We start from the raw sequence: 230,686 nt of genomic DNA, 5'->3' as shown, positions 1-230,686 counted from the left end.
CCCGCCCGAGCAGGGGGTCACCCCATGCGCGGCATAGGCGGCGCGGACCGCCCGGCGGAGCAGACCACGACCTTCGGGTTCCCGCGCGACACCTTCCGCATCCTCCACGTCAGCACCGGCAACGTCTGCCGCTCACCCATCACCGAGCGGCTGACCCGGCACTTCGTGGCGGAGCGGCTCGGTGTGCTCGGCGGCGGCCTGATCGTGGAGAGCGCCGGAACCTGGGGCCACGAGGGCGCCCGGATGGAGGAGAACGCGGAGACCGTGCTCTCCGAGTTCGGCGCGGACGCCGCCGGGTTCACCGGCCGGGAGCTGCTGGACGAGCACGTCATCATGGCCGACCTGGTGCTGACCGCCACCCGCGACCACCGCGCCCAGGTCATCTCCATGGGCCACTCGGCGGGCCTGCGCACCTTCACGCTGAAGGAGTTCACCCGCCTGGTCCGCGCGATAGACCCGGCCACCCTGCCGCCCCTGGAGGACGGCGTGGTGCTGCGCGCCCGCGCCCTGGTCCGCGCGGCCGCCGCGCTGCGCGGCTGGCTGCTGGCCCCCACCGCCGAGGCGGACGAGGTGTACGACCCCTACGGGGCCCCGCTGCCCTTCTTCCGTTCCATCGGCGACGAGATACGCGACGCCCTCGACCCGGTCGTCACCGCGCTGACGGGCGTACCCGCCCGCATGTGACGCGCGCCGGGCTCCGGCGCGGGGAGACGGGCCCGCAGGCCGAGCGGCCGCCTCCACCTCGGCCTACATTGGAGACCTGGGGCCTGGCCCCTGTCACCGTCGATGTCCGGAGCCCGTCATGTCGGTCACACCCGTACTGGAAGCGGACGCCCTGAGTCGGCAGGACCCCGAGCTGGCCGAGATCCTGCGCGGCGAGCTGGACCGGCAGTCGACGACCCTCCAGCTGACCGCGGCCGAGAACTTCACCTCGCCCGCCGTGCTCGCCACCCTCGGCTCCGCGCTGGCCAACAAGTACGCCGAGGGCTACCCCGGCGCCCGGCACCACGGCGGCTGCGCGCTGGCCGACACCGCCGAACGCATCGCCGTCGAACGGGCCAGGGAGCTGTTCGGCGCCGAACACGCCAACGTCCAGCCCACCACCGGCTCCTCGGCCATCCTGGCCGCCTACGCCGCCGTGCTGCGCCCCGGTGACACCGTCCTCGCCCTCGGCCTCGACGACGGCGGCCACCTCACCCAGGGCTCGCCCGCGAACTTCTCCGGCCGCTGGTTCGACTTCGTCGCCTACGGGCTGGACCCGCGGACCGGGCTCATCGACCACGACCAGGTGCGGCGGCTGGCCCGCGAGCACCGGCCCAAGGCCATCGTGTGCGGCTCCATCGCCTACCCCCGCCATTTCGACTACGCCTTCTTCCGCGAGGTCGCCGACGAGGTCGGGGCCCATCTGATCGTGACCCTCACCCACTCCGCCGGACTGGTCGCCGGGGGAGCGGCGCCGAGTCCGGTGCCGTACGCCGACCTGGTGTGCGCCACCACGCACAAGACGCTGCGCGGACCGCGCGGCGGGCTGATCCTGTGCGGGGCCGGGCTGGCCCGACGGGTCGACCGCGCCGTCTTCCCGTTCACCCAGGGCGGTGCCCAGATGAACAGCGTCGCCGCGAAGGCCGTCGCGTTCGGTGAGGCGGCCACCCCTGCGTTCGCGGCCTACGCCCATCAGACGGTCGCCAACGCGCACGCGCTCGCCGGACACCTGGCCGCCGCCGGGTTCGCGGTCGCCACCGGCGGCACCGACACCCATCTCATCGTCGCCGACCCCGCCCCGCTCGGCATGGACGGCCGCACCGCGCGCGGACGGCTCGCGGCCGCCGGGCTGGTGCTGGACTGCTGTGCGCTTGCGCACACCGGCGGCCGGGCGCTCCGGCTCGGCACGGCCGCCGTCACCACCCAGGGCATGGGGGAACCGGCCATGGCGCGGATCGCCGCGCTGCTGGTCGGCGTCGTCAGCGGCGGGCGGGACCCGGCGGCGGCCCGGGCCGAGGTGCGCGCCCTGACCGCCGATTTCCCGCCCTACCCGGAGTGAGGAGGGGTGGCATACAGGTACGGAAGGCCCGATCCGCAACCGTGCCCGCCACCCGGAAGTCCTCACCATTACCCGTCCCTCGCTAGGGTGAGGGGCTGTGATGGCCAGCGAGATCTGTGGGGATGCCCGTGCGTGAATACCTGCTGACGCTTCTCATCACGGCCGCGGTGACCTACCTGCTGACTGGGCCGGTACGGAAATTCGCGATCGTGGCGGGAGCGATGCCGGAGATCCGGGCACGCGACGTGCACCGGGAGCCCACTCCGCGGCTCGGCGGTATCGCCATGTTCTTCGGACTGTGCGCCGGGCTGCTCGTCGCGGACCACCTGGAGAACCTCAAAGAGGTCTTCGTCAACTCCAACGAGCCCCGTGCCCTGCTGTCCGGGGCCGCGCTGATCTGGCTGATCGGCGTGCTGGACGACAAGTTCGAGATCGACGCCCTGATCAAGCTGGGCGGCCAGATGATCGCCGCCGGTGTGATGGTGGTGCAGGGTCTGACGATCCTGTGGCTGCCGGTGCCCGGTGTGGGGCTGGTCGCCGTCACCCAGTGGCAGGGCACCCTGCTGACCGTCGCCCTGGTCGTCATCACCATCAACGCGGTCAACTTCGTCGACGGCCTCGACGGCCTCGCCGCGGGAATGGTCTGCATCGCCACCGCCGCGTTCTTCATGTACGCCTACCGCATCTGGTACGGCTACGGCATCGAGGCGGCGGCGCCCGCGACTCTGTTCGCGGCGATCCTGATGGGCATGTGTCTGGGCTTCCTGCCGCACAACATGCATCCGGCGCGCATCTTCATGGGCGACTCGGGCTCGATGCTCATCGGCCTGGTGCTGGCGGGCAGCGCCATCTCGGTCACCGGCCAGATCGACCCGGACCGGCTGAACCTGTTCTCCGGTTCCGAGCGCAGCACCGTGCACCAGATGGTGCCCGCGTACATCCCGCTACTGCTGCCGCTGTCGATCATCGCCATCCCGGCCGCCGACCTCGTGCTGGCCATCGTGCGGCGCACCTGGCGCGGCCAGTCGCCGTTCGCGGCGGACCGCGGGCATCTGCACCACCGGCTGCTGGAGATCGGGCACTCGCACAGCCGGGCGGTGCTGATCATGTACTTCTGGTCGGCGCTGATCGGCTTCGGCGTGCTGGCCTACTCGGTCAACTCGGCGTCGATGTGGATCGTGCTCGGGGTGGTCTTCCTCAGTGCCGTCGGACTGGTGATGCTGCTCCTGCCCCGCTTCACCCCGCACGCCCCGCGCTGGGCCGAGCGCTTCGTGCCGCCGCGCTACCGCAGGTACGGGGAGCCCGTGGCGGAGAGCGGCGAGGACGCCCAGGAGACCCCGGTGGAGCCGACCCCCGCGGCGGCCGTGCCGGGCCTCAACGGGGCGACCGCGATCGGCGGCCGTCCGCACTCCACCAAGGGCCGCAAGGTAAGAATCTGACGAGAGCATTGCCCATTCATGGGGGACTCGTGGGGGAGCCGCAGGGGGTCAAATTCCCCCAATACCAGACAACTGGACCCGGCTTCGGCGCAGGCGCGCACCATCACCCTCATGTGTGACAGCTGGCACACTCGGCAGGTAAAGACCTCATCAAATAGTTTGTGATACGGTTCACGAGAACCCCGGACAGAACCGAAGGACCCTAGTGCGACGGTCCGTTGGTGCGAGGTAACGATCACCCGGTCCGGGACTACGCTCGTCCATGACGACACCTGCCCCCTGTGAAAGCGGAGTTGCCGCCATGCCGTCCAATGACGCCCGGATTCTTGCCCAGGCCGCCGTGCCCACGGCTGCCGTCGGCGCGATCGCCGCCGTCGTCAGCGGTGTGGTCGCCGGTGGCAAGGGTGCGATCGGGGCCGTCGTGGGCACACTGATCGTCATCCTCTTCATGGGTATCGGTCTCTTCGTCCTGCAGCGCACCGCAAGGTCGTATCCCCAGCTGTTCCAGATGATGGGCCTGATGCTCTACGCGGCCCAACTCCTGTTGCTGGTCGTCTTCGTGGCCGTGTTCAAGAACACGACCCTGTTCAACCCCCGTGCCTTCGCCATCGTTCTCGTGGTGACCACCCTCGCGTGGATCGCCGCACAGGCGCGTGCCCACATGAAGGCAAAGATCCTCTACGTCGATCCTGATGCTCCGTCGAAGGGCGACAAGCCCAAGAAGACGGACCGTTCGTCGTGAGGGGTAGGGCCGGGATAAAGGCGTGGGGGAGATCCTGCTATCGTCCGGTGCCAACTGCGGCATCGCGGACGCGGGCATCCGAGCTGACGCCTGTTCCACTGCGAGGCGAGATGCCCCCCAGCCGCCCCCACATCCGTCACACCAGTCCCGTGCCGAACCGCGGCCGTACGCCGCGCCGACACAACGAGGTTGCCGTACCTATGCGCCACGATGAAGGAGCCCGCGGTGAGTGCTGAGCCGACGCAGACGCTCGCTTTCGACACGAGCTGCCACCTGTTCACCGGGTGCGGCTTCCCGGCTCCGGGCCTGCACTCGTTCCTGTTCAAGCCGCTCTGGGGCGACGCGGACAGCAACCTGTACTTCAACAAGACGATGCTGCTGGCGCTGATCGGCTCCATCGTCGTCGTGGCCTTCTTCTGGGCCGCCTTCGCCCGACCGAAGGTCGTCCCCGGCAAGCTCCAGATGATCGCCGAGTCCGGCTACGACTTCATCCGGCGCGGCGTCGTCTACGAGACCATCGGCAAGAAGGAGGGCGAGAAGTACGTTCCTCTGGTCGTCTCGCTGTTCTTCTTCGTCTGGATGATGAACCTCTGGTCGATCATCCCGGTCGCCCAGTTCCCGGTGACGGCGATCATCTCGTACCCGGCCGTGCTGGCCGCGATCGTCTACATCCTGTGGGTGAGTCTCACCTTCAAGCGCCAGGGCTTCGTCGGCGCCTTCAAGAACTTCACCGGCTACGACAAGTCGCTCGGCGGGGTGCTCCCGCTGTCGATGACGATCGAGCTGTTCTCGAACCTGCTGGTCCGGCCGTTCACGCACGCCGTGCGACTGTTCGCCAACATGTTCGCCGGTCACACCCTGCTGCTGCTCTTCACGATCGCCAGCTGGTACATGCTGAACGGCATCGGCATCGCCTACTCCGCCGTCTCGTTCGTCATGGTCATCGTGATGACCGCCTTCGAGCTCTTCATCCAGGCTGTCCAGGCGTACGTCTTCGTACTGCTCACGTGCAGCTTCATCCAGGGCGCGCTCGCCGAGCACCACTGAGCACCTGCGCCTCACCCATCCAGAGACATCCGGTGGCCATCCCCCACCGGTCATTGAAAGAGAAGGAAGAACCGGCATGTCCGCTCTCCAGACCCTTGCCGCCGGCGTCGAGATCAAGGGCAACCTCGGCTCCATCGGTTACGGCCTCGCCGCCATCGGCCCGGGCGTCGGCGTCGGCATCATCTTCGGTAACGGCACCCAGGCGCTCGCCCGCCAGCCCGAGGCGGCCGGCCTGATCCGCGCCAACCAGATCCTCGGCTTCGCCTTCTGTGAGGCGCTCGCCCTGATCGGTCTGGTCATGCCGTTCGTCTACCCGAGCTCCTGATCCGACCGACGCCCTTTAGCTAGACGAAAGGCACTGATATGAGCCCCCTGGTAATGCTGGCGGCTGAGGAGGCCGAGAACCCCCTCATCCCGCCGATCCCAGAGCTCGTCATCGGCCTGATCGCCTTTGTCATCGTCTTCGGCTTCCTCGCCTGGAAGCTCCTCCCGAACATCAACAAGGTTCTGGAGGAGCGCCGCGAAGCGATCGAGGGCGGGATCGAGAAGGCCGAGGCCGCGCAGACCGAGGCTCAGAGCGTCCTCGAGCAGTACAAGGCCCAGCTCGCCGAGGCCCGTCACGAGGCCGCCCGGCTGCGCCAGGAGGCTCAGGAGCAGGGTGCGACGCTCATCGCGGAGATGCGGGCCGAGGGCCAGCGTCAGCGCGAGGAGATCGTCACCGCCGGTCACGCCCAGATCGCGGCCGACCGCAAGGCCGCTTCGGCCTCGCTCCGCCAGGACGTCGGCAAGCTCGCCACCGAACTGGCCGGCAAGCTCGTCGGTGAGTCCCTCGAGGACCACGCCCGGCAGAGCCGTGTGATCGACCGCTTCCTCGACGAGCTCGACGAGAAGGCCGAGGCCACGCGATGAACGGAGCGAGCCGCGAGGCCCTGGCAGCCGCACGGGAGCGTCTCGACGCGCTGACCGACTCCACGTCCGTGGACGCCGCGCAGCTCGCCGACGAGCTGGCGGCCGTCACCGCGCTGCTCGACCGCGAGGCCGGCCTGCGCCGGGTCCTCACCGACCCGGCGCAGCCCGCCGAGGCCAAGGCCGAGCTGGTGCAGCGCCTGATCGGCAACCAGGTGAGCGGTCCGACCGCCGACCTGGTGGCCGGGATGGCCCGCTCCCGCTGGTCGCAGCCCCGCGATCTGGTGGACGCGCTGGAGGAGCTGGCGGACATCGCCGACCTCACCGCCGCGGAGAAGTCGGGCACGCTGGACGAGGTCGAGGACGAGCTGTTCCGGTTCGGCCGGATCGTCGCCTCGGACCCGGCCCTGCGTGCCGCGCTGACCGACCGGTCGGCGAGCCCGCAGGCGAAGGCCGAGCTGGTGCACCGGCTGCTGGGCGGACGGGCCAGGCCCGTCACCGAGCGTCTGGTCACCCGACTGGTCTCCGCGCCGCGTGGACGTAGCCTGGAAGCGGGACTCGAGTCCCTGTCCAAGCTGGCCGCGGAGCGCCGGGACCGGCTGGTGGCGACCGTCACCTCGGCGGTGCCGCTGAGCGACGCGCAGAAGCGTCGCCTGGGTGACGCCCTGGCGAAGCTCTACGGCCGCCGGATGCACCTCAACCTGGACGTGGACCCCGATGTGATCGGCGGTATCCGGGTGCAGGTCGGTGACGAGGTCATCAACGGTTCCCTGGCGGACCGGCTGGACGACGCCGCCCGCCGTATGGCGAGCTAGCACGTAAACAAGCAGTACGTAATTACGGCCCGGGTTGGGCCGTGCAGAGGATTCACCTCGTTCAGGGGGGAGTCCGGAGTCAGACATCCCCCCAAAGTGAAACTTCGGGCCCAACAAGGAGAGCAGGGAACCCAGATGGCGGAGCTCACGATCCGGCCGGAGGAGATCCGGGACGCACTGGAGAACTTCGTCCAGTCGTACAAGCCGGACGCGGCCTCGCGCGAGGAGGTCGGTACGGTCACCGTCGCCGGCGACGGCGTCGCGAAGGTCGAGGGTCTTCCCTCGGCCATGGCCAACGAGCTGCTGAAGTTCGAGGACGGCACCCTCGGCCTCGCCCTCAACCTCGAGGAGCGCGAGATCGGTGCCATCGTTCTCGGCGAGTACAGCGGCATCGAGGAGGGCCAGCCGGTGCACCGCACCGGAGAGGTCCTCTCGGTCGCCGTCGGCGACGGCTACCTCGGCCGTGTCGTCGACCCGCTGGGCCAGCCGATCGACGGCCTCGGCGAGGTCGAGACCGACGGCCGCCGCGCCCTCGAACTGCAGGCCCCCACGGTCATGGAGCGCCAGTCGGTGCACCAGCCGATGGAGACGGGCTACATGGCGGTCGACGCCATGACCCCGATCGGCCGCGGCCAGCGCCAGCTCATCATCGGTGACCGCCAGACCGGCAAGACCGCCCTGGCCGTCGACACGATCATCAACCAGCGCGACAACTGGCGCACCGGCGACCCGAACAAGCAGGTCCGCTGCATCTACGTCGCCATCGGCCAGAAGGGCTCCACCATCGCGGGCGTACGCCGCGCGCTGGAGGAGAACGGCGCGCTGGAGTACACGACCATCGTCGCCGCCCCGGCGTCCGACCCGGCCGGCTTCAAGTACCTGGCGCCGTACACCGGTTCCGCCATCGGTCAGCACTGGATGTACCAGGGCAAGCACGTCCTGATCGTCTTCGACGACCTGTCGAAGCAGGCCGACGCCTACCGCGCCGTGTCCCTGCTGCTGCGCCGTCCGCCGGGCCGCGAGGCGTACCCCGGTGACGTCTTCTACCTGCACTCCCGTCTGCTGGAGCGCTGCGCGAAGCTCTCCGACGACATGGGCGCCGGGTCGATGACCGGTCTGCCGATCGTGGAGACGAAGGCCAACGACGTCTCGGCGTTCATCCCGACCAACGTCATCTCCATCACCGACGGCCAGTGCTTCCTGGAGTCGGACCTCTTCAACGCCGGTCAGCGTCCCGCGCTGAACGTCGGTATCTCCGTCTCCCGAGTCGGTGGTTCCGCCCAGCACAAGGCGATGAAGCAGGTCTCCGGCCGACTGCGCGTGGACCTCGCCCAGTTCCGTGAGCTGGAGGCGTTCGCCGCCTTCGGTTCCGACCTGGACCAGGCTTCCAAGAACCAGCTCGACCGCGGTCAGCGGATGACCGAGCTGCTGAAGCAGAACCAGTACCAGCCGATGTCCACCGAGGACCAGGTCGTCTCCGTCTGGGCCGGTGGTACGGGCCGCATGGACGACGTCCCGGTCGACGACGTGCGCCGCTTCGACAAGGAGCTGCTGGAGTTCCTGCACCGCAAGCACCAGGGCCTGATGACCTCCATCAAGGAGGGCGGCAAGATGTCCGACGACACCCTGCAGGCCATCGGTGACGCGATCGCGGAGTTCAAGAAGCAGTTCGAGACCTCGGACGGCAAGCTCCTCGGCGACGACACCCCGGCCTCTCCCGCCAAGTGACGTAAGGAAGGGACCTGACTCATGGGAGCCCAGCTCCGGGTCTACAAGCGTCGCATCCGATCCGTCACCGCGACCAAGAAGATCACCAAGGCGATGGAGATGATCGCCGCCTCGCGTGTCGTCAAGGCGCAGCGCAAGGTGGCGGCCTCCAAGCCGTACGCGGACGAGCTGACCCGCGCGGTCAAGGCGGTCGCCACCGGGTCGAACACCAAGCACCCGCTCACCACGGAGGCCGAGAACCCGACCCGTGCCGCGGTCCTGCTCCTCTCGAGCGACCGCGGCCTGGCCGGCGCCTTCAACTCCAACGCCATCAAGGCGGGCGAGCAGCTGACCGCGCGCCTCGAGCGCGAGGGCAAGCAGGTGGAGACGTTCATCGTCGGCCGCCGCGGTGTCGCGCACTACAACTTCCGTGAGCGCAAGGTCACGGAGTCGTGGACGGGCTTCACCGACGAGCCGACGTACGCGGACGCCAAGAAGGTCGCGGCGCCCCTGATCGAGGCCATCGAGACGCCCGACGTGGACGGCGGTGTGGACGAGCTCTACATCGTCTTCACGGAGTTCGTGTCGATGATGACGCAGACGGCGGTCGCCGAGCGACTGCTGCCGCTGAGCCTCGACGAGGTCGCGGAGGAGAAGACCGGCGACGGTGAGATCCTCCCGCTGTACGACTTCGAGCCCTCGGCGGAGGACGTCCTCGACGCCCTGCTGCCGCGGTACGTGGAGAGCCGCATCTACAACGCGCTGCTCCAGTCGGCCGCTTCGAAGCACGCCGCCACGCGGCGCGCGATGAAGTCGGCCACCGACAACGCGGGCGAGCTGATCAACACGCTCTCCCGTCTTGCCAACGCGGCCCGCCAGGCCGAAATCACCCAGGAAATCAGCGAGATCGTCGGTGGCGCCAGCGCCCTGGCCGACGCGACCGCGGGGAGTGACCGATAAATGACCACCACTGTTGAGACCGCGGCGGCCACGGGTCGCGTCGCCCGCGTCATCGGCCCGGTCGTCGACGTGGAGTTCCCCGTCGACGCGATGCCGGAAATCTACAACGCCCTGACCGTCGAGGTCGCCGACCCGGCGCACGACGGCGAGAAGAAGACGCTGACCCTGGAGGTCGCCCAGCACCTGGGTGACGGCCTGGTCCGCACCATCTCCATGCAGCCCACCGACGGTCTGGTCCGCCAGTCCGTGGTGACGGACAGCGGCGACGCCATCTCCGTCCCGGTCGGCGACTTCACCAAGGGCAAGGTGTTCAACACCCTCGGTGAGGTGCTGAACGTCGACGAGAAGCACACCGGTGAGCGCTGGCCGATCCACCGCAAGGCGCCGAACTTCGACGAGCTCGAGTCGAAGACCGAGATGTTCGAGACGGGCGTCAAGGTCATCGACCTGCTCACCCCGTACGTCAAGGGCGGCAAGATCGGCCTGTTCGGCGGTGCCGGTGTCGGCAAGACGGTGCTCATCCAGGAGATGATCTACCGTGTCGCCAACAACCACGACGGTGTCTCGGTGTTCGCCGGTGTCGGTGAGCGCACGCGTGAGGGCAACGACCTCATCGCGGAGATGACCGAGTCGGGCGTCATCGACAAGACCGCTCTGGTCTTCGGTCAGATGGACGAGCCGCCGGGCACCCGTCTGCGCGTCGCGCTGGCCGGCCTCACCATGGCCGAGTACTTCCGTGACGTCCAGAAGCAGGACGTGCTGTTCTTCATCGACAACATCTTCCGCTTCACGCAGGCCGGTTCCGAGGTCTCCACGCTGCTCGGCCGTATGCCGTCCGCCGTGGGTTACCAGCCGAACCTGGCCGACGAGATGGGCCTCCTCCAGGAGCGCATCACCTCGACGCGCGGTCACTCGATCACCTCGATGCAGGCGATCTACGTCCCCGCGGACGACCTGACCGACCCGGCCCCGGCCACCACGTTCGCCCACCTCGACGCGACGACGGTGCTGTCCCGTCCGATCTCCGAGAAGGGCATCTACCCGGCCGTGGACCCGCTGGACTCCACGTCCCGCATCCTGGACCCGCGGTACATCGCGCAGGACCACTACGACTGCGCCATGCGCGTCAAGAACATCCTGCAGAAGTACAAGGACCTCCAGGACATCATCGCGATCCTCGGTATCGACGAGCTGGGCGAGGAGGACAAGCTCGTCGTCCACCGTGCCCGTCGCGTGGAGCGCTTCCTGTCCCAGAACACCCACGTCGCCAAGCAGTTCACCGGCGTGGACGGTTCGGACGTTCCGGTGGACGAGACCATCGCCGCGTTCAACGCGATCTGCGACGGTGAGTACGACCACTTCCCGGAGCAGGCGTTCTTCATGTGCGGTGGTATCGAGGACCTGAAGAAGAACGCGAAGGAGCTGGGCGTCTCCTGACCCCCGCGCCTTTGACCCGGAGGGGCGGGCCCGCCCCGTCCCTCCAGGTCACGCCCCCTAGAATCGACCCCAACACCCGGCACGACAGCCGGGTGGTGATCCGAGGAGCCAACCTTGGCTGCTGAGCTGCACGTCGAGCTGGTCGCCGCCGACCGCCAGGTCTGGTCCGGCGAGGCCACCCTGGTCGTCGCGCGCACCACGTCCGGCGACATCGGCGTCATGCCCGGTCACCAGCCGCTGCTCGGTGTGCTGCAGTCGGGCCCGGTGACCATCCGTACCAGCGACGGCGGGACCGTCGTCGCCGCGGTGCACGGCGGTTTCATCTCGTTCGCCGACGACAAGCTGTCGCTGCTGGCCGAGGTCGCCGAGCTGGCGGAGGAGATCGACGTCCAGCGCGCCGAGCGCGAGCTGGAGCGTGCGAAGGCCGACGAGGACGCGGACGCCGAGCGCCGCGCCGATGTCCGTCTGCGGGCGGCGACCGCCGCGCGCTGATCCACCGCGCAGTGTGACCCATCATTCAGCCGCGGCCGGCCCGGAGCATTCCGGTGCCGGTCGCGGCTGAGGTGAATCCGGGTGTTTTTCCGGTTCCATTACCTGGCTCTGCGGTTTCATTACCCTGAGCCGAAAGCAGTTCCCCTACCTGGAAGACGAGGAGGTCGGTGCCGATGATCCTCGCTCTGACTGTGTGCGGAATCGTGGTCGCGCTCGTGGTGGTGGGTCTGTTCCTGTTCGGCCTGCGCCGCAGGCTCATCCAGCGGTCCGGCGGCACCTTCGACTGTTCGCTGCGCTGGGACGTGGCCGAGCAGTCCGATGTGAACGGCAAGGGCTGGAGCTACGGCGTCGCCCGCTACAACGGGGACCGCATCGAGTGGTTCCGCGTCTTCTCGTACGCCCTGCGCCCGCGCCGGGTGCTGGAGCGCTCGCGGATCGAGGTGGCCGGTCGTCGGCTGCCGGAGGGCGAGGAGGAGCTGGCGCTGCTGTCCGACGCGGTGATCCTCGCCTGTGTCCACCAGGGTGTCCGGCTCGAACTCGCCATGAGCGAAGACGCGCTGACCGGATTTCTCGCGTGGCTGGAAGCAGCCCCGCCCGGACAGCGCGTCAACGTCGCTTAGGGGCTAGGCCCCCCGAACTTCCCTACGAAATGCCGTTGCTGAGGGCCGTCACCAGTTCACCGTTGCTGGTGTCCCCGGTGAAGTCCCAGAAGAACGCGCCGCCCAGGCCCTGGTTCTTGGCCCAGCTCATCTTGCCCGCGATGGTCGACGGGGTGTCGTACGACCACCAGTTGCTGCCGCAGTGGGCGTAGGCCGTGCCCGCGATGGTGCCGGTGACCGGGCAGGAGCCCTTGAGCACCTTGTAGTCCTCGATGCCCGCCTCGTAGGTGCCCGGAGCGGCTCCGGTGGCGGTGCCGCCGGGGGCGTCCTGGGCGACACCGGTCCAGCCGCGGCCGTAGAAGCCGATGCCGATGAGCAGCTTGCTCGCCGGGACGCCGACCGCCTTGAACTTGGCCATCGCGTCGGCGGTGTTGAAGCCCGCCTTCGGGATGCCGCTGTACGAGGTGAGCGGGGAGTGCGGGGCCGTCGGACCCTTGGCGTCGAAGGCGCCGAAGAAGTCGTACGACATGACGTTGAACCAGTTCATCGACTGCGCGGCGCCCGCGTAGTCGGCGGCCTCGATCTTGCCGCCGCTGGAGCCGTCCGCGGTGACCGCGGCGGTGACCAGGTAGTTGGCGCCGAACTTGGCGCGCAGCGCGGAGGCCACGTTCTTGAAGGCCGCGGCGCCGCTGGTGTCGCAGGACAGACCGCAGGCGTTGGGGTACTCCCAGTCGATGTCGATGCCGTCGAAGACATCGGCCCAGCGCGGGTCCTCGACCAGGTCGTAGCAGGACTGGGCGAACGCGGCCGGGTTCTTCGCCGCCTCGCCGAAGCCGCCGGACCAGGTCCAGCCGCCGAAGGACCACAGCACCTTGATGTTCGGGTACTTGGCCTTCAGCTGGCGCAGCTGGTTGAAGTTGCCGCGCAGCGGCTGGTCCCAGGTGTCGGCGGCGCCGCTGACGGACTGGTCGGCGGTGAACGCCTTGTCGTAGTCGGCGTAGGAGTCGCCGATCGCGCACTTGCCGCCGGTGACGTTGCCGAAGGCGTAGTTGATGTGCGTGATCTTCGAGGCGGAGCCGGACGTCACGATGTTCTTGACGTTGTAGTTCCGGCCGTAGATGCCCCACTCGGTGAAGTAGCCGAGCTTGACCTTGTCGCCGGTCGCGGGCGGCGGGTTGGTGCCGCCGCCGGTGGTGCGCACGGCGGTGGAGCCGCTGGCCGGGCCGGTCTGGTCGGCGGTGTCGCGGGCGCGCACGCTGTAGGAGTAGTCGGTGCCCGCGGTGAGGCCGGTGTCCGTGTACGAGGTGGTGGTGACGGTGGCGACCTTCGCGCCGTCGCGCAGCACGTCGTAGTTCTTGACACCCTTGTCGTCGGTGGCGGCCGACCAGCTCAGCTTGACCGAGGTGTCGGTCACGGCGGAGGCGGTGGGCTTGCCGGGGGCGGAGGGGGCCGCGTCGCCGGGGACCGTGGTTCCGTCACAACTGTCGCCGTTGAGACGGCAGTTGCTCGGGGAGCCGGTGCCCGCGCCGTTGAAGGCGAAGGAGATGGAGGAGCCGGGGGCGACCGAGCCGTTGTACGACTTGTTCTTCGCCGTCCAGTGGGTGCCGGAGGAGGTGACGTCGGCGTCCCAGGCGGAGGAGACGGACGTGCCCGAGGGGAAGTCCCACTCGATCGTCCAGGAGCTGATGGCGGTGGTGCCGGTGTTCTTGACGGTCCACTTGCCTTCGAAGCCGCTGCCCCAGTCCTGGGACTTCACGTAGGACGCGGTGACGTTGGTGGCCGCCTGGGCGGGGGCGGCGAGGCCGACGAGGCCGGCCAGGGGGAGCAGCAGGGTCACGGCACCCGCCGCGACTCTGTGTCTGAAGCGCATGTGCGCCTCCCTCGATGTCGGGGGGAACTTCACGAGGCATGGGGGGCATGACTGAGCCTTCACGCCCATGCTGCCGCGACAATAGAAAGGTCTGGACCAGCGGTCAATAGGTCTGGACCATTTGTTCCGCAATTCGACTTAACCTCAACTCCTCTGCTGCTGTAGGGGTTTGACAGCCCGCGAGGAGAACGCGTGAGTGACTCACCAAGCTCCGGCACCGTCCTGGTGGTGGACGACGACGCCGCGATCCGGCGCTCCCTGGAGCGCGGCCTCCGGCTGCACGGCTTCACGGTGCGCACCGCCGCCGACGGCACCGGGGCGCTCGCCGCCATCGGGCAGGAGCCGCCGGACGTGCTGGTGCTGGACGTGTCGATGCCCGGCCTCAGCGGCATCCAGGTGTGCGCTCGGCTGCGCGACGAGGGCCGTGAACTGCCCGTGCTGATGCTGTCCGCGCTGGACGAGACCGCCGACCGGATCGCCGGGCTCCAGGCGGGCGGCGACGACTACCTCGTGAAGCCCTTCGCCCTCCAGGAACTCGTGCTGCGGCTGCGCGCCCTGCTGCGCCGCAGCCCGCCCACCGGCCGCGAGGTGCTGCGCGAGGCCGGGACCGAGATCGACCTCGGCGCCCGTACCGCCCGGCGCGACGGACGCGTACTCGACCTGACCCGGCGCGAGTTCCAGCTGCTGGAGGTGCTGATGCGCAACGCCGGACTCGTCCTCACCCGCGACCAGCTCCTCGAACGCGTCTGGGGCTACGACTTCGAGGTCCGCACCGACGCCGTCGACACCTTCGTCAGCTATCTGCGCCGGAAACTGGAGGCCGGTGGCGCCCCCCGGCTGGTGCACACCGTGCGCGGGGTCGGCTTCGTGTTCCGGGACGCCTCATGAGGCTCTCCACCCGCGTCGGCCTCGCCGTGGGCTGCACCGTCCCGCTGCTCGTGCTGGCCTCCGGCTGGCTGCTGACCCAGCTGGTCGCCCGCGACCTCCACCGGGCCGGTGACCAGCATCTGCGGCAGCGCGCCGCCGCCATCGCCCCGGACGCCCGCGCCCTGCTGCGCGCCTCGGCGGGTCACCGCCCCAAGATCGCCGACCAGCGCGAACGGCGGCTGTTCAGCGCCGCCCTCGATGTCGGCGTACGCGTCCAGGGACCGGACGGCGTCTTCAGCGGCGGCCCCCAGCCCGGCCCCTCGGCCCGGCTGCCCCGACGGGCCGCCGGACCGGTCACGATCCGGGACGGCGCCCGGAGCTGGCGCGGGCTGGCCCGGCCGGTGCCCGGCGGCACCCTGTGGGTGTTCGCCCCCGACACCGCCGACCGGGCCCAGGTGCTGCTGGTCCGGCGCCGGGTCGTGTTCACCGCGCTGCTCGCCGCGCCCGCCTCCGGCCTGCTCGCCTGGGTGCTGGCGAGCGGCGCCAGCGCCCCGCTGCGCCGCCTCACCCGCCGCACCGCCGGTCTCGACCCGCGCACCAGCGGCGTACGGCCCGAACCGGAGCGGACCGGGGTCACCGAGGTCGACGAACTGAGCGCCACCCTGCGCACCGTCCTCGCCCGCTACGACGAACAGGCCGCCCGCACCGCCGAGGCGCTCGACACCGCCCGCTCCTTCTCCTCGGCCGCCGCGCACGAACTGCGCACCCCGCTGATGAGCATGGGCACCAATCTCGACGTCCTCGGCCTCCCCGGCCTGCCCGAGCCGGACCGGGACGAGGCACTGACCGACCTGCGCCTCGAACATGCCCGGCTGCTCCACCTGTTGGTGATGCTCCGGGAGCTGGGCCGGGGCGACCTGGTGGAGGCCGAGACCTTCGACGCCGTGGAGCTGGCCGACCTCGCCGACGCCGCCGTGGCCGAGGTGCGGCGCCGGGACCGGGGCGCCGACATCGCCCTGGCCGCGGAACCGGGGCTCACCGTGCCCGGCTGGGAGCCGGGCCTGCGGCTGCTGCTGGACAACCTGCTGGCCAACGCCCTCGCCCACGGCCGCGATCCGGCGGGCGTCGCGCGGATACGGGTCGACGTGCGGCGGGCCGGGGAGCAGGCGGTCGTCGTGGTGACCGACCAGGGGCCCGGCATACCGCCCGCGTGCCGTGAGCGGCTCTTCGAGCGGTTCCAGCGCGGCCCGGACAGCACCGGCTCCGGGCTCGGACTCACCCTCGTCGCCCAGCAGACCGCGCTGCACCGGGGCAGCGTCGGCGTCACCGACGGCCCGTACGGCACCGGTGCCCGCTTCGAGGTGCGGCTGCCACTGGACGGCACCGGGGCACCGGGACGGCGGGACTGGCTGATCGGCACGGCCGGGGCGAACCGGTCACAAGGTTTCCCCAAAGAGACCTCCTAGCCTCCGGGGCGACGGACGGCACCACAGCCCGTCCCGGACGTGAACGGAGACGCACATGGACGCACGACGAAGCACCCGTACCCTCCTCGCGGGCCTGGCCACCGCGGCGCTGCTGGCGGGCTCGGCCGGTGCCGCGTCCGCCGCCGACGCCTCTCCCAGCGCCAAGCCCGCCGCGAAGGCCGCGGGTGACGGGGCGCGAGCCCTGTGCAAGCGGGCGCCGAAGATCGACAAGCGCATCGACCGCGCCCTGAAGCGACTCGACGCGGGCAAGGCCCGCCGCGGCTCGGTGGCCCGGCTCCAGCAGCGCGTCGACAACGCCAAGAAGGCCGGTCACACCGAGATCGCCACCTTCCTCCAGGGCCGCCTCGACACCCGCGAGTCGCTGAAGAAGGACCTGGAGCAGCGGAAGAAGGACCTCGCCGGAGTCAAGACCTGGTGCGAGAAGAACGACGACGGCAAGAAGGACAGCGGCAAGTGAGGCGCGGACCCTGGCGCGTGGCGGCCGCCATCACCCTGACCGCCCTCGCGGCCCTCACCACGGCCTGCGGCCACGACGACGCCGCCACCCCGTCCAGCACCCCTTCGGGCTACGCGGACATGAAGCAGAAGGTGGACGCGGCGGAGTCCGCAGCCGCCGCGGCCGACCGCGACGCCACGAGCGACGCGGACCGGTAGGGGCCGCCGGAGCGGTCGGAACGGGGGCGTCTCGTGGCGGCGCCCCCGCCGCCGTACCCGCGCCTAGCGCTCCCCGCCCGGTACCCACAGCACGTCGCCGGTCTCCTTGTTGGCCGTGCGGGCCAGGATGAAGAGGAGGTCGGAGAGGCGGTTGAGGTAGGTCGCGGTGAGGGGGTTCATGGTGTCGCCGTGGGCCTCCAGCGCCGCCCAGGTGGAGCGTTCGGCGCGGCGGACCACCGTGCACGCCTGGTGCAGCAGGGCCGCGCCGGGGGTGCCGCCGGGCAGGATGAACGAGCGGAGCTTCTCGAGTCGCTCGTTGAAGCGGTCGCAGTCCTGCTCCAGCCGGTCCACGTAGAACTGCTCGACCCTGAGCGGCGGGTACTCCGGGTTCTCGACCACCGGCGTGGACAGGTCGGCGCCCACGTCGAACAGGTCGTTCTGCACCCGGGTGAGGACCGTGACGACCTCCTCCTCCAGCCCGCCCAGCGCGATGGCGGTACCGATCACCGCGTTCGCCTCGTTGGCGTCCGCGTACGCGGAGATCCTGAGGTCGGTCTTGGCGGTCCGGCTCATGTCCCCGAGGGCGGTGGTGCCCTGGTCGCCGGTCCTGGTGTAGATGCGCGTCAGATTGACCATACGGCCAGCCTAGTTGCCCCAAAGGGCGCGAAGCGGTGCGGATTTGACGCCTCGGCGGGACGGAACCGGAACGTGACGGGTGTCTCACGCCCTGAGACCGTGACACGCGTTACTTACGGTCCTCAACGCCACGCCCGAGCGCTAATGTCCGCCGAGAGGAACCATAAACAGCGCGTAAGGGGAGTCGGAGTGGCAGGGAAGCTCGCCGTCATCGGGGCCGGTCTCATGGGGTCCGGCATCGCCCAGGTCGCCGCTCAGGCGGGCTGGGACGTGGTCCTGCGCGATGTCACCGACGAGGCGCTCAAGCGCGGTACCGACGGCATCCGGGCCTCCTACGAGAAGTTCGTCGCCAAGGGCAAGCTCGACGCCGCCGACGCCGAGGCCGCCCTCGCCCGGATCACCCCGACCACCGAGCTGGACGACGTCGCCGACGCGGACATCGTGATCGAGGCCGTCTTCGAGAAGCTGGAGGTCAAGCACGAGATCTTCCGCGCGCTCGACAAGATCGTGCGCCCGGACGCCGTGCTCGCCTCCAACACCTCCGCCATCCCGATCACCAAGATCGCGGCCGCGACCGAGCACCCCGAGCGTGTGGTCGGCGTGCACTTCTTCTCGCCGGTGCCGATGATGAAGCTCGTCGAGCTGGTCCGGGGCTACAAGACGAGCGACGAAGCCCTGGCCACCGCGCGGGAGTTCGCCGAGTCGGTCGGCAAGACCTGCATCGTCGTCAACCGCGACGTCGCCGGGTTCGTCACCACCCGCCTCATCTCCGCCCTCGTGGTCGAGGCCACCAAGCTCTACGAGTCGGGCGTGGCCACCGCCGAGGACATCGACCTCGCCTGCAAGCTGGGCTTCGGGCACGCGATGGGCCCGCTGGCCACCGCCGACCTGACCGGTGTCGACATCCTGCTGCACGCCACCGGCAACATCTACACCGAGAGCCAGGACGAGAAGTTCGCCCCGCCGGAGCTGATGCGCCGGATGGTGGATGCCGGTGACATCGGCCGCAAGAGCGGGCAGGGCTTCTACACGTACTGACCGCGTCCGGGGCGCACGCCGATCCCGTACGCGTCCGCACATCCGCCCAGGGGGATCACCCTCGAGGGTGAATTCGGTATCGGTTCGCTTACAACCAGCAACCGGATCGACACTCGCACAGTCAGACGTTGCACAGCACCGTCACGAAAGAACGCCACTCGCACTCAACGGGGAGCGCATATGCACATCAGGGGCGACCACGCCGAGCTGGTCGTCGGGGGGCGCCTCGACGTCCGCAGCGCTGCGGACGCCCGTACGGCCCTGCACGCGGCGCTCGACGACGGGATCGGCGATCTGGTGCTGGACCTGTCCGAGCTGGACTCCTGGGACGCCACCGGACTCGGGGTCATCATGGGCGCCCACCGGCGCGCGGGCCGCTGTGGCCGCCGCCTGGTGCTGCGCCGGGTGCCCGCGCAGATGCAGCGGCTGCTGGTCGCCACCCGGCTGCACCGCATTCTCGCCATCGAGGGCGGCGTCGGCGTGGAGTCGCTGCCCCGGGTGTGAGGGCCCGGCGGCGGGGCAGGCTCCAAGTCGTCCTGAACCGCCCGTCGCACACATTCCGCACCGGAAGGTGATCTCCCGGATCTCTCGGGCCGTCCGGCACCCCGCTCTGTCGGGGACACCGGCCGACGTTTAGGGTTCGGTCGCCCGCCGCCTCGTGAATCCGCGAGCGGGCCCGGACCAGAAGCGACAGCGCGATGTGCGGCAGGCCGGGAGGGGCCGAGATCGGCACACGACGCTTTTGGGGGCTTTGAACCCATGGACCCGAACTTTCCGGGAACCGAGGACCACGGTCAGGCACCGAGCCGCCGTCCGCCGCGGGACCCCCTCACCGCCGACTTCGCCCCGAGCGGCCCCGTGCCCGCCCGCACCACCCGGCTCGTCTGCGGTGACTTCCTGCTGACCGTCAACCCCGTCGACGGCAGCGAGATAGAACCCTGCCCGCCGCACCAGCGGCCGGACGCCCCCGCCAGGCGCACCCCCGCCGCCCGCGCCGAGTACGAGCGGGCCGCCCTGCCGCCCGCCCCGCCCGGAACCCGGCTGCCCGAGACCGAACTGCTGGAGCGTCAGGAGATACGCGAGCGGCTGGTCCGCCTGCTCACCCGCGGCCGTACCGTCCGCCTCACCGGCCCCGGCGGCTCCGGCCGCACCGCCCTGCTCGACCTCGTCGCCGAGGACTGCGCCGACCTCGCCCCCGACGGCGTGGTCCGGCTCGACGGCCTCCACCGCACCCCCGACGATCTGCTGCGCGACCTCTTCCACACCGTCCACGACGCCCCCCGCCACCGCCTCCAGCCGGACGAACTGCGAGAAGCGGTCGGGGAGATCGGCGCGATCGTCCTCGTGGACGACCTGGAGTTCGGCGGCGCCGCCCTCACCGGACTGCTCGAAGCCGCCCCCGAGTGCGCCTTCCTCCTCGCCGCCACCCCGGACGTCCCCGCCCCCGCCGCCGCCAGTGACGTCGAGGACGTGGACCTCCCCGGACTGGACCGCGCGGCCGGGGTGGAGATCCTGGAGCGCTCGGTCGGCCGCGACCTCACCGAGGAGGAGGCCGTCTGGGCCGGAGACCTCTGGTTCGAGTCCGAGGGCCTGCCGCTGCGCTTCGTCCAGGCCGGTGCCCTGCTCCGCCAGCGCGAGCAACTGCGCGCCAGCGGCGGCGTGGTGGACGAGTACGGCGTCTTCGAGGACGTACGCGCCCCCGCCGACGCCGTGCTCGACCTGCCGCTGAAGGACGAAGAGGCGGAGGAGGTGCCGCTGCCCTCCCTCGCGGAGGCCGCCGCGCCCGCCCCGCTGCTCGCCTCCCGGCTCAGCGTCTCCGCCCGCGCCGCCCTGCGCGTCGCGGTCGCCCTCGACGGCGAGCTGCCGCACCCGGCGCATCTGCCCGCCCTGGTCGGCGACACCCACGCCGACGCCGCGCTCGGCGAACTCCTCGGCTGCGGTCTGGTCTCCCCGGCCGGACCCCGCTACCGCCTCGCCGCCGGGGTGCGCGCCCAGCTGGAGGCCGCCGGATACGACGAGGACGCCCCCGCCCAGGCCCTCACCGCCGCCCGGCACTACGCCTGGTGGGCCGCCCATCCCTCCGTCACCCCCGAGCGGGTGTGCGCCGAGGCCGCTGCGGTCCTGGCCGCGCTCGAGACCGTCGTCCCCGGCACCGAACCGGCCGCCGAGGGCGCCGACGAGCAGGCGTGCGCCGTCCTGCTCGCCCACGCGGCCTCGGCCGCGTTCGCCGCCGGACTGCACTGGACGGCGTGGGAACAGGCCCTGCACGCCGGGTCCGAGGCCGCCCGCCTCGCCCAGGACGTCGCCGAACGCGCCTACTTCCACCACGAGCTGGGCATCCTCGCCCTGGTCGACGGCCAGCTGGACCGGGCGCGCTCCGAACTGGAGGCGTCCCACGGGCTGCGGACCGCGCTCTCGGACAAGCGGGGCACCGTCGCGGGCCGTCGCGCCCTCGCCCTGGTCGCCGACCGCACCGGCGATCTGCCGGGCCTCGCCGCGCTGATGGCCGAGGAGCCCCCGGTGACCCGGACGGCCCCGCTCGCCCCGGCCCCGGCCGCGTTCACCCCGTCGTACGGCTACGGGCAGGAGCCCGTCGTCACCCCCCGGCCCCCGGCGCCGGGGGAGCGGAGCGGGGTGCGGGCCATGGCCCGGCGCAACCTGGTGGCCGCCGGGTCCGGCGCGCTGCTGGTCGCCGTGCTCGGCACCGTCGTCACTCTCGGCATGACCTCCGACGAGGGCGCCGGGCGCGACCCGGCGAGCAATGTCGGCTCCAACCCGACCGCGCCGCAGGACCTGGACGACGGCACGCTGGGCGCGGTCCCGAAGAAGGACGAACCGGCACCCGCCCGCGCCGCCACCAGCCACCCCGTCATCCCTGGCGCGGGCGGCAGTCCCGGCACCTCGGCAAGCCCCGAGCCGTCCGCCACCGACGGCAGCCCGAGCGCCGACCCGACGGGCACCGGGGACACCGGCGGCGGGACGAGCCCCGAGCCGACCCACAGCAGGCCCACCCGGCCGACGGACAAGCCCACCACCGGCGAGCCCTCGCCCTCCACGAGCGATCCCAGCGACGAGCCGACCACTAAGGAGCCGACCGACCCCGGCACGACTCCGCCCAGCAGCCCCACCACGCCCCCGACGACCTCGACCTCGGCCAGTGGACCGGCCGAGAGCGCCACCGCCTCCGCGCCCGTCTCCAGTGAGGCCACCGAGGCCACGGAGAGCGCGAGTACCGAGCCCCCGGTGATGTGAGGGCCCGGCGGGCCGGGGCTCAGAACAGGCGGAGCTTGTCGTCCTCGATGCCGCGCATGGCGTTGTAGTCGAGGACCTGGCAGCCGATGCCCCGGTCCGTGGCCAGCACGCGGGCCTGCGGCTTGATCTCCTGGGCCGCGAACACCCCGCGCACCGGGGCGAGATGCGGGTCGCGGTTGAGCAGCTCCAGATAACGGGTGAGCTGCTCCACGCCGTCGATCTCACCGCGCCGCTTGATCTCGACGGCGACGGTGCCGCCGTCGGCGTCCCGGCACAGGATGTCGACCGGGCCGATCGCCGTCATGTACTCGCGGCGGATGAGCGTGTAGCCCTCGCCGAGCGTCTCGATGCGGTCGGCGAGCAGCTCCTGGAGGTGCGCTTCCACGCCGTCCTTGATCAGACCGGGGTCCACGCCCAGCTCGTGGGACGAGTCGTGGAGGACTTCCTCCATAGTGATGATCAGTTTCTCGCCCGCTTTGTTGATGACGGTCCACACACCCGCCTCGTCACCCGTGCCCTCCTTGAGGGTGCAGGGCGGCGACATCCAGTTGAGGGGCTTGTAGGCCCGGTCGTCCGCGTGGATGGAGACGCTGCCGTCCGCCTTGACCAGGATCAGGCGGGGAGCCGAGGGCAGGTGGGCGGTGAGCCGGCCGGCGTAGTCGACCGAGCACCGGGCAATGACGAGACGCATGGTCGGCAACGCTACTCGACGCGCACCCGTGCGCGCGATTCGCCCGTACCCCACCCCATGTCCGCCGCCACCTCCGCCCAGTGGGCCACCCCAATTGTCCCCGATAACTCTTGTTCATCCCTGGCCGATTGTGACCGCAGGACGACCGTTCCATATACGCATTCTGCTGGTGTGGTCACCGACGGTTGCCTACCGTAGGACAAGGGAGGCCGCGGTGGGGGTGCGGAGCGTGTCCGGTGTCGCGTGCTTCTCTTTCTGTCCGGCAACCCCTGTCCTTCGGGGGTGCGAGAGGAGAACCCATGTCGCTCGACGTCTCACCGGCCCTACTCGAACAGGCCGAGCGAGGCGAGGTCGACGAAGCAGAATTCGTCGACTGCGTCCGGACCTCCCTGCCCTTTGCGTGGGAGATGATCAGCTCCCTGGTGGCCCAGCTGAAGGTGGACGGCGGACCCTTCGCCGACAACCAGACGCCCCCGCCGGACGAGCAGGCGCGCGGCCAGCTGCTGCGCGCGCTCGCCAGCGACGCCATACGCGGTGCCCTCCAGCGCCACTTCGGCGTACGCCTGGCCTTCCAGAACTGCCACCGGGTGGCGGTGTTCCCGCTGGACCCCGCGGTGGACGAGAGGCTGGCCCGCTTCACCTCGGTGCGCGCCCAGCTGCTCAACCAGTCCCCGGAGCTGCGGGACTGCTGACGCACACGCGCGACCCCGGCTCCGGCGGTCAGCGCAACCGGGGCAGTACCTCGGCGCCCAGGCGCCGCACGTTCTGCTCGGTCGCGTCCAGATCGCCGGAGCCCTCGACCAGCAGGGCGAAGCGGGAGATCCCGGTGCGCTCCGCGGTGGCCGCGAGCCGGTCGGCGGCCAGCCGGGGCGTGCCCACCGGGTGCATCCCGCAGAGCAGTTCGGTGTAGGCGTACGGGTCGCGCATCGCGCGCGCCCGGCCGTCCACCGTCACATGGGCCTCCAGGCCCTGTTTCAGCCAGCCTGGCATCGCCTTCAGCAGCGTCTCGACGGCGTCGGAGCGGCTGTCCGCGAGCTGGCAGACCCCGGCCGAGACATGGCCCGCGCTCGCGATCTCCTCGGGCGTACGGCCCGACGCGCGCGCGTGGCGCCGCCACAGGGCGACCATCTCGGCCTTCTCCTCGTCCCCGGAGTGCATGCCCAGCAGCATCGGCAGCCCCCGCTCCGCCGCCAGCCGCACGCTGCCCGGCGAGGTGCACGCCACCACCACCTCGGGCCCCGGCGCCTCGGTCAGCGCGTGTGCCGGGCGCGGCACCACCGGCACCTCGCGGAAGGCGTACCGCTCGCCCGAGGCGCCGACCGACGGCTCGCGCAGCCAGCGCAGCAGCAGGTCCAGCGACTCCGGGAAGCCGTGCTCGTACGCCCCGAGTCCGGCGCCGAACACCTCCAGGTCCACCCAGGGGCCGCCCCGGCCCACGCCCAGGGTGAAGCGGCCGCCGCTCGTGATGTGCAGCAGCGCGGCCTGCTCGCCGAGGGCAACCGGGTGGACGCCGGGCAGCACACTGACCGCGGTGCCGACCCGGACGCGGCGGGTGCGGCCCAGCAGCAGGGCGGCCAGGGTGACGGCCGACGGGCAGGTGCCGTACGGCACGAAGTGGTGCTCGGCGAGCCACACCGTGTCCAGACCGGCCTCGTCGGCCACCTCCGCCGAGCGCACCGCCCGGTGCAGGGCCTCGCCGTCGCCCTGGCCCGGATACCGCCCCGCCAGCACAAAACTTCCTACGCGCATCGCATTTCCCGCTTCCTTGGCTCCGACCGGGAGCTGCCCCGACCGGCATAACCACATGACACGTGCCCAGGACACGGCTTGGTGGAGGGATTTGCGGATTGTCTGCAGAATGGTCGCTTCTCTGCTGGAATGGATCGGCCTGTAAGGGGACTTGTACGGGTTGGTGACGTACGCGTACCCCCGGGCGGTGCCGCGTAGGCTGGACGCGGTTCGTGCTCCCTGTATAGCCCCGAGAGGTGTCCTGTGTCCCCGCGTCGCAACCGACCGAAGGCGGCAGACTCGTCCGGCCGAGGAGCCGAGGACGACCGGTCGGGCCGGTACGGCGGCTGGCAGTCCACCGAGAACTGGCAGGGCGAGGAGTGGAACGTCCGCCATGTCGCCGGGGCGAGCGCCGACGGCAAGACCTACCGCTGCCCCGGCTGCGACCAGGTGATCCCCTCCGGCGTCCCGCACGTGGTGGCCTGGCCGGACCACATGGGCGTCGACGACCGGCGGCACTGGCACAAGGCGTGCTGGAACGCACGGGACCGCCGCACCACGCGGGTACGGCGGTCCGGCAACTGGCCCAGGTTCTGACAGCGCGCGGGGCTACACGTCCCGGCTCTGCAGCAGCGCGTACGCCCCGGCGAACGCCGCCGCCGTCACCCCCAGGATGATCCACAGCGGCTCCCAGCCCGAGGGCCCGGAGTGGCTGAGGGTGTTGTCGTAGAACACGCCCATCTGGCTCGGGATCGAGTACTCCAGCAGCGCCTGCTGCACCTTCTCCAGCGAGTTCGCGTTCATGAACAGCGCGATCACCAGCGGGGCCAGCACCGCGCCGATCATGATGGTGATGGCGCCCGCCGAGTGCCGGATCATCGAGCCGACCAGCAGCGACAGCAGGCCGAGCAGCGCGATGTAGAGGCTGATGCCGAGCGTCGCCTTCAGCCATTCCTCGCCGGACGGGGTCTTGGTGCCGCTGCTGTCCAGCATCGAGGTCTGGATCAGCGCCACCAGGGACACCGTCGCCAGCGTCACCACGAAGGCGACCACGAAGAACACGATCGACTTGGCCGCCAGCACCCGGCCCCGGCTCGGGCACGCGGTCATCGTCGTACGGATCATGCCCGTGCCGTACTCGGACGCCGTGGTCAGCACGCCCAGCGTCATCACGCACATCATGCCGAGCAGCAGCCCGAAGAAGCCGAGGGTCAGCGGATTCTGGCCGTCCAGCTCGTCGGCGCCCCGGACCGCCACCGCGGCCAGCAGACCGATGCCGACCACCAGCAGGACGAACACGCCGAGCGTCCACACCGTGGAGCGCACCGACTTCATCTTCGTCCACTCCGAGGCCAGCGCGTGCCCCAGATGCGTGGGCGTGACCGGGATCGGCGAGCTGTAGCCGGAGTGGGAACCACCGGACGCGACGGCGGACGCCTCGGGCGTCGGGGGCTGCTGGGTGCTCATCGGGAGTCCTCGGGCTTCGTCGGTTCGGCGGGCGCGGCGTACGGGTTCGGCGTCTCCGGGCCGGGAGCGGTGGGCTCGGGCGGCGCGTACGGGGAGCCCGGCTGGGGCGGCGGCGGGGCGTACCAGCCCGGCTGGCCCTGGCCCGGCACCGGCATCGGCGGCTGCACCCCGGGCGGCAGCGGCTGCTGGAGCCCGGAACGCTGGTCCACGGTGGAGCGGTAGTCGACGACGCCCTGCGTCATCCGCATGTACGCCTCCTCCAGCGACGCCTGGTGCGGCGACAGCTCCCACAGCCGTACGTCCGCCTCGTGCGCCAGGTCGCTGATGCGGGGGAGCGCCAGCCCGGTCACCCGGAGCGCGCCGTCCAGCTCGGGCAGCACATGGCCGCCCGCCTCGGTCAGCGCCGAGGTCAGCTTCTCCCGCGCCTGCGGCTCGCTGTCCGGGGTGCGCACCCGCGCGAAGTCGGCGGAGTTCGCCGAGATGAAGTCGGTCACGCTCATGTCGGCGAGCAGCTGACCGCGCCCGATCACGATGAGGTGGTCGGCGGTCAGCGCCATCTCGCTCATCAGATGCGAGGAGACGAAGACCGTACGGCCCTCCGCCGCGAGCGCCTTCATCAGATTGCGGACCCAGAGGATGCCCTCCGGGTCGAGGCCGTTGACCGGCTCGTCGAACAGCAGCACCTGGGGGTCGCCGAGGAGGGCGGCGGCGATGCCGAGGCGCTGGCCCATGCCGAGGGAGAAGCCCTTGGAACGCCTCCGCGCCACCTCCTGGAGACCCACGACGCCGAGCACCTCGTCGACCCGGCGGGCCGGGATGCCGGAGAGCTGGGCGAGGCTCAGCAGATGGTTGCGGGCGCTGCGACCGCCGTGCACCGCTTTGGCGTCCAGCAGCGCGCCGACCTGACGCGGGGCGTTGGGCAGCTTGCGGTACGGGAAGCCGCCGATGGTCACCGAGCCCGCGGTGGGGTTGTCCAGCCCGAGGATCATCCGCATGGTCGTCGACTTGCCGGAGCCGTTGGGCCCGAGGAAGCCGGTCACCGCGCCGGGACGCACCTGGAAGGAGAGGTCGTGCACGGCGGTCTTGTCGCCGTACCGCTTGGTCAGGCCAACAGCCTCGATCATGCTCCGCACCCATCGGACGATTCAGGACAGCGGGGCGCGTGCCCCCCGTAAGGGTAAGGAGGATATCGGGGCCGACCCGGTTCCGCTCAAGAGAAAGTAAAGCCAAAGGGTCACCGCGCGTGTTCGATCACCGTCGAGAGCGGCCGAAGCCCCCTGCCGCACCGGCGGCAGAGGGCTTCGCCCGCGCTCAGCGGGTACGCGCCCGAGCGTTACCGGGTCTGCTGCGCCGGCACACCGCGCGCGACCGTGTCGTCCTCCACCGGGGAACCGGCGGCGGCGACCGCGGCACCCGTCAGGGTGGCGAGCATCTCGCGGACGTTGGTCAGCTGGGCGTTGATGCTGTCGCGGCGGTTGGTCAGCGCCGCCAGCTCCCGCTCGGACTCCGAACGGATGCGGTCCGCCTTGGCGTTGGCGTCCGCCACGATGTCCTCGGCCTGACGCTGCGCCGTCTCCACCGTCTGCCGCGCACGGCGGTCGGCGTCGGTGCGCAGCTTCTCCGCCTCCAGGCGCAGCTGCTCGGCGCGGTGCTCGATCTCCGCGAGCCGCTTCTCCGCCTTCTGCTGACGCGACGCCAGGTCCCGCTCGGACTGCTCGCGCCGCTTGGCGAGGTTGGTCTCGAAGTCGGCGGCGGCCTGCGCGGCCTTGGCACGGGTCGTCTCGAACTCGGCGGCGGCCTCCTCACGCTTGGACTGCGCGTCCTTCTGCGCGTCGGCCCGCAGCTGGGACGCCTCGCCCTTGGCCTTCTCGACGATCCGGACGCCCTCGTCCTCGGACTTCGCCTTGCGCTCGGCGGCGAACGCCTCGGCGTCGTTGCGGACCTGCTGGGCGGCCGACTCGGCCAGATCGCGGTGCTGTTCGGAAGCGCGCCGCGCCTCCTCGCGCAGATCCTTCGCCTCCTCCTCGGCAAGGCGCAGGATCTTCTCGACCCGCGCGCCGAGACCCGCGTACGACGGCTCGGCGTCGGTGATCTGGGCCTGGGCGTTCTGCGTCTCGAGGTGGAGCTCCTCGATGCGCTTCTCCAGGGCGGTGATCCGGGAGAGCGCGCTGTCACGGTCGGAGACGAGCTTGGAGATGCGTTCGTCCACCTGAGCGCGGTCGTATCCACGCCGCACTAGCTCGAAGCCGTAGGGGGAAGTGTCGCTCATGGGGTTCCTGTCGAATGAGACCGGTGAGGTGATAGAGGGAATCCTAGGCGCCGAAGCGGTGTGTCATCGAGCGGATACGTGTTTGGTCTGGAGAATGACACCTCTTTCGGGTGGCTGACCCCCCGAAAACTTGCCATCTCCCGTCCTACCCGTCGGAGTTCTTCCCACCCGACCGGGGCGGACCCACCGTGGCGCCCGCCTTGACACCGCCGTCCTTGCCCGCCGGGCCCTCGAAGGACTCCAGCGCCTCCAGCACGTCCTGGACCCGCGAGATCTCAGTGTTGATGTCCTCGCGGCGGCGCACCAGGATCTCCAGCTCCCGCTTGCCCTCCTCGACCGTGCGCCGGGCCTCGTGGATCGCCTCGGCCTTCAGGTCCTCGGCCTCCTTGACGAGCCTGGTCTTCTTCTGCTCGGCCTCCTTGAGCAGACCCTCCGCCTTCTTCACGGCGGCGATCCGCACCTTGCCCGCCTCGGAACTGGCCTCCGACACCAGCTCCTTCGCCTTCGTCTGCGCCGTGGACAACTGCTCCTCGGCCGCCTTGATCAGGGTGTCGCAGCGGTCGCCGGTCGACTTCATCGTCTCGGCCGCCTCCCGGCGGGCCCGCTCGTGCAGCTCCTCGATCTCCGAGGTGACCCGCTCGCGCAGCTCCTCCGCCCGCTCCCGGACCGCGGTCGCGTCCCGGCGCGCCCCGACCAGCAGCTCATCGGCGTCCGTACGGGCCTTCTCCACACGGGAGTTGCCCTCCACCGTCGCCGCGGACACGATCCGCTCGGCCTCGCTGCGGGCCGCGCCCACCATCGAGTCGGCCTGGCCCTCCGCGTCCGCGGTGGTCTGCTGCGCCTGCTGCCGCGCCTCCGCGAGCAGCTTGTCCGCCTCGGCCGCCGTCTCCGAGATGAGCGTGTCGACCTGCTCGGCCGCCTCCGAACGCCGCTTGTTGGCCTCGGCGCGCGCCTCGTCCAGCGTCCGCTCGGACTCCTCGCGCGCGGCACCCGTCAGCCGCTCGGCCTCGGTCTCCGCCTCCGACCTGACCCGGTCGGCCTCGGCGCGCATCCGCTCCGCGTGCCGCTGCGCCGAACCGACCGTCTCCGCCGCCTCGGCCCGCAGCCGCTCCGCGTCGTCGGTCGCGTCCGCGATCAACTGCTCGGCGTTCGCCACCGCTTCGGCGCGGACCCGGTCCGCCTCCGCGACCGTCTCGGTCTGCAGCCGCTCCGCCTCGGAACTCGCCTCGGTGATCAGGGTGTCGGCCTGCGTCGCCGCGTCCGACCGGATGCGGTTGGCGTCCTCGCGGGCGTCCGCCCGGGTCCGCGACGCGGCCTGGTCGGCCTCCGCCAGCTTGTCCGACGCCTCGGTGCGCACCCGCTGCGCGTACTCGGCGGCCTCCGAGCGGAGCCGCTCCGACTCCTCGGCCGCCTCGGCGACCGTGTGCTCCGCGAGCCCCCGCGCCGCCTCGGACTCCTCGTTCGCCTCCCGGCGCAGCCGCGTCGCGTCCTCGCTGGCCCGCTCCCGCTCGGCGTAGGCGTCGGTGCGGACCCGGTCCGCCTCCTCCTCGGCCTCCCGACGGGTACGGTCCGCCGCGTGCTCGGCGGCCGAGCGCAGCCCGGCGATCTCCTCCTGCGCCTGCTCCTGCAGCCCGCTGACGGAGTCCCGTACCTGCTGAGCGTGGGTCTCGGCGGCGGACACCATCTCGGTGGCCCGCCGGTCCGCCTCCTCGACCAGCCGGACCGCCTCGGCCTGCGCCTCCTCGACGCGGGTGCGCGCCGAGGCCAGCAGTTCCTCGCTCTGCTCGCGGGCCCGCTCGCGCTCCTGGTCCGCCTCCTCACGGGCGGCACCGAGCAGTTCCTCCGCCTCGCGGCGACGCCGGGCGGCCTCCTCCTGGGCGGCGGCCAGCGTCTCGGACGCCTCCGTGCCGAGCCGCTCGGCGGCGGCCTGCGCCTCCGCGCGCACCCGGTCGGCGGTGTCCTGCGCCTCGGCCTTGAGCCGCTCGGCCTCGGCCGCGGCCTCGGACCGCAGCCGTACGGCCACCGACTCGCCCTCGGCACGCGAGGCGGACGCGTCCGCGGCGGCCTCGTCGCGCAGCCGCTCGGCCTCGGTCTCGGCCTGCTGCTGGAGCGTACGGATGCGCTCGGCGGCCTCCGCGCGCAGCCGCTCGGACTCCTCACCGGCCTCGCGCCGGATACGGGACGCCTCCTCGCGGGCCTCGGTGAGCGCCTGCTCCGCCGAGTCCAGCCGTTCCTGCGTCTCGGTCTGCAGCCGGGTCAGCTCACCGGCGGCCTCCTCGCGGCGCGCCTCGGCGGCCTTCTCGGCCTCCTCGCGCAGCTCGCGCGCGGCCTTCTCGGCGTCCGCCCCGACCGTCTCGGCCCGCTCCTCGGCCTCGGCCTTGAGCCGCTCGGCCTCCTTGCGGGTGCGCTCCAGGGTCTCCTCGGCCTGACGGCGCAGCGAGGTCGCCCGCTCGATGGCCTCGGTGCGGACCTTCTCGCTGTCGGTGGTCGCGCTCTTGCGCAGCTCGTCCGCGTCCGCCTTGGCCTTGCCGAGGAGTTCCTCGGCGGACTTCGCCGCCTCCTCGATCTGGGTGACCGCCTCCCGGCGGGCCTCGGCGCGGATCGAGTCGCCCTCGGTGACCGCGTCGGCGCGCAGCTGCTCGGCCTCGCCGCGCAGCCGACGGGCCTCCTCCTGCAGCTCGACCGTCTTGGCGCGGTACTCCTTGGTGTCGTCCTTCGCCGTGCCCTTGAGCCCCTCGGCGATGTCGTGCGCCTCGGCACGCAGCCGGTCCGCCTCCGCCTCGGCCTCCGAGCGGATGCGCTCGGCCTCCTCGGTGGCGGCCTTGGTGGTCTTGCGGGCGTCCTCGGCGGCCTTGTTCAGGACCTCCTCGGCGGTCCGGGCGGCCTTGGACAGCTGGCTGGCCGTCTCCTCGGCGGTGGCGCTGCGGGCGTTCTCCCCGGCCTCCGCGAGGATCTTCTCCGCCTCCGCGCGGGCGTCCGCGACCTGCTGCTCGGCGTCCGCCTTGGTGGCCTCGGCCTCCTTGGTGGCCTCGCTGACCAGCCGGGCGACCTGCTCCTTGGCGGTGCGGGTCCGGGTCTCGTTGGCGGCCTCGGCGTTGGACAGCGCCTTGGAGGCGGCCTCCTTGGCCTCGGCGACCAGCTTCTCCGCCTCGGACCGGGCACTGCGCAGCGAGCGCTCGGCCTCCGCCATCCGCTCCTCGGCGCTCCGGCTCAGCTCGGCGGCCTGACGGCGCGCGGCGTCCGACTCGCTGGCGGTGGACGTACGCAGCTGCTCGGCGTGGTCGGTGGCCTCCTGGGCCTGCGAGGAGGCGGCGTTCAGCAGCCGCTCGGCGTCCGTGCGGGCGCGGCGCAGGATCTGCTCGGCCTCGCCGCGGGCGGACTCGGCGTCGGTGCGCAGCCGCTCACGGGCCTCGTGGGTCAGCCGCTCGGCCTCGGCACGGGCGGCGGCCATGGCCTGCTCGGCCTCGGCACGCGACTCGTCCAGCAGCCGCCGGGCCTGCTGCTCGGTGCGGGCACGCAGCTGCTCGGCCCAGGCCACGTTCTCGTTGACGTGGGACTCGACGGTCTGGCGGCGCTCGGCCAGCTCCTGGTCCAGCTGCTGGCGGCGGGTGACCGCCTCCTGGTGCAGCTCCGCCTGGAGCCGGGCGGAGTGCTCGGCGTGCTCCTGGAGGATGCGCTGGGTCTGCGCGCGGGCCTGGCTCAGCTCACGCTCGGCGTCCTGCCGCAACTGGTCGGCCTGCACCTGGGCGTTGCGGAGCAACTGCTCGGCCTGATAGCCGATGTCGCCGCCGTCGTAGGCGGGACGGGTCATCAGGGTGCGGCGCGCCTCGTGCAGCTTGGCGCGCAGCACCTCGACCTGGTAGCCGAGGTCCTCGGCGTGCTGGATCGCCTTTTCCCGCTCGGTCTTCAGCCGCTTCATCTCGGCCTCGAACCGAGAGAGGTGGTCGACGTCAGCCGCCGGCTCTCGCTCCTGGCTCTCGTAGCCCCGCACTGCGCGGTCCCATCCGTCCCCTGGTGAATTTCTCCGACGAGCACCGTCCATCCGCCGGACGGGGCCCTCCGGGGAATGGTGTCAGATCAACGGCGGAGCACGGGCTGGTGCCCCGACGCTCGTCCCCCGAAACCCGGACCCCGGCATCGGTCGTCCCCCGTGTTCGGGGACGACCGCCCCCAACCCTACCGGCCCTTATGTACGAAGGTCAGTGCTCAGGTGACTCAACTGCCGCCGATGTGACCAGTTCTGTCAGGACTCCATGGCAATCCTTGGGGTGCAGGAAGGTGATCCGGGACCCCATGGAACCGATGCGGGGCTCGTCGTACAGGACGCGTACGCCCTTGTCGCGGATGTCCGCGGCGTCCGCGTCCACGTCCGCCGTGCCGAAGGCGATGTGGTGGACGCCCTCGCCGTTCTTGGCCAGCCACTTGCCGACCGCGGAGTCCGCCCGCGTCGGCTCCAGCAGCTGGAGGTAGGAGGCGCCGCCGTCCGAGGTCTCGTTGATCTTGAGCATGGCCTCGCGCACGCCCTGCTCCTCGTTCACCTCGGTGTGGAACACCTCGAAGCCGTAGGTCGTCCGGTAGAACTCGACGGTGGTGTCGAGGTCGTGGCAGGCGATCCCGATGTGGTCGATTCGCGTCAGCATGGTTTCAGTGCAGCGCCCCGGAGGTGGTTACGCAACGTGCGCGCGATCACACCGTAAGAGCGGTGACGGGCTCCGGTGACGGTCAGTACATTCGAAGTAAACCCTCGTTCACTCCTCGGCTGTGCAGGCCGGTAACCGGTAAGGGGATCGCAGCTCATGTCTTCTGGAACGACCACCTCAGTGATCGTCGCGGGCGCTCGGACGCCCATGGGACGGTTGCTCGGTTCGCTGAAGTCCTTCTCGGGTGCCGACCTGGGCGGTTTCGCCATCAAGGCCGCCCTCGACCGCGCCGGGATCAGCGGCGACCAGGTCCAGTACGTGATCATGGGCCAGGTGCTCCAGGCGGGTGCCGGTCAGATCCCGGCCCGCCAGGCGGCCGTCAAGGCCGGTATCCCGATGAACGTCCCGGCGCTCACCGTCAACAAGGTCTGCCTCTCCGGTCTGGACGCGATCGCGCTGGCCGACCAGCTCATCCGCGCGGGTGAGTTCGACATCGTGGTCGCGGGCGGCCAGGAGTCCATGACCAACGCCCCGCACCTGCTGCCCAAGTCCCGAGAGGGCTTCAAGTACGGCGCGATCGAGATGCTGGACTCGATGGCCCACGACGGGCTGACCGACTCCTTCGAGAACATCGCCATGGGCGAGTCGACCGAGAAGCACAACACCCGCCTCGGCATCGGCCGGGCCGCGCAGGACGAGATCGCCGCGCTGTCCCACCAGCGGGCCGCCGCCGCGCAGAAGAACGGCCTGTTCGAGGCCGAGATCACCCCGGTGGAGATCCCGCAGCGCAAGGGCGACCCGGTGCTGTTCAGCAAGGACGAGGGCATCCGCGGGGACACCACCGCCGAGTCGCTCGGCCGCCTGCGGCCCGCCTTCGCCAAGGACGGCACCATCACCGCCGGGTCCGCCTCGCAGATCTCCGACGGCGCCGCCGCGGTGGTCGTGATGAGCAAGGCCAAGGCAGAGGAGCTGGGCCTGGAGTGGCTGGCGGAGATCGGCGCGCACGGCAATGTCGCCGGTCCCGACAACTCGCTGCAGTCCCAGCCCTCCAACGCCATCCACCACGCGCTGGGCAAGGAGGGGCTGACCGTCTCCGACCTCGACCTCATCGAGATCAACGAGGCGTTCGCGGCGGTCGCCGTGCAGTCAATGGACGACCTCGGGGTGTCCACGGAAAAGGTGAACGTCAACGGCGGCGCCATCGCCCTCGGTCACCCGATCGGCATGTCCGGCGCCCGGCTGGTGCTGCACCTGGCGCTGGAGCTGAAGCGCCGGGGCGGCGGCGTGGGCGCGGCCGCGCTGTGCGGTGGCGGCGGCCAGGGTGACGCGCTGATCGTGCGGGTACCTCGGGCCTGAGGTCCTTCTTTCCGACGGTGTGAGTGAACGGAGCAGTTTGATGCGGGACGTCTCCTCTCTGGTGGCCGAGGCCAGGGAAGGCCGGCCCCGGGCCGTGGCCCGGTTGATTTCCCTGGTCGAGGGGGCGTCCCCGCAGCTCCGGGAGGTGATGGCGGCACTCGCCCCGTTGACCGGCAACGCCTACGTGGTCGGTCTGACCGGCTCGCCCGGCGTCGGCAAGTCCACCTCCACCTCCGCGCTGGTCACCGCGTACCGCAAGCAGGGCAAGCGGGTCGGCGTCCTCGCCGTCGACCCGTCCTCGCCGTTCTCCGGGGGCGCGCTGCTCGGCGACCGGGTGCGGATGTCCGACCACGCCTCCGACCCCGGCGTCTACATCCGCTCCATGGCCACCCGCGGCCACCTCGGGGGGCTCGCCTGGGCCGCCCCGCAGGCGATCCGGGTGCTGGACGCGGCGGGCTGCGACGTGATCCTGGTCGAGACGGTCGGCGTCGGCCAGTCCGAGGTGGAGATCGCCTCCCAGGCGGACACCAGCGTGGTGCTGCTGGCGCCGGGCATGGGCGACGGCATCCAGGCGGCGAAGGCCGGAATCCTGGAGATCGGTGACGTCTACGTCGTCAACAAGGCCGACCGGGACGGCGCCGACGCCACCGCCCGCGAGCTGAACCACATGCTCGGCCTCGGCGAGGCCCGCGGCCCTGGTGCCTGGCGCCCCCCGATCGTCAAGACGGTCGCCGCCCGCGCCGAAGGCATCGACGAGGTCGTGGAGGCCCTGGAGAAGCACCGGGCCTGGATGGAGGAGCACGCCGTCCTCGCCGAGCGCCGCCGCGCCCGTGCGGCCCGCGAGGTCGAGACCATCGCGGTCACCACCCTCCGCGAACGCATCGGCGACCTCCACGGCGACCGCCGCCTCTCCGCCCTCGCCGACCGCATCGTCACCGGCGACCTCGACCCGTACCGCGCGGCGGACGAACTGGTCGAGGGTCTTACCCAGGGCTGAGGCCCGCTGCTAGCTTGACCGGCATGTTCCTCCTCCTGGCATAGAGCGCACCCCTCGCGCCCGCGCGGCTCCCCACCGGAGCCCCGCGCGGCGCACCGGTGCCCTCGTCCCGCCTCCCGTGAGGAACCCCGCGCATGTCCGCGCCCGCTTCCGCGCGCCCCGCCGCGCCGTCCTACGCCGCCGTCCTCCGCGTCCCGCACGCCCGCCGCACCTTCGCCACCGCCCTGGTGGGCCGCCTGTCCTACGGGACGGTCCCGCTCTCGCTGCTGCTCGCCACCCAGCGCGCCACCGGCTCGTACGCGGCCTCCGGCGCGGTGCTCTCCCTGTACGGCGCCGCCGTGGTCCTCCTGACCCCGGCCCGCGCCTCCCTGGTGGACCGGCACGGCGCCCGGCGCGCCCTGTTTCCGCTGGCCGTCGCCCACGGGGCACTGCTCGGCGTGCTCGCCGCGCTCACCTGGCGGCCGGGCGCACCGGTGCCGCTGATCGGCGCCGCCGCCGTCCTCGCGGGCGCCTGTGCTCCGCCGCTGGGGCCGACCATGCGGGCGGTGTGGTCCGCACTCCTCGCCGACCGGGATCTGCTGCGGCGTGCGTACAGCCTCGACGGGGTCGCCGAGGAGCTGCTGTTCGTGTCCGGTCCCGCCCTGGTGGGCGTCCTGATCGCCTGCACGGCCCCGGCGTCCGGGGTGCTGCTCGGGGCGCTGCTCATGGTCGTGGGGACCGCCGCCTTCGTCACCTCCCCGGCGATGACGGGGCCCCGGCCCCGGCCCCGGCCCCGGACCGGGGGCGGTCGGCGTCGCGGTGGCGTACGGGGGCTCGCGGCGCCGGTCGCGGTGGCGGCGGGGACGGGGCTCGCCCTCAGTGGGGTGGAGCTGCTGGTGCTGGCCCATGTCGGCGAGCACTCCGGCGACACCGACCTGGTCCCCTGGGTGCTGGGCGCCCTCTCGGTGGGCAGCGCGCTGGGCGGGCTGGCTAACGGGGCGATCGACTGGCGCGGCTCCGCCCGGTCCCGTCTCCTCGGCTTCGCGGTGGCCCTCGGCCTGACGATCGCGGTGGCGGGACTGGCGCCCGGCGTGCCGACACTCGCGGTGGCCATGACGGCTGCGGGTGCCTTCATCGCCCCGGCGCTCACCACGGCCTACCTGCTGGCGGACGAGTCGGCGCCCGCGAGCGACCGCACCCGGGCCGGGGCCTGGGTGAACATGGCGGTCAACGCGGGCAGTTCGGCCGGGGGCCTGACCACCGGCGCCCTCCTCGGCCACCTTCCCCTGCCCCTCTGCTTCGCCCTGACGGGTGCCACCGCGCTGGCCTCGGCCGCAGTGGCCCTGGTGAGCGGGAGCCGGAAGGACCTCGCGGAGGCGTGAGCCGCGGACGCCTGTCCCCGGCCCCGGACAGCCGAGCGCCCCGCCCCCCCTCGCGCCGGTGCGGTGCGTCGGGTGGGCGGGGCGGTCACCTCGCATCAGGTGAGCGGGCGCGCGGGATCGCCGCGGGCCCGGTGGGCGGCTACGGGCGGCCGCGTTGGTCGCGGAGGTGCTCCGCGATGGGCTTCAGGGACTTGTCGAGGTCCTGGAGGGCGTCGGGGGAGAGGAGGTCGATGAAGTGGCGGCGGACGGAGGCCACATGGTGCGGGGCCACCTTCCGCATCGTCTCCAGACCGTGCTCGGTCAGGACGGCGAAGAGGCCGCGCCGGTCCGACTCGCAGTTCTCCCGGCGGACCAGGTCCGCGTTCTCCATGCGCGTGATCTGATGCGAGAGGCGGCTCTTGGACTGCATGGTCGCGCCCGCCAGGTCGCTCATCCGCATCCGCATGTCTTCCGACTCGGACAGATTGACGAGGATCTCGTAGTCGTTCATCGTCAGGCCGAACGGCTGTAGATCCTTTTCGAGCTGGTACGTCAACAGCCTGTTGACCTCCAGGTGGGTGCGCCAGGCGCACTGCTCCGCATCGGTCAGCCAGTGCGTGGCCGTCTCGGTCTCCATGAATGAAGTCTACCTAAGAAGTTGAATGGCGAACTACTCTGGGTGATGTGACTGTGCGCACGCGTTCGACGTCACACTCCGCAGACTACCGCTCACAGCCCGAAGCGACGCTGGAGGTCTCCCAGCTGTCCGGGAAGGCGCGGTACCCCGGAAGCCCCCGTTCCGGGCCCCATCGGCCCCGCTGCGCCCCCTCCGGGTACCCCCGGCTCGGACGGAACAGCCCCCGTCGGCTGCTCGGCCATCAACGTCTCGCTGGACTGGAGCAGCACCGTCCCCGCACCCGTGAACTCGAACTGGTGCTCCTCCCCGGAAGCCCCGCCGATCCCCGTCATCGCACGTAGACCGCCCATCACGCCGGTGAGATAGGAGTGGTCGTAGTGATGGCAGGGGGAGGGGCAGTCGGCCCAGCCGACCAGGGCCTGCGGGTCCACCCGGATCGGCGGCTCCATGAAGACCACCGGGCCGTTCGAGGCGGCGACGAACTTTCCGGTTCCGATGAGCGTCAGAAACCCCGGCACGATCGACTGTTTGAGTGCCAAGCTTGGCTGAAAAGCGATCAAGTTGCCCGCGCGAACGGTCAGGTTGCCCTGATCCAGATCGTATGAATTCACGTCGAAGGCCCGGTCGGCGAGGAGCATCTTGCCCGAGCCCTCCGCCACCACCCAGTCGCTCGCGTGCAGTGGCGAATGGAACGAGGTCCGCACCAGCCGGTCCAGCCGGCCGTGCCCGATGCCGTTGAAGTCGATCGACCCGTAGTAGGCGATCATCTTCCCCTTCTGCAGGAACCACTGGCTTCCCTTGAGCTCCACGCAGAAGGTGTACGGGTTCACGTTGTCGTCGACGGGGAGCGTCATCGGGTCGAAGACCACCGGACCGGCCGCCGGGCCCCCCGCGCTCGCGTAACTGCTCACAGCTTCTCCTCCGACGCCTGGACGTACACCGTGCCGCTGCCGCTCAGCTCCAGCTGGAACGCCTCGCCGGAGCCGCGGCCCACCATGTCGCGCCAGCCCAGCGCGGTGGACAGCTTGTTGCGCACGTCGCCGTGATGGGCGACGTACGCCTGGGGGTCGACATGGACCGGGCGCTGCGGGGTGATCGGCACCTCGAAGACCCCGCCGTGCGCCATCACCGCGACCGCGCCATGGCCCTGGAGGGTGGTGGTGAACAGGCCCTGGCCGGTCGCCTGGCCGCGCACCAGGCCCATCACCCCGCCCTGCGAGCCGAGGAACATGGTGCCCTGCCGGAGCGAGCCCTCGAAGGCGAGCAGCCGGTCCGCCTCCACGTACAGGGTGTCGCCGGTGAGGGTGATGACATGGACGTGGTGCCCGCCGTGCCCGAACAGGACCGTGCCGCTGCCCTCCACCGTCATCAGCGGAGCCGCCTCCCCGGCCACCCGGCGCCCGAGCATCGACATGACCCCGCCCTGGCCGCTCTGCATGTTCGGGGTGAAGGACACCTCGCCGGTGTACGCCAGCATCGCCCCGCGCTGGCTGAACAGCCGCTGCCCCGGCGCCACCCGGGCCTCGACCATCTTGGAGTTGATCTCCCGCAAGCTCATCTCACAGATCCCCCGCGATCGTGTTCCGCTCGCTGGGCTGCACATAGACCAGCCCGTCGCCCTCGAAGCGGATCTGGAACGCCTCCCCGCCGCCCTCGCCCATGAGGGTGCGGAAGGTGACGCCGGACTGGAAGGACTGCCGGACGTTCCCCTGGTGCGCGATGTAGGCGCCCGGGTCGACGGTCAGCGGGTACTGCGGGCTGACCCGGAGCACCACCGCGGGACCGTCGGACAGGATCGCGGCCTGCCCGGTGCCCTCCACGGTCGTGGTGAAGAGGCCGTTGCCCTGCGAGGCGCCGCGCAGCCCGGTGAAGCTGGTGCCCGTGCGCAGCCCGCCGTCGGTCGCCAGCAGGTTGCTCGACTCCACGTACAACGTGTCGCCGCGCAGGCCGACGAGATTGATCTCGGACGCCCGGTCCGCGAACCAGCAGGTCCCCTGTCCCCTCACCTCCATCACCGTCATCTGCTCGCCGGTGATGCGCCGCGTCACCATCCCGCGCAGCCCCTCACCGCCGCCGCTCAGCTTCTTGAAGGCCATCTGTCCGTCGTACGCGACCATCGAGCCGTTCTTCGCCTTCACGGCGTCCCCGGTCACGTCGACGGCGAGGACCTTGCTTCCCTGCAGTCGGAACATCGCCACCCCGTGAAAGTAGCCTCCGGCCGGGTGGAGAGAACAGGGCCCCTGGGTGGAGAACGACCCTGAGCACACCCCTAGGGGCATTGTTTGCCACAATGGAGCAAGCTTGTGCTTCCGTTCACAAAGCGGATCATGAGCCCCCCCGCCCTCCGCCAAAGTTCCCCCGAAGGTGACCCGTGGACCTCAAGACCGCATCCGCCATCCGCCGCCTCCGCCTGGTCTCGGCGCCGGAGGCCGTGTCCTTCCTGATCCTGCTGCTGTGCTCGGTGCTGAAGCGGACCACGGACTTCAACGCGGTCCCCGTGATGGGCGCGATCCACGGTGTGCTCTTCGTCCTGTACGTGATCTTCTGGCTGGACGCCTGGAACCGGACCAAGTGGAGCTTCGGCACCGCCGCCCTCTACTTCGTCCTCTCGGTCCTGCCCACCGGCGGCTTCTTCGCCGAGCGCAAGCTGCGCCGCGAGTCCGAGAACGCCGTCATCGCGGCCCGCGCCCGCGAGGAAGGAACCGTGAACGCATGATCGTCGCCTTCTCCGTGACGCCCCTCGGCGTCGGCGAGGACGTGGGGGAGTACGTCGCCGACGCCGTCCGCGTGGTCCGCGAGTCCGGGCTGCCGAACCGCACCGACGCCATGTTCACCTCCATCGAGGGCGAGTGGGACGAGGTCATGGACGTCGTCAAGCGCGCCGTGGCCGCCGTCGAGGCCCGCGCGCCCCGCGTCTCGCTCGTCCTCAAGGCCGACATCCGCCCCGGCGTCACCGACGGCCTCACCTCCAAGGTCGAGACGGTCGAACGCCACCTCGGCTCCTAGGGCGTATGCCGAAAGCCCGGCGCGCGCAGCCGCCGCGTCGGGCCGTTCGCGTACGCCCGGAACGAGGGCGGCCCTCCGCCGTGCGACGTAGGTCCGCTGCCGTGCGACGTAGGTCCGCCGCCCGATGTGGCAGGGCGCCGTACGCCCTAGCCTCCCCGCATGACGGCAGTCGATTCTCGTCCCAGCGGTCCCCGTAGCCCCGAGCGGCGCAAGCGCGAGGCGCTCGAACGCCTCGAGCGCGACAACGACGTATGGGTCGCCACGGCCGACGCCACCGGCGAGCCGTGCCTCGTCCCGCTGGCCTACTGGTGGGACGGCGCGGCGGTGTGGCTGGCCACCCGCGACACCAACCCCACCGGCCGCAACCTGCGCTCCACGGGCCGGGTCCGGCTCAGCTTCGGCCACACCCGCGACGTGGTCCTGGTCCACGGCACCACGCGCACGCTGACCCGCGAGGAGCTTCCCGCCGAGGTCGGGGACGCCTTCGCCGCCAAGGACGGCTGGGACCCCCGCGAGGACCACCCCTCGTACGTCTTCTTCCAGGTCACCCCGCATGTGCTGCAGGCGTGGGGAACGGTCTCCGAGATGGCCGGGCGAACCCTGATGCGCGACGGGAAATGGCTGGTCTAGGCGTCCGCCGGACGGTCCTCCGTCAGCCTCCCGACGCCAGGGCCATCCCCAACGGGGTCCGCTCGTACAGCACTTGGTGCCCGTACCGGCGGGACGTCAGCAGGCCGCTCTCGCGCAGGACCGTCAGGTGGGACGAGACGGAGGACGGGGCGAGGTCCAGGCGGTGGGCCAGGGCCGTGGTGGAGGCCGGGTCGTCCAGGGCCGCCAGTACCGCAGCGCGGTTGCGGCCCAGCAGGCGTACCAGCGCCTCGGGGGTCCGGGCGCCCGGCTCGGCCCACAGGCCGCCCACCCCGCGCGCCGGATAGACGAGCGTGGGCTGCCACGGCGGGTCGAAGCCGGTGATCACGTCCGGCCAGCAGAACACGCTCGGCATCAGCACCAGGCCCCGCCCGCCGAGCCTGCGCTCGTACACCCCGCCCGGCAGGGTCAGCGTGCGGCCGTCCCAGCTCAGCCGCGCGTCCAGCTCGGGCAGCAGCGTGCCGAGCCCGACCTCGGCGAGACGGCGCGAGTGGAAGGCCACGTCCGCCTCCAGCAGCGCCCGCAGCCGGGGCCACTCCGGCTCCACCAGCACCCGCCAGGCCACCTCCACGGCGTCCGCCAGCTCCCGCACCATCCGCACCGGGTCCGCCAGCCACGCCCGGCCCTGCTCCGAGTCGAGCGCGCCCGGGGTGCAGGCCAGCGAGCGGGCGGTGTCCGCGCGGGCCGCCTCCGGATCGGCCGCCCGTACCGCCGCGATCTCCTCCTCGAAGGTGGCCGCCGGACCGATCGGCGGCGCCCCGAGCCAGTCCGGGGAGTGGCCCCGGCGCGGCATCAGCAGCCAGAGCGGAGCGAGGTCCAGACTGGCCGCCGCGTCACGGATACGGCGCAGCCACGGGACGTGATAGCCGTGCCGGTCCGGGCGGCGCAGCGTGCGCACCGCGTCCTGCGTCTCCCACAGCGGGGACACGGCGAAGCGGCAGTTCAGGAAGTCGTCCTCGCCGAAGTGCATCTGCGAGGCCACGGCGTCCCCTCCCGGACATTCGGCTGGAGCCGAAACTCTACGTCGCCCGGCCCGGCCCCCGGCAGGCTGCCCGGCATGTCCGCACCGCCCAAGGCCCCGGCACCCGCCCGCACGGGATACCGCCACGTCCTCGCCGTCCCCGAGTTCCGCGCCCTCTTCGCCGCCCATGTGCTGTCCCTGCTCGGGACGGTCGTGGCCGAGATCGCGCTGTCCGTCCTCGTCTACGACCTCACCGGCTCGCCCCTGATGAGCGCGCTCGCCTTCGCGGCCGGTTTCCTGCCCTACGCCCTCGGCGGCACTCTGCTCGCCCCCGTCGCCGACCGCTTCCCGGCCCGGCGGGTGCTGGTGGTCTGCGACCTGGTGTGCGCCGCGTGCGTGGCGGCGATGGTGACGCCGGGCGCGGGCGTCGGCGTGCTGCTGGCGCTGCGCTGCTGCGTCGCCGTCGTCTCCCCGGTGTTCTCCGGCACCCGGATGGCGACCCTCGCGGACGTCCTCGGCGACGGCGACGCCTTCGTGCTCGGACGGTCCCTGATCCGGATCGTCTCGCAGAGCGCGCTGCTGGCCGGGTACGGGCTCGGCGGCCTGCTGCTGACCGCCGTCAGCCCCCGGCACGCCCTGCTGATCACCGTCGGCACCTTCCTCGCCTCGGCCATCCTGCTCCGCCTCGGCACGCGGCGCCGTCCGGCCCGGCGACGGCCGGAGCAGGTGAAGGGGGGCGGCACCCTCGCCCTCCTGCGGAACCGGCGTGTACTGGTGCTGCTCCTCGTCTTCTGGGTGCCCGCGATGTTCCTCGTCGTCCCCGAGGCGCTCGCCGCGCCCTACTCCGACACGCTCGGCGCGGGCTCCACCGGACTGGGCCTGCTGATGTGCGCGCTGCCCGTCGGCACGGTCGCCGGGGAGCTGTTCGCGGGGGCGCGGCTCGGGCAGGCCACCCGTGAGCGGATCGTGCTGCCGCTGCTCTGCCTCGCCGTCCTGCCGTACCTCGGCTACGCCCTGCGCCCCGGACTCTGGCCCTCCCTGCTGCTCCTGGCGCTCGCCGGGGCGTGCTCGGCGTACACCCTCGGGCTCGACCAGTGGTTCGTACGGGCGGTGCCGGAGGAGCTGCGCGGGCGGGCGATGACGCTGCTGAGCGCCGGGCTGATGACGATCCAGGGGGTGGGCATGGCGCTGGCGGGCGTGGGCGCCGAGGTCATCGGGGTGCGGGCGGCCGTGGTGGCGGCGGGAGTGGCGGGCACGGTGTGCTGTACGGCGCTCGCCGTGGCGTGCCGGGTGACCGAAAGCCGAGACGGGGCTGCCCGCGATATGACCGGCCGGTAGGGTCTGATGACGTGCCCAAGCCTCTCAGTCTCCCCTTCGACCCCATCGCCCGTGCCGACGAGCTCTGGAAGCAGCGCTGGGGAAGCGTGCCGTCGATGGCCGCGATCACCTCGATCATGCGGGCCCAGCAGATCCTGCTGGCCGAGGTCGACGCCGTGGTCAAACCGTACGGGCTGACCTTCGCGCGCTACGAGGCGCTGGTGCTGCTCACCTTCTCCAAGGAGGGGGAGCTGCCCATGTCCAAGATCGGCGAGCGGCTGATGGTCCACCCCACCTCGGTGACCAACACGGTGGACCGCCTGGTCAGGACCGGCCTGGTCGCCAAGCGCCCCAACCCCAAGGACGGCCGCGGCACCCTCGCCGTCATCACCGACAAGGGCCGCGAGGTCGTCGACGCCGCCACCCGCGACCTGATGTCCATGGACTTCGGCCTCGGCGCCTACGACGCGGAGAGCTGCGCCGACATCTTCACCCTGCTCCGCCCGCTGCGGGTGGCGGCGGGGGACTTCGAGGACGCCTGACCTGCGGGTCCTCGCGGGGGCCACCCTGGGGCAAGATCTCCCGGAACGCGTGGTTACGCTCGTACGCATGAAGAAGAGCGTGCTGACCCGCTACCGGGTGATGTCCTACGTCACCGGTGTGCTGCTGGTCCTGCTGACCCTGGGCGTGATCGCCAAGTACCTGCTCCACCTGAACGGCGCCGGCGACTTCACGCGGATCATCGGCATCGCCCACGGCTGGCTGTACGTCGTCTACCTGGTCTTCGCCTTCGACCTGGGCTCCAAGGCGAAGTGGCCGGTCGGCAAGCAGCTCTGGGTACTGATCGCGGGCACCATCCCGACCGCCGCGTTCTTCGTGGAGCGGAAGATCAGCCACGAGCTGGAGGCCAAGGTCGCGCAGCCGTCCCCGGCGGCCGTCAAGGCGTAACCGGAACCGCCGTACGTACTCGTACGGCGGTTTCCCATCGACATTTACTAGGACGTCCAAGTAAATTCGATGGTATGGACGCTCACGCGATCGAAGAAGGCCGCCGGCGGTGGCAGGGTCGGTATGACCGCGCGCGGAAGCGCGACGCGGATTTCAGCACGTTGTCCGGGGACGCGGTCGAGCCGGTGTACGGGCCCAGGCCGGGGGACGTGTACGAGGGGTTCGAGCGGATCGGGTGGCCGGGGGAGTACCCGTACACGCGCGGGCTGCACGCGACCGGGTACCGGGGGCGTACCTGGACCATCCGCCAGTTCGCCGGGTTCGGCAACGCGGAGCAGACCAACGAGCGGTACAAGATGATCCTCGCGGCGGGCGGCGGGGGTCTGTCGGTGGCGTTCGACATGCCGACGCTGATGGGCCGCGACTCCGACGACCCGCGCTCGCTCGGCGAGGTCGGGCACTGCGGGGTGGCCATCGACTCGGCCGCCGACATGGAGGTCCTGTTCGGGGACATCCCGCTCGGTGACGTCACCACCTCGATGACGATCAGTGGCCCCGCCGTCCCCGTCTTCTGCATGTACCTGGTCGCCGCCGAGCGCCAGGGCGTCGACCCGGCGGTGCTGAACGGCACGCTGCAGACCGACATCTTCAAGGAGTACATCGCCCAGAAGGAGTGGCTCTTCCAGCCCGAGCCGCACCTGCGCCTCATCGGCGACCTGATGGAGCACTGCGCGGCGGGCATCCCCGCCTACAAGCCGCTCTCCGTCTCCGGCTACCACATCCGCGAGGCCGGTTCGACGGCCGCGCAGGAGCTGGCGTACACCCTCGCGGACGGCTTCGGGTACGTCGAGCTGGGCCTCTCCCGCGGTCTCGACGTGGACGTCTTCGCACCCGGCCTCAGCTTCTTCTTCGACGCCCACCTGGACTTCTTCGAGGAGATCGCCAAGTTCCGCGCCGCCCGCCGCATCTGGGCCCGCTGGATGCGGGACGTGTACGGGGCGAAGACCGACAAGGCGCAGTGGCTCCGCTTCCACACCCAGACCGCCGGGGTCTCGCTGACCGCGCAGCAGCCGTACAACAACGTCGTCCGCACCGCCGTGGAGGCGCTCGCGGCCGTGCTCGGCGGCACCAACTCGCTGCACACCAACGCCTTGGACGAGACCCTCGCGCTGCCCAGCGAGCAGGCGGCGGAGATCGCGCTGCGCACGCAGCAGGTGCTGATGGAGGAGACCGGCGTCGCCAACGTCGCGGACCCGCTGGGCGGTTCCTGGTACATCGAGCAGCTCACCGACCGCATCGAGGCGGACGCCGAGAAGATCTTCGAGCAGATCAAGGAGCGGGGCCTGCGCGCCCACCCCGACGGGCAGCACCCCATCGGCCCCATCACCTCCGGCATCCTGCGCGGCATCGAGGACGGCTGGTTCACCGGCGAGATCGCCGAGTCCGCCTTCCGCTACCAGCAGTCCCTGGAGAAGGGCGAGAAGCGGGTCGTCGGCGTCAACGTCGCCACCGGCTCCGTCACCGGCGACCTGGAGATCCTCCGCGTCAGCCACGAGGTCGAGCGCGAGCAGGTCCGCGCCCTGGCCGACCGCAAGGCCGCCCGCGACGACACGGCCGTACGCACGTCCCTCGACGCCATGCTGGCCGCCGCCCGCTCCGGCGCCAACATGATCGAGCCCATGCTGGAAGCGGTCCGCGCGGAGGCCACCCTCGGCGAGATCTGCGGGGTGCTGCGCGACGAGTGGGGGGTGTACACCGAGCCGGCCGGGTTCTAGAGCCCGTCTCGTGGCTCCCGCGAGCCCCGGGCCGCGTCAACTCGCCGGTCGCCCCGGCGGGGTGAGGTCCGGGGCCGGGGCGGACAGGCCCAGGAGCAGGATGTGGGTGAAGCCCCGTGCCCACTCCTCGTCCGCCGGTTTGCCGCTGACCAGGGTGCGGTGGACCACCGCGCCCGCCGCCATGTCGAAGATCAGGTCGACCGTGCGCGCGGACTCCTCCGGGTCGGCTTCCGGCGGGAGTTCGCCGCGCTCCTGGGCCCGCGCCCGCCCGGCGAGCACCAGCCGCTTCTGCCGCTCCACGATCGAGGTGCGCACCCGCTCGCGCAGGGCGTCGTCGCGCGTGGACTCCGCGACCACGCCCATCAGCCCGCACTTGGCCTCCGGACGGTTCAGGATCGCCGCGAACTGGAGCACCACGCCCTCGATGTCGGCCGCCAGTGAACCCCGGTCGGGCAGCACCAACTCGTCGAACAACTCCGCGACCGCGTCCACCACCAGCTCGTGCTTGCCCGACCAGCGGCGGTAGAGCGTCGTCTTCGCCACCCCGGCCCGCGCGGCCACGTCCGACAAGGTGAGCCCGGACCAGCCCAGTTCCACCAGCGACTCCCGCGTGGCGGCCAGGATCGCGGCATCCGCGGCGGCACTGCGCGGGCGCCCGGTACGACTGGCGGGGGTGCGGCTCTGCATGGACACGACCCTAATGGGCGACGCCGTCCCCGTCGTGAGGGAGATCACCGGAAACCGCTGTCGCGGAACCCCCCACTGCTATTACGCTACGACTCGTAGCGAAAGCTCGTGACGGACGTACACGGGCGACGACCACTGGCGTGGGGTGGGGACCCGGCGCCGACCCGCGATCGCCGACCACGATCGCTTTTTTCCTTCATACGCCGGAACGGGGGAGGATAGACGCATGCAGCCACGGAACATGTCCATGAGCGGCGTCGTCGACCTCGCCGCGGTGAAGGCGGCCCAGGAGGCCAAGGCCAAGGCGGAGCAGGCGCGCGCCGAAGCCGCCCGCCATGGCGGCGCCGGTGCGGTGTCGCCGGCCGACCTCGTCATCGACGTCGATGAGGCGGGCTTCGAGCAGGAAGTCCTCCAGCGCTCCGCCGAAGTCCCGGTCGTCATCGACTTCTGGGCCGAATGGTGTCAGCCCTGCAAGCAGCTCAGCCCGGTGCTGGAGCGGCTGGCCGTCGAGTACGACGGGCGCTTCCTGCTCGCCAAGGTCGACGTCGACGCCAACCAGATGCTGATGCAGCAGTTCGGGGTCCAGGGGATTCCGGCCGTCTTCGCGGTCGTCGCGGGGCAGGCGCTCCCGCTCTTCCAGGGCGCGGCCGACGAGCAGCAGATCCGGGAGACCCTCGACCAGTTGATCCAGGTCGCCGAACAGCGCTTCGGCCTGACCGGTCTGACCGTCGACCCGGACGCGGTTCCGGGCGCCGCCCCCGCGGCCGAGGCGCCGGAGGGGCCGTACGACGCCCTGCTGGCGGCCGCGGTCCAGGCGCTGGACGCGGGTGACCTGGGCGGTGCCGTCCAGGCGTACAAGAACGTGCTCAACGACGACCCGGCCAACACCGAGGCCAAACTCGGTCTCGCGCAGGCCGAGTTGCTCCAGCGGGTCCAGAACCTCGACCCGCAGGCGGTGCGCAAGGACGCGGCCGAGAAGCCCGGCGACGCCGACGCCCAGATCGCCGCCGCCGACCTGGATCTGGTGGGCGGTCATGTCGAGGACGCCTTCGGCCGTCTCATCGACACCGTGAGCCGTACGGCCGGTGACGACCGGGACGCGGTGCGCCGTCGGCTGCTGGAGCTGTTCGAGGTCGTGGGCGCCGACGACCCGAGGGTGGTGGCCGCGCGCAGGGCGCTTGCGCGGGCGCTGTTCTGACTCCGTGTCGGACGACGGGGCGCGTGATGCCGGGCTCGCCGAATGGCCGATCTGATGCCTGAGAGATCACGCTTTACCAAAACTTGGTAAACCCGCCTGCTGTTACTGCGAGTAAGCCAGAGCCGTTGATCTGTCCGGCTTGGTCCGGGGTTCAACGGCTTTGCTCTGCCCAGTGATGGCACGGTCTGTCGCCCTCCGAGACCAGTGGGTCGTTGTTCGGTTATCGCGCCGTTACTAGCCGGTAACGGCGCCCCTTGTGCGGGCGGCGAGAATGCACCACGATCGGCCACGCTCGGTCCATTTCCGCACCCCGGCAACCGGTCGGGAAGCGGGAGACTCTGGGTCCCCACCGAGCAGAGCCGGCGGCAGTGGCGCCGGCTCTGGGGCAGGGGGGTCTTCGCCGTCCCGGTGAAGCCTGTCCCGAAGGTTGTGCGTGATGTGCGTCAGGCGCGACCAGTGGTTGTCGCTCGGGGGTGAACGCCGGTTGTTCGGGCGCGGGTTCGTGCCGAAGAGCACGGGCGCTCCCCTTCCCGAGGACGTAGCACTTCTCCCATCCCTGCCCGGCCGAGCCGCCCGATGGGGCGATTCCGGGACAGGAGATGTACGTCCGAGAAGGAGGAAATATGGAGTCCCAGGTGCGTGGCGGGACCAGATGGAAGCGCTTCGCTGTGGTCATGGTGCCCAGCGTCGCCGCGGCAGCGTGTGTCGGTGTGGGTCTCGCGCAGGGTGCCCTCGCGGCGTCCTTCAGCGTCTCCGGCCAGGAGTTCAAGGTCGGCGCCCAGCATCTGCACGGTGAGGGCTTCGCCCAGTACGGCGGTATCGACAGCGGTTACACGACGACCGAGGGCAAGGACAAGACCGTTCGTCCGGTCGCGATCTCCTCGTTCGACACCGCCGAGATCACCAAGATGTGCCAGTCCGTCAAGACGGAGATTCCCCTCATAGGGAAGACGATCTACCTCCGTCTGGACGCCGGACCGGACGACAAGCACAAGGTCGAGGCGAAGAACCTCTACATCGACGTCGCCCAGCTCGACGCCAATGCGGAGTTCCACAACATCGACATCGGTGTCGCGGTCAAGGACAAGACCCGTGGCCCGGCCGTCAAGGACCAGTCCACCCTGCCGGGCGGCTTCGCCCAGCAGGCGGAGTCGGCCGACCTCTACGGCGTCGAGCAGACGGCGTGGGCGACCACGGCGGGCACCTTCAAGCTCAACGGCCTGAAGATGCGCCTCGGCACCGACGCCAAGATGGAGTGCTACTGACGGCTCCGGCCCCCGGGCCATTCCCGGCCGGCTGAGCCGTGACCGGGAGGGGGCGGGGGAGCGCGAGCTTCCCCGCCCTCTGTCCCGTCGCTCCACCCCGGTCCGGTGCCGCGCACCGGGCCCCACACCGCAGACTCACACCTTCCGGCTTCTCCACGCATACGGCCTAGCCGGTATGAACTACCACCGGACCCAGGGAGCTGTTTTCCATGAGTGCCGAGACTCCGGTCCAGAGCGTCGGGAATTTCACCCGGCTCCGCCTGCGATTCCGTGACTGGCGGGGTGGCCGGCCGTTCTGGGCGGGTCTGTTCACCTTGCTCGGCGGACTGCCGATCGCCTACTTCCCCTACGCCACGCTCAAGCTGGGCACCATGGCGGTCTCCATGGCGACCACCGCGGGCGCCGGTTCGCTGATCATCGGGATTCTCCTGGTCACCCTTGGCCTGACCATGTGGTTCCAGCAGGCCACCCGGATCTTCGCGGGCGTCGCGGCGATCCTGCTGGCGCTGGTGTCCCTGGTGGTCTCCAACATCGGTGGCTTCATCGTCGGCTTCGTACTGGCAATGCTCGGCGGGGCGTTGTCCATCGCCTGGGCGCCGGCCAGGAAGGCGGCCCCGGTCACCGGGGAGGCCCCGGCCGACGGCACCACGGGGTACGTCCCGGCTCCGCGCGCGGGCGACGAGCACGCCCCGCTGTCCGAGGGCGCAGCCGCGCAGAGCGCCCGGACCGACGACTCCAACGGGGGGTACCGTGTCGGCTGACGAGGCCCGCGGTCAGAACGCGGCGACGACGCCGGAGCAGGAGAGAACCGGGCCGCGCCACGCCGCCCAGCGCAAGCCGCTGATGACCCGGCTGCACATGCCGGCCGGCAAGGCGATAGCCATGGCCGCGATGCCGACGGCCGTGCTCATGGGCATGGGGTTCACGCCGACGCTGGCCGTCGCCCGTGACCAGCCGCCCAACGCGAAGCTGGCGGACGAGTACAAGGACTGCGTGGCCGCCCTCGACGGCGACCAGGCCGACGCGTCGGCCAGCCCCTCACCGTCCGCGAGCGAGTCCAAGGACGCCAATGACGACGGCGCCAAGGACGACAAGGACGCCAAGGGCACCGAGGGTGACAAGGGCGCCCAGGACGACGGCGCCAAGCCCGGCAACGCCTCCTCGTCGGATTCAGGTTCCGACGACGACAAGGCCGCCCCCGAGCCCGCGCCCTCCTCCTCCAAGCCCGCCGCCGTGTCCTCCGCGAAGCCCTCCGCCGCCGAGTCGCCCTCGGCGAGTGCGAAGGACCCCGTGGGCGGGGTGCTCGGCTCGCTCGGGGACGCGATCGGCGACGTGCTGACCGGCGGGAAGAAGTCCCCCACGCCGTCGGCGACTTCGACGCCCTCCGCGCCCGCGCCCTCCGCCTCGGCGTCCTCGGCGCCCTCCGCCTCCGCCACCGCCGGGGAGACGGAGAAGCCCGCCACCAAGCCCGGCGCCAAGGCCCCGGACACCCCGGCCCCCGGCGCGTCCGAGGGCTCGGAGAAGGCCACGGAGAGCCCCGAGGCGTCCGCCTCCGAGTCCGCCACGCCCAGCCCCTCCGCCAGTGCCTCCGCCGACGCGGAGGACTGCGAGAAGGCCACCGACGCCGTCGGCGGCGTGGACAACAAGGTGCTGCTCCCGGACGACCCCTGGTTCCTCAACGCCAGCTCCCTGTGGCTCAAGGGTGCCGATTACAAGGGGATCGTGGAGGTGCGGACCTCCAGCGGCAAGACCAAGAAGGTGCTGAAGTACGTCATCTCCGGCGGCACCGAGATCGGCGACCTGCACCAGACGGTCAAGGACAAGGCCAGCGGCAAGACGTACCACGTACAGGCGGGCAAGGGCACGACGTCCACGATCACCGGTGGCCAGACCGTGATGTACACCGAGAGCATCTCAGGCAAGCTGCTCGGTCTGATCCCGCTGACCTTCAGCCCGGACAGCCCGCCGCCGCTGAACCTTCCCCAGATCTTCTTCACCGATGTGACGGTCCGTCAGGCAGGCCAGTTCGGCGGCACGCTGACCGTCCCCCACCTCCACCAGTACATCGACTGAGAGCCGGTACCGAGAACCCTTCCGGGAGCCGCACAGAGCCGTGGCCCGGTCCCCCTCCAGCCGAGGGGGACCGGGCCACGGTCATGCCGCGGGGTACGTCAGTTGCGGTCGCCGCCGCCCACGTGGTGCACCCGGACCATGTTGGTGGTGCCGGGGACACCGGGGGGCGAACCCGCGGTGATGACGACCGTGTCGCCGTCGTTGAAGCGGCCCAGCTTGGCCAGCTCCTGGTCGACCATGTCGACCATCTCGTCCGTGGTGTTCACGAACGGCACCACGTGCGACTCCACGCCCCAGCTCAGCGTGAGCTGGTTGCGGGTGCCCTCGTCCGTGGTGAACGCCAGGATCGGCTGGGCCGCGCGGTAGCGGGACAGCCGACGCGCGGTGTCACCGGACTTGGTGAACGCGATCAGGCCCTTGCCGCCCAGGAAGTCCGCGATCTCCGCGGCCGCACGGGCCACCGAACCGCCCTGCGTGCGCGGCTTCTTGCCCGGCACCAGCGGCTGGAGGCCCTTGGAGAGCAGCTCCTCCTCGGCCGCCTTGACGATCTTCGACATCGTCTTGACGGTCTCCACCGGGTACGCGCCCACGCTGGACTCGGCCGACAGCATGACCGCGTCCGCGCCGTCCAGGATCGCGTTGGCCACGTCGGACGCCTCGGCGCGGGTCGGCCGGGAGTTGGTGATCATCGACTCCATCATCTGGGTCGCCACGATCACCGGCTTGGCGTTGCGGCGGCACAGCTCGATGAGGCGCTTCTGCACCATGGGGACCTTCTCGAGCGGGTACTCGACGGCGAGGTCACCACGGGCGACCATCACGCCGTCGAACGCCATCACGACGTCCTCCATGTTCTCGACCGCCTGCGGCTTCTCCACCTTGGCGATCACCGGGACCCGGCGGCCCTCCTCGTCCATCACCTTGTGGACGTCCTGCACGTCCTTGGCGTCCCGGACGAAGGAGAGCGCGACCATGTCGCAGCCCATGCGCAGGGCGAACCGCAGGTCCTCGATGTCCTTCTCGGACAGCGCGGGCACGTTGACGGCCGCGCCTGGCAGGTTGATGCCCTTGTGGTCGGAGACGACACCGCCCTCGATGACGATCGTCCTGACCCGCGGACCCTCGACGTCCACGACCTTCAGCTCGACGTTGCCGTCGTTGATGAGGATCTGGTCGCCGCGCGAGACATCGCCCGGCAGGCCCTTGTACGTGGTGCCGCAGATCTGCTTGTCGCCCGGCACGTCCTCAGTGGTGATGACGAACTCGTCACCGCGCTCCAGCTCCACCGGACCCTCGGCGAAGGTCTCCAGCCGGATCTTCGGGCCCTGGAGGTCGGCCAGCACGCCGATGGCGCGCCCGGTCTCCTTGGCGGCGGCCCGGACGCGGTCGTACCGCGCCTGGTGCTCGGCGTGGGTGCCGTGACTGAAGTTGAAACGGGCCACATTCATGCCCGCCTCGATCATGGCGACGAGCTTGTCGTGGGAGTCGACCGCGGGGCCGAGAGTACAGACGATTTTCGAACGGCGCATGAGGCGATCCTATCGGTTTGTTTCACTGCGGAATATTCCGGCCGGCGGAGTTACAAATGGGCGGACAGGCGCTCAGGCGTGTTACTGCGGTGTATTGCTCAGCTGTCCTTTCCGCTGATGTTCCCGCTCACGGTCCGACCAGTGCGTAGGTCTGGGTGGCGATCTCCAGTTCCTCGTCGGTCGGCACCACGGCGACCGCCACCCGGGCGTCCGCGGGCGAGATGAGCCGCGGCTCGCCGCTCCGTACGGCGTTCAGCTCCTCGTCCACGGCCAGGCCCAGGCCGGTCAGGCCCGCGACCGCCGCCGAACGCACCGCCGCCGCGTTCTCCCCGACCCCGGCCGTGAACGCGACCGCGTCCACCGAGCCGAGTACGGCGTAATAGGCGCCGATGTACTTCTTGATGCGATGAATGTAAATGTCGAAGGCGAGGGCGGCCGCTTCGTCGCCCTCGTCGACACGGCGCCGGATCTCCCGCATGTCATTGTCCCCGCACAGACCGAACAGACCGCTCCTCTTGTTGAGAAGAGTGTCGATCTCGTCCATGGACATATCCCCGACACGGGCCAAATGGAAGATGACGGCCGGGTCCAGATCACCGGACCGGGTGCCCATGACCAGCCCCTCCAGCGGGGTCAGCCCCATCGAGGTGTCCACGCACCGGCCGTGCTCCACCGCCGAGGCGGACGCCCCGTTGCCCAGGTGCAGCACGATCACGTTCACCTCCTCCGGCGCCTTGCCGAGCAGCCGCGCGGTCTCCCGCGACACATAGGCGTGCGAGGTGCCGTGGAAGCCGTAGCGGCGGATGCGGTAGCGGTCGGCGATCCTCGGGTCGATCGCGTAGCGCGCTGCGGATTCCGGCATCGAGGTGTGGAACGCGGTGTCGAAGACGGCGACCTGGGGCAGGTCGGGGCGCAGCGCCATGGCGGTGCGGATGCCGGTCAGGTTGGCCGGGTTGTGCAGCGGGGCGACCGGGATCAGCCGCTCGATCTCGGTGAGCACCGAGTCGTCGATGACGGTGGGCTCGGTGAAGAACATCCCGCCGTGCACCACCCGGTGCCCGATCGCGGCCAGTTCGGGGGAGTCCAGGCCGAGGCCGTCGCGGGCCAGTTCCTCGGCGACCGCCTTCAGCGCGGTCTCGTGGTCGGCGATCGGCCCGCTCTGCTCACGGGTCTCGCCGGTGGCCAGCGGGGTGTGGCGCAACTGGGAGGTCTGTTCCCCGATGCGCTCCACCAGGCCCACCGCGAGACGGCTGCTGTCCCGCATGTCCAGCAGCTGGTACTTCAGCGACGAGGAGCCGGAGTTGAGGACGAGTACTCGGGTGGGGGTCACTGCTGGGAAGCCTTTCCGGTGGGCGCCTGCGCCTGGATCGCGGTGATCGCGACGGTGGTCACGATGTCCTGGACCAAGGCGCCGCGCGAGAGGTCGTTGACCGGCTTGCGCAACCCCTGGAGGACCGGGCCGACCGCGATCGCCCCGGCCGAGCGCTGCACGGCCTTGTAGGTGTTGTTGCCCGTGTTGAGGTCCGGGAAGATCAGCACGCTGGCCTGGCCGGCCACCTCCGAGCCGGGCAGCTTGGTCGCGGCCACGGCGGCGTCCACGGCCGCGTCGTACTGGATCGGCCCCTCGATCTTCAGGTCGGGCCGGTGCTCGCGGGCCAGTTCGGTGGCCTCGCGCACCTTGTCGACGTCGGCGCCGGAGCCGGAGGTGCCGGTGGAGTACGACAGCATGGCGATCCTCGGCTCCACGCCGAACTGCGCGGCCGTCGCCGCCGACTCCACCGCGATGTCCGCGAGCTGCTCGGCGTTCGGGTCGGGGTTGACCGCGCAGTCGCCGTAGACCAGCACCTTGTCGGCCAGGCACATGAAGAAGACCGAGGAGACGATCGCGGAGTCCGGCTTGGTCTTGATGATCTCGAAGGCGGGGCGGATGGTGGCCGCCGTGGAGTGCACCGAGCCGGACACCATGCCGTCGGCCAGGCCCTCCTGCACCATCAGGGTGCCGAAGTAGTTCACGTCGGAGACCACGTCGTAGGCCAGCTCCACCGTGACGCCCTTGTGGGCGCGCAGGGCCGCGTACTTCTCGGCGAAGGAGTCGCGCAGTTCGGAGGTGGCCGGGTCGATGAGCTGGCAGTCGCCCAGGTCGATGCCGAGGTCGGCGGCCTTCTTGCGGATCTGGTCCTCGGGGCCGAGCAGGGTCAGGTCGCACACGCCCCGGCGCAGCAGCACCTCCGCCGCGTGCAGGACGCGTTCCTCGGTGCCCTCGGGCATGACGACCCGGCGCTTGTCGGAGCGGGCCTGCTCCAGCAGCTTGTGCTCGAACATCATCGGGGTGACCCGGCCGCCGCTGGGCGCCGAGACCCGGCGGGCCAGGTCGGCGGTGTCCACGTACCGCTCGAACAGGCCGAGCGCGGTCTCCGCCTTGCGCGGGGTGGCGGCCGTCATCCGGCCCTCCAGGGAGAACAGCTGCCCGGCGGTGGGGAAGCTGGTGCCCGCCACCGAGAGCACCGGGGTGCCGGGGGCGAGACGGGCGGCCAGGGTGAGGATCTCCTCGCTCGGCACCTCGTTCAGGGTGAGCAGCACCCCGGCGATGGGCGGGGTGCCCGCGCTGTGCGCGGCCAGTGAGCCGACGACCAGGTCGGCGCGGTCGCCCGGGGTCACGACCAGGCAGCCGGGGGTCAGGGCGGCGAGGAAGTTGGGCAGCATGGCGCCGCCGAAGACGAAGTCCAGCGCGTCGCGGGAGAGGCCGGAGTCGTCGCCGAGCAGCACCTTGGCGCCCAGCGCGTGCGCGATCTGCGAGACGGTCGGCGCCGACAGGGCGGGCTCGTCGGGCAGCACGTAGCAGGGCACCGGCATGCGGTCGGTGAGCCGGTCGGCGATCTCGTCGCGGTCCTCGCGGGCGGCCCGGTTGGCGACCATGGCGAGCACGTCGCAGCCGAGTCCGGCGTAGGCGCGGTAGGCGTTGCGGGTCTCGGCGAGCACCGACTCGGCGGACTGCTCGCGGGCGCCCACCACCGGGAGCACGGACGCGCCGAACTCGTTGGCGAGGCGGGCGTTGAGCGCCAGCTCGTCGGGGAGCTGGGTGGCGGCGAAGTCGGTGCCGAGGACGAGGACCACGTCGTAGTCGCGGGCGACCAGGTGGAAGCGGTCGACCAGGGCGGAGACGAGTTCGTCGGTGCCGCGCTCGGCCTGGAGCGTGGACGCCTCCTGGTAGCCCATGCCGTAGACGGTGGCGGGGTCCTGGCCCAGCCGGTAGCGGGAGCGCAGCAGCTCGAAGAGGCGGTCGGGGCCGTCGTGCACCAGGGGGCGGAACACCCCGACCCGGTCGACCTGCCGCGTCAGCAGCTCCATGACCCCCAGGTCGACGACCTGACGGCCGTCCCCCCGGTCGATCCCGGTCACGTACACGCTGCGTGTCACGCGTGCTCTCCGATCCTTGCTCGTACGCCGTCCGCCGGTGCCCGTACGCCGTCCGCCGGTCCTGGGCGTCGCCTGTCACAAAAATCGCCCACCCGAGGTGAGCGGAACCCTCTTGACAATACCTCCGGGCCTGGATAAGGCGCCCGTCAGCCCTTCGGCGCTGGTGGGGGCGGTGGTCGTCGCCTGTTCGGCGGCCGTGAAAGAATCGGAGCGGCTCACCGGTACCCACAGCGAGCAGGAGACACAGCACGATGCGCATCGGAGTTCTCACCGCAGGCGGCGACTGCCCCGGCCTGAACGCCGTGATCCGGTCGGTCGTGCACCGCGCCGTGGCGCACTACGGCGACGAGGTCATCGGCTTCGAGGACGGCTACCGGGGTCTGCTCGACAGCCACTACCGCTCCCTGGACCTGGACGCCGTCAGCGGCATCCTGGCGCTCGGCGGCACCATCCTCGGCTCCTCCCGCCTGGAGCGCGACCGGCTGCGCGAGGCATGCGAGCGGGCCACCGACATGGCCGAGGAATTCGGCATCGACGCGCTGATCCCGATCGGCGGCGAGGGCACCCTGACGGCCGCCCGCATGCTGTCCGACGCGGGTCTGCCGGTCGTCGGTGTGCCGAAGACCATCGACAACGACATCTCCGGCACCGACCGCACCTTCGGCTTCGACACCGCCGTGGGCGTGGCCACCGAGGCGATGGACCGCCTCAAGACCACCGCCGAGTCCCACCAGCGGGTGATGGTCGTCGAGGTCATGGGCCGCCACGCGGGCTGGATCGCGCTGGAGTCCGGCATGGCCGCCGGTGCCCACGGCATCTGCCTGCCCGAGCGGCCCTTCGACCCGGCCGACCTGGTCAAGATGGTCGAGGAGCGGTTCGCGCGCGGCAAGAAGTTCGCCGTGATCTGCGTCGCCGAGGGCGCCCACCCGCTCGACGGCACGATGGACTACGGCAAGGGCGACATCGACCAGTTCGGTCACGAGCGCTTCCAGGGCATCGGCACCGCCCTCGCCTACGACATGGAGCGCCGCCTCGGCAAGGAGGCCCGCCCGGTCATCCTCGGCCACATCCAGCGCGGCGGCACCCCCACCGCATACGACCGCGTCCTCGCCACCCGCTTCGGCTGGCACGCCGTGGAAGCCGCCCACCGCGGCGAGTTCGGCGGCATGACCGCACTGCGCGGCACGGACATCGCGATGGTCCCGCTGGCGGAGGCGGTCACCGAGCTGAAGACGGTCCCGGTGTCCCGGATGGACGAGGCGGAGTCGGTCTTCTAGCCGTCGCGCGCGGGGGCGATCAGCGCCCCCGCAGCCAGTGGTACCGCAGCTCCGGGCGACCCACCTGGCCGTACTGCGGGCGCCTCGCCGCGCGGGCCGCGTCCACCAGGTACTCCAGGTAGCGGCGGGCCGTGATGCGGGAGATACCGACCTGCTCCGCCACCTCCGCCGCCGTGCGGCCGTCCGGTGTCTCGCGCAGGACGCCCGTGACCCGCTCCAGCGTGGGCGCGCTCAGGCCCTTCGGCAGGGCCGCCGGAGCCGGGGCGCGCAGAGCGGCCAGCGCGCGGTCCACCTCGTCCTGGCCGCTCGCCTCGCCCGCCGCCGCGTGGTACTCCGCGTACCGCAGCAGGCGGTCGCGGAGGGTGGCGAAGGTGAAGGGCTTCAAGACGTACTGGACGACGCCCAGCGAGACGCCCTCCCGGACCACCGCCAGGTCGCGGGCCGAGGTGACCGCGATGACGTCCGCCTGATGGCCCGCCGCGCGCAGGGAGCGGGCGAGCTGGAGGCCGTGCACGTCGGGGAGGTGCAGGTCGAGCAGGAGGAGGTCGACCGGGGTGCGCTCCAGGGCGCGGCGGGCGGCGGCGCCGGTCCCCGCCTGGCCCACGGCGACGAAGCCCGGCACCCGGCCGACGTAGAGGACATGCGCGTCGGCGGCGACCGGGTCGTCCTCGACGACCAGGACACGGATCGGCTCGACCGGGCTCATACGACCTCTCCCAGCGGCAGCCGGGTCTCGAACACCGCGCCGCCGCCCTCCGCCTCGGCCACCGTCAGCGTGCCGGTGAGCCGGGTGACCGTCTGCCGGGCGAGCGCGAGGCCGAGGCCCCGCCCGCCCGGACCCGCGGGCTTGGTGGTGAAGCCGCGCCGGAAGACCAGGTCCGCGTGGGCCGGGTCGACACCGGGGCCGGTGTCCGACACCCGCAGCAGCAGCGCCTCCCCGGCCGCGTACGCCGTCACCGTGACCCGCGCCCCGGCGCTGCCCTGGGCCGCGTCCACCGCGTTGTCGATCAGGTTGCCCAGGATGGTGACGAGGTCGCGCACCGCGAGGTCCGGCGGGAGCACACCGTCGTCGATCCGGCTCTCGGGCGAGACGACCAGCTCCACGCCCCGCTCGTGCGCCTGCGCGGTCTTGCCCAGCAGCAGCGCGGCCAGCACCGGTTCGCCGACCGCCGCGACCACCTGGTCGGTGAGCGTCTGGGCCAGCTCCAGTTCGGCCGTGGCGAACTCCACCGCCTCCTCGGCCCGTCCCAGCTCGATCAGCGAGACCACGGTGTGCAGCCGGTTGGCCGCCTCGTGCGCCTGCGACCGCAGCGCCTGGCTGAACCCGCGCTCGGAGTCCAACTCGCCCATCAGCGACTGGAGTTCGGTCACATCCCGGAGCGTGACGACCGTACCCCGGTGCTCCCCGCCGGACACCGGCGAGGTGTTGACCACCAGGACGCGCGACGCGGTCAGATGCACCTCGTCCACCCGCGGCTCCGACGACAGCAGCGCCCCGGTGAGCGGCCCCGGCAGCCCCAGCTCCGCGACGGAACGGCCGACGACCTCGCCGCCGACGTCGAGCAGCTCGCGCCCGCCGTCGTTGATGAGTGCCACCCGGTACCGCCCGTCCAGCATCAGCAGCCCCTCGCGCACCGCGTGCAGCGCCGCCTGGTGGTAGTCGTGCATCCGGCTCAGCTCGGCCGCGTTCATCCCGTGGGTGTGCCGCCGCAGCCGCGCGTTGACGACGTACGTGCCCACCGCGCCCAGCAGCAGCGCCGCTCCCGCCACCCCGAGCAGCGCCGTCACCTGGTCCTGGACCCGCGCGCTGATCGCCTCCACCTTGATCCCGGCGCTGACCAGCCCCACCACACGGCCCCCGTCCGTCACCGGAGTCACCGCGCGCACGGACGGGCCCAGCGTGCCGGTGTACGTCTCGGTGAAGGTGTGCCCCCGCAGGGCGGGCCCGGTCCGGCCGAGGAAGCGGCGGCCTATCTCGTCCCGCGTCGGATGGGTCCAGCGGATGCCGCGCGGGTCCATGATCGTGACGAAGTCGACGTCGGCGTCCCGCATCACCTGGAGCGCGTACGGCTCCAGCTCGGCAGAGGGGTCCGGGGTGCGGATCGCCGCGCGGACCGAGGGGGCGTCGGCGATGGACCGGGCCACCGCCGTGACCTGGCGTTCCGCCGCGTCGCGGGCCTGGCGCTGGTCGCTGACGTAGGTGAAGAGCGCGTACCCGGCCACCACCACCGTGATCAGCACCGCCTGCATGGCGAACAGCTGGGCCGCCAGGCTGCGGGGTCGGGGGAGGGCGGGGGGACGCATGCCAGCAGTGTGCCTGTCCGTTCGGGCATGAACTAAATGAACGGAAGGGTGACCGCCCTCACAGGGCGGGAGATAGTCACCGCGATCCCCTGCAACGCCCGGACGTGAGCCGCACGCCGGTCATGCCGACGAAGACGTCAAGGAGAGCAGTCGTGGCCGCCAGCACCCCCGGTACGGCACCAGCCGCACCCGCCGTGAAGCGGGACCGGACCCATTACCTGTACATCGCCGTCATCGTGGCGGTCGCGCTCGGCATCGCCGTCGGTCTCATCTGGCCCGACGCCGCGGTGGAGCTGAAGCCGCTCGGCACCGGGTTCGTGAACCTGATCAAGATGATGATCTCGCCGATCATCTTCTGCACGATCGTGCTCGGGATCGGCTCCGTACGGAAGGCCGCGAAGGTGGGCGCGGTCGGCGGTATCGCGCTCGGCTACTTCACCGTGATGTCGCTGGTGGCGCTCGCCATCGGCCTCGTCGTCGGCAACGTCCTGCACCCCGGCGAGGGCCTGCACCTGACCGACGCCCTCCGCCAGACCGGGCACGCGCAGGTCGCGGACGACGCGCTGCCCCCGGTCGACTTCGTACTGTCGATCATCCCGGTCACCTTCGTGTCCGCCTTCACCGAGGGCCAGGTCCTGCAGACGCTGCTGATCGCGCTGCTCGCCGGGTTCGCGCTGCAGGCGATGGGCGCGGCCGGGCAGCCGGTGCTGCGGGGCATCGAGCACATCCAGCGGCTGGTCTTCCGCATCCTCGCCATGGTCATGTGGGCCGCGCCGATCGGCGCCTTCGGCGCCATCGCGGCCGTGGTCGGCTCGGCGGGCCTGGACGCGCTCAAGAGCCTCGCGGTGCTGATGTTCGGCTTCTACGTCACCTGCGTGCTGTTCGTCTTCGTGGTGCTCGGCGCGCTGCTGCGCGTGGTCTCCGGGCTGAACATCTTCCTGCTGCTGAAGTACCTCGCCCGCGAGTTCCTGCTGATCCTGTCGACCTCGTCCTCGGAGTCCGCGCTGCCGAGGCTCATCGCCAAGCTGGAGCACCTCGGCGTCAGCAAGGCGGTCGTCGGCATCACCGTGCCGACCGGGTACTCCTTCAACCTCGACGGCACCATGATCTACATGACCATGGCGTCCCTCTACATCGCGGACGCGCTCGGTACCCCCATGTCGATCGGTGAGCAGATCCCGCTGCTGCTCTTCCTGCTGCTGGCCTCCAAGGGTGCGGCGGGCGTCAGCGGCGCCGGGCTCGCCACGCTCGCGGGCGGTCTCCAGTCGCACAAGCCCGCGCTGGTGGACGGCATCGGCCTGATCGTCGGCATCGACCGCTTCATGAGCGAGGCGCGCGCGCTGACCAACTTCGCGGGCAACTCCGTCGCCACCGTGCTGATCGGCACCTGGACCAAGGAGATCGACAGGGACCGGGTCAAGCGGGTCCTCGCCGGTGAGCTGCCGTTCGACGAGACGACGCTGCTGGACGAGGGCGATGCCGACAGGCGCCCTGAGGCTGAGGAGGAGGGCGGGAAGGAACTCGCCAAGGCGTGAGGGACTCCCCGACACCCGCCTGAGAGACGCCCCCTAGGGGCCTTCTGACGCCGGCCGCCCGACCCCGCCTGAACCGGGGCCGGGCGGCCGGTCTTTCACGTCCTCTCGCGGCCCGCCCGCGCCACCAGCTCCGTCGCCCGGCCGACCGGTACGCCCGCCGCCGTGAGTGCCGTGACCGCCGCCGCGTGGCCCGCGTCCTCGGGCGGGAGCAGCCCCTCGTTCACCGACTCCATGACGGCGAACAGCAGTTGCTCGTGCACGAAGGCCAGCGCGGCGGCGGGCAACGGCGTACTGAACACGCCTTCGTCCAGGCCGCGTTGGAGAATCCGCGTCTTCTCCTCGCGCAGGGGGGCGAGCCGGTCGCGGATGCCCTGGACGGTGACCGTGCGCTGGGCCAGGGCGATCAGCAGACGGTAGCGGTCGGCGATCTCCCACACCGCGAGCACCGAGCGGGCCACGGCCTCGGCCGGTCCGGCCTCGTCGTCGCGGGCACACACGTCCGCGTCGGTCAGCACCTGCACCGCCTCGTCGACGAGCGTGCCGATCAGCGCCTCCCGGCTGGGGAAATGCCCGTACACCGTGCGCCGTACGACACCGGCGGCGCGCGCGATCTGGTCCATCGAGGCGTCCGGGTCGCGCAGCAGCTCGGCGAGGGCGACGTCGAGGATGCGGCGCCGGTTGGTGTCGGCGCGGCTGGTGTTACCCGTGGTCATGGCAGTCATTGTGCACACCTTCTCGACTTGCACGGCACTGTGCAAGGTCGTACATTGCACATGGTTGTGCAATTGCACGCCACTGTGCAAGTACCCGTCGTGCCTGTTGTCGAGGAAGGTCAGCCGCTGTCATGCGACTCGTCATGAACGAACCGGTCGAGAGGATGGAGCGCCCGTACGCCCGGCGCTGGTGGGCGCTGCTCGTGCTCTGCCTCAGCCTGCTGATCATCGTGATGGCCAACACCGCCCTCACGGTCGCCGCGCCCGACATGACCCGCGACCTCGGGCTGTCCAGCGCCGACCTCCAGTGGGTCATCGACGGCTACACCGTCCCGTACGCGGCGCTGATGCTGCTGCTCGGCGCGATCGGCGACAAGTACAGCCGACGCGGGGCGCTGATCCTCGGCCTCGTCGTCTTCGGCGGCGGCGCGGTCTTCGGCAACCTCGCGGACTCCTCCGCCACGGTCATCGCGGCCCGCGCGGTGATGGGCGTCGGCGCGGCGCTGATCATGCCCGCGACGCTCTCCCTGCTCGCGGCGACCTTCCCGCGCGCCGAGCGGGTCAAGGCGATCACCCTGTGGACCGCCACCGCGGGCCTCGCCATCGCGGCCGGACCGGTCGTCGCGGGCGCGCTGCTCCGCGACCACGGCTGGGCCTCGACCTTCCTGATCAACGTGCCGGTCGCCGTCCTGGCCATCGCCGGTGCGCTGGTCCTCGTACCGCCGTCCAAGGCGGGCCACCACGAGCGCATCGACTACGTCGGCGGCCTGCTCTCGGTCCTCTGGATCGCCGCGCTCGTCTACATGATCATCGAGGGTCCGCACTTCGGGTGGGGCGTCAAGGCGGTCACGGCGGCGGTCGTCGCGGCCCTCGGCCTGATCGCCTTCATCCTCTGGGAACTGCGCCACCCCCGCCCGGTACTGGACGTACGCCGCTTCGCCAACCGCCGCTTCGCGGGCTCCAACCTCGCGGTCGCCCTCTTCTTCCTCGCCGTCTTCGGCGCGTTCTACTACCTCACCCAGCACCTCCAGTTCGTCCTCGGCTGCGACGCCCTGGAGACCGGCGTCCGCATGCTCCCGCTGGCCGGTGCCGTATTCGCGGGCTCCGCCCTGACCGGCTACCTCACCCCACGGGTCGGCATGCGCTGGACGGTCGGCGCGGGCATGGTCGGCGGCACGGTGGCACTCGCCCTGCTGACGCGGGTGGACGCGGGCTCGACGTACGCCGACTTCGTCCCCTCCCTGGTCATCCTGGGCCTCGCCATCGGCCTCGCCCTGTCCCCCTGCACGGACGCGATCATGGGCGCCTTCCCCGAGTCCGAGCTGGGCGTGGGCGGCGCGGTCAACGACACGTCACTGGAACTGGGCGGCTCGCTGGGCATCGCGATCCTGGGCTCCCTGCTGGCCACGTCGTACGACGACCACCTGACGTCGGCGACGAAGGGCTCCGGCCTCCCGGCCCAGGCCCTCGCCACGGCCCAGGACTCGGTCGGCGCGGGCTACGCGGTGGCCCAGTCCATCGGCGAGAAGGCCCACTCCCTGGCGGCAAAGGCGGCCGCCGCGGGAGACCCGCAACAGGCCGCCCAACTCAAGCAGCAGGCTTCGTCCTTGGCTTCGGGCGCGCACCGGATGGCGGAGGCCGTGGGGTCGTCGTTCTCGGACGCCGTCGCCCACACGAGCCTGATCGGTGCGGTCATCCTGGGGGTGGGCACGGTCGTGGTGGCGGTGCTGCTGCCGGGGCGGGAGACGGTGCCTCCGGCGGAGGAGGCGGACGAGGCTCCGGCTGAGTCCGCTGAAAAGGCGGGGGCGACCGCCGACTGACATCGGCTGACGTGCCGCTCCGGAATCGAGGGGGCGGCACATTGGCGCGTGTGCCACGGCTCGATCAAGTGGCTTCCCGGCAGCGTGCCGGGCATGAGGAGGTGGCCCTAGCAATCAGATTGCCGCCGCCCGCCGCGACTGATCATGGTGCCGAGCAAATAAGGGGGGCACGATGGGACTGACACTCTTCGCCGGCGATGGTGATGTGACGACCCCGGACATCGCCTGGTCCTACAACGGGTTTCACATGTTCCGGAAGTGGCTGGCCGAGGCGGAGGGATTCACGCTCGCAGCGATGGAGGGCTTCGGCGGCGACCGTCAGTGGCACAGCGTCTCCACCACCCTGGCGCCCCTGCTCGACCACCCGGACGACGACGGCCCCGACCTCACACCCGCCCAGTGCGCGGCCATGCTGCCCCGACTGCAAGCGGTGCTCGACCAGCGCGACCCCGAAGAGACCGACCCTACCTACGTACGGCGCATGGAAGACATCGACGAGCTGGTCACCGTCCTGCGGGTCTGCGTGGACAAGGACGTCGAGCTCATCTTCGGCTGATCGATGGCGAGTCGCTCGTCAGGGGCGGCAGTTCAAGCCAACTCGGGGTTTATGCGTTGCACCAGCAACCACCCCCGGTGAGTATGTGTGATGAGATGGGTGGCAGTTGTGGCGTCGGAGGGTGATGTGGCGTCATGACCGCCGATGATCTGGACCACGGGTGCGGGGGGAATCTCCATGAAGTTCGACATGGGGTCGACGACGCTGGCGACGCTGACCAAGAGCACGGTCGGGTCGAGTGACGACCTGGGTGCGCTGATCAACCAGTTGATCGCCGCGGCCCAGCCGTTGGAGGGGAAGTTCAACGGCGAGGGCAAGGCGATGTTCGACTCGTTCAAGCAGCGCGCGGACGAGATCACCGCCGCGCTGAACGGCTCGCTCGCGTCGATCCTGGGCGGCCAGTCCGGGATGGACGACGCGTTCGTCGGTGGTGACCAAGAGCAGTCCGACAACGCCCACCAGACGATGAGCGCCGCCAACTTCGACGCGGCCCGCTTCCGCGGCTGAACCACGAGGGGGACTTGAGCATCATGGCCAACCAGGACCGCCGCTCCTACGACACCGGCGCCTCCGGCGACGTACAGAGCAGCCTTCAGGGAATCATAGGTCGGCTGGAGACCGTGCTCGGCGAGCGCGAGCGCGCGGTGAAGGCCGCCATGGCCGACTACCAGGCTGACGGGGTCTCGGACGAGTACCACGGCAAGGAAGTCCGCTGGCACAAGGCCGCCGGGGAGGTCCGCGACATCATCCAACTGGTGCGCGGCACGCTGGAAAAGAATGACGGCACGGCACAGGCCACGCTGGCCAAGGCGCGTGCCGCGGTCGACAACATCGGCTGACACGGCGGCAGTCGCCCGTCTGGCAGGCGCTCGGCGGGTACGGGGATGAGGGGCATTTCGTGACGGGGTGGGACGTCGATCCGGCCGGGGTGTACAGCGTGCTGTCCAAGGCGGGCACCGCGGCGAAGAACATGTCGGACACGGGCAGCGCGATGCAGGGCAACCTGGAGGAGGCGGCGTCCGCAGCGGGCACGCTGACAAGTCAGTACGGTCCCTACAGCAGTACGGTCGGGCTCGTCGGCTCGGCGCTGGGGCAGTTCGCGCAAGCCTGGGGCCGGGACCTGGTCTACATCGCCAAGCGCACGTCGAAGTCCCTCGACGGGGCTGATCAGGCGACCCGTTGCTATGTCGCCGGAGCGTTGGAGCAGGCGGCGAACGCGCAGCAGGAGGCGGCCAAGGAGCCGAAGGTGGACCTGCCCGGCGAGGGCGGGGGCCAGCCCCGGCGATGAGCGACGACGCGAAGCTGATCGACCCGTCCGGCATACCGCACTTCATCGGGGACCTGGGCACCCTGGACACCGACGTGATGCTGCTGACGGCGGACGCGGGCCAGTTCCGCGCCTCGGGGTCGGACGTGCACACCGAGTTCCAGGGGCTGTCGGCGTTCTACGAGGCGCCGGAGGCGGAGCAGTTGTTCGCCACCACGCTTCCGGTGAAGCAGAAGTCCGACGCGTTCGCCGACGACCTGGAGAAGGTCGCCACCGCCCTGTCGGACTACAGCTTCGAGATCCAGCCGCTGGCGAAGAAGCTGGACACCCTGAAGGCCGATGCCACCGCCTTCGTGAACTCCGTCTCCGGTGACGACGACTGGCGCAAGGACCAGGACAAGGTCGATCACAACAACGACCTGTGGCACGACGTCAACCACACCGTCGCCGCTTTCCAGGACGCCGAACGCACCGCCTACAGCAAGATCATGGCGTTGATCGGCGGCACCCGGATGGGCGTCGACGACGGCTCCGGCGGCAAGAACAAGTACGGCTACCGGGCCGAGGACCTCGACCACGCCGAGGCGACTCCGTGGGGAGCGCCGGCCGAGCGGGAGTACGAGGGGTGGGCTTGGCTGGCCCACCAGGGCAAGCAGGTGTGGGACGGCGTCTGGCAGGACGGCGTCATCGGCACGATCCACGGCGTGGGCACGCTGTTCGGCTCCGACGGCTGGGACGCGGCTGGCGAGGCGTGGAAGAACCTGGCCAAGCTGAGCACGGCATCGGCGCTCACCAGCGTGACGATGGGCACGTGGTGGTTGCTGCCCGAGGACAAGCAGCCGTCCTGGCTGCGCGACTCCCAGAAGGCGTACAAGGAGACGGCCAAGGGCTTCATCGCCTACGACCAGTGGAAGACCAACCCCGCCCGTGCGGCGGGCGCGGTCGGCTTCAACGTACTGACGGTGATCGGCACCGAGGGCGCGGGCAGCGCGGTGAGCGGCGCGGGCAAGGCGGGCGCCGCCGCCCGCACCCTCTCCATCGCAGGCAAGGTCGGCCGCGCCATCGACCCGATGACCTATGCGGGCAAGGCGGCCAAGTTCGCCTTCGTCCGGCTGGGCGACACCTTCAGCACCCTGAAGAACCTCCGCACGGGCGCGTACGCGGACATGGCCGACCTGGGCGGGAGGTATGCGCCGGCGGAGCATCCGTTGGGGGTGGGGGAGCGGCCAGTAACTGTGCCAGAGACTGCTGTTGAGTATGTGGATGCGCGGGGTGAGGCCGTATATCTCACTCGGGATGGACACGTCCTAAGTGCAGACGGGCACATAATGCAGTCCGCAGACCAAGCACCGCATGAACCGGCTTTGAATGACCGTGACAGGCTAAAGGTTGCAGATGATGATCAGAAGTCGTACGAGCTGGTAGGCGCCAGTGCGCGCGGCGAGCATGGCCCGCATGCCGAGCGGACGCCGACGCCGCCCTCACCCAGCGACGGACATGTGGGCGGTCACGCTAGTGCCCAGGGAAGACGCGGGGCGGGTGGCACAGGAGCGCCCGCGACTGAGCGCCACAGTGGCGGGCCCAGTGATTCTGCTTCTTCGGGCGAGGGAACCCCTGATCGGATGCACCACTCCGGCCGCGAATTGGCACCGGAGAATGAGCACGGCGCGCATGATTATGGAGGGGCGGAGCCTGACGGGTCCGATCACTCAATCGATCATTCGTCCCATGCTCACCAGGACAGCTCGCCGGGAACGGGGGGCCACACAGTCGCTGGTGAGCTTCCGCCAGGGAATGCACAACGAACTCTCCGTGAGATGCGGGCGATGAGGCATGGCCGAGATCGGTACAAGGGCGCGGAGGACTATGTTCGTGACATGATGGGAGGCGCTTCTGAGCGTCACTATCGCGTTCCGCCCCACGGCAATGCTCCTTACCCGGTCGAAGGCGTGGGAGGACGCAACGTCGATGTGCCGGTCGACATGCCGGACGGTCGTACGCTGGCGGTAGAAGTCAAGCATTATCTCGAGTGGCGTACGGTGAAACTTGACGACGGTGGCACGCGCGTCGTCAAGGGTGAGGTTCCCCTCAACAAGGGCATCATTGAGCAGATCAACAAGGATTTGGCTTTGCGGCGCCAGGACCCTGCCTTCGATCCTCGATGGGTGTTCCTGCATGCGCCCCCCTCGCAGGCGCTGAGGAACTATTTGGTCCAGGCCCGCATTATTTTCGTTGAGTACGGTCCCGCCCCTAAGTGATTCTGAAATCAGTGGAAGTCGAGGAAGCAGTATGACGCACGAAGTGGATCTGCAGGGATGGGCTGAAGGGGAGAGGCGAAATGCCGTTGAGTTCGCCGACGCGTTGGGTGTCCCACCCGAGTTGTATACCAGTGATCCCATGGTCTTGATCCCCGCTCTTCAGGACTATGTCTCACGAGCACCATTCAGTGAATTCGAGCAGTCCGACTGGGTTACCCTGCACGCCGATTTGATGTCCTACGTCGCGGACTACCTGATCAACAAGCATGGTGCACGTTGGAGCGTTGAGAATGATCCTGCGTCGCCTCGCGGGTATCGGTACGTGATCGCTGCTACAGGGCGTGACGGGCGCAGCCATGTCCTTGACCCGCTTCAGTTGGTGGGTCAGGAATTTACTAGCCTGCCGATCGACATTACCCGCATGCTGGCTGGCGCGGAGCTTGCTCTGGGCCTGGCATCGCCGACGAGCAGCGATCGCTGAGGGGCGGAGCGCCCTCGCCACAGTGTCAGAACCGAATCTGTCTTGCTCGCCCTTGAGCATCCCGAGGAATTGAGTCATGTCGACCCAGGACTACGACAGTCAGCTTCTCGAATCCGTCGCCGTGCGGCGGCGACGGTTGCGGGATGCCGTGTTGTTCGGGGGGCAGCGGCAGCGGCGTACCGTCGATGAGCGGCTGGGAAAGGTGTTCGCGGGGCTCGTGATCGGGGCCGTGCTCTGTGCCGGGTGCGTGGGCTGGTCGTTCGTCTCGCACCGGGTGCTGCCCGCCACTCACTCGCCCACCGGGCCGACCACCACTCGGTGATAAGTTCGAACGCGTGCTATCTACGGGGACATCGAGCCGTACCGGAACGGCGTTGAGCCGGGTCACTCTAGTCGGTGAGCGGCGGCGGGTCGATCTTGTCCTTCCTTCGCGGGAGCCGGTCGGGCGGCTGCTTCCCCAGGTGCTGCGACTCCTGGACGACCAGGTCGGTACGCGACCGCGAACGCGGCATCTCGTCGCCGGTGACGGCAGTGTCCTGGAGCCTGACGCCACCCTGGAGTCGGCGGCCGTGGCCGACGGCGCCGTGCTGCGGCTCGTGCGCGTGGAAGACGCCCCCTCCGCCCCCGTCATCCACGACGTGACCGATGAGGCCGCCGACGATCTGGACGTACGGGCGTGGCGATGGAACCCCGCCGCGCGACGGGTCGTCGCCGGCGCCGCCACGGTCGCCTGGGCGCTCGCCGCATCCGCCCTCGCCCGGCAGGAGTTCGCCGCGCAGACCGTGGGTACCGCGCTGGTCGTCCTCGTCGTGCTCGGCGCGGCCGGGGGTGCCCTGGCTGGACGGGCCGGAGCGCGCGGGCTCGCCGCCACGCTCGTCGTCACCAGCGGGGCGCTGGGCGTCCTCGGGGTCTGGAGTCTCGCGGACGCCCATGCCTGGTCCGGGCCTGCTCGGCTCGCCGGGGTCGTGGGCGTACTGGCCGGAGCACTGCTGCTGCTCGGCTGGTGCTCGTCGCTCGGGCGAGGCGGACTGTTCGGCGCGGCCGCGCTGGTGGGCGGTGGCGTCTGCTGGGAGGCCGCCCTCTTCTTCCAGCCGGCCGCCCGCTCGGGAGCGTTGCTCGCCGTGGTGTCCGTGGTCGTGCTGGGGCTGCTGCCCAGGTTCGCGCTGATGACCTCGGGCCTCGCGGGGCTCGACGACCGCCGCTCCGGCGGGGTCTCCGTGAGCCGGTACCAGGTGTCGACCGCGCTCGCCGCCACGCACCGGGGACTCGCGCTGGCGGCGATCGTGACCGCCGCGTCCGCCGCCGTCGCCGGGGCGCTCGCGTTGCGTACGGTCTCGGTCTGGACGGTGCTACTCGCGGTGGCCGTCGCACTGGTGCTCGGCCTGCGTGCGCGGGCCTACCCGCTGGTCCCCGAAGTGGTCGCGCTGCTCGCGGCCGCCGGTGCCGTGCTGGTCCGGCTGGCCTGGGTGTGGCAGGAGCGGTCGGACACGGCGGCCCCGCTCGCGGTACCCGTGGCGCTGGCGGTCGTACCGCTCGCCGTCCTCGTCGTCCAGCCGCCCGAGCATGTACGGGTACGGCTGCGCCGGCTCGGCGACATGACGGAGTCCATCGGGGTGATCGCGCTGTTCCCGCTCCTGATGGGCGTCTTCGGGGTGTACGGGCGGCTGCTCGGCACGTTCACGTGAGCGGGAGGCGGCAGGCATGACCCGGCCTCAGGACGGCTGGCAGGACGACGTGCTGCGCGAACTGCGCGGTGAGACACCCCCGCCCGGCCCGGCAATGGCGGAAGCCGCGACACCCGTCGATGACAGCGCGGAGCCCGGAGCGCCGGTGCCTGAGCAGCGGCCGAGCACGGCCCCCGTCCACCGCGCTCCCACCGCCCTCTCCCGACCCCTCCCCACCCCCGAGTCCGTCCCTACCATCGACCCTCGCCTCGCCGTGGCCCTCGGCAAGCCGCAGCACGGGGACTCCGTCACCCGGCGCACCGGGCGCTCGATCCGGCGGCTGGCCGCGTCCGCCTCGCAGGAGGTCGCGGAGGAAACGCGGATCGCGCAGGAGTTGCAGCAGCCGGTGACGACCGGCCGGGTGATCGCCGTGACGTCGATCCGGGGCGGGGTCGGCAAGACGACGACCGCCGCGTTGCTCGCCCGTACCCTCCACCACTACCGGCACGACCCGGTGCTGGCGCTGGAGGCGGACGCCGCGCTCGGCACGCTGCCCGTGCGGATGGGCGCGGAGTCGGTGCGGTGGTCGTGTGCCGAACTGGCCCAGATCCTCACCCCGTCGATGCAGCTCACCGACATCACCGGGTACTTGGTGCCCGTCCCGGACGGTGGCTGGCTGCTGCCGGCGAGCCAGGGACAGGTCGGCGCCCCCCTGGAGACGCGGGTCTACCTCAAGGTGACCCAGGCGCTGCGCCGGTACTTCGCCGTCACCGTGGTGGACTGCGAGACGCTGCCCGCCGAAGTGGCCCGCGCCGCGATGGACACCGCCCATGCCCGTGTTGTCGTCGCGCCGCTCACCGCCGAGGGAGTGGACGGCACCCGGGTCGTCCTCGACTGGCTGGGCCGACTTCCGCACGACGCCCTGGCCTCCACCACCGTCGCCCTCACCTCGGGCACACCCGACATGAATCTCGACCTGAAGACGGCCACGGCGCATCTGCGCGAGACAGGGGTCACCATCGTGCACCTGCCCTACGACCGGCATCTCGCGGCCGGCGGACCCATACGCACGGAGCTGCTCGCGTCCGCCACCCGCGGCGCGACCACGCGGCTGGCGGCGGAGGCCCTCGGGCGGGCGGTGCGGGTCCGTTGACGCAGCATCTGGTCCACCGGCCGGCCCGCGCCACCCGCCCACTGCCCGAGACCGGGGCACGGACCATCGAGCCGCCGCCGAACCTCCCCGAGGGCAAGATGGGCAGCGCGGCCACCGCGCTGCTCCCCATGACCGGTGTCATGGGGTCCGTGGTGATGATGACCGTCATCCGGTCCAGCCAGTTCGCGGGCCTTGGCGCGGTCGTGCTCGTCATCGCGCTGCTGGGGGCGGTGGCGCTGTTCCTGTCGCAGCGCGGCAAGGCGCAGCGCCAGCGCAGGGTGCAGCGCGAACGGTATCTGGAGTACCTGGAGGAACTGCGGGAGGAGCTGGGCGCCACGGAACGGGCCCGGCGGCAGGCGGCCCGGGAACTCAGCCCGCCGCCCGCGGCCCTGTACGACCTGCTGCGCGACCCGGCCCGCCTGTGGGAACGGCGGCGCGCGGACGCGGACTTCCTGCGGGTGCGGGTGGGCGTCGGCGATGTGCCGGTCCAGAACATCGTGGTCGGTCAGAACACGGCGGGCGGCGTGCTCACCCCGCCGGACCCGTTCATGCTCAACGAGGCGCGCGCACTCCAGGCCCGCTTCACCACGTCCGCCGGCCATCCGCTGACGGTGCCCCTGGACCGGGTGGGCGACGTGAGCGTGGTCGGCGACCGCGAGGGCGTGCTGCGTGTCGCGCGGGCGCTCCTCGTGCAGGCCGCGGTGACGCATGCCCCGGACGACCTGGCGCTCGGTCTCGGCGTGCCTGGCGAGCGCTTGGCGGAGTGGGAGTGGGCCAAGTGGCTGCCGCACGTCCTCGACACCGGCGCGGACGACGGCCCGGTCGCCGCCCGCCGGATCGCACCGGACATGACCCAGTTGGCCCGGGTCCTCGGCGCCGACCTGAAGAAGCGCGCCTCCTACGCGGCCGAGGTGCGCCGGGGCCTCGCCGACCGCACCGCGCTCGGCCTCGGCGGCCGGCTGCTCGTGGTGAGCGACGAGTACGGGTACAACGCGGCTGAACTCCCGCGCCCGGACTCGGCCGTGGCCCTCTCCGACATGGGCGTGACGGTCGTGCATCTGCTCGCCGAGCAGGTGCAGGAGCCCGGTGACGTCGCGCTACGGATCGTCGTCGACGGGGACCGGGTCGTGGTCGAGGACCTGCGGGGTGAGCGGGTCATACGCGTCTCCGGCACCCTGGACCCGGTGGGCGATGCCGAGGCCGAGGGGCTCGCCCGGATGCTGGCGCCACTCCGGCTCTCCCCGGAGTCGTCCGCGGAGGGCGCCCCGGTGTCGGGGCCGGTGGACTTCCCGTACCTGCTCGGCATCGACGACCCGGCCGCGCTCGACCTGCCGCGACAGTGGGCGCCGCGCGGGGAGCGCGACTTCCTGCGGGTGCCGATCGGACTGGACGACCGGCACCAGCCGGTCCTGCTCGACCTGAAGGAGTCGTCGGAACTCGGCATGGGGCCGCACGGTCTCTGCGTGGGCTCGACCGGCTCCGGCAAGAGCGAGCTGCTGCGTACCCTCGTGCTCGCGCTGGTGACGACGCATCCGCCCGAGGACCTGGCCATGGTGCTGGTCGACTACAAGGGCGGCGCCACCTTCGCGCCGTTCGCGGGGCTGCCCCATGTGTCGGGTGTCATCACCAACCTGGAGAACCAGGCCGACCTGGTCGAGCGCGTCCACACCTCACTGGCCGGCGAGATCAAGCGGCGCCAGCAGGTGCTGAAGGACGCCGGGAACATCGCCGACATCGGGCACTACCGGTCGCTGCGCGAGACCGCCCGCCCGGACCTCAAGCCCCTTCCACATCTGTTCGTCGTGATCGACGAGTTCGGCGAACTCCTCACCGCCAAGCCGGACTTCATCGACCTGTTCCTCTCCATCGGCCGGATCGGCCGCTCCATCGGCGTGCATCTGCTGCTGTCCAGCCAGCGCATCGAGAGCGGCAGGCTGAAGGGCCTGGAGACCTACCTGTCGTACCGACTCGGGCTGCGCACCTTCTCGGCGGACGAGTCGCGTACGGTCCTGGACACTCCGGACGCCTTCAACCTGCCGCCGCTGCCCGGCTTCGGCTATCTGAAGGTCGATACTTCCACCTATACGCGTTTCAAGGCCGGGTTCGTATCCGGCGCGTACCGGGGGCCGGTCCGGCCGGACGCGGTGGCCGACGACGAGCCCTCGGCATGGCCCTATCCGGCGTACAACACGCTGGAGGCACAAGCCGGTTCGGAGGGCGAGGACCAGCCGGCCGCTCCCCGCGAGCGGGAGACCGGGCCCACCGTGCTGTCCGTCGTGGTGGACCGGCTGACCGGCGCCGGACAGCCGGTGCGCCGGATCTGGCTGCCGCCCCTGCCCGACGCGCTGACGCTCACGGAAGCGGCCGGGCCGGTACGGGCGTCCGGCGAGGGGACGCGACTCGCCTCGGTGGACGGGCCGTTGAGGGTTCCCCTCGGCGTGCTGGACGACCCGGCGCGGCAGTGGCAGAGCAGATGGGTGCACGACCTGAACACCGCCGGCGGCCACACCGCCGTCATCGGCGGCCCCCAGTCCGGCAAGACCACTCTGCTGCGCACCCTGGCCCTCTCGCTGGCCGTCACGCACACCCCGCGCGACGTCGCGGTCTACGGCCTCGACCTGGCCGGCGGCGGTCTCGGCGCGCTCGCCGGACTGCCGCACGTCGGCGGCATCGCCGGCCGGGCCGACCACGAACGCGCCGCCCGCACGGTTGCCGAGGTGCGTGCCATGCTCGCCGAGCGGGAGGCGGTCTTCCGCGAGCGCGGCATCGACTCCGTCGACCAGCTCCGCGCCCTGCGTGCCAAGGGCGAACTGCCCGAACTTGGCTCCACCGACGTGGTGCTGCTCATCGACGGGTTCGGCGCGCTGCGGGACGAGTTCGCCGAGCTGGACGAGCCGGTGGCCGACCTTCTCAAGCGGGGCGGCGGCTACGGCATCCACGTCGTGGCGGGCATGCTCCGCTGGAACGATGTACGCATCGCCACGCAGTCGATGTTCGGCAGCCGGATCGAGCTCCGACTGAACGACCCCGCCGACTCCTCCGTGGACCGCAAGCTTTCCGAGACCCTGCCCGCGGGCACCCCCGGCCGGGCCCTGACCGACGGCAAGCTGTTCGCCCAGACCGCCCTGCCGAGGCTCGACGCGATCGCCTCGGCGACCGGCCTGGGTCCGGCCCTGGAAGCCGCCGTACGTTCCCTGCGGGCCACCTGGCACGGTGAATCCGCCGCCCCCGTCCGGGTGTTGCCCACCCGCCTGCCCGCGCAGCGCCTGCCCGGCCCGGACAAGGAGCCGCGCGCCGTGCCGATCGGGGTCGACCAGGAGTCCCTGGCCCCGGTCGTGCTGGACCTGTTCGGCACCGACCAGCACCTGCTGGTCCTCGGGGACAACGAGTGCGGCCGGACGAACCTGCTCCGCCTGATCTCCGGCGCACTCGTCGAGCGGTACGGCGAGGACGAGCTGGTGTTCGCGGTCTTCGACCCCCGGCGGGGCCTGCGCCGCGCGGTGCCGGAACCGTATCGGGGCGGCTACGCGCACAACGCCAAGCTCTCCCTCGCGCTGGCGACCGGCATCGAGGCCGAGCTGGGGAAGCGGCTCCCGGACACCGTCGACCCCGACGCCATGACCGACGAACCCGGCTTCACCGGCCCGCGCATCGTGATCCTGGTCGACGACTACGACGTCCTCACCGCGGCGGGGTCGCAGCCTCTCGCGCCGTTCCTGCCGTACATCTCCGCCGCCCAGGACATCGGACTCCACTTCGTCGTCGCACGCCGCGTCGCGGGCGCCTCGCGCGCCCTGTACGACCCGGTGCTGACAGCGCTGCGCGAGACCGGGGCCACGGCGCTCGTGATGACGGGCGACCGTACGGAGGGGCAGCTCTTCCCCGGTCTGTACGCCTCCGCGCAGCCGCCGGGCCGGGGCACCCTGGTGCGCCGGGGCCGCCGCCATCAGCTCGTCCAGACGGCCCTCGCGGCGGAGAGCCAGCCCGGGGAGGCGCCGGCGTGACCAAGGACGTCATCGCGCTCACCCCGAAGATGCCCGACACCGGTGCCCTGCTGGCCGCGCTGCACGCGGGCGGACCCGAGCTGGGCCTGACCGCCACGGACGACGGCGCGGTTCTCCAGCTCTGTAGCGCGGACGGACGCCCGCTGGTCTCGGTGGAGGCCCCGCTGCTCGTCCACACCCCCGGCGAGGCAGAGCGGCTGCTCGGCTCGCCGGCCGGGGTGCCCGCACCGCCGTACTGGTGGACGGAGACCCGGGCGTCCACGGCGGTCCCCGCCGCCGAATCCCTCGCGGGCTCCGTGTGCGGACGCCTGACGATGCTGCTCGGCGGCACCACCTGGCCGCCCGAGGCCGGCCACACCGCCCGCGTGACGACGCCCGACGAAGAGGCTCGCCCGTCGGCGGCCTCCGCGCCCGTCCTGCCCGTCGTCGACGTACTGACCGACTCCACGGCGGTGGTCCTGGCGGACCGCCCCGTCGTCCCCCTCACCGCGTGGTTCTCGGACGTCCTGCGCGCCACCGTCCGCTCGGACCGCGCGTTCCACCTCGTCACCCCGCCGCACGTCCGGCTGACGCTGCCGCTGCGCACCGCGCTCGGCGGCACCCCCAACCGGTGGGTGGTCCAGGACCCCGCGGGCGGCTATCACGACGGCCTGTCCGGCGTCCGGCTCGCCTGGCGCGACGGTACGTTCGCCCCGCTCGGCACCGAGGCCGCCGACGCGTTCACCTCACGGGTGACGCCTCCCGGACACCGGCAGCTCACCGTCTCCTTCCGCACCGTGCGCGCGCCTGACGCCGATCTGGAGCTGGGCGGCGCGCTCGAAGCCGCCTGGCGGCATCTCACCGGCGCGCCGCCCGTCGGCTGGGGCACCGCGGAGCCGGTGAACCTGCCCTGGTCGCGCCGTCAGCTGACCGAGGCGGCCCGCGACCGGGCACCGGCACCGGCCCACCTCGTCGTCATCGGCACCCCCGAACGCCCCGCCATCGCCACGCACCGCGTCACCCGCACCACCGCCGGAGTGGCCGAGGACACCACCCTGACCCTCGGGTACACCGCCCCCGACGAGGTCCCCCTCGACGCCCTGGAAGCCCTGACCGAGAAGCTGGTCGCCGAACACGGCCTGACCACCATGCTCACCACCCTGCGCCAGGCCCGCGCCGACCTCACCCTGCCGCCGCACCTGGAGTCCCCGCCCCTGCCCATCGCCTTCACCCTCGGCGCGCGCGACGTACGGATCATCGGCCTCACCCACGCCCGCCGCCCGCCCCTGGCCGTGCGGCCCCGGCAGCTCGGACCGGCGATCGCCCCGGCGCTCCACTACCCGCTGGGCGATGGAACCGACGCCGCCGCCTGGACGGCGCTCCAGGTGCTCTCCGACCACCTCAAGGCCGGTTCCCCCCGCCCGACCGCCTTGCCCTGACGCCCACGTCACCCCCTACCGTCAAGGGCATGCGAATCGGTGAGCTGGCCGAGCGGGCCGGGACGACCGTGCGGGCGTTGCGGTACTACGAGACGCGGGGGCTGTTGCCCGCGCGGCGGGACGCCAAGGGGCATCGGTGGTACGACGAGCGGGATCTCACGCTGCTGACGCAGATCCGCACGCTCCGGGACTTCGGGTTCGAGCTCGAGGAGACGCGGCCGTTCGTGGAGTGTCTGCGGGCCGGGCATCCGGAGGGGGACGCGTGTCCGGCGTCGCAGGCCGTGTACCGGCGGAAGCTGGATGAGCTGGACGGGCTCATCGGGGAGCTGATGGCGGTGCGGGCCACGGTCGCGGGGCAGCTGCGGCGGGCCGAGGAGGCGCGGGCCGGGCTGGCCGCCGAGGCGCTGGTTCCGGGAGGTCCGGAACCCGTGTGCGAGCTGGGAGGGTGAGACCCATGAGCGGACTGGACGACGTCACGGACGGGAATTTCGAGGCGGAGGTGCTCGGCTCCGATCTCCCGGTGCTGGTGCAGTTCACCGCCGACTGGTGCGGGCCCTGCCGACAGCTGGCGCCGGTGCTGAAGGACATCGCGTTCGCGGAGGGCGACCGGCTGAAGGTGGTCCAGCTCGACGTGGACCGCAATCCCGGTACCACTATCGCCTACCAGGTGCTCTCCACCCCCACCCTCATGGTGTTCCAGGGCGGTGAGCCGGTGCGCTCCATGGTGGGCGCCCGCCCCAAGCGCAAGCTGCTGGAGGAGCTGGCCGACCTGCTCTGAGCAGAGCACCCCGCAAGCAAAGAAATCCCCCGGGCATTGGCGCCCGGGGGATTTCTTTCGGTATATTGGACCGTTCACGACTTCTTTATGATGCCTTGGCGAAGAAGTCGTGCGGAAGCTTGATGAGCACAGTATATGCGGGCGGGAGTGGAATTGTCAAACACCGAATTTCCGGACGATGAATTGCGGTTCGAGCAGGAATTCATCGACGGACTCTACGAGCGCGTGGACGAGCTGCGCGGCGACGCCGAGACCGGCGTCAAGGACGCCCTCGCGCAGGGCGACAAGCCCCAGCAGGCACGGCTGGAGCGGGACATCCTGGTCGCCGAGCGCTCCGGGCTGCTCGCCGCGCTGAACTCCGTCGACGGCTCGCTCTGCTTCGGCCGGATCGACCTCGCCGACGGCACCACGCACCACATCGGCCGGATCGGGCTGCGCCGCGACGACGACGAGCGCACCCCCGTCCTCATCGACTGGCGCGCCGACGTCGCCCGCCCCTTCTACGTGGCCACCGGCCACACCCCGATGGGCCTGCGCCGCCGTCGGCACATCACCAGCGACGGGCGTACCGTCACCGCGCTGCACGACGAGATCCTCGACCTCGGGGACCAGACCCGCACCGGCCACGAGGACCCCACCGGCGACGCCGTGCTGCTCGCCGCGCTGAACACCGCGCGCACCGGCCGCATGAACGACATCGTGCAGACCATCCAGGCCGAGCAGGACGACATCATCCGGGCCCCGCACCGGGGCGTGATGGTGGTCGAGGGCGGTCCCGGCACCGGCAAGACCGCGGTCGCCCTGCACCGCGCCGCCTACCTGCTCTACGAGCACCGCGAACTGCTCGCCCGCCGCGCGGTGCTGATCGTCGGCCCCAACCCCGCCTTCCTCGGCTACATCGGCGAGGTGCTGCCCTCGCTCGGTGAGACCGGCGTGCTGCTGGCCACGGTCGGGGAACTGTTCCCCGGCGTGAAGGCCACCGCCACCGACACCCCGGAGGCGGCCGCGGTGAAGGGCCGCGCCGAGATGGCCGACGTGCTCGCCGCCGTCGTCGCCGAGCGGCAGGCGCTGCCGGACCCGGTGATCGCCATCGAGCACGACCGCGAGGTGCTGATGCTCGACGAGGGCCTGGTCGCCACCGCCCGCGAACGCACCCGCGCCGTCAAGCTGCCGCACAACGCGGCCCGCGAGCACTTCGAGGGCCACATCCTCAACACGCTCACCGAGATGTACGCCGAACGCGTGGGCACCGACCCCTACGACGGCAGCAGCCTGCTGGACCCCGCCGACATCACCCAGATCCGCGACGAACTCGCCGAGAACCCCGAAGTCTGGTCCGCCATCGACCAGTTGTGGCCCCGGATCACCCCGCGCCGCCTGCTCGCGGACTTCCTCGCCGAGCCCGACGGCCACCTCCCGCCCGAGGACGCCGACGCGGTACGCCGCCCCGTGACCCGCGCCTGGACCGTCGCGGACGTGCCCCTGCTGGACGAGGCCGCCGAACTCCTCGGCGAGGACGACCGGCTGGCCCGCGCCCGCGCCGACCGGGAGCGGGAGACACAGATCGCGTACGCGCAGGGCGTGCTGGACGTGTCGTACGCGTCCCGCACCTACGAGTTCGACGACAAGGAGGAGGACGACCCCGAGTCCTCCGAGGTGCTCTCCGCGCACGACATCATCGACGCCGAACGCTTCGCCGAGCGGCACGAGGAGGACGACCACCGCAGTGCCGCCGAGCGCGCGGCCGCCGACCGGACCTGGGCGTTCGGGCACATCATCGTGGACGAGGCGCAGGAGCTGTCCCCGATGGCGTGGCGGCTGCTGATGCGGCGCAGTCCGACCCGCTCCATGACCCTGGTCGGCGACCCCGCGCAGACCGCCGAGGCGGCCGGGGTCGGCTCCTGGTCGGACATCCTCGAGCCGTACGTCGAGGACCGCTGGGAGCACACCCGGCTCGGGGTCAACTACCGCACCCCGTCCGAGATCATGGACCTGGCCGCCCGCGTGGTCCGCGCCGAGCAGCCGGACTTCGAGCCGCCCAGCTCGGTCCGCTCCACCGGGGTACGCCCCTGGGTGCGGGACGCCTCCGGCGACCTGCCCGGCGCGGTCGCGGACGCGGTGGCCGAGCTGACCCCGGCCGAGGGCAGGCTCGGGGTCATCGCGCCGCGCGCACTGCACGACACCCTCGCCGCCCGGCTGGACGGCGTCACGGCGGGCGGCGAACCCGACCTGACCCGGAACGTGGTCCTGCTCGACCCCCGCCAGGCCAAGGGCCTGGAGTTCGACTCGGTCCTGGTCGTCGACCCCGCCGCCTACGGCACCAGCGACCTGTACGTGGCCCTCACCCGCGCGACGCAGCGACTGGGGGTGCTGCACACGGGCGAGGTCCCGGCGGCGCTCAAGGTGTAGCGGGGCCGGTCGCCTGGCCCCCAGACGGGTGCGGTCTCACGCAGGTCGCAGCCACACCGTCGCCAGCGGCGGCAGGGTCAGGCGGATGCTGGTCGGGCGGCCGTGCCAGGGCTGGGGTTCCGGCTTGACGGTGTCCTGGCCCGCGATGTCGCCGCCGCCGTAGCGGCCGAGGTCGGTGTTGAGGGTCTCGTGCCAGGCGGGGACGTCGTCGGGGACACCGAGGCGGTAGTCGTGGCGGACCAGCGGGGAGAGGTTGGCGACGCACAGCAGCGGGGCGCCCTCGGCGTCGCGGCGCAGGAAGGCGAAGACGTTGTCCTCCGCCGCGTCCCCGACGATCCACTCGAACCCCGCCGGATCGGTGTCCCGCTCCCACAGCGCCGGGGTGGCGCGGTAGGCGGTGTTCAGGTCGCGGACCAGGTCGCGTACGCCCCGGTGCTCGGACTCGGCACCGTAGGCCGGGTCCAGCAGCCACCAGTCCGGGCCGTGCGCCTCGGACCACTCGGCGCCCTGCGCGAACTCCTGCCCCATGAAGAGGAGTTGCTTGCCGGGGTGGGCCCACATGAAGGCCAGGTAGGCCCGGAGGTTGGCGCGCTGCTGCCACCAGTCGCCGGGCATCTTGGAGACCAGTGACCGCTTGCCGTGCACCACCTCGTCGTGGGAGATGGGGAGCACGTAGTTCTCGCTGTACGCGTACACCATCGAGAAGGTCATCTCGTGGTGGTGGTACTTGCGGTGCACCGGCTCGTGGCTCATGTAGGCCAGCGAGTCGTGCATCCAGCCCATGTTCCACTTCAGCCCGAAGCCCAGCCCGCCGAAGCCGCTCGGCCCCTTGTGGTGGGTCGGCCGGGTCACGCCGTCCCAGGCGGTGGACTCCTCCGCGATGGTGACCACACCGGGGCAGCGCCGGTAGACGGTGGCGTTCATCTCCTGGAGGAAGGCGACCGCGTCCAGGTTCTCCCGCCCGCCGAACTCGTTCGGCGTCCACTGGCCCGCCTCGCGCGAGTAGTCGAGGTAGAGCATCGAGGCGACGGCGTCCACGCGCAGCCCGTCGATGTGGAACTCCTCGCACCAGTACACCGCGTTGGCGACCAGGAAGTTCCGCACCTCCCGGCGCCCGAAGTCGAACTCCAGCGTGCCCCAGTCCGGATGGGCGGCCCGCAGCGGATCACCGTGCTCGTACAGCGGACGCCCGTCGAACTCGGCCAACGCCCACTCGTCGCGCGGGAAATGAGCGGGCACCCAGTCCATCAGCACCCCGATGCCCGCCTGATGCAGCCTGTCCACCAGGTACTTGAAGTCGTCGGGGGTGCCGAGCCGGGCCGTCGGCGCGTAGAAACCGGTGACCTGATAGCCCCACGAGCCGCCGAAGGGATGCTCGGCCACCGGCATCAACTCGACGTGGGTGAACCCGAGATCACCGACGTAGGCGGGAAGCTGCTCGGCGAGCTGCCGGTAGGTGAGCCCCGGCCGCCAGGACGGCAGGTGCACCTCGTACACCGAGAAGGGGGCCTCGTGCACCGGGCGGTCCGCGCGGTGCGCCATCCACTCGGCGTCGCCCCACTCGTGGCGCGAGACGTCCACGATCGAGGACGTGGCGGGCGGCACCTCCGTACGGCGGGCCATCGGGTCCGCGCGCAGGGTGCGCGAGCCGTCCGGGCGGATGATCTCGAACTTGTACAGCTCACCCTCCCCGACCCCCGGCACGAACAGCTCCCACACCCCGGACGAGCCCAGCGAGCGCATCGGGAAGCCGGTCGCGTCCCAGAAGTCGAAGCCGCCCGCGACCCGCACCCCGAGCGCGTTCGGCGCCCACACCGCGAACCGGGTCCCGGTCACACCCTGCTGGGTCAGCACCCGCGAGCCGAGCGCCTGCCACAGCTCCTCGTGCCGCCCCTCGCCCAGCAGATGCAGATCCAGCTCACCCAGCGTGGGCAGGAAGCGGTACGGGTCCTCGGCCTCGTGCTCCGTGCCGTCGTACGACACCAGCAGCCGGTAGGCCGGGACCTCGGCCAGCGGGAGCAGGCCGGAGAAGAAGCCCTCCCCGTTGTCGCGCAGCTCCGCCCGTACGTCCTCGAAGACGACGGTGACCGCCTCCGCGTGCGGGCGGAACACCCGGAAGGCCACCCCGCCGGGCACCGGGTGGGCGCCCAGCACGGTGTGCGGGTCGTGGTGCGTGCCCGCGAGCAGCCGCTCACGGTCGGCCCGGTCCAGCGCGGGGGAGACCGCGGGTGCCTCCGGGGTACGGGCCTTCGGGATCGCGGGCGCGTTCTCCGGGGAGTCCGCCTGCCTGCCGGGTTTCGCCCGGACCTGCTTCGCCGGGGCCGCCTGCGAGGACTTGGCCTGCTTCTTGCCGGACTTGCTCTTCGGACCGGCTGGCTTCTTGGACGTCACGGACGAGTCTCCCGGTCGGGGTCAGGTCGGAGTCAGGACAGGTCGGGCAGGGCGAGGCGGCGCACCGCCGACATCGGCACCGGCAGCCACTCGGGGCGGTGCCGGGCCTCGTAGACGACCTCGTAGATCGCCTTGTCGGTCTCGTACGCGCGCAGCATCACCGGGTCGGTACGCGGGTCGCGGCCGGTGACCTCGGCGTACCCGGTGCAGTAGGCGGCCCGGCAGGCGTGGGCCCAGCCGGGCGCCGGGGTCTGCGCGGAGTGGGCCGCGTAGTCGAAGGAGCGCAGCATGCCCGCGATGTCCCGCACCGCGGGCTGCGGCATGCGCCGCTCGGCCAGCGGGCGGGACGGCTCGCCCTCGAAGTCGATCAGCGACCAGTCGTCGCCCGGTGAACGCAGGCACTGGCCGAGATGCAGATCGCCGTGCACCCGCTGCGCGGTCCAGGTCTCGCCCTCGCGGGCCAGGTCGGCCAGCGCCTCGAAGGCCGAGCGCAGCCCGGTCTTGTACGGCCGCAGCGCGGGCACCGCCTGCACGGCGGCCGTCAGCCGCTCGGTCATCCCGCCCACCAGCAGCTCCAGTTGGGCATGGCCGAGGGTGACGGTCGGCAGGGCGCGGGCGAGGGTGGTGTGCACCTCGGCGGTGGCCCGGCCCAGGGCCCGCGCCTCGCCGGTGAAGTCCTCGCCCTTGGCCAGCTCGCGCAGCGCCAGCTCCCAGCCGTCGGTCGCGCCGTTCATGAAGGGCTGCAGCACCGCGAGGACGTACGGCTCGGTGTCCAGGTCGGCACGGAGCCAGGCCACCGGCGCGGGCACCCGCTCACAGCCCTCGCGGGCCAGCGCGAGCGGCAGTTCCAGGTCGGGGTTGATCCCGGCGGTGACCCGGCGCAGCAGCTTGAGGATGAACGTATCTCCGTACACCACCGAGGAGTTGGACTGTTCGGCGGTCATCAGCCGGGCCACCAACTGGTCCCGGATCTCGTGCGCCGGGTCCCGCTCGAAGCGCAGCGCGCCGACGCGGGCGCCGGTGCGCAGGGCCTCCAGCAGCACTTCGGCGGGCCGGGGGTCGTACAGGGCGTCGTAGACCGTGCGCCCGTCGAGCGGGCCGTCCACGACATGGCCGATCAGCGCGGGCGCCAGCCGGGGTGGCAGCGCCTCGCGCACGCCTATCAGCAACTGGTAGCAGTCACCGGGCTGCGGGGGCGCGCCCGGTGCCGGTGGCTGGTGGACGCGCAGGAGCAAGTGGTAGAGGCCCAACCTCCCATCGGGAGGCAGGAGTTCGGTGGCGGCCACCAGGTCGAAACCGGTGACCGCGCGCCCCTTCCCGGCGAACCAGCGCTGCCGGGGCAGCCATTCGCGCAACAGGGGATCGAGCGATTCGAGCAGCTCGGCTGTGGTACCTGACGTGCTGGAGGGGGTGACCGTTTCCGCCATGGGCGTCACGTCCTTTCCCCGGGTCGTCGGGGTGTTACTGAACGGTGCCCCGAGCGGGGCGGCGGAAACCGGCAGCCGCCCCACCCGGCCGGACTACACCGCGTCCTGGCGCAACCGGAACCAGTAGAAGCCGTGCCCCGCCAGCGTCAGCAGATACGGCAGCTCGCCGACGGCCGGGAAGCGCACCCCGCCGAACAGCTCCACCGGATGCCGCCCGGTGAACTGGCGCAGATCCAGCTCGGTGGGCTGCGCGAACCGCGAGAAGTTGTGCACGCAGACCACGAGGTCGTCCTCGTACTCCCGCAGGAACGCGAGCACCGCCGGGTTGGACGAGACCAGCTCGGTGTAGGAGCCCAGCCCGAAGGCGGAGTTCTGCTTGCGGATCTCGATCATGCGGCGGGTCCAGTGCAGGAGGCTGGACGGCGACGACATGGAGGCTTCGACGTTGGTGACCTGGAAGCCGTGGACCGGGTCCATGATCGTGGGCAGGAACAGGCGCCCGGGGTCGCAGGAGGAGAAGCCCGCGTTGCGGTCCGGGGTCCACTGCATCGGCGTACGCACGGCGTCGCGGTCGCCGAGCCAGATGTTGTCGCCCATGCCGATCTCGTCGCCGTAGTACAGGATCGGCGAGCCCGGCAGGGAGAGCAGGAGAGCGGTGAACAGCTCGATCTGGTTGCGGTCGTTGTCGAGGAGGGGGGCGAGACGCCTGCGGATGCCGATGTTGGCGCGCATACGCGGGTCTTTCGCGTACTCGGCCCACATGTAGTCGCGTTCCTCGTCGGTGACCATTTCGAGGGTCAGCTCGTCGTGGTTGCGCAGGAAGATGCCCCACTGGCAATTCGTGGGGATCGCCGGGGTCTTGGCGAGGATTTCCGAGACCGGGTAGCGGGATTCCCGGCGTACGGCCATGAAGATGCGCGGCATGACCGGGAAGTGGAACGCCATGTGGCATTCGTCGCCGCCGGTCGAGTAGTCGCCGAAGTAGTCGACCACGTCCTCGGGCCACTGATTGGCCTCCGCCAGCACGACCTTGTCGGCGTACTGCTCGTCGACCTCCTTGCGGACCCGCTTCAGGAAGTCATGGGTCTCGGGGAGGTTCTCGCAGTTGGTGCCCTCGCGCTGGTACAGATACGGCACGGCGTCCAGTCGGAACCCGTCGATGCCGAGATCCAGCCAGAACTTCAGCGCGGAGATCATCTCCTCCTGCACGGCCGGGTTCTCGTAGTTCAGGTCCGGCTGGTGCGAGAAGAAGCGGTGCCAGTAGTACTGCTTGCGTACCGGGTCGTACGTCCAGTTCGACGCCTCGGTGTCGACGAAGATGATCCGCGCGTCCTGGTACTGCTTGTCGTCGTCGGCCCAGACGTAGTAGTCGCCGTACGGGCCGTCGGGGTTGTTGCGGGACTCCTGGAACCACGGGTGCTGATCGCTGGTGTGGTTCATGACGAAGTCGATGATGACGCGCATGCCCCGCTGGTGCGTGGCGTCCACGAACTCCACGAAGTCCGCGAGGTCCCCGAACTCGGGGAGTACGGCCGTGTAGTCGGAGACGTCGTAACCGCCGTCGCGCAGCGGCGACTTGAAGAACGGCGGGAGCCAGAGGCAGTCCACGCCGAGCCATTGCAGATAGTCGAGTTTGGCGGTCAGACCCTTGAGGTCACCGACGCCGTCGCCGTTGCTGTCCTGGAAGGAGCGGACCAGGACCTCGTAGAAGACGGCACGTTTGAACCATTCCGGGTCCCGGTCCTTGGCCGGTGTGTCCTCGAAGGTGTCGGGAACGGGCTCGTTGACGATCATATGGCGGGTGACCCTCCGATCCGCGGGTTGGACGGTCGCAGCACCGAGAACACATGCGCGGGTCGACGACCCGGTTCGAGTCGCACATAGTTGGCCCTGCCCCAGTCAAAGGACTCGCCGGTGAGCAGGTCGCGCACCGGCACCGACTCGTGCCAGTCGAGGCCGAGTTGCGGCATGTCCAACGAGACCGTGGCCTCCTGGGTGTGGTGCGGGTCGAGGTTGGCGACCACCAGAACCGTGTTCGAACCACTGCGCTTGGAGTACGCGATCACCGCGTCCTGGTCCGTGTGATGGAAGTGGATGTCCCTCAGCTGGTGCAGGGCCGGGTGCTCCCGGCGGATGTCGTTGAGGCGGGTGACGAGCGGGGCGATGGTGCGTCCCTCACGCGCCGCCGCCTCCCAGTCCCTTGGCTTGAGCTGGTACTTCTCCGAGTCCCAGTACTCCTCGCTGTCCGCCTTCAGCGGCTGGTTCTCGCAGAGTTCGAAGCCGCTATAGATGCCCCACGTGGGGGAGAGGGTGGCGGCGAGCACGGCCCTGACCTCGAAGGCGGGGCGGCCGCCCTGCTGGAGGTAGGCGTGCAGGATGTCGGGGGTGTTGGCGAAGAAGTTGGGCCGCATGTAGGCGGCCGCGTCCCCCGAGAGTTCGGTGAGGTACTCGGTCAACTCCTGTTTGGTGTTACGCCAGGTGAAGTAGGTGTACGACTGCTGGAAGCCGACCTGGGCGAGGGTGTGCATCATCGCGGGACGGGTGAACGCCTCCGCCAGGAAGATGACGTCGGGGTCGGCGCTGTTGATCTCCCCGATCACCCGCTCCCAGAACACCACGGGCTTGGTGTGCGGGTTGTCGACGCGGAAGATCCGTACCCCGTGCTCCATCCAGTGCCGCAGCACCCGCACGGTCTCCGTCACCAGGCCGTCCATGTCCGCGTCGAAGGCGACCGGGTAGATGTCCTGGTACTTCTTCGGCGGGTTCTCCGCGTACGCGATCGTGCCGTCGGCACGGTGGTGGAACCAGTCCGGGTGCTTCTCCACCCAGGGGTGGTCCGGCGAGCACTGCAGGGCGAAGTCGAGCGCCACCTCCATCCCCAACTCCCGTGCGCGAGACACGAAGTGGTCGAAGTCCTCGAGCGTGCCGAGGTCGGGGTGGACGGCGTCGTGACCGCCCTCCGGCGAGCCGATCGCCCACGGCACACCGACATCGTCCGGGGTCGCGGTCAGGGTGTTGTTGCGGCCCTTGCGATGGGTCGTTCCGATGGGGTGGATCGGCGGGAGGTAGACCACGTCGAAGCCCATCTCCGCGATGGCCTCCAACCGCTTCGCCGCTGTCCGGAACGTGCCGTGCGGTTCGTCCAGGGTCCCTTCCGAGCGGGGGAAGAACTCGTACCAGGAGCCGTACAGGGCGCGTTCGCGCTCCACCACCAGGGGCAGCGGGTCGGAGGCCGTGACCAGTTCCCGCAGGGGATGGCGGGCCAGGATCTCCGCGACCTCCGGGGCGAGGGCCGAGGCCAGTCGCCAGGCGGCCGGGCGGTCCTCGTCGCGCAGGGCCGCGACCGCGTCCCGCAGCACGTCCCGGTGCTCGGCCGGGACCCCGGCGGCCGCACGCTCGTAAAGCCGCGCGCCCTCCTCCAGTACGGACGCGGTGTCGATGCCCGCCGGGATCTTGATCTCGGCGTTGTGCCGCCAGGTGGCGACCGGGTCGGACCACGCCTCGACCGAGTAGGTCCAGCGGCCGGGCCGGTCCGCGCTGACGGTGGCGCCCCAGCGGTCGGTGCCGGGGGCGAGTTCGCGCATCGGGGTGAACGGGCCGGGACGGCCGTCCGGATCGCGCAGCACGACATCGGCGGCCACGGCGTCGTGCCCCTCGCGGAACACGGTGGCCGACACCTCGAAGACCTCGCCGGGCACCGCCTTCGCGGGCCTGCGTCCGCCCTGGACCACGGGCCGCACGTCCAGGACCGGGATGCGGCCCATGACGGGCTGTCCTCTGGGGGTCTCGGTCGCGGCGGTCCGGGCGGCGTCCGGCGGGGCCGCCTGACGGGCCGGCCGGCCGGGTTTTCTGCCGGTCGCCTTGCCGGGCGTCGCCGGTGCTGACGAGTGGTGCGTGGCGGGCATGACCGCTCCTGTCCGCGTCGACTTGGGTAGGGGCCGGGTGTGCGGGCGACGGTTCCTGCTGCGGTGCTGTGGTGCCTGGTGCGTCGTACCGGGGGAGCCTTCCCACCCGGTTCGGGTGGGCAATCCGGCACTTTGTTAACTACTCGCGCGTACGTCCCCGTACAAGACCGGCCCCGTCTCCCGGATTCCCGCCCGGCGTGCCTTGACTCCCTCCGGTACGGCGGGGTTCGGCCAATTCCCGGCGCTTGGGCACCGGGCGCCCCTCGGCGGCGCTCTGTTCCCGTGCGTACCAGATGTGCCGTGTTCGGGGCGCTTCACCCGGATGCGTCCCCGGTGACGCCCCGGTAACCACTACCGTCGACAATGACGACGAGACGTACAGCGCCGTGCGTCTCACCCCGCGAACGCGTCCCGAGGTGGAATGTGAAGGCGATCCGTCGGTTCACCGTCCGTCCCGTTCTCCCCGAACCCCTCCTGCCGCTCAGCGACCTGGCGCGCAACCTCCGCTGGTCCTGGCACGCGGAGACGCGCGACCTGTTCCAGTCCGTGGACCCCGAGCACTGGGCCGCCGCCGAGGGCGACCCGGTGCGGCTGCTGGGCCGGGTGAGCCCCGCGCGGCTCGCCGAGCTGGCGCAGGACCGGCGCTTCCTGCGTCGGCTGAGCGCGGTCGCCGACGACCGGGACGACTATGTGAGCGGCGACCGCTGGTACCAGCAGCAGGGCGACGGGCTGCCCGCCGCCGTCGCCTACTTCTCGCCCGAGTTCGGCATCACCGCGGCCCTGCCCCAGTACTCCGGCGGCCTCGGCATCCTCGCCGGTGACCACCTCAAGGCCGCCAGCGACCTGGGCGCCCCGCTCATCGGCGTCGGACTGCTCTACCGGCACGGCTACTTCCGCCAGTCCCTCTCCCGCGACGGCTGGCAGCAGGAGCACTACCCCGTCCTCGACCCCAACGAGCTGCCCCTCACCCAGCTCAAGGAGGACGACGGCACCCCCGCCCGGGTCTCCCTCGCGCTGCCCGGCGGCCGCGCCCTGCACGCCCGGATCTGGGTCGCACAGGTGGGCCGGGTCCCGCTGCTGCTGCTCGACTCCGACGTGGAGGAGAACGACCCCGCCGAACGCGGCGTCACCGACCGGCTCTACGGCGGCGGCAGCGAACACCGGCTGCTCCAGGAGATGCTGCTCGGCATAGGAGGTGTCCGCGCGGTGCGCACCTACTGCCGCCTCACCGGGCACGCCGAGCCGGAGGTGTTCCACACCAACGAGGGGCACGCCGGGTTCCTCGGCCTGGAGCGGATCGCCGAACTGGGCTCGCACGGACTCGACTTCGACGCGGCGCTGGAGACCGTACGGTCCGGGACGGTGTTCACCACCCACACCCCCGTGCCCGCCGGGATCGACCGCTTCGACCGGGAGCTGGTCGCCCGGCACTTCGGGCCCGACGCCGAACTGCCGGGCCTCGACCCGCGCCGGGTGCTGGCCCTGGGCACCGAGACCTACCCCGGCGGCGAGCCGGGCCTGTTCAACATGGCCGTGATGGGGCTGCGCCTCGCCCAGCGGGCCAACGGGGTGTCCCTGCTGCACGGGCAGGTCAGCCGGGAGATGTTCGCCGGGCTCTGGCCGGGGTTCGACGCCGAGGAGGTGCCGATCACCTCGGTCACCAACGGCGTGCACGCCCCCACCTGGGTCGCCCCCGAGGTGCTGCGGCTCGGCTCCCGCCAGCTCGGCGTGCAGCGGGCCGAGGACGCGCTGACCGTCGGCGGCTCCGAGCGCTGGGACGCGGTCGCGGAGATCCCGGACCAGGAGATCTGGGAGCTGCGCCGCACCCTGCGCGAACAGCTCGTGCTGGAGGTACGGTCCCGGCTGCGCGCCTCCTGGCGGCAGCGCGGGGCGGCCGACGCCGAGCTGGGCTGGATCGACGGGGTGCTCGACCCGGACGTGCTCACCATCGGCTTCGCCCGGCGGGTGCCCTCGTACAAGCGGCTCACCCTGATGCTGCGGGACAAGGCGCGGCTGACCGAGCTGCTGCTGCATCCGCAGCGGCCGGTGCAGATCGTGGTCGCGGGCAAGGCGCACCCGGCGGACGACGGCGGCAAGAAGCTCGTCCAGGAGCTGGTGCGGTTCGCGGACGACCCGCGGGTGCGGCACCGGATCGTGTTCCTGCCCGACTACGGCATGGGGATGGCGCAGAAGCTCTACCCCGGCTGCGACATCTGGCTGAACAACCCGCTGCGCCCGCTGGAGGCGTGCGGCACCTCCGGGATGAAGGCCGCGCTCAACGGCTGTCTCAACCTCTCGGTGCTGGACGGCTGGTGGGACGAATGGTTCCAGCCCGACTTCGGCTGGGCCATCCCCACGGCGGACGGCGCGGCCACCGACATCGAGCGCCGGGACGACATCGAGGCCGCCGCGCTGTACGAACTCCTCGAAGGCCGGGTCACCCCGCGCTTCTACGAGCGCGGCCGGGCCGCCCTGCCCGACCGGTGGATCGAGATGGTCCGCCAGACCCTCACCCTGCTCGGCCCGAAGGTGCTCGCCGGGCGCATGGTCCGCGAGTACGTCGAGCGGCTCTACGCCCCGGCCGCCCAGGCCCACCGCGCGCTCGCCCCGGACACCGCGCGCGAACTGGCCGCGTGGAAGGCGCGGGTGCGGGGGGCGTGGTCCGGGGTGAGCGTCGACCACGTGGAGACCACCGCGCCGACCGCCACGGCGGAGCTGGGCTCCAGTGTCGGGCTCCGGGTGCGGGTGGGGCTCGGCGAGCTGACGCCGGACGACGTGGAGGTGCAGGTGGTGTCCGGCCGGGTCGACTCCGGCGACCGCATCACCGACGCCAGCACGGTCCCGCTGAAGCCGGTCGGCAACCCCGACCTGGAGGGCCGCTGGCTCTACGAGGGCCCCCTGTTCCTCGACCGCACCGGCCCCTTCGGCTACACCGTCCGCATCCTCCCCACCCACCGCCTCCTCGCCTCCACGGCGGAGACGGGCCTGGTGACGGCACCGCCGCAGGACGCGGTGGAAGCGGCGGGCGTACTGCTGCGCTGAGTGTTCTGCCGTCGGAGGGTGGGCCGTATCGTTCACCCTCCGACGACAGAGAAGGACCCTTCGCCCAGATGTTCGGCTACTGGTTCGCGGCCCTGCGCCGCAGCGCCCCCGCGGCACTCGTCGTGACGCTTCTCGTGAGCGTCCTCATGGTGGGCGTCCTGATCGCGGAGGACCCCTCCGGCTGGGCGGCGGCGCTGCTCCAGGCCGTGGGGGCCGGGGTGGGCTGGGGTGTGGTCTTCGCCTGCGTGACGGCCACGTCGAACACCTTCCACGCGGCCCGTAACACCGCGCGCCTCGGGCTGCCCCTCGACGCCCGGGCCGCGTCCGTGCCGTCCGTCCGGCGGTTCACGCTGCCTGTCCCGCCCGGCACCACCGCCTACCAGCTGACGGACGCGGTGCTGCACGCCCTCAAGCAGGTGCCCCAGCCCCGTGCCGGTGAGGTCACCGAGTTCACCCACGGCAGGCTCGCGCTCACCTACGGGCCGCTGGGCGGCGTCGGCGTGACACTGGGCGTCGCCCTCACGACGGACGGCGGCAGCGCGTCCGTGGAGCTGGTGGCCCGGCCCGTCGGCAGGCGGAGAAAGCTGGACGGCGGGGCGTCCTGGGCCGTCCTCACCGCCACCGAGCCGGTGGTGCGGCAGGCGCTGCTGGAGGAGGCCGTGGCCTGACTAGCCCTCGTCCTCCCCGGCGCAGAGCTGCTTCAGGGTGGCTCCGCATCTGCGGGCGTAGGCGTGCTGGAGGGCTCGGGCGACCGGGCCCGCGGTGCGGGTGTACCACTTGGCGGGGCGGCTGTAGGCGGCGACGGTGAGCCAGACGGTGCCGTCGCCGGTGCGGTCGACGACGAAGGCTTCCTCGCCGTGCTCGGGGTGGCCGGGGAGGGTGCCGTAGGCCCAGCCCGCGCGGCGGGGCTCGTCGGCGGTCCAGACGACCCGGCAGGGGGCCTTGATCAGGTTGCCGAGATTGACCGTGACCTCGGTGCCGGGGGTCGCGCGCTCGGCGTCGGTCTCCATGCCGACCCCCATCGCGCGGTGCAACTCCCAGGTCAGGAGCGCCTCCGTGGCCCGGTGGAAGACCGCGGGGCCCTCGCCGATCCGGGTGCGGGAGAAGAGGTGGTGATAGCCGGGCGGGCAGACGGCGAGATCGTCGCGGGTCGCGCCGACCGGCTCGTAGGTGAAGGGCGCCGAGGACATGGTCACCAGACTAGGGCGCCCCCCGGAAGATCACCTTCCCAGGGGGCGCCTAGTCTCAACTACTGGACCGCTAGCTGACGTTGACCGCCGACCAGGCCGCCGCCACCGCGTTGTACTCGGCGCTGCCGGAGCCGTAGAGCGCGGAGGCCGCGTTCAGGGTGCCGGTGCGGGCCGCCTTGTAGTTGGTCGTCGACGTGAAGTACGTCGTGAGCGCCTTGTACCAGATCTGGAGCGCCTTGGCGCGCCCGATGCCGGTGACCGTGGAGCCGTTGGAGGTCGGGGAGTTGTACGAGACCCCGTTGATCGTCTTCGCGCCGCTGCCCTCGGACAGCAGGTAGAAGAAGTGGTTGGCGACGCCGGACGAGTAGTGCACGTCCTTGTTGCCGACCGAGGAGGACCAGTAGTCGGCCGAGCCGCCGTCCTTGCTCGGCTTGTCCATGTAGCGCAGCGGGGTGCCGTCGCCGTTGATGTCGATCTTCTCGCCGATGAGGTAGTCACCGGGGTCCGAGGCGTTGTTGGCGTAGAACTCCACGCCGGTGCCGAAGATGTCCGAGGTGGCCTCGTTCAGGCCGCCGGACTCGCCCGAGTAGTTCAGGCCCGCGGTGTTGGAGGTGACACCGTGGCTCATCTCGTGGCCCGCGACGTCCAGCGAGGTCAGCGGGTCGACGTTGCCGGAACCGTCGCCGTAGGTCATGCAGAAGCAGGAGTCGTCCCAGAACGCGTTCACGTAGGCGTTGCCGTAGTGGACGCGGGAGTAGGCGCCGACGCCGTTGTTCTTGATGCCGCTGCGGCCGAACGTGTTCTTGTAGAAGTCCCAGGTCTCCGCCGCGCCGTAGGCGGCGTCGGCGGCCGCGGTCTGGTCGGAGGAGGAGCTGGAGGCGGTGCCGGTACCGAAGACGTTGGTGGTGCTGGACACCAGAGTGCCCGTGCCGGACGTCTTGCGGGCCAGGTTGTAGGTCTTGTGGTTGCCCCGGGCGCTGTCGGTGAGCTGGTACGTCGAGCCCGACTGCACGGAGTTGAGGGTGACCGTGCCGGAGTACAGCGTCTTGCCGGTCGCGTTCTCGATGCCCTGGTACTCGAAGAGCTTCTTGCCGGTGGCGGCGTCGGTGATGACGTGCAGCTGGTTCGGGGTGCCGTCGTCCTGGAGGCCGCCGACGATGGTCTCGTAGGCGAGGACGGGCTTGCCGGAGCCCGCCCAGATGACCTTGCGGGCGCCGTCCGCCTCGGTCTTGGCCGAGCCGAGCGTCTTCGCGGCGCCGACGGCCTGCTGCTCCGCCTTGGCCGGGGTGACCTGCGCCTTCAGCGAGGCCACCTTGATGGCCGTACCGGTGGCCTTGGTGACGCCCTCGGCCTTGCCGGACTTGGCGGTGTGCACCACGAGGTCGCCGCCGAGGACCGGAAGGCCCGCGTAGGTGCGCTCGTAGCGGGTGTGGACGGTGCCGTCGACGTCCTTGACGACGTCTCTGACCACCAGCTTCTCCTTGGCGCCGAGACCTATGCGCTGGGCGGTCTCCGGGGCGTCGGACTGGGCCTGCTGGATCAGCGTGGTGCGTGCCGACGCCGACAGCAGCGTCGGGGCGCCGGCCAGGGTCTTGTTCTCGGCGTTCGCGCTGGAGGACAGGCCCGTGGTGAGGAGGGCACCGGCGGCGACGGCGGTGGCGATGGCGAGGGTGGTGCGCTTGTGACGCGCGTAGAGGGGGCTCACAGTAGCTCCTTGACGTGGGGGCGTCCGGTCAGCGTGGGGTCACTGGCCGGGTGGTGCGTACTGAAGTCGCTGTGCAGCTGCGGCGGGTGGGGAGAGCGTGGCACCAGGGACGCGTACATGTCATGACCCTGCGGTGATGTTGGCTGAAACATGGCGTCTTGATGTTGTTGCAGGCGTGTGAACGGGGGCCGTCCGGAGGGGTGTTCACGCTCCGGACGGCACCCGTTCACCGGCCGCGAGGGGCGGCGGAGGGGTGGTCTAGGGGAAGGTGACCTTCCAGGAGTTGAGGGTGCCCTTGTCCTGCGCCGCCTGGTCCTGCACCTTCAATTTCCAGGTTCCGTTGGCGGGTTCGGCCGCTGCATTGACGGTGTAGGTCTCGTCCACGTCGTCCCCGGAGTCCGAGGAGCTGAAGTTCTTCAGCCGGTACGAGGTGCCCGAGGGCCCGACCAGATCGATCACCAGGTCACCCCGCCAGGTGTGGGTGATGTTCACGGCCACGCGCAAGTTGCTTGGCGCGTTTCCGCTCCTCCCGGAGACCGTGATGTCCGAGGTGACGGCGGGACCGTTGTCCGGGATCGTCACCGGAGTGGTGGATTCGTACGAGGTGCCGGTGTCGCCGCCGGGCCGGGTGCCGACCCCGACGCCCGCCCAGGCGTCCTGCACCGCCGCGTACTCCGCGCTCGTGGTGCCGTACAGCTCCCCGGCCGCGGCCAGGGTGCCGGTGCGGGCGCCCGAGTAGTTGGTGGTGGACGTCCACTTGGTGGTGAGCGCCCGGTACCAGATCTGGAGGGCCTTGTCCCGGCCGATGCCGGTGACGGGGAGGCCGTCGGCGGTGGGGGAGTCGTAGGAGACCCCGTCGATCACCTTGGCGCCGCTGCCCTCGCTCAGCAGATAGAAGAAGTGGTTCGCCGGGCCGGACGAGTAGTGCACGTCCACCCCGCCGATACCGGAGTACCAACTGTCCTTGGACGCGCCGTCCTTGCTCGGCTTGTCCATGTAGCGCAGCGGGGTGCCGTCGCCGTTGATGTCGATCTTCTCGCCGATGAGGTAGTCACCGGGGTCGGAGCTGTTGGCGGCGTAGAACTCCACTCCGGTGCCGAAGATGTCGGAGGTCGCCTCGTTCAACCCGCCCGACTCGCCGGAGTAGTTGAGCCCGGCCGTGTTGGCGGTGACGCCGTGACTCATCTCGTGCCCGGCGACGTCCACGGCGGTCAGCGGGTCGGCGTTGCCCGAGCCGTCGCCGTAGGTCATGCAGAAGCAGGAGTCGCTCCAGAAGGCGTTCACATACGAATTCCCGTAGTGCACACGGGAGTACGCGCCGACCCCGTTGTTCTTGATGCCGCTGCGGCCGAACGTGTTCTTGTAGAAGTCCCAGGTGACCGCAGCCCCGTAGTGCGCGTCGGCGCCCGCCGTCGCCGGGTCGGAGATGGTGCCGTTGCCCCAGGTGTCGGTTCCTTGCGAGAACAGGGTGCCGGTGCCGGAGGTGCCCCGGTTGAGGTTGTACGTCTTGTGCCCGCCGCGGTCCCCGTCGGTCAGGTTGAACGTGGAGCCCGACTGGGTGGTGGTCAGCGGGACCTGGCCGCTGTACTGGGTGTTGCCGACGCCGGTGCGGATGCCCTGGTACTCGTAGAGCTTCTTGCCGGTGGTGGCGTCGGTGACGATGTGCAGTTCGTTCGGGGTGCCGTCGTCCTGGAGGCCGCCGACCACCGTCTCCCAGGCGAGGACGGGCTTGCCGGTGGCGGCCCAGATCACCTGGCGCACACTGTCGGCGGCCGACTTGGTGCCGCCGAGCGTCTTCGCCCGCGCCACCGCCTGCCGCTCCGCCGTCGCCTTCGGCACGGCCGGGGTGAGGCCGGTGACCTTCAGCGTGGCGCCGGACGCCTTCAGCACGCGCTTGGTCGCGCCGGAGGGCGCGGTGTCCACGATCAGGTCCCCGCCGAGCACGGGCAGGCCCGCGTAGGTGCGCTCGTAGCGGGTGTGCAGGGTGCCGTCGCCGTCCTTGACGACATCGCGGGCGACCAGCTTCTCCTGGGCGCCGAGCCCGATCGAGCGGGCGGTGTCCGCCCGCCCGGCGTCGGCGTCGCGGATCAGCCCGGAGCGCTGGGCGGGGGTGAGGCGTACGGAGCTGTGCGCGGGGTCGGCCTTGCCCGGCAGGGGCTTCGCCGGGGCGGCGGTCGCCGCGCCGGACTGGACGGCGGCGGCGATGAGCGCCGCCACTCCGGCCAGGGCGACGGTGGCGGTACGGCGGCGCGGGGAGACGCGTCTGCGGGAGGGGCTGCTGCTGGGGCTGCTGCTCAACACTGACTCCTTCTGCGTGGCCGCCGGTCGCGCGGCCGAGGGAGACCGGACGGTGGGTTGGGGCGTCCGGGGCAGAACAGGGCGGTGCGGGGCGCGCGTCAGGGCGCGGGTGGCGCGGGACGCGTGAGCGCTGTGCGGTCGCTGTGAGTCGGTCGTGGGAAGAGTGACAGGGGAGCGGGGGGCCTGTCAGGAGTGCGTCGGGAAGTTGGCCGGAAGGTGCGCCTCCCGTGCCAACTCCCCTTTATTGCAAGCGTGTTGAACAGATGTGTCGACGACTCTCAGGCCGTGCCGCCGTCCCCGTGCCAGGTGCGCCACAGGGCCGCGTACGCGCCGTCCGCCGCCACCAGTTCGTCGTGCGTGCCCAGCTCGGTGACGAGACCGTCCTCCATCACCGCGACCCGGTCCGCGTCGTGCGCGGTGTGCAGCCGGTGCGCGATGGCGATCACCGTGCGGCCCGCGAGCACCGCGGCCAGACCGCGTTCCGTGTGCCGGGCGGTGGCCGGGTCGAGCAGGGCGGTCGCCTCGTCCAGGATCAGGGTGTGCGGGTCGGCCAGCACCACCCGGGCCAGCGCGAGCTGCTGCGCCTGGGACCCGTCGGTGACCTGGCCGCCCTGGCCGAGCCCGGTGTCCAGCCCCGCGGGCAGCTCCCGCACCCAGCCGTCGGCGCCGACCGCCGCCAGCGCCCGCCACAACTCCTCGTCCGTGGCGCCGGGTTCGGCGATCAGCAGGTTGTCCCGCACCGAGCCCAGGAACACATGGTGCTCCTGGGTGACCAGCACCACCTGGCGGCGCAACCGGGCGGGCTCCAGCTCCGCGACCGGGACCCCGCCCACCGTGACCGTGCCCGAGGCAGGCGCGTCGATCCCGGCCAGCAGCCTGCTCAGCGTGGTCTTGCCCGCACCGGACGCCCCCACCACGGCCAGCCGCTCACCGGGCCGCACCGTCAGATCCACCCCGCGCAGCACCTCACCGCCCCGCTCGTACGCGTACCGCACCCCGCGCACCTCGATGCGGTCGTCCGCCGGAGTCCGCGCGCTGTCCACCGGGGCGCCCGGCGCCTCGGCGATGCCCTCCACCCGGGCGAACGAGGCTCCACTGGACTGGAGTTGCTCCAGCCGCAGCAGCACCATGTCCAGCGGGTCGGTGAACTGCCGCATGTACAGCGCCCCGGCCACCACCGCGCCCAGACCGATCAGCCCGCGCCCGTGCAGCCAGCCCCCGACCAGCAGCACCCCGGCCACCGGGATCGTGTACGAGATCTCGACCCAGGGGAAGAACACCGTCCGCAGCCCCAGCGTGCGATAGCGGGTGCGGCGGGACTTCTCCAGCGCCTCCCGGCTCGCCGCCGTACGCGCCGCCTCCAGCCGGAACGCCTCCACGGTCCGCGCGCCCCCCGCCGTGGCCGCCACGATCTCCGCCACCGCCGACGTCGCCGCGCCCTCCGCCAGATAGGCGTCCCGCGCCCGCCGCAGGTACCAGCGCACCGCCAGCCACACCGGGGTCAGCCCGAGCAGCCCGAACAGGCCCAGCCACGGGCTGAGGACGAACACCGCGCCGAGCACGAACAGCGCCTGCACCGCGTACACCAGCAGCTCCGGGCCGATGTCCCTGAGCGTGGTGCCGACCATCGCCACGTCCGCCGTGCCGCGCGCCGTCAGATCGCCGGTACCGGCCCGCTCCACCGTCGACGCGGGCAGTCCCAGCAGCCGTTCGACGAAGGTCTCCCGCACCCGCGCCAGCGTCCGCTCCCCGAACCGGTGCGCCACGTACCGCGCCCAGCGGGCCAGCACCAGCTGGGCCAGCGCGCACAGCAGAATCCACAGCGCGAGCCGGTCCACCGCGCCGACCCCGCGCCCGGCGCGGACCTCGTCCACGATCCGGCCGACCAGCCAGGGACCCACGATGCCCGCACCGGCCGCCAGCGCGTTCAGCGCCAGCGCGGCCGCGAAGGCCCGCCCGTCCGCGCGCACCAGCCGGGCGGCCGCCCGCCGTACCGTGCCCCGGTCCGCGACCGGCAGCGCTCCCGTGTCCGTCGTCACCGCAGGGCCTCCCCGTCAGTCAAGTCCCGTGCCACCAGCGCCCGGTAGCCCTTCTCGCGGTCCAGCAGCAACTGGTGCGGGCCGCTCGCGGCCACCTTGCCGTCGACCAGGAACAGCACGGTGTCCGCCACGTCCAGCAGCAGCGGCGAGGTCGACGTCACCACCGTCGTACGGCCCTCCCGCGCCTCGCGCAGCCGGTGCGCGACCGCCGACTCGGTGTGCGCGTCCAGCGCCGAGGTCGGCTCCACGGCGAGCAGCACCTCCGGGTCGGCCAGCAGCGCCCGCGCCAGCCGGACCCGCTGCCGCTGGCCCCCGGACAGGCTGCGGCCCTGCCCGGACACCACCGTGTCCAGCCCGTCCGGCAGCCCCCGTACGACGTCCTCGGCGACCGCCGCCCGCACCGCCCGACGCACCGCGGCCCCGTCCGCCGGGCGCCCGGCGGACACCGTCTGAAGCAGCGGCCCGGCGAACAGGTCGGCCTCGTTGTCCGCGACCAGCACCCGCGCGCGCACCTCGGCCAGCGGCACCGCGTCCAGGCGTACGTCGCCCCACAACGCCTCGGTCGGCCCGTACCGGCCCAGGCGGTCCACCACGGCGGCGGTGTCGGCGGAGCGGGCCGCGACCAGCGCGGTCAGCCGCCCCGGCGCCACCCGGACACCGGAGGCCGGGTCGTGCAGCTCGGCCGGGTGCGCGGGGGCGGTCAGCGTGCCGTCGTCCGGTTCGGGCTCCAGCCGCAGCAGGGCCACCACCCGGCGGGCGGCCACCACCGCGCGGTTCAGGTCGTAGTTCATCTCCACGAAGAACGCCACCGGGCCGATCAGCACCGCCGCGTACCCGTACACCGACACCAGCTCGCCCACCGTGATGGCGCCCTCGGCCGCCAGCCGGGCCGCCAGCCAGGTCACCGCGGCCAGGAACAGCGTCGGCAGGCCGAGACCGAGCGCCTGCACCCAGCTCGTCACCGCGCCCACCCGGTAGCCCTGCTCCCGCAGCCGCCCCGAGTCCTTGGCGAACGCGTCCGCGAACAGCCGTTTCCCACCGAGCCCGTTGAGCACGCGCAGCCCGCCCGCGAGGTCGCCGATGCGAGCCGTCAGGATGCCCTGCCGCTCCCGGTACTCGGTCTCGGTGCCCTGGAGGCGCCGGGTCAGCGGGCCGGTGAGCAGGGCGATGACCGGCACGCCCAGCAGCACCACGGCGGCCACCGAACCGGAGATGGTGAGGAGTTGGGCGGCCACCACCGAGTAGACGACGACCGAGCCGACCCCCGGCCCCATCACGGTCAGCGCCTGCGCGAGGGTCTGCACATCGCCCACCCCGACGGTGACGACCTCACCGGCCCCCACCCGGCGCGGCAGCGCGGCACCCAGCCGGGCCGCGTGCTCCACCACCAGCTTCACCGTGCGGAAGTTGGCGTCCATCCGCACCCGCGTCATGGTGCGGTGCCGCATGATGCTCAGCCACGCGCACCCCACCCCGGCCACGAACATGGCGCCGGTCCAGGCCGCCAGCACCCCCAGCCGACCCGGCACCAGCCCGTCGTCCACCGCCCGAGACAGCAGATACGGCTGCGCCGCCATCAGCACCAGCCACGCGGAGCCGAACACCGCGCCCGCCAGCGCACGCCACGGCTGGCGCAGCGCCAGCCACCACAGATAGCGCCAGCCGCCCCGCACATCGGGTATGCCGGGACCCTCGTACGCGTCGATCATCCTGCCCCCGTTCCCACCGGCCGTCACTGAGCCAGACTGTCCCGCCACGCCTTGTGCAGCTCGGAGAACCTACCGGAACCGGCGATCAGTTGGTCCGGGCGGCCGTCCTCCACGATCCGGCCGTGCTCCATCACCAGCACCCGGTCGGCGATCTCCACCGTGGACAGCCGGTGCGCGATCACCACCGCGGTACGGCCGCGCAGCACGGTCGTCATCGCCCGCTGCACCGCCCGCTCACCGGGCACGTCCAGCGAGCTGGTCGCCTCGTCCAGGATCAGCACCGCGGGGTCGGCGAGCAACGCCCGCGCGAACGCCACCAGTTGCCGCTGCCCTGCGGAGATACGCCCACCGCGCTTGCGTACGTCGGTGTCGTAGCCGTCGGGCAGGGCGCTGATGAACTCGTGGGCGCCGATGGCCTTCGCCGCGTGCTCGATCTCCTCCCGGGTGGCCTCGGGGCGGCCGATGGCGATGTTGTCCGCGACCGTGCCGGAGAACAGGAACGCCTCCTGGGTCACCATCACCACACCGCGCCGGAGTTCGGGCAGTGACAGCTCGCGCAGATCGATCCCGTCGAGCAGGACGGCACCCTCGGTCGGGTCGTAGAAGCGGGCCAGCAGCTTGGCCAGCGTCGACTTGCCCGCGCCCGTGGAGCCGACCACCGCGACGGTCTGCCCGGCCGGGAGCGTCAGATCGAAGCGGGGCAGCACCTCGCCGCCGGTGCGGTAGGCGAACCGCACCCCGTCGAAGACGACCTCACGACCCGGGAAGTCACCCTCCCTTGAAGGGAGTTCGCGGGACACGGCGGGCTCCGGCACGGACGGGGTCTGGGCCAGCAACCCGGCGATCTTCCCCAGCGAGGCGGCCGCCGACTGGTAGGAGTTGAGGAACATGCCGAGCCGGTCGATCGGGTCGTACAGCCGCCGCAGATACAGCACCGCCGCCGCCAGCACACCGAGCGCCAGCGTGCCCGAGGCGACCCGGTAGGCGCCCCACAGCACGATCCCGGCGACGGCCGTGTTGGCCACCAGCCGGGAGCCGACCACGTACTGCGCCATCTCCAGCAGCGAGTCCCCGTTGCTGCGCTCGTGGTGCCGGTTGAGCGCGGCGAACTCGGCGTCGTTGGCGGTCTCGCGGCGGAACGCGCGCACCGGGCGGATGCCATTCATCGTCTCCACGAACTTCACGATCAGCGCCGCGATCGCCGTGGAGCGCGCGGCGAACACCCGGTGCGCGCGCCGCTGGTAGCGCCGCACCAGCAGGTACAGCGGCAGGAAGGACGCCACCGCGACCGCGCCGAGGCCCAGGTCCAGCCAGAGCAGCAGGGCGGAGATGTAGACGAAGGACAGCACCACCGTGACCAGCTCCTGGAGCCCCTCGTCGAGGAGTTCGCGCAGCGCCTCCACGTCCGTGGTGGAGCGGGAGATCAGCCGGCCGGAGGTGTAGCGCTCGTGGAAGTCCACGCTGAGCGCCTGCGCGTGCCGGAAGATCCGGCCGCGCAGGTCCAGCAGCGCGTCCTGGTTGACCCGCGCGGACGCCCGGATGAACGCGTACTGGAGCCCGCCGGAGGCCAGCGCGCACAGCGCGTACCCCGCCGCCACCGCGAGCAGCGGCCCGTGGTCGTGCCCGCGCACGGCCGGTACGGCGGTGTCGATGGCGTACGCCACCAGCAGCGGCCCGGTCTGCGCCGCCGCCTGCTGGAGCAGCAGCAGGAGCACGGTGAGCGCGACGCGGGCCCGGCGCGGGGCGAGCAGCGAGCGCAGCAGGGCGGCGGTGGCGCCGGGCGGGGTGGGCAGCACGTCCCGGTCGAAGGGGTCGCCGGAGGCCGGTGGGAGATTCGGGTCGGGTAGGTCGTCGTCCGTGGTGGGGGCGGCGGACGTCGTGGTGGTCATCGGGGTTCCTCGGGTTCCTCGCGGGGGCCGCCGGACATGAGATGGGCGTACTCGGCGTTGGTGCGCAGCAGTTCGTGGTGGGTGCCCACCGCCGTGATCCGGCCGTCGGAGAGCAGGGCGACCCGGTCGGCCAGCAGCACCGTGGAGGGGCGGTGGGCCACGATCAGCGCGGTGGTGTCGGCCAGCACCCGGCGCAGCGCCGCCTCCACGGCCGCCTCGGTGTGCACGTCGAGCGCGGACAGCGGGTCGTCCAGGACCAGGAACTCCGGCTGTCCGGCCACCGCGCGGGCCAGCGCGAGCCGCTGCCGCTGGCCGCCGGAGAGGCTGAGGCCCTGCTCGCCGACCCGGGTGTCCGGGCCCTCGGGCAGCGTGTGCGCGAAGTCGGCGTGGGCCACGGCGAGGGCCCGGTCCAGCTCCTCCCGGCCCGCGCCCTCGCCGGCGCCCATGAGGACGTTCTCCGCCACGGTGGTGGAGAACAGGGTGGGCTCCTCGAAGGCGACGGCGACCCGGGCGCGCAGTTCCTCGCGGGGGAGTGCGGTGATGTCGACGCCGTCGAGGGTGATGCGGCCCGTGGTCGCGTCGTGCAGCCGGGGGACCAGCGAGGTCAGGGTGGTCTTGCCGCTGCCGGTCGCGCCGACCAGCGCCATCGACTCGCCGGGGCGGATGTGCAGGTCGACCCCGTCCAGTACGGGCTTGCCGCCGGGGGCCGCGTCGGCGTGGCGGAAACCCACGCCCTCGAAGCGCAGGCCGCGTTCGCCCGGCGCGGGGGCGTCCGTACCGGGTGCGTCGGCATGGCCCTCCGGGTGCTCGTCGAGCACCTCGAAGTACCGCTCGGTGGCCGTCGCCGCCTCCTGGCACATCGCGAGCAGGAAGCCGATGGACTCCACCGGCCAGCGCAGCGCCAGCGCCGTGCTGAGGAACGCGACCAGTGTGCCCGCCGACAGCGAGCCGTCCGCCACCCGCAGCACGCCCAGCACCAGCGCGGCCCCGATCGCCACCTCGGGCAGGGTCACGATGACCGCCCAGATGACCGCCAGCAGCCGCGCCTTGCCGATCTCGGTGTCCCGCAGCATCATCGCCGTACGCCGGAACGCCCGCGCCTGGCTGCGGTGGCGCCCGAAGCCCTTGACGACCCGGATGCCGAGCACGCTCTCCTCGACCAGCGTGGTCAGGTCGCCGACCTGGTCCTGCGCCTGCCGGGCCGCGTGCGCGTACCGCTGCTCCACGACCACGCAGACCCACAGCAGCGGCACGGCGGGCCCGAGCACGACCAGGCCCAGCACCCAGTCCTGCACCAGCATGATCCCGATGCCCGCGAGGATCGTCACCCCGTTGACCAGCAGGAAGGTCAGCGGGAAGGCGAGGAACATCCGCACCAGCATCAGATCGCCGGTGCCCCGCGACAGCAACTGGCCCGAGGGCCAGCGGTCGTGGAACGCCATCGGGAGCCGCTGGAGCCGCCGGTAGAGGTCGGCACGCATGCCCGCCTCCACGCCCGCCAGCGGACGGGCCACCAGCCAGCGCCGTATGCCGAACAGCAGCGCCTCCGCCACCCCGATCAGCAGCAGGTACAGCGCGCCCCGCCACACCCCGGCCGGGTCGCGCGCGGCCACCGGGCCGTCGACCATCCACTTCAGGACGAGCGGGATCACCAGACCGAGACAGGAGGCGACGACCGCGACGGTGGCGGCCGCGAACCAGCGTGCGCGCACCGACCGTACATAGGGCCACAGCCGCAGCAGGGTGCGGGCGGCGGAGCGGCGCCGGGCGGGGGGAGAGTTGGTGGACACCGGCGTCAGCGTACGGACCGGCCCCCGCCCCGCCCACCGGATTTTCCGGCCCTCCGCTGCGCCCCGCACACCCCCGCGGACTCAGACCACCCGCAGCAGCAGCACCGTCCGCCCGGGCACCGTGACCTCGGTGCCCGCGTCGAGGACCCGGCCCGGCGCCCGGTGCTGGTCCTCGCCCGAGGTGTCCACCACCACCTCGTAGCCCGTCGCCCAGGGTGCCCCCGGAAGGGTGAAGCCGGTCGGCTCGTGACCGGCGTGCAGTACCGCGAGGAAGCTGTCGTCCACCACCGGCGTGCCCCGCTCGTCCCGCCCCGGAATGTCCCGGCCCGACAGATACATGCCAAGCGTGGCGGCGGGCGCGTACCAGTCGCGCTCGGTCATCTCCGCGCCCCGGGCGGTGAACCAGGCCAGGTCCCTCAGGCCGTCCGCCGAGTGTGCGCGGCCGGAGAAGAAGGCGCGGCGGCGCAGCACCGGGTGCGCGTGGCGCAGCGCGATCAGTCGGCAGGACAGGTCGAACAGGGGCCGCCAGTCCGGGTCGTCCAGCAGCGACCAGTCCAGCCAGCTCAGTTCGCCGTCCTGGCAGTAGGCGTTGTTGTTGCCGCCCTGGGTGCGGCCCAGCTCGTCGCCCGCGACCAGCATCGGCACCCCGGTGGAGAGCAGCAGCGTGGTCAGCAGGTTCCGCAACTGCCGCCTGCGCAGGGCCCGTACGTCCGTGTCGTCCGTCTCGCCCTCGGCGCCGCAGTTCCAGGAGCGGTTGTCGTCGGTGCCGTCCCGGTTGTCCTCGCCGTTCGCCTCGTTGTGCTTGCCGTGGTACGAGACCAGGTCGCGCAGGGTGAACCCGTCGTGCGCGGTGACGAAGTTGACCGAGGCGTACGGGCGGCGGCCGCCCCAGGCGTACAGGTCGCTGGAGCCGGACAGCCGGTAGCCCATCTCGCGGACGTCGGGCAGCGCGTGCCGCCAGAAGTCGCGCACGGTGTCGCGGTAGCGGTCGTTCCACTCCGTCCACAGCGGCGGGAAGGCGCCCACCTGGTAGCCGCCCGAGCCGATGTCCCAGGGCTCGGCGATCAGCTTCACCCGGCGCAGCACCGGGTCCTGGGCGATGACCGCCAGGAACGGCGACAGCATGTCGACGTCGTGCATCGAGCGGGCCAGCGCCGCCGCCAGGTCGAAGCGGAAGCCGTCCACGCCCATCTCGGTCACCCAGTAACGCAGCGAGTCGGTGATCAGCCGGAGTACTTGGGGCTGCACCACGTGCAGGGTGTTGCCGCAGCCGGTGTAGTCGGCGTACCGGCGGGCGTCGGGCTGGAGGCGGTAGTAGCCCCGGTTGTCGATGCCCTTCAGGGAGAGGGTGGGGCCGAGTTCGCCCGCCTCGGCGGTGTGGTTGTAGACCACGTCGAGGATCACCTCGATGCCCGCCGCGTGCAGGGCGCGCACCATCCGCTTGAACTCGCCGACCTGCTGGCCGGTGGTGCCGGAGGCCGCGTAGGCCGCGTGCGGGGCGAAGTAGCCGACGGAGTTGTAGCCCCAGTAGTTCTTCAGGCCCCGGCGCAGCAGATGGTCCTCGTGCGCGAACTGGTGGACCGGCAGCAGCTCCACCGCCGTCACGCCCAGCCGCACCAGGTGCTCGATCGCCGCCGGGTGCGCGAGACCGGCGTAGGTGCCGCGCAGCTCCTCCGGGATGCCGGGGTGCAGCTTGGTGAAGCCCTTGACGTGCAGCTCGTAGATGACCGAGTCCGCCCACGGCGTCTTCGGGCGGCGGTCGTCGGACCAGTCGTCGTCATCGTGCACCACCACCCCCTTGGGCACGAAGGGCGCCGAGTCCCGCTCGTCCCGCACGGTGTCCGCGTAACCCTGCTCGGGCCAGTCCCGCACATGGCCGTACACCTCCGGCGGCAGCGCGAACTCCCCGTCCACCGCGCGGGCGTACGGGTCCAGCAGCAGCTTCGCCGGGTTCCAGCGGGCGCCGGTCCACGGGTCCCAGCGGCCCTCCACCCGGTAGCCGTAGCGGCGGCCGGGCAGCACACCGGGCACGAAGCCGTGCCAGATCTCGTGCGTCAGCTCGGTCAGCCGGACCTGGGTCTCCCGGCCCCGCTCGTCGAACAGGCACAGCCGCACCGCCTCCGCGCCCCCCGCCCACAGCGCGAAGTTGGTGCCCGCCACCCCGTCCGGGCCGGTACGGAACCGGGCCCCCAGCGGGGTCGGCGTCCCCGGCCACACGGGCGGCGCGGCGCGCCGGGCACCGCGCACCGGAGAAGTGGCGGTCCCGCTCTGGACGGGCGGTTCCCCGGCCCGTGCCCGCTGCTCGGCTGCGCTCGTCACCAGTCGGCCCCTCTTTCAGTGGCTCGGCCTTCCGGGGCACGGCCGCCCGCGCCGAAGGGCCGACCGCACCCCGGGGGTCCGCGGACCCCGGGCACGCTCGGCCGACCGGTACGGCAGCGCCCCGACGGCTCCGGCGCGGGCGCGGCGGCTCCCCTTCGCGTCGTCCTTCCCTCTGTTCTGCCCATCCGCGCGGTCGCACTCACGTTTCCCCGAAGCCGCCCCGTCGTTGTGTCCGGCGTGATGCACGTACAAGGACGCGCGCGGCGCGCGCTGGCCGCACTGGCCACGGCACTTTCATGGGCGGGACTGCTGGCCGGGGCCGCCGGCTGCACCGCGGACGGCTCCGGACCCCTGGGCATCGGCGGCCCACCGGGCAGACCCCCGGCCGCCGAGGACGTCATCCGCGTCACCCCCGACGACGGCGGCAAGGGGGTGCGCCCCGAGCAGCGGCTACGGGTGCGGGTGCCCGAAGGGCGGCTGGAGAAGGTCACGGTGCACCGCTCCCAGGACGCGCAGGACACGGCTGTCACCGGCCGCATCGACCCGGACGGCCGCAGCTGGAAACCGGACGACGACAAGCTCGCGCTCGCCGCCCGCTACACCGTGGACGCGGTCGCCGTCGATGGCGACGGCCGCCGCTCGGCCCGGCACACCACGTTCACCACCTACGTCCCCGACCAGCGGTTCATCGGCTACGTCACCCCCGAGAACCGCTCCACGGTCGGCACCGGGATGATCGTCTCCCTCGCCTTCAACCGGGACATCACCGACCGGGCCGCCGTGGAGAAGGCCGTACGCGTCACCGCGAAACCGGCCGTCGAGATCCGCGCCCACTGGTTCGGCAAGAACCGGCTGGACCTGCGCCCCGAGCGGTACTGGAAGCCCGGCACCGAGGTCACCGTCGACCTCGCCCTGCGCGATGTGGAGGGGGCGCCGGGCGTCTACGGGCTCCAGCGCAAGACCATCACCTTCACCGTCGGCCGCAGCCAGGTCTCCCTGGTCGACGCGGCCGCGCACACCATGGAGGTGCGCCGGGACGGCGAACTCCTGGCCACCGTGCCGATCACCGCGGGCGCCCCCAAGACGCCCACGTACAACGGCAAGATGGTGGTGATGGACATGCTGGAGGTGACCCGCATGAACAGCCAGACGGTCGGCTTCGGCGGGGAGTACGACATCCCGGACGTGCCGCACGCCATGAAGCTCACCGACTCCGGCACCTTCCTGCACGGCAACTACTGGTCGCCCGAGTCGCCGGGCGAGGTCAACGTCAGCCACGGCTGTGTGGGGCTGCGCGATGTGAAGGGCGGCGGGGCGGACACCCCGGCGGGCTGGTTCTTCGACCGCAGCCTCGTCGGGGACGTGATCGAGGTGGTCCACAGCAAGGACAAGACGGTCTCCCCGGACAACGGCCTCAGCGGGTGGAACATGGCATGGAAGCAGTGGAAGGCGGGCAGCGTGCTCAAGTGACCCGGTGAGCTGCGAAGTTCCGGGTCTCGGTGACTGGTTGAAGTTGCGACTGAACGGTGACATTCGACGGACACCGAGCCCGGAACCCGGCGGCTAGCATGCCCGGATGAGCGCGGGACGCGCCGGGGTGTGGACCTGTGACCAGGTCCGGGAGGGGAGAACGACTTGAACGTGCGGCCGATATCGGGGGCTTCGGCAGGAAGTCGGCACAGGGGTCGTAAGGGGCTGGCGCTCATGGCGGGGGCGCTCGTGCTGTCGCTGGCCGCCTGCGGCGGCGGCGAGACGACGGGGAGCGGGTCGGACAACGCCAAGAACAAGGATGGCCAGGACACGCAGTCCTCGGCCGCCGTCACCATCGCGCCCAAGTCCGGCGCGCAGGCCGTGGACACCAGCGGCGCGCTGAACGTGAAGGTCGCCGGGGGCCGGCTGACCAGCGTGACCGTCAAGGACGGCAAGGGCACCGAGGTCGACGGCAAGCTCGCCGCGGGCGGCGCCGCCTGGACGCCGTCCAAGCACCTGGCCGCCGCCACCAAGTACACGGTGCACGCGGTCGCCGAGGACTCGCGGGGCCGCAAGGCCGCCGAGGACTCCAGCTTCACCACGCTGACGCCCAAGAACACCTTCATGGGCACCTTCACCCCGGAGGACGGGTCCACCGTCGGGGTCGGCATGCCGTTCTCGCTGCGCTTCACGCGCGGCATCACCGACCCGGCCGCCGTGGAGAAGGCCATCCGGATCAAGACCGAGCCCGCGGTGGACGTCGAGGGCCACTGGTTCGGCAACGACCGCCTGGACTTCCGCCCGGAGAGCTACTGGAAGGCGGGCACCAAGGTCACCGTCGACCTCGACCTGGACGGCGTCGAGGGCCGCGACGGGGTGTACGGCAAGCAGCGCAAGACGGTGAAGTTCACCATCGGCCGCAGCCAGATCTCCTACGTCGACTCCAAGAAGCACACCATGAAGGTCGTGCGGGACGGCAAGACCCTCAAGACCCTCCCGGTCACCACCGGCAAGCCCGGTTACGAGACCTGGAACGGCAAGATGGTCATGACCGAGAAGCTCGCCGTGACCCGGATGAACGGCGAGACGGTCGGCTACGGCGGCGAGTACGACATCAAGGACGTGCCGCACGCCATCCGCCTCACCGACTCCGGCACCTTCATCCACGGCAACTACTGGGGCGGCGACGCCTTCGGCAACTACAACGCCAGCCACGGCTGCGTCGGCCTGCGCGATGTGCGCGGCGGGTACGACGGCGGGGTCCCGGCGGCCTGGTTCTTCAACCAGTCCATGGTCGGCGATGTGGTCGTCGTGAAGAACTCGCACGACCGCACGGTCTCCCCGGACAACGGCCTCAACGGCTGGAACATGAGCTGGGCCGACTGGCAGAAGTAGCCCGCGGTACGACGGGCCCGGCGCTGTGAGCAACGGCACCGGGCCCGTCGGCGTTAAGCGCCGTTAACCTGGCGCGCATGACCGTGAATCTCGAAGTCGCCGAAGGCGTCGGCACCCTGCGCCTGGACCGGCCGCCGATGAACGCGCTGGACGTCGCCACGCAGGACCGGCTGAAGGAACTCGCCGAGGAGGCCACGCGCCGCGAGGACGTGCGCGCCGTGGTGATCTACGGCGGGGAGAAGGTGTTCGCCGCGGGCGCGGACATCAAGGAGATGCAGGCGATGGACCACACCGCGATGGTCCTGCGCGCCCGCGCCCTCCAAGACGCCTTCACCGCCGTCGCCCGTATCCCCAAGCCCGTCGTCGCCGCCGTCACCGGGTACGCGCTCGGCGGCGGCTGCGAGCTGGCGCTGTGCGCGGACTACCGGATCGCCGGGGACAACGCCAAGCTGGGCCAGCCCGAGATCCTGCTCGGCCTGATCCCGGGCGCGGGCGGCACCCAGCGCCTCGCCCGGCTGATCGGCCCGTCCAAGGCGAAGGACCTCATCTTCACCGGCCGCATGGTGAAGGCCGACGAGGCCCTCACCCTCGGCCTGGTGGACCGGGTCGTCCCGGCCGCCGAGGTCTACGAGCAGGCGCACGCCTGGGCCGCCCGGCTCGCCCAGGGCCCGGCACTCGCGCTGCGCGCCGCCAAGGAGTCCGTCGACGCCGGACTGGAGACCGACCTCGACACCGGTCTGACGATCGAACGGAACTGGTTCGCGGGCCTGTTCGCCACCGAGGACCGCGAGCGGGGCATGCGCAGCTTCGTGGAGGAGGGGCCGGGCAAGGCCAAGTTTCTCTGAAAGACGGCAAGTCGGCCCCCTGCGGCCCTTGCAATTGACGCGTCGTCTGATTCGGGTCTCCCGGCGGCCCGGTTTATGGCAGCCTTAACCGCACCTTAAGCCTGCCTCGCCGAGGGAGCCGCACGATTGCCCGGAACCGAGCCGTCGCCGCAGGTCGACCGGGCCACCGCCGACCCCGACCTGCCACTGGCATATGCCGAGAGACTGGAGCACACCAGGGGCGCACGGGGGGCGTATTCCTCCGGATCGGCCCCGGAGGCCCTCGGTGACGGCCATCATGGGGGCATGGCGGGGCTGGATGGCATCGATCAGCCACGGGGACACAGCCGTGCTGCCGCGGCGCGTTGGTCGCCCGCGGTCGAGGACGAACAAGGGCTCAGAGCGCTCGAACTGTTCGGCAATCCCACGGAGGCGGAGGTTCCGCTCCCGTCGCGCCCCGAGTCCGCCGCCACCGCGCGCAGGCTCGCCCAGATCGTCATCCTGCGGCACTGGGGGCTGAGCCCCAAGCTGACCGAGGACGCGGTCTTACTCGTCTCCGAACTCGTGGGCAACGCGGTACGCCACACCGGTGCCCGGGTGTTCGGACTGCGGATGCGCCGCAGACGCGGCTGGGTCCGCGTCGAGGTGCGCGACCCCTCGCGGGGGCTGCCCTGTCTGATGCCGGTGCAGGAGACGGACATCAGCGGGCGGGGGCTGTTCCTCGTCGACAAGCTCGCCGACCGCTGGGGCGTCGACCTGCTGCCCCGGGGCAAGACCACCTGGTTCGAGATGCGGGTCTCCGACCGCTAGGCATAGCCGACTTGACCGCCAGGCACGGCCGACGCGGGGACACGCCCCCGATGGGGTGATGATCCACCGCCCGTCCCGGCCGGACCGCCATCGTGCGGGGCATGATCGCAACTCGTCTGCTGCGGAACCTCACCGCCGCCGCCCTCTCCCTCGGCGCCGTCCTCGCCACCTCGGCCGCCGCCCCCGCCACCGCTCCGACGGACCTCAAGTCCCGTGCCGCCGCGCCCTCCTGCCCCCAGTTCCAGGACAAGGTCCACGCCGCCGCCGACCGCCGGGTCGACGTCGACCGGATCACCCCGGACCCGGTGTGGCGCTCAAGCTGCGGCACCCTCTACCGCAGCGACAGCCGGGGCCCGGCCGTCGTCTTCGAGGAGGGCTTCCTGCCCAAGGACGTGGTGAACGGCCAGTACGACGTGGAGAGTTACGTCCTCGTCAACCAGCCCTCGCCGTACGTCTCCACCACCTACGACCACGACCTGTACAAGACCTGGTACAAGTCGGGCTACAACTACTACATCGACGCCCCCGGCGGCGTGGACGTCAACAAGACCATCGGCGACACCCACAAATGGGCCGACCAGGTCGAGGTGGCCTTCCCCGGCGGCATCCAGCGCCAGTACGTCATCGGCGTCTGCCCCGTGGACAAGGCCACCAAGACCGAGGTCATGAGCAACTGCCAGAGCAACCCGTACTACCGCCCCTGGCACTGAGCAACAGCTCAGCCCCGACGGGCCGGTAGCCCGCCGCCAGGAACGCCCGCGCACTCCGGGCGTTCCCCGGCGACACCTGGGCCCACACTGGCTCGTCCGTCAACTGCCGTGCCACGAAGGCCAGACGGCGCCCCAGGCCCGCGCCGCCGCCGTCCACCTCGAGCGCCACCTCCACCCGGTCGCCCACCCCGCGCCCGATGACCAGCACCCCGCCGTCCGCCGTCCACACCCGCACGGCGTCCCGCCGCCGTCGCGCGCGCACCACGCGGGGGTGGCCGGTGTCCGCGATCTCCCGCAGCGGCAGGTCGGGCGGCCCCGGCAGGGGAGCGGCGACCCAGAGCGCGTCGACGGTCTCCGCCGTGCGGCCGGTGCGGTCCATGAGGGCAGTGAGGAAGCGGGGGTGCATGGGGGCGGCGAGGGGGTCGCAGTCCACGGCGGCCAGGGTGGCGCGTACCCAGGCCGGGTCCTCGTCGGTGAGGACGACCGTGTGCGCGGTGAACGCCAGTACCCCGGCGTCCCGGTGGCACGGCTGGGGAAGGACGGTCAGGGTGCCGTCCGCAGGGGGGAACCGGTCGCGGGCCACCGCGTCGAGCAGTTCCGGCAACGTCTCCATCGTGTCCGCCTCCCGGTCCGGGGCGACCGCTGCTCGGACGGAGCGTTAATCTGACCAGCGGCAGTACGCCGACACGGTATGAGAAGAACGAGCACAGAGGGGCGGATCGGTGGCGGACATCGACGAAGCACGCAAGCAGTTCCAGCGGATCGACGCGGACGGCGACGGGTTCATCACCGCGGCCGAGTTCAAGTCCGCGCTCGCCCAGCAGGGCGACTTCAACGTCACCGAGACGGTCGCCGAGGCCGTCATCAAGACCCGTGACATCGACGGCGACAAGGTGCTGACGTTCGACGAGTTCTGGGCCTACCTGAACAAGTGACGTACCCGGCAGGGGTGTTCGCGTCGTGCGGACACCCCTCCCGTCACCTTCCGGTCGCCCACTCCTTGAGCGCGGCCTTGCTGGAGAAGTCCGCCACGTTCTTGTCGTGCGGCTCCGAGGTGTACTGGTGGAACGTCCAGTCCGCCTGGATGCGGGGCTTGCCCGCGGTGACATAGTCCGCGATCCACAGGCCGTCGCCCGCGTACGACGTGGTGTCGATGTTCAGCCAGAAGTTCCGGTTGGTGTACAGCACCACCCGGTTGTCCGGCCGCAGCGAGCGCAGCTTGCGGATGAAGGTGTCCTTCTCCGCGTTGCTGGCGTGTGTGCCGTCACCGGTGGTCTCCCAGTCGACGGCCAGGATGTCGCCCGGCCGGTCGGGGGCGTGGCTGAGGAAGTACTCGGCCTGGTCGGTGAGGTTGCCCGGCCACAGGAAGTGGTAGAAGCCCGTGACCAGACCCGCGTCGCGCGCCGTCTTCGTCTGGGCCGCGAGTCTGGAGTTGACGTACGAACGGCCCTCCGTCGCCTTGATGAAGGCGAACGAGAGTCCGTCGGTGTCGTACGACGAGGACTGATACGCGCTGACGTCGATGCCTTGGAGCATGAAGGTCTTGTGCCCCTCGCACCCCCGCTCGGAACATTTCCCTCCGGCGCGAGAGCGGGGGCGTGGGAGCATCCCTGTCGTACGTGCACGCCACCCGACGGAGGAACGTTCATGCACCGCACTGTCACCACTTCCGAGGGACCGGTCACCGTACCGTCCCCCGACCACGAGTGGACCGTCCTGTTCTTCATCACCGAGCCCGGCATCGGGGAGCGCGTGCCCGAACTCGGCGGCTGCACCACGGGCTTGTGCTCGGCGCGGGACGCGGCGGCGGGCTTCGCCCGCGCCGGTGCCCGGGTGCTCGGCGTCAGCGCCCACGCCCCCGGCCACCTGGCGGAGTTCGCCGCCGGACGCGCCCTCGGCTACCCCCTGATCGGCGACGAGGGCCTCTCCCTCGGCCGCGAGCTGGGCGTCCCCGAGGTGCGCGCCGAGGGCCGCGCCCTGTTCGACCGGGCCGGGGTCGTCCTGGACCGCACCGGCACCGTCCGCGCCCTGATCCACCCCGTCCCCGAGCCCGCCCAGCACGCGGAACTGGTCCTGGCGGAGCTGGGGCGGCTGACCGCCGTGCTCTGATTGCGGGGCGGTCCTGCCTGTGACACCTTCGCTGTGGAGGCACTCCTCTCCTGATGATCCTGATGATTGTGGCGCCGACATGACTACTCCGCGCGTTCCACTGTCGATCCTCGACCTCGTACCCGTGGCCTCGGGCACCGCTACGTCCACCGCGCTCGACCAGTCCGTGGAGCTGGTGCGCCTCGCGGACGCGCTCGGCTATCACCGGTACTGGTACGCCGAGCACCACAACGTCGTCACCTTCGCCTCCTCGGCGACCGCCCTGCTCATCGGCCGCGCCGCCGAGCACAGCGAGCGCATCCGGCTGGGCTCGGGCGGCGTGATGCTGCCCAACCACAGCCCGCTGATGGTCGCGGAGTACTACGGCACGCTCGCCGAGATGTACGGCGACCGCATCGACCTCGGCCTCGGCCGCGCCCCGGGCACCGACCCGACGACGGCCGCCGCGCTGCGCCGGGGCGGCGCGGCCACCGACACCTTCGTCCAGGACGTCGTCGACCTGCACCGCTACCTCAGCCCGCGCGACGGGGAGGGGCCGGAGGTGGCGGCGCTGCCGGGCCGGGGCACCGAGGTCCCGCTGTGGATGCTGGGATCGAGCCTCGACGGCGCCGCGGTCGCCGCCTATCTGGGGCTGCCGTACGCCTTCGCCTCGCACTTCGCCCCGCAGCTGCGGCACCAGGCGCTGGAGCTGTACCGCTCACGCTTCTCGACGGAGTTCGGCACCGCCGAGATCAAGCGGCCGTACGCCATGGTCGGCGTCAACGTCCTCGTCGCCCCGACCGACGACGAGGCGCGCTTCCTGTTCACCACGGCCCAGCAGATGGCCGCGGGCATCTACACCGGCCGCCGCGGCCCGCTGCCGCCGCCGGTCGAGGACCTGGCGGCCGTGCTCAGCCCCGAGGTCGCCCGGTTCGTCGACGACTTCCAGCAGGTGCGCGCGGTGGGTTCCCCGGCGACGGTCGTGGCGCAGCTGGAGGCGCTCGTCGCCGACCTGGAGGCCGACGAACTGATCATCACCACCTATACGCACGACCCCGCACACCGGGCACGGTCGTTCACCCTGCTCGCCGACGCCTGGGGACTCGACCCCGCGGCCTAGCCGTCACTTCAATTCGTACGACTGGGCTCCGACCCCCGCGAGATTCCCGCCGTCCACGACGAGGTATTCCTCGCAGATGGGGCGCTGCTCGAAATAGCACTGGAGAATGTCGAGCGTCCCGGCGGCATAGCGGGCCTGCGCGGAGAGCGTCGTCCCGGAAATGTGGGGTGTCATTCCGTTGAACGGCATCGTGCGCCAGGGATGGTCGACCGGCGCGGGCTGCGGATACCAGACGTCTCCCGCGTAACCGGCGATATGGCCGGAACGCAGGGCCTCCATGACCGCGTCCCGGTCGACGAGCTGCGCCCGCCCGCAATTGATGACGTACGTCCCGCGCTTCATCATGCGGAAGGTATCCGCGTTCAGCATGTTCTTCGTCGACGGGTAGAGCGGCAATTGCAGGCTGAGAATGTCGATGTCGGTGATCATCGACTCCAGGTCCGGGTGGAAGACGAGGCCCAGCTCCTCCTCGATCTCCGGATCGAGCCGATGCCGCTGGTGGTAATGCAGTTCCAGGCCGAACGGCTTCAGCCGTCGCAGTACGGCCAGTCCGATGCGGCCCGCGCCGACGGCCCCGTACTTCATGCCCTCGACGTCGTAGCCGCGCTCCACGCAGTCCGCGATGTTCCAGACCCCGTTGACGGAAATGCCGTGCGAGGGAAGGTAGTTGCGGACCTGCGCCAGGATCATCATGACGGTGTGCTCGGCCACGCTGACACTGTTGGAGCCAGTGACCTCGGCGACGGTGATCCCGGCCCGCGCCGCGGCCTCCAGGTCGACATGGTCGGAGCCGATCCCCGCCGTCAGCGCCAGTCTCAGCTTCGACGCCTTCGCCAGGCGCTCCTTCGTCAGATACGCGGGCCAGAACGGCTGCGAAATGACGACTTCGGCCTCGGGGAGATACTTCTCGAACTCGCTCTGCTCCCCGTCCTTGTCGGTGGTGACGATCAGCCGGTGGCCGTTCTTCTCCAGATAGCTCCGCAGTCCGAGTTCACCCGAGACGCAGCCGACGAGTTCACCCGGCTTGAATCCGAGCGGGCCTTCCGGAGTGGGGGCTGGTCGGCCGTTGACGTTCCATCCGATGTCCGGGATGTCGTCCCGGGCGTATTTCGGGGGATATCCCGCCTGCGGGTCGGGATAGAGCACGCACAGAACGGTCGACATCAGTAGAACCCCTTCACGAAAAGGTGGTCATTCGGATGATTTTTCGAGCCTTACCCCCGTCATCGCCGCTACGGCGCGGTGAGCAGCACCTTGCCGATATGGCTGCTGTCCATCGCGCGGTGCGCCTCGGCCGCGTCCCGCATGGGCAGCTCCTGGTCGATGACGGGCCGGACCTTCCCCGACTCGATCAGGGGCCAGACGTGCTCGCGTACGCCCGCGACGATGGCGGCCTTCTCCTTCGGCGGCCGGGCCCGCAGCGAGGTCGCCGTGACGGTGCCCTCCTTCATCAGCAGCGCGGCGATGTCCAGCTCGCCCTTGGTGCCGCCCTGGAGGCCGATGATCGCCAGGCGGCCGCCCGCGGCGAGGGCCCGTACATTGCGGTCCAGGTACTCGCCGCCGCCCATGTTGTCGAGGATGACGTCGGCGCCCGCGCCGTCGGTCGCCCGCTCGATCGCGGTGACGAAGTCCTGCTCGTGATAGTTGATCAGGATGTCCGCGCCCAGCTCGGCGCAGAAGTCCAGCTTCGCCCGCGAACCGGCGGTCACCGCGACGCGGGCGCCGATGCCCTTGGCCACCTGGATCGCCATGGTGCCGATACCACCCGCGCCGCCCTGGACGAGGAGCAGCTCGCCGGGGTGCAGGTGCGCGACCATGAAGACGTTGGACCAGACCGTGCACACCACCTCGGGCAGCGCCGCCGCCTGCACCAGGCCGACACCCTTGGGCACGGGCAGCAGCTGCCCGGCCGGGACGGCGACCTTCTCGGCGTAGCCGCCGCCCGTGAGCAGCGCGCACACCTCGTCGCCGACCGCCCAGCCGGAGACCTCGGGGCCGAGCGTGGCAACCCGGCCGGAGCACTCCAGGCCGAGGTAGGGGGAGGCGCCGGGCGGTGCGGGGTAGGCGCCCTGGCGCTGCATGATGTCGGCGCGGTTGACGCCGGTGGCCGCGACGTCGACCAGCACCTCGCCCGGACCGGGCACCGGGTCGGGGACCTCGGTCCAGTTCAGCTTCTCGGGGCCGCCGGGCTCGGACACAGTGATCGCGTGCATGCGCGCGACGCTACCTCCGCGAAAGCCGCATATACGGCAGAACCGCCCGGGTGAGAGGTCAGCTCCGCTCGCCCTGCTGCCAGTCGCGCCAGCGGATGCGGGGCTTCTCCAGCACCTTCCCGAGCGTGCCCCACTCGTCGCGGCCCAGCCGGGACAGCGGGCGCAGCCGCTCGATGTCCGGGAGCCCGTCCTCGGCGAGCGCCTCCTCGCTGACCACGGCGTGGACCACCCGGCCGAACACCACCGTGGAATCGCCCAGCGTCAGCAGGCTGTGCAGCTCGCACTCCAGCGCCGCCGGGGAGGCCGCGACCCGGGGCGGCTTCACCCGCAGGGAGGGCTCGGGCTCCAGCCCCACCGCCCCGAACTCACTGACGTCGGACGGGAAGTCCGTCCCGGTGTCGTTGATCTCCTTGAACAGCCCCTCCGGCGCGAGGTTGACCACGAACTGCCCGGTCTCCTCCACGTTCCGCAGTGAGTCCTTGCGGGTCACCGACGTGAACTGCACGATCGGCGGGTTCACGCAGGACACCGAGAAGAACGAGTGGGGCGCCAGGTTCGGCCGGTCCGGATGATCCTTGGGAACCGTGGACACCCACGCGATCGGCCGCGGCACCACCACCGCGGTGAGCAGCCGGTAGAAGGCGTGGGGGGCCATGGCCGAGGGATCGAAGTCGGTGCGCATGATCCCCAGTATTCAGCGCTGCCCTGTCCCGCACACTCGACGCCGCCGACACAAAGCCCGTTTGACAGGAGCTATGACGTAGGCGCGTTGCGGTTCACGAAACAGCGGGCCCATGATGTCTGGCATGACTGAGCACGGGGGTGCGGCGGTTCAGCCGCGGAACATACCGAGGTCACGCCTCGAGGACTACGCGGTGATGAGCGGTCAGGTGCGGTCGGCGTCGCACAACGGGGGTGAGTAGCCGTGGGACTCCTCGATGACCTCAAGGACAAGGCCAACGCCGGTCTGGGCAAGCTCGAGGACGGTGTCGACGCCGGGAAGAAACTCGTCGGCGAGGGTGTCGACTGGACCACGGACAAGATCGGCGACGGCCTCGATCACGTCGGCGCGCACGGTGCCGCCGACGCGGTCGAGGACTGGGGCGACGATGTCGCCTCCGACCTCGGCGCCACCCCCGGTGAGCAGCAGCTCGGCCAGACCGAGGAAGCCGACGAACTCGTCCACGGCAACCCGGACAAGATCCGCGAGGCCGCGAAGCACCTCAAGGACTTCCACACCGCGTTCGACCATGTCAGCTCCGGCATGCGCAAGGTCGACTCCTCCCGCTGGGTCGGCAAGGGCGGCGACGCGTTCCGCGAGAAGTTCGGCGTCCACCCCACCAAGTGGGCTCACGCCGCCGACGCCTGCGAGAAGGCGAGCGGCGCCCTCGACGCCTACGCCGACACGGTCAAGTGGGCGCAGGGCAAGGCAAAGGAGGCCGTCGAGCTCTACAAGAAGGGCAAGAGGGCCTCGGAGGACGCGGCCGACGCGTACAACAAGAAGGTCGACGCCTACAACGCGAAGATCAAGGCGGACGAGGACCCCGGCCCCCGGCCCGAGCCGTTCCACGACCCCGGCAAGGCCGACATCAAGAAGGCGTACGACACGCTCGCCGAGGCCCGTAAGCAGCGCAACACCGCCGCCGCGGAGGCCCAGGGCAAGGTCACGGCGGCCCTCGCGCACGCCCCGGCCGAACCCCCGCCGCTCGACCGCCTCGGCAACGACATGCTCGACGGCTACCAGGCGTACAACACCGAACTCACCCACGTGGTCGGCGGTGCGCTCAAGGGCACGGCCGGTCTGGTGAACTTCGCCCGCGGCCTCAACCCCACCGACCCCTACAACCTCACCCACCCCGCCGCCTACCTGCAGAACGTCTCCATGACGCTCTCCGGCCTCGTCTCCACCGCCGCCCACCCCGAACGCATCGTCACAGCCGCCGTCGACGGCTTCAAGAAGGACCCCTCCGAGTTCGTCGGCCGCCTCATCCCGGAGCTGATCGGGACGAAGGGCGCCGGTCTCGCCCGCAGCGGGGTCCGGCTAGGGGTGCGGAGCACCGAGCGGGCGGCGATCCGCGAGGGCGAGAACGTCGCGCGCAAGGCGGCCACGAAGGAGCCGCACCCGGAGCACCCGCGCGAGAAGGTCGAGAACGACCCCAGCGACCCGGTCGACCTGGTCACCGGCACGATGTACCTGCCGCAGACCGACGTCACGCTGCCCGGCACGCTCCCGCTGGTCTTCACCCGCCGCCTGGAATCGGGCTCGCGGCTCGGCCACTGGTTCGGCCCCTCCTGGACGTCCACCCTCGACCAGCGCCTGGAGATCGACGCCGAGGGCGTCATCTTCGTCACCGAGGACGGCCTGCTCCTCACCTACCCGCACCCCGCGCCCGGCGTCCCGACCCTCCCGACTGTCGGCAGCCGCCGCTGGCCCCTGGACCGCGTCGACGAGGGCTACACGATCACGGACCCGCACCGGGGCCGCACCTGGCACTTCACCGACCGAAGTGGCGACCGGTCCGTGCTGGAGCAGATCGACGACCGCAACGGCAACTGGATCACCTTCGAGCACACCCCCGAAGGCACCCCCCTCGCCGTCACCTCCTCCGGCGGCTACCGCCTCACCCTCACCGTCGAGGACGACCGCGTCACCACCCTGTCCCTGGCCGGCGCGGCCCCCGACGGCACCGACCAGGAGATCAAGCGCTACGCCTACTCCGAGTCCGGTGACCTGACCCAGGTCTTCAACTCCTCGGGCCTACCGCTGACGTTCACCTACGACGACCGCGGTCGCGTCACGTCCTGGGCCGACAGCAACGACCGCTCGTACACCTACGAGTACGACGACCAGGACCGCTGCGTCGCCGAGGGCGGTGAAGCGGGCCACATGACGCTCCGCCTCACGTACGGCGAACGGGACCCGGCGACCGGCCACCGCGTCACGACAGCGACGACGGGCGAGGGCCACACCCGCCGCTATCTGATCGACGCCGCGAACCAGGTGATCGCCGAGACGGACCCGCTGGGACATGTGACACGGTTCACGCGGGACCGGTTCGGACGGGTGCTGACCCGGACCGATCCGCTGGGGCACACCACCATGTGCGGGTACGACGACACGGGCAACGTGGTCTCGGTGACCCGCGCCGACGGCCGCGAGGTGACGGCGGAGTACGGCGACTTCGACCGCCTCACCCGAATCCGTGGCACGGACGGCAACACCACCCGCCACACCTACGACGGCCGCGGCAACCGCCTCACCAGCACCGCCCCCACCGGCCACACGACTCACTTCACCCACGACGGAGCGGGCCGCCTCACCTCGGTCACCGACCCGCTCGGCCAGGTGACCACGGTCCGCTGCGACCGCGCGGGCCTCCCGGTCGAGATCACCGACCCCCTCGGCGCCGTCACCCGCTACGCACGCGACACGTTCGGCCGCCCGGTCACCATGACCGACCCCACCGGTCTCACCACCCGCCTCGAATGGACCGTCGAAGGCCAACTCGCCCGCCGCACCGCACCCGACGGCACCAGCGAGACCTGGACCTACGACGGCGAGGGCAACTGCACCACCCACACCGACCCCGTCGGCGGCACCACCCGCTTCGAGTACACCCACTTCGACCTCCTCACCGCCCGCACCACCCCCGACGGCGTCCGGCACGAGTTCACCCACGACGCCGAACTCCGCCTCACCCGGGTCACCAACCCCCAGGGCCTCACCTGGGACTACGCCTACGACCCGGCCGGACACCTCATGTCCGAGACCGACTTCGACGGCCGTACCCTCGCGTACGTCTTCGACCCCGCGGGCCATCTCGTCTCCCGGACGAACGCACTCGACGAGACGACGACGTTCGAGCGCGACGCGCTGGGGCGCACCCTCCGCAAGGACGCGGCAGGCCGCGTGAGCACCTTCGCGTACGACCTCTCGGACCAGCTCGCCGAAGCGGTTGGCCCCGACGGCACCCGTCTGACCGTCCTCCGCGACCAGTACGGCCGCGTCCGCACGGAAACGGTCGACGACCGCACCCTCACGTACGACCACGACGAACTGGGCCGCCGCACCGGCCGCACCACCCCCACCGGCGCCCGCACCACCTGGTCGTACGACGCCGCGGGCCGCCGCACGGACCTGGTCGTCTCCGGCCGCCCCATCGACATCGCCTACGACGACGCGGGTCGCGAACTCACCCGCGGAATCGGCGACTTCCTCACCCTCACCCACACCTACGACCCGCTGGGCCGCCTGGCCACCCAGACGGCGACCACGGACGGCGAGACCCTCCAACGCCGGGCCTACACCTACCGCGCCGACGGCAACCTCACCGCCCTCGACGACCACCTCGACGGCCCCCGCGCCTTCACCCTCGACCCAGCGGGCCGCGTCACCGCCGTCCACGCCACGAACTGGTCCGAGTCGTACGCCTACGACGCGGCGGGGAACCAGACCATGGCCTCCTGGCCGGCCACCCACCCCGGCCACGAAGCCACCGGCGACCGCACCTACACCGGCACCCGCATCACCCGAGCCGGCGCAGTCCGCTACGAACACGACGCCCTCGGCCGCGTCACCCTCCGCCAGAAACCCCGCCTCTCCCACAAGCCCGACACCTGGCGCTACGCCTGGGACCCGGAAGACCGCCTCGCCCAGGTCACCACCCCCGACGGCACCGTGTGGCGCTACACCTACGACGCCCTCGGCCGCCGTACGGCCAAACTCCGTATGGCCCCGGACGGCACGTCGGTCAGCGAGCGCACCACGTTCACCTGGGACGGTCGAACTCTGTGCGAGCAGACACACACCTCGACGGACGTACCGAACTCGATCACCCTCACCTGGGACCACCGTGGCCTGCACCCCATCACCCAGACCGAACGCGTCACCGCGGCCGATGCCCCTCAGACCGAGATCGACTCCCGCTTCTTCGCCATGGTCACCGACCTCGTCGGCACCCCACGGGAACTCATCGACGAACAAGGTGAGATCGCCTGGCGCACGCGCACGACACTGTGGGGCACGACGAGCTGGAACACCGGCGCGAGCGCCTACACGCCGCTGCGCTTCCCCGGCCAGTACTTCGATCCCGAGACAGGTCTCCACTACAACTACTTCCGGCACTACGACCCGGAGACGGCCCGCTATCTCAGCACGGACCCGCTCGGCCTCGCTCCCGCGCCCAACGCCGCGACGTATGTCGCCACCCCGAGCACCTCATGCGACCCGCTGGGCCTGGCCCCGGACGACTACCTTCGGGACAAACCGGTTGGCCGGGATCTGGAGGGCGCGAAACGGGATGCCCTTCGAGACGCCGGCATTCCGGAGGGAACCCCTCCTCTCGAAGTCAGAACGCATGTCTCCGCCACCACTCCGGAATGGCAGGGCGGAAAACAGTTGCTGGACGAGAACCACCAGCCGATCTACTACCGCGAGGAAGTGTACGAACACCCCAATGGGGATGACCTGATCGTTTACCAGGACCACTGGTTCGGCCACCAGAAGCCGGGAGAGCCCGGATATCAGCCCGCACATGTCCATGTGCGCCCATTCGACAACACCCGGAACGGCCAGGTCCCCGGGTGCGAGGAACACTATTACTATGACCGCTGAGCTATCCCCCCGAAACAGCGAGGTCCTCGCCCCGCTCTACGGCCCGGACCCCCTGGACCTGAGCTCCGTCAGGCTCCGGTCCGTCCACCTCGACTGGCACGGCCCCACCGTGACGCTGCGGCTGGACCTGCCCGCTCCGCCCTTGCCGCTGCCGGAGGAATGGGCGACCGCGGACGTCGACACGGTGCAGGGGCAGCTCCAGTTCCTCGCTGTGGAGGATCTGGAGCTGGACGCCTGGGAGCCCGGACCGCTCGTCTCTTTCGAACTGGCAGTGCTCAGTGGGAGCAAGCACAGGATGCGCGTCGCGGTGTCGCACGACGGGAAGCCCGCATTCCTCCGCTTCACCGGCAGTACCGATGTGCTCGTCGGCCACATCAGCGGATTCCGGGCCGGTCCGCAATCCGCTGACAGCGGGCCTCACCATTTCCTCAGCAGACTCGACGCCAGGCTCCACACGACAGTTCCCGACCCGAGCGAGAAGACCTTCTATGAACGCGTCTGAGGGTGCCGCCGAGAGCAGCGCAGAACTCCCGGCACTGTGCGCGCCCGACGTCCTGAGCAACAGCGACCTCTTCTACGTCCACTTCGACGAACGAGGCCGCTCCGCCACCCTCGGATTCTCCCGTGTACACGGCAGCGAGGGCTTCGAGTTCTTCCTGCGCTTCCCTGATGTACGGGATGTGCACGTGCGGGGCTGGGGCGCCCCAGGCCAGAAGGACGTCCACATCGAAAGAGCGCCCGACGGCACGGTCCAGGTCTCCGCTTCCTCGGCCGGATCGTCACTGCGCTTCCGCGCCGCCGACGTCACGCTCGCGAGAACACGTGAATTTCTGGCGTCGTCGAGCAGTTGAGCAGCCTCCTGGTCAGGGCCCATCCGCCTAGCACTCGATGATGTTCACCGCGAGCCCGCCCCGCGCCGTCTCCTTGTACTTGACGGACATGTCCGCGCCCGTCTCCTTCATGGTCTTGATGACCTTGTCGAGGGAGACCTTGTGGGAGCCGTCGCCGCGCATGGCCATCTTGGCGGCGGTGACGGCCTTCACCGAGGCCATGCCGTTGCGTTCGATGCAGGGGATCTGGACCAGGCCGCCGACGGGGTCGCAGGTGAGGCCGAGGTTGTGCTCCATGCCGATCTCGGCCGCGTTCTCCACCTGCTCGGGGGAGCCGCCGAGCACCTCGGCGAGGGCGCCCGCGGCCATGGAGCAGGCGGAGCCCACCTCGCCCTGGCAGCCGACCTCGGCGCCGGAGATGGAGGCGTTCTCCTTGAAGAGCATGCCGATCGCGCCCGCCGCCAGCAGGAAGCGGACCACGCCCTCCTCGTCCGCGCCGGGTACGAAGTTCATGTAGTAGTGCAGCACCGCCGGGATGATCCCGGCCGCGCCGTTGGTGGGCGCGGTGACCACGCGGCCGCCCGCCGCGTTCTCCTCGTTCACCGCCATCGCGTACAGGGTGATCCACTCCATGGAGTGCGCGAGCGCGTTGCCCTCGGCGCGGAGCTGGCGGGCGGACATGGCGGCGCGGCGGCGCACCTTCAGGCCGCCCGGCAGGATGCCTTCGCGGGACATGCCCCGGCGCACGCACTCCCGCATGACGCCCCAGATCTCCAGCAGGCCCTCGCGGATCTCGTCCTCGGTGCGCCAGGCCCGCTCGTTCTCCAGCATCAGCGCGGAGATCGACAGACCGGTCTCCTTGGTGAGGCGCAGCAGCTCGTCGCCCGTGCGGAAGGGGTACTTCAGCACCGTGTCGTCGAGCACGATCCGGTCCGCGCCGACCGCCTCCTCGTCCACGACGAAGCCGCCGCCGACCGAGTAGTACGTCTTGGTCAGCAGCTCCGCGCCCGAGGCGTCGTACGCCCAGAGCGTCATGCCGTTGGCGTGGTACGGCAGGGTCTCGCGGCGGTGCAGGACGAGGTCGTCGTCGTAGGAGAAGGCGATCTCGTGCTCGCCGAGCAGATTGAGCCGACCCGACGTCCGGATCGCCTCGACCCGGTCGTCCGCGCCCTCCACGTCCACGGTGCGCGGGGAGGCGCCTTCCAGGCCGAGCAGGACCGCCTTCGGGGTGCCGTGGCCGTGGCCGGTGGCGCCGAGCGAGCCGTACAGCTCGCAGCGGACGGCGGCGACGGGGTCCAGCAGGCCCTCGTTGCGCAGACGGCGGGCGAACATGCGCGCCGCCCGCATCGGGCCGACCGTGTGGGAGCTGGACGGGCCGATGCCGATCGAGAACAGGTCGAAGACCGAGACGGCCACGGGTGACTCCTCCATACGAACAGGTACAAAAAGGTGGTGCGGACACAGCACGGGTGCCCCGCCCGAGCCTGGCCGGGCGGGGCACCCGAGAGGGGTACTACTCGCCCAGCGTCGGATACAGCGGGTGCTTGGCCACCAGCGCCCGCACCCGGGCCGCGAGCACCGAAGCGTCGTAGGACGGCTTCAGCGCCTCGGCGATCACGTCCGCGACCTCGGTGAAGTCCTCGGCGGTGAAGCCGCGGGTGGCGAGGGCGGGCGTGCCGATCCTGAGGCCCGAGGTCACCATCGGCGGCCGCGGGTCGTTCGGGACCGCGTTGCGGTTGACCGTGATGCCGACCTCGTGGAGACGGTCCTCGGCCTGCTGCCCGTCGAGCTCCGACTCGCGCAGGTCCACCAGGATCAGATGGACGTCCGTGCCGCCGGAGAGCACGTTCACCCCGGCCTCGCGGGCGTCCGGCGCGGTCAGCCGCTCGGCGAGGATACGGGCACCCTCCACCGTACGACGCTGCCGCTCCTTGAAGTCCTCCGAGGCCGCGACCTTGAAGGAGACCGCCTTGGCCGCGATCACATGCTCCAGCGGGCCGCCCTGGAAGCCGGGGAAGACCGAGGAGTTCAGCTTCTTGGCGAAGTCCTTCTTCGCCAGGATGATGCCGCCGCGCGGGCCGCCGAGCGTCTTGTGCGTGGTGGAGGTCACCACGTCCGCGTACGCGACCGGGTTCGGGTGCAGGCCCGCCGCGACCAGACCGGCGAAGTGCGCCATGTCCACCCACAGGTACGCCCCGGCCTCGTCCGCGATCCGCCGGAACTCCGCGAAGTCCAGCTGCCGCGGGTACGCCGACCAGCCCGCGATGATCACCTTCGGGCGGTGCTCCTTGGCGAGGCGCTCGACCTCGGCCATGTCGACCAGACCGGTCTCCGCGTCCACGTGGTACGCGACCACGTCGAACTGCTTGCCGGAGAAGTTCAGCCGCATCCCGTGCGTGAGGTGGCCGCCGTGCGCCAGGTCCAGGCCCAGGATGGTGTCACCGGGCTGGGCCAGCGCGAACAGCGCCGCCTGGTTCGCGGAGGCACCGGAGTGCGGCTGGACGTTGGCGTACTCGGCGCCGAACAGCTCCTTGAGCCGGTCGATGGCGATCTGCTCGGCCACGTCGACGTGCTCGCAGCCGCCGTAGTAGCGGCGGCCCGGATAGCCCTCGGCGTACTTGTTGGTCAGGACCGAACCCTGCGCCTCCATCACCGCGAGCGGTGCGAAGTTCTCGGAGGCGATCATCTCCAGGGTCGACTGCTGGCGGCGCAGCTCGGCGTCGACCGCGGCGGCGATCTCCGGGTCCAGCTCGTGCAGGGGCGTGTTCAGGTCAGTCATACGGCTTGTAGCTCCTCAGCCGGCGGTGTAGGCGGTGTACTCGTCGGCGGTCAGCAGGTCGGCGGGCTGGTCGGCGACGCGCACCTTGAACAGCCAGCCGCCCTCGAAGGGCGCGGAGTTCACCAGCGACGGGTCGTCCACGACGTCCTGGTTGACCTCGGTGATCTCACCGGAGACGGGCGAGTACAGCTCGGAGACCGACTTGGTGGACTCCAGCTCGCCGCAGGACTCGCCCGCGGTGACCTCGTCGCCGACCTCGGGAAGCTGCACGAAGACCACATCGCCGAGCGCGTTGGCCGCGTGCTCGGTGATGCCGACCGTCGACGCGCCGCCCTCGGCGGCCGACAGCCACTCGTGCTCCTTGCTGTAGCTCAACTGCTGCGGGTTGCTCATGACCTGAATTCTCCTGTACGCGAGGACGTGCTCGTCGGGGGAAAAGGGCTCGAACCGCTGAAGAGCGGGTGAAATGTGCGCAGGGTCACGCCGGGGACGGCCGGACCCGGGGCCAGTGTCTACTTGGCGCGCTTGTAGAAGGGCAGCGCCACGACCTCGTACGGCTCGTGGCTGCCCCGGATGTCCACGCCCACACCCGTGCTGCCGGGGGCGGCGTGCGCGGCGTCGACGTAGGCGATGGCCAGCGGCTTGCCGAGGGTGGGGGAGGGGGCACCCGAGGTGACCTCGCCGATCACCTCGCCACCGGCGACGACGGCGTACCCGGCGCGCGGCACCCGGCGGCCCTCGGCGATCAGGCCGACCAGGACGCGCGGCGGCCGGGCCTCGGCGCGCTCGGCGGCCTTCGCGAGCGCCTCGCGGCCGACGAAGTCGCCCTCCTTGGCGAACTTCACCACGCGGCCGAGACCGGCGTCGAAGGGGGTCAGCTGGGTGGTCAGCTCGTGCCCGTACAGCGGCATGCCCGCCTCCAGGCGCAGGGTGTCCCGGCAGGACAGCCCGCACGGCACCAGACCGGCGGCGGACCCGGCCGCGAGCAGGGCCTCCCAGAGCTGGACGGCGTGCTCGGGCCGCACGAACAGCTCGAAGCCGTCCTCGCCGGTGTAGCCGGTGCGGGCGATCAGCGCGGGCACGCCCGCGACCGTGCCGGGCAGCCCGGCGTAGTACTTCAGGCCGTCGAGGTCGGCGTCGGTGACGGCCTTGAGGATGCCGGGGGACTCCGGGCCCTGGACGGCGAGCAGCGCGTAGGCGTCGCGGTCGTCGCGGACCTCGGCGTCGAAACCGGCGGCGCGCTCGGTCAGCGCGTCCAGCACGACCTGGGCGTTGGAGGCGTTGGCCACGACCATGTACTCGTGCTCGGCGAGCCGGTAGACGATCAGGTCGTCCAGGATGCCGCCGTCGGCGCGGCAGATCATGGTGTAGCGGGCGCGGCCGACGCCGACCGAGGCGAGGTCGCCGACGAGGGCGTAGTTGAGCAGGGCGGCGGCGTCGGGGCCGGTCACCGTGATCTCACCCATGTGCGAGAGGTCGAACAGCCCGGCCCGGGTGCGCACCGCCTGGTGCTCGTCCCGCTCGGAGCCGTAGCGCAGGGGCATGTCCCAGCCGGCGAAGTCGGTCATCGTCGCGCCGAGCGAGCGGTGCACGGCGTCGAGCGCGGTATGGCGCGGGGCGTTGGGGTCGGTGCTGCTCATCGGTCGTCTCCCAGGGCAACGGGGGATGGGGTGAGGAACGTTCCTCCCCATCTGTCATCGGAACCTGAGAGGTTCGCCATGACCCGCCCCCAGGGGGGTGTCAGTGGCTTGCACCTTGGGTGGAGCCACTGCGACAGCGGCCCGCTTTTCAGATGTGCCTCGCCCACGCGGTAACGGTGCCTGAGAGATTCAAGGGAGGGACTTGCTCCTTCGGCGCCCCGGATGGGGACTCTCCCGCGCGGATTCAAACGGCCGGTATGCAGTTGGCGGGCACATCATCGCACGGCGGGGCCCGGCCCTGAAGGGGCCACCGACTGTGACATGGCTGTGGCCGTTCGGGGACCCGACCGACGAGGCGGCGCATTACCTTCTCTTTACATTTGTTGGGCAGGAGATGACCTGAACCCACAGGGGAGGACGATCACGGTGAACAGGACCACGGTGTGCGCCACCACCACCGGCATCCCGGTGCCGCAGCAGCCCTGCGCACCCGCCCACGAGCGCCGGGCCGAGCGTCCCGCGCCGGTCGTCCGCGACCTGCGCGACCGCCCCGGCGGCGGCCCCCGCACCCTGCGCTTCGGCCCCCGCGACCTCGCCGTCGTCACCGGCCTGCCCGGCAGCGGCAAGTCCACCCTGATGCGCCGTGCGGTCCCCGGCCACCGCGTCGACTCCCAGGACGCCCGCGACCGCTGGGCCGCCCGCCTCCCCACCGCCCTGCCCTACGCGCTCTACCGCCCCCTGGTCCGCCTCGCCCACTACGCCGGACTGCGCCGCGCGCTGGCCTCCGGCGAGGGCGTCGTCGTGCACGACTGCGGCACCCAGCCCTGGGTGCGCGGCTGGCTCGCCCGCGAGGCCCGCCGCAGAGGCGGCACCCTGCACCTGATCCTGCTCGACGTGCCCGCCGACACCGCCCGGCGCGGCCAGCGCGAGCGCGGCCGGGGCGTCTCCCGGTACGCCTTCCACCGCCACCGCGGTACCACCGCCCGCCTGCTGGGCGCCGTCGAGCGCGGCGAGAGCCCCGCGGGCTGCGGCTCGGTGGTCCTGCTGGACCGCGCCTCGGCGGACGGGCTCAAGCGGATCGAGTTCGCCGAGTGAACGCCCGTACGCGTACCGGATAGCCTTCAGCACCACAGCATGACTCCCAGCAGGCGGTAGGCACATGGACTTCCCGGCGGACCTTCCCGCGGACTTCCCGGCACAGGCACACCCCCACCCGCACGGCGGTTGGCCCGGCAACGAACTGGAGGAGGTCCTCTCGGCCTCCCTCGGCATACCCACGGCCGGGGCCCGTGTCATCGAGGTCCTGGCCCGCAGCTTCGTCTGGATACCGCTGCCCAACGGCGGCGGCCCGCACAGCGGCCCGCTCGACCTGCCCACCGTCGACATCGACGGCCAGGTGTACGTCCCGGTGTTCAGCTCCGAGGAGCAGTTCCGGCAGTCGCCCGGCGGGCACCTCCCGCACACCGTCGCGCCCGCCGTGGAGTTCGCGCGCGGTCTGCCGCCGCAGGCGGGCGTGGTGATCAACCCCGGCGGCGTGGTCGGACTCCCGCTGCCGCCCGACGCGGTGGCCGCGCTGTGCCGGGCCGGGGTGAGCCCGCTGGACGGTCCGGCCTCCGGCGGCCGGGTCCGGCTCTTCGAGCCCGACTGGCAGGAGGACCCGGTGGACTTCCTCGCCGCCGCCTCCGCCGAGTTCGCCGCGACCGGGGTCGTCGTCAGCGCCCGCCGCTGCCTCGCCGTCATCGAGACCGCCGACCCGGTCCTCTTCGTCGGCGTCGAACTCGCCCACTGGGAGGGCGACGCGCGCTCCCTCCCCCTGGACGCCCTCGGCCGCGCCCTCGGCCGCGCCCCCGCGCCCTGGCCCGTCAACCTGGTCCTCCTGGACGCCGCCCAGGACCCGGTGGCCGACTGGCTACGGACGAACGTCCGCCCCTTCTACCAGTACGGCAACTGATCCAGCAGGCCCGAGCCCAGAAGGTCCGAGCCCCGAAGGGGCGAGGCCCCCAGGGGCGCGGGGAACTGCGCGACAAACCACGACGCACCCGCACCCGCGAACCGGCACAACCCCCCACCCCGGTGGGCGCTTAAGCTGTCCCCACACGCGGGGAACATGACGAAGGGGCGGTAGGACAGGTGAGCGCGAGCCCAAGCGGCAGCGTCGAGCACATGCTGCGCCAAGTCACTCCCGGACGCTACGACGCCTACGAGGCACTGCTCCGCGCCCTCGCCACCCCCTCGTCCGGCCAGATCTGGATGCTCCTGTGGCACGGCCAGGCCGGCTCCCCGGACGCCCAGTACGGGAACATGGAGGTCGACGGCCTCGGCTACGCCCCCTGTGTGACCTCCGCGCAGGAACTCTCCGCCAGCGGCTGGAGCAGGTCCTACGAGGTGGTCGACGGCCTCGACGTCGCCCGCACCCTCTACCCGGACCACTACGGCCTCTGGCTCAACCCGCACGCCCCCGGCGGCGGCGTCGGCATCCCCTGGCTGGACCTGCGCCGCATCGCCACCGGCCTGGACCGTCGGCCCGCGGGCCCGCTGCGGCTGTCCGAACCCGCCATCGAGGTACCGCAGTTCTACGCCCTGCTCGCGCAGAACGCCCACCGCACTCCGGCCCTGCGCTCGCTGCGCCGCGTCTGGGTGCAGCCCGCCCTCGGCGCCCCCTACCTCGCCCTCGGCCTGGACGTCTACGACACCACCCCGGCCGCGGTCGACTCGGTCCGCGCGATGATGCAGCAGTCGGTGAGCGCGGTCCCCGAGGGCCTGCCGGTCTCCACGGTCGCCATGACCGACGACTACGACCCCGTCGTCATGTGGATGCGCGCCAACTCCCGCCCGTTCTACGACCGCGAGGCCCACGGCGCCGTCGCCCCGGCCACCGGCGCCTACTGATTCAGGGGCGCGTTCCCTCCGGGCCCCTTTCTTTTCTGCTTCTTTGCCATTCTCTGGTAATTCCGCGTTCCGGAATCCCGTATTTCAGGTGCGTGTTCGTCACGCCCTGTTCTGGGTAGGTCACGTGGAGGTCCCGTGTGGCGACCGTGTGAACTGCCCCTCCATGACGACGTGTTCACGCATGTTCAAGCGGAGATGTCGGTGAATGGCGCTCTTCGCTCACCTCGTCCCGAATTCACCTGTGTCCTACCGTTGCAACCCGCCGTTCGGATATCGGAACGTGCCAGGTTGCATCACGTTTAGGCATCCATTCATCGCCAAGTCTGGAAACGGATCGCCCAAGCGTTGAAGACTCCCGATCCAGGGGTGTTCTCCCCGTGTACGACAGTCTTCGACGCCGCTCACGCGGCAAGTGTGGGCCGGTTCAGGCCGGTTGAGAGGGGTCCCTGTCAGAATGACGGCACCATTGCACGAGCCGACCGCTGACGCGGCCCCGAACGCGATCGAGGAAGCGGAGGCGGCGAGCGTCAAGGCGAAGGACGTCCAGGGACGTTCGCTGGGGCGCATCGCGTGGGAGCGGCTGAAGCGGGACAAGCTCGCCCTGACCGGCGGCACCGTCGTCGTCCTCCTCATCGTGGTCGCCCTGCTGGCACCGGTCCTCAGCCAGTTGCTGGGGCAGGACCCGGACCTCCACCACGAGGACCTGATCGACCCGCTGTTCGGCACCCCCAAGGGTTCCCTGGGCGGCATCAGCGGCGATCACTTGCTGGGCATCGAGCCGGTCAACGGCCGCGACATCCTCGCCCGCATCCTCTACGGGGCGCAGATCTCGCTCCTGGTCGGCTTCCTGTCGGCCGTGGTGGCCGTCTTCCTCGGCACGGTGCTCGGCATCCTCGCCGGGTTCTTCGGCGGCTGGGTCGACTCCGTGATCAGCCGGGTGATGGACGGTCTGCTCGCCTTCCCGCAGCTGCTGTTCATCATCGCGCTCGTCTCGGTGATGCCCAGCAGCATGCTGGGGCTGAGCGGTTCGGCCGTCCGTGTCTTCGTGATGATCCTGGTCATCGGCTTCTTCGGCTGGCCCTACATCGGCCGCGTGGTGCGCGGCCAGACCCTCTCGCTGCGTGAGCGCGAGTACGTCGACGCGGCCCGCTCGCTGGGCGCCGGACGGTTCTACATCCTGTTCAAGGAGCTGCTGCCCAACCTGGTCGCGCCGATCATCGTCTACTCCACGATGATGATCCCGACCAACATCCTCACCGAGGCGGCCCTGAGCTTCCTGGGCGTGGGCGTCAAGCCGCCCACCGCCTCCTGGGGCCAGATGCTCTCGAACGCGATCGACTACTACGACTCGGACCCCATGTACATGGTGGTTCCCGGTGTGGCGATCTTCATCACCGTTCTTGCCTTCAACCTGTTCGGCGACGGCGTCCGGGATGCCCTGGACCCCAAGGCTTCCCGCTGACCACGCCGTACCCCCAAGCGACCCGTGGAACACGCACGGGGTCTCTCATCAATTCCGGAGGATCCGAGATCGTGACTACCCAACGCACTTCAGGGCGGGCCAAGCGGACCGCGGCCGCTGCCGCCGTGGTCGCGGCACTGCTGACCACGGCCGCGTGCGGCGGCGGCGACGACGGCGGTTCGAAGAACGGTGCGGCCGGCTTCGACGCGGCCAACAACAAGGTCGCCCAGGCGTCCCAGGTCAAGAAGGGCGGCACCCTGCGCTTCGGGTCCGTCCAGGACGCCGACTCGTGGGACACCACGCGCGGCTACTACGGCTTCATGTGGGACTTCTCCCGCTACTACAGCCGCCAGCTGGTCACGAACAAGACCGCGCCGGGTGCCGCGGGCGCCGAGGTCACCCCGGACCTCGCCACCGGTGTCGCCAAGGTCACCGACGACGGCAAGACCTACACGTACACCCTGCGGGACGGGGTGACGTGGGAGGACGGCAAGCCGATCACCTCCAAGGACGTCAAGTACGGCATCGAGCGCGTGTGGGCGCAGGACGTGCTGTCCGGCGGTCCGACCTACCTGAAGGAGGTCCTGGACCCCAAGGGTGAGTACAAGGGCCCCTACAAGGACAAGGCCGCGGACCACCTGGGCCTGAAGGCCATCGACACCCCGGACGACAAGACCATCGTCTTCCACCTCCCCGAGGCCAACTCGGACTTCGAGGAGATGCTGGCGCTGACCTCGGGTTCCCCGGTCCGCCAGGACAAGGACACCAAGTCCAAGTACGGTCTGCACCCGTTCTCCTCGGGCCCGTACAAGTTCGCCTCGTACGCCCCCGGCAAGGACCTCAAGCTGGTCCGCAACGAGAACTGGAAGGCGTCCTCGGACCCCGTCCGCAAGGCGTACCCGGACGCGATCACCATCAAGTTCTTCTCCAACGCCAACGACCTGGACCAGCGTCTGATCAACGGCGACCTGGACATCGACCTGGCCCAGACCGGCATGTCGCCCCAGGGCCGCACGGCCGCCCTCAAGCAGCACAAGGGCAACCTGGACAACCCGGTCTCCGGCTACGTCCGTTACGCCGTCTTCCCGCAGAGCGTGAAGCCGTTCGACAACGTGCACTGCCGCAAGGCCGTGATCTACGGCGCCGACCACGTCTCGCTGCAGACCGCCCGTGGCGGCCCGGTCGCCGGTGGCGACATCGGCACCAACATGCTCCCGCCGTCGGTTCCCGGCGCCGAGGGCCAGAAGTACGACCCGTACGAGCTGGCCGGTGCCAACAAGAACGGCAACGCCGCCAAGGCCAAGGAAGAGCTGAAGGCCTGCGGCAAGCCGAACGGCTTCAGCACCACCATCGCGGTCCGCAACAACAAGCCGGTCGAGGTGGCCACCGCCGAGTCGATGCAGGCGGCGCTGAAGAAGATCGGCGTCAACGTCCAGATCGACCAGTACGACGGTGCGCAGACCCCCGGCATCATCGGCAGCCCCGCCAACGTCAAGAAGAAGAACTACGGCATCATCATCATGGGCTGGGGCCCGGACTTCCCGTCCGTGCAGGGCTACGGCCTCCCGCTGTGGAACAGCAAGTACATCCTCGAGAGCGGCAACAACAACTACGCCCTCATCAAGGACAAGACGATCGACGGTCTCTTCGGCCAGTACGTGAAGACGCTGGACGACGGCGGCAAGACCAAGATCGCCACTGAGATCAACCACAAGGTGATGGAGGGCGCTTACTACCTGCCCTTCGTCTACGAGAAGTTCATCAACTGGCGCTCGGACCGCGTCGCGAACATCTACACGTCGAACGGCTACAGCGGCATGTACGACTTCGTCAACCTCGGTCTGAAGTCCTCGAAGTAACTCCGGCACACCCGCCGAACGGCACGAAAGGCAGGTGAAGGCCGGCGCGGCGAGACCGTGAACCGCCGGATGAACTCCGGCGGTTCACGGTCCGCGGCGGGCCGTAAGCTGTGCTCGCTTACCTCATCAGGCGGCTCTTCGCCGCCGCAGTGATGCTCGTGGTCATCGTCATGGTGGTCTTCGGCATCTTCTTCCTCGTCCCCAAGTGGGCGGGGGTCGACGTCGCCACGAGTTTCGTGGGCAAGCAGGCCGACCCCGCGGCAGTCGAGGCCATCCGGGAGAAGCTCGGTCTGGGCGACCCGGTCTTCCTGCAGGTGTGGGAGTTCTTCAAGGGCATCTTCGCGGGCCGCACCTACGCGGCCGGCGGCGATGTCACCCACTGCGCCGCACCCTGCTTCGGTTACTCCTTCCGCAGCGAACAGGCCATCTGGCCGGTGCTGACCGACCGTTTCCCGGTCACGCTGTCCCTCGCGCTCGGCGCGGCGGTCCTGTGGCTGGTCTTCGGTGTCTCGGCGGGTGTCCTCTCCGCGCTCAAGCGGGGCACCCTGTGGGACCGCACCGCCATGGTGGTGGCGCTGGGCGGCGTCTCGCTCCCCATCTACTTCACCGGCCTGCTCTCGCTGGCGATCTTCTCCTACGGGCTCGGTCTCATCGACGCGCAGTACGTGCCCCTGGCGGACAGCTTCAGCGGCTGGCTCGGCGGCATGATCCTGCCCTGGATCACCCTGGCCTTCCTGTACGCGGCGATGTACGCCCGGATCACCCGCGCCACCATGCTGGAGATCCTCGGCGAGGACTACATCCGCACCGCCCGGGCCAAGGGCCTCAAGGAGCAGACGGTCATCGGCAAGCACGCCATGCGCTCCACGATGACCCCCATCCTGACCATGCTCGGCATGGACCTCGGCGCCCTCATCGGCGGCGCGATCCTGACCGAGACGACGTTCAGCCTGCCCGGCCTCGGCCAGGCCGTCCTCAACGCCATCAAGAATCAGGACCTGCCGGTCATCCTCGGCGTCACCCTGATCACCTCGGTGGCGGTGCTGGTGGCCAACCTCCTGGTGGACATCCTGTACGCCGTGATCGACCCGCGCGTGAGGCTCTCATGACCGAACTCAGCAAGACCGGAGCCGCGGTGGGCGAGCCCACCGACACCAAGGCCGCCGACAAGGCGTTCCTGGACGTGCGCGACCTCAAGGTGCACTTCCCGACCGACGACGGCCTGGTCAAGTCCGTCGACGGACTGACCTTCACGCTGGAGAAGGGCAAGACCCTCGGCATCGTGGGCGAGTCCGGCTCCGGCAAGTCGGTCACCTCGCTCGGCATCATGGGCCTGCACACCGCCGGTCAGTACGGCAAGCAGAAGGCGCGCATCTCCGGCGAGATCTGGCTGAACGGCACCGAGCTGCTGTCCGCCGATCCCGACCAGGTGCGCCGGATGCGCGGCCGCGAGATGGCGATGATCTTCCAGGACCCGCTGTCCGCGCTGCACCCGTACTACACGATCGGCCAGCAGATCGTGGAGGCGTACCGCATCCACCACAACGTGGACAAGAAGACCGCGCGCAGGCGTGCGGTCGAGATGCTCGACCGGGTGGGCATCCCGCAGCCGGACAAGCGGGTGGACAACTACCCGCACGAGTTCTCCGGCGGTATGCGCCAGCGCGCCATGATCGCCATGTCGCTGGTCAACAACCCCGAACTGCTCATCGCCGACGAGCCGACGACCGCCCTGGACGTGACCGTCCAGGCGCAGATCCTCGACCTGATCCGCGATCTGCAGAAGGAGTTCGGCTCCGCGGTCATCGTCATCACCCACGACCTGGGCGTCGTCGCCGAACTCGCCGACGACATCCTGGTGATGTACGGCGGCCGCTGTGTCGAGCGGGGCCCGGCGGAGAAGGTGTTCTACGAGCCCCGGCACCCCTACACCTGGGGTCTGCTCGGTTCGATGCCGCGGCTCGACCGCGAGCAGCAGGACCGCCTGATCCCGGTGAAGGGCTCCCCGCCCTCCCTGATCAACATCCCGTCCGGCTGCGCCTTCAACCCGCGCTGCCCGTACGCCGACCTCCCCAAGGACAACGTGACCCGCACGGTCCGCCCCGAGCTGACCCAGGTCGGCAGCACGCACTGGGCCGCCTGCCACATGGACACGGAGCAGCGGGAGCGGATCTGGACCGAAGAGATTGCGCCGAAGCTGTGAGCGACGAGAAAGCAGTGACGATCCCCGCGCAGGCCAAAGCCGCCGACAGCGCGGACGGCGAGATCCTGCTGAAGGTCAGCGGCCTGAAGAAGCACTTCCCCATCAAGAAGGGGCTGCTGCAGCGGCAGGTCGGCGCGGTGCACGCGGTCGACGGCATCGACTTCGAGGTGCGCGCCGGTGAAACGCTGGGCGTCGTGGGCGAGTCGGGCTGTGGCAAGTCCACGATGGGCCGGCTGATCACCCGCCTCGACGAGCCGACCGCCGGCACCATCGAGTTCGAGGGCAAGGACATCACGCACCTCGGGGTCTCGGGCATGCGCCCGATGCGCCGCGATGTGCAGATGGTCTTCCAGGACCCGTACTCCTCGCTGAACCCCCGGCACACCATCGGCACCATCATCGGAGCGCCCTTCCGGCTCCAGGGTGTCGAGCCCGAGGGCGGCATCAAGAAGGAGGTCCAGCGGCTGCTGTCGGTCGTGGGTCTCAACCCCGAGCACTACAACCGCTACCCGCACGAGTTCTCCGGCGGCCAGCGCCAGCGCATCGGTATCGCCCGCGCGCTCGCGCTGAAGCCGAAGCTGGTCGTGGCAGACGAGCCGGTCTCCGCGCTGGACGTGTCGATCCAGGCCCAGGTCGTCAACCTCATGGACGACCTCCAGGAGGAACTGGGCCTGACCTACGTGATCATCGCGCACGACCTCTCGGTCGTCCGGCACGTCTCGGACCGGATCGCGGTGATGTACCTCGGCAAGATGGTCGAGATCGCGGACCGCAACTCGCTGTACGCGGCGCCGATGCACCCGTACACCAAGGCGTTGATGTCGGCCGTGCCGATCCCGGACCCGAAGCGCCGGGGCGCCAAGAGCGAGCGCATCCTGCTCCGCGGCGACGTGCCCTCGCCGATCTCGCCGCCCTCCGGCTGCCGGTTCCACACCCGGTGCTGGAAGGCCACGGAGATCTGCAAGACCACCGAGCCCCTGCTGCTGGAGCTGAAGCCCGGCCAGCGGGTCGCCTGCCACCACCCGGAGAACTTCGCCGACCAGGCCCCGCAGGACACCGTCCTGCTGACGGCGGCGAAGGAGGCCGCCGAGCTGGTGCCGGACGCGGTGCTGGAGGAGTCGGCGGAGACCTCGGCGGCCGTCGCCGCGGAGGTCGCGGAGCCCGAGGCGGAGAAGCCTTCTGTGACCAAGGTGGAGAAGGCCACTGAGCCCGCCGAGGCCGACTCGGAGAGCGCGGCCGAGGAGAAGTGAGTCGGCGGCCGCCGGGCACCCCGGCGGCCGCCCCTCCCGCCTTGCTTCGCAAGGCAAGCACCCCGCGACAGGTCAGAATGTGCGGGTGCAGCTCGATCAGATCTTCAGTCCCTCCGTCCAGCACACGCTCGATGTCATCGGCATCTTCGTGTTCGCCATCTCCGGCGCCCTGCTGGCCGTCCGCAAGAACTTCGACGTCTTCGGCATGGCCGTGCTCGCCGAGGTGACCGCGCTGGGCGGGGGGCTGTTCCGTGACCTGATCATCGGGGCGGTACCCCCGGCTGCCTTCACGGACCTCGGGTTCTTCGTCACCCCGCTGCTCGCCACGGTCGTGGTGTTCTTCCTCCACCCGCACGTGGAGCGCATCCAGTCGGCGGTGCTCGTCTTCGACGCGGCCGGACTCGGCCTGTTCTGCGTCACCGGCACCACCAAGGCGTACAGCCACGGACTCGGCCTGACCGCCTCCGCCACCCTGGGCCTCGCCACCGCCGTCGGCGGCGGTGTGCTGCGCGACGTGCTCGCCAACGAGGTGCCCTCGCTGCTGCGCTGGGACCGCGACCTGTACGCGGTGCCCGCGATCGTCGGCGCCACCATGGTGGTGCTGTGCATCCGCTTCGACGCGCTGACCTCCGTCACCAGCGGGCTCGCGGCGGCCGCCGCGTTCATCCTGCGGCTGCTCGCCATGAAGTTCCACTGGCGGGCGCCGCGCGCCTGGAACCGCCGCTCCACCGTCATGGAGGAATGACCTGTTCATCTGACCGAAACGCAAAAAGCTACCGCTTAGTAATCACCTGTTGTACCGTTCACCCATGCCAGAAGCAGCCTCCGCCCCCGCCACTCGAGCCGTGATCGGCGACAGCGAGTTCGACCGTGACACCGAGGTCGTCCGGCGCGCGCCCGGTGTCTACGACATCGACCTGTCGGCCGGGTGGACCATCATCACCGCCGTCAACGGCGGCTATCTGCTGGCCGTGCTCGGCCGGGCCCTCGCGGACACCCTCCCGCATCCGGACCCGTTCACCGTCTCCGCGCACTATCTGACGGCGTCCCAGCCCGGCCCGGCGGTCGTCCGCACCGAGACCGTGCGCACCGGCCGCACCCTCTCCACCGGCCAGGCGTCGCTGTTCCAGTACGACGCCGAGGGCAACGAGGTCGAGCGCATCCGCGTCCTCGCCTCCTACGGCGACCTCGCCGCCCTCCCGGACGACGTGCGGACGACGGCCACCCCGCCCGCGATCCCGCCCCTGGAGCGCTGCCTCGGCCCCGAGGACGGTCCGGCGCCGGTCGACGGCAGCTCGGCCATCACCGAGCGGCTGATGCTCAAGCTGGACCCGGCCACCGTCGGCTGGGCCGTCGGCGCGCCCTCCGGCAAGGGCGAGATGCGGGCCTGGTTCGGGCTGGCCGACGGCCGGGACGCGGACCCCCTCTCGCTGCTGCTCGCGGTGGACGCGCTGCCGCCGACCGCGTTCGAGATCGGGCTCACCGGCTGGGTGCCCACCGTCGAACTGACCGTGCATGTACGGCAGCGGCCCGCGCCGGGTCCGCTGCGGGTGTCCATCACCACCCGCAATCTGGCCGGCGGCTTCCTGGAGGAGGACGCCGAGGTCTGGGACAGCGAGGACCGCCTGGTCGCCCAGTCCCGCCAGCTCGCCCGCGTCCGGCTGGGCTGAGCCGCGCCGCTCAGGATGCGGGGGGCGTTTCCTGGTCCGTCCAGTGCCTGCTGCCGAGGTTGATCAGGCGCAGCTGCTGGGTGGCCAGCCGGGTCACCCGCTCCCACTCGCCCTGGGGGGCCTCCAGCGCCTCCAGGAAGAGCTGGGCCGTGATGAGCATCTGGTCGACGTAGAGATGCGCGAGCATCGTCAGGTCGTCGTCCCCCCAGCCCTCCGACTCGCGGTCCTGGGCCAGTTCGGCCTTCACCTCCTCGGTGAAGCGCGCGAGCTGGTCCCGGATCGCCTCGCGCACCGGCTGCACCCCGCCGTGCCGCTCGCGGGCGATGAAGCGGACGTGCGCCGGGAAGGCCCGTACGTGCTGGTCGATCAACTCGACCGCGCGGCCGATGCGTTCCTCCGGGTCGTTCGCCGCCGACACCGTCGGCCCCACCATCGGGTGCAGCCTGCCCAGCGCCTCGTCGACCAGGGCCACCCCGAGATCTTCGGTGGAGCGGAAGTGCCGGTAGAACGCGGTCGGCGCCACCCCCACGGCACGGGTCACCTCGCGCAGCCCCAGACTGCTCAGGCTCTGCTCCTCCAGCAGCACCAGCGCCGCGTCCAGGAACGCCTGACGGGTCTTCTGCTTCTGTGCCTGCCGGATGCCGAGGGTGTGACTCATGTCATCCAGTTAACAACTGTTCTCTGGAATTGGAAAGCCGTGCGGAGGGTTAGACTCGGAGTCAGTGAACAAGTGTTACTACAACTGTTCACCGAGACGTTCCCGAGGGGGGATCGAAACCATGCTGTTCCTCGTCGCCGCACTCATGCTCCTCGGTGTCACGCTCGGCACCGTGGCCCACGTACCGCTGCCGGTCAGTGCCGTCGTCGCCGCCTTCATCGGTGTCTGGCTCGTCGTCTTCGCCGTCCGTGAGCGCCATGGCCGCCGTCGCGGCACCACCCACTGACCCGCCCGCCCGCACCGACCATCAGGAGCTGAGCACCATGCATCTCACCGCACCTGCCACCGGTCACGTCGAGGCGAGGCCGCGCCCGCGCGACGCCGACGGCATGGCCGTCGCGTCCTTCGTCCTCGGGCTGCTCGGACTGCTCGTCCTCAACCTCGTGCTGGGCCCGGTCGCCATCGTCCTCGCGGGCGTCTCCCTGTGGCGGGGCACCCGCCGCCGGGGCCGCGCCTGGCTCGGTCTGGCCCTCGGTGTGACCGACCTCGTCGTCCTGGCCTTCACCATGCAGCTGACCGACACGGTGTCCTGGAGCCTGTGAGGCACGGACGCCGGGCCCGGAGCCCGTGCCGGTGGCCCGTAGAATCGGCGTCACCATGGCTTACCTCGACCACGCGGCCACGACCCCGATGCTCCCCGAGGCGGTGCGGACGCTGACCGCCCAGCTGAGCGTCACCGGCAACGCGTCCTCCCTGCACGCCTCCGGCCGCCGGGCCCGCCGCACCGTCGAGGAGTCGCGCGAAACCCTCGCCGAGGCGCTCGGCGCCCGCCCCAGCGAGGTCGTGTTCACCTCCGGCGGCACCGAGGCCGACAACCTCGCCGTCAAGGGCCTGTACTGGTCCCGCCGCGCCGCCGACCCGAACCGGGTCCGGGTGCTGGCCAGCCCCGTCGAGCACCACGCCGTCCTGGACGCCGTGCACTGGCTGGGCGAGCACGAGGGCGCCGTCGTCGAGTACCTCCCCGTCGACCGTCACGGCCGCGTCCACCCCGAGGTGCTGCGCGAGGCCATCGCCCGCGACCCCGACGATGTCGCGCTGGCCACCGTGATGTGGGCCAACAACGAGATCGGCACCCTGCTGCCGGTCCGCGAACTGGCCGACGTCGCCGCCGAGTTCGGGGTGCCGCTGCACGCCGACGCGGTGCAGGCGTTCGGTCAGGTGCCGGTCGACTTCGCCGCCTCCGGGCTCGCCGCGATGACCGTCTCCGGCCACAAGATCGGCGGCCCCTACGGCATCGGCGCCCTGCTGCTCGGCCGCGAGTACACCCCCGTACCCGTGCTGCACGGCGGCGGCCAGGAGCGCCATGTCCGCTCCGGCACGCTGGACGTGCCCGCCATCGCCTCCTTCGCGGTCGCCGGACGCCTCGCCGCCGAACGGCAGGAGTGGTTCGCCCGCGAGATCGGCGCCCTGCGCGACCGGCTGGTGGAGGCCGTACGCGCCGCCGTCCCGGACGCCCTGCTCGGCGGCGACCCGGCACCCGGCGGCCGACTGCCCGCCAACGCGCACTTCACCTTCCCCGGCTGCGAGGGCGACTCCCTGCTCCTGCTGCTGGACGCCCAGGGCATCGAGTGCTCCACCGGCTCCGCCTGCACCGCGGGCGTCGCCCAGCCCAGCCACGTCCTGCTCGCCACCGGCACCGACCCGGACCTCGCCCGCGGCACCCTGCGCTTCTCGCTGGGCCACACCTCCACCCAGGACGACGTGGACGCCGTCGCCAAGTCCATCGGCCCCGCCGTGGAACGCGCCCGCGCGGCCGGACTGGTCTAGGCACGCGTGGTGCGTGCCCCGCGCGCCAGCCGTATGTACCGGTCCCAGTCCCAGTGCGGGCCGGGGTCCGTGTGGTCGGTGCCCGGCACCTCGACATGGCCGATGACGTGCTCCCGGTCCACCGGCATGCCGTACCGCGCGCATATGGCGGCCGTCAGCCGGGCCGAGGAGGCGTACATCGCGTCCGTGAACGACTTCGGGTCGTCCACGAAGCCGACGTGTTCGATGCCGACACTGCGCTCGTTGAAGGACCGGTTGCCCGCGTGGAAGGCCACGTCCAGCTCCCGGATGAGCTGGGTCACCCGGCCGTCCGCGCGCACGATGTAGTGCGCCGCCGCCTGGTGCGCCGGGTCCTGGAACACCTTCACCGCCGATGCGTACCCGCCCTGGGTGACATGGACGACCACCCGGTCCACCGGATAGTCGTCCGGGCGGTCCGCGTGCCGGTAGTTGGCGGGGGAGGCCGCCACCCAGCGGGCGCCCGCGAAGTCCACCGCGCCCGGCACCCGCTGCCGCTCCACGCCCGGCAGCCGCCAGTACAGCCGGGCCAGCTCCTCATGGGCCAGCGCCGCCGCCCCCGCGGCGGCCACCGCACCGCCGATGAGCAGCGCGCGTCGGCCCGGCTTCCGGTCCCCGTCGTCCATCTCCACCCCGTACGCCCCGTTTCCAGCGAACCCCTCGTGATCACCAACGCACACCCGGCGTCCCCGGTTCCCGCCGCCCCGTACCCTGGAAGGGCTATGACTGAGACCTCGCCGCGCCCCCTCCGCGTCCTCGCCGCCATGTCCGGTGGTGTGGACTCCGCCGTCGCCGCCGCGCGCGCCGCGGAAGCCGGTCACGACGTGACCGGCGTCCACCTCGCGCTCTCCGCCAACCCGCAATCCTTCCGGACCGGCGCGCGGGGCTGCTGCACCATCGAGGACTCCCGCGACGCCCGCCGCGCCGCCGACGTCATCGGCATCCCGTTCTACGTCTGGGACCTCGCCGACCGCTTCCGCGAGGACGTCGTCGAGGACTTCGTCGCCGAGTACGAGGCCGGGCGCACCCCCAACCCGTGCCTGCGCTGCAACGAGAAGATCAAGTTCGCCGCGCTGCTGGACAAGGCGCTCGCGCTCGGCTTCGACGCGGTCTGCACCGGCCACTACGCCAAGGTGCTGGTGGACGAGGACGGCAACCGCGAGCTGCACCGCGCCTCCGACATGGCCAAGGATCAGTCCTACGTGCTCGGCGTGCTGGACGACCGGCAGCTCGCGCACGCCCTGTTCCCGCTCGGCGACACGATCACCACCAAGGACGAGATCCGCGCCGAGGCCGAGCGCCGGGGCCTGGCCGTCGCCAAGAAGCCCGACTCGCACGACATCTGCTTCATCGCCGACGGCGACACCCAGGGCTTCCTCGCCGACCGGCTCGGCAAGGCCGAGGGCGACATCGTCGACGAGGACGGCAACCACCTCGGCACCCACGAGGGCGCCTACGGCTACACCATCGGCCAGCGCAAGGGCCTGCGCCTGGGCACCCCCGCCCCCGACGGCAAGCCGCGCTACGTCCTGGACATCTCCCCGGTCACCAACACCGTCACCGTCGGCCCCGCGGCCGCCCTCGACGTCACCGCGCTCACCGCGATCAAGCCCCGCTGGTGCGGCACCGCCCCCGAGGGCCCCGGCACCTACACCGCCCAGCTGCGCGCCCACGGCGGCGAGACCGAGGTCGACGCCGAGCTGGTGGACGGCGAACTGCGCGTCACCTTCACCGAGCCCGTCCGCGGCGTCGCCCCCGGCCAGGCGATCGTGCTCTACGACGGCACGCGCGTGGTCGGCTCCGCGACCATCGCCACCACCACCCGCGCCACGGCCGCCACGGTCTGAGCCCCCGCCCGGCCGGGACCACCCCGGCCGGGCTCAGCCGGTCACGAAGTCGGCCAGCACCGGCGCGAGGGCGGCGGGCTCCACCGCGTGCGTCTGCCCCTCCAGCACCGCGTACGTGCCGTCCGGCACCGCCTCCGCGACCGCCTGGGCGCCCGCGCGCAGCCACGGCGGGCTCACGCTGCCCGCGACCGACAGCACCGGCACCGGGACCCGGGCCAGCAGGTCCGCCGGGAGCAGCCCGTCGCCCATCAGGGCCGCGTCGTAGGCGAGGCTCGGGGCGAGCAGTTCCAGGCCCGGCCACATCGGGGACTGGCGGGCCCGCCGGATCATCTCCTCGGCCAGCCCGGTCAGCCGCAGGAACAGCTCCGCCGCCTCGCCCAGGTCGCCCGCCGCCAAGGCCACGTCCAGGGCAGCCGCGTACGCCACCTGCCGCTCCGGGCCCTCCGGCAGGAAGTCGTTGAACGGCACCTCGTACACCGCCGTCCGGCGCACCGGCAGCCCGCTCGCGGCTGCCAGCAGCGCCAGCGCGCCGCCGGAGGACAGCCCGAACAGCGCCGCCTCGCCGCCCACGGCCGCCATCAGCGCGGCCAGGTCCTCCACCTCGCGCTCCACCGTGTACGGCACGGTGTCACCGCTCGCGCCCCGGCCCCGCCGGTCGTAGACGACGGCCCGGCAGCGGTCCGCGAGCGCCGCCGCCAGCGGGGCGAGCGTGAGCCCGGTGGACATCGCGCCGCTCACCAGGATCACCGTGGGCCCCTCACCGGTCACGCGGTACGCGAGCGAGGTCCCGTCGACGGAAGTCGTCTTCTTGTCCATGCCCGTGGACACTGCCGTACGGGTGCCGGAGTCACCGGTCACGACACGGCGGCGCGCCGCGAGGTCACGCCACTTCGGGCGCGTAGAAGCAGTAGTGGTCCTTGATCCGGGCCACCTCCGGCTTCGGGTCCGGGTAGCCCCACACGAGGTCGGGCGCGTCCGGCACCGACCAGTAGGACGCCGTGCCCTTGAAGGGGCAGTCGGTGTGGGTGTCCGACTCGGTCAGCAGATCGAGCCGGACGTCCTCGGCGGGGAGGTAGTACCGGGGCGGACAGCCCGTCTCGTGCAGGACGAGGGGGCGGTCGGTCTCTGCGAGCACCTGGCCGTCGTGTACGACGCGCACATGCTGCTCGCCCTCTTCGATGGTGATCGTGTGTCCATGTCCCATATCGGGAGAGCACCGGGGGAGCCGTGGTTGTTCCCGCGCGCCCGCGTACCGTGGGCCGCATGAATATCTGCGTCTTCCTCTCCGCCGCCGACCTCGACGAGCGCTACACGCGCCCCGCGCGGGAGTTCGGGGAACTGATCGGCAAGGGCGGCCACACGCTCGTCTGGGGCGGCTCGGACTCCGGTCTGATGAAGGTCGTCGCGGACGGCGTGCAGCAGGCCGGGGGCAGGCTCGTGGGCGTCTCCGTGGAGTTCCTGTCGGCGGTCGCCCGGCCCGGCGCCGACGAGATGCTGGTCGCCGCCGACCTCGCCGAGCGCAAGCGGCTGCTGCTTCAGAAGGCCGACGCCGTGGTCATCATGGTCGGCGGCACCGGCACCCTGGACGAGGCCACCGAGATCCTGGAGCTGAAGAAGCACGGCCGCACCACCAAGCCCGTCGTGCTGCTCAACACCGCGGGCTTCTACGACGGCCTGGAGCAGCAGTTCCGCCGCATGGAGGCCGAGGGCTTCCTGCCCCGCCCGCTGTCGGAGCTGATGTACTTCGCCGCCGAGCCGACCGCCGCCCTGGCCCACCTGGAGGAGTCCCTCGCCGCGGGCTGATGCGACCATGGCGGGCATGGCTACTCATGTGATCACCGGCGCCGGTTCCGGCATCGGCGCCGCCGTCGCCCGCCGTCTGCACGCGCGCGGGGACGACCTCGTGCTGCACGCGCGCGACGCGGCCCGCGGCAAGGAGCTGGCGGCCGAGTTCCCCGGCGCCCAGACCCTGGTGGGCGACCTCGCCGACCCCGACCGGCTGTCCTGGGCCTTCTCCCACCAGTCGCTGCCGGACCGCGTGGACTCGCTGCTGCACATCGCCGGGGTCGTCGACCTCGGCGACATCGGGGACCTCACCCCCAAGTCCTGGCACCACCAGCTCAACGTCAACCTGATCGCGCCCGCCGAGCTGACCCGGCACTTCCTGCCCCAGCTGCGCGCCGCCCGCGGCCAGGTCGTCTTCGTCAACTCCGGCGCCGGACTCAACGCCCACGCGGGCTGGTCCGCGTACGCCGCCTCCAAGCACGGGCTGAAGGCCCTCGCGGACGCGCTGCGCCAGGAGGAGCACGGCAACGGCGTCCGGGTCAGCTCCGTCTACCCCGGCCGCACCGCCAGCCCCATGCAGGCCAAGGTGCACCAGCAGGAGGGCAAGGAGTACGACCCCGCGCGGTTCATCGACCCCGAGTCGGTCGCGGACACCATCCTGCTCGCCCTGGACCTGCCCAGGGACGCCGAGATCAACGACCTGACGGTGCGCCCCGGCCGCTGACGCGGCCGCACGCCGTACGGCATACCCTGCCGGGGTGAGTGAGAACACCCAGGTCACCTTCCCCGCGGCCACCGGCGTCGGCTCGATGCCCGGCGAGGACGCGCTCGAGACCGCCAGGACCGTCACCGGCAGCCTGGAGGACTTCCCGTACCTCGCCGAGCTGCCCGCGCGCGGCCCCGGCGCCGACATGATCGGCCGCACCGCCGGGATGCTCGTCGAGCTGTACGCGCGCGTGGAGCCCAGCGGCTGGCGGCTGTCCGACCGGCCCGGCCGCGACACCCGGCGCGCGCACGCGTGGCTGCGCCAGGACCTCGACGCCCTGGAGGAGTTCACCCAGGGCTACGAGGGCGACCTCAAGGTGCAGGCGGTCGGCCCCTGGACGCTCGCCGCCGCGCTGGAACTGCGGGGCGGCGAGGCGGTGCTGTCCGACCCCGGCGCCTGCCGCGACCTCACCGCCTCGCTCGCCGAGGGCCTGCGCCTGCACCTGGCCGACGTCCGCCGCCGCGTGCCCGGCGCGCGCGTGGTGCTCCAGCTCGACGAGCCCTCCCTCACCGCCGTGCTGCGCGGACAGGTCAGGACCGCCAGCGGGTACCGCACCTACCGGGCCGTGGACCGGCAGGTCGTCGAGTCCGGGCTGCGCGAGGTGCTCGGCGCGAGCGGCTCCGGCCCCACCGTCGTCCACTCCTGCGCCCCCGACGTGCCGTTCGCGCTGCTGCGCCGCGCGGGCACCGACGCCGTCTCCTTCGACTTCGCCCTTCTCACCGAGCGTGACGACGACACGATCGGCGAGGCCGTCGAGGGCGGCACCCGGCTCTTCGCCGGTGTCGTCCCCGGCACGGATGCCGCATTGTCAGACCCTGCCGGTAGCGTCATGGGTGTCAGGACGCTGTGGCGCAGGCTGGGGCTGCGACCGGGACTGCTCGCGGAGGCGGTCACGGTCACGCCCACGTGCGGTCTCGCGGGTGCATCCCCCGCCTACGCCCGTCAGGCGCTCGCCCACTGCGTCCGGGCGGCGAGATCCCTCGCGGACAACCCTGAGTAACGGGAGGACACTACGGTGGCCGGCGACAAGCAAGCGGCGACGACGGCGGTGCCCGCCGAGGCGCGCGAGAGGCACGGGCGGCTCGCGGAGCAGGTCGAGGAGCACCGCTTCCGGTACTACGTGAAGGACGCTCCCGTCGTCAGCGACGCGGAGTTCGACGACCTCCTGAAGACCCTGGAGGCCCTGGAGGAGGAGTTCCCGGAGCTGCGCACCCCGGACTCGCCCACCCAGAAGGTCGCCGGGTCCTACGAGACCGAGTTCACCGCGGTCGCGCACCGCGAGCGGATGCTGTCCCTGGACAACACCTTCAACGACGAGGAACTCGCCGCCTGGGCCGACCGCATCGCCCGCGAACTCGGCGAGCAGACCTACCACTTCCTGTGCGAGCTGAAGGTCGACGGCCTCGCCGTCAACCTCACCTACGAGCACGGCCGCCTCACCCGCGCCGCGACGAGGGGCGACGGCCGCACCGGTGAGGACATCACGCCCAACGTCCGCACCATCGCCGACATCCCCGAGCGCCTCCAGGGCGAGTCGGTGCCCGACCTGGCGGAGATCCGCGGCGAGGTCTACTTCCCGATGGACAGATTCCTCGAGCTGAACGAGCGCCTGGTCGCCGCCGAGGAGAAGCCCTTCGCCAACCCCCGTAACGCGGCCGCCGGTTCACTCCGCCAGAAGGACCCCCGCGTCACCGCGAGCCGCCCGCTGCACATGGTCGTCCACGGCATCGGCGCCCACGAGGGCTTCACCGGCCTGACCCGGCTGTCCGAGGCGTACGACCTGCTGAAGACCTGGGGCCTGCCCACTTCCCCGCACAACCGCGTGGTCGACGGCCTCGACGGCGTACGGGAGTTCATCGCCTACTACGGCGAGCACCGGCACTCCGTGGACCACGAGATCGACGGTGTCGTCGTCAAGCTCGACGAGATCCGCCTCCAGGGCCGCCTCGGCTCCACCGCGCGCGCCCCGCGCTGGGCCATCGCGTACAAGTACGCGCCGGAGGAGGTCAACACCAAGCTCATCGACATCAAGGTGGGCGTCGGCCGCACCGGCCGGGTGACCCCGTACGCCCAGGTCGAGCCGGTCACGGTCGCGGGCAGCGAGGTCGAGTTCGCCACCCTGCACAACCAGGAGGTCGTCAAGGCCAAGGGCGTGCTCATCGGCGACACCGTGGTGCTGCGCAAGGCCGGTGACGTCATCCCGGAGATCCTCGGCCCCGTCGCCGACCTCCGGGACGGCGGCGAGCGGGAGTTCGTGATGCCGACGCACTGCCCCGAGTGCGGCACCGCGCTGCGCCCGATGAAGGAGGGCGACATCGACCTCCGCTGCCCCAACGCCCGCACCTGCCCGGCCCAGTTGCGCGAGCGCGTCGCCTACCTCGCGGGCCGCGAGTGCCTGGACATCGAGCACTTCGGCGGGGTCGCCGCCGCCGCGCTCACCCGGCCGCTGGAGCCCGCCGACCCGCCGCTGGTGGACGAGGGCGACCTGTTCGACCTGACGGTGGAGAAGCTGCTGCCGATCAAGGCGCATGTGCTGGACCCCGACAGCGGACTGCCCAAGCGCGACCCGAAGACCGGCGAGGAGAAGGTCGTCACCGTCTTCGCCAACCAGAAGGGCGAGCCGAAGAAGAACACCCTCTCCCTGCTGGAGCACATCGAGGCGGCCAAGCAGCGCCCGCTCGCCCGGTTCCTCAACGGGCTGTCGATCCGTCACGTCGGCCCCGTCGCCGCCCAGGCGCTCGCCCGCGAGTTCCGGTCCGTCGAGCGCATCGAAGCGGCCACGGAGGAGGAGCTGGCCGCCACCGACGGCGTGGGCCCCATCATCGCGGCCGCGCTCAAGGAGTGGTTCGCCGAGGACTGGCACCGCGAGATCGTGCGCAAGTGGAAGGCGGCCGGGGTCCCGCTGGAGGAGGAGTCCACCGGCGAGGACGAGGGCCCGCGCCCGCTGGAGGGGATGACCGTCGTCGTCACCGGCACCCTGGAGAACTTCACCCGTGACGGCGCCAAGGACGCGCTCCAGAGCCGGGGCGCGAAGGTGACCGGTTCCGTCTCCAAGAAGACCTCCTTCGTGGTCGTCGGCGACAACCCCGGCTCCAAGTACGACAAGGCGACGCAGCTCAAGGTGCCGGTGCTGGACGAGGACGGATTCACCGTCCTGCTGGAGCGCGGACCCGAGGCGGCGGCCGAAGTCGCGCTTCCGACCGGGGAGTAGCGGTTGAAGGCCACCCGTACGGCGCATATCAGATGCATACGGGTGGCCCGTACGCATTCGGGCGACCGTCCACGACCGCTGCCCTAGGAAGCCCTCCGCGGCCTACTGTTGAGGGGTGCGCCCGCCGTGCCCAGCCGCGGCCGGTGCATCCCCGTGCCGGGCGGACCGGCGCGGGGAAGGGCTTTCCACCGCCGAGCCGCTGACGGTCCTCGGAGCTAGGGCCGCGTGGCGTGGGCACCGCCGGCTGTGAGAGGGACGGGTATGGAACCGACCGAGAACGCCGCCCCCGGCTCACGGCAGCGCCCGCGCCGCCGCGCGGGCGCGTGGCGGGGGAACCGGTGGACCGGACGCGGCAAGGACCGCGCGGGCCCCGACTCCGGCACCGACGGCGTCGATCCGCACGCGACACTGGTCCTCGCCGCCGACCTGGCCCCACCGCAGGACCCCCAACAGCGCGCGCAGGCACCCACGTTGCCCGCCGTCCTCGCCGCCGCGGCCACGCTGGCCCTCGGCGCCGGGCTCTACGGCGCCCTCAGCGGCGGCCACGCGCTCTTCCCCGCCGGTACGGCCGGATGGGCGCTGGCGCTGCTCACCGGACTCGTCGTCGGCCATCTCGTCATGCTGGGCCGCGCCCGCTGGGGCGGCGGCACCGCCTCCGGCGCCGCGCTCACCCTCGCCACCCTGCTGCTGTACGGCGGTGTCCCCGCCGCCCTGATCAGCCTCACCGTCGTCGTCCTGGTCGGCGTGGCCCGGCGCAACTGCTGGCGGCAGGGCCTGCTGCACGGCGCGGTGGACATCCTCGGCATCAGCGCCGGAGCCCTGGTGCTCGGTGCCTTCGGCCGCATGGGCAGCGTGGAGGAGCCCTGGCGGCCCGGCAGTTGGGGACTCGACGCCGTCCCCGAGGTGGTGCTCGCGGCGGGGGCGTACCTCGCCGTCAGCCAGGGGCTGTTGTGGTACCTGCACGCCCCGCGCGGGGGCGGGGTGCCCACCATCGCCCGTACCGCGCTGGTCCGGCAGGGGCTCGTCGCCGTCGCGCTGCTCGGCATCGCGCCGCTGGTGTGCGCGGTCGCCGACGCCCGGCCGGTACTGCTGCCGCTGTTCGCCATCCCGCTGATCGCGCTGGACTCCACCCTGTGGATGGCGCGGGCCCGCGCGGAGGAGCAGTTGCGCGACCCGCTGACCGGACTGCCCAACCGGCAGTGGCTGCTGGAGCGGATCTGGACCGCGCTCGACGACGCCGAACGCATCGGCGCGCGCTCGGCGTTGATGCTGATCGACCTCGACCGCTTCCGGTCGGTCAACGACACTCTCGGCCATCTCGCCGGGGACCGGCTGCTGTTGCAGATCGCCGACCGGCTCCAGAACGCCCTGCCGCACGGGGCGGAGGCCGCGCGGCTGGGCGGGGACGAGTTCGCCGTCTTACTGCCGGTGGCCGACTCCACCACGTCGGCCACCCGGGTCGCGCGCGCCCTGGTCACCGCCCTCGGCTCGCCGCTCGATCTCGACGGACTCACGCTCGTGCTGGAGGCCAGCGCGGGCGTCGCCGTCTTCCCCGACCACGCGCTGGACGCCGAGGGCATGCTGCGGCGCGCGGACGTGGCGATGTACCAGGCCAAGCGGGACCGCACCGGCGTGGAGGCGTACGAGTCCAAGCGGGACTCCAACACCCCGGACCGGCTCGCCCTGCTGGGCGATCTGCGCCGGGCGCTGGACGCGCACGAGGTCCAGCTGCACTACCAGCCCAAGGTCCGCTTCGACGGCCAGGTGGCCGGTCTTGAGGCGCTGGTGCGCTGGGTGCACCCGGAGCGGGGCAAGGTCCCGCCGGACGAGTTCATAGCGATAGCCGAGTCCTCCGGGCTGATGCCGCACCTCACCGAGTACGTCCTGGAGACCGCGCTCGCGCAGGTCGCCCGCTGGCGCGAGCAGGGGCTCCGGGTGCCGGTCGCGGTGAACGTCTCCCCGCGCGACGTGCACACCCCCGGCTTCGCCGGTTCCGTCGCCGCCCGGCTGGCCCGGCACGGGGTCCCGGCGGGGGCGCTCCAGCTGGAGATCACCGAGCACGTCCTGCTGGAGGACCCGCAGCGGGCCGCCGACACCCTGGCCGCGCTCGCCGGGCACGGCGTGAAGATGTCCCTGGACGACTTCGGCACCGGCTACTCCTCGCTGGTCCACCTGCGGCGGCTCCCGGTCAGCGAACTGAAGATCGACCGCTCCTTCGTGGCCCGGCTCGCGGTGGACGCCGAGGACGCGGCGATCGTCCGCTGCACGGTGGACCTGGCGCATTCCCTGGGCCTCGTGGTCGTCGCCGAGGGCGTCGAGGACGACGAGACCTGGGAGCACCTCCGCGACCTGCGCTGCGACGCCGTACAGGGCTGGCTGGTGGCCGCCGCGATGCCCCCCGAGGAGACCACGGCCTGGCTGAAGGCCCGCGGCCCGAGGGGCTGGCAGCGGCCCCGCGCGGCGCTGCCCGCGGGGGAGTGAGCCGTCGGCCGACCCAGCGGTAACGTTTCGTCCCCCGGCTCCCGGGTCCGGCTATGTCCGGAGGTCAGCCGAAGGAGCGGCGGTAGGCGTGGGGGCTGACCCCGGTGGTGCGCTTGAAGCGGTCGCGGAAGGCCGTGGGGGAGCCGAAGCCGACCTGGGCCCCGATGCGTTCCACGGACTGCTCGGTGGTCTCCAGCAGATGCTGGGCCTGGCGGACGCGGGCACGGTGCAGCCACTGCAACGGCGTGGTGCCGGTCTGCTCGCGGAAGCGGCGGATCAGGGTGCGCTTGCTGGTCCCGGCGTGCGCGGCGATACCGGCGAGGGTGAGATCGGCGCCCAGGTTGTCCCGCAGCCAGTCGAGCAGGGGCTCGAACGCGGAGCCGTGCGGTGTGGGCGCGTGATCGTGCACGATGAACTGCGCCTGCCCGCCCTCGCGTTCCAGGGGCATGACGGACAGTCGGGCGGCGTCGGCGGCGACGGCCGAGCCGTAGTCGCGGCGGATCATGTGCAGGCACAGGTCCAGGCCCGCGGCGGCTCCGGCCGAGGTCAGGATCTGGCCGTTGTCGACGTACAGCACGTCCGGGTCGACCTCGATCTCCGGGTGGGCGGTGGCCAGGAGGTCCGCCGCGGCCCAGTGGGTGGTGGCCCGCAGCCCGTCGAGCAGCCCGGTGGCGGCGAGGACGAAGGTGCCCGTGCAGATGGAGGCGATCCGCGTGCCCTCCCCGGCGGCCGTCCGCAGCGCGTCGCGGACGGCGGGAGCGAGCGGGGCGGTGGGATCGGCGGTACCGGGCACGACGACCGTGTCGGCGCCCCTGAGTCCCTCCAGCCCCCAGGGCGCACGCAGGGCGAAGGCGCCCGCGTCGGTCTCCGGCTGCTCCGCGCACACCCGGATGCGGTAGCCGGGGCGGCCGTCCGGGAGGCGGGTGCGGGTGAAGACCTCGATCGGGGTGGACAGGTCGAACGGGATCACCTGGTCCAGCGCAAGCACGGCGACGGTGTGCATGGCACGAACATACGCCCCCACGGAGTCCCGTACACCCAGGAAAACCCAGCTTCTGACCAGCTCAGAAGCCCTTTGCGGAGGGTGGCAATTTCTCGTCGAAGGGTGTCACGAATGCCACTGGGCCGAGGGCCGGCCGACTGGTTGGCTGCGGGGTGAACCCGGCGCGGACCGGGCCACGCCCAGCCGAAGGACCCCTTCCATGCACGCCCAGATCGTCCTGTTCGACGGCTTCGACCCACTCGATGTGATCGCCCCCTACGAGGTGCTGTACGCCGGTGGCCTCGCCTGCGGCGGCGGGGTGAGCGTGGAACTCGTCTCCGCCGAAGGGCCGCGCGAGGTGGTCAGCGGCACCGGGGGCCTCACGCTGCGGGCCACGGCCGCGCTCGACCCCGCGCGGGCGGGGCTGGTCCTGGTACCGGGCGCCTCGGGCCGGGTCGGCGAGCCCGGCGAGGTGCCTGCCGAAGAGGCCGGGGACGGGCAGGACGAGCCCATCCCGGTGGTGCTGGGCCGCACCCTGACCACCGGGCTGCCCGCGCTGCTCGCGGCGGCGATGGAGAACCCGGCGGTGACGGTCGCCACGGTGTGCGGCGGCACCCTCGTGGCGGCCATGGCCGGGCTGCTGAAGGGCCGTCACGCCACCACCCACCACCTGGGCCTCGACCTCCTCGACGCCGCCGGGGTCCACGCGGTGCGCGCCCGGGTCGTCGACGACGGCGACCTCGTCAGCTGCGCGGGCGTCACCTCGGGCCTCGATCTCGCCCTCCACCTCCTGGAACGCGAGAAGGGCCCCCGTATCGCGCACGCCGTGGAGGACCTGTTCGCCCACGAACGCCGGGGCACCGTGTGGCGCCACCGCGGCCCGGCACCCGTGGGCGTCTGACATGACGAAGCTGCTTCTCTCCATCCACGTCCTGGCCGCCGTACTGGCGATCGGGCCGGTCGCCGTCGCCGCGAGCGTCTTTCCGAGGGCGCTGCGCGACGCCCACCGCGATCCCGCCGACCGGGATGCGCTCGCGGGCCCCCGGATGCTGCATCGCATCTGCCGGGTCTACGCGGCGGTCGGCGTGGCCGTCCCCGTGTTCGGGTTCGCCACGGCGCGCACCATGGGCGTGCTCGGCAGCGGGTGGCTGATCACCTCGATCGTCCTCACCGTGGTGGCGGCCGCCGTTCTGGGCCTGCTGATCCTCCCCGCCCAGGAGGCCGCGCTCGACGCCGCGCCCGAGGCACCGAGCCCCGCCGCCCGCCTCGCCATGCTCACCGGCGTCTTCAACCTGCTGTGGGCCACGGTCACCGTCCTGATGATCGTCCGCCCCGGCTCCACCACCGGAGCCTGAGCCGTCTCCGGGAAACCGTTTAACGGTGTCCGGTCCACGCCCCATAGGATTGGGCCCAAAGCACACACACTCACCCCAGAGGATCGCTGCATGCCTGGCATCACGCGCGAGGAGGTCGCCCACCTCGCCCGGCTGGCGCGTCTGGAGCTGAAGCCCGAAGAACTCGACCACTTCGCGGGCCAGCTCGACGACATCATCGGCGCGGTCGCCCGCGTCAGCGAGGTCGCCGACCAAGACGTACCGCCGACCTCCCACCCGCTCCCGCTGACGAACGTCATGCGGGCGGACGAGGTCCGTCCCTCGCTCACCCCCGCGCAGGCGCTCTCCGGCGCCCCCGCCCAGGAGCAGCAGCGTTTCAAGGTGCCGCAGATCCTGGGGGAGGACTAAGAAGTCATGACCGACATCATCAAGCTCACGGCCGCCGAGATCGCCGGGAAGATCGCCTCCGGCGAACTGACCGCGGTCGAGGTCACCGAGGCCCACCTCGCGCGCATCGACGCCGTCGACGAGAAGGTGCACGCCTTCCTGCACGTCGACCGCGAGGGCGCCCTCGCCCAGGCCCGCGCGGTGGACGCCAAGCGCGCCCGCGGCGAGCAGCTCGGCCCGCTGGCCGGCGTCCCGCTCGCGCTCAAGGACATCTTCACCACCGAGGGCATCCCGACCACGGTCGGCTCCAAGATCCTCGAAGGCTGGATTCCGCCGTACGACGCGACGCTCACCAAGCGCCTCAAGGCCGCCGACGTCGTCATCCTCGGCAAGACCAACATGGACGAGTTCGCCATGGGGTCCTCCACCGAGAACAGCGCCTACGGCCCGACCGGCAACCCCTGGGACCTCACCAAGATCCCCGGCGGCTCCGGCGGCGGCTCCTCCGCCGCGCTCGCCTCCTACGAGGCCCCGCTCGCCATCGGCACCGACACCGGCGGCTCCATCCGCCAGCCGGCCGCCGTCACCGGCACCGTCGGCGTCAAGCCGACCTACGGCTCGGTGTCCCGCTACGGCATGGTCGCCTTCTCGTCCTCCCTGGACCAGGGCGGCCCCTGCGCCCGCACGGTCCTGGACGCGGCGCTGCTGCACGAGGTCATCGCGGGCCACGACCCGCTGGACTCCACCTCCATCGACGCCCCCGTACCGGCGGTCGTCGAGGCCGCGCGCAACGGCTCGGTGGCGGGCATGCGGGTCGGCGTCGTCAAGCAGTTCCGCGGCGAGGGCTACCAGGCCGGTGTCCTCCAGCGCTTCGACGAGTCCGTCGAGCTGCTGCGGGAGCTGGGCGCCGAGATCGTCGAGCTGGACTGCCCGTCCTTCGACCTCGCGCTGTCGGCGTACTACCTGATCGCGCCGTCCGAGTGCTCCTCCAACCTCGCCCGCTTCGACGGCCTGCGCTACGGCCGCCGCACCGGCGACGACGGCACCCACTCGGCCGAGGAGGTCACCTCCCTCACCCGTGAGGCGGGCTTCGGCGACGAGGTCAAGCGCCGCATCATGCTCGGCACGTACGCCCTCTCCAGCGGCTACTACGACGCCTACTACGGCTCCGCGCAGAAGGTCCGCACCCTCATCACGCGGGACTTCGAGAAGGCGTTCGAGCAGGTCGACGTGATCGTCTCCCCGACGACCCCGACCACCGCCTTCGCGATCGGCGAGCGCGCCGACGACCCGATGGCGATGTACCTCGCGGACCTGTGCACCATCCCGACGAACCTCGCGGGCAACGCGGCCATGTCGCTGCCGTGCGGTCTCGCCCCCGAGGACAACCTCCCCGTCGGCCTCCAGATCATCGCCCCGGCGCTGAAGGACGACAGGCTGTACAAGGTCGGCGCCGCCGTAGAGGCCGCCTTCGTGGAAAAGTGGGGTCACCCGCTGATCGAGGAGGCACCGTCGCTGTGAGCGCACTGAACAAGGCCAAGGGCTTCAAGCAGTCGAGGTCCGGCACGTACCTGTCCATGGCCGGAACCGCGTTCAGCGCGGTCGGCGTGGCCAAGCAGATCAAGAAGGCCCGGTCGGAGCAGGACACGCTCAGGCTGATCGACGCCGCCGTGTCCGCCGTCGCCATCGTCACCGGCCTCGCCATCCTCTACCGCGAGTTGAAGCGGCTGGGCGACGACGACGTCCTGCTGGGCTGAGAGGGAAGTTTTCACCGTGACCACCACGACCGACCTGGTGTCGTACGAGGACGCGCTGTCGTCGTACGACCCCGTCATGGGCCTCGAGGTCCATGTCGAACTCGGCACCCACACCAAGATGTTCTGCGGCTGTTCGACCGAGCTGGGCGCCGAGCCCAACTCGCAGACCTGCCCGGTGTGCCTCGGCATGCCCGGCGCGCTCCCGGTCGTCAACGCGACCGGCGTCGAGTCCGCGATCAAGATCGGCCTCGCGCTGAACTGCTCGATCGCCGAGTGGTGCCGCTTCGCCCGGAAGAACTACTTCTATCCGGACATGCCGAAGAACTTCCAGACCTCCCAGTACGACGAGCCGATCGCCTTCGACGGCTACCTCGACGTACAGCTGGAGGACGGGGAGACCTTCCGCGTGGAGATCGAGCGCGCCCACATGGAGGAGGACACCGGCAAGTCGACGCACGTCGGCGGCGCCACCGGCCGTATCCACGGCGCGTCCCACTCCCTGCTGGACTACAACCGCGCGGGCATCCCGCTCATCGAGATCGTCACCAAGCCGATCGAGGGCGCGGGTGAGCGGGCCCCCGAGGTCGCGCGCGCCTACGTCCGCGAGCTGCGCGAGGTCATCCGGGCCCTCGGTGTCTCGGAGGCGCGGATGGAGATGGGCCAGATGCGCTGCGACGTGAACCTGTCGCTGCGCCCGCACGGCCGCGACAAGTTCGGTACGCGCTCGGAGACGAAGAACGTCAACTCGCTGCGCTCGGTCGAGCGTGCGGCCCGGTTCGAGATCATGCGCCACGCGGCCGTGCTCGACGCGGGCGGCACGATCATCCAGGAGACCCGCCACTTCCACGAGGACACCGGGTCCACGACCTCGGGTCGCGTGAAGGAGGAGGCCGAGGACTACCGGTACTTCCCGGAGCCCGACCTCGTCCCGGTGGCGCCTTCGCGCGAGTGGGTCGAGGAGATCCGCGCCGCGCTGCCCGAGCTGCCGCTGGCCCGCCGTACCCGCCTGCTGGCGGAGTGGGGCATCTCGGCCACCGACATGCAGTCGATCACCAACGCCGGTGCGCTGGACCTGATCGTCGCCACCATCGACGCCGGTGCCGACGCGGCCTCCGCCCGCAAGTGGTGGATGGGCGAGCTGGCGCGCAGCGCCAACGAGTCGGGCAAGGCGCTGGACGAGCTGGCCATCACCCCGGCCCAGGTCGCCCGCGTCACCGAGCTGGTCGTGAAGGGTGACCTGAACGACAAGCTGGCCCGTCAGGTCATCGAGGGCGTCCTCGCCGGTGAGGGCACGCCGGACGAGGTCGTGGAGAAGCGCGGTCTGAAGGTCGTCTCCGACGAGGGTGCGCTGACCACCGCCGTCGACGAGGCCATCGCGGGCAACCCGGCCATCGCGGACAAGATCCGCGGCGGCAAGGTCGCGGCGGCGGGCGCGCTGGTCGGCGCGGTCATGAAGGCCACCCGTGGCCAGGCCGACGCCGCCCGCGTCAAGGAGCTGATCCTCGACCGGCTGGGCGTGAGCGAGGGCTGAGTCCCACGCCGTACGTGGCCCCGGAGGGTGATCCTCCGGGGCCACGTCCGCTTTCCGGGGGCCGCGACGAGGCACCCGAGCGGGAGGCGCTACGCTCGCCCGCCATGAGTGGACGTACCGATTCCGTCGCCGGACCCGCCGAGGCCGAGGAGGCGGAACGGGCGGAGCCCGTCGTCCAGGACGAAGAGGAAACCGACTTCTACGACGAGGCCCGCCGCGCCCGCTGGCTCGCCACCGGCACCGGCGCCCTGCTCACCCTCGCCGGTGTGGCCGCCGCCCTGCTCCGCCTGACCGGTCCCGCCCCCCTCCTGGTCCCCGCCGCGTACGCCACCGGCGCCGCCGTCTGCGCGGCCGCCGCCGTCCTCGGTGCCCGGGGCCGCACCCGCCGCGCGCTGTGGCTGCTGATAGCCGGGACCATGATCATGGCCCTCGGTGATCAGTTCGACCGAGCCCCGTGAAAGGCTCCGGTCCCAAGAGCCACGCGGAAGGAACCACAGCACGATGTACGCGACAGCACTGGGCGAGGACGGCGCCGAACTGCGCCCGATGGAGGTCTGGCACGCGCCGGAGTTCTTCGCCAACATCGACGGCGAGCGCGAGTTCATCGGACGCCACGTCGGCCTCCCGGACGTGGTGCCCGACCTGGCCGGCGCCCGCGCCTTCCTCGAGCGGTACGCGGACAAGCGCGCCACCGACACGGGCGGCCTGCACGGCATCTGGCTGGACGGCACCCTGGTCGGCGGCCTGATGTTCCGGCTGTGGGACAACACGACCGGCGTCGCCGAGGCGGGCTGCTGGCTCGTCCCCGGGGCGAGCGGGCGCGGGCTCGTCACGCGGGGCATGACGGTCCTGCTCGACTGGGCCTTCGGCGAGCGCGGCATGCACCGCGTGGAGTGGCACGCCTCCTCCGCCAACCAGCCCAGCGTCAACGTGGCCCGGCGCCTGCACATGACCCGCGAGGGCGTGCTCCGCGAGAACTACCCGCACCGGGGCGTCCGTACCGACACCGAGGTCTGGGCGATCCTGGCCCCCGAGTGGCGCGCGGCCCGCGAAGGCGCAGCGCACAGCGGGCGTTAAGACGCCTCTCAGACTCCGTCCGTACGGTGCCGGGCATGGCTACGAAGACAGCGGAAGGCGCCGGGACCGAGACCGGCGCGCAGCACGACGAGACGGTGGCCGAGACCGCCGTGACCGAGGAAGCCCAGGCACCCGAGCAGCACGAGTCCGACGCGGAGGTGCCCGGCACCGAGCCGCGCCGTCCGTCCGGGGTGGGCCAGGGCGCCGGAGCCGTGGTGTCCGCCGCGCTCGGCCTGGTCTCGCTCAACGGCGGCTGGGTCGGCACCGTCGCCTCGGCCCGCGCCCAGCTCATGGGCCAGCTCAAGACCTCGTCCCAGGCGGGGGTCGCCCAGCAGATCAAGGCGGTCTACGGCGACGCCTGGCACGCCACCGCCCTGTGGGCCGGTCTCTTCGCGGTGGCCGCGCTGGTCGTGGGCGTGGCCGTGCTCGCCCGCCCCGCGTTCGGCGCGCCGGGACGGCCGCAGGCCCCGTGGATCAAGTCCGTCGCCTGGGGCGGTGTCGCGCTCGGCGTCATCGGCCTGCTGCTGGCCGCGCTGAAGTACTCCGACGCGCTGCTCGGCCTGCCTTCGGCGGGCTGACCCTAAGCACGGGGGCGGTGTCGCACCGCCCCCGTCAGCGGACCCGGACCTCCAGCAGCCGGTCGTCGCCCTTCTTCGGGTCGCCCCGGCCGTCGGTGTTGCTGGTCAGCACCCAGAGGCGGTCCTTCCCGGCCGGGGCGACCGTGCGCAGCCGCCCGTACTCGCCGTCCAGGAACGCCTGTGGCGGGGCCGACGCCGAGGTCGAGCGCAGCGGGACGCGCCACAGGCGCTCGCCCCGGAGCCCGGCCATCCAGATCACGCCGTCCACGTAGGCGATGCCGCTCGGGGACGCGTCGTCGGTGTGCCACTGGGCCAGCGGGTTCTGGAAGCGCCCGTCGGTGCCCTTGCCCTCGGTGCCGGGCCAGCCGTAGTCGCCGCCGGGCTTGATCGCGTTCAGCTCGTCCCAGGTGTCCTGCCCGAACTCCGAGGCGAACAGCCGCTGCTGGGCGTCCCAGGCGAGGCCCTGCACATTGCGGTGGCCGTAGGAGTACACCGGGGAGCGGCCGAGCGGGTTGCCCGGCGCGGGCTCGCCCTCCGGGGTGATCCGGAGGATCTTGCCGCCCAGCGACTTCTTGTCGGGGGCCAGCCCGCTGTCGCCGCTCTCGCCGGTGCCCGCGTACAGCATGCCGTCCGGGCCGAAGGCGATCCGGCCGCCGTTGTGGATGTGGCCCTTGGGGATGCCCTTGAACACCGTGTCCGGGGCGCCCAGTTGATCACCGGCCGCCCGCTTCTCGTCGTACCGCACCCGGACGACGCGGTTGTCGGAGGCGGAGGTGAAGTAGGCGTAGACCATGTGGTCCGAGGCGAAGCCGGGGGAGAGGGCGATGCCCAGCAGGCCGCCCTCACCGGCCGGTTCGACCCCGGAGACGCGGCCCGCCACCGTCTTCGCGCCCGTCTTCGCGTCGATCCGGGTGAGCGTGGCGTCGTCGCGGGAGGAGACCAGCAGGTTCCCGTCCGGCAGCGGGGCCAGCCCCCACGGGCTCTTCAGGCCCTCGGCGACCGTACGCAGCACCTTCACCGAGCCCTTGGCGGGCGGACCGGTCTCGGAAGGGGACCGGTCCGACGCGGTCACCGTGCCCCCGGAGGGCGAACCCCGTCCGTCACCCCCGTCCGAGGAGCAGCCCGCGGCCAGCAGCAGCGTGGTCGCGGCGAGTACGGCGGGCGCGGTACGGCTTCGCACGGTCAGAGTCCCTTCGAAGGGGTCGCACCGACACCACTACCCCACCAGAGCCGCACACTCCCCTGAACTACCCTCCTCGCCATGACCCAAGACGTCTGGCTGCCCCTCCCGCCCGAGGAGATCCGCGGCCTCCCCGAGGGCCCGAACTACCTGTTCTGGGACGGCGGGCGGCAGGAGTTCCCCGGTGACCCCGCGGACTGCGCGGTGTACGTGGTGCCGTACATGCGACGCGAGCCCGTCAAGATCCGCCCGCTAAGGGCCATGACCGGGCTGCGCGTGATCCAGACCCTCACCGCCGGGGTGGACGACATCACCGCCAACCTCGGCCTGGTCGCCCCCGGCGTGCGGCTGTGCAACGCGCGCGGGGTGCACGAGACCAGCACCGCCGAGCTGGCGCTCACCCTCACGCTGGCCTCGCTGCGCGGGATTCCGGGGTTCGTCCGGGCGCAGGACGAGGAGCACTGGCAAGGCGCGTTCCGGCCCGCTCTCGCCGACCGGACCGTGCTGATCGTCGGCTACGGCGCCATCGGCTCGGCCATCGAGGACCGGCTCGCGGCCTTCGAGGTGGAGCGCGTGATCCGGGTGGCGCGCTCCGGGCGCACCACCGCGCGCGGGGCCGTGCATCCGTTCACCGAACTGCCCGCCCTGCTCCCGGAAGCCGACGTGGTGATCCTCTCCACGCCCCTCACCGACGAGACGCGGGGGCTGGTGGACGCGGGCTTCCTGGCCCGGATGAAGGACGGCGCCCTCCTCGTCAACGTCGCGCGCGGACCCGTGGTCGACACCGCGGCCCTGCTCGGCGAGCTGGCGGGCGGACGGCTCACCGCCGCCCTCGACGTCACCGACCCCGAGCCGCTGCCGCCGGGCCATCCGCTGTGGCGGGCACCGGGCGTACTGATCACCCCGCATGTGGGCGGCCCCAGTTCGGCGTTCCGGCCACGCGCCGAACGGCTCCTGGTGGACCAGTTGACCCGGTTCGTGAACCATGAGCCACTGCGCGACGTGGTCCTCACCACCGGGGCGTGAGCCGTCGATGGGCACCCTCCGCGACCCTCCGGGCGCGGTGTGTGCCCGCATAGTCGCTGGTCGTCACGGAGAGTAGAGAAGCTATGTCCCTGAGTGACGATCCTGGTGTATCGTCCCGACAGGGGTGCGCCGCCGACCGATCGGCGCCGGGGATGGACATGTCAGCTCTGTGAGGGGGGCGACGGGCGATGCACGGCCTATGGACGAACGATCCGACGCGGCGGAGCCGCCGACGGCGACCCTGGCGCACCACCGCGCGCAGGGGCGAGCGGTACCTGAACCCGCACGGTCCGCACCCCCGCCCGGCCGCCCGGCGGAGGCATCCGCACCGGCCCCCGAGGGTCCCCGGCGCGACCCGCACCGGGAGGGCGCGGTGAACGCGCCCCCGGTGACCACGACCGCGCCCGACGAGGCGCCCCGCGCGCCCCAGCGGCCCGTCCGCACGCCCCCGACCCGGCCGCCCACGCCCGGCGACGGATCGCGCCTGGCCCAGCAACTCGCCCTCGCCGTGCTCTGCGCGGCCTACGGCATCGGCTCGGCCTTCGACTGGGGCAACCAGCAACTCGCGCTGTTCATGGGTGACTTCGGGCTCAGCGCGGCGGCCGGCACCGCCGCCGTCTCCTGTTTCCTCTACGCCCGCAGCCGCCGCGTCCGCTTCCGCCCCGCCTGGCTGCTCTTCGCCCTCTCCTCCGCGATGGCCGCCCTGGGCAACGCCGTCTGGGGGTGGTACGAGGTCGTCCTCGACCAGACCGTGCCCAGCCCGAGCTACGCCGACCTGTTCTTCCTCTGCTTCGCGCCGCCCGCCATCGTGGGCCTGCTGGTACTCGCCAAACGCCCCGTGAGCCGGGCGGGCTGGATCTGTCTCACGCTGGACGCCTGGCTCATCGGCGGCTCGCTGCTCACCCTCTCCTGGAGCCTCGCGCTCGCCCAGACCGCCCGGATCGACGGGCCGAGCGTCGAGCACACCGCCCTCTCGCTGGCCTACCCGCTGCTCGACATCGTGCTGGTCAGCATGGTGCTCGCGCTGCACTTCCGGCGCAGCCCGGGCAACCGCACCGCGGTCAACACCGCGATCGGCGCCCTCGCGCTCACCGTGATGTGCGACGCGCTGTTCACCTCCCCGTTGCTGCACAGCAGTTACCGCTCCGGGCAGCTGCTGGACGCGGGCTGGTTCGCGGGCTCCCTGCTGCTCGCCTACGCCCCCTGGGCCGCCCCCAGGGGACGGGAGAGCGAGCGGGGCGCGTCCGACGGGCACACCCGCGTCGTGCACGAGCATCTGCCGGGCCAGCGCGGCCCGGTCACCGCGCAGGCGCATCCGCCGGGCACGGAGAGCCACCGCTACCCGGCCGGGCGGCCGCTCACCGGCTCCCTCGCCGCCCTCACCCCGTACCTCGCCGCCGCCGTCTGCACCCTGGGCATCCTGTACAACGTGCTCAACGGGCGCAGGCCCGACCATGTGGTGCTGATCACCGCGGGCGCCGTGGTGCTGGCCCTCGTCATCCGCCAGGGCATCATGCTGCTGGACAACATCACCCTCACCCAGGAACTGGCGCAGAAGGAGAACCACTTCCGCTCCCTGGTGCAGGGCTCCAGCGACGTCATCATGATCGCCGCGCCCAACGGCGTGCTGCGCTACGTCTCCCCGGCCGCCGCCGGGGTCTACGGCAGCAGCGCCGAAGCCCTGATCGGCACCGAACTGGCCGCCCTGATCCACCCCGAGGACCTGGGCTGCGTGGTGCACGAGGTGCGCCGCTTCCTGGCCGCCGACCCGCTGGACGAACCCACCACCCGCATCGAGTGCCGCTTCCGCTCCGGCGGCGGGGGCGCCTCCCGCGCGAGCGAGGCCGGGGGAGGCTGGCTCAATGTGGAGTCCACCGTCAACCGGCACCACGGCGGGCTGATCTTCAACAGCCGCGACGTGACCGAGCGGGTCCGCCTCCAGGCCCAGCTCCAGCACAACGCCGAGCACGACCCGCTCACCGACCTGCCCAACCGCGCCCTGTTCACCCGGCGCGTCCAGCAGGCCCTGTCCGGGCGCCGGGCCACCGACCGGGGCGCCGCCCTGCGCGGCACCGCCGTGCTCTTCATCGACCTCGACGGCTTCAAGGCCGTCAACGACACCATCGGCCACCAGGCCGGGGACGAGCTGCTGATCCAGGCCGCCCGCAGACTCCAGGACTCCGTCCGCCAGGGGGACACCGCCTCCCGGCTCGGCGGGGACGAGTTCGCGGCCCTGATCACCGGCGACGGCACCCGCGACCGCGCCGCCCGCGAGCGGCACATCCTGGAGCTGGCCGACCGGCTGAGGATGACCCTCTCCCAGCCGTACGCCATCGACGGCAACGATGTCCGGGTCAACGCCTCCATCGGCGTCTCCTTCGCCGAACCCGGTCTCGGCGCCGGTGAGCTGCTGCGCAACGCCGACCTGGCGATGTACCGGGCCAAGGCAGGCGGCAAGGGGCGGGTGGAGCTGTACAAGCCGCAGATGCAGCAGGACGTGGTCCGCAAGGCCGAGCTGGCCGGGCGGCTGCGCGCCGCGCTGCACGAGGGCGAGTTCGCGCTGCTGCACCAGCCGGTGGTCTGTCTCACCGGCGGCCGGATCGCCTCGGTCGCCACCCACGCGCGCTGGCGCTCGGCCCAGGGCGTGCTGTTCACCCCGGCCGAGTTCCTGCGGGTGGCGGACGACGGCGACCGCACGGCGGAGCTGGAGCGCTGGATACTCCAGGAAGCGGTCGAGCAGGCCGCCGAGCGGGCCGCGGGCGGCCTCGTCGTCCCGGTGGCGGTCCGGATGAGCGCCCGGCGGCTGCTGGACCGCTCCCTGCCGCTGGGCTCCATCGAGGCGCTGCTGACCCGGCACGGACTGCCGCCCGGCGCGCTGATCATCGAGGTGTCCGGCACCGACCCGCGGATCTCCCTGGACGAGCTGGAGCGGCGCCTGACCGCGCTCAGCCGTCTCGGGGTGCGGATCGCGCTGGACGGCTTCGGCAGCGGCTACGCGGCCATCACGGCACTGCGCAGACTCCCCGTGGACATCCTCAAGCTCGACCGCGGGCTGATCGAGGGCGTCGTGGAGTCCGCCCGGCTGCACAAGATCACCAGTGGGCTGCTGCGCATCGCGGGCGACCTCGGCCTCCAGTCCGTCGCCGAGGGCGTCGACCTGCCGGAACAGGTCGTCGCGCTGCGCGCCATGGGCTGCACCCACGGCCAGGGCATGGCGTTCGCCGGGCCGGTGGACGAGTACCGGCTGCGCCGGGCGCTCGCCTCCGGCCGGTTCCCGGTGCCGCACGCCCCCGCCGAACCGGTCTTCGCCGGGAAGGGCGCCGGGCTGTACTCCGGGAGCATGTCCACGGTGTTCGGTGCCACCGCGCTCCGCTCACATGATGAGACGGCTGTCCCACCCACTTGACACACGGTGCGCGCCGGGGGGAGGGTCAGAGCCATGCGCACCCGAATTCTCGTACTTGGAAAGCGCGTCGGCTGACCTGGGCCCTGAGCGGACACCGTCCGCAATACCCAGCGACCTCCCCGGCGCGCTCCCCTCGCTTGCCTTGCGGCACGAGGGGTTTTTTGTTGCACGAGTGACCCCTCGCGCACCCCCCGTTCCGCTTCCATACCGCCCGAACTTCGCAAAGACCCTCAAGCTCGAGAAGAGAAGCTGATGACCGAGCAGGCCACCGGGGCCCACCATCCGCAGCCGCGGCCCCGATCCGGAGGACAGCACTCCGCCCCCGTCGAGCACGTCACGGGCGCGCAGTCCCTCATCCGCTCGCTCGAGGAAGTCGGCGTCGACACGGTATTCGGCATCCCCGGGGGGACGATCCTTCCCGCGTACGACCCGCTGATGGACTCCCAGCGGGTGCGCCATGTGCTCGTCCGCCACGAACAGGGCGCGGGCCACGCGGCCACCGGGTACGCGCAGGCCACCGGCAAGGTCGGCGTCTGCATGGCGACTTCGGGTCCCGGCGCCACCAACCTGGTCACCCCGATCGCCGACGCGAACATGGACTCGGTGCCGCTGGTCGCGATCACCGGCCAGGTCGTCTCCAAGGCGATCGGCACGGACGCCTTCCAGGAGGCGGACATCGTCGGCATCTCCATGCCGATCACCAAGCACAGCTTCCTGGTCACCAAGGCCGCGGACATCCCGAAGACGATCGCGGAGGCGTTCCACATCGCCTCCACCGGCCGCCCCGGCCCGGTCCTCGTCGACATCCCCAAGGACATCCTCCAGGCGCGGACGACTTTCTCCTGGCCGCCCCTCATGGACCTGCCCGGCTACCGCCCGGTGACCAAGCCGCACGCCAAGCAGATCCGCGAGGCCGCCAAGCTGATCACCGCGTCCAAGCGCCCCGTCCTCTACGTCGGCGGCGGCGTGCTCAAGGCCGGTGCCACCGCCGAGCTGAAGGTCCTCGCCGAGCTGACCGGCGCCCCCGTCACCACCACCCTGATGGCACTCGGCGCCTTCCCCGACAGCCACCCCCAGCACGTGGGCATGCCCGGCATGCACGGCTCGGTCACCGCCGTCACCGCCCTGCAGAAGGCCGACCTGATCGTCGCCCTCGGCGCCCGCTTCGACGACCGCGTCACCGGCAAGCTGGACAGCTTCGCGCCGTACGCCAAGATCGTGCACGCCGACATCGACCCGGCCGAGATCGGCAAGAACCGCGAGGCCGACGTGCCGATCGTCGGGGACGCCCGCGAGGTGCTCGCCGACCTGATCCAGGCCGTGCAGAAGGAGCACGACGAGGGCCACCGCGGCGACCACACCGCCTGGTGGAGCGATCTGAACCGCTGGCGCGACACCTACCCGCTCGGCTACGAGACCCCCGAGGACGGCTCGCTCTCCCCGCAGGCGGTCATCGAGCGCATCGGCCAGCTCGCCCCCGAGGACACGATCTTCACGGCGGGCGTCGGCCAGCACCAGATGTGGTCGGCCCACTTCATCCAGTACGAGCAGCCCGCGACCTGGCTCAACTCCGGCGGCGCGGGAACCATGGGGTACGCGGTCCCGGCCGCGATGGGCGCCAAGGCCGGACAGCCCGGCCGCACGGTCTGGGCGATCGACGGCGACGGCTGCTTCCAGATGACCAATCAGGAACTGACCACCTGCGCCCTGAACAACATCCCGATCAAGGTCGCCATCATCAACAACGGCGCCCTCGGCATGGTCCGCCAGTGGCAGACCCTGTTCTACAACCAGCGCTACTCCAACACCGTCCTGCACTCCGGCCCCGACGGACCCACCGGCCCGAGCGCCGGTACCCGCGTCCCCGACTTCGTCAAGCTGGCCGAGGCGATGGGCTGCCACGCCATCCGCTGTGAGCGCCCCGAGGACCTGGACAAGGTCATCGAGGAGGCGAACGCGATCAACGACCGTCCGGTCGTCGTCGACTTCATCGTCCACGAGGACGCGATGGTGTGGCCGATGGTCGCCGCCGGGACCTCCAACGACGAGGTCATGGCCGCGCGGGGTGTCCGCCCCGACTTCGGCGACAGCGACCAGGACTGACCGAGGATCGAAGCGAGAGAGACCGAGAGAGACCACGACATGTCCAAGCACACGCTCTCCGTCCTGGTGGAGAACACACCGGGCATCCTCGCCCGGATCGCCGCCCTCTTCTCCCGGCGCGGCTTCAACATCGACTCGCTCGCGGTGGGCGTCACCGAGCACGCCGACATCTCCCGCATCACCATCGTGGTGAACGTCGAGGACCTGCCGCTGGAGCAGGTGACCAAGCAGCTCAACAAGCTCGTCAACGTGCTGAAGATCGTCGAGCTGGAGCCCGGTCAGGCCGTTCAGCGTGAACTCGTTCTGGTGAAGGTCCGCGCGGACAACGAGACCCGGTCCCAGATCGTGGAGATCGTCCAGCTGTTCCGCGCCAAGACCGTCGACGTCTCCCCGGAGGCCGTCACCATCGAGGCCACCGGCTCCGGCGACAAGCTGTCCGCGATGCTGAAGATGCTGGAGCCCTTCGGCATCAAGGAGCTGGTGCAGTCCGGCACCATCGCCATCGGACGCGGCGCCCGCTCCATCACCGACCGCTCCCTGCGCGCCCTCGACCGCAGCGCGTGACCCCCGGCCCGGCCGCCCCTCCGGGGCGACCGGATGCCGAGACCCCGAAACCTTCCGTCCCCCCACCGCAATACGGTGGGCGCAGCACCCGCACCTCAAGGAGAGAACCAGTGGCCGAGCTGTTCTACGACGCCGACGCCGACCTGTCCACCATCCAGGGCCGCAAGGTCGCGGTCATCGGCTACGGCAGCCAGGGCCACGCCCACGCCCTGTCGCTGCGGGACTCGGGCGTCGATGTCCGCGTCGGTCTGCCCGAGACCTCCAAGTCCCGCGCCAAGGCCGAGGAGCAGGGCCTGCGCGTGGTCACCGCGGCCGAGGCCGCCGCCGAGGCCGACGTCATCATGATCCTGGTCCCGGACCCGCTCCAGGCCCAGGTCTACGAGGAGTCCATCGCCCCGAACCTGAACGACGGCGACGCGCTGTTCTTCGGCCACGGCTTCAACATCCGGTTCGGCTTCATCAAGCCCCCGGCCGAGGTCGACGTCTGCATGGTCGCCCCCAAGGGCCCCGGCCACCTGGTCCGCCGCCAGTACGAGGAGGGGCGCGGCGTGCCCTGCATCGTCGCGGTCGAGCAGGACCCCACCGGCAACGCCTTCCCGCTGGCCCTGTCGTACGCCAAGGCCATCGGCGGCACCCGGGCCGGTGTCATCAAGACCACGTTCACCGAGGAGACCGAGACCGACCTGTTCGGTGAGCAGGCCGTGCTCTGCGGCGGCACCGCCGCCCTGGTCAAGGCGGGCTTCGAGACCCTGACCGAGGCCGGGTACCAGCCCGAGATCGCCTACTTCGAGTGCCTGCACGAGCTGAAGCTGATCGTGGACCTCATGTACGAGGGCGGCCTGGAGAAGATGCGCTGGTCCATCTCCGAGACCGCCGAGTGGGGCGACTACGTCACCGGCCCGCGCATCATCACCGACGCCACCAAGGCCGAGATGAAGAAGGTCCTCGCCGAGATCCAGGACGGCTCCTTCGCCAAGAACTGGATGGACGAGTACCACGGCGGTCTGAAGAAGTACGACGAGTACAAGAAGCAGGACTCCGAGCACCTGCTGGAGACCACCGGCAAGAAGCTGCGCAAGCTGATGTCCTGGGTCGACGAAGAGGCGTGAGCCTCCGCGGCGGCCGACGGCGGCACCCCCAGGCGGGGTGCCGCCCGCCCGGCCGTCGCGCCACTACACTGCTGCACAACAAACGCGTCAGGCCCACAGTGTCGTGCGTCTTCCACGCGGCTAGCACCCTCCACCGCCAGCGGCCGTCGGGACGGCCGTCCGCACTGGACTTGTGAGGACTCACGTGAGCTCGTACCCCACCCGAAAAGCCACGGTACTCATCGCTGAAGAGCTGTCGCCCGCGACCGTGGACGCGCTCGGGCCGGACTTCGAGATCCGGCACTGCAACGGAGCCGACCGCGCCGAGCTGCTCCCCGCCATCGCCGACGTGGACGCGATCCTCGTCCGCTCGGCGACCAAGGTCGACGCCGAGGCGATCGCCGCGGCCAAGAAGCTGAAGGTCGTCGCACGAGCCGGCGTCGGCCTGGACAACGTCGACGTCTCCGCCGCCACCAAGGCAGGCGTGATGGTCGTCAACGCCCCCACCTCCAACATCGTCACCGCCGCCGAACTGGCCTGCGGTCTGCTCGTGGCCAGCGCGCGCAACATTCCGCAGGCCAACACCGCCCTGAAGAACGGCGAGTGGAAGCGCAGCAAGTACACCGGCGTCGAGCTGGCCGAGAAGACCCTCGGCGTGGTCGGCCTCGGCCGCATCGGCGCCCTGGTCGCCCAGCGCATGTCGGCCTTCGGCATGAAGATCGTCGCCTACGACCCCTACGTACAGCCCGCGCGGGCCGCGCAGATGGGCGTCAAGGTGCTGTCGCTGGACGAGCTGCTGGAGGTCTCCGACTTCATCACCGTCCACCTGCCCAAGACCCCCGAGACCCTCGGCCTCATCGGTGACGAGGCGCTGCGCAAGGTCAAGCCGACCGTGCGCATCGTCAACGCCGCGCGCGGCGGCATCGTCGACGAGGCCGCGCTGTACGCGGCGCTCAAGGAGGGCCGGGTCGCCGGTGCCGGGCTCGACGTGTACGCGAAGGAGCCGTGCGTCGACTCCCCGCTGTTCGAGCTGGACCAGGTGGTCTGCACCCCGCACCTCGGTGCCTCCACCGACGAGGCCCAGGAGAAGGCCGGTATCGCGGTGGCCCGCTCGGTGCGCCTCGCCCTCGCCGGTGAGCTGGTGCCGGACGCGGTGAACGTGCAGGGCGGTGTCATCGCCGAGGACGTGAAGCCCGGTCTGCCGCTCGCCGAGCGCCTCGGCCGCATCTTCACCGCGCTGGCGGGCGAGGTCGCGGCCCGCCTCGACGTCGAGGTGTACGGCGAGATCACCCAGCACGATGTGAAGGTGCTCGAACTCTCCGCGCTCAAGGGCGTGTTCGAGGACGTGGTGGACGAGACGGTCTCCTACGTCAACGCCCCGCTGTTCGCGCAGGAGCGCGGTGTCGAGGTCCGCCTCACCACCAGCTCCGAGTCGGCCGAGCACCGCAACGTGGTCACCGTGCGCGGCACCCTCGCGAGCGGCGAGGAGGTCTCGGTGTCCGGCACGCTGGCCGGTCCCAAGCACCTCCAGAAGATCGTCGCGGTCGGTGACTACGACGTGGACCTGGCGCTCGCCGACCACATGGTCGTCCTGCGCTACGAGGACCGTCCCGGTGTCGTCGGCACCGTCGGCCGGGTCCTCGGCGAGGCGGGCGTCAACATCGCCGGGATGCAGGTGGCCCGTTCCACCGCCGGTGGCGAGGCGCTGGCCGTGCTGACCGTGGACGACACGGTCGCCCCGGCCACCCTGACCGAACTGGCCGAGGAGATCGGGGCGACCTCCGCCCGGTCGGTCAACCTGGTCTGAGCGGACCCCCTCCGGGCAGGGCATGCGGGAGCGCCGGGCGGACCGACTGTCGGTCCGCCCGGCGCTCCGGCGTTTCCGCCTACCGGGGGTCGAGCTGCTCCGCGTCGAGCCGTACCGCATCGGCCTGCTCCGGGTCGGCCCGCTCCGCGGCGGCCCGATCGGTGCCTGCCCGCGGTGCGCCGAGACGGCGCAGCGTCACCGCCGCCCCGATCGCCGCGAGCGCCAGCACCACCGCTCCGGCGATCGCCGCCGCGTGCATCCCCTGGGTGAACGCCTCGCGCGCCGACGTCAGCAGTGTCCCGCCGGTACGGCCCGGCAGCCGGGCGGCGGTGACCAGCGCCCCGCCGAGCGTCTCGCGGGCCTCCGCCGGGGTGCCGGACGGCATCCGGTGCCGGTAGACGGCCGCGCCGACCGAGCCCAGCACCGCCATGCCCAGCGCCCCGCCGAACTCCGTGGCCATCTCCAGCAGTGACGAGGCGGTACCGGCGCGCTCCGCCGGGGCGCTGCTCATCGCCAGGTCGGTGAGCTGGGACAGCACCATCACGGCGCCGCAGGCCAGCACCCCGGCCGCCGCCAGCAGCAGCCACAGCGACCCGGTGCCGGTCAGCGCGAGCAGCCCGTACCCGGCCGCCGAGACCGCGAACCCGGCGGCGACCACCCGGCCCCGGTCCACACCCCGGGCGACCAGCGCGGCGGTGACCGGTCCGGCGACGCCGATCAGCACCGAGGGCAGCAGGCTCCACAGCGCGGCCGACAGCGGGCTCTTGCCCAGCACCGACTGGAGGTACTGCGTGGTGAAGATCGCCGAGCCCAGCATGCCGAAGGCGCACAGCAGGGTCAGCACCACGGCCGGGGTGAAGCCCCGGTTGCGCAGCAGGGCGGGCGGCACCAGCGGGGAGGCGGCGGTGCGCTGGCGGTGGACGAAGAGGGCGGCGAAGAGCAGACCGACCGTCACCGACATCACGTACCGCACGTGCCAGCCCTCGGACGGGATCTCCTTCAGGCCGTAGATCACCGGGAGCACGGCGGCCAGCGAGAGGGGGACGCTGATCCAGTCGAAGCGGCCGGGGGAGGGGTCGCGGGACTCGGGGAGCAGGACCGGGCCGAGGACCAGCAGCAGGAGCATCGCGGGCAGGTTGACCAGGAAGACCGAGCCCCACCAGAAGTGCTCCACCAGCACCCCGCTCATCACCGAGCCCAGCGCGATGCCGCCGGTCATCACCCCGGACCACAGCCCGACCGCCTTCGCCCGCTCGGCCGGGTCGGTGAACATCGTCCGCAGCAGCGCCATGGTGGACGGCATCAGGGTGGCCCCGCCGACGCCGAGGATCGCGCGGGCGGCGATCAGGGTGGTGGCGCTGTCGGCGTAGGCGGCGAGGACCGAGGCGGCGCCGAAGGCGGCGGCCCCCGCCAGCAGGAGCCGACGGCTGCCGACGCGGTCGGCGAGGGAGCCCATCGTCATCAGCAGTCCGGCGAGGACGAAGCCGTAGACGTCGAAGATCCACAGCTGCTGGGTGCCGGTCGGGCGGAGGTCCGCGCTGATCGCCGGGGTGGCGAAGTACAGCACGGACACGTCCATCGAGACCAGCAGCAGCGGCAGCATCAGCACGCCCAGCGCGGTCCATTCACGCCGCCCGGCACGAACGGGCTGGTCCTGCACGGGGGTTGGGGTGGTGCTCGTCGGGTTCACCATGCCGAGGAATGTACGCGCGTCTTAAACGCTTGTCTAGAACGACTGTATAATTCATGCGTCTAGGACGCTTGTATGGGCCGGGGTACCCTGACCGGCATGGGACACCGTGAGGATCTGCTCGAGGGCGCCAAGCGCTGCCTGCTGGCGAAGGGGTTCGCCCGGACCACCGCCCGCGACATCGTGAAGGAGTCCGGCACCAACCTGGCCTCCATCGGCTACCACTACGGCTCCAAGGACGCCCTGCTCGCGCAGGCGTACGTGGCGCTGGTGGAGGAGGCGGGGGACACCTTCGGCGGGGCCGAGCCGGAGGGGGAGCCCGGCTCGCTGGAGCGCTTCCGCTGGGTGTGGTCGAACATCATCTCCGCGATGCGCGAGCCCGGTTCGGTCTTCCGGCTCAGCATGGAGGTCATGACCATCGAGCTGCCCGAGGTGCGCGCCTACCTGGGCCGCGAGCAGCGCGAGGGCGGACGGGGACTGGTCGCGCTGCTCATGGGCGTACCGGAGGACGAGGTTACCGACGAGACCGCAGACACCCTCGGCAGCTTCTACCTCACCCTGATGACCGGCCTCATCGCCCAGTGGACCTTCGACCCCGAGACGGCCCCGGACGCGGACGCCCTCACCGCCGGGCTACGCCGGGTCGTCGAGGGCGTGCGGAAGGGCTGAGGACTCGCTGCGGCCGTCGGCCGGCGCCTGTCGGGCCTCGGCCAAGTGCTTCGCGGCGATCTCCGCCTGGTGGGCGTCGCCCATGTCCCGCAGCGCGACCATGGCCTGCTCGTGGCAGACGGCGGCCTCGTCCAGCCTGTCCAGTGCTTGCAGGCATGCGCCGATGTTGTCGAGGGCGACGGCTGCGGAGTGGCTGTCACCCATGCCGCGAAAAGTGTCGTGCACGGTTCTGAAGGTCTCGAGGGCCTCCTCGAACCGGCCCAGCTCCCAGTGAGCACCGGCGAGGTTCCCGAGCGCGATGGCTTGGCGGTGGACGTCGTTCATGCCCTGGAAGAGCCGGTGGGCACGCTGATGCGCGTCTACCGCCTCCTCGAACCGGCCCACGCTCTCCAGGGTGTTGCCATAGTTGTCCAGGAGCATGCCCAGCTGCAGATCACTGACGGCGCCCGTGGCAAGGCGCAGGGCGCGTTCGTAGGCGTCGATGCCCTCCTCGAAGCGCTCCTGCCCCATGCGGATGGTGCCGAGCTGGGCGAGCACCGCCACGTTGCTCATCAGGTGGTCCGTCTCCTCCAGGAGAGCGGAGGCACGGGTCAGGACCGTGGCGGCTTCGTCGAATCGGCGGAGGTGGCGCAGGGGAATGCTGAGGTTGGTCAGCGCGTTCGCGGCGACGACGGTGTCCCCGGTCCCGGTGAAGATCCGCTCGGCTTCCTCGTGCGCCTCGATGGCCGACTCGAACTGCCGGATCTCCATCAGCGCGGTTCCCCTGGTCATCAGGGCGAGACCTTCGTAACGGCGCTCCCCGGCAGCCCGTGCTGTCTCCAGCATGATGTCCGCCAGCGTCGACAGTTCGTCGAAATGCCGTGTCGTACCGAGGAATTGAGTCAGACGGTTGGCGAGCGCAAGAGCCGACTTCAGGTGGGGTGGGACGGCCGAGAAGGACGCCACCGAGGCCAGCAGACACGTGCGCTCGTCCTCCAGCCAGGACCTGGCCGCCGCGTGATCGGCGAAGGGCGGGACGGGCTCGGAGTCCGCGTCCGACCTGAGCACGGTATCGGCGGCCGTGGCCAGGCGGACGTGGTACGCGATCAGCCGGGTCTCGGCCGCCTCCCTCGCGTCCGCGTCCAGGTGGACCCGTGCCTGTTCCGCCGCGTACAGCCGTACGAGGTCGTGCATCTGCCAGCGCTCACGTGGTGAGCCGATGAGGAGATGCGCGCGGGCCAGGGCGGTCAGTAGGCGCCGGGTGGCCGGGACCGGGAGGTCGAGCAGTTCGGCCGCGGTGTCGGTCGCGATGTCCGGCCCCGGAGCCAGCGAGAGGACGCTGAAGGCTTCCTGCTGCGGCTGCGTCAGGTGGCCGAGGGACAGGTCGAAGGCGGCCCGGACCGCCAACGGCCGTCCCTGACCGTCGATGTCGTCGTACTGGAGCGCGTCGAGACGGTTCCGGGCGTCCGCCAGCTCCGCACAGTGGTCGGCCAGCGGCCGGTGGCGCTCCTCGCGCAGCAGGGCGACCATGATCTGCAGGGCCAGCGGCAGCCGACCGCACAGCTCGGCCAGCCGCTCGGCGTCCGGCCGTTGCGCGCGGGCCCGGTCGTCGGCGACATCCCCCACGCGCAGAGCCTGGTCGAGGAGGTCGACCGCCTCCGGCACGGTGAGCGGACCGACGCTGATGTGCCGGGCGGACAGCGCGGAAAGCCGCCTGCGCGAGGTGACCAGGAGCCGATGGGGGGCCGACGGCACGAGCGGCGCGACCTGGCCGAGGCTGTGCACGTTGTCCACGACGGCCAGCAGCGGCCGGTCCTGCTCGGCGAGTCTGCCGAGCCGCGCTCTCCACAGGCTCAGCTTCTCCTCCGCCTCCGCCGGGATGTCGCGGTCCTTGACGCCCAGGACCCGGAGAAAGCGGTCGGCGGCCTGAGCCGCGTCCAGGGCCGCCCCGTCGTGGTAGCCGCGCAGATCGATGAAGAGGGCACCGCCGGGGAACCAGCCCCGGGACGTCGCCTGGTGCGCCGCGTGCAGCACCAGCGCCGTCTTCCCCACTCCGCCCATGCCGGTGACGGCGGAGACGCCCACCGCGGTCGTCCCGTCCCGGCCGGTGCCCGGATCGAGATGCTCCAGGAGTTCGCCCACCAGGTCGGCGCGTCCGGTGAACGCGACCGGATCGGCGAGCAGCGTCACGGGTCCGGTACCGGGGTCCTCGTCGGCGGCGGCACGCGGGCGGCCCCGTCCCGCCGCCCGTTCCTTCTGGGCCACGTCGAGCGCCTGTGCCCACCACGCCCTCGGTCGCGGCACGAATCCCGCCCGGGCCACACTCGGCCTGCTGCCGAGAAAGCCGACCATGGCCAGGAAGTACGGGGTGAAGCGGTGGCTGGGCACCGACGTGCCGGTGAGCCACGCGCTGACCGTGGCGTCCGAGACCGCGACCGGCGGACGCTGTTGGCGGCCGATGCCGACCAACTGGCTGAGCAACGGCTGGTCCGCGGCCTCGTACAGCGCCCTCAGCTCGGACCGGAGGCGATCCGCGTGCTCCCCCATGCCGCTGCTCCCCAAGTCGGCGCTTCCAGAGGGACGGTGCTCTGGAAAGCTCCCCAAGACCGGCAGATGCGCCGATCACCCGGCCCGGAAAGCATAGGACCGACCGGAAGCACATCGCTGGAAAACCTCTGGAAGCCGCCCAATTGCTCCGCGACGCGGACCGCACCGGGCGACCGCGCCTTCCGGGGAGAGAAGCATGAAGAAGATCCGTCACACAGCGCGCCGCACCAGCGTCCCTCGCGACGGCCGCGACCGGCCCGGCCTGCTCCACCACTCGGTGGCGGGGGCCGTCTCCGGAGCGGTGCGCGCCCTCGTCACCTGGCTGATCTCCGTCGCCACCGACCACGGCGGCCAGTAGCGGACTGGATGCCTGACCGGCGGGGGGCCGGATCATGGAATCGCACCCACCCCCTGCCGCTCAGCCCAGCCGCGCCCGCTTCAATGCCATGTGCAGCAGTAGCCGGTCCTCGCCGTCGTCCAGGTCGAGGCCGGTCAGGCGTTCCACGCGGCCGAGGCGGTAGTAGAGCGTCTGGCGGTGGATGCCGAGCTCGGCCGCCGCCCGCCCGGCCTGGCCCGCGCAGTCGAGGTAGACCTCGGCGGTGCGGGCCAGTTCCTGGTGGGCGGGGGTGAGCAGCGGTGCCGCCACCGGGTCCTGCACCGACCGAGGCGGCAGCGCGGACAGCAGCCGGTACGGGCCGATGCCCCGCCACTCGGCCACCGGCGCGAACCTCGGCTCGGCCAGCGCGGCCCGCGCGGCCGCCGACGCCTCCTGCCACACCGTGCCCAACTCGGCCAGTCCCAGGCGGGGTTCACCGATCCCCACCCCGACGACGGCGCCCTCCGCCTCCTTCACCAGCCGCGCCGCCGTCACCAGCGCCGGAGCCGTCACCTCGGCACTGCGCAGCCGGACCAGCACCGCGAGGCTCTGCGCCGTCGCGCCCCACGGCACCGTGCACAGCGCGGTGGCGTGCGGGACGGTGCGGACCGAGGGGGCGTCGTCGGGGTCGGCGGAGAACCAGGGGGCGACGCAGATGACGGTGTGCGGGCCGTCCGCGCGCGGGCCCAGCGCGGTGCGCAGCTCGGTGACGGCCATGTCCCGCTGCCAGCCGTCCTCCGCGGTGAGCACCGCCCGCAGCTCCCGGCCGAGCCCCGCCCCGGCCCGCGCCTCGTCGGCCAGCAGCGCGCCGATCCGCCCGGTCACCGGCATGGCGGCGGCGAGCTGGGCGTCGCTCGGGCCGGGATCGTCGTCCAGCAGCCAGACGTAGCCGAGGACGACACCCCGATGGCGTACCGGCAGGCAGATCCGGCCCCGGTAGACGCCCGCCTCCGGGGTGGGCGGGATGCGCACCGGCTGCGTCGCGCGGGTGATGCCGAAGCCCTCGAACCACGCCCGCACCGCCGAGGTGGAGCGCCGGGTCAGGATCGAACGGGCCCGCACCGGGTCCAGCGCGGTGGGATCGAGCTCGCCCTCGCTGTCGTACGCGCCGAAGGCGATCAGCTCGAAGTCCCGGTTCTCCAGGGTCGCCGGGGCGCCCAGCAGCTCCGAGATCTCGTCCACCAGCTCCTGGTAGTCATCTCTGTAATCGGCCGCCACCCGGGCATTCTGCCGCATTTCCGAGCCCGCTTCATACATCTGTCTGAGAACCGGTGATCGGATGCGTGACGTCTGTCGATGGCTCACCATCGAAGAGATCCCTAGGTTTCACGGTGGTTCTCCGTGCCGTCCCCGAATCGTCGGGTCCCGGCCGTTTCGGTGCTTTTGTTGTGGAGGTGCCCCGTGCTGGGTCCCGTGATTCTCGCCGCCTCGCGCAGCGACCGGATGCGTCGTCTGATCTCGGCCGCCCCGGTGACCAAGCAGGTCGTCGACCGGTTCATCCCCGGTGAGACCGTGGACGACATCGTCCCGATCATCGCGGAGCTGACCGCCAAGGGCCTGCAGCTGACGATGGACGTCGTCGGCGAGGACATCACCACCCCCGAGCAGGCCGCCGCCGCCCGCGACGCCTACCTCGCGCTCGTCGACCACCTGAAGGACCTCGAGCTGGGCGAGCGGGTCGAGATGTCGGTCAAGCTCTCCATGTTCGGCCAGGCGCTGGAGGGCGGCCACGAGCTGGCCCTCGCCAACGTCCGCCCGGTCGTCGAGGCCGCCGCCGCCATCGGCACCACGGTCACCCTGGACGCCGAGGACCACACCACCCTCGACTCGATGTTCGCCATCCACGAGGAGCTGCGGAAGGACTTCCCGCAGACCGGCTGTGTCATCCAGGCGTACCTGTTCCGCACCGAGGCCGACGCCCGCCGCCTGGCCGAGGCAGGCAGCCGGGTCCGCCTGGTCAAGGGCGCCTACAAGGAGCCCGCCGAGGTCGCGTACCAGCAGAAGCACGAGATCGACAAGGCGTACGTCCGCGTCCTGAAGACACTGATGGAGGGCGAGGGGTACCCGATGATCGGGTCCCACGACCCCCGCCTCATCTCCATCGCCCAGGAACTCGCGCACCGCGCGGGCCGTAAGCTCGACGAGTACGAGTTCCAGATGCTCTACGGCATCCGGGGCGACGAGCACCTGCGGCTGGCCGCCGAGGGGCACCGCATGCGTGTCTACACCGCCTACGGCACCGACTGGTACGGCTATTTCATGCGCCGTCTCGCCGAGAAGCCGGCGAACCTCCAGTTCTTCGTACGCAGCATGATCACCAAGGGCTGAGCCCGACACCCGCTCAAGATAAAGGAGTTACGGATCTCATGGACGCTGTGACCCAGGTCCCCACCCCCGTCAACGAGCCGGTGCACGGCTACGCCCCCGGCAGCCCCGAGCGCGCCCGGCTGGAGGCCAAGCTCAAGGAGCTGGCCGAGAACCCGGTCGACCTGCCGATGACCATCGGCGGCGAGAAGCGGATGGGCGGTGGCGAGCCCTTCCAGGTGGTCCAGCCGCACAACCACAAGGCCGTCCTCGGCACCCTGCGCAGCGCCACCCGCGAGGACGCCCAGGACGCGATCGACGCCGCCCTGGCCGCCGCCCCGGCCTGGCGCGCGATGTCCTTCGACGACCGTGCCGCGATCATCCTGCGCGCCGCCGAGCTGCTCTCCGGCCCGTGGCGCGAGACCATCGCCGCCTCCACCATGCTCGGCCAGTCCAAGACCGCCCAGCAGGCCGAGATCGACAGCCCCTGCGAGCTGGTCGACTTCTGGCGCTTCAACGTGCACTACGCCCGCCAGATCCTGGCCGAGCAGCCCCCGGCCAACTCGCCGGGCGTGTGGAACCGCATGGACCACCGCCCGCTGGAGGGCTTCGTCTACGCGATCACGCCGTTCAACTTCTCGGCCATCGCCGCCAACCTGCCCACCGCGCCCGCCCTCATGGGCAACGTGGTGGTCTGGAAGCCGTCCCCGACGCAGACCCACGCCGCCGTGCTGCTGATGCAGCTGCTGGAGGAGGCCGGGCTGCCCAAGGGCGTCATCAACCTGGTCACCGGCGACGGCATCGCCGTCTCCGAGGTCGCCCTGGCCCACCGCGACCTCGCGGGCATCCACTTCACCGGCTCGACCAAGACCTTCCAGTACCTGTGGAAGACGGTCGGCAACAACATCGAGAAGTACCGCGCCTACCCGCGCCTGGTCGGCGAGACCGGCGGCAAGGACTTCGTGGTCGCGCACCCCTCCGCCGACCGCGCCGTGCTGAAGACCGCGCTGACCCGCGGTTCCTTCGAGTACCAGGGCCAGAAGTGCTCGGCCAGCTCCCGCGCCTACGTCCCGGCCTCCATCTGGAACTCCGGTTTCAAGGAGGAGTTCGCGGCCGAGATCGACGGCCTGACCGTGGGTGACGTCACCGACCTGTCCAACTTCATGGGCGCGGTCATCGACGAGCGCTCCTTCGCCAAGAACAAGGCCGCCATCGACCGCGCAGCCGAGGACCCCACCTGCACGATCGTCGCGGGCGGCTCCTACGACGACGCGGTGGGCTACTTCGTCCGCCCGACCGTCATCGAGTGCACCGACCCCGACAACGAGGTCTTCCGCACCGAGTACTTCGGCCCGATCCTCGCCGTGCACGTCTACGAGGACGACCGTTACGACGAGATGCTGACCCAGATGGAGTCGGTCTCCGACTACGCCCTCACCGGCTCGGTCATCTCCAACGACCGCGCTGCGGCGGCGTACACGATGGAGAAGCTCCGCTACGCGGCGGGCAACTTCTACATCAACGACAAGTCCACCGGCGCCGTCGTCGGCCAGCAGCCCTTCGGCGGCGGCCGCGCCTCCGGCACCGACGACAAGGCCGGCGCCCCCCAGAACCTGATGCGCTGGACCCTGACCCGCGCCATCAAGGAGACCCTGGTCCCGCCGACCGAGTACGGCTACCCGCACATGGGCTGACCCCCCACGGGCCTCGCGGCCCCCACGATCCGGCCCGGCGAGCCCGCCCTGAACGGGCTCGCCGGGCCGTCGTGCTGTCCGGCCGCTGCTAGCGTCCGCCCATGGACGACAGCTTCTCCGCCTCCTGGTCGGCCCTGCTGGCGGCGGTGGCGGACCTCGCCGACGACGACTTCGGCCGACCCTCCGGCTGCGCGGGCTGGCTCGTCCGCGACCTGGTGTGCCACCTGGTCATCGACGCCCAGGACGTGCTGATCACCCTCGCCACCCCGGCCGCCACCGCACCGACCCGCGACGCGGCGACGTACTGGACCGTCACCCACACCCCGCCCACCGGCGAGGACCCCCTGGACGCCCTGACCGTCCGGCTGGCGGCGGCCTACGAGGACCCCGCCCTGCTGCGGTTCCACCTGGACGACGTGGGCTCCGCCGCCGGACGCGCGGCTCGCCTCGCGGACCCGGCCGCGCGGGTCGGCACCCAGGGCGAGGTCCTCACCGCCGGGGACTACCTCTCCGCGTACGTCCTGGAGTGGACCCTCCACCACCTGGACCTGACCGCCCACCTGCCGGACGCCCCGCCCCCACCCCCGGCACCCCTGGCCGAGGCCCGCGCCCTCCTGGAGCGCATCACGGGCGAGCCCTTCCCCGCCGCCCTGTCCGACACGGACGTCCTTCTCCTCGCCACCGGCCGCCGCCCCCCGACCCCCGAGGAGCGGACCACCCTCGGTGCCTTGGCCGCCCGTCTGCCGTTCGTCATCGGCTGAGCCCCGGCCGGAAAACCGCAGGTGAGGCGACTCGCTGTCTCAGATAGTAGGAAGTCCGAGTAATCATGCAGACAGGCGCGGCCCGGTCCCTTAGCTTGGGATGAGCCGAACGAATCGCTCCATCCAGCGAATGGCGGTCGTGAGCCGCGCCCCGCGCAGGCAATCCCTGTGGCGTGCGCTCCCCGCATCTTCCGGCGTCTCACAGCTCATCGCTGCCGTGCAACCACTCTGTCGAAGGAGTCGATTTCCCATGGCCGAGACGACCGTCCGCCGCCGCGTGCGCCACACCTCCCGCTCCGACGAGACCGACCGCGCCAAGGCCGCGGCCGCCCTCCAGCGTGCCCTCGACCGCCGGGACAACGGCGGCGAGACCGGGCACTGAGCCGCGCCGCGCCGTACGGACCGTCCGTTGTCCGCATCGCGGACGGTCCGTGTCATCCCGTGGGACGCGGAGTAGGGTGCCGGACATGTCTCGCAGCATCGATCTCGCAGTCATCCCCGGGGACGGCATCGGCCAGGAGGTCGTGGCCGAGGGTCTCAAGGTCCTCTCCGCTGTCCTGCCCCAGGACGTGAAGCTGGAGACCAAGGAGTACGACTTCGGCGCCCGGCGCTACCACGCCACCGGTGAGACCCTCACCGACGCCGACCTCGACGCCCTCAAGGCCCACGACGCGATCCTGCTCGGCGCCATCGGCGACCCGTCGGTGCCGTCCGGCGTCCTGGAGCGCGGCTTCCTGCTGAAGCTCCGGTTCGCCTTCGACCACCACGTCAACCTGCGCCCCTCCAAGCTGCTCCCCGGCGTCGCCACCCCGCTCGCCGGTCAGCCGGAGATCGACTTCATCGTGGTCCGCGAGGGCACCGAGGGCCCCTACACGGGCAACGGCGGCACCATCCGCACCGGCACCGAGCACGAGGTCGCCACCGAGGTCTCGGTGAACACCGCCTACGGTGTCGAGCGCGTCGTCCGCGACGCCTTCGCCCGCGCCCAGGCCCGCCCGCGCAAGAAGCTCACCCTGGTCCACAAGAACAACGTGCTCACCTTCGCCGGGCACCTGTGGACCAACGTCTTCCACAAGGTGGCCGAGGAGTACCCCGAGGTCACCACCGAGTACATCCACGTGGACGCGGCCACCATCTACCTGGTCACCGATCCCGAGCGCTTCGACGTGATCGTCACCGACAACCTCTTCGGCGACATCATCACCGACCTCGCGGCGGCCGTCTCCGGCGGCATCGGTGTGGCCGCGTCGGGCAACATCAACCCGACGCGCGCGTACCCGTCCATGTTCGAGCCGGTGCACGGCTCCGCCCCGGACATCGCCGGACAGGGCAAGGCCGACCCCACCGCCACGGTCCTCTCCGTCGCCCTGCTGCTGCGCCACCTCGGCCACGACGCCGAGGCCGACCGCGTGGACGCGGCCGTTGCCGCCGACCTCACCGAGCGCGCCGGGCTACCGCCCCGCACCACCGCCGAGATCGGCGACGCGCTCGTAGGCCGGGTAACCGGCTGACCCGTAAGGCCCCGTCAAAGGGCCGCCGGGTCGCCTCAGGCGCCCGGCGGCCCTTTGCTGTGCCCGTGCCGGGTGCCACCATCGAACCCCTGGGTCGTATTCACCCCGATTCCTTACGGCGCCCCCTCCGCGCGATAATCGAACGCGGAGCCGCGATATGAGGGAATGCCCGGACGGCGTGAGCGCGGCCCGCCACCACCGGTGCCGCGCTTTTGCCGGGGGTGACCTTCAGGCACCGGCCGCACAGCCGGGGCCGCCCGTCCCACGCCAGGAAGAGAAGGACTGCCGCCCATGACGACGCCCACGATCGAGCTCAAGCCCTCCGCCCACCCGCTCGCCACCGCGGAGCGCGAGGCGATCCTGACCAGCCCCGGCTTCGGCCGCCGCTTCACCGACCACATGGTGACGATCAAGTGGACCGAGGGCCGCGGCTGGCACGACGGCCAGCTCGTCCCGTACGCGCCGATCCCGCTCGACCCGGCCACCAACGTCCTGCACTACGCGCAGGAGATCTTCGAGGGCCTCAAGGCGTACCGCCAGCCCGACGGCACGGTCGCCACCTTCCGGCCCGAGCAGAACGCCCTGCGCTTCCAGCGCTCCGCGCACCGCCTCGGCATGCCCGAGCTGCCGGTGGAGACCTTCATCGAGGCGTGCGACGCGCTGATCGCCCAGGACATCGACTGGGTGCCCGCGCACGGCGGCGAGGACTCCCTCTACCTGCGCCCCTTCATGATCGGCACCGAGGTCGGCCTGGGCGTGAAGCCGTCCAACGAGTACCTCTTCCTCGTCATCGCCTCCCCGGCCGGCGCCTACTTCCCGGGCGGCGTGAAGCCGGTGTCCATCTGGGTCTCCGAGGACCGCGTCCGCGCCGTCCCCGGCGGCATGGGCGACGCCAAGACCGGCGGCAACTACGCGGCCTCCCTGCTCGCCCAGGCCGAGGCCGCCGAGAAGGGCTGCGACCAGGTCTGCTACCTCGACGCGGTCGAGCACCAGTGGGTCGAGGAACTGGGCGGCATGAACCTGTGCTTCGTCTACGGCGACAAGATCGTCACCCCGACCCTCACCGGCTCCATCCTGGAGGGCGTCACCCGTGACTCCCTGCTGGCCGTCGCCCGCGACCTCGGCTACGAGGCCGAGGAGGGCCGGATCTCGGTCGACCAGTGGCAGCGCGACACCGAGAACGGCACCCTCACCGAGGTCTTCGCCTGCGGCACCGCCGCCGTGATCACCCCGGTCGGCACCGTCAAGCGGGCCGGTGCCGAGTGGAAGCAGAGCGGCGGCGAGCCCGGCGAGGTCACCCTCCGCCTCCGCGAGGCCCTGCTCGACATCCAGCGCGGCAAGAGCGAGGACACGCACGGCTGGATGCACCGCATCGGCTAGTCACCCGTACGTGGGACCGCCCTGGAGGCTCCGGGGCGGTCCCTTCTGGACAGCGCGGCCCGCATGGTGAGACACCCCGTGGGACGGTGGGCGTTCTGTGCCAGACTGCCCGCGTGCTCTCGCTCACCATGATTATGGGCAGCAGGCGCGCCGGTCCGCAGTGACCACCTCGCACGACCAGATGCGGGTGGCACCGTCGTCCTCGACCCGCGCGCAGACCTCTCGCACCCGCGAGGGGTTTTTTCGTTTTCCGGCCCAACCGCAGCCGGACGCGGAGCGCGAGGGACCATGGGGGGAACGGTGGAGCCGGTCATTTCCGGTAAGACCGACATTCACAACAGGAGCCTTCAGACCATGACCGCAACCAGCGAGCTCGACGATTCGTTCCACGTCTTCGACACCACGCTGCGCGACGGCGCGCAGCGCGAGGGCATCAACCTCACCGTCGCGGACAAGCTGGCCATCGCACGGCACCTGGACGACTTCGGCGTGGGCTTCATCGAGGGCGGCTGGCCCGGCGCCAACCCGCGCGACACCGAGTTCTTCGCCCGCGCCCGCGAGGAGCTGAAGCTGAAGCACGCGGTGCTCGTCGCGTTCGGCGCCACCCGCCGCCCCGGCGCCAAAGCCGCCGACGATCCGCAGGTCAGAGCGCTGCTGGAGTCCGGCGCCCCCGTCATCACCCTGGTCGCCAAGGCCCATGACCGGCATGTGGAGCTGGCGCTGCGCACCACGCTCGACGAGAACCTGGAGATGATCCGGGACACCGTCGCCCACCTCCGCGCCGAGGGCCGCCGGGTCTTCGTCGACTGCGAGCACTTCTTCGACGGCTACCGCGCCAACCCCGCCTATGCCAAGGCCGTCGTGCGCACCGCCGCCGAGGCCGGGGCCGACGTGGTCGTGCTGTGCGACACCAACGGCGGCATGCTCCCGGCTCAGATCACCGCCGTGGTCGGCACCGTCCTCGCCGACACCGGCGCCCGGCTCGGCATCCACACCCAGGACGACACCGGCTGCGCCGTCGCCAACACCCTCGCCGCCGTCGACGCGGGCGCCACCCACGTCCAGTGCACGGCCAACGGCTACGGCGAGCGCGTCGGCAACGCCAACCTCTTCCCCGTCGTCGCCGCGCTGGAGCTGAAGTACGGCAAGAAGGTCCTCCCCGACGGCCACCTCCGCGAGACCACCCGGATCTCGCACGCCATCGCCGAGGTCGTCAACCTCACGCCCTCCACCCACCAGCCCTACGTGGGTGTCTCCGCGTTCGCCCACAAGGCCGGTCTGCACGCCTCCGCGATCAAGGTCGACCCGGACCTGTACCAGCACATCGACCCCGAGCGGGTCGGCAACACCATGCGGATGCTCGTCTCCGACATGGCCGGGCGGGCCTCCATCGAGCTGAAGGGCCGGGAACTCGGCGTCGACCTCGGCGGCGACCGCGCCCTGATCGGCCGGGTCGTCGAGCGCGTCAAGGAACGCGAGCTGAAGGGCTACACCTACGAGGCCGCCGACGCCTCCTTCGAGCTGCTGCTGCGCGCCGAGGCCCAGGGCGCGCCGCTGAAGTACTTCGAGGTCGAGTCCTGGCGGGCCATCGTGGAGGACCGCCCCGACGGCACCCACGCCAACGAGGCCACGGTGAAGCTGTGGGCCAAGGGCGAGCGGATCGTCGCCACCGCCGAGGGCAACGGCCCGGTCAACGCCCTCGACCAGGCGCTGCGGGTGGCCCTGGAGAAGATCTACCCGCAGCTCGCCAAGCTGGAGCTGGTGGACTACAAGGTCCGCATCCTGGAGGGCGCCTCCGGCACCCGGTCCATCACCCGGGTGCTGATCTCCACCAGCGACGGCGCGGGGGAGTGGTCCACGGTCGGCGTCGCGGAGAACGTCATCGCCGCCTCCTGGCAGGCCCTGGAGGACGCCTGCACCTACGGGCTGCTGCGCGCGGGCGTCGCACCGGCCGAGTAGCCCGACGGGCGGGACCGGCGGCGGTCAGGGGGCGCGCCAGACGTTGTCGAACGCGTCCTCCTCGATCCGCCGCCGCTGCCGTACCCCCTCCAGCTCGGTCAGCGCCTCGCCGAGCGCGGCGAGGACGACCGCCACCCGGTCGTCCATCTTGTCGTCCTCGGCGTGCGCGGCGGCCTCCTCGTGCTCGGGCTCCCCGTGCTCGGCCTCCTCGTGCTCGGGCTCCCCGTGCTCGGGTTCCTCGATACCGAGGGCCGCGGCGAGCCCCACGAGCAGCGGCTCGTGCCGGGCCCACCGGTCGGCCGCGTGCCGCCGGGCGTCGGAGTCGATCCGGTCCACCGACCGGTCCGCGCGCCGGAACAGCTGCCGCAGACCGGAGCCCGACGGCTCGGCGTGCTCCAGCTCGTCGCGGTAGGCGGCGGAGAGCCCGTCCCCGCGCCGCCACAGCCAGTCCTCGGCGCTCTCGTACGGCTCGGTGCGGATCAGTGCCGCGGCCGCCTTGTCCAGCATCGGGTCGCCGGTGAGATGACCGGAGACGGGGGCGATCCGGTCGTCCCGCAGGGTGACCACCTGGGCGGTGAGCAGGTCGAACAGCTCCGCCGCGGCCAGCGCCAGCGACAGATCCCCCTGCTCCACGGGCCGGTCGGCGGGTACGTCCAGGGTGACGAACAGCAGATCCTGCGGAGTGGTCATCTCGAAGCTCCCCGGTCACGGTCGGTACGGCGCGGGTACCACCATCACCCGCGCCGGAAACCCGGGACCGCCTACCTCGGCTACCTCAGCGTCCACTTCTGGTTGGCCGCCCCGGTGCACGACCATATCTGGGCCCGCGCCCCGTTGGCCGAGGAGTTGTCCGTGACGTCCAGGCACTTGTCCGCCGCGCTGTTCACCACGTCCCCGGTGCCCGCGTTGTACGACCAGCGCTGGGCGCCGGTGCCGTTGCAGTCGTAAAGCTGGACCTTGGCGCCGTTCGCGGTCGACGCGGAGACCACGTCCAGGCACTTGCCGAGCGCCTTGATCGAGCCGTCCGCGGCGACCGTCCACTGCTGGGCGGTGCTGCCGTTGCAGTCGTAGAGCTGCACCGCCGTGCCGTTGGCGCTCGAACCGCCCGCCACGTCCAGGCACTTGCCCGCGAGCCCCGCGAAGGCCCCGGTGCGGGAGCTGTCACCGGACTGGCCGCCCGCCCAGGTGAAGGTGGCGGAGGTGCGGGCGGGCAGGGTGTAAGTGGCGTGCTGCGCGCCCCAGTTGATCGTCACCTGCTTGGCCGAGGTGGCGCCGTTGTACGCGATCAGCGCCTTGCTTCCGTCCGGGTTGCGCCAGGCCACGTTGGGCACGGCGGAGGACGCGGTGGAGGCGATGCGCTGGGCGCCGGGGCGGACGAACTTGGTGAGGTGGCCCATGTCGTAGTACTCGACGGTGTAGTCCACGCTTCCGCTGCGCCCGTCGCCGTTGTGCACGGTGACCAGGCCGGTGCAGGTGCCGCAGCCGCCGTTGTGCGGGCCCATGTTCTGGTCCACCGCGAGGGACCACTTGGTCACCGACTTCGCCCAGTTGCGGGTGTAGTTGATGATGTCGGAGAGGTCCTCGCGCTGCTGGTCCGCGATCCAGGTGCCGCCGGAGTGCTCGGTGGCGAAGGCGTCCAGCGCGGGGTACTGGTTGTGCACGGTCGTCTGCTTGTTGACGTCGCCGCCGTAGCCGTGCCAGGCGATGCCGCCGAAGTTGGGGTGGCTGCGCACGGCCGCGTCGTCCACGGTCTGGGCGGCGTAGGAGTCGTAGGTGTCCCAGTTCCAGTCGTGCGCCAGGACCTTGGTCGACAGGCCCGCCTGCTGGAGCTTGGGCAGCAGCTCGCTCTTGGTGAAGTAGGCCAGCCCGCTGGCGTTCCAGCTCATCGACGGGTAGCCCGAGCAGCAGGTCGGCTCGTTCTGCGCGGTGACGTACGAGACGGGCACGCCCTGGTCGCGCCAGCCCTGGAGGTACTTGACGAAGTACGAGGCGTAGGCGCCGTAGTCCTCCGCCTTCAGCCAGCCGCCGTTGAGGGAGCCGCTGTCCTTCATCCAGGCCGGGGCCGTCCACGGGGACGCCATCACCGTGAGGTTCGGGTTCAGCTGGCGGGCCTGCTTGGTGAGCGGGAGGACGTCCGCGAGGTCACGGGCGAGGGAGAACTTCGCCAGCGAGGGGTCGGTCTGCCCGGCCGGTACGTCGTCGTAGGTGTAGCCGGAGCGGGCCAGGTCGGAGGCGCCCATCGGGTTGCGCAGGAAGGACAGGCCGATGCCGTCCGTGGGGGAGAACAGCTTGCGCATGGTGGCGTCGCGGGTCGCCTGGGACAGGGCGCCGCTGCCGTTCATCAGCCAGGCGGCGGTGTCGGTGAAGGAGGCCCCGCCGCCGGTGAAGGTCTGGTAGCGGGTGTTCTCGTCCACCGTGATGTTCTCGCCACCGCCTCCGGCGCCTGCCGAGAAGGCGAACGGTGTCTGCGGCTCCAGACCGCGTACGACATGCCGTCCGGCGGAGTCGTCGGTGGTGGTCAGCCAGGCCGTGACCGGCTCGCCCGCCGCGTGTGCGGCCGGGGTGGCGAGCGTGGTGATCCCGCCCGTCGTCAGCAGCGCGGCCAATAGCAGCCGGGCCGGACGCAGGGGTCGTCTCATGGGGCGCCGCCCTTCGAAGAGGTGGGGGGATGAGGGAACAGCGGCCGTGCGAGCCGTGAGTAAATGACGGCTCCGGGGCCGCGTCAAGGGTTCGCGCATTCAGAAGGCGAACGCACAACTCGTAGCGATCTTGCGCAAGTTGACGGAGCGTCATGTCACGTGCGAAGGGTTGACGGGGATCAGGTGACCCCAGTTCACTCAAGCCGTGAGCTAAGTCCTGAGTGAACGCTATGTCCTGAGTGAACCCAGAGCCGAGGGAAGGTCCATGCGCAGAACCGCCCTGCTCGTCTCCACCGCTCTGCTGACCGCACTGCTCCCGCTGGCCGGAGGCATCGCCACCGCCTCCGGCGCCGACGGTCCCGACCCGGCCCCCGTGCCGGTCGACCGCTTCGAGGGCGAGGTGCCCTTCGCCGCCCAGCCCGCCGAGGGCATCTTCACCTGGGGCGGCGACAGCGACGACCCGCCCACCCTGGCGCTGACCGCCCGCCCCGACGCCCCCGAGGGCGCCAAGGTGCTCACCGGAAGCTACGACATCAGCGGCTACGGCGGCTTCACCCACGACTACGCCGCCACCGCCCCCGCCCACGACTGGTCCGCCCACCGGGGCGTCCGCCTGTGGTGGGAGGGACAGAACAGCGGCAAGAAGATCACGTTCGAGATCAAGGACGGCGGCGCCCACGGCGAGGCGTCCGAGCTGTGGACGGCCTCCTTCACCGACGATTTCACCGGCTGGAAGCGGATCGAGCTGCCGTTCTCCGCGTTCACCTATCGCACGGACTACCAGCCCGTCGGCGGCATCGACCACGTCCTCGGCCTCACCCAGATGTGGGGCTACGCCGTCACCCTCCCGACCGGCGTCAAGGGCCGCTTCGCCATGGACGGCGTCGAACTGTACGGCGCCGCCGACCCGGCGCTGCGCGCCTCCGTCGCCACCGACAGCGCCGTCCGCCCGGTCAAGGAGGGCGGCACGGCGAGCGTCCGCGTCACCCTGGCCACCACCGATGCCAAGCCCGTCACCTCCCCGGTGACCGTCGCCTACGCCACCGGCGAGGGCACCGCCCGCCCCGGCAAGGACTACGCCCCCGCCCACGGCACCCTCACCTTCCCGGCCGGCACCCCCTCAGGGACCTCCCGGACCGTGAAGGTGACCACCCTGAAGGACCGCACCGCCGAGTCCGCCGAGACCATCCCGCTCGGGCTCACCGTCACCGGCGCCAAGGCCCCCGCGGAGAACCCGAAGATCGTCATCGACGCCCACGGACTGCCGTACCTGGACAGCAAGTTGCCGGTGCGCAAGCGCGTCGCCGACCTGCTCGGGCGGATGTCGCTCGCGGAGAAGGCCGGTCAGATGACCCAGGCCGAGCGCGGCGCCGTCTCCGACCAGAACGACATCGCCGCCTACGACCTGGGCTCACTGCTCTCCGGCGGCGGCTCCACGCCCACCCCGAACACCCCGGCCGCGTGGGCGAAGATGATCGACGGCTTCCAGCTCCGCGCCCAGGCCACCCGCTTCCAGGTCCCGCTGATCTACGGCGTCGACGCGGTGCACGGCCACAACAACCTCACCGGCGCCACCGTCCTGCCGCACAACATCGGCATCGGCGCCACCCGCGACCCCGAACTCGCCCGGCGCGCCGGGGTGGTGACCGCCTCCGAGGTCCGCGCCACCGGCATCCCCTGGGACTTCGCGCCCTGCCTCTGCGTCAGCCGCGACGAACGCTGGGGCCGCTCCTACGAGTCCTTCGGTGAGGACCCGGCACTGGTCGAGTCCATGGAGACGGTGATCCAGGGCCTCCAGGGCAAGGCGGACGGCAGCGAACTCGCCCGCGCCGACAAGGTGCTGGCCACCGCCAAGCACTTCGTCGCCGACGGCGGCACCGCCTACGGCTCCTCCAGCACCGGCACCTACACCGTCGACCAGGGCGTCTCCACTCTCACCCGGCAGCAGCTGGAGGCCGTGCACCTCGCGCCGTACCAGGACGCCGTGGACCGGGGCGTCGGCACCGTGATGCCCTCGTACTCCTCGCTCGACGTGGTCGGCGACGGACGCGGCCCGGTCAAGATGCACGCCCGCGCCGACATGCTCAACGGCGTGCTCAAGGGCCGTATGGGCTTCGACGGCTTCGTCATCAGCGACTGGAACGCCGTGGACCAGCTCCCCGGCGACTACGCGACCCAGGTCCGCACCTCGGTCAACGCGGGCGTCGACATGATGATGGTCCCCTACACCTACAAGGAGTTCACCGCGGCCCTCACCGCCGAGGTGAAGGCGGGCCGGGTCAGCGAGCGGCGGATCGACGACGCCGTCTCCCGCATCCTCACCCAGAAGTTCCGCCTCGGCCTCTTCGAGCACCCCTACGCCGACACCTCCGGCGCCGCCGCCATCGGCTCCCCGGCCCACCGGGCCATCGCCCGCGAGGCCGTCGCCAAGTCCCAGGTGCTGCTGAAGAACGACGGCGGCCTGTTGCCGCTGCGCAAGAGCCAGAAGGTGTATGTCGCCGGGTCCAACGCCGACGACATCGGCAACCAGTCCGGCGGCTGGACCATCACCTGGCAGGGCTCCTCCGGGAACATCACCCAGGGCACCACCATCCTCGCCGGTATCCGTGAGGCGGGCGGGAAGGTCACCTGGTCCAAGGACGCCTCCGCGCCGACCGCGGGGAACGACGTGGGCGTGGTCGTCGTGGGGGAGACCCCCTACGCCGAGGGCGTCGGCGATGTGGGCAACAGCCATGAGCTGACCCTGTCCGCCGCCGACCAGGCCGCCGTCGACAAGGTGTGCGGCGCCATGAAGTGCGTGGTGCTCACCGTCTCCGGCCGCCCGCTGCTGATCGGGGACCGGCTCGGGAAGATCGACGCCCTGGTGGCCTCCTGGCTGCCCGGCACCGAGGGCGGCGGCGTCGCCGACGTGCTCTACGGCAAGCGGCCCTTCACCGGCCAGCTCCCCGTCACCTGGCCGCGCGGCGAGGCCCAGCTCCCGATCAACGTGGGCGACAGCACGTACGACCCGCAGTACCCCTACGGGTGGGGTCTGACCACGAAGGTCAAGGGCGGTTCGGCCGCTCTGGCCACCCTCGGCACGGCGGCCGCGACCGCCGAGCGCAGGCACGACGACCGCCGGGGACGCGAACTGGTCGACCAGGCCCGGCTGATCGTCCAGCAAAAGGTGGGCCAGCGCATCACGGCGGCCGTGGCGAAGCCCTTCGCCGAGGCCGATCACGCACTGCTCACCGGCCGGTACGGTCAGGCACTGCTGAAGCTGCTCCAGGCGTACCGCGCAACCCGCTGACCAGCATCGTAAGTTCGTACACTCGACCGAATGGGGGAGGCTTCGGGTAGCGTCGAAGCATGAAGGCCGTGCTCTCGACCCGCGCCCGAAGCCTCCCCGCACTCATACTCGCGGCGCTGGCGATGGCCCTGGTGCCCCTGTTCGCGTTCGCACCGGCAGCCAGCGCCGTCACCAGCGCCTCCACCATCGGCCAGGCCCTGCGCAAGAGCCCGGTCTACGTCGACCCGGCCGCCTCGGGACAGTTCTCCCGCGCCGACGCCGACGCGCTCGCCAAGAAGATCAAGGACGCCGACAAGCCGGTGTTCGTGGTCGTCCTGCCCGCCGACCACCCGACCAGGACCGTCCTGCGTGACGTCCGTTCGGCCACCGGCGTCACCGGCCTGTACGGCATCCGCGTCGGCGACCGCTTCGCCGCGGGCGCCGACCCCTCGGTCATCTCCGCCACCGCCCGCCAGAACCTGGTCTCCAGCGTGCGGGGCGAGGGCGCCAAGGCCCAGCTCACCGATTTCACCGACCGCGCGCTCGACACCGTACGCGGCGACGCTCCCTCCTCCTGGGGGTCCTCCGACAACGGCGGCGGGGTCTCCACCACGGCGCTGATCGTCGCCGGGGCGGTCGTGGTGGCGGGCGGCGCCGGGGTCTACACCCTCAGCCGCCGCAACCGTCGCCGCCGCGAGGCGGAGCAGCAGGCCGCGCTGGAGCGGCTCCGGGTCGTCGTGGACGAGGACATCACCGCCTTCGGCGAGGAACTCGACCGCCTCGACTTCCAGCCCGGCGAGCCCGGCGCCGACGACGCGATGCGCACCGACTACGAGAACGCGCTGAACGCCTACGACGACGCCAAGCGCCGCATGGGCGAGGCCCGTAAGCCGGAGGACGTGCGCGGGGTCACCGAGGCGCTGGAGGACGGCCGGTTCTCCCTCGCCGTGCTCGGCGCCCGCCGGGAGAAGCGGCCCCTGCCCGAGCGGCGCCCGCCCTGCTTCTTCGACCCCCGGCACGGCCCCTCCGTCACCGACGCCGCCTGGACCCCGTCCGGCGGCAGCACCCGCGAGGTGCCGGTGTGCGCGGCCGACGCCACCCGCCTCGCCGACGGCCGCGAACCGGCGGCCCGCGAGGTGGAGACCGAGTACGGCCGCCGCCCCTACTGGGACGCGGGTCCGGCCTACGGCCCCTGGGCGGGCGGCTACTTCGGCGGCGGCCTGCTGCCCGGCCTGCTCGTCGGCACCATGCTCGGCGGCATGATGGCCACCCCGTCCTACGCGGCCGACTTCGGCGGCGGCTACGGCGACTTCGGGGACCAGGGCGGTTTCCAGGGCGGCGACGTGTCCGGCACCGACTTCGACCCCAGCGGCTTCAGCGACGGCTTCGGCGGCGGCGGGGACTTCGGCGGTGGCGGCGACTTCGGGGGCGGCGGGGACTTCGGCGGCGGAGGTTTCTGAGCCGCCGGACCCCGCAGACGCGTGAGCGCCCCGTCCCCCTCGTCGGAGGGAGCGGGGCGCTCGCGCGTGGTGCGGCCGGACCGCCGTGGGCTCACGCGTTCTTGATGGCCGACACGTCGAAGCTGAGCTTGATCTTGTCGGAGATCAGCACGCCGCCCGTCTCCAGGGCCGCGTTCCAGGTCAGGCCCCACTCGGAGCGCAGCAGCTCGGCCTTGCCCTCGAAGCCGACGCGCTCGTTGCCGAACGGGTCGGTCGCGGCGCCGTTGAACTCCAGGTCGATGGTGATCGGCCGGGTCACGCCGAGGATGGAGAGGTCGCCGGTGATGCGGTAGTCGTCGCCGCCGAGGGACTCCGCGCTCGTGGAGCGGAACGTCATCGTCGGGAACTCGTCCGTCTTGAAGAAGTCGGCGGACTTCAGGTGACCGTCGCGGTCGGCGTTGCCGGTGTCGATGCTGTCCATCACCACGTCCAGCGTCGCGGTGGACTTGGCCGGGTTCTCGCCGTCCAGGTGCAGCGAGCCGGAGAACTCGGTGAAGCTGCCCTTGACGTTGGTGACCATGGCGTGCCGCGCGGTGAAGCCGATCGAGGTGTGCGCGGGGTCGATGGTGTAGTCGCCGGTCGGCGCGGCCAGGCCGGTGCCCGTGGCGGTGGGGGCGGCGGTGGTCCCGGGGGTGCTGTCCTTGCGGCCGAAGATGCCCATGGTGTGCTCCTTGAGAGAGTGCGGGGAGAGTCTGTTTAACGTTCAACGAACTCGACGTCTGCCACCGTAGACCCATTCAGTTCGGTTTTCAACATCATCCGGTGCGTGTTCTCAGTCTTACGCACAGTTGTCGTGTACGCCCTCTGGCGGACGCGCGTAGAACTCGGGCACCATCTGTCTGCACCACCTGCACAGCCGCCCCACAGCAAGCACGGCCAACCGCAGGAAGGGTCATTTCATGAAGGTCCGCTCCGTCCTGACCGCGCTCGCCCTCGTCGTCGCCCCTGGCGTCGCCGTGGTCGGCACCGCATCCGACGCCTTCGCCGTCACCAAGATCAGCCACGCCACCGCCACCCAGATGTTCCGCGACGTCGGCCTCACCTGGTCGTCCTCCGGCGGCTGCTCCAACCGCCAGAACTCCAGCTGTACGTCGTTCGACCAGCTCAACCTCTCCACCGCCCAGGGTGCCCAGACCCTGAAGCGGTCCAGCGGCTGCGCGCTCAACATCACCGGCGGCACCGAGGTGGGCCACGCCTCCGGCACCTACTCGCACTACAACGGCTACAAGCTGGACTTCGGCAAGGTCTCCTGCATGACCTCGTACATCAAGAACAACTTCACCTACATCGGGCTGCGCGGGGACGGCGCGCCGCAGTACCAGTCCGGGTCGGGCAACATCTACGCCGACGAGGGCAACCACTGGGACGTCCTGTACTACAACTGCGGCGGCTGCTGAGCCGACGCGCTCCGGACGGCGGAAGGTAGGGTTGCCGAGGCGCCCCGTTCCGCCGTCCGGGTGTCCCCGTGTCACTCCGGGGATGGCATGTCCCACCCAGGAATCCGGGGGTCTGTGACACCCCCCACTTTGTGGCAGCCCTACAAAGACAGCGCCCTCTGAGCAGTCGGAACGCCTGCATCACGGCCCGGTTCTGTTCGGTCGTACCAGGAAAACGCTCCGGAGACTGTACGGAGTCGACGGCCTGGTTTTCGCGTGGTCCTTCGTATGGTCACTACATGACCGTTTTGGAAGAGACGACGGGCGAGCCGGCGGACGCGCGCGGGCGGGTCGCCGAGCTGCACGTGATCCGGGCGCAGGCCCTGGCGGGCCCCAGTGAGAAGGCGACCGAGGCGCAGCATGCCAAGGGCAAGCTGACGGCTCGGGAGCGTATCGAGCTGCTTCTCGACCCGGACTCCTTCCAGGAGGTCGAGCAGCTGCGTCGGCACCGCGCCACCGGCTTCGGCCTGGAGGCGAAGAAGCCGTACACCGACGGTGTCATCACCGGCTGGGGCACGGTGGAGGGCCGTACGGTCTTCGTGTACGCCCATGACTTCCGTATCTTCGGCGGCGCGCTGGGCGAGGCGCATGCCACGAAGATCCACAAGATCATGGACATGGCCATCGCGGCCGGTGCTCCGCTGGTGTCGCTGAACGACGGCGCGGGTGCCCGTATCCAGGAGGGCGTCTCGGCGCTGGCCGGGTACGGCGGTATCTTCCAGCGCAACACCAGGGCGTCGGGTGTCATCCCGCAGATCAGCGTGATGCTCGGCCCGTGCGCGGGCGGCGCGGCCTACAGTCCGGCGCTCACCGACTTCGTGTTCATGGTCCGTGAGACCTCGCAGATGTTCATCACCGGTCCGGACGTCGTGAAGGCGGTCACCGGTGAGGAGATCACGCAGAACGGCCTGGGCGGCGCGGACGTGCACGCGGAGACCTCGGGTGTCTCGCACTTCGCGTACGACGACGAGGAGACCTGCATCGGCGAGGTGCGCTACCTCCTCTCGCTCCTCCCGCAGAACAACCGGGAGAACCCGCCGCGGGTGGAGTCCTCCGACCCCGCCGACCGGCGCGGCGACGTCCTGCTGGACCTGGTCCCGGCCGACGGGAACCGGCCCTACGACATGACCAAGGTGATCGAGGAGCTCGTCGACGACGGCGACTACCTCGAGGTCCACGAGCGCTGGGCCCGCAACATCATCTGCGCGCTGGGCCGGCTGGACGGCCAGGTGGTCGGCATCATCGCCAACCAGCCCCAGGTCCTCGCGGGTGTGCTGGACATCGAGGCGTCGGAGAAGGCCGCACGCTTCGTGCAGATGTGCGACGCCTTCAACATCCCGATCATCACGCTGCTGGACGTGCCGGGCTTCCTGCCGGGCGTGGACCAGGAGCACGGCGGGATCATCCGGCACGGGGCGAAGCTGCTGTACGCGTACTGCAACGCGACGGTGCCGCGGATCTCGCTGATCCTGCGCAAGGCGTACGGGGGTGCGTACATCGTGATGGACAGCCAGTCCATCGGCGCCGACCTGACCTACGCGTGGCCGACCAACGAGATCGCGGTGATGGGTGCCGAGGGCGCGGCCAATGTCATCTTCCGCCGTCAGATCGCCGACGCCGAGGACCCCGAGGCGATGCGGCAGAAGATGGTCAAGGAGTACAAGGCCGAGCTGATGCACCCCTACTACGCGGCCGAACGCGGCCTGGTCGACGACGTGATCGACCCCGCCGAGACCCGCGAGGTGCTGATCAAGTCCCTGGCGATGCTCCAGTCCAAGCACGCCGACCTGCCCTCCCGCAAGCACGGCAACCCGCCCCAGTGACCGAGACCCCGGAGCCCACCGCCATGACCAGTGCCGACATCCGCGTCGAAAAGGGCCTCGCCGACCCCGAGGAGGTCGCCGCCATAACGGCAGTCCTCCTCGCCCGAGCCGCCGCCCGCCCCACCGAGCCCCCCACCCACCGCCCCCGCCCCCGCGCGGGCTGGCGCCGCCTGGAACGCGAGGGCGGCTTCCGCGCCCCACACAGCTGGCACTGAGCTTCGCTTCGAAGGGCCCTTCCGTTCTGGAGGGGCCCTTCGGCGTGCCAGCCTTAGATGATGCGCACCTCGACACCGGGAAAGTCCAGGGCACCGCGATCGTCGGGGAGCAGGCAGTCCAGAAGTATCAGTTGCTTCACTTTGGGGGGCTTGAAGTCCGGCGTCTCCAGCCACGCCCGGACGTCAACCCTTTGCAGTTGAAGGACCGGCACTGCAGGCAGCGCGGTGAGGTTCACAGGCGAGGAGTCGGCGGCCCACACGTACAGACGGTCCAGGGTGGAGAGCGCGGTGTGGCATTGCGCGAGGTCGGTGCCGCCGTGGATGTCCCAAAGCGATAGGTGGCTGGTCTTCTCCGCGAGGCGCAGGCTGCTGAGATCGGAGATGTTCCGGACACATATGGCGAGGTGTCGCAGAGATGAGAAGAGTTCGAGCGTCTCCATATGAGTGAACGCCGCGTCGCCGTCCAGAACCAACGTATCGAGGTCGGGCATGTGGGGGATCAGCGACAGGTCTGCTTCGCCAGTCAGCGACCACAGGGCTAGGTCATTAAGAGGCGGCAGAATCCGCAGTGCGCCCAGATCGCCCAGTGGGAAACGGATGTCGACATGAGTGGGCGCCAGCCGCCTCAAGGCGCGCAACTGGCCCGAATGCTTGAGGACGACATCGTGATTCGCGAGCTGAACACCGGACAGCACGGCATCGGCATAGGCGTCTGGATCGAAGTAGCTCCAGCTCTGGATCAGTTGCCCCACCACGTGGTCACGGTTGTCGCCCACGTAGCTCGACAGCAGTCCGAGTGCCTCGGACCCCCCTATCAGTGCCACAGTCCGCACCGTCTGCACAGCGGCCTTCTCCGTCAGCTCCGTGAGCGACTTCGGCATCTTGCGCAGGAGGCTGGTCCCTACCGCTGCCAGCTGCGCCGGATCGCTCTCGCGGCGCGCTGGCAGGAGCGTTTCCACCGCCGTGTCGACCCGCCCGGCCAGTTCCTCGGACAGTTGTGGCACCGTCTCCTGACACGCCGCCGCCAGCAGGCGCAGCTTGCGGGTCCACCGGGGTTCGGCAACGGCCCGGTCGAGGATGCCGGTCAGTAGTTCTTCCCGCTGAGGTCGATTCGCGTGGCCCGCTGCCATGATGATCGTCTCGCGCCACAGATCCAAATGCGCCCGCCCGACCAGGTTGCCGATCCGGTCCTCCTCAGCCGCCTCCTCCGCTGCCAAGTACTCCTGGAACGTGCGATGGACGAAGTCCAGGCGGCCGAGGGCGGGGGAGCGGAGGATGCCGGAGCGGTCGCGGAGGCTCTCCAGGACCGTGGCGCCGTCCTGGAGGGAGTCCAGGTGCCGCATCCCCGCCAGCTTCTGGCCGACGTGCAGGGCCGCCTGGTCCAGGGAGATTTCGCTGCGGTTGTTGTCGGAGAGGCGCCAGGCGAGGTCCCGCAGCAGGACCACCTTGTCGCCCAGGCTCAGCCCGCTGTCCACCGCGCTCGGCACGTTCCGGTCCGCGTCCCGCTCATGGACCAGCGTGTGGAGGGCGTTGCGGTACAGCTCCATGCGGTCGCGCGGGAGCTGGCTGCCCCGGTTGAGGTGCATCGCGCACAGCATGGCCGCCAGCAGCGGAGTCCCCGCCAGCGACTGGAGATGCGGCCGGTCCTTCAGGCTGTTCAGCAACGACTGCTCGTAGCGCGGGAGTTCCTCCACCGGGCACGGCAGTTCCTCGCCCAGCTCGCGCACCGCCTGGTGCCACTGCCGGACGAACGCCGCGAGGTCGGGCGGCGCCATCCGGTCCAGGTGCAGCGCGGTGAACTTCTCCCGGCGCAGCCAGTCCGCCCCGGCCGCCGCCGGACGCGAGGTCACCACCATCCGCACCTCGGGATACGCGGCCAGCAGCTTGCGCAGCCACTCCCGCACCCCCCGCCGCTCGGCGTCGAGGAGTTCGTCCACCCCGTCGATCAGCAGCAGCGCCCGCCCGTCGGCCAACTGGCGCTCCACCCACGCCTTCGGCATCACGCCGGTGATCTGCCCGGCCACCGAGTCGAGCATCGCCTCCGGGGTCGGCAGCGCCCGCCCGCTGTACTCCCGCAGCTTCACGAAGACCGGCGTCAGCCCGTTCCAGTCGGCCAGCTCCCCGGTGAACGCGCCCCGCGCCGCAGTGATCGCCAGCCACCGCAGCAGCGTGGTCTTCCCGGACCCCGCCTCACCCCGGAGCAGTACCCGCGTAGGACCACCGAGCGCGGCCTCCACCCGCATCCCGGCGCCCTCGCCCCCGGAGTTCTCCCAGTCGCTCATGTCCGGCCGCAGCAGCGGAAGCGCACGCCTCACCCCCTCGCGCCGCGCCCGTATCTCGTCCCCCGTCGCCCGCAGGCTGACGTACGCCACCGAGAGCCGCACCTGCGCCCCCGCCCGGTCGGAGGTGCGCCGGAACAGCTCCACCTCGTCCAGGGTGGTGCTGACCAGCTCCAGATAGCGGCGCCGGAACTCGCCGTCCCGGTCCGTGCCCTCGGGGGCGAACAGCGAACGGTCGGGCAGCCGTTGCAGCACCCGCGCGATCTCCGCGCCCAACGACGTCGTACGCGCGAGCAGTTCGCTCAGCGTCCGCTCCTCGAAGACGGGCAGCCCCCGCACGATCCGTACGTAGTACTCGACGCACTCCGCGAACAGCAGCTCGTACAGCCTGCTCTCCGCCTCGCCGAGGCCGACCGGAGGGCGTGCCGCACCCGTCAGGCGCCGGACGATCTCCGCGGGCTTCGCGTCCGCCGCGAGGATCGCCTCGTCGGAGAGGTCCGCCGCCGCGAAGGTGTCGCACACCGCGTCGATCACGGCCCGGCGGCTGTTCTCCTCCAGTCCGGGGAACTCCCGCTCCAGGAACGGTGCGAGCCGGTCGTAGACCGCGTCGGCCATCTCGTCGAACTGCCGCCGCACACCCCGCTGGAAGCGCAGCCCGGACACGCGCAGCCGGATCAGCTCCGCCATGTCCAGCGTGCGTTCCTGCTCGCGGCGCTTGCCCCCGAGCCACATCTGGGCGGCCGCCCTCGCCACGGTCGAACCCAGCCGCAGCGCCGCCGTCTCGCCCACCATCGCGTCCCCCTTCGCACCGACTGGAGATCCAGTGTGGCAGCGGGGTACGACAAAGGGGCCCCTTCCGGTGTGGAAAGGGCCCCTCGACGTGGGGTGGCTACCGCAGGCGGGCCATGAGGGCGTGCTCGACCAGGGTGATCAGCGCGCTCTTGGCGTCCGCGCGGTGGCGGGCGTCCGTGGTGATGATGGGGGCGTCCGGGCCGATCTGGAGCGCCTCGCGGACCTCGTCGGGGTTGTACGGCTGGTTGCCGTCGAAGCCGTTGAGGGCGATGACGAACGGCAGGCCCGAGTTCTCGAAGTAGTCGACCGCGGGGAAGCAGTCGGCGAGGCGTCGGGTGTCGACGAGTACGACGGCGCCGATGGCGCCGCGTACGAGGTCGTCCCACATGAACCAGAAGCGGTCCTGTCCGGGGGTACCGAAGAGGTACAGGATCAGGTCCTGGTCCAGGGTGATGCGGCCGAAGTCCATGGCCACCGTCGTGGTGGTCTTGTCCCCGGTGTGGGTGAGGTCGTCGATGCCCGCGGAGGCGGACGTCATGACGGCCTCGGTGCGCAGCGGGTTGATCTCCGACACGGCGCCCACGAACGTGGTCTTGCCCACGCCGAAGCCGCCGGCCACCACGATCTTCGCGGAGGTGGTGGAGCGGGAAGGCCCTCCGCTAGAGCTTGCGAAGTCCACTGAGCACCCTTTCGAGCAATGTCACGGCTGGCTGGCCTCCGGCGTTCTCGTCGCCGCCGGGCTGATGGATGGCGACCAGGCCCGCCTCCGCCAAGTCGGCGACGAGAATCCTGGCCACGCCGAGGGGGATCGTCAGAAGGGCCGAGATCTCGGCCACCGACTTGATCTCCTGGCACAGGTTGCAGATCCGCTGATGCTCGGGCAGCTGGCCCTGCATCTGGTGCGGAGCTGCGGTGGTGTGCACCAGCGCCTCGATGGCGAGCTGGTAGCGGGGGCGCGTCCGGCCGCCGGTCATGGCATACGGACGCACCAAGGGGTTGGACGCGGCGGGGGCCGCCGAGGGCTCGGAGCGGCGCGGGGGCTGCACCGGCTGGATGCGCGGCCCCGACGGCTGGTCGTACCCGCCGGGGCCGGGGCCCTGTGGCGCGTACGGCTGCCGGTGGTCGGGAGCGGAGGGAACGCCGTACCGGTTCGCCGAACCGCCGTCCTGTCCCTGTGCGGGACCGTACGACCAGTTACCCGTAGACGAACCGCCTGGGGGTGTTGCCACTTTCTCCTCCTCCGACTGTGCCGGGCATCCATCGCTGTGGAGCCGCGTCCCAAGACCTTACGGCCCCGGGACGCGAACGCGCACCGTCCGCTTGTTAGTTGAGAAGGCTGCCCTGGAGTTCCGCACGAAGGTCCGGGGTGAGGACCGTGCCCGCACGGTCCACCAGAAGGGCCATCTCGTACCCGATGAGGCCGATGTCCGCCTCCGGGTGGGCCAGAACCGCCAGCGAGGAACCGTCGGATACGGACATGATGAACAGGAATCCCCGCTCCATCTCCACAACCGTCTGGTTCACGCTGCCCCCCTCGAAGATGCGGGAGGCGCCTGCCGTCAGGGACGTCAGACCGGATGCGACGGCCGCGAGCTGGTCGGCGCGGTCGCGGGGGAAGCCTTCGGACATCGCCAGAAGGAGTCCGTCGGCGGAGACCACCACGGTGTGGGACACACCCGGAGTGTTGTCCACGAAGTTGGTGATCAACCAGTTAAGGTTCTGTGCCGCCTGGCTCATCGGGCTCACACTAACGCTCCTGGTCGTAGGTGCTGTCAGGCCCACCGTGCTGATTGGTGGTGGCCTGGCCGTTCGTTTCACTGCCTGCGCTGCGTCCGCGCTGGTCGTAGGTGCTGTCAGGCCCACCGTGCTGATTGGTGGTGGCCTGGCCGTTCGTTTCACTGCCTGCGCTGCGTCCGCGCTGGACGCCTCGACGCAGATTGCTCAGCCTGCCCCGGACATCCTCCGGGGCACGGGAGACCTGTGGGCCCCCCTGAGGGGTGCTCTCGGCGGTGCCCTCGACCAGGTTGGCCTTGGGAACCCGCCGCGGCAAGCCGGAGGAAGTGACCCCGCCCGCCTTGGGTTTGCGCAGCTGCGAAGCCTGCTGCCAGCGCTCGTCGTTGGCCGAACGCCAGTCGTCGGGGCCCTCGCCGTTGCCGCCGCCCGCCGGGGCCGGAGCCTCCTGGCGGCCGTGCGGAGCGCCGTTCGCGCCACCGGAGCCGTTCAGCCCGCCCGAACCGTTCAGCCCGTGCGAACCGTTGAGTCCGTTGGCGGCGAGGCCGCTCGAACCCAGTCCGCTGGGGCCGTTCAGGTTCAGTCCGGGGGCACCGCCCATCGGGGCGGCGCCGTTCGGGCCGCCGCGGCGGGGCAGGCCCGCGTTGGTCGTGCCGCCCGCGGCGGGCCGCTCGAAGGCGCCGTGGCCGGCCTGGCCGCGCTCATTGGACTCGGCGGGCTGCGGCGCCTGCTCCGGCTCCGCGGCGTACTGGGCCGGGTAGCCGTTCTGGTAACCGTTCTGCTGCGGCCAGTCGTCCTGGAAGGACTGCCCCTCGTACGAGCCGCCGAAGGCGTCCGCCGCGGGAGTGTTCTGGCCCTGCTCCGGGTAACCGGACTGCGGGTAGCCGCCGTTCGGGGCGAAACCGTCGTTCTGCCGCGGAGCGCCGTCCTGCGCGAAGTACTGCTCGTCGTACGCGGGCTGCTGCTGCTCCTGGTACGCCTGCTGCTCCTGGAACGCACCGGCCTGCTGCTGCGGCTGCTGCTGCTCGGGGAAGCCCGCGCCGTCGCCGTAGCCGCCGTTCGGGGCGAAGCCGTCCTGGTAGCCGGGCTGCGCGCCCTCGGGCTCACCGTGCGTCTGGGCCTCCAGGGCCGCCCGGCGCTCGTCGCGCACCAGGGAGCGGCCGACCGGGTCCAGACCACTGATGTCGTCGGGGACCTCGGTGTAGCGGCTGTCGTCGAAGCCCAGCTCCGCCGCCGTACGCATCGGCTGCGCCTGGTTCTGCGCCTGCGGCTGCGGGCTGAAGCTCTCGCCGCCGAACTGCTGCTCCGGGATGATCTGCGAGACCGTGAACTCCTCGCGGTCCAGCTGCGTCTCGCCGCCACCACCGTGGGTGATCGCGTCGGGCAGCATGACCAGGGAGGTCGTACCGGCCTGCTCGCCCGAGGGACGGAGCTGGACGCGGATGCCGTGCCGGTCGGACAGCCGGCCGACCACGAACAGACCCATGCGCTGGGAGATCGCGGCGTCCACGGTCGGCGGGTTGGCCAGCTTGTGGTTGATGTCCGCGAAGTCCTCGGCGGTGAGGCCGATGCCCTTGTCGTGGATCTCGATCATGACGCGGCCGTCGGGAAGACGGGTCGCGGTGACGCGGACCTTGGTCTGCGGGGAGGAGAACGTGGTGGCGTTCTCCAGCAGCTCGGCGAGCAGGTGCACGAGGTCGGTGACCGCGCGGCCGTGGATCTCGGCCTCCGGGACGCCGGACAGCTCGACACGCTCGTACTGCTCCACCTCGGAGGAGGCGGCGCGCAGCACGTCGACCAGCGGGACCGGCTGGTCCCAGCGGCGGCCGGGCTCCTCACCGGCGAGGACCAGGAGGTTCTCACCGTTGCGGCGCATACGGGTCGCGAGGTGGTCCAGCTTGAAGAGGTTCTCCAGCTGGTCCGGGTCGGCCTCGTTGTTCTCCAGGTCGGTGATCAGGGTCAGCTGGCCCTCGATCAGCGACTGGTTGCGGCGCGACAGGTTGGTGAAGATCGCGTTGATGTTGCCCCGCAGCAGCGCCTGCTCGGAGGCGAGCCGCACCGCCTCGCGGTGGACCTGGTCGAAGGCGCGGGCGACCTCGCCGATCTCGTCCTTGGTGTGGATCGGGATCGGGGCCACCCGGGTGTCGACCCGGCCCGGGTCGGTACGGGAGAGCTGGTCGACCAGCATCGGCAGCCGCTGCTCGGCGATGCCGAAGGCGGCGTTGCGCAGCTGGCGCATCGCGCGGCTCATCTGGCGGGCGACCGTACCGGCCAGGATGAAGGCCAGCAGCAGGACCAGGATGACGGCCACACCGGTGATGATCGCGGCGTTGCGGGCGTCGTCGGCGATGGCGGAGGCGTCGCTCACCGCGCGGTCGGACATGTCCGACTCGATGGAGCGGTACGCCTTGAACTTCAGCGTGTTGACCGCCCACCAGTTGGCCGGGGTGATGCCCTGGGTGGCGAGCTGCTGCCGCTCCACCGGGTCGGTCGAGCTGATCTGGACCACCGCGGCGACCATCTTCTGCGGGTCGGCCGGGGGCGCCTTGTACGAGGGGTCCTTCGCCTTGGCCTCGGCGGCCAGCGCGGCACCCTGGTTCTGGATGTCGCGCTTCTCCTGCTCCAGCCGGTCGGCGTCGGCCTGGGTGCCACCGCCGATGTACTCACCGGCGGCGATGCCCTCCAGGTAGGCGTAGGAGGAGAGGGCCACCCGCTGGCTCGCCAGGTTCGGCGCGTCCGGACCCGGCTTGATCAGCATGTGCATGCCGATCGCGCGCTCCAGCGACAGCGCCGACTTCATCAGCGAGACGGCGTAGACGGTACGGCCGTAGGACGTGATGTTGCCGGTGCCCAGGCCCAGCTCGTTGGCGAACTCCATGAGCGGGTGGGCGACCTTGACGTAGCCCTCCTCGGTCTGGGCGCCGGTGAACTTCGGGGTGTAGGCCCCCGCGCGCAGCGTCTGGAGGAAGGGCTCGGACTCGCGGAACAGCTTGAGGCGGCGCTCGAGACCGGGCTTGGCCGGCATGTTCTGGGCCGCTTCGTTGAAGGCGGCGGCGGCCTGGTCGGTGTTCTTGCGGACCGCGTCGACCGTGGCCTTGTCCTGAGCGGTGGCCGCCTTGCCCTTGAGCAGGGGAGCGGCGCTGCCGTCACGTTCGTTGTAGAGCGCGTCCGCGTAGGTCAGGGACGCGCGCACCAGGATCGCGGTGTTCTCCGCGTCCTGGGCGTCCTGCCAGGTGTCGATCGAGTTCTTCACCTGGAAGCCGCCCATGACGAGGGCGACGATCACGGGTATGAGCAGGATCGCGTTCAGCCTGGTCGGCACACGCCAGTTGCGCGGGGAGAAGCGGCCCCCGCTGGACGCGGGAGCGGCCTCCGGCTCCGGTCCGGCCACCGCTGGGGTGGGCGCCGCAGCGCGCGGCGGCGGGGTGAAGTTGCCCCGTGCCGACGGCTCGGGACCGTTCTTGCTTCGCCTCACTCGACCAACAACCTCTCGGCGGGTCGGCACCTGTCGTGCCGCAGTCTCTCAGAGCCCGGTTCCTCTTCGACCACTCAGTACGTCTTTGACCCCTGGGCAGTTCAGGCATTCCAGCACGTGGAGCTGGGCAGTAACAAACGGGGGAGGTGGCGTTGTAAACAACAGATAAAACGGGTCATTACCGAGCGAGCCCCACAAAAGGCAGGGGCTTTGTGAGCGCAGCGGCACCGGCCGAACGCGTCGCGTGGCGAAGCGTGGGATTTCCTCTGCCGAACTGTTATGAACACCGGAGCCGACCGTGTCAAAGGCCACAGCCGGCTCCGGGTGCGCTACGGCAACTGCCTTATGGCAGATCCGACTTGAGTGCTACTCGACCCCTACCGCAGGCGGGCCATGAGGGCGTGCTCGACCAGGGTGATCAGCGCGCTCTTGGCGTCCGAGCGGTGCCGGGCGTCGGTCGTGATGATCGGCGCGTCGGGACCGATCTGGAGCGCCTCGCGGACCTCGTCGGGGTTGTAGGGCTGCTGGCCGTCGAACCCGTTGAGGGCGACGACGAACGGCAGGCCCGAGTTCTCGAAGTAGTCGACTGCGGGGAAGCAGTCGGCGAGGCGTCGGGTGTCGACGAGGACCACGGCGCCGATGGCGCCGCGTACGAGGTCGTCCCACATGAACCAGAAGCGGTCCTGTCCGGGGGTACCGAAGAGGTACAGGATCAGGTCCTGGTCCAGGGTGATGCGGCCGAAGTCCATGGCCACCGTCGTGGTGGTCTTGTCCCCGGTGTGGGTGAGGTCGTCGATGCCCGCGGAGGCGGACGTCATGACGGCCTCGGTGCGCAGCGGGTTGATCTCCGACACGGCGCCCACGAACGTGGTCTTGCCCACGCCGAAGCCACCGGCCACCACGATCTTGGCGGAGGTCGTGGCCCGCCCCGAGTCAGAGCTTGCGAAGTCCACTGAGCACCCTTTCGAGCAGCGTCACATCGGGAGCGCCGCCGTTGTTCTCGTCGCCGCCCGGCTGGTGAACGGCGACCATGCCGGCCTCGGCGAGGTCGGCCACCAGAATGCGGGCCACGCCCAGGGGCATGGCCAGGAGCGCGGAAACCTCCGCGACCGACTTGACCTCCCGGCAGAGGTGGCAGATGCGCTGGTGCTCCGGGAGCATTCCCATCAGCGCTGCCGGGTCGGCCGTGGTGCTGATCAGCGCCTCGATGGCGAGCTGGTAGCGCGGCCGGGTCCGGCCACCGGTCATCGCGTACGGACGTACCAGTGGCTGGTCGCCCTCATCGCCGTACGGTTCCGCGTACGGATCATGAGAGGCGTTGGGCGGGGTCATGAATCCTCCGGGCGGGACAGCAAGTTGGTCAGTCGTGCCGTCTGACAGGGCCGGTGGGGGGATTGTGGCGGCCGGACGGTTGTTTCGTGTGGTGGGTGGTGCCGGGGTGGGTCAGTGGAGCAGACTGCCTTGTAGTTCGGCGCGCAGGTCCGGGGTGAGTACCGCACCCGCGCGGTCGACGAGCAGGGTCATCTCGTAGCCGACCAGGCCGATGTCGCACTCGGGGTGGGCGAGGACCGCGAGGGACGACCCGTCCGAGACGGACATGAGGAACAGGAAGCCGCGTTCCATCTCGACGACGGTCTGCGCCACGCTGCCACCCTCGAAGATCCGGGATGCCCCGGCCGTGAGAGAGGTCAGCCCGGACGCGACCGCCGCCAGCTGGTCGGCGCGGTCCCTGGGGAACCCTTCGGACATCGCCAGCAGAAGGCCGTCGGCGGAGACCACCACCGTGTGCGACACCCCTGGGGTGTTGTCCACGAAGTTGGTGATCAACCAGTTCAGGTTCTGTGCCGCCTGGCTCATCGGACTCAACTAACGCTCCTGCTGGTGAGTGGGGCTCGGGAAGCTGCCGGTCTGGCCGCCCCCGGCCTGACGGCCCTGAGCGATACCCCGACGGAGATTGGTCAGCCGGCCGCGTACGTCGTCAGGCGCACGGGAGACCTGCGGACCGCTGTGGTGCTGTTGCTGCTGTGCCGTGCCCGGGACGAGGTTCGCCTTGGGCACACGGCGCGGCAGACCGGAGGTGGTGACACCGCCCGCCGCGGGCTGCCGTACGCGCTCCGCCTGCCGGACGAGTTCGTCGTTCGGAGAGGTGCGCCACGAGCCGGTGGTGGACGACGACTGCTGCGGGGCGGGCGTGGGGGCCTGCGCCTGCGGCTGCTGAGGGGCGGCGGCCGGAGCGGACTCCGCCTGCTGCTGCTGTTCCTGCTGGAACCAGTTGGTCTCCAGCGTGTCGTACAGCGGGGTACGGCCGTCACCGGCGTTGCCCGCCGGGGCCGGGGGCAGCGCCCAGTTGTCGGCGGGCGCCTGACGCGCCGGACGCTGCGGGGCGGCGGGCCGCTGCTGCTCGAACTGGCCGGTGTTGCCGACCGGGTTCTGAGCGGGCTGGTTCTGGTTCGGGGCCTGGCGGGCGGGCAGCGCGTGCTGGCCGGTGTTGCCGCCCTGGTACGCGTCGTACCCCTGCTGGACCGGGAACTGGCCGGTGTTCTGCGGGGCCTGCGGAGCCTGCTGGCCCTGCGGTCCGCCGAACAGGTCGGGGCGGGTGTACTCGTCGCCGCCCTGCTGTCGCCCGTAGCCGCCGCCCTGCTGGGCGCCGGGCTGCTGGTACTGGCCCATGTTCTGGGGGTCGTTGGCAGCAGGGCGCTGGAACTGGCCCGTGTGCTGGGCCCCGTTGGCGCCGGGGCGGGCGAACTGCCCGGTGTGCTGCTGCTGGTTGGCCGCGCCGTACAGGTCCTGACGTGGGAAACCGCCGGTGGTGGACGGGTCGTTCGCGTCGATGCGGGGCATCTCCGCGGTGCCGCCCAGGCCGCCACGGTCGTCGATACGCGGCATGCGCGAGGTCTGTGACGCGTCCTGCTCGTCATGGCCGCGCGGCACGTCCAGTGAGGCACGCGACTGCGGGTTCCCGCCCGGGAGTTCGGCACGCGGGCCGCCACGCGCCGGAAGCTGCGGCTGACGCCCCTGCTCGGCACCGGCACCGGCACCCGCACCGCCGCGCTGCTGCTGCTGCGCGGGGCCGCGGCCGCCGAAGGCGTCCTGCTGGGCGCCACCGGCGCCACCGGGGCCCGCGGTGTGCATCCCCTGCGGGGCACCCTGGCCCGCGGGGGCGGGGCGGTTCTGCTGGAAGGCACCGGGACCCTGCGGACCGCGGGCGGCACCGGGGCCACCCTGACCACCCGGACCGCCGGGACGGCCGCCGTTCTGCCCGGCGCCGGGCAGCGCCGCGCGCGGACCCTGGCCCGTGCCGACCTGACCGCGCTGGCCGGGGCCACCGGTCAGGCGTCCGCCCGCCGCCGGGGCACCGCCGAGGGCACCGCCGTTCGCGCCGCCGCCGTTGTTGTTGCGGCGGGCCGCCGCGGCACCGGCCGCGGCCTGCGCGGCGGCGGGACCGCCACCGGAGCCCGCGCCGCCGCCCTTGCCCGGAGCGGGCTTCTTGCCGCCCTGGGCGACATCGACGGGCAGCATGACCAGCGCGGTCGTACCACCGGAGTCGGACGGGCGGAGCTGGATGCGGATGCCGTGGCGCTGCGACAGACGACCGACCACGAACAGACCCATGCGGCGGGAGACCGACACGTCCACGGTGGGCGGCGCGGCGAGGCGCTCGTTGATCGCGGCGAGGTCCTCGGGGGAGAGGCCGATGCCGGTGTCGTGGATCTCGATCAGCACGCGCCCGTCGGGCAGCGCGTGACCGGTGACCTTGACCTTGGTCTGCGGGGAGGAGAACGAGGTGGCGTTCTCCAGCAGCTCGGCGAGGAGGTGCACGAGGTCGTTGACGACGCGGCCGGCGACCTCGGTGCCGGGCACCGACGCCAGCTCGATGCGCTCGTACTGCTCCACCTCGGAGGCGGCGGCGCGGAGCACGTCGACCAGCGGGACCGGGCGGGTCCAGCGGCGGCCGGGCTCCTCACCGGCGAGGACGAGGAGGTTCTCGCCGTTACGGCGCATGCGGGTCGCGAGGTGGTCGAGCTTGAACAGCGAGGACAGCTGGTCCGGGTCGGCCTCGCGGGACTCCAGTTCGGAGATGAGCGAGAGCTGACGCTGGATCAGGCCCTGGGAGCGGCGCGAGAGGTTGGTGAACATCGCGTTGACGTTGCCTCGCAGCAGCGCCTGCTCGGCGGCCAGACGGACCGCCTCGTGGTGCACCTCGTCGAAGGCCGCGGCCACCTGGCCGATCTCGTCCCGCGAGTGCACACCGACCGACTCCACGGACGTGTCCACGTCCTGCGGGTCGGACTCGGAGAGCTGCTTGACCAGCTCGGGCAGCCGGTCCTGGGCGACCCTGGTGGCGGTGTCCTGCAGACGGCGCAGCGAGCGGATCATGGACCGGGCCACGACGAACGCGCCGACCAGCGAGACGCCGAGCACGAGCAGGATCAGCACACCCGAGAGGATCGCCTCCTGCTCGGAGGTCGCCTTCAGCTGACGGGCCTTCTGCTCCATGCTGTCGAGCAGCTCGTGCTCGATCTTCTTCATCTGCTGGATCTTGGTGGAGCTGTCGTCCATCCAGTCCAGGTACGAGCGGGCCGGCTGTCCCGCCAGACCGTCGCGGGAGTCGAAGACCCGCTTGGCGTAGACGTCGGCCGCCTGGATCGTCGGGTTGTTCTCGTCGATGGGCTTGAGGATCTCCTCGGCGCCCTGGCTCGCGTAGACCTTGCGGAAGATGTTGAGCTCGGAGCCCTCGCTGTCGTACGCGGCCTCGCCGTAGAGGCGGTCATTGGTCGACAGGTCGCCCTTGGTGGCGTTGCTGGCGGGCAGGGCGGCCGCGATGACGGCCCGCTGCACCGACGCGTACTCCTTGGCCGTGGAGAACGCGGCCAGGGCGCGGGTGCGCTGGATCATCTCCGGGTTGCTCGACGCCTCGGCCATGTCCTGGGAGAGACCGATGAGCTGGGTGATCAGCCGGTGGTACGACTCGACGGTCTGGGTCGAGTTGCCCTCGGAGGTGTACGCGTCCCGGCGGATCTTGCCGAGCGAGTCGAGCTGGGAGACCAGGCCGACCAGGGTGTCGCGGACGCCCTGGAGGTTGCCGTCCTTGCTCGCCGCGTCGATGTTCTCGGCGGAGTCCTCGAAGGTCTTCTTGGCGTTGTCGGTCTTGTCGCGGAAGCCCTTGACCGTGTAGTCGGACGACTTGAGACCGTGCGCCAGGGGACCGGCGGACTGGTCGCGCTCCTCCTGGAGCGCGTGCGCCAGTTCGGTCGCGCGCTGGGTCATCTCGGTCAGCAGCTTCATGTTGTCGAGCTGCTGGATGTCGTCCATCGAGTCGCCGATGCGCAGACCACCGAGCGTGGTGGCCGCGACCACGGGCAGCGCGAGCAGCGACACCAGACGCGTGGAGATGCGCCAGTTGCGCAGTGCCACCCGGGAGCCGGTGCTGGGCGCGGTCCTCGCGGACTTCGCGGTGGGCGTCGCGGTCATGGCACCGGACGCGCTCGCCGAGGCGGACGAGCCGGGGTGTCCCGCGCGCTCACCGCCGTCGCCGGACGGTGCCTTGCCGGCGCTCTGGGCGTGCTGGTGCGAGGAGCTGCCGGCCATGGGGGCAGTCCCGCCGTGCGGCTTCGGCTCGGCCGAAGCGCTGCCATCCCTCTTGAAACGTCCCTGCACTAGCGTCGCAACCTCTGGACCAGGCGCCCCTCCGGATGAACGGCGGGACACGGTGTCGGCGTCATGAAGGGCGCCCTGAATACGCCCCCCGTGTGGTCTTGAGTGACCGGCGCTGGATTCCCCCCTGTCTCACCGCCACTCGGCGCGGCGTCGCGCCCCCTGCGCCGGCTCGATCCTGCGGCGGTCCGTGGCATTCCAGCACAGTGCCGGATCTCCAACAAGGGACGTACCCCGAGCTGTGACCTACGTGACGGGGTGTGATCCGGGGGTCACTTCAGGTGGAGGTGGATCACCCGTATAGGCGGGCAATTCCGGCGAGTCGATCGCCCGTGCGAGCCGCTCGGGTGGTGTCCCAGTCGCCATGATCAGGAGCGGAATGGTGGGTTCAGGCGACCAATGTCCGTTTCGTTGCAAGGGAACGGGGGTCCGAATTGGTCGCTTTGCGTGTCATGCAGTGAGCAAACTCACACGCTGATCATGAGTGGTTCACGTCCGTGACGGGGATTCGCATGTTTAGCCTGACGCTTTACAGGATGAGCGGCTCTGCCCATTCCCAGCCCATTCCCACCCGACACAAGGCCACAGGACGACAACGGTGAAGACGACGATGATGTTCCAGACGACGGCGAACCCGCGACGCACCACGCTGGCACACCTGACCGACGCCGGTGAACTGCGGGTCGCCGAGCTGCCCGAGCACGCCGCCGACCTCCCCGACCGGACCGCCAACCCCCGGCGCACCATCCTGATGGAGCTCCCGGCCTCCGTCGTGGTCGAGGTCGGCGTCTGACCGCACCAGGCCCGTACGAACGCGGCCCGGCGGACCGTCCATGTGCGACGGTCCACCGGGCCGCGCTCTCGTTTTCCCCCGGAATGCGTGGCCGGACGCCGACCGCGCGAACCGGTTAACCTGGGACGTCAGTACGCCGGATCTCAGTGAGAGGCGCCAGAATCCCGTGCGCATCGCCAGGTTCTCCATCGACGGGAACGTAGCCTTCGGCGCGGTCGAGGGCGACAAGCAGGACGAGCTCGTCCTCGACATCATCAAGGGCATCCCCTTCGCCGACCACGAGCTGTCCGGCACCAAGGTGCCCCTCAGCAAGGTCAGGCTGCTCCCGCCGGTGCTCCCCAACAAGGTCGTGGCCTTCGGCCGCAACTACGCCGAGCACGCCAGGGAACTGGGCAGCGAGGTGCCCGACGTCCCGTTCGCCTTCTTCAAGCCCTCCACCTCGGTGATCGGCCCCGGCGACGAGATCCAGTACCCGCCGTTCACCAAGGAACTGCACTACGAGGCCGAGCTGGCCGTCGTCATCGGCCGCATGTGCCGCGAGGTCCCGCGCGAGCGCGTCAAGGACGTCATCTTCGGCTACACCTGCGCCAACGACGTCACCGCCCGCGACGTGCAGCGCACCGAGAAGCAGTGGGCCCGCGCCAAGGGCTTCGACACGTCCTGCCCGCTCGGCCCCTGGGTCGAGACGGACATCGACCTCGCCCGCGCGAACGACCTCACGGTCCAGCTCACCCTCAACGGCGAACAGCGCCAGCTCGGGCGCACCAGCGAGATGGTCCGCCCCATCGAGGACCTGATCGTCAACATCTCCGAGGCCATGACGCTGCTCCCCGGCGACGTCATCCTCACCGGCACCCCCGCGGGGGTCGGCTCCATGAGCGTCGGCGACGAGGTCGCCGTCACCATCGAAGGCATCGGCACTCTCACCAACAAGGTTGTCAAGCGTGGCTAGCGCAGCAGGCTCCCCCGTACGTGTCCGTTTCTGTCCCTCGCCCACCGGCAACCCCCACGTGGGCCTGGTGCGCACCGCCCTGTTCAACTGGGCGTTCGCCCGCCACCACGAGGGCACCCTGGTCTTCCGGATCGAGGACACCGACGCGGCCCGCGACTCCGAGGAGTCCTACAACCAGCTCCTGGACTCCATGCGCTGGCTCGGCTTCGACTGGGACGAGGGCCCCGAGGTCGGCGGCCCGCACGCGCCGTACCGCCAGTCCGAGCGCATGGACATCTACCAGGACGTCGCGGGCAAGCTCCTGGACGGCGGCTACGCCTACCGCTGCTACTGCTCCCAGGACGAGCTGGACACCCGCCGCGAGGCCGCCCGCGCCGCCGGCAAGCCCTCCGGCTACGACGGCCACTGCCGCGAGCTGAGCGAGGCGCAGGTCGCGGAGTACACGGCCCAGGGCCGCGAGCCGATCGTCCGCTTCCGGATGCCGGACGAGGCGATCACCTTCGACGACCTGGTGCGCGGCGAGATCACCTACCTCCCGGAGAACGTCCCGGACTACGGCATCGTGCGCGCCAACGGCGCCCCGCTGTACACCCTGGTGAACCCGGTCGACGACGCGCTGATGGACATCACCCACGTCCTGCGCGGCGAGGACCTGCTCTCCTCCACCCCGCGCCAGATCGCCCTGTACAAGGCGCTGATGGAGCTGGGCATCGCGAAGCAGATCCCGGCCTTCGGTCACCTGCCGTACGTGATGGGCGAGGGCAACAAGAAGCTCTCCAAGCGCGACCCGCAGGCATCGCTCAACCTCTACCGCGAGCGCGGCTTCCTGCCCGAGGGTCTGCTCAACTACCTCTCCCTGCTGGGCTGGTCGCTCTCGGCGGACCAGGACATCTTCTCCATCGCGGAGATGGTCGCGGCCTTCGAGATCTCGGACGTGAACCCCAACCCGGCGCGCTTCGACCTGAAGAAGTGCGAGGCGATCAACGCCGACCACATCCGCATGCTCGACGTGAAGGACTTCACCGAGCGCTGCGACCCGTGGCTGAAGGCCCCGTTCGCCCCCTGGGCGGCCGAGGACTTCGACGAGGCCAAGTGGCAGGCGATCGCCCCGCACGCCCAGACTCGGCTGAAGGTGCTCTCCGAGATCACCGACAACGTCGACTTCCTGTTCCTGCCCGAGCCGGTCCTCGACGAGGCCGCCTGGGCCAAGGCGATGAAGGAAGGCTCGGACGCGCTCCTGCGCACCGCCCGGGAGAAGCTCGAGGCCGCCGACTGGACCTCGGCCGAATCCCTCAAGGAGGCCGTGCTGGCCGCGGGCGAGGCCCACGGTCTCAAGCTCGGCAAGGCCCAGGCCCCGGTCCGCGTGGCCGTGACCGGCCGCACGGTCGGCCTTCCCCTGTTCGAGTCCCTGGAGGTACTCGGCAAGGAGAAGACGCTGGCCCGTATCGACGCGGCGCTGGCGAAGCTCGCGGCGTAACGAACGCCACACCGCCAGGGGCGGCATCCGGCCACCGGATGCCGCCCCTCGGCGTATCCGTCCGCTGCCGCCGGGCCGCCCGCCCGTTACCGTCGGCCCATGAGCATCCGAGCCGTGGTCTGGGACGTGGACGACACCCTTTTCGACTACACCACCGCCGACCGTGAGGGCATGCGGGCGCACCTCCTGGCGGAGGGCCTGCTCGCCCGGTTCGAGACGCCGGAGCAGGCGCTCAGGGCGTGGCGGTCGGCGACCGAGGCGCACTGGGCGCGGCACGCGGCCGGAGAGGCCACGTTCGAGGGGCAGCGGCTGGACCGGGTGCGGGCCTTCCTGGAAGCGGAACTGACCGACGCCGAAGCCGAAGAATGGTTTCTGCGCTACGTCGCCCACTACCAGGCCGCCTGGCGCGTCTTCCCGGACGTGCTGCCCGCCCTGGACGCTCTCCCGGAGCACCGGCACGCGGTGCTGTCCAACTCCAGCCTGACCGTCCAGGAGCACAAGCTGCGCGCCCTGGGCCTGCGCGACCGGTTCGAGAGCGTGCTGTGCGCCGTGGAGCTGGGCGTCTCCAAACCGGCCGCCGGTGCCTTCCTGGCCGCCTGCGAGGGGCTGGGGCTGCCCCCGCACGAGGTGGCGTACGTCGGCGACCATCCGGAGATCGACGGGCGGGGCGCCGCGGAGGCCGGGATGATGTCCGTGTGGATCGACCGGGGCGGCCCGCACCCGCGGGCGGCCGACGCTGTCCTGGCGCACCGGATCACCACCCTCGCCGAACTTCCGGCGCTGGTCCGCTCGGATACCCGTTTTGGAGCCCCGTCCACCTTCGGGTAATGTTCTTCCTGCGCCGAGGGAAACGGGCCGAAAACCCGGGCCCCAGGCGCATCTGCTAGAACAAGATCCCTTCGCTGGGTTTGCGTTCCAGTGGCCTATGGTGTAATTGGCAGCACGACTGATTCTGGTTCAGTTAGTCTTGGTTCGAGTCCAGGTAGGCCAGCTCGCAGAGCTCATCTGCATCCGCGGATCTCATCCGCGAGGCCCCCGTTGTGTAGCGGCCTAGCACGCCGCCCTCTCAAGGCGGTAGCGCCGGTTCGAATCCGGTCGGGGGTACTGGTTCCGATCACTCGGAATCGCTAGGGCCCCCGTTGTGTAGCGGCCTAGCACGCCGCCCTCTCAAGGCGGTAGCGCCGGTTCGAATCCGGTCGGGGGTACTGACTGGTCTAAACCATCATTGGTCTATGGTGTAATTGGCAGCACGGCTGATTCTGGTTCAGTTAGTCTTGGTTCGAGTCCAGGTAGACCAGCTCGGACCTGCGGAAACGCAGTGTCCAGGCCCCCGTTGTGTAGCGGCCTAGCACGCCGCCCTCTCAAGGCGGTAGCGCCGGTTCGAATCCGGTCGGGGGTACAGAAAGAAGGCTCCTCGCGCAAGCGAGGGGCCTTCGCTGTTTTCCGGGTCCTGTTCCAACAGCCGTACGCCGAAGCCCTGTTGAGGCAGACAGGTCGGGCGGGAGCGGGCCGCGGCGTTGGGGCCCGCTCCCGCCCGAGGGAAGCGTGGAAGCAAGTCGGAAGAGCGCTCAGCCGGAGCGGCGCAGCGCCTCGGACAACCGGCCCGCCGCGTCGATCACCGCCTGGGCGTGCATCCGGCCCGGATGCCGGGTCAGCCGCTCGATCGGTCCGGAGACCGAGACGGCGGCCACCACACGGTTGGACGGCCCCCGCACCGGCGCCGAGACCGAGGCCACGCCCGGCTCCCGCTCGCCGATGGACTGCGCCCAGCCCCGGCGGCGCACCCCGGAGAGCGCCGTCGCCGTGAAGCGCGCGCCCTGCAGACCCCGGTGCAGCCGCTCGGGCTCCTCCCAGGCCATGAGGATCTGCGCCGAGGAGCCCGCCTTCATCGTGAGCGTCGAGCCCACGGGCACCGTGTCCCGCAGTCCGGACAGCCGCTCGGCGGCCGCCACACAGATCCGCATGTCGCCCTGGCGCCGGTAGAGCTGCGCGCTCTCGCCCGTGACGTCCCGCAGATGCGTGAGCACCGGGCCCGCCGTCGCCAGCAGGCGGTCCTCACCGGCCGCCGCGGCCAGCTCCGACAGGCGGGGGCCCAGGATGAACCGGCCCTGCATGTCGCGCGCCACCAGCCGGTGGTGTTCCAGAGCCACGGCCAGCCGATGGGCCGTGGGTCGTGCCAGTCCGGTGGCCCCGACCAGACCCGCGAGGGTGGCCGGACCGGACTCCAGAGCGCTCAGGACAAGGGCCGCCTTGTCCAGAACGCCGACGCCGCTACTGTTGTCCATGCAACGATACTCCCGTCTCACTCTGTGAAACGCAAGTTCAATTTTCTCCGGAACGCGCCACCCTTGAAGCACACGGCGGCCCGCGTACGGCGGGCCCGGTGCCGGACGCCCGTATGCCCCTCAAGATCACGGCGCGGGCGTCGCTTCCTCAGGATCTAGATGCGTCGGCGAGAGCGTGGCCGACCGGAGGGAAAGCGATGGGTAGGACACTCGCGGAGAAGGTCTGGGACGACCATGTCGTCCGGCGCGCCGAGGGCGAGCCCGACCTCCTCTACATCGATCTGCACCTGCTGCACGAGGTGACCAGCCCGCAGGCGTTCGACGGCCTCCGCAAGAGCGGCCGCGCGGTCCGCCGCCTCGACCTCACCATCGCCACCGAGGACCACAACACCCCGACCCTGGACATCGACAAGCCCATCGCCGACCCGGTCTCCCGCGCCCAGCTGGAGACCCTGCGCAGGAACTGCGCCGAGTTCGGCGTCCGGCTGCACCCGCTCGGCGACGTCGAGCAGGGCGTCGTCCACGTGGTCGGCCCGCAGCTGGGCCTCACCCAGCCCGGCACCACCGTGGTCTGCGGCGACTCCCACACCTCCACGCACGGCGCGTTCGGCGCGCTCGCCTTCGGCATCGGCACCTCCCAGGTCGAGCACGTACTGGCCACCCAGACGCTGCCGATGGCCCGCCCGAAGACCATGGCCATCACCGTCGAGGGCGAACTGCCCGAGGGCGTCTCCGCCAAGGACCTGATCCTGGCGATCATCGCCCGCATCGGCACCGGCGGCGGCCAGGGCTACGTCCTGGAGTACCGCGGCTCCGCCATCGAGAAGCTGTCGATGGAGGCGCGGATGACCATCTGCAACATGTCCATCGAGGCCGGTGCCCGCGCGGGCATGATCGCCCCCGACGAGACCACCTTCGCCTACCTCCAGGGCCGCCCGTCCGCCCCCGAGGGCGCCGACTGGGACGCGGCCGTCGCGTACTGGAAGACCCTGCGCACCGACGACGACGCCGTCTTCGACGCCGAGGTCGTCATCGACGCCGCCGAACTCTCCCCGTTCGTCACCTGGGGCACCAACCCCGGCCAGGGAGCGCCGCTTTCGGCGACCGTCCCCGACCCGGCTTCGTACGAAGACGCATCGGAGCGGTACGCCGCCGAAAAGGCCCTGGAGTACATGGGGTTGACCGCCGGGCAGCCGCTGCGGGACATCGCCGTGGACACCGTCTTCGTAGGCTCCTGCACCAACGGCCGCATCGAGGACCTGCGCTCCGTCGCCGAGATCCTGCGGGAGCGCAAAGTCGCCGCGGGCGTACGGATGCTGGTCGTCCCCGGCTCCGCGCGGGTCGGTCTGCAGGCCGTCTCCGAGGGGCTGGACGTGGTCTTCAAGGAGGCCGGCGCCGAATGGCGGTACGCGGGCTGCTCGATGTGCCTGGGCATGAACCCCGACCAGCTCGCGCCGGGGGAGCGCTCCGCCTCCACCTCCAACCGCAACTTCGAGGGCAGGCAGGGCAAGGGCGGCCGCACCCACCTGGTGTCGCCGCAGGTCGCCGCCGCCACCGCCGTCCTCGGCCATCTCGGCTCGCCCGCCGACCTGTCCGACACCCATGTGCCCGCTGGAGTGCGATAACGATGGAAGCCTTCACCACCCACACCGGCCGGGCCGTGCCGCTGCGCCGCAGCAACGTCGACACCGACCAGATCATCCCCGCCCACTGGCTCAAGAAGGTCACCCGCGACGGCTTCGAGGACGGGCTCTTCGAGGCATGGCGCAAGGACGACACCTTCGTCCTCAACCGGCCCGAGCGCCAAGGCGCCACGGTCCTGGTCGCGGGCCCCGACTTCGGCACCGGCTCCTCCCGTGAGCACGCGGTCTGGGCGCTGCAGAACTACGGCTTCAAGGCCGTGATCTCCGCCCGCTTCGCCGACATCTTCCGGGGCAACTCGCTGAAGAACGGGCTGCTCACGGTGGTGCTGGAGCAGAAGATCGTGGACGCGCTCTGGGAGCTGACCGAACGCGACCCCGAGGCCGAGATCACGGTCGACCTGGAAGCCCGCGAGGTGCGCGCCGAGGGCATCACCGCCCCCTTCGAGCTGGACGAGAACTCCCGCTGGCGGCTGCTGAACGGCCTGGACGACATCTCCATCACCCTGCGCGACGAGGACGACATCGCCGCCTACGAGAGCGGCCGCCCGGCACACAAGCCCCGGACGCTGACGAGCTGAGCAACCGCTCGCGACGACAAGGTTTCGGCCACCTCGACGGCCGCCGCGTACCCCCGATCGCCACGATTGGGGGTACGCGCATGTCCGGGCTCGGACGCCTCCGGGCGCCGCCCGCGAGCACGCCAACTCCCCTTCCCAGCAACGAAGTTGCAGGTCCGGGCCTCGCCGTCCGACACCCCCGCCGAGGGCCCCGAAACGGCGCGCGGAGGCGGCAGTTGCCCCCTGCGCAGGCGACAACTCGCCCCAGATGGCACAATCTGTGCATGGAACACGACGGCCAACTCCAGCTCTATGCGGCAGTCGCGGACCAACTCAAACAAGCGCACGCAATCGTGCGCGCACTGCAAGTCCCGGAGGGCGTACGGATGGCGCTGACCCGGAAGCTGCTGGTCATTACGGCCGCGGCCAAACACGATCTCGCCGGTGCGGCCAGGCGTCTCGAACGATTCATGGCGGACCTCGAAGCGGGCCGGATGCCCGAAGAGGACCACTGAACAGTCCGAGACCGCCGAAACCGATGCGGCACAAGGGTGAGAAGCCCGTTTCGTGTTTGATTTGCGGTATATATCTGCCTAACGTGCGAAAAAGCTTGAACACTTTCGTTCTGGCGAGGTCTCCGAAGGGGAAGACGTGAACAAGGCGCAGCTCGTAGAAGCGATTGCCGACAAGATGGGCGGCCGCCAGCAGGCCGCCGATGCTGTCGACGCGGTCCTGGACGCCATCGTCCGCTCCGTCGTCGCGGGCGACCGGGTCTCGGTCACGGGCTTCGGGTCCTTCGAGAAGGTGGACCGCCCCGCCCGCTACGCCCGTAACCCCCAGACGGGCGAGCGGGTTCGGGTCAAGAAGACCTCGGTCCCGCGCTTCCGCGCCGGTCAGGGTTTCAAGGACCTGGTGAGCGGTTCGAAGAAGCTCCCCCGTGGTGGCGAGGTCTCCGTGAAGAAGGCGCCCAAGGGCAGCCTGACCGGCGGCGCTTCCGCGACGGTGAAGAAGGCCGCGGCCAAGAAGGCCACCAAGGCCGCCGCGAAGAAGACGACCGCCAAGAAGGCGGCTCCGGCCAAGAAGACCACGGCCACCGCCAAGAAGGCCGCGGCGAAGAAGGCCCCCGCCAAGACCACGGCCACCGCCAAGACCGCGGCCGCCAAGAAGACCACGGCGAAGAAGGCCCCCGCGAAGAAGGTCACCGCCAAGAAGGCGCCCGCCAAGAAGTCGACGGCACGCAAGACCACCGCCAAGAAGACCACCGCCCGCTAGCGGCACCAGGTCCACAAGGGCACACACGCGCCGGGCCGGACTCCTCCGAGGAGTCCGGCCCGCGGTGCGTCCACACAGGCGCTCAGCGCCCGTTCAGCGCCTGTTCAGCAGGTCTGTTCAAAAGGTCTGGAGGGTCACCAGCGTGATCCGCAGTCCCTCGCCCCGGCCGTCGGTCTCGATGCGGACCCGCTGACCGGGCCGCAGCAACCGCAGCCCGCCCGCGTCGAACGCGGCCGCGTCGAAGGGCACCGGGGTGCCGTCGTCGAGCAGCACCTGACCGCTGCGGCTCTCGGGGTCGTACGTGTAAGCGGTGGCCTGCATGTCCGCAGCCTACTGCCCGCTACTGCCCGGACAACGGCACCGGAGCGGCCCACCGGGCGCTCGCCGCCGCCGTGTACGGGCCCACGCCCAGCGCCAGCGCGGCCCGCAGATCGTCGCCGGTGTCCACGTCCTGCCGTACCGATTCCACGCTCACCGGCGCCAGTTCCACGGCGCCCGAGGCGCGGTGACGGGCCCGGGAGGCGCCGCCGAAGGCCGGGTTGAGTTCCCGGCCGGGAGCGGCCGCGAGCAGCGTCGTGCCGAACGCCGCGGCGTCCGCCAGGAACGCGCGCGGGAATTCGGCGGCGGCCGCCAGCACCCGGGCCAGTTCGACCGGGCGCAGCGCGGGCAGATCGGCGTTGAGCGCGGCGACGGCCGCCGTCGGCCTGACCGCGCGCACCGCCGAGGCCCCGTGCGCCAGCGCGGCGTTCAGGCCGCCACCCGGCTCGTCCGGCACGATCCGCGCGCCCAGCGCGGCCAGCGCCCGCCCGGCCACCGGGTCGTCCGTGACGACCGCCACATCCGCGACCTCGAGGCACTCCAGCGCGGCGGCCACCGTGTCCTGCGCGAACGCCAGCACCAGCCCCGGCCGCGCCCCGTCCGCGACGGCGTCCGCGAGCCTGCTTTTCGCCCGCGCCAAGGGCTTCAGGGGGATGACCAAGCTCCACTGCACCGGCGTACCGTCCCTCTCTGCTCGCGCTCATTGTCACCCGCTCCCACCAGGCTTCCCGAGTCGCCCCGGGGTGTGGGGGAATGCTGTGAAGGGCCGTCCGGGGGCGGTCGCCGCCAACATGCGGGCGTACGGTGTTCTCGACAGACCGGCGGCCCGGAGTCACACTTGTGCGGCCCCCGGCCGAGGTGACGGCCCTCAGAGGCCATGGAGGAAGGTGTCCGCGTGTCCCGCCGCAGAATCGGCTTCTGGTACCGCTTGGCCGCGGTGATCTGCAAACCGCCGCTGGCGGTTCTGATCAAGCGGGACTGGCGAGGAATGGAGCACATTCCGGCCGACGGCGGATTTATCACCGCGGTGAACCACAATTCCCACGTGGACCCCTTCGCGTACGCGCACTATCAGTACAACACCGGACGCGTTCCGCGATTCCTGGCGAAGAGCGGCCTTTTCAAGAAGGGATTCGTCGGCGCCGTGATGCGCGGTACCGGACAGATCCCCGTCTACCGCGAGAGCACCGACGCGCTCAGCGCTTTCCGTGCCGCGATCGACGCGGTGAACGGCGGTGAGTGCGTCGCCTTCTACCCCGAGGGCACCCTGACCCGCGACCCCGACGGCTGGCCCATGACCGCCAAGACCGGTGCCGCCCGCGTGGCCCTGGAGACCCGGTGCCCGGTCGTCCCGGTCGCCCAGTGGGGCGTCAACGAACTCCTGCCGCCCTACGCGAAGAAGCCCCGTCTCCTCCCGCGCAAGACCCACCACGTCCTGGCCGGGCCGCCGGTGGACCTCTCCCCGTTCTACGGCAAGGAGATGACCGCCGACGTCCTCCGGGAGGCCAGCGCGGTCATCATGGCGGCCATCACCCGCCAGCTGGAGGAGATCCGCGGCGAGAAGGCGCCCGCCGTGCCCTACGACCCGCGCCGCGAGCGGATCGAGCAGCGCCGCCGCACCCGCGCCCAGTCCGGCGAGGTCACCCGGTCCGGCCACTCCGTCCGGTCCGGCGAGGTTCCGGGCCAGGACACCGTGCCCGCGCCCGCCGCCGAGGTCACGCCCACCGCCACCGAAGGGGGAAGCGGCAAGTGAGCACGCCTGTCCGGGTCGCCGTCATGGGGACCGGCTCCTGGGGCACCGCGTTCGCCGTGGTCCTCGCCGACGCGGGCTGCGAGGTCACCCTGTGGGCCCGGCGCGCCGAAGTCGCCGAAGCGGTCAACTCCACGCGGACCAACCCCGGCTACCTGCCCGGCGTCGAGCTCCCGCCGGGCGTGCGCGCCACCTCCGACGCCGCCGAGGCGCTGGGGGACGCCGACTTCGTCGTCCTGGCCATCCCCTCCCAGACGCTGCGCGCCAACCTTGCCGACTGGGCCCCGCTGCTCGCTCCGCACTCCGTGCTCGTCTCCCTGATGAAGGGCGTCGAACTCGGCTCCGCCATGCGGATGAGCGAGGTCATCGAGGACGTCGCCAAGGTCGGCCCCGAGCGGATCGCCGTGGTCACCGGGCCCAACCTGGCGCGGGAGATCGCCGCCCGGATGCCCGCCGCCGCCGTGGTCGCCTGCACCGACGAGGAGGTCGCCCGGCGGCTCCAGGCGGCCTGCCACACCCCGTACTTCCGGCCGTACACCAACACCGACGTCATCGGCTGCGAACTCGGCGGCGCGGTCAAGAACGTCATCGGCCTCGCCGTCGGCATCGCGGACGGCATGGGACTCGGCGACAACGCCAAGGGTTCGCTCATCACGCGCGGCCTCGCCGAGACCACCCGGCTCGGCATGGCGCTCGGCGCCGACCCGCTGACCTTCTCCGGCCTCGCCGGACTCGGGGACCTGGTGGCGACCTGCTCCTCGCCGCTGTCCCGCAACCACACCTTCGGCACCAACCTCGGCAAGGGCATGACGCTCCAGGAGACCATCGCGGTCACCAAGCAGACCGCCGAGGGCGTCAAGTCCAGCGAGTCCGTGCTGGATCTGGCCCGCAGGCACGGCGTCGACATGCCGATCACCGAGACGGTCGTCGGCATCGTGCACGACGCGAAGCCGCCCGTGGTCGCCCTCAAGGAGCTGATGTCGCGCAGCGCGAAGCCCGAGCGACGCTGAGCGAACCCGCCGGGTCGACGCTGTCCGGGGGCCCTACCAACGGGTACTCTAAACCCGATATGAGCACCGAGAACCTCCCCCAGAGCCCTGCGGCGCAGCCCCGCAAGCCGCGTGTGGCCGTCGTGTTCGGCGGCCGTTCCTCCGAACACGGGATCTCCACGGTCACCGCGGGTGCCGTCCTGGGCGCCATCGACCGGACCACGTACGACGTCCTGCCGATCGGCATCACCCGTGACGGCCGCTGGGTGCTGACGGCCGACGAGCCGGAGCGGATGGCGATCACCGACCGCCGCACCCCGGAGGTGCTGGACGTGGCGGAGTCCACCGAGGGCGGAGTGGTGCTCCCGGTCGACCCGGCCAACCGCGAGGTCGTCTACAGCGAGCCCGGCGCGGTGCCCAAGGCGCTCGGTGAGGTCGACGTCGTCTTCCCGGTGCTGCACGGCCCCTTCGGGGAGGACGGCACCCTCCAGGGTCTGCTGGAGCTGTCCGGTGTGCCCTACGTCGGCTCGGGTGTGCTCGCCTCGGCCGTCGGCCAGGACAAGGACTACATGAAGCGGGTGTTCACCTCCTTCGGGCTCAAGGTCGGCCCGTACCTGGTGATCCGGCCCCGTGAGTGGCAGCGGGACGAGTCCGCCGCCCGCAAGCGGATCGTGGACTTCGCCGGTGAGCACGGCTGGCCGCTGTTCGTGAAGCCCGCCCGCGCGGGCTCCTCCATCGGCATCACCAAGGTCGACGGCCTGGCCGGGCTCGACGAGGCCATCGCCGAGGCCCAGCGCCACGACCCGAAGATCATCGTGGAGGCCGCGCTGACCGGCCGCGAGCTCGAGTGCGGTGTCCTGGAGTTCGAGGACGGCCCGCGCGCCTCCGTACCGGCCGAGATCCCGCCGCCCAGCGCGCACGCGTACTACGACTTCGACGCCAAGTACATCGACTCCACGCCCGGTGTCGTCCCGGCCCCGCTCACCGACGAGCAGACCGCGGAACTCCAGCGGCTCGCCATCGAGGCGTTCGAGGCCGCGTCCTGCGAGGGCCTGGTCCGCGCGGACTTCTTCCTCACCGACGACGGCGAGTTCGTCATCAACGAGATCAACACGCTGCCCGGCTTCACCCCCATCTCGATGTACCCGAAGATGTGGGAGGCGTCCGGCGTCGGCTACGCGGAGCTGGTGGACCGCCTGATCCAGGCGGCGCTGCGCCGCCCGACCGGGCTGCGCTAGTACGGCGCGTCATCACCGCATGGAGGCGATCCCCTCGGGGATCGCCTTCTTCACGGCCGGGGCCAGGTCGACCAGCACCGCCGTCGAGTCGTCCGGGCCGGACAGCTCCTTCGGCAGCGTCACCTCCACGTAGGCGCGGCGGTTCGCGGTGGTGAAGCGCGACGAACCGTCGTCCCGCTTCTCCATCAGCCAGTCCACGCCGTCGACCCCACCGGCCAGCGCGTCGGGGTCGTGGCCCTGGGCGACCTCGGGGTCGGTCATCTTCGGCGGCCGGACCACCCCGCAGCGCAGTATGATCGCCGGGCCCGACCAGCCCGCCGTGTAGCGGGAAGCGGGCCGGGGGTCGTCGCGGTGCCGGCCGTCCACCTTCTCGGGCAGCGCCTCGTCCAGACGCAGGCACAGGGGGGCGGTGCGCGCGTCGGGGCGGGGAGCCGCGACCGCGGCGCCGTCGTCCGCCGTGGAACAGCCCGCGACCGCGATCAGCAGCGCGGGCGCGAGCAGGCCGAGGGACCGGTGACGGAAGAAGTTCACCGGCCAAGGGTAGACGGGGGCTACAGATGCACGACCGGGCAGGTCAGGGTGCGTGTGATGCCGTCCACTTGCTGGACCTTGGCGACCACCATGCGACCCAGTTCGTCGACGGTGTCGGCCTGGGCGCGCACGATGACGTCATAGGGTCCCGTCACGTCCTCGGCCTGGATCACACCAGGGATCTTGCCGATCGTCTCGGCGACGGTCGACGCCTTGCCGACCTCGGTCTGGATCAGGATGTACGCCTGTACCACGGAACCTCCAGGGCGGCCACGAGGATCATGTGGGGAAGAGGAACGCCACGGTATCGCGTCGCCGCTCTCCAAGGGGAGACCCTGGGGAACGGCGGACGCGTGCCGGGGTGCGGGCACGACGGAAGTTGACGGTCACCTCGACCGTATCGGGGACACTGATGACGCGCGACCGGGCACGGGACAGGTACAGAAGGGGCTTGAGGCCATGAAGGGCACAGTGGGTGAGCTTGGTGAGTTCGGGCTCATCCGGGAGCTGACCTCCCGTCTCACCACCACCCCGGCGGTCCGGGTCGGCCCCGGTGACGACGCCGCCGTGGTCGCCGCCCCGGACCGCCGGGTGGTGGCGAGCACCGACATCCTGCTGGAGGGCCGGCACTTCCGCCGCGACTGGTCCACGGCCTACGACGTGGGCCGCAAGGCCGCCGCCCAGAACCTGGCGGACATCGCCGCGATGGGCGCCGTGCCCACCGCGCTGCTGCTCGGCCTGGTCGTCCCGGCCGAACTCCCGGTGACCTGGCCCACCGAGCTGATGGACGGCCTGCGCGACGAGTGCCAGGTCGCGGGCGCCTCCGTGGTCGGCGGGGACGTCGTACGCGGCGACACGATCATGGTGTCGATCACCGCGCTCGGCGACCTGCGCAACCAGGAGCCGGTGACCCGCGCGGGCGCGCAGCCCGGCGACCTGGTCGCCGTCACGGGCTGGCTGGGCTGGTCCGCCGCCGGGTTCGCGGTGCTGTCGCGGGGCTTCCGCTCGCCGCGCGCCTTCGTGGAGGCCCACCGCCGCCCCGAGCCGCCGTACCACGCGGGTCCGGCGGCCGCCGCGCTCGGCGCGACCGCGATGTGCGACGTCAGCGACGGGCTGATCGCGGACCTCGGGCACATCGCGGAGGCCAGCAAGGTCCGGATCGACATCCGCTCCGGCGCCATCGACATCCCCACCCAGATGAACGACATCGGCCAGGCGGTCGGGGTGGACCCGCTGCAGTGGGTGCTGACCGGGGGAGAGGACCACGCGATCGTGGCCACCTTCCCGCCCGACACCAAACTCCCGGCCCGCTGGAAGGTCATCGGCGAGGTCCTCAACCCCTCGGCGCTGCCCCAGGTGACCGTGGACGGGGCGCCCTGGACCGCCACCGGCGGCTGGGACCACTTCGGGGGCCCTGAGTGAGGCCCGGCGTGAGGCCCGGAGCGAGGCCCGCCGGGCAGGCGCCGCCGCGCGTCCTCACGGTGGCCGGTTCGGACTCCGGCGGCGGAGCGGGCATCCAGGCCGACCTGAAGACGATGCTGGCGCTCGGCGTGCACGGGATGAGCGTGATCACGGCCGTGACCGCGCAGAACTCCCTGGGCGTGCAGGGCGCCTGGGAGCTGCCGGTGGAGGCCGTGCGGGCGCAGTACCGCAGCGTGGTGGACGACATCGGCGTCCAGGCCGTGAAGACCGGCATGCTGGCCTCGGCGGAACTGGTCGAGGCGGTCGCGGAGTTGGTCTCCACCGCGGACGCGCCCGTCGTGGTGGACCCGGTGGGCGTCTCCAAGCACGGCGACCCGCTGCTCGCCGCCTCCGCCCTGGACTCGGTGCGCACCCGGCTGCTCCCGGTGGCGACCGTGGCCACCCCGAACCTGGACGAAGTGGCCCAACTCACAGGATTCCGGGTCACTTCGGAGGACGAGCTGCGCCCGGCGGCGGAGGCCGTACTGGCCTACGGACCCCAGTGGGTGCTGATCAAGGGCGGCCATCTCACCGGGGAGGCCGTCGATCTGCTCACGGACGGCGACCAGGAGTTCCGGCTGCGCGCCCCGCGTCACGACAACCGGCACACCCACGGCACCGGCTGCACCCTGGCCTCCGCCATCGCCTCGGGGCTGGCGAAGGGCCTGCCCGTACCGGAGGCCGTCACGGCGGCCAAGGAGTACGTCACCGGGGCGATCGCCCATGGCTTCGCGCTCGGCGCCGGGATCGGCCCCGTGGACCACGGCTGGCGCTTCTAGGAAGCGGGACGGCAACGCGAAGAGCCGGTCCACACGAGGTGGACCGGCTCTTCACAGCAACCGACTATGGCCGCGCGCTTAGCGGTGCGTCAGCGCGAGACCTTGCCGGCCTTGATGCACGAGGTGCAAGCGTTCACGCGCTTCGGCGTCCCGCCGACCACAGTACGAACGCGCTGGATGTTCGGGTTCCAGCGACGGGGCGTACGGCGGTGCGAGTGCGAGATGTTGTTGCCGAAGCCCGGCCCCTTGCCACAGACGTCGCAGTTGGCAGCCACGGGTCACTCCAAAGACTTCAGATGCACTTACGGTGGATCCCGGCATGCCGGGATCGAGATCAGGAGACCTGAGATCTTGAGTGGCGCTGCCAGGGGGAATGGCCCGATCGGGATCGGGCAACCGGAGCAGCATACAACGACTGCTTCGGTACAACGAAACTACCATGGCGGCCCGGCACCCCGTGCCCGGCCCTCCCGCGGTGGACACCGTCCCACGGTCTACGCTGCGTCCCACGTCCAGCCACAGGGAGGCGCAGGTGGCGCAGGTGCCGCAGACATTCCTCGATGCTCTCGCGGTGCGGTCCTGGTGCGCTCTGGCGCTGCGGGCGCTGGGTCTCGCACGCGAGGAGATCGACGCGATCAACGTCTATCCCGTCGCCGACGGGGACACCGGCACCAACCTCTATCTGACTGTGGAATCGGCCGCCGCCGCCGTGGAGGCCGTCTTCGCCGGGTACGAGCCGGACGACGCGGCCGGGACGGCCCGGGGAGGCCACGGACCCGCTCTCGCCGACGCCCTGCGCGCGATGGCCCACGGCGCGCTGATCGGCGCCCGCGGCAACTCCGGCACGATCCTCGCCCAACTGCTGCGCGGCATGGCCCAGGTGCTCGCCGCCCCCGAGGCGAGTGACGCGCCTCACGCCGACGGCGACGCCCTGCGCCTCGCCCTGCGCCGGGCCGCCGACGCCGCCCGCGAGGCCGTCGCCCACCCCGTCGAGGGCACCGTGCTCACCGTCGCGTCGGCCGCCGCCGACGCGGCCGACGCAGCCGAGGGCGACTGCGGGACCGTCGCGCTGGCCGCCTACGAGGGAGCGCGGGCCGCCCTGGCCGCCACCCCGCGGCAACTGGCCGTGCTCGGCCGCGCCCGGGTCGTGGACGCGGGCGGACGCGGCCTGGTGACTGTGCTGGCCGCCCTGGTGGAGGCGCTCACCGGGGACGCGGTGCCCGAGGAGACGTACACCGGGTCCGCCGAGGCCGAGAGCTGCCCAGAAGCCCCGGAGCACGCGGGGGAGGGCGGCCCCGCCTACGAGGTGATCTACCTCCTGGAGGCCGACGACACGGCCGTCACCCGGCTCCGGGAACGGCTCGACGCCCTCGGTGACTCCCTCGTCGTGGTGGGCGGCGACGGACTGTGGAACGTCCATGTGCACGTCGACGACGCCGGAGCCGCCGTGGAGGCGGGCATCGAGGCCGGGCGCCCGTACCGCGTCCGGATCACCCACTTCGCCGCCGACGACGTCCACGCGGGCGGGGAGCGGCCGCCGCGCGAGCGGGCGCAGCGGGCCGTCGTCGCCGTCGTGCCCGGCGAGGGGCTGGCCGGGCTGTACGCCGAGGCGGGCGCCACCACCGTGCTCGCCCGCCCCGGTGAGCCGCCCGCCAGCGGGGAGCTGGCCCAGGCCCTCCGGCGCGCGCACGCCCGCGAGGTCGTCCTGCTGCCCAACGACGCCGAACTGCGGCACACGGCGGCGGTGGCCGCCGAGCAGGCCCGCGCCGAGGGCGTCCGGGTCGCGCTGATCCCGACCCGCTCGGCGGTCCAGGGCATCGCCGCGCTCGCCGTGCACGCGCCGGACCGGCGGTTCGACGAGGACGTGGTCCAGATGACCTCGGCCGCGGGCGCCACCCGGTACGCCGAGGTCCTCGTCGCCGAGCGCCAGTCCTGGACCACGGCCGGGATCTGCCAGGCCGGGGACGTCCTGGGGCTGATCGACGGCGATGTCGCCGTGATCGGCCCGGACCTCACCGGCACCGCCGAGACCGTGCTCGACCGCATGCTCCAGGCGGGCGGCGAACTGGTCACCCTGGTCGTCGGCGACGACGCCCCCGAGACGGTCGCCGACCGCCTCGAAGCCCGCGTCCGCGAGTCCTACCTCGCCGTCGACACCGTGGTCTACCGGGGCGGCCGACAGGGCGCGCTGCTGCTCATCGGCGTGGAGTGAGCGGGGTACGGGGCCCGGGTCACTCCCCGTCCAACAGGCGGGCCGCCGTCGCACGCCGGACGCGGACGGTGTCGTCCGCGTCGTCGGCGCCCTCGTAGGCGGCGAGCACGGCACGCGCGCGTGCCCGCGCCTCGGCCGTCCGGCCCAGCTCGGCGTCCAGCGCGGCGGCGGCCAGTTCGGCGCCGGTACGGCCGTGCAGACCGTCCGCGCCGAGGGTGGCGAACAGCTCGGCCGACCGCTCCAGCTCCGCCAGCGCCTCCTCGCGCTCCCGCGCCACCGTGGCCAGCAGCTCACCGAACTGGCGGTGCGTGTGCGCGAGTTCGGTGGTCAGCCGGGCCCGCTCCAGCGGGTCGTCCGCCTCCGCCAGCGCCTTCCCGCACACCTCCACGGCCCGCGCCATCAGCGCCCGCGCCCCCGGCATCCCCGCCGCCAGCCGGGGCGCCAGCCAGGCGCGGGCCCGCAGCGCGCGCACGGTGAAGTACGGGTTGCCCAGCGCCTCCCACAGCTCGCCCGCGCGCACATAGGCGCGGTCCGCCTCCGCCGGGAGATCCGCCTCGGCCAGGGACTCGCCCGCCAGATGCGCCAGCGTCGCGTGGTCCTGCTGCTCCGGCCACCGCTCGGCCATACCGGCCGCCAGCAGCCGGTGCTCGGCCGCCGCCCGGTGCTCGCCCAGCTCGCTCAGACAGTCCCCGAGCCACCAGCGGGTCTGCACCAGCGCGCCGTCCCCGTGCACCTCGGCCGACAGCTCTGCGAGCGCCGACTCCAGCACCTCGGCGGCCTCCGTCCAGCGCCCCTGGCGCAGCAGCAGCCCGCCCAGCAGATGCCGGGCCCACGCGCCGAAGGTGCCGCTCTCGCCCGCCGCGTCGGCCCAGTGCGCGGCCTGGAGAGCGTGCCCGGCCGCCTCCTCGGTGCCGTCCCGCGCCCCGATCAGCTCGGCCAGCTGGAGATGCAGCTGGGCCCGCCCGGTCGGCTCCAGATACGCCCCGCCGTGTTCCAACGCCGACCGCAGCGCCCGCTCGGCCTCGGCGGGCTCCCCGAGATGCTGGGACAGCGCCCCCACCCGCGCCTCGTACTCCACCGCGAACCAGGGCAGCCCCGCACCCGTGTACTCGGCCGCCGCCCGCCGGAACAGGTCGGCCGCGCGTGACAGGTCGCCGCCCAGCTCGGCCAGCTCCGCCAGCATGGCCCGCGCCTCGGCCCCGCGCGCCACCAACCGCACATCGTCCCCGGTACGGCCGCCGACGAACGCCAGCACCTCCCGCGCGGCCCGCTCCGCCTCCTCGGCGGGGGCGCCCTCGTGCACGCACCGCATCAGCACCCGCGCCCGGCTGATCAGCACCCCCGCCGTCTGCCGGGGGCCGGTCGCCTCCTCCGCGTACCGCGCGAGCACCTCGTCGTACAGGGCGTCGACCGTCTTGCGCGCCGCCTCCGTGTCGCCGGTCAGGGCGCGTACGTACGCTCCACGCGCGCGTGCCGCCAGGGCCTCACCGTGATCGCCCGCCTCCGCGTAGAGGGCGGCGGCCTCCTCGAAGAGCGGGATGCCGTCGGGGCCCCGGACCATCGCCTCGTTGTCGGCCAGCTCGGCACGCGCGCGTGCGTCGAGTCCGGCGCCGTCGGCGGCCCGCGCGAGGGCCGCCCATGCCTGCGGGGCGTCCGGCTGGAGGGTCTCCGAGAGCCGCCGCGCCCGCGCCAGCAGCTCGGGCACCTCCGGCTCCTCCTCCGGGACCTCCTCGGGCGCGGGGGGCGGGGCCGGAGCCGTCCGTACGCCCAGCGGCAGGCGCTCCACCAGCGGCTTCGCCGCCATCGTGGCGCGGGTCAGGTCACCGATGTGCGAGCTGCCATTGCGCGCGTCGAACCGCGCGGCCAGCTCCAGCGCCTCCACGCGCGCGTGCTCGGCCAGCTCCCGCGCGGTCCACGTCCGCCCGGCCGGACCCGGCACCTCCCGGGCGCCCAGACCGAGCGCGGTCAGCCGGTCCATCAGCAGCGTCACCACGGCCAGGAACTCCAGCAGGCTGCGGGGATGCCCGGTGTCCGTGAAGTACGCGGGACGCTCCGCCAACAGCTCCAGAGCGCGTGCCTCGTTCCCGCTCAGCGCGCAGAACTCCACATGGGCGGCGTACGCGTCCCGCATGCTCTCCACCGGCCGCACCAGCCGGATGCCCCGCAGATGGTGGGCGCGGGCCTCCTCCACCCGGCCCAGCCGCAGCAGCGGCACCAGCGAGCGGGCAAGCACCCCGTGCGGCTCGTGCGCACAGGCGAACTCGCCCTCCAGCACCGGCGCCCACAGCTCCAGCGCCTCCGCGTCCCGGCCCGACCGCACCTGCCAGCCGCCCTGCCCGTGCAGCTCGCAGGCGTGGCAGTCGGCCATGTCGTCCCGGTCGGCGGCCAGCCACGCGCTGTACGCCCGCTCCGCCCGCGCCCGGTCCCCGATGTGCGAGGCGATGTCGAACTCGGCCGCGCGCACGGCCCGTTCGGAGTACCCGGCGACCCGGTAGCGGCGCTCCATCTCGCCGAGCCAGTTCTCCACCGACGCCAGCGGGATGTGCGGCTGGCCCAGCATGCCCGCGGTCATCCACTTGAACGTCCAGTGCAGCGCGTGCGCCTCGTACGCGTCGAAGTCCTCCGGACGCTCGTCCCACATCCGCAGCAGCCGCGCGAACGGGACGAACACCCGGTCCTTCTCCGAGCTGTAGTTGTAGACCTTCACCTGATGGCCGAGCGCCTCGATCACCGCGAGCGGGATGTCCAACTTCTCGGCCTCCGTGAGGAGTTCCTCCGCACGCGCGTTGCGTGCCGGGCCCTCCGGCCGCTCCGCGTTCTCCGCCATGGCCTGCCGCAGCGCCTCGAAGTCCATGATCCTGCTCATCGTCCCTCGTCCTCTTGGAGCGTCGCCCGGTCCAGCAGTCCGGCGAACGCCCGGTTCACCAACGCCGAGTCGGCCGGTCGCAGCGGGCGGTGCGCCAGCAGCAGCGCCTGCCCGTACAGCGCCTCGGCCGCCGTGCCCGTCAGCTCCGGGTCGGTCAGCGAACCGACGCGCCGGATCAGCGGGTTGAGATGGTTCAGCACCAGCCGGGCGCGGGGCGCGGTACCGCGCAGCGAGCCCAGGATGCCCGCCCACAGGTCGTCCGCCCGCTCCTCCGCGTCCGCCCGCGCCCGCTCGTGCCGCGCCGACCGGTCGTCCAGATGCAGCGCGGGCACCGACACCGGGTGGAACGCCCGCAGCACCACA

The 230,686-nt window shown here is 71.4% G+C and carries 198 protein-coding genes, 5 tRNA genes, 1 pseudogene and 1 riboswitch (1 of these 205 cut by a window edge); of the genes and pseudogenes, 133 read left to right on the top strand and 71 right to left on the bottom strand.

The window, feature by feature from the left end; translation table 11 throughout:
• Positions 1-24: 24 nt before the first annotated feature.
• The 13 genes from ACI2LY_RS10030 (at position 25) to ACI2LY_RS09970 (ending at position 12,206) form a co-directional block, all read left to right on the top strand.
• Positions 25-684 (top strand): low molecular weight phosphatase family protein, encoded by a 660-nt coding sequence (locus ACI2LY_RS10030; RefSeq protein WP_030815947.1) that lies wholly within the window; start codon positions 25-27, stop codon positions 682-684.
• Positions 685-802: 118 nt separating this feature from the next.
• Entirely contained in the window at positions 803-2,041 is a 1,239-nt protein-coding gene (gene glyA / locus ACI2LY_RS10025; protein WP_404706756.1) for a serine hydroxymethyltransferase, read from the top strand.
• Positions 2,042-2,169: 128 nt separating this feature from the next.
• Positions 2,170-3,480: an MraY family glycosyltransferase gene (locus tag ACI2LY_RS10020; RefSeq protein ID WP_404706755.1), complete on the top strand. Its 1,311-nt coding sequence runs from the start codon at positions 2,170-2,172 to the stop codon at positions 3,478-3,480.
• Between the two features lie 301 nt (positions 3,481-3,781).
• Positions 3,782-4,222 carry a hypothetical protein gene (locus tag ACI2LY_RS10015; protein ID WP_388995429.1) on the top strand — a complete coding sequence of 147 codons (441 nt, stop codon included), beginning with the start codon at positions 3,782-3,784 and terminating at the stop codon, positions 4,220-4,222.
• 210 nt (positions 4,223-4,432) lie between these two features.
• The gene (gene atpB, locus ACI2LY_RS10010) at positions 4,433-5,269 is read left to right on the top strand and encodes a F0F1 ATP synthase subunit A (RefSeq protein WP_404706754.1); all 837 of its coding nucleotides are present in this window, start codon (positions 4,433-4,435) and stop codon (positions 5,267-5,269) included.
• Positions 5,270-5,345: 76 nt separating this feature from the next.
• Positions 5,346-5,594, top strand: a complete 249-nt coding sequence (locus tag ACI2LY_RS10005; RefSeq protein WP_030610088.1) for an ATP synthase subunit C — start codon at positions 5,346-5,348, stop codon at positions 5,592-5,594.
• Positions 5,595-5,632: 38 nt separating this feature from the next.
• Positions 5,633-6,178: a F0F1 ATP synthase subunit B gene (locus ACI2LY_RS10000; RefSeq protein ID WP_388995417.1), complete on the top strand. Its 546-nt coding sequence runs from the start codon at positions 5,633-5,635 to the stop codon at positions 6,176-6,178.
• Positions 6,175-6,990 carry a F0F1 ATP synthase subunit delta gene (locus ACI2LY_RS09995; protein WP_404706753.1) on the top strand — a complete coding sequence of 272 codons (816 nt, stop codon included), beginning with the start codon at positions 6,175-6,177 and terminating at the stop codon, positions 6,988-6,990. Before ACI2LY_RS10000 ends, ACI2LY_RS09995 begins: the two co-directional genes overlap by 4 nt.
• Positions 6,991-7,125: 135 nt before the next feature.
• A complete protein-coding gene (gene atpA, locus ACI2LY_RS09990; protein WP_388995411.1) occupies positions 7,126-8,718 on the top strand; it encodes a F0F1 ATP synthase subunit alpha in 1,593 nt (530 codons plus the stop codon).
• 21 nt (positions 8,719-8,739) lie between these two features.
• Entirely contained in the window at positions 8,740-9,657 is a 918-nt protein-coding gene (locus tag ACI2LY_RS09985; protein WP_393596140.1) for a F0F1 ATP synthase subunit gamma, read from the top strand.
• Positions 9,658-11,094: a F0F1 ATP synthase subunit beta gene (gene atpD / locus ACI2LY_RS09980; protein ID WP_161145746.1), complete on the top strand. Its 1,437-nt coding sequence runs from the start codon at positions 9,658-9,660 to the stop codon at positions 11,092-11,094.
• 114 nt (positions 11,095-11,208) lie between these two features.
• The gene (locus ACI2LY_RS09975) at positions 11,209-11,586 is read left to right on the top strand and encodes a F0F1 ATP synthase subunit epsilon (protein ID WP_388995404.1); all 378 of its coding nucleotides are present in this window, start codon (positions 11,209-11,211) and stop codon (positions 11,584-11,586) included.
• 173 nt (positions 11,587-11,759) lie between these two features.
• A complete protein-coding gene (locus ACI2LY_RS09970; protein ID WP_404706752.1) occupies positions 11,760-12,206 on the top strand; it encodes a DUF2550 domain-containing protein in 447 nt (148 codons plus the stop codon).
• A 22-nt stretch (positions 12,207-12,228) separates the two neighbouring features.
• Here the strand turns inward: ACI2LY_RS09970 and ACI2LY_RS09965 are convergent, their stop codons facing one another.
• Positions 12,229-14,055 carry a glycosyl hydrolase family 18 protein gene (locus ACI2LY_RS09965; RefSeq protein ID WP_404706751.1) on the bottom strand — a complete coding sequence of 609 codons (1,827 nt, stop codon included), beginning with the start codon at positions 14,053-14,055 and terminating at the stop codon, positions 12,229-12,231.
• Between the two features lie 192 nt (positions 14,056-14,247).
• Here ACI2LY_RS09965 and ACI2LY_RS09960 point away from each other — a divergent pair, with 192 nt between their 5' ends.
• Genes ACI2LY_RS09960 through ACI2LY_RS09945 form a run of 4 tightly spaced genes read left to right on the top strand, consistent with a single transcriptional unit; the run spans position 14,248 to position 17,063 of the window.
• Complete coding sequence (locus tag ACI2LY_RS09960; RefSeq protein ID WP_404706750.1) at positions 14,248-14,943, top strand: response regulator transcription factor; 696 nt, start codon at positions 14,248-14,250, stop codon at positions 14,941-14,943.
• Entirely contained in the window at positions 14,940-16,388 is a 1,449-nt protein-coding gene (locus ACI2LY_RS09955) for a sensor histidine kinase (protein WP_404706749.1), read from the top strand. Before ACI2LY_RS09960 ends, ACI2LY_RS09955 begins: the two co-directional genes overlap by 4 nt.
• Positions 16,389-16,443: 55 nt before the next feature.
• Positions 16,444-16,866, top strand: coding sequence for a hypothetical protein (locus ACI2LY_RS09950; protein ID WP_404706748.1), 423 nt, complete (start codon positions 16,444-16,446; stop codon positions 16,864-16,866).
• On the top strand, positions 16,863-17,063 hold the full coding sequence (locus tag ACI2LY_RS09945) for a hypothetical protein (RefSeq protein WP_404706747.1): 201 nt from the start codon (positions 16,863-16,865) through the stop codon (positions 17,061-17,063). The genes ACI2LY_RS09950 and ACI2LY_RS09945 overlap by 4 nt, the downstream gene beginning before the upstream one ends.
• Positions 17,064-17,126: 63 nt before the next feature.
• Here the strand turns inward: ACI2LY_RS09945 and ACI2LY_RS09940 are convergent, their stop codons facing one another.
• On the bottom strand, positions 17,127-17,699 hold the full coding sequence (locus tag ACI2LY_RS09940; protein WP_404706746.1) for a cob(I)yrinic acid a,c-diamide adenosyltransferase: 573 nt from the start codon (positions 17,697-17,699) through the stop codon (positions 17,127-17,129).
• A gap of 189 nt (positions 17,700-17,888) precedes the next feature.
• Here ACI2LY_RS09940 and ACI2LY_RS09935 point away from each other — a divergent pair, with 189 nt between their 5' ends.
• The 3 genes from ACI2LY_RS09935 (at position 17,889) to ACI2LY_RS09925 (ending at position 21,989) form a co-directional block, all read left to right on the top strand.
• Positions 17,889-18,737 (top strand): 3-hydroxyacyl-CoA dehydrogenase family protein, encoded by an 849-nt coding sequence (locus ACI2LY_RS09935; protein ID WP_401630624.1) that lies wholly within the window; start codon positions 17,889-17,891, stop codon positions 18,735-18,737.
• Positions 18,738-18,917: 180 nt separating this feature from the next.
• Positions 18,918-19,241 (top strand): STAS domain-containing protein, encoded by a 324-nt coding sequence (locus ACI2LY_RS09930; RefSeq protein ID WP_393912694.1) that lies wholly within the window; start codon positions 18,918-18,920, stop codon positions 19,239-19,241.
• Between the two features lie 255 nt (positions 19,242-19,496).
• Positions 19,497-21,989 (top strand): ATP-binding protein, encoded by a 2,493-nt coding sequence (locus ACI2LY_RS09925; RefSeq protein ID WP_404706745.1) that lies wholly within the window; start codon positions 19,497-19,499, stop codon positions 21,987-21,989.
• A 19-nt stretch (positions 21,990-22,008) separates the two neighbouring features.
• Here the strand turns inward: ACI2LY_RS09925 and nucS are convergent, their stop codons facing one another.
• On the bottom strand, positions 22,009-22,680 hold the full coding sequence (gene nucS, locus ACI2LY_RS09920) for an endonuclease NucS (protein ID WP_355196297.1): 672 nt from the start codon (positions 22,678-22,680) through the stop codon (positions 22,009-22,011).
• Positions 22,681-22,979: 299 nt separating this feature from the next.
• Between nucS and ACI2LY_RS09915 the strand changes: the two genes are divergently transcribed.
• The gene (locus ACI2LY_RS09915) at positions 22,980-23,372 is read left to right on the top strand and encodes an SCO5389 family protein (RefSeq protein ID WP_388995362.1); all 393 of its coding nucleotides are present in this window, start codon (positions 22,980-22,982) and stop codon (positions 23,370-23,372) included.
• Positions 23,373-23,400: 28 nt separating this feature from the next.
• Here the strand turns inward: ACI2LY_RS09915 and ACI2LY_RS09910 are convergent, their stop codons facing one another.
• On the bottom strand, positions 23,401-24,429 hold the full coding sequence (locus tag ACI2LY_RS09910; RefSeq protein WP_404706744.1) for an LLM class flavin-dependent oxidoreductase: 1,029 nt from the start codon (positions 24,427-24,429) through the stop codon (positions 23,401-23,403).
• Positions 24,430-24,672: 243 nt separating this feature from the next.
• Here ACI2LY_RS09910 and ACI2LY_RS09905 point away from each other — a divergent pair, with 243 nt between their 5' ends.
• Positions 24,673-25,005, top strand: coding sequence for an ATP/GTP-binding protein (locus ACI2LY_RS09905; protein ID WP_393596127.1), 333 nt, complete (start codon positions 24,673-24,675; stop codon positions 25,003-25,005).
• 12 nt (positions 25,006-25,017) lie between these two features.
• Here the strand turns inward: ACI2LY_RS09905 and ACI2LY_RS09900 are convergent, their stop codons facing one another.
• The 5 genes from ACI2LY_RS09900 to mce form a co-directional block, all read right to left on the bottom strand.
• Positions 25,018-25,875, bottom strand: coding sequence for an ABC transporter permease (locus ACI2LY_RS09900; protein ID WP_404706743.1), 858 nt, complete (start codon positions 25,873-25,875; stop codon positions 25,018-25,020).
• Positions 25,872-26,999 carry an ABC transporter ATP-binding protein gene (locus ACI2LY_RS09895; protein ID WP_404706742.1) on the bottom strand — a complete coding sequence of 376 codons (1,128 nt, stop codon included), beginning with the start codon at positions 26,997-26,999 and terminating at the stop codon, positions 25,872-25,874. Before ACI2LY_RS09895 ends, ACI2LY_RS09900 begins: the two co-directional genes overlap by 4 nt.
• Before the next feature lie 209 nt (positions 27,000-27,208).
• Positions 27,209-28,144: a cellulose-binding protein gene (locus tag ACI2LY_RS09890; protein ID WP_393912699.1), complete on the bottom strand. Its 936-nt coding sequence runs from the start codon at positions 28,142-28,144 to the stop codon at positions 27,209-27,211.
• Between the two features lie 145 nt (positions 28,145-28,289).
• Entirely contained in the window at positions 28,290-32,135 is a 3,846-nt protein-coding gene (scy, locus tag ACI2LY_RS09885; protein ID WP_404706741.1) for a polarized growth protein Scy, read from the bottom strand.
• A gap of 208 nt (positions 32,136-32,343) precedes the next feature.
• Positions 32,344-32,784: a methylmalonyl-CoA epimerase gene (gene mce, locus ACI2LY_RS09880; protein WP_404706740.1), complete on the bottom strand. Its 441-nt coding sequence runs from the start codon at positions 32,782-32,784 to the stop codon at positions 32,344-32,346.
• Positions 32,785-32,940: 156 nt separating this feature from the next.
• Here mce and ACI2LY_RS09875 point away from each other — a divergent pair, with 156 nt between their 5' ends.
• The 3 genes from ACI2LY_RS09875 to ACI2LY_RS09865 all read left to right on the top strand — a co-directional run bounded on the left by ACI2LY_RS09875 (position 32,941) and on the right by ACI2LY_RS09865 (position 36,498).
• On the top strand, positions 32,941-34,140 hold the full coding sequence (locus ACI2LY_RS09875) for an acetyl-CoA C-acetyltransferase (RefSeq protein WP_404706739.1): 1,200 nt from the start codon (positions 32,941-32,943) through the stop codon (positions 34,138-34,140).
• Positions 34,141-34,180: 40 nt separating this feature from the next.
• Positions 34,181-35,137 carry a methylmalonyl Co-A mutase-associated GTPase MeaB gene (gene meaB / locus ACI2LY_RS09870; protein WP_393912701.1) on the top strand — a complete coding sequence of 319 codons (957 nt, stop codon included), beginning with the start codon at positions 34,181-34,183 and terminating at the stop codon, positions 35,135-35,137.
• A gap of 134 nt (positions 35,138-35,271) precedes the next feature.
• A complete protein-coding gene (locus ACI2LY_RS09865; RefSeq protein WP_404706738.1) occupies positions 35,272-36,498 on the top strand; it encodes an MFS transporter in 1,227 nt (408 codons plus the stop codon).
• Between the two features lie 139 nt (positions 36,499-36,637).
• On the opposite strand, the gene ACI2LY_RS09860 is transcribed toward ACI2LY_RS09865, so the two are convergent.
• From ACI2LY_RS09860 to ACI2LY_RS09845, 4 genes are all read right to left on the bottom strand, one after another.
• Positions 36,638-37,114 (bottom strand): MarR family winged helix-turn-helix transcriptional regulator, encoded by a 477-nt coding sequence (locus ACI2LY_RS09860; RefSeq protein ID WP_086695678.1) that lies wholly within the window; start codon positions 37,112-37,114, stop codon positions 36,638-36,640.
• 92 nt (positions 37,115-37,206) lie between these two features.
• Positions 37,207-37,968 (bottom strand): AIM24 family protein, encoded by a 762-nt coding sequence (locus ACI2LY_RS09855; protein ID WP_404707300.1) that lies wholly within the window; start codon positions 37,966-37,968, stop codon positions 37,207-37,209.
• A 53-nt stretch (positions 37,969-38,021) separates the two neighbouring features.
• Positions 38,022-38,672 carry an AIM24 family protein gene (locus ACI2LY_RS09850; RefSeq protein ID WP_404706737.1) on the bottom strand — a complete coding sequence of 217 codons (651 nt, stop codon included), beginning with the start codon at positions 38,670-38,672 and terminating at the stop codon, positions 38,022-38,024.
• A gap of 1 nt (position 38,673) precedes the next feature.
• Positions 38,674-39,306 (bottom strand): AIM24 family protein, encoded by a 633-nt coding sequence (locus ACI2LY_RS09845; RefSeq protein ID WP_388995323.1) that lies wholly within the window; start codon positions 39,304-39,306, stop codon positions 38,674-38,676.
• A gap of 179 nt (positions 39,307-39,485) precedes the next feature.
• On the opposite strand from ACI2LY_RS09845, the gene ACI2LY_RS09840 reads away from it, so the two are divergent.
• From ACI2LY_RS09840 to ACI2LY_RS09830, 3 genes are all read left to right on the top strand, one after another.
• Positions 39,486-39,830, top strand: coding sequence for a DUF3817 domain-containing protein (locus tag ACI2LY_RS09840; protein ID WP_399566290.1), 345 nt, complete (start codon positions 39,486-39,488; stop codon positions 39,828-39,830).
• On the top strand, positions 39,827-40,120 hold the full coding sequence (locus ACI2LY_RS09835; protein WP_030816030.1) for an MTH1187 family thiamine-binding protein: 294 nt from the start codon (positions 39,827-39,829) through the stop codon (positions 40,118-40,120). The genes ACI2LY_RS09840 and ACI2LY_RS09835 overlap by 4 nt, the downstream gene beginning before the upstream one ends.
• Before the next feature lie 159 nt (positions 40,121-40,279).
• On the top strand, positions 40,280-40,750 hold the full coding sequence (locus tag ACI2LY_RS09830; protein WP_404706736.1) for a pyridoxamine 5'-phosphate oxidase family protein: 471 nt from the start codon (positions 40,280-40,282) through the stop codon (positions 40,748-40,750).
• A gap of 22 nt (positions 40,751-40,772) precedes the next feature.
• On the opposite strand, the gene ACI2LY_RS09825 is transcribed toward ACI2LY_RS09830, so the two are convergent.
• Positions 40,773-41,750 (bottom strand): DUF5937 family protein, encoded by a 978-nt coding sequence (locus tag ACI2LY_RS09825; RefSeq protein WP_404706735.1) that lies wholly within the window; start codon positions 41,748-41,750, stop codon positions 40,773-40,775.
• 75 nt (positions 41,751-41,825) lie between these two features.
• Here ACI2LY_RS09825 and ACI2LY_RS09820 point away from each other — a divergent pair, with 75 nt between their 5' ends.
• The 4 genes from ACI2LY_RS09820 to ACI2LY_RS09805 all read left to right on the top strand — a co-directional run bounded on the left by ACI2LY_RS09820 (position 41,826) and on the right by ACI2LY_RS09805 (position 45,769).
• Positions 41,826-43,067, top strand: coding sequence for an MFS transporter (locus ACI2LY_RS09820; protein ID WP_404706734.1), 1,242 nt, complete (start codon positions 41,826-41,828; stop codon positions 43,065-43,067).
• 11 nt (positions 43,068-43,078) lie between these two features.
• Positions 43,079-43,588 (top strand): MarR family winged helix-turn-helix transcriptional regulator, encoded by a 510-nt coding sequence (locus ACI2LY_RS09815; RefSeq protein WP_393912706.1) that lies wholly within the window; start codon positions 43,079-43,081, stop codon positions 43,586-43,588.
• Between the two features lie 67 nt (positions 43,589-43,655).
• Entirely contained in the window at positions 43,656-43,994 is a 339-nt protein-coding gene (locus tag ACI2LY_RS09810; protein WP_086695602.1) for a DUF3817 domain-containing protein, read from the top strand.
• A 74-nt stretch (positions 43,995-44,068) separates the two neighbouring features.
• A complete protein-coding gene (locus ACI2LY_RS09805) occupies positions 44,069-45,769 on the top strand; it encodes a methylmalonyl-CoA mutase (RefSeq protein WP_404706733.1) in 1,701 nt (566 codons plus the stop codon).
• Between the two features lie 36 nt (positions 45,770-45,805).
• Here ACI2LY_RS09805 and ACI2LY_RS09800 read toward each other — a convergent pair whose 3' ends face one another.
• Complete coding sequence (locus ACI2LY_RS09800; RefSeq protein ID WP_404706732.1) at positions 45,806-46,456, bottom strand: TetR/AcrR family transcriptional regulator; 651 nt, start codon at positions 46,454-46,456, stop codon at positions 45,806-45,808.
• A 226-nt stretch (positions 46,457-46,682) separates the two neighbouring features.
• On the opposite strand from ACI2LY_RS09800, the gene ACI2LY_RS09795 reads away from it, so the two are divergent.
• The 4 genes from ACI2LY_RS09795 to ACI2LY_RS09780 all read left to right on the top strand — a co-directional run bounded on the left by ACI2LY_RS09795 (position 46,683) and on the right by ACI2LY_RS09780 (position 50,992).
• Positions 46,683-47,654 (top strand): tetratricopeptide repeat protein, encoded by a 972-nt coding sequence (locus ACI2LY_RS09795; RefSeq protein ID WP_404706731.1) that lies wholly within the window; start codon positions 46,683-46,685, stop codon positions 47,652-47,654.
• 623 nt (positions 47,655-48,277) lie between these two features.
• On the top strand, positions 48,278-48,919 hold the full coding sequence (locus tag ACI2LY_RS09790; protein ID WP_393912710.1) for a DUF6230 family protein: 642 nt from the start codon (positions 48,278-48,280) through the stop codon (positions 48,917-48,919).
• Positions 48,920-49,128: 209 nt separating this feature from the next.
• The gene (locus ACI2LY_RS09785; RefSeq protein WP_404706730.1) at positions 49,129-49,680 is read left to right on the top strand and encodes a DUF6114 domain-containing protein; all 552 of its coding nucleotides are present in this window, start codon (positions 49,129-49,131) and stop codon (positions 49,678-49,680) included.
• Complete coding sequence (locus ACI2LY_RS09780; RefSeq protein ID WP_404706729.1) at positions 49,670-50,992, top strand: hypothetical protein; 1,323 nt, start codon at positions 49,670-49,672, stop codon at positions 50,990-50,992. Before ACI2LY_RS09785 ends, ACI2LY_RS09780 begins: the two co-directional genes overlap by 11 nt.
• 98 nt (positions 50,993-51,090) lie before the next feature.
• Here ACI2LY_RS09780 and pyk read toward each other — a convergent pair whose 3' ends face one another.
• From pyk to pta, 3 genes are all read right to left on the bottom strand, one after another.
• Positions 51,091-52,521 carry a pyruvate kinase gene (gene pyk / locus ACI2LY_RS09775; protein WP_404706728.1) on the bottom strand — a complete coding sequence of 477 codons (1,431 nt, stop codon included), beginning with the start codon at positions 52,519-52,521 and terminating at the stop codon, positions 51,091-51,093.
• 127 nt (positions 52,522-52,648) lie between these two features.
• On the bottom strand, positions 52,649-53,851 hold the full coding sequence (locus ACI2LY_RS09770; protein ID WP_404706727.1) for an acetate kinase: 1,203 nt from the start codon (positions 53,849-53,851) through the stop codon (positions 52,649-52,651).
• Entirely contained in the window at positions 53,848-55,938 is a 2,091-nt protein-coding gene (gene pta / locus ACI2LY_RS09765; protein ID WP_404706726.1) for a phosphate acetyltransferase, read from the bottom strand. Before pta ends, ACI2LY_RS09770 begins: the two co-directional genes overlap by 4 nt.
• A 251-nt stretch (positions 55,939-56,189) precedes the next feature.
• Here pta and ACI2LY_RS09760 point away from each other — a divergent pair, with 251 nt between their 5' ends.
• A complete protein-coding gene (locus ACI2LY_RS09760; protein WP_388995275.1) occupies positions 56,190-57,215 on the top strand; it encodes an ATP-dependent 6-phosphofructokinase in 1,026 nt (341 codons plus the stop codon).
• Positions 57,216-57,234: 19 nt separating this feature from the next.
• Here ACI2LY_RS09760 and ACI2LY_RS09755 read toward each other — a convergent pair whose 3' ends face one another.
• Together ACI2LY_RS09755 and ACI2LY_RS09750 are read right to left on the bottom strand one after the other, a co-directional pair.
• Positions 57,235-57,921, bottom strand: coding sequence for a response regulator (locus ACI2LY_RS09755; RefSeq protein WP_404706725.1), 687 nt, complete (start codon positions 57,919-57,921; stop codon positions 57,235-57,237).
• Positions 57,918-59,519 carry an ATP-binding protein gene (locus tag ACI2LY_RS09750; protein ID WP_404706724.1) on the bottom strand — a complete coding sequence of 534 codons (1,602 nt, stop codon included), beginning with the start codon at positions 59,517-59,519 and terminating at the stop codon, positions 57,918-57,920. Before ACI2LY_RS09750 ends, ACI2LY_RS09755 begins: the two co-directional genes overlap by 4 nt.
• Positions 59,520-59,641: 122 nt before the next feature.
• Here ACI2LY_RS09750 and ACI2LY_RS09745 point away from each other — a divergent pair, with 122 nt between their 5' ends.
• Entirely contained in the window at positions 59,642-61,054 is a 1,413-nt protein-coding gene (locus tag ACI2LY_RS09745) for a cation:dicarboxylate symporter family transporter (RefSeq protein WP_404707299.1), read from the top strand.
• Between the two features lie 95 nt (positions 61,055-61,149).
• Here ACI2LY_RS09745 and ACI2LY_RS09740 read toward each other — a convergent pair whose 3' ends face one another.
• Positions 61,150-61,767 carry a TetR/AcrR family transcriptional regulator gene (locus ACI2LY_RS09740; RefSeq protein ID WP_404706723.1) on the bottom strand — a complete coding sequence of 206 codons (618 nt, stop codon included), beginning with the start codon at positions 61,765-61,767 and terminating at the stop codon, positions 61,150-61,152.
• Between the two features lie 131 nt (positions 61,768-61,898).
• Between ACI2LY_RS09740 and ACI2LY_RS09735 the strand changes: the two genes are divergently transcribed.
• The 15 genes from ACI2LY_RS09735 to ACI2LY_RS09665 all read left to right on the top strand — a co-directional run bounded on the left by ACI2LY_RS09735 (position 61,899) and on the right by ACI2LY_RS09665 (position 79,575).
• Positions 61,899-63,587 (top strand): MFS transporter, encoded by a 1,689-nt coding sequence (locus tag ACI2LY_RS09735; RefSeq protein ID WP_404706722.1) that lies wholly within the window; start codon positions 61,899-61,901, stop codon positions 63,585-63,587.
• Between the two features lie 172 nt (positions 63,588-63,759).
• Entirely contained in the window at positions 63,760-64,143 is a 384-nt protein-coding gene (locus tag ACI2LY_RS09730; RefSeq protein ID WP_404706721.1) for a hypothetical protein, read from the top strand.
• 177 nt (positions 64,144-64,320) lie between these two features.
• Positions 64,321-64,650, top strand: coding sequence for a hypothetical protein (locus ACI2LY_RS09725; RefSeq protein WP_404706720.1), 330 nt, complete (start codon positions 64,321-64,323; stop codon positions 64,648-64,650).
• A 20-nt stretch (positions 64,651-64,670) separates the two neighbouring features.
• Positions 64,671-64,982 (top strand): pore-forming ESAT-6 family protein, encoded by a 312-nt coding sequence (locus ACI2LY_RS09720; RefSeq protein WP_356420827.1) that lies wholly within the window; start codon positions 64,671-64,673, stop codon positions 64,980-64,982.
• Between the two features lie 59 nt (positions 64,983-65,041).
• Positions 65,042-65,431, top strand: coding sequence for a DUF6507 family protein (locus ACI2LY_RS09715; protein WP_404706719.1), 390 nt, complete (start codon positions 65,042-65,044; stop codon positions 65,429-65,431).
• Positions 65,428-67,668, top strand: a complete 2,241-nt coding sequence (locus tag ACI2LY_RS09710) for a hypothetical protein (protein ID WP_404706718.1) — start codon at positions 65,428-65,430, stop codon at positions 67,666-67,668. The genes ACI2LY_RS09715 and ACI2LY_RS09710 overlap by 4 nt, the downstream gene beginning before the upstream one ends.
• Before the next feature lie 31 nt (positions 67,669-67,699).
• The gene (locus ACI2LY_RS09705; protein ID WP_404706717.1) at positions 67,700-68,149 is read left to right on the top strand and encodes a hypothetical protein; all 450 of its coding nucleotides are present in this window, start codon (positions 67,700-67,702) and stop codon (positions 68,147-68,149) included.
• A gap of 76 nt (positions 68,150-68,225) precedes the next feature.
• Positions 68,226-68,471, top strand: a complete 246-nt coding sequence (locus ACI2LY_RS09700; protein WP_404706716.1) for a hypothetical protein — start codon at positions 68,226-68,228, stop codon at positions 68,469-68,471.
• Between the two features lie 13 nt (positions 68,472-68,484).
• Positions 68,485-69,834 (top strand): EsaB/YukD family protein, encoded by a 1,350-nt coding sequence (locus ACI2LY_RS09695; RefSeq protein ID WP_404706715.1) that lies wholly within the window; start codon positions 68,485-68,487, stop codon positions 69,832-69,834.
• Positions 69,835-69,850: 16 nt separating this feature from the next.
• Positions 69,851-70,966 (top strand): type VII secretion protein, encoded by a 1,116-nt coding sequence (locus ACI2LY_RS09690; protein WP_404706714.1) that lies wholly within the window; start codon positions 69,851-69,853, stop codon positions 70,964-70,966.
• Positions 70,963-74,970 carry a type VII secretion protein EccCb gene (gene eccCb, locus ACI2LY_RS09685; RefSeq protein ID WP_404706713.1) on the top strand — a complete coding sequence of 1,336 codons (4,008 nt, stop codon included), beginning with the start codon at positions 70,963-70,965 and terminating at the stop codon, positions 74,968-74,970. Before ACI2LY_RS09690 ends, eccCb begins: the two co-directional genes overlap by 4 nt.
• Positions 74,967-76,388 (top strand): DUF6177 family protein, encoded by a 1,422-nt coding sequence (locus ACI2LY_RS09680; RefSeq protein ID WP_404706712.1) that lies wholly within the window; start codon positions 74,967-74,969, stop codon positions 76,386-76,388. Before eccCb ends, ACI2LY_RS09680 begins: the two co-directional genes overlap by 4 nt.
• 29 nt (positions 76,389-76,417) lie before the next feature.
• The gene (locus ACI2LY_RS09675; protein ID WP_404706711.1) at positions 76,418-76,837 is read left to right on the top strand and encodes a MerR family transcriptional regulator; all 420 of its coding nucleotides are present in this window, start codon (positions 76,418-76,420) and stop codon (positions 76,835-76,837) included.
• Positions 76,838-76,842: 5 nt separating this feature from the next.
• A complete protein-coding gene (locus ACI2LY_RS09670) occupies positions 76,843-77,166 on the top strand; it encodes a thioredoxin family protein (protein WP_404706710.1) in 324 nt (107 codons plus the stop codon).
• A 135-nt stretch (positions 77,167-77,301) separates the two neighbouring features.
• Positions 77,302-79,575 carry a HelD family protein gene (locus ACI2LY_RS09665; protein ID WP_404706709.1) on the top strand — a complete coding sequence of 758 codons (2,274 nt, stop codon included), beginning with the start codon at positions 77,302-77,304 and terminating at the stop codon, positions 79,573-79,575.
• A gap of 36 nt (positions 79,576-79,611) precedes the next feature.
• On the opposite strand, the gene glgB is transcribed toward ACI2LY_RS09665, so the two are convergent.
• The 4 genes from glgB to ACI2LY_RS09645 form a co-directional block, all read right to left on the bottom strand.
• Positions 79,612-81,966, bottom strand: a complete 2,355-nt coding sequence (glgB, locus tag ACI2LY_RS09660) for a 1,4-alpha-glucan branching enzyme (RefSeq protein ID WP_404706708.1) — start codon at positions 81,964-81,966, stop codon at positions 79,612-79,614.
• A gap of 32 nt (positions 81,967-81,998) precedes the next feature.
• Positions 81,999-83,393, bottom strand: coding sequence for a maltokinase (locus ACI2LY_RS09655; RefSeq protein WP_404706707.1), 1,395 nt, complete (start codon positions 83,391-83,393; stop codon positions 81,999-82,001).
• Between the two features lie 93 nt (positions 83,394-83,486).
• A complete protein-coding gene (gene treS, locus ACI2LY_RS09650) occupies positions 83,487-85,187 on the bottom strand; it encodes a maltose alpha-D-glucosyltransferase (protein WP_404706706.1) in 1,701 nt (566 codons plus the stop codon).
• On the bottom strand, positions 85,184-87,298 hold the full coding sequence (locus ACI2LY_RS09645) for an alpha-1,4-glucan--maltose-1-phosphate maltosyltransferase (protein WP_404706705.1): 2,115 nt from the start codon (positions 87,296-87,298) through the stop codon (positions 85,184-85,186). Before ACI2LY_RS09645 ends, treS begins: the two co-directional genes overlap by 4 nt.
• 423 nt (positions 87,299-87,721) lie before the next feature.
• On the opposite strand from ACI2LY_RS09645, the gene ACI2LY_RS09640 reads away from it, so the two are divergent.
• Positions 87,722-90,340 carry a glycosyltransferase family 1 protein gene (locus ACI2LY_RS09640; RefSeq protein WP_404706704.1) on the top strand — a complete coding sequence of 873 codons (2,619 nt, stop codon included), beginning with the start codon at positions 87,722-87,724 and terminating at the stop codon, positions 90,338-90,340.
• A 68-nt stretch (positions 90,341-90,408) separates the two neighbouring features.
• Positions 90,409-91,008 (top strand): hypothetical protein, encoded by a 600-nt coding sequence (locus tag ACI2LY_RS09635; protein ID WP_404706703.1) that lies wholly within the window; start codon positions 90,409-90,411, stop codon positions 91,006-91,008.
• On the opposite strand, the gene ACI2LY_RS09630 is transcribed toward ACI2LY_RS09635, so the two are convergent.
• The 8 genes from ACI2LY_RS09630 to glgX all read right to left on the bottom strand — a co-directional run bounded on the left by ACI2LY_RS09630 (position 91,009) and on the right by glgX (position 105,279).
• The gene (locus ACI2LY_RS09630; RefSeq protein ID WP_404706702.1) at positions 91,009-91,530 is read right to left on the bottom strand and encodes a DUF1990 family protein; all 522 of its coding nucleotides are present in this window, start codon (positions 91,528-91,530) and stop codon (positions 91,009-91,011) included. It abuts the gene before it with no gap.
• Between the two features lie 70 nt (positions 91,531-91,600).
• The gene (locus ACI2LY_RS09625; protein ID WP_404706701.1) at positions 91,601-93,235 is read right to left on the bottom strand and encodes a M4 family metallopeptidase; all 1,635 of its coding nucleotides are present in this window, start codon (positions 93,233-93,235) and stop codon (positions 91,601-91,603) included.
• A gap of 258 nt (positions 93,236-93,493) precedes the next feature.
• Complete coding sequence (locus tag ACI2LY_RS09620) at positions 93,494-95,533, bottom strand: M4 family metallopeptidase (RefSeq protein ID WP_404706700.1); 2,040 nt, start codon at positions 95,531-95,533, stop codon at positions 93,494-93,496.
• A gap of 278 nt (positions 95,534-95,811) precedes the next feature.
• A complete protein-coding gene (locus ACI2LY_RS09615) occupies positions 95,812-97,572 on the bottom strand; it encodes an ABC transporter ATP-binding protein (protein ID WP_404706699.1) in 1,761 nt (586 codons plus the stop codon).
• Complete coding sequence (locus ACI2LY_RS09610) at positions 97,569-99,281, bottom strand: ABC transporter transmembrane domain-containing protein (protein ID WP_404706698.1); 1,713 nt, start codon at positions 99,279-99,281, stop codon at positions 97,569-97,571. The genes ACI2LY_RS09615 and ACI2LY_RS09610 overlap by 4 nt, the downstream gene beginning before the upstream one ends.
• A 23-nt stretch (positions 99,282-99,304) precedes the next feature.
• The gene (locus ACI2LY_RS09605) at positions 99,305-101,170 is read right to left on the bottom strand and encodes an ABC transporter ATP-binding protein (RefSeq protein WP_404706697.1); all 1,866 of its coding nucleotides are present in this window, start codon (positions 101,168-101,170) and stop codon (positions 99,305-99,307) included.
• Positions 101,167-102,960 (bottom strand): ABC transporter ATP-binding protein, encoded by a 1,794-nt coding sequence (locus tag ACI2LY_RS09600; protein WP_404706696.1) that lies wholly within the window; start codon positions 102,958-102,960, stop codon positions 101,167-101,169. The genes ACI2LY_RS09605 and ACI2LY_RS09600 overlap by 4 nt, the downstream gene beginning before the upstream one ends.
• 81 nt (positions 102,961-103,041) lie before the next feature.
• On the bottom strand, positions 103,042-105,279 hold the full coding sequence (glgX, locus tag ACI2LY_RS09595) for a glycogen debranching protein GlgX (RefSeq protein ID WP_404706695.1): 2,238 nt from the start codon (positions 105,277-105,279) through the stop codon (positions 103,042-103,044).
• Between the two features lie 237 nt (positions 105,280-105,516).
• On the opposite strand from glgX, the gene ACI2LY_RS09590 reads away from it, so the two are divergent.
• The 5 genes from ACI2LY_RS09590 (at position 105,517) to ACI2LY_RS09570 (ending at position 110,488) form a co-directional block, all read left to right on the top strand.
• Positions 105,517-106,749: an Ig-like domain-containing protein gene (locus ACI2LY_RS09590; RefSeq protein ID WP_404706694.1), complete on the top strand. Its 1,233-nt coding sequence runs from the start codon at positions 105,517-105,519 to the stop codon at positions 106,747-106,749.
• A 165-nt stretch (positions 106,750-106,914) separates the two neighbouring features.
• Positions 106,915-108,144 (top strand): Ig-like domain-containing protein, encoded by a 1,230-nt coding sequence (locus tag ACI2LY_RS09585; RefSeq protein ID WP_404706693.1) that lies wholly within the window; start codon positions 106,915-106,917, stop codon positions 108,142-108,144.
• A gap of 77 nt (positions 108,145-108,221) precedes the next feature.
• On the top strand, positions 108,222-108,989 hold the full coding sequence (locus ACI2LY_RS09580) for an enoyl-CoA hydratase/isomerase family protein (protein WP_388995184.1): 768 nt from the start codon (positions 108,222-108,224) through the stop codon (positions 108,987-108,989).
• A gap of 285 nt (positions 108,990-109,274) precedes the next feature.
• Positions 109,275-109,778, top strand: a complete 504-nt coding sequence (locus ACI2LY_RS09575) for an ATP-binding protein (RefSeq protein WP_393912746.1) — start codon at positions 109,275-109,277, stop codon at positions 109,776-109,778.
• A 101-nt stretch (positions 109,779-109,879) separates the two neighbouring features.
• Positions 109,880-110,488: an ADP-ribosyltransferase gene (locus tag ACI2LY_RS09570; protein ID WP_404706692.1), complete on the top strand. Its 609-nt coding sequence runs from the start codon at positions 109,880-109,882 to the stop codon at positions 110,486-110,488.
• On the opposite strand, the gene ACI2LY_RS09565 is transcribed toward ACI2LY_RS09570, so the two are convergent.
• The gene (locus ACI2LY_RS09565; RefSeq protein WP_404706691.1) at positions 110,442-111,101 is read right to left on the bottom strand and encodes a GNAT family N-acetyltransferase; all 660 of its coding nucleotides are present in this window, start codon (positions 111,099-111,101) and stop codon (positions 110,442-110,444) included. The genes ACI2LY_RS09570 and ACI2LY_RS09565 overlap by 47 nt on opposite strands.
• 109 nt (positions 111,102-111,210) lie before the next feature.
• Here ACI2LY_RS09565 and ACI2LY_RS09560 point away from each other — a divergent pair, with 109 nt between their 5' ends.
• Positions 111,211-111,423 carry an EF-hand domain-containing protein gene (locus ACI2LY_RS09560; RefSeq protein WP_404706690.1) on the top strand — a complete coding sequence of 71 codons (213 nt, stop codon included), beginning with the start codon at positions 111,211-111,213 and terminating at the stop codon, positions 111,421-111,423.
• 43 nt (positions 111,424-111,466) lie between these two features.
• Here ACI2LY_RS09560 and ACI2LY_RS09555 read toward each other — a convergent pair whose 3' ends face one another.
• A complete protein-coding gene (locus ACI2LY_RS09555) occupies positions 111,467-112,024 on the bottom strand; it encodes a glycoside hydrolase family 25 protein (RefSeq protein ID WP_404706689.1) in 558 nt (185 codons plus the stop codon).
• Between the two features lie 111 nt (positions 112,025-112,135).
• Here ACI2LY_RS09555 and ACI2LY_RS09550 point away from each other — a divergent pair, with 111 nt between their 5' ends.
• On the top strand, positions 112,136-112,597 hold the full coding sequence (locus ACI2LY_RS09550; protein WP_404706688.1) for a redoxin domain-containing protein: 462 nt from the start codon (positions 112,136-112,138) through the stop codon (positions 112,595-112,597).
• A 79-nt stretch (positions 112,598-112,676) separates the two neighbouring features.
• The gene (locus ACI2LY_RS09545) at positions 112,677-113,696 is read left to right on the top strand and encodes an LLM class flavin-dependent oxidoreductase (RefSeq protein WP_404706687.1); all 1,020 of its coding nucleotides are present in this window, start codon (positions 112,677-112,679) and stop codon (positions 113,694-113,696) included.
• Positions 113,697-113,699: 3 nt separating this feature from the next.
• Here the strand turns inward: ACI2LY_RS09545 and ACI2LY_RS09540 are convergent, their stop codons facing one another.
• The 3 genes from ACI2LY_RS09540 to ACI2LY_RS09530 form a co-directional block, all read right to left on the bottom strand.
• Positions 113,700-114,860: an NAD-dependent formate dehydrogenase gene (locus tag ACI2LY_RS09540; protein WP_404706686.1), complete on the bottom strand. Its 1,161-nt coding sequence runs from the start codon at positions 114,858-114,860 to the stop codon at positions 113,700-113,702.
• Positions 114,861-114,928: 68 nt separating this feature from the next.
• Positions 114,929-115,909: an NAD(P)H-quinone oxidoreductase gene (locus tag ACI2LY_RS09535; protein WP_404706685.1), complete on the bottom strand. Its 981-nt coding sequence runs from the start codon at positions 115,907-115,909 to the stop codon at positions 114,929-114,931.
• Between the two features lie 58 nt (positions 115,910-115,967).
• Positions 115,968-116,591 (bottom strand): flavin reductase family protein, encoded by a 624-nt coding sequence (locus ACI2LY_RS09530; RefSeq protein WP_393912752.1) that lies wholly within the window; start codon positions 116,589-116,591, stop codon positions 115,968-115,970.
• A 243-nt stretch (positions 116,592-116,834) separates the two neighbouring features.
• Between ACI2LY_RS09530 and ACI2LY_RS09525 the strand changes: the two genes are divergently transcribed.
• The 3 genes from ACI2LY_RS09525 to ACI2LY_RS09515 are packed head-to-tail and all read left to right on the top strand — an operon-like array spanning position 116,835 to position 122,374.
• Positions 116,835-121,523 (top strand): putative T7SS-secreted protein, encoded by a 4,689-nt coding sequence (locus ACI2LY_RS09525; RefSeq protein WP_404706684.1) that lies wholly within the window; start codon positions 116,835-116,837, stop codon positions 121,521-121,523.
• Entirely contained in the window at positions 121,513-122,025 is a 513-nt protein-coding gene (locus ACI2LY_RS09520; RefSeq protein ID WP_404706683.1) for an Imm50 family immunity protein, read from the top strand. Before ACI2LY_RS09525 ends, ACI2LY_RS09520 begins: the two co-directional genes overlap by 11 nt.
• Positions 122,012-122,374 carry a hypothetical protein gene (locus ACI2LY_RS09515; RefSeq protein WP_404706682.1) on the top strand — a complete coding sequence of 121 codons (363 nt, stop codon included), beginning with the start codon at positions 122,012-122,014 and terminating at the stop codon, positions 122,372-122,374. The genes ACI2LY_RS09520 and ACI2LY_RS09515 overlap by 14 nt, the downstream gene beginning before the upstream one ends.
• Before the next feature lie 27 nt (positions 122,375-122,401).
• Here ACI2LY_RS09515 and ACI2LY_RS09510 read toward each other — a convergent pair whose 3' ends face one another.
• The 4 genes from ACI2LY_RS09510 to gcvT all read right to left on the bottom strand — a co-directional run bounded on the left by ACI2LY_RS09510 (position 122,402) and on the right by gcvT (position 126,772).
• Entirely contained in the window at positions 122,402-123,769 is a 1,368-nt protein-coding gene (locus ACI2LY_RS09510; RefSeq protein WP_404706681.1) for an L-serine ammonia-lyase, read from the bottom strand.
• 97 nt (positions 123,770-123,866) lie between these two features.
• Entirely contained in the window at positions 123,867-125,132 is a 1,266-nt protein-coding gene (glyA, locus tag ACI2LY_RS09505; protein WP_404706680.1) for a serine hydroxymethyltransferase, read from the bottom strand.
• A 15-nt stretch (positions 125,133-125,147) separates the two neighbouring features.
• The gene (gene gcvH / locus ACI2LY_RS09500; RefSeq protein WP_388995143.1) at positions 125,148-125,525 is read right to left on the bottom strand and encodes a glycine cleavage system protein GcvH; all 378 of its coding nucleotides are present in this window, start codon (positions 125,523-125,525) and stop codon (positions 125,148-125,150) included.
• A gap of 119 nt (positions 125,526-125,644) precedes the next feature.
• Positions 125,645-126,772, bottom strand: a complete 1,128-nt coding sequence (gcvT, locus tag ACI2LY_RS09495; protein WP_404706679.1) for a glycine cleavage system aminomethyltransferase GcvT — start codon at positions 126,770-126,772, stop codon at positions 125,645-125,647.
• A gap of 158 nt (positions 126,773-126,930) precedes the next feature.
• A riboswitch (glycine riboswitch) is annotated at positions 126,931-127,019 on the bottom strand.
• 179 nt (positions 127,020-127,198) lie between these two features.
• Here gcvT and ACI2LY_RS09490 point away from each other — a divergent pair.
• The 10 genes from ACI2LY_RS09490 (at position 127,199) to ACI2LY_RS09445 (ending at position 138,105) form a co-directional block, all read left to right on the top strand.
• On the top strand, positions 127,199-127,867 hold the full coding sequence (locus ACI2LY_RS09490; protein WP_404706678.1) for an AAA family ATPase: 669 nt from the start codon (positions 127,199-127,201) through the stop codon (positions 127,865-127,867).
• Positions 127,868-127,931: 64 nt separating this feature from the next.
• Positions 127,932-128,723, top strand: coding sequence for an enhanced serine sensitivity protein SseB (locus tag ACI2LY_RS09485; protein WP_404706677.1), 792 nt, complete (start codon positions 127,932-127,934; stop codon positions 128,721-128,723).
• Positions 128,724-128,935: 212 nt separating this feature from the next.
• Positions 128,936-129,661 (top strand): enhanced serine sensitivity protein SseB C-terminal domain-containing protein, encoded by a 726-nt coding sequence (locus ACI2LY_RS09480; RefSeq protein WP_404707298.1) that lies wholly within the window; start codon positions 128,936-128,938, stop codon positions 129,659-129,661.
• Between the two features lie 454 nt (positions 129,662-130,115).
• Positions 130,116-131,123: an ABC transporter permease gene (locus ACI2LY_RS09475; RefSeq protein ID WP_404706676.1), complete on the top strand. Its 1,008-nt coding sequence runs from the start codon at positions 130,116-130,118 to the stop codon at positions 131,121-131,123.
• A 71-nt stretch (positions 131,124-131,194) separates the two neighbouring features.
• On the top strand, positions 131,195-132,982 hold the full coding sequence (locus ACI2LY_RS09470) for an ABC transporter substrate-binding protein (RefSeq protein ID WP_404706675.1): 1,788 nt from the start codon (positions 131,195-131,197) through the stop codon (positions 132,980-132,982).
• A gap of 110 nt (positions 132,983-133,092) precedes the next feature.
• Positions 133,093-134,091: an ABC transporter permease gene (locus ACI2LY_RS09465; protein ID WP_404706674.1), complete on the top strand. Its 999-nt coding sequence runs from the start codon at positions 133,093-133,095 to the stop codon at positions 134,089-134,091.
• A complete protein-coding gene (locus ACI2LY_RS09460; RefSeq protein ID WP_393912773.1) occupies positions 134,088-135,185 on the top strand; it encodes an ABC transporter ATP-binding protein in 1,098 nt (365 codons plus the stop codon). The genes ACI2LY_RS09465 and ACI2LY_RS09460 overlap by 4 nt, the downstream gene beginning before the upstream one ends.
• 14 nt (positions 135,186-135,199) lie before the next feature.
• Positions 135,200-136,435: an ABC transporter ATP-binding protein gene (locus ACI2LY_RS09455; protein ID WP_404706673.1), complete on the top strand. Its 1,236-nt coding sequence runs from the start codon at positions 135,200-135,202 to the stop codon at positions 136,433-136,435.
• A gap of 85 nt (positions 136,436-136,520) precedes the next feature.
• Entirely contained in the window at positions 136,521-137,180 is a 660-nt protein-coding gene (locus ACI2LY_RS09450) for a trimeric intracellular cation channel family protein (protein ID WP_404706672.1), read from the top strand.
• Between the two features lie 64 nt (positions 137,181-137,244).
• On the top strand, positions 137,245-138,105 hold the full coding sequence (locus ACI2LY_RS09445; RefSeq protein ID WP_404706671.1) for a thioesterase family protein: 861 nt from the start codon (positions 137,245-137,247) through the stop codon (positions 138,103-138,105).
• A gap of 10 nt (positions 138,106-138,115) precedes the next feature.
• On the opposite strand, the gene ACI2LY_RS09440 is transcribed toward ACI2LY_RS09445, so the two are convergent.
• The gene (locus ACI2LY_RS09440; RefSeq protein WP_404706670.1) at positions 138,116-138,763 is read right to left on the bottom strand and encodes a TetR family transcriptional regulator; all 648 of its coding nucleotides are present in this window, start codon (positions 138,761-138,763) and stop codon (positions 138,116-138,118) included.
• 121 nt (positions 138,764-138,884) lie between these two features.
• On the opposite strand from ACI2LY_RS09440, the gene ACI2LY_RS09435 reads away from it, so the two are divergent.
• The 3 genes from ACI2LY_RS09435 to ACI2LY_RS09425 are packed head-to-tail and all read left to right on the top strand — an operon-like array spanning position 138,885 to position 140,590.
• Positions 138,885-139,049, top strand: a complete 165-nt coding sequence (locus tag ACI2LY_RS09435) for a hypothetical protein (RefSeq protein ID WP_404706669.1) — start codon at positions 138,885-138,887, stop codon at positions 139,047-139,049.
• Between the two features lie 37 nt (positions 139,050-139,086).
• The gene (locus ACI2LY_RS09430) at positions 139,087-139,365 is read left to right on the top strand and encodes a DUF4190 domain-containing protein (protein ID WP_393912778.1); all 279 of its coding nucleotides are present in this window, start codon (positions 139,087-139,089) and stop codon (positions 139,363-139,365) included.
• A 55-nt stretch (positions 139,366-139,420) separates the two neighbouring features.
• A complete protein-coding gene (locus ACI2LY_RS09425) occupies positions 139,421-140,590 on the top strand; it encodes a cysteine desulfurase family protein (RefSeq protein ID WP_404706668.1) in 1,170 nt (389 codons plus the stop codon).
• Here the strand turns inward: ACI2LY_RS09425 and ACI2LY_RS09420 are convergent.
• Positions 140,587-141,234 (bottom strand): N-acetylmuramoyl-L-alanine amidase, encoded by a 648-nt coding sequence (locus tag ACI2LY_RS09420; RefSeq protein ID WP_404706667.1) that lies wholly within the window; start codon positions 141,232-141,234, stop codon positions 140,587-140,589. The two genes, ACI2LY_RS09425 and ACI2LY_RS09420, sit on opposite strands and share 4 nt — an antisense overlap.
• A gap of 96 nt (positions 141,235-141,330) precedes the next feature.
• On the opposite strand from ACI2LY_RS09420, the gene mnmA reads away from it, so the two are divergent.
• Complete coding sequence (gene mnmA / locus ACI2LY_RS09415) at positions 141,331-142,455, top strand: tRNA 2-thiouridine(34) synthase MnmA (protein WP_404706666.1); 1,125 nt, start codon at positions 141,331-141,333, stop codon at positions 142,453-142,455.
• 33 nt (positions 142,456-142,488) lie between these two features.
• Here the strand turns inward: mnmA and ACI2LY_RS09410 are convergent, their stop codons facing one another.
• Positions 142,489-143,271 carry an alpha/beta fold hydrolase gene (locus tag ACI2LY_RS09410; RefSeq protein WP_404707297.1) on the bottom strand — a complete coding sequence of 261 codons (783 nt, stop codon included), beginning with the start codon at positions 143,269-143,271 and terminating at the stop codon, positions 142,489-142,491.
• Between the two features lie 64 nt (positions 143,272-143,335).
• Positions 143,336-143,659: a DUF427 domain-containing protein gene (locus ACI2LY_RS09405; RefSeq protein ID WP_404706665.1), complete on the bottom strand. Its 324-nt coding sequence runs from the start codon at positions 143,657-143,659 to the stop codon at positions 143,336-143,338.
• Between the two features lie 59 nt (positions 143,660-143,718).
• Here ACI2LY_RS09405 and ACI2LY_RS09400 point away from each other — a divergent pair, with 59 nt between their 5' ends.
• From ACI2LY_RS09400 to ACI2LY_RS09380, 5 genes and pseudogenes are all read left to right on the top strand, one after another.
• On the top strand, positions 143,719-144,258 hold the full coding sequence (locus ACI2LY_RS09400; protein ID WP_404706664.1) for a TIGR00730 family Rossman fold protein: 540 nt from the start codon (positions 143,719-143,721) through the stop codon (positions 144,256-144,258).
• 7 nt (positions 144,259-144,265) lie between these two features.
• Positions 144,266-144,964 carry an SDR family oxidoreductase gene (locus ACI2LY_RS09395; RefSeq protein WP_404706663.1) on the top strand — a complete coding sequence of 233 codons (699 nt, stop codon included), beginning with the start codon at positions 144,266-144,268 and terminating at the stop codon, positions 144,962-144,964.
• Between the two features lie 34 nt (positions 144,965-144,998).
• Positions 144,999-146,006 carry a methionine synthase gene (locus ACI2LY_RS09390; protein WP_404706662.1) on the top strand — a complete coding sequence of 336 codons (1,008 nt, stop codon included), beginning with the start codon at positions 144,999-145,001 and terminating at the stop codon, positions 146,004-146,006.
• 15 nt (positions 146,007-146,021) lie between these two features.
• The gene (gene ligA, locus ACI2LY_RS09385; RefSeq protein WP_404706661.1) at positions 146,022-148,217 is read left to right on the top strand and encodes an NAD-dependent DNA ligase LigA; all 2,196 of its coding nucleotides are present in this window, start codon (positions 146,022-146,024) and stop codon (positions 148,215-148,217) included.
• A 465-nt stretch (positions 148,218-148,682) separates the two neighbouring features.
• Positions 148,683-150,698 (top strand): annotated as a pseudogene (locus tag ACI2LY_RS09380) (putative bifunctional diguanylate cyclase/phosphodiesterase); the annotation flags it as partial.
• Between the two features lie 64 nt (positions 150,699-150,762).
• On the opposite strand, the gene ACI2LY_RS09375 reads toward ACI2LY_RS09380, so the two are convergent.
• Positions 150,763-151,701 carry a GlxA family transcriptional regulator gene (locus tag ACI2LY_RS09375; RefSeq protein WP_404706660.1) on the bottom strand — a complete coding sequence of 313 codons (939 nt, stop codon included), beginning with the start codon at positions 151,699-151,701 and terminating at the stop codon, positions 150,763-150,765.
• A gap of 199 nt (positions 151,702-151,900) precedes the next feature.
• Between ACI2LY_RS09375 and ACI2LY_RS09370 the strand changes: the two genes are divergently transcribed.
• From ACI2LY_RS09370 to ACI2LY_RS09330, 9 genes are all read left to right on the top strand, one after another.
• On the top strand, positions 151,901-152,581 hold the full coding sequence (locus ACI2LY_RS09370; protein WP_404706659.1) for a DJ-1/PfpI family protein: 681 nt from the start codon (positions 151,901-151,903) through the stop codon (positions 152,579-152,581).
• A 1-nt stretch (position 152,582) separates the two neighbouring features.
• On the top strand, positions 152,583-153,035 hold the full coding sequence (locus ACI2LY_RS09365; protein WP_404706658.1) for a DUF2269 family protein: 453 nt from the start codon (positions 152,583-152,585) through the stop codon (positions 153,033-153,035).
• A 90-nt stretch (positions 153,036-153,125) separates the two neighbouring features.
• Positions 153,126-153,422 carry an Asp-tRNA(Asn)/Glu-tRNA(Gln) amidotransferase subunit GatC gene (gene gatC, locus ACI2LY_RS09360; RefSeq protein WP_018544665.1) on the top strand — a complete coding sequence of 99 codons (297 nt, stop codon included), beginning with the start codon at positions 153,126-153,128 and terminating at the stop codon, positions 153,420-153,422.
• Between the two features lie 6 nt (positions 153,423-153,428).
• Positions 153,429-154,922: an Asp-tRNA(Asn)/Glu-tRNA(Gln) amidotransferase subunit GatA gene (gene gatA, locus ACI2LY_RS09355; protein WP_404706657.1), complete on the top strand. Its 1,494-nt coding sequence runs from the start codon at positions 153,429-153,431 to the stop codon at positions 154,920-154,922.
• Positions 154,919-155,158, top strand: coding sequence for a hypothetical protein (locus ACI2LY_RS09350; RefSeq protein WP_086696013.1), 240 nt, complete (start codon positions 154,919-154,921; stop codon positions 155,156-155,158). Before gatA ends, ACI2LY_RS09350 begins: the two co-directional genes overlap by 4 nt.
• Positions 155,159-155,174: 16 nt before the next feature.
• A complete protein-coding gene (gene gatB / locus ACI2LY_RS09345) occupies positions 155,175-156,689 on the top strand; it encodes an Asp-tRNA(Asn)/Glu-tRNA(Gln) amidotransferase subunit GatB (RefSeq protein WP_404706656.1) in 1,515 nt (504 codons plus the stop codon).
• A gap of 104 nt (positions 156,690-156,793) precedes the next feature.
• Entirely contained in the window at positions 156,794-157,147 is a 354-nt protein-coding gene (locus ACI2LY_RS09340; protein WP_404706655.1) for a hypothetical protein, read from the top strand.
• A gap of 43 nt (positions 157,148-157,190) precedes the next feature.
• A complete protein-coding gene (locus ACI2LY_RS09335; protein ID WP_404706654.1) occupies positions 157,191-157,766 on the top strand; it encodes a GNAT family N-acetyltransferase in 576 nt (191 codons plus the stop codon).
• A 35-nt stretch (positions 157,767-157,801) separates the two neighbouring features.
• Positions 157,802-158,344, top strand: coding sequence for a hypothetical protein (locus ACI2LY_RS09330; RefSeq protein ID WP_404706653.1), 543 nt, complete (start codon positions 157,802-157,804; stop codon positions 158,342-158,344).
• Between the two features lie 34 nt (positions 158,345-158,378).
• Here the strand turns inward: ACI2LY_RS09330 and ACI2LY_RS09325 are convergent, their stop codons facing one another.
• Entirely contained in the window at positions 158,379-159,530 is a 1,152-nt protein-coding gene (locus ACI2LY_RS09325; protein ID WP_404707296.1) for a PQQ-dependent sugar dehydrogenase, read from the bottom strand.
• Positions 159,531-159,605: 75 nt separating this feature from the next.
• Between ACI2LY_RS09325 and ACI2LY_RS09320 the strand changes: the two genes are divergently transcribed.
• The 6 genes from ACI2LY_RS09320 (at position 159,606) to serA (ending at position 169,518) form a co-directional block, all read left to right on the top strand.
• Entirely contained in the window at positions 159,606-160,550 is a 945-nt protein-coding gene (locus ACI2LY_RS09320; protein ID WP_404706652.1) for a 2-hydroxyacid dehydrogenase, read from the top strand.
• Positions 160,551-160,923: 373 nt separating this feature from the next.
• Entirely contained in the window at positions 160,924-163,956 is a 3,033-nt protein-coding gene (locus tag ACI2LY_RS09315; RefSeq protein ID WP_404707295.1) for a putative bifunctional diguanylate cyclase/phosphodiesterase, read from the top strand.
• A 252-nt stretch (positions 163,957-164,208) separates the two neighbouring features.
• Positions 164,209-166,059: an acetolactate synthase large subunit gene (locus ACI2LY_RS09310; RefSeq protein WP_404706651.1), complete on the top strand. Its 1,851-nt coding sequence runs from the start codon at positions 164,209-164,211 to the stop codon at positions 166,057-166,059.
• 39 nt (positions 166,060-166,098) lie between these two features.
• Positions 166,099-166,623: an acetolactate synthase small subunit gene (ilvN, locus tag ACI2LY_RS09305; protein WP_031181749.1), complete on the top strand. Its 525-nt coding sequence runs from the start codon at positions 166,099-166,101 to the stop codon at positions 166,621-166,623.
• A gap of 110 nt (positions 166,624-166,733) precedes the next feature.
• Positions 166,734-167,732 carry a ketol-acid reductoisomerase gene (gene ilvC, locus ACI2LY_RS09300; RefSeq protein WP_404706650.1) on the top strand — a complete coding sequence of 333 codons (999 nt, stop codon included), beginning with the start codon at positions 166,734-166,736 and terminating at the stop codon, positions 167,730-167,732.
• Positions 167,733-167,916: 184 nt separating this feature from the next.
• Positions 167,917-169,518: a phosphoglycerate dehydrogenase gene (gene serA / locus ACI2LY_RS09295; RefSeq protein ID WP_404706649.1), complete on the top strand. Its 1,602-nt coding sequence runs from the start codon at positions 167,917-167,919 to the stop codon at positions 169,516-169,518.
• A gap of 79 nt (positions 169,519-169,597) precedes the next feature.
• On the opposite strand, the gene ACI2LY_RS09290 is transcribed toward serA, so the two are convergent.
• Positions 169,598-171,211 (bottom strand): MFS transporter, encoded by a 1,614-nt coding sequence (locus ACI2LY_RS09290; protein WP_404706648.1) that lies wholly within the window; start codon positions 171,209-171,211, stop codon positions 169,598-169,600.
• A 96-nt stretch (positions 171,212-171,307) separates the two neighbouring features.
• Between ACI2LY_RS09290 and ACI2LY_RS09285 the strand changes: the two genes are divergently transcribed.
• A complete protein-coding gene (locus ACI2LY_RS09285; protein ID WP_404706647.1) occupies positions 171,308-171,877 on the top strand; it encodes a TetR/AcrR family transcriptional regulator in 570 nt (189 codons plus the stop codon).
• Here the strand turns inward: ACI2LY_RS09285 and ACI2LY_RS09280 are convergent.
• On the bottom strand, positions 171,842-174,403 hold the full coding sequence (locus ACI2LY_RS09280; RefSeq protein ID WP_404706646.1) for an ATP-binding protein: 2,562 nt from the start codon (positions 174,401-174,403) through the stop codon (positions 171,842-171,844). The two genes, ACI2LY_RS09285 and ACI2LY_RS09280, sit on opposite strands and share 36 nt — an antisense overlap.
• Positions 174,404-174,599: 196 nt before the next feature.
• On the opposite strand from ACI2LY_RS09280, the gene ACI2LY_RS09275 reads away from it, so the two are divergent.
• Entirely contained in the window at positions 174,600-174,761 is a 162-nt protein-coding gene (locus ACI2LY_RS09275; RefSeq protein ID WP_404706645.1) for a hypothetical protein, read from the top strand.
• Between the two features lie 60 nt (positions 174,762-174,821).
• On the opposite strand, the gene ACI2LY_RS09270 is transcribed toward ACI2LY_RS09275, so the two are convergent.
• Positions 174,822-176,015: a PucR family transcriptional regulator gene (locus ACI2LY_RS09270; protein WP_404706644.1), complete on the bottom strand. Its 1,194-nt coding sequence runs from the start codon at positions 176,013-176,015 to the stop codon at positions 174,822-174,824.
• Between the two features lie 165 nt (positions 176,016-176,180).
• Here ACI2LY_RS09270 and ACI2LY_RS09265 point away from each other — a divergent pair, with 165 nt between their 5' ends.
• The 7 genes from ACI2LY_RS09265 to cimA all read left to right on the top strand — a co-directional run bounded on the left by ACI2LY_RS09265 (position 176,181) and on the right by cimA (position 184,388).
• Positions 176,181-177,107, top strand: coding sequence for a proline dehydrogenase family protein (locus ACI2LY_RS09265; RefSeq protein WP_404706643.1), 927 nt, complete (start codon positions 176,181-176,183; stop codon positions 177,105-177,107).
• Positions 177,108-177,145: 38 nt separating this feature from the next.
• Positions 177,146-178,777, top strand: a complete 1,632-nt coding sequence (gene pruA, locus ACI2LY_RS09260; protein WP_404706642.1) for an L-glutamate gamma-semialdehyde dehydrogenase — start codon at positions 177,146-177,148, stop codon at positions 178,775-178,777.
• A gap of 101 nt (positions 178,778-178,878) precedes the next feature.
• The gene (locus tag ACI2LY_RS09255; RefSeq protein WP_404706641.1) at positions 178,879-179,538 is read left to right on the top strand and encodes a maleylpyruvate isomerase N-terminal domain-containing protein; all 660 of its coding nucleotides are present in this window, start codon (positions 178,879-178,881) and stop codon (positions 179,536-179,538) included.
• A 250-nt stretch (positions 179,539-179,788) separates the two neighbouring features.
• The gene (locus ACI2LY_RS09250) at positions 179,789-179,920 is read left to right on the top strand and encodes a hypothetical protein (RefSeq protein ID WP_279614272.1); all 132 of its coding nucleotides are present in this window, start codon (positions 179,789-179,791) and stop codon (positions 179,918-179,920) included.
• Between the two features lie 85 nt (positions 179,921-180,005).
• Entirely contained in the window at positions 180,006-181,049 is a 1,044-nt protein-coding gene (locus tag ACI2LY_RS09245) for a 3-isopropylmalate dehydrogenase (protein WP_404706640.1), read from the top strand.
• Between the two features lie 291 nt (positions 181,050-181,340).
• Entirely contained in the window at positions 181,341-182,429 is a 1,089-nt protein-coding gene (locus ACI2LY_RS09240; RefSeq protein WP_404706639.1) for a branched-chain amino acid aminotransferase, read from the top strand.
• Positions 182,430-182,783: 354 nt separating this feature from the next.
• The gene (gene cimA, locus ACI2LY_RS09235) at positions 182,784-184,388 is read left to right on the top strand and encodes a citramalate synthase (protein WP_404706638.1); all 1,605 of its coding nucleotides are present in this window, start codon (positions 182,784-182,786) and stop codon (positions 184,386-184,388) included.
• Between the two features lie 24 nt (positions 184,389-184,412).
• On the opposite strand, the gene ACI2LY_RS09230 is transcribed toward cimA, so the two are convergent.
• Together ACI2LY_RS09230 and ACI2LY_RS09225 are read right to left on the bottom strand one after the other, a co-directional pair.
• Positions 184,413-185,078: a GPP34 family phosphoprotein gene (locus tag ACI2LY_RS09230; RefSeq protein WP_404706637.1), complete on the bottom strand. Its 666-nt coding sequence runs from the start codon at positions 185,076-185,078 to the stop codon at positions 184,413-184,415.
• A gap of 80 nt (positions 185,079-185,158) precedes the next feature.
• Positions 185,159-187,027 (bottom strand): ricin-type beta-trefoil lectin domain protein, encoded by a 1,869-nt coding sequence (locus tag ACI2LY_RS09225; protein ID WP_404706636.1) that lies wholly within the window; start codon positions 187,025-187,027, stop codon positions 185,159-185,161.
• A 265-nt stretch (positions 187,028-187,292) separates the two neighbouring features.
• Between ACI2LY_RS09225 and ACI2LY_RS09220 the strand changes: the two genes are divergently transcribed.
• Together ACI2LY_RS09220 and ACI2LY_RS09215 are read left to right on the top strand one after the other, a co-directional pair.
• Positions 187,293-190,316: a glycoside hydrolase family 3 protein gene (locus ACI2LY_RS09220; RefSeq protein ID WP_404706635.1), complete on the top strand. Its 3,024-nt coding sequence runs from the start codon at positions 187,293-187,295 to the stop codon at positions 190,314-190,316.
• A 59-nt stretch (positions 190,317-190,375) separates the two neighbouring features.
• Entirely contained in the window at positions 190,376-191,755 is a 1,380-nt protein-coding gene (locus tag ACI2LY_RS09215) for a hypothetical protein (RefSeq protein WP_404706634.1), read from the top strand.
• Between the two features lie 91 nt (positions 191,756-191,846).
• Here ACI2LY_RS09215 and ACI2LY_RS09210 read toward each other — a convergent pair whose 3' ends face one another.
• Entirely contained in the window at positions 191,847-192,455 is a 609-nt protein-coding gene (locus ACI2LY_RS09210; protein WP_404706633.1) for a YceI family protein, read from the bottom strand.
• A gap of 238 nt (positions 192,456-192,693) precedes the next feature.
• Here ACI2LY_RS09210 and ACI2LY_RS09205 point away from each other — a divergent pair, with 238 nt between their 5' ends.
• The 3 genes from ACI2LY_RS09205 to ACI2LY_RS09195 all read left to right on the top strand — a co-directional run bounded on the left by ACI2LY_RS09205 (position 192,694) and on the right by ACI2LY_RS09195 (position 195,268).
• The gene (locus tag ACI2LY_RS09205) at positions 192,694-193,191 is read left to right on the top strand and encodes a hypothetical protein (RefSeq protein ID WP_404706632.1); all 498 of its coding nucleotides are present in this window, start codon (positions 192,694-192,696) and stop codon (positions 193,189-193,191) included.
• Between the two features lie 278 nt (positions 193,192-193,469).
• Positions 193,470-195,053 carry an acyl-CoA carboxylase subunit beta gene (locus ACI2LY_RS09200; RefSeq protein ID WP_404706631.1) on the top strand — a complete coding sequence of 528 codons (1,584 nt, stop codon included), beginning with the start codon at positions 193,470-193,472 and terminating at the stop codon, positions 195,051-195,053.
• Positions 195,054-195,076: 23 nt separating this feature from the next.
• A complete protein-coding gene (locus ACI2LY_RS09195; protein WP_404707294.1) occupies positions 195,077-195,268 on the top strand; it encodes an acyl-CoA carboxylase subunit epsilon in 192 nt (63 codons plus the stop codon).
• Between the two features lie 53 nt (positions 195,269-195,321).
• Here the strand turns inward: ACI2LY_RS09195 and ACI2LY_RS09190 are convergent, their stop codons facing one another.
• The 9 genes from ACI2LY_RS09190 to ACI2LY_RS09150 form a co-directional block, all read right to left on the bottom strand.
• On the bottom strand, positions 195,322-198,339 hold the full coding sequence (locus ACI2LY_RS09190; protein WP_404706630.1) for an NACHT domain-containing protein: 3,018 nt from the start codon (positions 198,337-198,339) through the stop codon (positions 195,322-195,324).
• 97 nt (positions 198,340-198,436) lie between these two features.
• Entirely contained in the window at positions 198,437-199,018 is a 582-nt protein-coding gene (locus tag ACI2LY_RS09185) for an ATP/GTP-binding protein (RefSeq protein WP_388994994.1), read from the bottom strand.
• A complete protein-coding gene (locus tag ACI2LY_RS09180; protein WP_388994991.1) occupies positions 198,999-199,568 on the bottom strand; it encodes a DUF742 domain-containing protein in 570 nt (189 codons plus the stop codon). The genes ACI2LY_RS09185 and ACI2LY_RS09180 overlap by 20 nt, the downstream gene beginning before the upstream one ends.
• A 94-nt stretch (positions 199,569-199,662) precedes the next feature.
• Complete coding sequence (locus tag ACI2LY_RS09175) at positions 199,663-200,076, bottom strand: roadblock/LC7 domain-containing protein (protein WP_005479603.1); 414 nt, start codon at positions 200,074-200,076, stop codon at positions 199,663-199,665.
• A gap of 10 nt (positions 200,077-200,086) precedes the next feature.
• Entirely contained in the window at positions 200,087-203,545 is a 3,459-nt protein-coding gene (locus tag ACI2LY_RS09170; protein ID WP_404706629.1) for a nitrate- and nitrite sensing domain-containing protein, read from the bottom strand.
• A 377-nt stretch (positions 203,546-203,922) separates the two neighbouring features.
• A complete protein-coding gene (locus ACI2LY_RS09165; RefSeq protein WP_030808427.1) occupies positions 203,923-204,498 on the bottom strand; it encodes an ATP/GTP-binding protein in 576 nt (191 codons plus the stop codon).
• Positions 204,479-204,877: a DUF742 domain-containing protein gene (locus tag ACI2LY_RS09160; RefSeq protein WP_030808431.1), complete on the bottom strand. Its 399-nt coding sequence runs from the start codon at positions 204,875-204,877 to the stop codon at positions 204,479-204,481. The genes ACI2LY_RS09165 and ACI2LY_RS09160 overlap by 20 nt, the downstream gene beginning before the upstream one ends.
• A 111-nt stretch (positions 204,878-204,988) precedes the next feature.
• The gene (locus ACI2LY_RS09155) at positions 204,989-205,402 is read right to left on the bottom strand and encodes a roadblock/LC7 domain-containing protein (protein ID WP_020128762.1); all 414 of its coding nucleotides are present in this window, start codon (positions 205,400-205,402) and stop codon (positions 204,989-204,991) included.
• Positions 205,403-205,411: 9 nt separating this feature from the next.
• Positions 205,412-209,203, bottom strand: a complete 3,792-nt coding sequence (locus ACI2LY_RS09150) for a nitrate- and nitrite sensing domain-containing protein (protein ID WP_404706628.1) — start codon at positions 209,201-209,203, stop codon at positions 205,412-205,414.
• Between the two features lie 595 nt (positions 209,204-209,798).
• Here ACI2LY_RS09150 and ACI2LY_RS09145 point away from each other — a divergent pair.
• From ACI2LY_RS09145 to ACI2LY_RS09105, 9 genes are all read left to right on the top strand, one after another.
• A complete protein-coding gene (locus tag ACI2LY_RS09145) occupies positions 209,799-209,993 on the top strand; it encodes a hypothetical protein (RefSeq protein WP_404706627.1) in 195 nt (64 codons plus the stop codon).
• Between the two features lie 166 nt (positions 209,994-210,159).
• Entirely contained in the window at positions 210,160-210,945 is a 786-nt protein-coding gene (locus tag ACI2LY_RS09140) for a fumarylacetoacetate hydrolase family protein (protein ID WP_393912817.1), read from the top strand.
• Positions 210,938-212,422 (top strand): glutamate--tRNA ligase, encoded by a 1,485-nt coding sequence (gene gltX / locus ACI2LY_RS09135; RefSeq protein WP_404706626.1) that lies wholly within the window; start codon positions 210,938-210,940, stop codon positions 212,420-212,422. The genes ACI2LY_RS09140 and gltX overlap by 8 nt, the downstream gene beginning before the upstream one ends.
• 99 nt (positions 212,423-212,521) lie before the next feature.
• Positions 212,522-213,250 carry an HAD family hydrolase gene (locus ACI2LY_RS09130; protein ID WP_404706625.1) on the top strand — a complete coding sequence of 243 codons (729 nt, stop codon included), beginning with the start codon at positions 212,522-212,524 and terminating at the stop codon, positions 213,248-213,250.
• A 91-nt stretch (positions 213,251-213,341) separates the two neighbouring features.
• Positions 213,342-213,413 (top strand) — tRNA-Gln (locus ACI2LY_RS09125).
• Positions 213,414-213,453: 40 nt separating this feature from the next.
• Positions 213,454-213,526, top strand: a tRNA-Glu gene (locus tag ACI2LY_RS09120).
• A 28-nt stretch (positions 213,527-213,554) separates the two neighbouring features.
• Positions 213,555-213,627 (top strand) — tRNA-Glu (locus ACI2LY_RS09115).
• A gap of 21 nt (positions 213,628-213,648) precedes the next feature.
• Positions 213,649-213,720, top strand: a tRNA-Gln gene (locus ACI2LY_RS09110).
• Between the two features lie 28 nt (positions 213,721-213,748).
• Positions 213,749-213,821 (top strand) — tRNA-Glu (locus ACI2LY_RS09105).
• Between the two features lie 169 nt (positions 213,822-213,990).
• On the opposite strand, the gene ndgR is transcribed toward ACI2LY_RS09105, so the two are convergent.
• The gene (gene ndgR / locus ACI2LY_RS09100; RefSeq protein ID WP_135784271.1) at positions 213,991-214,707 is read right to left on the bottom strand and encodes an IclR family transcriptional regulator NdgR; all 717 of its coding nucleotides are present in this window, start codon (positions 214,705-214,707) and stop codon (positions 213,991-213,993) included.
• Between the two features lie 197 nt (positions 214,708-214,904).
• Here ndgR and leuC point away from each other — a divergent pair, with 197 nt between their 5' ends.
• The 4 genes from leuC (at position 214,905) to ACI2LY_RS09080 (ending at position 218,179) form a co-directional block, all read left to right on the top strand.
• Entirely contained in the window at positions 214,905-216,332 is a 1,428-nt protein-coding gene (gene leuC, locus ACI2LY_RS09095; protein WP_404706624.1) for a 3-isopropylmalate dehydratase large subunit, read from the top strand.
• A 2-nt stretch (positions 216,333-216,334) separates the two neighbouring features.
• Complete coding sequence (leuD, locus tag ACI2LY_RS09090) at positions 216,335-216,928, top strand: 3-isopropylmalate dehydratase small subunit (RefSeq protein ID WP_404706623.1); 594 nt, start codon at positions 216,335-216,337, stop codon at positions 216,926-216,928.
• Between the two features lie 263 nt (positions 216,929-217,191).
• On the top strand, positions 217,192-217,422 hold the full coding sequence (locus ACI2LY_RS09085; RefSeq protein WP_388994963.1) for a hypothetical protein: 231 nt from the start codon (positions 217,192-217,194) through the stop codon (positions 217,420-217,422).
• 136 nt (positions 217,423-217,558) lie between these two features.
• Positions 217,559-218,179: an HU family DNA-binding protein gene (locus tag ACI2LY_RS09080; protein WP_388994960.1), complete on the top strand. Its 621-nt coding sequence runs from the start codon at positions 217,559-217,561 to the stop codon at positions 218,177-218,179.
• 117 nt (positions 218,180-218,296) lie between these two features.
• Here the strand turns inward: ACI2LY_RS09080 and ACI2LY_RS09075 are convergent, their stop codons facing one another.
• Together ACI2LY_RS09075 and cofC are read right to left on the bottom strand one after the other, a co-directional pair.
• Complete coding sequence (locus ACI2LY_RS09075) at positions 218,297-218,500, bottom strand: hypothetical protein (protein WP_388994957.1); 204 nt, start codon at positions 218,498-218,500, stop codon at positions 218,297-218,299.
• 19 nt (positions 218,501-218,519) lie between these two features.
• Positions 218,520-219,170, bottom strand: a complete 651-nt coding sequence (cofC, locus tag ACI2LY_RS09070) for a 2-phospho-L-lactate guanylyltransferase (protein WP_404706622.1) — start codon at positions 219,168-219,170, stop codon at positions 218,520-218,522.
• 222 nt (positions 219,171-219,392) lie between these two features.
• Here cofC and ACI2LY_RS09065 point away from each other — a divergent pair, with 222 nt between their 5' ends.
• The 3 genes from ACI2LY_RS09065 to ACI2LY_RS09055 are packed head-to-tail and all read left to right on the top strand — an operon-like array spanning position 219,393 to position 222,474.
• On the top strand, positions 219,393-220,250 hold the full coding sequence (locus ACI2LY_RS09065; protein WP_404706621.1) for a lysophospholipid acyltransferase family protein: 858 nt from the start codon (positions 219,393-219,395) through the stop codon (positions 220,248-220,250).
• Positions 220,247-221,257: an NAD(P)H-dependent glycerol-3-phosphate dehydrogenase gene (locus ACI2LY_RS09060; RefSeq protein WP_401446680.1), complete on the top strand. Its 1,011-nt coding sequence runs from the start codon at positions 220,247-220,249 to the stop codon at positions 221,255-221,257. The genes ACI2LY_RS09065 and ACI2LY_RS09060 overlap by 4 nt, the downstream gene beginning before the upstream one ends.
• A 59-nt stretch (positions 221,258-221,316) precedes the next feature.
• Positions 221,317-222,474 (top strand): D-alanine--D-alanine ligase family protein, encoded by a 1,158-nt coding sequence (locus tag ACI2LY_RS09055; RefSeq protein ID WP_404706620.1) that lies wholly within the window; start codon positions 221,317-221,319, stop codon positions 222,472-222,474.
• 12 nt (positions 222,475-222,486) lie between these two features.
• Here the strand turns inward: ACI2LY_RS09055 and ACI2LY_RS09050 are convergent, their stop codons facing one another.
• Together ACI2LY_RS09050 and ACI2LY_RS09045 are read right to left on the bottom strand one after the other, a co-directional pair.
• Positions 222,487-223,005 carry a DUF3515 domain-containing protein gene (locus ACI2LY_RS09050; protein ID WP_404706619.1) on the bottom strand — a complete coding sequence of 173 codons (519 nt, stop codon included), beginning with the start codon at positions 223,003-223,005 and terminating at the stop codon, positions 222,487-222,489.
• A gap of 20 nt (positions 223,006-223,025) precedes the next feature.
• The gene (locus ACI2LY_RS09045) at positions 223,026-223,259 is read right to left on the bottom strand and encodes an Lrp/AsnC family transcriptional regulator (RefSeq protein ID WP_037625030.1); all 234 of its coding nucleotides are present in this window, start codon (positions 223,257-223,259) and stop codon (positions 223,026-223,028) included.
• Between the two features lie 205 nt (positions 223,260-223,464).
• On the opposite strand from ACI2LY_RS09045, the gene ACI2LY_RS09040 reads away from it, so the two are divergent.
• Together ACI2LY_RS09040 and thiD are read left to right on the top strand one after the other, a co-directional pair.
• Complete coding sequence (locus ACI2LY_RS09040; protein ID WP_393912825.1) at positions 223,465-224,427, top strand: thiamine-phosphate kinase; 963 nt, start codon at positions 223,465-223,467, stop codon at positions 224,425-224,427.
• Between the two features lie 8 nt (positions 224,428-224,435).
• Positions 224,436-225,245 (top strand): bifunctional hydroxymethylpyrimidine kinase/phosphomethylpyrimidine kinase, encoded by an 810-nt coding sequence (thiD, locus tag ACI2LY_RS09035; protein WP_404706618.1) that lies wholly within the window; start codon positions 224,436-224,438, stop codon positions 225,243-225,245.
• A gap of 89 nt (positions 225,246-225,334) precedes the next feature.
• On the opposite strand, the gene rpmB is transcribed toward thiD, so the two are convergent.
• Positions 225,335-225,520: a 50S ribosomal protein L28 gene (gene rpmB / locus ACI2LY_RS09030; RefSeq protein ID WP_004924906.1), complete on the bottom strand. Its 186-nt coding sequence runs from the start codon at positions 225,518-225,520 to the stop codon at positions 225,335-225,337.
• 257 nt (positions 225,521-225,777) lie between these two features.
• Here rpmB and ACI2LY_RS09025 point away from each other — a divergent pair, with 257 nt between their 5' ends.
• Entirely contained in the window at positions 225,778-227,457 is a 1,680-nt protein-coding gene (locus ACI2LY_RS09025) for a DAK2 domain-containing protein (RefSeq protein ID WP_404706617.1), read from the top strand.
• 19 nt (positions 227,458-227,476) lie between these two features.
• Here ACI2LY_RS09025 and ACI2LY_RS09020 read toward each other — a convergent pair whose 3' ends face one another.
• Together ACI2LY_RS09020 and ACI2LY_RS09015 are read right to left on the bottom strand one after the other, a co-directional pair.
• Positions 227,477-230,323 (bottom strand): tetratricopeptide repeat protein, encoded by a 2,847-nt coding sequence (locus tag ACI2LY_RS09020; protein ID WP_404706616.1) that lies wholly within the window; start codon positions 230,321-230,323, stop codon positions 227,477-227,479.
• A protein-coding gene (locus tag ACI2LY_RS09015; protein WP_404707293.1) for an HSP90 family protein crosses the window boundary here: on the bottom strand, positions 230,320-230,686 show its final stretch. Its footprint extends 1,451 nt past the window's final position; only the last 367 of its 1,818 coding nucleotides appear in the window; the start codon falls outside the window, past its right edge; it ends in the stop codon at positions 230,320-230,322. The genes ACI2LY_RS09020 and ACI2LY_RS09015 overlap by 4 nt, the downstream gene beginning before the upstream one ends.

The organism is Streptomyces sp. NPDC002176 (genome assembly GCF_044903645.1).
In the GTDB taxonomy this organism is placed as follows: Bacteria; Actinomycetota; Actinomycetes; order Streptomycetales; family Streptomycetaceae; genus Streptomyces.
The sequence above is the reverse complement of the archived record's forward strand: the minus strand, read 5'-3'. Positions and strand labels throughout refer to the sequence as shown.

Coding starts and splice junctions, on each gene's coding strand:
- ACI2LY_RS09570 (WP_404706692.1), top strand. CDS start 109,880: ATGATCGCAACTCGTCTGCTGCGGAACCTCACCGCCGCCGCCCTCTCC.
- ACI2LY_RS09995 (WP_404706753.1), top strand. CDS start 6,175: ATGAACGGAGCGAGCCGCGAGGCCCTGGCAGCCGCACGGGAGCGTCTC.
- ACI2LY_RS09710 (WP_404706718.1), top strand. CDS start 65,428: ATGAGCGACGACGCGAAGCTGATCGACCCGTCCGGCATACCGCACTTC.
- ACI2LY_RS09395 (WP_404706663.1), top strand. CDS start 144,266: ATGGCGGGCATGGCTACTCATGTGATCACCGGCGCCGGTTCCGGCATC.
- ACI2LY_RS09850 (WP_404706737.1), bottom strand. CDS start 38,672: ATGAGCTTGCGGGAGATCAACTCCAAGATGGTCGAGGCCCGGGTGGCG.
- ACI2LY_RS09635 (WP_404706703.1), top strand. CDS start 90,409: ATGTTCGGCTACTGGTTCGCGGCCCTGCGCCGCAGCGCCCCCGCGGCA.
- ACI2LY_RS09630 (WP_404706702.1), bottom strand. CDS start 91,530: ATGTCCTCGGCGCCCTTCACCTACGAGCCGGTCGGCGCGACCCGCGAC.
- ACI2LY_RS09580 (WP_388995184.1), top strand. CDS start 108,222: ATGACCGTGAATCTCGAAGTCGCCGAAGGCGTCGGCACCCTGCGCCTG.
- ACI2LY_RS09645 (WP_404706705.1), bottom strand. CDS start 87,298: ATGCCCGCCACGCACCACTCGTCAGCACCGGCGACGCCCGGCAAGGCG.
- ACI2LY_RS09370 (WP_404706659.1), top strand. CDS start 151,901: ATGCACGCCCAGATCGTCCTGTTCGACGGCTTCGACCCACTCGATGTG.
- ACI2LY_RS09220 (WP_404706635.1), top strand. CDS start 187,293: ATGCGCAGAACCGCCCTGCTCGTCTCCACCGCTCTGCTGACCGCACTG.
- mce (WP_404706740.1), bottom strand. CDS start 32,784: ATGCTGACGCGAATCGACCACATCGGGATCGCCTGCCACGACCTCGAC.
- treS (WP_404706706.1), bottom strand. CDS start 85,187: ATGATCGTCAACGAGCCCGTTCCCGACACCTTCGAGGACACACCGGCC.
- ACI2LY_RS09940 (WP_404706746.1), bottom strand. CDS start 17,699: ATGGTCAATCTGACGCGCATCTACACCAGGACCGGCGACCAGGGCACC.
- ACI2LY_RS09340 (WP_404706655.1), top strand. CDS start 156,794: ATGAGTGGACGTACCGATTCCGTCGCCGGACCCGCCGAGGCCGAGGAG.
- gcvH (WP_388995143.1), bottom strand. CDS start 125,525: ATGAGCAACCCGCAGCAGTTGAGCTACAGCAAGGAGCACGAGTGGCTG.
- ACI2LY_RS09550 (WP_404706688.1), top strand. CDS start 112,136: ATGCACCGCACTGTCACCACTTCCGAGGGACCGGTCACCGTACCGTCC.
- ACI2LY_RS09565 (WP_404706691.1), bottom strand. CDS start 111,101: ATGGAGACGTTGCCGGAACTGCTCGACGCGGTGGCCCGCGACCGGTTC.
- ACI2LY_RS09925 (WP_404706745.1), top strand. CDS start 19,497: ATGGACCCGAACTTTCCGGGAACCGAGGACCACGGTCAGGCACCGAGC.
- ACI2LY_RS09275 (WP_404706645.1), top strand. CDS start 174,600: ATGAAGAAGATCCGTCACACAGCGCGCCGCACCAGCGTCCCTCGCGAC.
- ACI2LY_RS09540 (WP_404706686.1), bottom strand. CDS start 114,860: ATGTCGACCGTTCTGTGCGTGCTCTATCCCGACCCGCAGGCGGGATAT.
- ACI2LY_RS09830 (WP_404706736.1), top strand. CDS start 40,280: ATGACGGCAGTCGATTCTCGTCCCAGCGGTCCCCGTAGCCCCGAGCGG.
- ACI2LY_RS09670 (WP_404706710.1), top strand. CDS start 76,843: ATGAGCGGACTGGACGACGTCACGGACGGGAATTTCGAGGCGGAGGTG.
- ACI2LY_RS09375 (WP_404706660.1), bottom strand. CDS start 151,701: ATGCACACCGTCGCCGTGCTTGCGCTGGACCAGGTGATCCCGTTCGAC.
- ACI2LY_RS09930 (WP_393912694.1), top strand. CDS start 18,918: ATGCACATCAGGGGCGACCACGCCGAGCTGGTCGTCGGGGGGCGCCTC.
- ACI2LY_RS09310 (WP_404706651.1), top strand. CDS start 164,209: ATGACCGAGCAGGCCACCGGGGCCCACCATCCGCAGCCGCGGCCCCGA.
- ACI2LY_RS09760 (WP_388995275.1), top strand. CDS start 56,190: ATGCGCATCGGAGTTCTCACCGCAGGCGGCGACTGCCCCGGCCTGAAC.
- ACI2LY_RS09290 (WP_404706648.1), bottom strand. CDS start 171,211: ATGGTGAACCCGACGAGCACCACCCCAACCCCCGTGCAGGACCAGCCC.
- ACI2LY_RS09950 (WP_404706748.1), top strand. CDS start 16,444: ATGGACGCACGACGAAGCACCCGTACCCTCCTCGCGGGCCTGGCCACC.
- ndgR (WP_135784271.1), bottom strand. CDS start 214,707: ATGGACAACAGTAGCGGCGTCGGCGTTCTGGACAAGGCGGCCCTTGTC.
- ACI2LY_RS09445 (WP_404706671.1), top strand. CDS start 137,245: ATGCCAGAAGCAGCCTCCGCCCCCGCCACTCGAGCCGTGATCGGCGAC.
- pyk (WP_404706728.1), bottom strand. CDS start 52,521: ATGCGCCGTTCGAAAATCGTCTGTACTCTCGGCCCCGCGGTCGACTCC.
- ACI2LY_RS09425 (WP_404706668.1), top strand. CDS start 139,421: ATGGCTTACCTCGACCACGCGGCCACGACCCCGATGCTCCCCGAGGCG.
- ACI2LY_RS09330 (WP_404706653.1), top strand. CDS start 157,802: ATGGCTACGAAGACAGCGGAAGGCGCCGGGACCGAGACCGGCGCGCAG.
- meaB (WP_393912701.1), top strand. CDS start 34,181: ATGCGGGACGTCTCCTCTCTGGTGGCCGAGGCCAGGGAAGGCCGGCCC.
- ACI2LY_RS09205 (WP_404706632.1), top strand. CDS start 192,694: ATGAAGGTCCGCTCCGTCCTGACCGCGCTCGCCCTCGTCGTCGCCCCT.
- ACI2LY_RS09190 (WP_404706630.1), bottom strand. CDS start 198,339: ATGGTGGGCGAGACGGCGGCGCTGCGGCTGGGTTCGACCGTGGCGAGG.
- ACI2LY_RS09955 (WP_404706749.1), top strand. CDS start 14,940: ATGAGGCTCTCCACCCGCGTCGGCCTCGCCGTGGGCTGCACCGTCCCG.
- ACI2LY_RS10000 (WP_388995417.1), top strand. CDS start 5,633: ATGAGCCCCCTGGTAATGCTGGCGGCTGAGGAGGCCGAGAACCCCCTC.
- ACI2LY_RS09755 (WP_404706725.1), bottom strand. CDS start 57,921: ATGAGCCCGGTCGAGCCGATCCGTGTCCTGGTCGTCGAGGACGACCCG.
- gcvT (WP_404706679.1), bottom strand. CDS start 126,772: ATGAGCAGCACCGACCCCAACGCCCCGCGCCATACCGCGCTCGACGCC.
- ACI2LY_RS09475 (WP_404706676.1), top strand. CDS start 130,116: ATGACGGCACCATTGCACGAGCCGACCGCTGACGCGGCCCCGAACGCG.
- ACI2LY_RS09785 (WP_404706730.1), top strand. CDS start 49,129: ATGAGTGCCGAGACTCCGGTCCAGAGCGTCGGGAATTTCACCCGGCTC.
- ACI2LY_RS09130 (WP_404706625.1), top strand. CDS start 212,522: ATGAGCATCCGAGCCGTGGTCTGGGACGTGGACGACACCCTTTTCGAC.
- ACI2LY_RS09210 (WP_404706633.1), bottom strand. CDS start 192,455: ATGGGCATCTTCGGCCGCAAGGACAGCACCCCCGGGACCACCGCCGCC.
- ACI2LY_RS09705 (WP_404706717.1), top strand. CDS start 67,700: ATGACGCACGAAGTGGATCTGCAGGGATGGGCTGAAGGGGAGAGGCGA.
- ACI2LY_RS09795 (WP_404706731.1), top strand. CDS start 46,683: ATGCAGCCACGGAACATGTCCATGAGCGGCGTCGTCGACCTCGCCGCG.
- ACI2LY_RS09405 (WP_404706665.1), bottom strand. CDS start 143,659: ATGGGACATGGACACACGATCACCATCGAAGAGGGCGAGCAGCATGTG.
- ACI2LY_RS09320 (WP_404706652.1), top strand. CDS start 159,606: ATGACCCAAGACGTCTGGCTGCCCCTCCCGCCCGAGGAGATCCGCGGC.
- ACI2LY_RS09665 (WP_404706709.1), top strand. CDS start 77,302: ATGCGGGCGGGAGTGGAATTGTCAAACACCGAATTTCCGGACGATGAA.
- ACI2LY_RS09865 (WP_404706738.1), top strand. CDS start 35,272: ATGTCCGCGCCCGCTTCCGCGCGCCCCGCCGCGCCGTCCTACGCCGCC.
- ilvN (WP_031181749.1), top strand. CDS start 166,099: ATGTCCAAGCACACGCTCTCCGTCCTGGTGGAGAACACACCGGGCATC.
- atpB (WP_404706754.1), top strand. CDS start 4,433: ATGAAGGAGCCCGCGGTGAGTGCTGAGCCGACGCAGACGCTCGCTTTC.
- ACI2LY_RS09535 (WP_404706685.1), bottom strand. CDS start 115,909: ATGCACGCGATCACTGTGTCCGAGCCCGGCGGCCCCGAGAAGCTGAAC.
- atpA (WP_388995411.1), top strand. CDS start 7,126: ATGGCGGAGCTCACGATCCGGCCGGAGGAGATCCGGGACGCACTGGAG.
- ACI2LY_RS09335 (WP_404706654.1), top strand. CDS start 157,191: ATGTACGCGACAGCACTGGGCGAGGACGGCGCCGAACTGCGCCCGATG.
- ACI2LY_RS09270 (WP_404706644.1), bottom strand. CDS start 176,015: ATGCGGCAGAATGCCCGGGTGGCGGCCGATTACAGAGATGACTACCAG.
- ACI2LY_RS09875 (WP_404706739.1), top strand. CDS start 32,941: ATGTCTTCTGGAACGACCACCTCAGTGATCGTCGCGGGCGCTCGGACG.
- ACI2LY_RS10015 (WP_388995429.1), top strand. CDS start 3,782: ATGCCGTCCAATGACGCCCGGATTCTTGCCCAGGCCGCCGTGCCCACG.
- ACI2LY_RS09410 (WP_404707297.1), bottom strand. CDS start 143,271: ATGGACAAGAAGACGACTTCCGTCGACGGGACCTCGCTCGCGTACCGC.
- ACI2LY_RS09225 (WP_404706636.1), bottom strand. CDS start 187,027: ATGAGACGACCCCTGCGTCCGGCCCGGCTGCTATTGGCCGCGCTGCTG.
- ACI2LY_RS09250 (WP_279614272.1), top strand. CDS start 179,789: ATGGCCGAGACGACCGTCCGCCGCCGCGTGCGCCACACCTCCCGCTCC.
- ACI2LY_RS09970 (WP_404706752.1), top strand. CDS start 11,760: ATGATCCTCGCTCTGACTGTGTGCGGAATCGTGGTCGCGCTCGTGGTG.
- ACI2LY_RS09255 (WP_404706641.1), top strand. CDS start 178,879: ATGGACGACAGCTTCTCCGCCTCCTGGTCGGCCCTGCTGGCGGCGGTG.
- glyA (WP_404706756.1), top strand. CDS start 803: ATGTCGGTCACACCCGTACTGGAAGCGGACGCCCTGAGTCGGCAGGAC.
- ACI2LY_RS09610 (WP_404706698.1), bottom strand. CDS start 99,281: ATGATCGACGCGTACGAGGGTCCCGGCATACCCGATGTGCGGGGCGGC.
- ACI2LY_RS09530 (WP_393912752.1), bottom strand. CDS start 116,591: ATGCGCACCGACTTCGATCCCTCGGCCATGGCCCCCCACGCCTTCTAC.
- ACI2LY_RS09985 (WP_393596140.1), top strand. CDS start 8,740: ATGGGAGCCCAGCTCCGGGTCTACAAGCGTCGCATCCGATCCGTCACC.
- ACI2LY_RS09805 (WP_404706733.1), top strand. CDS start 44,069: ATGGACGCTCACGCGATCGAAGAAGGCCGCCGGCGGTGGCAGGGTCGG.
- ACI2LY_RS09655 (WP_404706707.1), bottom strand. CDS start 83,393: ATGGCGGAAACGGTCACCCCCTCCAGCACGTCAGGTACCACAGCCGAG.
- ACI2LY_RS09075 (WP_388994957.1), bottom strand. CDS start 218,500: ATGCAGGCCACCGCTTACACGTACGACCCCGAGAGCCGCAGCGGTCAG.
- pruA (WP_404706642.1), top strand. CDS start 177,146: ATGGACGCTGTGACCCAGGTCCCCACCCCCGTCAACGAGCCGGTGCAC.
- ACI2LY_RS09460 (WP_393912773.1), top strand. CDS start 134,088: ATGACCGAACTCAGCAAGACCGGAGCCGCGGTGGGCGAGCCCACCGAC.
- ACI2LY_RS09230 (WP_404706637.1), bottom strand. CDS start 185,078: ATGACCACTCCGCAGGATCTGCTGTTCGTCACCCTGGACGTACCCGCC.
- ACI2LY_RS09480 (WP_404707298.1), top strand. CDS start 128,936: ATGCTGCGCCAAGTCACTCCCGGACGCTACGACGCCTACGAGGCACTG.
- ACI2LY_RS09790 (WP_393912710.1), top strand. CDS start 48,278: ATGGAGTCCCAGGTGCGTGGCGGGACCAGATGGAAGCGCTTCGCTGTG.
- nucS (WP_355196297.1), bottom strand. CDS start 22,680: ATGCGTCTCGTCATTGCCCGGTGCTCGGTCGACTACGCCGGCCGGCTC.
- ACI2LY_RS09965 (WP_404706751.1), bottom strand. CDS start 14,055: ATGCGCTTCAGACACAGAGTCGCGGCGGGTGCCGTGACCCTGCTGCTC.
- ACI2LY_RS09725 (WP_404706720.1), top strand. CDS start 64,321: ATGAAGTTCGACATGGGGTCGACGACGCTGGCGACGCTGACCAAGAGC.
- ACI2LY_RS09280 (WP_404706646.1), bottom strand. CDS start 174,403: ATGGGGGAGCACGCGGATCGCCTCCGGTCCGAGCTGAGGGCGCTGTAC.
- ACI2LY_RS09860 (WP_086695678.1), bottom strand. CDS start 37,114: ATGGAGACCGAGACGGCCACGCACTGGCTGACCGATGCGGAGCAGTGC.
- ACI2LY_RS09240 (WP_404706639.1), top strand. CDS start 181,341: ATGACGACGCCCACGATCGAGCTCAAGCCCTCCGCCCACCCGCTCGCC.
- atpD (WP_161145746.1), top strand. CDS start 9,658: ATGACCACCACTGTTGAGACCGCGGCGGCCACGGGTCGCGTCGCCCGC.
- ACI2LY_RS09575 (WP_393912746.1), top strand. CDS start 109,275: ATGGCGGGGCTGGATGGCATCGATCAGCCACGGGGACACAGCCGTGCT.
- ACI2LY_RS09430 (WP_393912778.1), top strand. CDS start 139,087: ATGCATCTCACCGCACCTGCCACCGGTCACGTCGAGGCGAGGCCGCGC.
- ACI2LY_RS09040 (WP_393912825.1), top strand. CDS start 223,465: ATGAAGGGCACAGTGGGTGAGCTTGGTGAGTTCGGGCTCATCCGGGAG.
- ACI2LY_RS09440 (WP_404706670.1), bottom strand. CDS start 138,763: ATGAGTCACACCCTCGGCATCCGGCAGGCACAGAAGCAGAAGACCCGT.
- ACI2LY_RS09420 (WP_404706667.1), bottom strand. CDS start 141,234: ATGGACGACGGGGACCGGAAGCCGGGCCGACGCGCGCTGCTCATCGGC.
- ACI2LY_RS09740 (WP_404706723.1), bottom strand. CDS start 61,767: ATGACCACGGGTAACACCAGCCGCGCCGACACCAACCGGCGCCGCATC.
- ACI2LY_RS09675 (WP_404706711.1), top strand. CDS start 76,418: ATGCGAATCGGTGAGCTGGCCGAGCGGGCCGGGACGACCGTGCGGGCG.
- ACI2LY_RS09485 (WP_404706677.1), top strand. CDS start 127,932: ATGGACTTCCCGGCGGACCTTCCCGCGGACTTCCCGGCACAGGCACAC.
- ACI2LY_RS09085 (WP_388994963.1), top strand. CDS start 217,192: ATGGAACACGACGGCCAACTCCAGCTCTATGCGGCAGTCGCGGACCAA.
- ACI2LY_RS09745 (WP_404707299.1), top strand. CDS start 59,642: ATGCCGACGAAGACGTCAAGGAGAGCAGTCGTGGCCGCCAGCACCCCC.
- ACI2LY_RS09750 (WP_404706724.1), bottom strand. CDS start 59,519: ATGCGTCCCCCCGCCCTCCCCCGACCCCGCAGCCTGGCGGCCCAGCTG.
- ACI2LY_RS09200 (WP_404706631.1), top strand. CDS start 193,470: ATGACCGTTTTGGAAGAGACGACGGGCGAGCCGGCGGACGCGCGCGGG.
- ACI2LY_RS09735 (WP_404706722.1), top strand. CDS start 61,899: ATGCGACTCGTCATGAACGAACCGGTCGAGAGGATGGAGCGCCCGTAC.
- ACI2LY_RS09020 (WP_404706616.1), bottom strand. CDS start 230,323: ATGAGCAGGATCATGGACTTCGAGGCGCTGCGGCAGGCCATGGCGGAG.
- ACI2LY_RS09700 (WP_404706716.1), top strand. CDS start 68,226: ATGTCGACCCAGGACTACGACAGTCAGCTTCTCGAATCCGTCGCCGTG.
- ACI2LY_RS09900 (WP_404706743.1), bottom strand. CDS start 25,875: ATGAGCACCCAGCAGCCCCCGACGCCCGAGGCGTCCGCCGTCGCGTCC.
- ACI2LY_RS09545 (WP_404706687.1), top strand. CDS start 112,677: ATGACTACTCCGCGCGTTCCACTGTCGATCCTCGACCTCGTACCCGTG.
- ACI2LY_RS10005 (WP_030610088.1), top strand. CDS start 5,346: ATGTCCGCTCTCCAGACCCTTGCCGCCGGCGTCGAGATCAAGGGCAAC.
- ACI2LY_RS09285 (WP_404706647.1), top strand. CDS start 171,308: ATGGGACACCGTGAGGATCTGCTCGAGGGCGCCAAGCGCTGCCTGCTG.
- gatC (WP_018544665.1), top strand. CDS start 153,126: ATGCCTGGCATCACGCGCGAGGAGGTCGCCCACCTCGCCCGGCTGGCG.
- ACI2LY_RS09730 (WP_404706721.1), top strand. CDS start 63,760: ATGGGACTGACACTCTTCGCCGGCGATGGTGATGTGACGACCCCGGAC.
- ACI2LY_RS09365 (WP_404706658.1), top strand. CDS start 152,583: ATGACGAAGCTGCTTCTCTCCATCCACGTCCTGGCCGCCGTACTGGCG.
- ACI2LY_RS09520 (WP_404706683.1), top strand. CDS start 121,513: ATGACCGCTGAGCTATCCCCCCGAAACAGCGAGGTCCTCGCCCCGCTC.
- ACI2LY_RS09155 (WP_020128762.1), bottom strand. CDS start 205,402: ATGAGCCAGGCGGCACAGAACCTGAACTGGTTGATCACCAACTTCGTG.
- ACI2LY_RS09055 (WP_404706620.1), top strand. CDS start 221,317: ATGAGCACCGAGAACCTCCCCCAGAGCCCTGCGGCGCAGCCCCGCAAG.
- ACI2LY_RS09435 (WP_404706669.1), top strand. CDS start 138,885: ATGCTGTTCCTCGTCGCCGCACTCATGCTCCTCGGTGTCACGCTCGGC.
- ACI2LY_RS09890 (WP_393912699.1), bottom strand. CDS start 28,144: ATGAGCGACACTTCCCCCTACGGCTTCGAGCTAGTGCGGCGTGGATAC.
- ACI2LY_RS09895 (WP_404706742.1), bottom strand. CDS start 26,999: ATGATCGAGGCTGTTGGCCTGACCAAGCGGTACGGCGACAAGACCGCC.
- ACI2LY_RS09160 (WP_030808431.1), bottom strand. CDS start 204,877: ATGACCCCGCCCAACGCCTCTCATGATCCGTACGCGGAACCGTACGGC.
- ACI2LY_RS09215 (WP_404706634.1), top strand. CDS start 190,376: ATGAAGGCCGTGCTCTCGACCCGCGCCCGAAGCCTCCCCGCACTCATA.
- ACI2LY_RS09800 (WP_404706732.1), bottom strand. CDS start 46,456: ATGCAGAGCCGCACCCCCGCCAGTCGTACCGGGCGCCCGCGCAGTGCC.
- ACI2LY_RS09820 (WP_404706734.1), top strand. CDS start 41,826: ATGTCCGCACCGCCCAAGGCCCCGGCACCCGCCCGCACGGGATACCGC.
- ACI2LY_RS09855 (WP_404707300.1), bottom strand. CDS start 37,968: ATGACGCTCCCCGTCGACGACAACGTGAACCCGTACACCTTCTGCGTG.
- ACI2LY_RS09845 (WP_388995323.1), bottom strand. CDS start 39,306: ATGTTCCGACTGCAGGGAAGCAAGGTCCTCGCCGTCGACGTGACCGGG.
- ACI2LY_RS09835 (WP_030816030.1), top strand. CDS start 39,827: ATGATCGTCGCCTTCTCCGTGACGCCCCTCGGCGTCGGCGAGGACGTG.
- ACI2LY_RS09555 (WP_404706689.1), bottom strand. CDS start 112,024: ATGCTCCAAGGCATCGACGTCAGCGCGTATCAGTCCTCGTCGTACGAC.
- ACI2LY_RS09915 (WP_388995362.1), top strand. CDS start 22,980: ATGTCGCTCGACGTCTCACCGGCCCTACTCGAACAGGCCGAGCGAGGC.
- cimA (WP_404706638.1), top strand. CDS start 182,784: ATGACCGCAACCAGCGAGCTCGACGATTCGTTCCACGTCTTCGACACC.
- mnmA (WP_404706666.1), top strand. CDS start 141,331: ATGACTGAGACCTCGCCGCGCCCCCTCCGCGTCCTCGCCGCCATGTCC.
- leuD (WP_404706623.1), top strand. CDS start 216,335: ATGGAAGCCTTCACCACCCACACCGGCCGGGCCGTGCCGCTGCGCCGC.
- ACI2LY_RS09400 (WP_404706664.1), top strand. CDS start 143,719: ATGAATATCTGCGTCTTCCTCTCCGCCGCCGACCTCGACGAGCGCTAC.
- ACI2LY_RS09810 (WP_086695602.1), top strand. CDS start 43,656: ATGAAGAAGAGCGTGCTGACCCGCTACCGGGTGATGTCCTACGTCACC.
- leuC (WP_404706624.1), top strand. CDS start 214,905: ATGGGTAGGACACTCGCGGAGAAGGTCTGGGACGACCATGTCGTCCGG.
- ACI2LY_RS09175 (WP_005479603.1), bottom strand. CDS start 200,076: ATGAGCCAGGCGGCACAGAACCTTAACTGGTTGATCACCAACTTCGTG.
- ACI2LY_RS09515 (WP_404706682.1), top strand. CDS start 122,012: ATGAACGCGTCTGAGGGTGCCGCCGAGAGCAGCGCAGAACTCCCGGCA.
- ACI2LY_RS09195 (WP_404707294.1), top strand. CDS start 195,077: ATGACCAGTGCCGACATCCGCGTCGAAAAGGGCCTCGCCGACCCCGAG.
- glyA (WP_404706680.1), bottom strand. CDS start 125,132: ATGACTGACCTGAACACGCCCCTGCACGAGCTGGACCCGGAGATCGCC.
- ACI2LY_RS09605 (WP_404706697.1), bottom strand. CDS start 101,170: ATGACCACCACGACGTCCGCCGCCCCCACCACGGACGACGACCTACCC.
- gatA (WP_404706657.1), top strand. CDS start 153,429: ATGACCGACATCATCAAGCTCACGGCCGCCGAGATCGCCGGGAAGATC.
- ACI2LY_RS09245 (WP_404706640.1), top strand. CDS start 180,006: ATGTCTCGCAGCATCGATCTCGCAGTCATCCCCGGGGACGGCATCGGC.
- ACI2LY_RS10030 (WP_030815947.1), top strand. CDS start 25: ATGCGCGGCATAGGCGGCGCGGACCGCCCGGCGGAGCAGACCACGACC.
- ACI2LY_RS09690 (WP_404706714.1), top strand. CDS start 69,851: ATGACCCGGCCTCAGGACGGCTGGCAGGACGACGTGCTGCGCGAACTG.
- ACI2LY_RS09910 (WP_404706744.1), bottom strand. CDS start 24,429: ATGCGCGTAGGAAGTTTTGTGCTGGCGGGGCGGTATCCGGGCCAGGGC.